This is a genomic window from Streptomyces sp. NPDC093586 (assembly GCF_044764905.1).
In the GTDB taxonomy this organism is placed as follows: domain Bacteria; phylum Actinomycetota; class Actinomycetes; order Streptomycetales; family Streptomycetaceae; genus Streptomyces.
The window spans coordinates 1-225,485 of sequence record NZ_JBIWJA010000003.1 but is presented as its reverse complement, the minus strand read 5'-3'; the positions used below and the strand labels follow the sequence as shown (position 1 = coordinate 225,485).

Below are 225,485 nucleotides of genomic sequence, written 5' to 3'. Positions count from 1 at the left end.
GCGCAATCCGCGAGCGCTCGCCGAGGCGTGCGTCGCCCTGCTGCGCGACCCCGAGCGCCGTGAGCGCCTGGGCGCCGCCGCACGCGCCCGCGCGCTGGAACTGTTCACCGTCGAGCAGAACATCGCGGCATTTCACGGCATTTACCTGGAGATCCTCTCGCGCACGCCGGTCCACCGCGTCGTCCTCGACGAGGCCGGGGAGCCCCTGCCCTTCGCCGTTCCCGCCGAGGCGCGGGTCACCGGCGGCTGGACCGGCCCCGCCGGCCGGGCCGTGGCCCGGGGCGGCCCCGGCTGGGCGACGGACACCCCTGTCCGCGCCACGACCGCGGCCGCCACCACCGAGGGGGCCCGATGAGCGGCCTGAACGGACTGGACCGCCCCGATACCCCGAGCGGCCCGGGGGCCCGGGACGAGCGCTCGCGGCAGTGCCCGCACGAGCAGAGACCCGGTACGGCGACGCCCGTCGGCACACGGCCGGGCGCGGGGCGCGCGAACCCGGCGGGCAAGCGGCCGGCCTCCGCCGCCCGCCGTGCCGCCGACCCCGTCAAGGCCCTGATGCACCGCCACCGCGGCCTGTGCGAACGGGCCGTGGACCCCCTGGAGATCGCGGCCGGGCTGGAGGCGCACGGCGTCACCGACCGGACCGCGGCCCGCTTCCGCCACCGGGACGTCTTCTCCCTCGCCGAGGAGATGTACGCCCGCGTCCCGCGCGACGGTGACTCCCCCGCGCCCCCCGCCGCACCGCCGGCGCCCCGGGTGCGCGGCGCGTGGATCGTCCTCGCCCTGCTGCCCGGTGCGCTGTGCGCCGCCGCCGTGATCGGCCTGCGCCTCACCGACGGACGGTCGCGCCCGACCGTGGCCGCCGTCGCCGTCCTCGCGGTGGTCCTGGCACTGCGCGCCGCCCTGCGCCGGGGCCCGCTGAGCGCCGGCACCGACACCGGCGGGGCCTCGGTCTGCTGGCTCGTCGGCTACGCCCTCCTCGGCGACGGCCTGCTCGGCGCCGCCCTCACCGGAGGCCCCGACGGTCTGCCCGACGGCACCGCGGACGGGCCCTGGCCCGTCACCGTCGCTCCCGTCGTGGCCCTCGCCCTGGCCTGCGCACCCGCCGCCGTGAGCGCCCGCCTGTTCGCCCTGGGAGCCCGCCGCAGACTCACCACCAGCCGCGGACTGACGGACTTCTCCGCCTCCGTACGGCCCCTGCTGCTCGGCACCTTCGCCCTGTTCCTGGCCGCCCTGACGGCCCTGCTCGCGCTGACCGGCGCCGCCCTCGGCGAACCGGCCGCCTACCCCCAGGCGCTCACCCTCGGCGCGCTCCTGCTGCCGGCCCGCCTCCTCGCCGTCCACGGGTTCACCCACGCCTCCAGGCTCGTCCTCACCGCCACCGCGGCCACCGAGGCGACCGCCGTGGCCACGATCTTCTCCGGACGCCTCCCCGGCTGCGGCCTCCTGGCCGCTCCCGTGGAGACCCTCGTCGCCGCCTGGGGCCCGGGCGGTGTCCCGGCGACGGCCTGCGGCATCGGCGCCCTGGTCCTCCTGGCCCATGCGACCCGCCGCCTCACCAGGGCATCCGCCCACGCACCCGCGGAGCGGCCGCGATGACGCGCGCTCCGGGCAGACCCGCACACCCACATCCCGCCCCACCCCCTGAAGGAGACCCCCAGATGACCACCTCCCGACCGGACGCATCGGCCCCGGGAGCCGCGCGATGAGAGTCCTGCTGATCGGAGCCAACGGCTACATCGGCCGGTTCGTCGCCGACCGTCTGCTCGCCGACCCGGCCGTCCAGCTCACCGCTCTCGGCCGCGGCGACGACGCCGACGTCCGCTTCGACCTCTCGACCGGCAGCCCCGGCGCCCTCACCCGCTTCCTCGACGCCGTCCACCCGGGTGTCGTCGTCAACTGCGCGGGCGCCACCCGGGGCGGCGCCCGCGAACTCGCCCGCCACAACACCGTCGCCGTCGCCACCGTCTGCGAGGCCCTGCGCCGCAGCGGCTGCGGCGCCCGCCTGGTGCAGATCGGCTGCAGCTCCGAGTACGGGCCCAGCCAGCCGGGCTCGTCCACCGCGGAGGACGCCGTGCCCCGCCCCGGCGGCCCCTACGGCGTCAGCAAACTCGCCGCCACGGAACTGGTCCTCGGTTCCGGTCTGGACGCCGTCGTCCTCCGGGTCTTCTCGCCGGCCGGCCCCGGCACCCCCGCCGGTTCCCCGCTGGGGCGCCTCGCCGAGGCCATGCGCCGCGCCATGCAGTCCGGCGACGGCGAGCTCAGGCTCGGCGGCCTCGGCGTCCAGCGCGACTTCGTCGACGTCCGCGACGTGGCCCGCGCCGTCCACGCCGCCTCGCTCTCCGCCGCGCAGGGCGTCATCAACATCGGCTCCGGCCGCGCCGTCCGCCTGCGCGACGCCGCCGCCACCCTCGCCCGCGTGGCCGGCTACGGCGGCGCCCTGCACGAACTCGACGCGCCGCCCGGCGCGCTGCGGCCGGCCATCGGGCACCCCCGCGCCGAATCCGTCGGCCACCGCGTCGAGTCCCTGCTGCACCAGCGCACCGAGTCCCTCGGCCTCCACCGCCCGGATTCCCCGGGGCACCGCGGTGACCACCGCGCCGACGCCGAACACGCGGCCCCGGTCGCCCACCCCTACCCCGACGGCTGCGGCGGCTGGCAGCAGGCCGATGTGCGCACCGCGCGCGACAGGCTCGGCTGGCGGCCCCGGATCAACCTGGAAGAGTCCCTCGCCGACATCTGGATGGAGGCGGCATGCCGTATCTGACCAGTACGCAGGCGGGCACCGCGATCACCGGTGTCCGCACCGGTCTCGGTGTCCCCGGCCTGGCCCACCCCCTCCTCGCGCCCGACGAGTGGGCCGGCCTCACCCGCCCCGGCACCCCCCTGCACTGGGTCGTCCTCGACGTCGCCGCCGGCCCCGGTGCCCAGCCCGACCCGCACTGCCTGGAGGCGACCGGCCGGCTGAGCAACGCGGGCGTCCGCGTCCTGGGCCGCCTCGACGCCGCGTACGGAGCCCGCGACTTCGGGGAACTGATCTCCGACGCCCACCGGTACCTCGACTGGTACCGGGTCGACGGCTTCCTCCTCGGCCGCTGCCCGTCCGAACGGGCCGCGCTCCCCGGGGTCCGCCGCGCGGTCGGCACGCTCCGCGTCGTCAGGGACGACCTCCACATCGTCCTCGGCCACGGCACCCACCCGTATCCCGGCTACGCCGAGAACGCCGACCAGCTCGTCACGTTCTCGGGCGCCTGGAGCGACTACCGCTGGTCCCAGGCGGCCGAGTGGAGCGCCGACTACCCGCCCGAGCGCTTCTGCCACTTCGTCCACGGCGTTCCCCGCGGCCATCTGGAGGAGGCGCTGCGCATCGCCCGCTGGCAGGGCGCCGCGACCATCTACTTCACCGACCGCACGGACCGGTCCGGCCGAGTGGACCCCTGGGAGACGATGCCCGGCTACTGGGACGACATCGTCTCGCACCTCGGGACGGGTGTCTCGGAATGAAAAAGGCCGTGGCAGTGTTACGGAGAGAACAACCGTAATGACTGACCGACCAACGGAGTCCCCGTGTCGCTGCCACCCCTGGTCGAGCCGGCCCCCGAGCTCACCGTAGACGAGGTCCGCAGGTACTCCCGCCACCTGATCATCCCCGACGTGGGGATGGACGGGCAGAAGCGGCTGAAGAACGCCAAGGTGCTCGCCGTGGGCGCGGGCGGTCTCGGCTCGCCGACCCTGATGTACCTGGCGGCAGCCGGTGTCGGCACGCTCGGCATCGTGGAGTTCGACGAGGTCGACGAGTCGAACCTGCAGCGCCAGGTCATCCACAGCCAGGCCGACATCGGCCGTTCCAAGGCCGAGTCCGCCCGCGACACCATCAAGGGCATCAACCCGTACGTGAACGTGGTCCTTCACCAGGAGCGGCTCGAGGCCGACAACGTGATGGACATCTTCAGCCAGTACGACCTGATCGTCGACGGCACGGACAACTTCGCGACCCGCTACCTGGTCAACGACGCCTGCGTGCTGCTGAACAAGCCCTACGTCTGGGGCTCGATCTACCGCTTCGACGGCCAGGCGTCGGTCTTCTGGTCCGAGCACGGTCCCTGCTACCGCTGCCTCTACCCGGAGCCCCCGCCCCCCGGCATGGTCCCTTCCTGCGCCGAGGGCGGCGTCCTGGGCGTGCTGTGCGCGTCCATCGGCTCCATCCAGACCAACGAGGCCATCAAGCTCCTCGCGGGCATCGGCGAGCCGCTGGTCGGCCGCCTGATGATCTACGACGCCCTGGAGATGCAGTACCGCCAGGTCAAGGTCCGCAAGGACCCGAACTGCGCGGTCTGCGGCGAGAACCCGACCGTCACCGAGCTCATCGACTACGAGGCCTTCTGCGGCGTCGTGTCCGAGGAGGCCCAGGCGGCGGCCGCCGACTCCACGATCACCCCCAAGCAGCTCAAGGAGTGGATCGACGACGGCGAGAACATCGAGCTCATCGACGTCCGCGAGCCGAACGAGTTCGAGATCGTGTCGATCCCGGGCGCCCGGCTGATCCCCAAGAACGAGTTCCTCATGGGCTCCGCCCTGGAGAGCCTCCCGCAGGACAAGAAGATCGTCTTGAACTGCAAGACGGGTGTCCGCAGTGCGGAAGTCCTGGCGGTCCTGAAGTCCGCCGGCTTCTCGGACGCCGTCCACGTCGGCGGCGGCGTGATCGGCTGGGTCAACCAGATCGAGCCGGAGAAGCCGGTGTACTGAGCCGCCACCGGCTCGGTGGGACCGGACCGCGCTCGGACCGGTCTGTGGACGGCGGGGGCTTCGCGCACCGAGGGTGCCCGGAGCCCCCGCCGTCGTCATGAGCAGACCGCGCCGTCCTTCGGCACCGTTCCCTTCAGCAGGTAGGCGTCGACCGCGGAGTCGACGCAGTCGCTCCCGCTCCCGTACGCCCCGTGGCCCTCGCCCTTCCAGGTGAGCATCACCCCGACGCCCTTGCCCAGCTCGTCCGCCATCCTGCGGGCGCCCTCGTAGGGCGTGGCCGGGTCGCCGGTGTTGCCGACCACGAGGATCGGCGCCGCGCCGGGCGCGCTCACCTCCGGTGTCTCGTACTGCCCGGGCACCGGCCAGTCGTGGCACCACCCGGCCGTGTCCCAGCCGAGGAACGGGCCGAACACGGGAGAGATCCTCTCGAACTCGGGCAGCCGCCTCTTCGTCTCCTGCGCGGTCGGCCGCTGCTTGTCGTCCAGGCACGATATGACCCGCTGCGAGTGGGTCGTCGTGCCGTAGTGCCCCGAGTCGTCGCGCTCGTTGTAGCCGTCGGCGAGGGCCAGCAGCTCCGAGCCGTCACCGTCCTGGGCCGCCGCGAGCGCACTCGTCAGGGCCGGCCAGCCGTCCTTGCTGTACAGCGGCAGCACGATGCCGGTGATCGCGAGCGTCTGCGTCAGCTTCCGTCCCGGGGACGACGTCGGCAGCGGCTCGGCGTCGATCCGCTTCAGCAGGTCGGCGATCTTCCGCGTGCCCTGCTCGGGATCCTGCCCCGTGGACTTCAGGTAGTCGTCCAGCGCGCGCTGGAAGCCGCGGGTCTGGTTCTCCGCGTGGCCCACGGTGTCGGCGCTCGGGTCCACGACCGCGTCGAGGATCATCCGCCCCACGCGCTTCGGGAACAGGTGGGCGTAGACGCCGCCGAGTTCGGTGCCGTAGGAGATGCCGAAGTAGTGCATCCTGTCGTCACCCAGCACGTGCCGCATCAGGTCCATGTCGCGGGCGGTGTCCGCGGTGGAGACGTGTGCCATCAGCTTGCCGGCGGCCTTCTCGCAGCCCTTGCCGAAGTCGGTGGCGTCCTTGAAGAACGCCTGCTCCTCGGCCGGGGTGTCCGGCGTCGCGTCCACCGACTCGGCGTCCTCGATCGCCTCGTCGCCGCGGCAGCGGACGCCCTCGCTGGCGGCCACCCCGCGCGGGTCCCAGCTGACCAGGTCGTAGCGCTTGTGCAGGTCGGATACGGTGTCGGCGTAGGACGGCATCGTGGACACGCCCGAGCCGCCGGGGCCGCCGAAGTTGAACAGCAGGGAGCCGGCGCGCCGGTCGCCGCTCGCCTTGGACCTGATCAGCGCGAGGCCGATCGTCTCGCCGTCCGGCTCGGCCCAGTCGAGCGGCGCCTTGAGCGTGGCGCACTGCCAGTCGTCGCCCGGCGCGGGAGCGTCCGCGGTGCCCTTGCAGCGGCCCCAGTCGAGCGTCTGGGAGGCCAGCGACGCGGGCACCCCGGAGGGCGCCGCGGCGGAGGGCCGCGTACTGCCCGTGTCCCCGCCGTCCTTGTCGTCGCCGGACGAGCCGCCGCCGCAGCCCGCCGTCAGCAGTGCGGCGGCGGCGGTCAGAGCCGTCCACCGTACGAGACGTGCCATGCGCAATCCCCCCTCGGTTGCCGTCCGCGCCGTGCGGCGGATGGCGGTCATGCCATGGTAGGTGGCGGGTGCGACACCCGCCGAGCCCTGTGGATAACGCTGTGACCTGCGGGTTCGGTCGAAAAGGTGACGCGGATCGGAGATCAGGAACAGACGGTTCCGGCCGTCGGCGTCTTCCCGTCCAGCAGATAGCCGTGCACCGCGTCCTGCACGCACTTGTTCTTGCTGTCGTAGGCCCCGTGCCCCTGTCCCTTGTACGTGAGCTCCACCCCGACGCCCTTGCCCAGCGCGTCCACCATCCTCCCCGCGCCCTCGTAGGGCGTCGCAGGGTCGCCGGTGTTGCCGATCACCAGGATCGGCGGCGCACCGGGCGCGCTGACGTCGGGGTGGTCGGCCGCGCCGGCCACCGGCCAGCGGGTGCAGCTGACCATCCCCCAGGCGAGGTAGTCGCCGAACAGCGGGGAGGCCTTCCGGAACGCGGGCAGCTTCTTCTCCACGTACGCGGGGTCGTACCGGGGTTTGTCGTCGGCGCAGTTGATGGAGACGTTCGCCGCGGTGATGTTGCTGTACTCGCCGTTCTCGTCGCGCCCGTTCATCGAGTCCGACAGCGCCATGAGGATCCTGCCGTCGCCGTCGTAGGCCTGCTCCAGGCCCTCGGTGAGGTACTCCCAGAAGTCCTTCGAGTACAGCGACTGGGCGATGCCGCCGGTCGCGGCGGTCTGGGTGAGGTCGCGGGGGAAGATGCCGGGGATCGGTTTGTGGTCGAGGTCCTTCAGCAGCCGCGCGATGCGGTTCTCGACGTCCTGGACGCTGTCGCCGACGGGACAGTCCTCGACCTTGGACACGCAGTCCTCGGCGTAGTTGTCGAGGGCGCGCTGGAAGCCCTCGGCCTGCCCGAGCGAGCTCTGCTCGGCGTTCTGCGTCGGGTCGACGACCGCGTCGAAGACGGCCCGGCCCAGCTTCTTCGGGAACAGGTGGGCGTAGACGCCGCCGAGTTCGGTGCCGTAGGAGATGCCGAAGTAGTACAGCTTGTCGTCGCCGAGGACCTGGCGCATCAGGTCCATGTCGCGGGCCGCGTCGGTGGTGGCCACGTGCGGCAGCATCCGCTTCGAGTGCTTCTCGCAGGCCGTGTTGAACTTCTTCGTGTTGTCCAGCAGCTCGGTGCGCTCGGCCGCGTCGTCGGGGGTGGCGTCCTGCTGGAAGTACGCATCGAGCTGCTCGTCGTCCAGGCACTCGACAGGGGCGCTGCGGCCGACGCCGCGCGGGTCGAAGCTGACCAGGTCGTAGCGGGTGCGCAGTGTCGCGTAGTCCTGGCCGAATGCGGGCAGGGTGGTGACGCCCGAGCCGCCGGGGCCGCCGAAGTTGAAGACCAGCGAGCCGATCCGCCGGTCCGCCGGGCCGCTGGCCTTCGCGCGGATCAGCGCGAGGCCGATCGTGTCGCCCTCGGGGTCGTCCCAGTCGAGCGGGGCCTTCATGGTCGCGCACTGCCATTCGCCGCCGCCCGGCAGCGGGGAGGGCGCGGAGCCGCCGCCCTCGGCCTGGGACGGTGCCGGGCAGTCCTTCCAGGCGAGCTTCTGGTCCGGCAGGGCCTCGTCGTCCCGCGGACCGTCGCCGCAGCCCGCCAGGAGCGCGGGCAGCAGGACGGCGGTGGCGGCGAGGGCGGCGGCGCGCAGCCGGGCGGGATTCGGCATGTCCCCATCGTGCGGCCGGGCGGGTCCGCGCGCCCGGGGCACGGGCCGTACGAGGTATGAGGCGGCGCAGGGACCTCGCAGGGCCCTACAGCGCTTCCTTCTTGGAGCAGGGGGCCCGGCCTCGCAGGGCCCCCTACAGCGCTTCCTTCCGGGACAGGTGGGTGAAGGCCAGCCAGCCAGGCAGCACCGGCAGCCACAGGGTGAGCAGCCGGAACAGCAGCACCGCCGGTGCGGCGACCTCCTTGGGCAGGCCGACGGCGATCAGACCGACCGTCAGGGTGGCCTCGACCGCGCCGACACCGCCCGGCGTCGGCGCCGCGGATCCCAGGGCGTTGCCGGCGAGGAAGACGACGGCGACGCTGGCGATGCTGATCGACGTCGACTCGTCGCCGAAGGCCCGGATCGAGGCGTCCAGGCACATCACGAAGCAGGCGGTGAGCAGCAGCATGCCGCCGATGCCGGTGACCAGCTTCTGCGGCCGCTGGAGCACGTCCAGCATGCGCGGCACGACGCCGGCGAAGAGCGACCGCACGCGCGTGACGACGAATTTCCGCAGGAACGGCACCGACGTCACCACGAGCACGAGCACCGCCACCGTCAGCAGACCCGCGATGACCGTCCGGGACGGCGACAGCGAGGGCGTCTTCTCGGTGCCGGTCAGATAGCCGAAGGACAGCAGCATCAGGATGTGACAGCCGAGCCCGAACAGCTGCGAGGCGCCGACACTCGCCACCGCGAGCCCCGGCCGCACCCCCGCCCGCTGCAGGAACCGGGTGTTCAGCGCGACGCCGCCGACCGCCGCCGGAGCGACGATCTTGACGAACGACCCGGCCACCTGTGCGGCCACGGTCCGCAGGAAGGGCACCCGCTCGGGCACGAAGCCGAGCAGGGCCATCGCCGCGGCGACGTAGCTCGCCGCCGAGAACAGCACGGCCGCGGCGACCCAGCCCCACTGGGCGTTCGAGATCAGCGGCCCGAACTCGATGTGCGTGAGCTGGGTCAGGAGGAAGTACGCGCCGATCGCACCGGCGATGAAACTGATCAGCGTGCGGGGACGCACCCGCTCGAGCCGGGCCGGCTCGACCGGGGCCTGCGGCCTGATCCGCAGCACCGCGTGCCGGATCTGCGTGAGCAGGTCCTCCTCGCGGGCCTCCTCCAGCGCGTCGTCCAGAGCCCGTTTCTCGGCCCGCTGCTCCGCGCGCACGGCCTTCTTGTCGGGCTTCCCGGACACGGGTGCCCCGTCGGCACCGGCCGCCTCGGAACGGGCCAGCTTGGCCTGGCGGGACGCCTCGAGAACCGCCTCCCGTTCACGCTCGGCCCGTTCCCGGGCCAGCTTGCGCAGGGTCGCGCGGGTGGAGCGGCTGAGCGCGATGGGCTGGAGCATCGGCAGACAGTCCGCCACGGTGTCGGGGCCGAGCACGTCCACGGCCGAGGCGACCGCGCGCTCGGCGCCCACCCGCAGGCCGAGCGTCACCAGGAGCTGGGAGATGTCCATGCGCAGCAGCAGGTCGCCGGCGGCGATCTCGCCGATGCGCAGCTCGGTGAGGACCACGGTGCCGGAACGATCCACCAGGATCGCGTCGCCCACCAGCCGGCGATGCGCGATGCGCCGGGACTGCAGGGCGCGCACCTGTTCCCAGGTCTGGCGCAGCAGGCCGTCGGTGATCTCCTCGTCCGGCAACGAGTCGAGGGTGCGGCCGCCGATGTGCTCGTAGACGAGCATCACGGCGTCGGGGCCGAGCTCGGACGTCGCGATCAGCTTCGGCGCGTTGGCTCCGGCGGCGATCGCCGCGTAGGCGAGCAGGGCTTCCTGTTCCAGTGCCTGCCGCAGCGAGGGGAGGCTGCTGCGGGTGGCGAAGCCGCGCAGCGTCAGATTGCGCCACGCCCGGTAGAAGAAGCCCTGCGCCTGTTGCTCGCGGTCCACCACCGTCACGTCCAGCGGCCGGCCGTCCTCCAGCGTGACGAAGTAGCGACGGCCCCGGTCGCCGGTCTCCGCGTTCTCCGGCGGCCCCTCCTCGCGGGCAGCGGTCACCGGGCGGAAGCCGACGGTCCGCAGGCCCGCCATCAGCGTCCGGCCGGTGGGGCGGGCGTTGGGGGAACCGACCGCGTACAGCGTCCCGTAGGCCACGGTCCAGCCGATGAGGACGGTCAGGATGATCGAGAACGGTGTCGTGTAACCGGTCACGAGCATGGAGAAGGCGTCCAGGAGCAGCACGATCCACAGCACCGCGCGCCAGCGGGGTCTGCGGGACATCCCGACGGCCGTCATGTAGGCGATGACCGGTGCGAGGTAGCCGTGCACGGGATCGGTGAGCGCGTGGATGTCGCCCGGTGAGGGCTGGGTGAGCGCTTCCTGGATGGAACCGGGGGCCGCCTTCGCCACCCACAGGTCCGTGGCGAGCGTCACCCCGTGCGCGAGGACGGCCGCGAGCACGCCGTCGGCGATCCGCAGCCCGTCCCGTTTGATCAGCCGCTCGACGGCGAACGCGACCGGCACCAGGAGGATCGCGATGCTGGAGGCCAGACCCGCGACCTTGATCAGCAGGTCGGGGGCCTGACCGGTGCCCTTGTTGATGTCCTGTTCGAGACCCGAGGTGGTGCCGTGCGCGAAGGCGGCGACGGCGAGCAGCACGACGATCGCGAGCACGCCCACCAGCAACCGCATCAGGTCGGACGGACGGTGCACGCGCGCGGGGAGCAGCGGTTCGTCGCCCTCCACCTCGTCGATGTGTGCCACGTCACCGGGGTCGGCGGCGGTCGCCGCCGGGCCGTCGGCCGCGGTCCCGGTGGACTTGTCGCCGCCACCATCGGTGGACTTCTCACCGCTGTCGACGGGCTTCTCGTCACTGTCGACGGGCTTCGCGTCGTCGTCGGCGGCGGGCTTCTCACCGTCGGCGGCCGTGTCCGGGCGCGAGGAAGAGTCAGAGGTGCCCTCGGCGTCCTCGGGGTGCACTCCCTGCTGCTTCATCGTCTCTTCTTGCTCTCGTATCACTGGTCACCGACCGCACGATGGTGGCATGCCGGACCGACAGCCGGAGGCATCAGGGTGCCCGTGCGAGCGGCACAGTCTGCCCGAAGCGCCGCCCGCGGGCGAGGGACGCGCATCGCCGCGTGCCCGTCGCGTTGTCGGTGGGGTGGGGCAGGATGGGGCGGATGAGTGAGCAGAGCCTTCCGGACGACGTTCCTCCGGAGTACGCGGACGCGCTGCCCGAGTACGCCGAGCGCGTCCTCGACGTGGCCGAGCTGATTCCGCCGGGCCGCGTCATGACGTACGGGGACGTCGCGGAGTACCTGGAGGAGGGCGGACCCCGGCAGGTCGGCCGCGTGATGTCCCTCTACGGCGGAGGCGTCTGCTGGTGGCGGGTCGTCCGCGCCGACGGGGTCCTGCTCGCGGGGCACGAACTGGAGGCGCTCGGCCACTACCGGTCGGAGGGCACGCCCCTGAAGGAAGCGGGCAGAGCCGCCGAAGACCATCTGCCGCGCATCGATCTGAAACGAGCACGGTGGGACGGCGGCGAACGCGCGCAGGGTCACACCTGACAGCTTCCGCCATCGGACGGGCCGGTGTGTGACCAGTGATCCGTATGAGGTAAACAGGACACACCGGACACCTCTGTGGCATGACGTACGTTCGAGGGGCGGGGGACACACGCGTCGCGAGTGACCCGAGGGAAGAACGGGAAGCCCTGCTTCCGCCTCATTCGTCGGCGTAGCGTCGTCCGCGCGCGTCCCCCTCACGCGGCGGCCCTCGCAGCCCCCGCAGGACGGACCGCCCACCAGCACACCCACCAGGACCGGCGAACCACGTGAGCTCCTCTTCCTCCACCGGACGTCCGTCGCACCCCCAGGTGCGACGGGGGAGCCCTGGCGCCTACCGGCTGGTACGCACCCCGCCGACGCGTGTGGCCCCCCCTCGTCCGGACGCCGCGCAGCGCGCCGTGGTTGACCACGGCGCCGGGCCGCTGCTCGTCCTCGCAGGCCCGGGCACCGGCAAGACCACCACCCTCGTCGAGTCCGTCGCCGAACGGATCGCCCGCGGCGGCGACCCGGAGCGGATCCTCGTCCTGACCTTCAGCCGCAAGGCGGCCGTCGAGCTGCGCGACCGGATGGCGCTGCGCATGGGCGCCGCGCGCGCCCCCCGGGCGACGACCTTTCACTCCTTCGGTTACGCCCTGGTCCGCGCCCACCAGGACAGCGAACTGTTCGTGGAGCCGTTGCGACTGCTGTCCGGTCCGGAACAGGACGTGACGGTCCGCGAGCTGCTGGCCGGGCAGGCGGACCTGGAGCGACTCGGCCTGGCGCACGTGCGCTGGCCCGACGAACTGCGCGCCTGCCTGACCACCCGCGGCTTCGCCGACGAGGTCCGCGCGGTCCTCGCCCGCAGCCGCGAACTGGGCCTCGACCCGGACGCCCTGGAGACGTTCGCCCGGCGCATCGGCCGCCCCGACTGGCGGGCCGCCGCCGCCTTCCTCGCCGAGTACCTCGACGTGCTCGATCTGCAGGGCGTCCTCGACTACGCGGAACTCGTCCACCGCGCGGTGCTGCTCGCCCACCGCCCCGAGGTCGCCGCGCAGCTGGCCGCGCGGTACGACGCCGTGTACGTCGACGAGTACCAGGACACCGACCCGGCCCAGATACGGCTGCTGCACGCCCTGGCGGGCGGCGGACGCACCCTCGTCGCCTTCGGCGACCCCGACCAGTCGATCTACGCCTTCCGGGGCGCGGACGTGAACGGCATCCTCGACTTCCCGCACGTCTTTCCGCGCGCGGACGGCCGCCCGGCACCGGTGGAGGTGCTGCGGACCTCGCGCCGTTCCGGGGCCGCCCTGCTGGCCGCCACCCGGCTGCTGACCCAGCGCATGCCGCTGACCCGCCTGCCCGCCGACAAGGTGCGCGCCCACCGCGAGCTCACCTCCGTGCGGGACGGGGGGCGCGTCGAGGTGTACACGTACCCGACGCCCGGCACCGAGCTCGACAACATCGCCGACATCCTGCGCCGGGCCCACCTCGAGGACGGTGTTCCGTGGAGCGACATGGCCGTCCTCGTACGCGCCGGTTCGCGCACCATCCCGGCGGTGCGCCGCGCCCTCACCACGGCCGGCGTCCCGCTGGACGTCGACGGCGACGACCTGCCCCTGCGGCACGAGCCGGCGGTGGCACCGCTGCTGACGGCCCTGCGCGCGGTGGCGACGGCGGTCGCGGAGGAGCGGACGGGCGCCCGCACCGACGAGGTGACGGAGGCCGAACCCGGCACCAGGGGCGTGCCCGGGGCCGAGGCCGGCGTCGGGGCCGAACCCGGCGCCGGGGGCGTGCCCGGGGGTGAGCCTGGGGGTGAGCCCGGCTCCGGGAGCACCTCCGAGGCCGCTGCCGGCCCCGGCGACGGGCCCGAGGCCGGGTCGGCCACCGGTGACGTGTCCGAGGTCGCTTCCGGTTCCGACGGCGTACGCGGGGCCGGGTCGGCCGCCGAGGAAGTGCGCGATGCCGCGCCCGGCTCCGGCGGCGTGCCCGATGCCACCTCCCGCACCCACGACGCGCCCGAAACCCCCACGCCCGAACCCTCCACGCCCGAACCCTCCACGCCCGAACCCTCCACGCCCGAACCCCCCACGCCCGAACCCTCCGCGGCCGGTACCGCCCGTGCCGGTACCGCCTGCTGGCTGGACACCGAGACCGCCCTCACCCTGCTCACCTCCCCCCTCGCCGGCATGGACGCCGCCGATCTGCGCCGTCTCGGGCGCGCCCTGCGCGACGAGGAGCGTGCCGCCGGCAACCCGCTGCCGCCGCCCTCGGACGAACTGCTCGCCCGCGCCCTGGCCGAGCCCGAGCGCCTCGCGGTGCACGACCCCGCGTACGCGCGCGGTGCCCAGCGTCTCGGCGCGCTGCTCCGCAAGGCCCGTGAGCGCCTCGCCGCCGGTGGCAGCGCCGAGGAGGCGCTGTGGGACCTGTGGGAGGGCACCCCCTGGCCCACCCGCCTGGAACGCTCGGCCCGGCGCGGCGGCGCCGCCGGACGCAACGCCGACCGCGACCTGGACGCCGTGTGCGCCCTCTTCGCGACCGCAGCGCGCGCGGAGGAGCGCACGGGTGGGCGCGGCGCGCTGAACTTCCTGGAGGAGATCGACGCCGAGGACATCGCCGCGGACACCCTCACGCGGCGTGCCGTCCGCCCCGACGCCGTCCGCCTGATGACCGCGCACCGCTCCAAGGGACTCGAATGGCGGCTGGTCGTCGTCGCGGGCGTCCAGGAGGGCCTGTGGCCGGACCTGCGCCGCCGCGGTTCCCTGCTGGAGGCCGACCGGATCGGCCGCGACGGACTCGCCGAACCCCTCACGCCGGGCGCGCTGCTCGCCGAGGAGCGCCGCCTGTTCTACGTGGCCGCCACGCGCGCGCGTGAACGCCTCGTCGTGACCGCCGTGAAGGCACCGGCCGACGACGGCGACCAGCCCTCCCGGTTCCTGACCGAGCTGGGCGTCGAGCCCGTCGACGTCACGGGCCGCCCGCGCCGCCCCCTCGCCGTCGCGGCGCTCGTCGCCGAACTGCGCGCCACCACCGTCGACCCGCGCGTCTCCGCCCCCCTGCGCGAGGCCGCCGCCCACCGCCTGGCCCGCCTCGCCGCCCTCGCCGACGAGGACGGCCGCCCCCTGGTGCCGTCGGCCCACCCCTACCGCTGGTGGGGCATGTGGGACCCGACCGAGAGCAAGGTGCCGCTGCGCGACCGCGACCGGCCCGTCACCCTCTCCGGCAGCGCCCTCGACCAGCTCGCCAACACCTGCGCGCTCCAGTGGTTCCTCGGCCGGGAGGTGAAGGCCGACGCGCCCGCCACCGCCGCCCAGGGCTTCGGCAACGTGGTGCACGTCCTCGCCGACGAGGTCGCCTCCGGGCACACCCCGGCAGACCTCGACGTCCTCATGGAACGCCTGGACTCGGTGTGGAACGCGCTCGCCTTCGACGCGCCCTGGAAGTCGGCGCAGGAGAAGGCCAACGCGCGCGTGGCGCTCGAACGCTTCCTCAAGTGGCACGTGATGGACCGCGCCGGGCGCACGCCGGTGGCGAGCGAGCACGACTTCGACGTGACCCTGGAGGCGGGCGACTACGAGGTGCGCGTCCGCGGCCAGATGGACCGCGTCGAGGCCGACGCCGACGGCCGCGCCTACGTCGTCGACTTCAAGACCGGCAAGCAGGCACCCAGCTCCGCCGAGGTGGCCCGCCACCCCCAGCTCGCCGTCTACCAGCTCGCCGTCCGCGAGGGCGCCGTCGACGAGGCCTTCGGCGGGGTGCGCCCCGAACCGGGCGGCGCGGAACTCGTCCAGCTGCGCCAGGGCGCGGCCAGGCGCGACGGCGGCGAGACGCTGCCCAAGGTGCAGGCGCAGGACTCCCTGGCGGGCCCGGAGGGGGAGTGGGTCGGCGATCTGCTGGCCACGGCCGCCGGCAAGGTCCTCGACGAACGGTTCACCCCCACCGCGGGGCAGCACTGCACGCACTGCGCCTTCCGCGCCTCCTGCAGCGCACGGCCCGAGGGACGGCACGTCGTGGAGTAGTGCGGCCCGAGGGACGGCACGTCGTGGGGTGGAGCAGCCCGCGGACGGCACGCCGTGGCGCAGAGCGGCCCACGACCCGCACGTCGTGCGTGAGCGTCCGGTGTGACCAGTCGCACCCCACGCGCTGACCTGCGCTTCTCCCCGCCGCACAGCGCACCCGGCACCCGCTGTCAGTGATCGCCGCTAGCCTCTTCGACGTGCCCGCCCGTATCTCCGATCCCGAGCAGCTCAAGGAGCTTCTCGGGATCCCCTTCACCCCGGAACAGACGGCCTGCATCGTCGCGCCCCCCGCCCCGCAGGTGATCGTGGCCGGAGCCGGGTCGGGCAAGACGACGGTGATGGCGGCGCGCGTGGTCTGGCTGGTCGGCACCGGGCAGGTCGCCCCCGAGCAGGTGCTCGGCCTCACCTTCACCAACAAGGCGGCCGGCGAACTCGCCGAACGCGTCCGCAAGGCCCTCGTCCGGGCCGGCGTCACCGACCCCGACGCCATCGACCCGGACGATCCGCCGGGTGAGCCGGTGATCTCCACGTACCACGCCTTCGCCGGCCGCCTGCTGACCGACCACGGCCTGCGCCTCGGGCTGGAACCGACGTCCCGCCTGCTCGCCGACGCCACCCGCTTCCAGCTGGCCGCGCGGGTGCTGCGCGAGGCACCCGGACCGTATCCGGCGCTCACCCGTTCCTTCGCCGACCTGGTCAGCGACCTCCTCGCCCTCGACGCCGAGCTCTCCGAGCACCTTGTACGCCCCGAGGACCTGCGCGCCTGGGACGCGGACCTCCTGACGGAACTCCAGGGCGCCAAGCTCACCAACGCCGACCTGCGCAAGGTCCCCGAGGCCGCCGCCGCCCGCCGCGAACTCGCCGACCTGGTGATCCGCTACCGGGCCGCCAAACGCGAACGCGACCTGCTCGACTTCGGCGACCAGATCGCCCTGTCCGCCCGGCTCGCCGGGCTGCCCGAGGTGGGCCGCGTCCTGCGCGACGAGTTCCGGGTCGTGCTGCTCGACGAGTACCAGGACACCTCGGTGGCCCAGCGCATCCTCCTGGCGGGACTGTTCGGCGGCGGCACCGGCCACCCCGTGACCGCCGTCGGCGACCCCTGCCAGGCGATCTACGGCTGGCGCGGCGCCTCCGTCGCCAACCTCGACGACTTCCCGGAGCACTTCGCGCACGCCGACGGCCGCCCCGCCGCCCGCCAGGCGCTCAGCGAGAACCGTCGCAGCGGCGGCCGCCTCCTCGACCTCGCCAACGGCCTCGCCGAACCCCTGCGCGCCATGCACGCGGGCGTGGAGGCCCTGCGCCCCGCCCCCGGCGCCGAACGCGACGGCACGGTCCGCTGCGCCCTCCTGCGCACGCACGCCGAGGAGATCGACTGGATCGCCGACTCCATCGCCCACCTCGTCCGCACCGGCAAGGCCCCCGGCGAGATCGCCGTCCTGTGCCGCACGGCGACCGACTTCGCCGAGATCCAGGGCGCGCTGGTGGCCCGCGACGTCCCCGTCGAGGTCGTGGGCCTGTCCGGACTGCTGCACCTGCCCGAGGTGGCCGACCTGGTCGCCGTCTGCGAGGTCCTCCAGGACCCCGGCGCCAACGCCTCCCTGGTCCGCCTGCTCACCGGCCCGCGCTGGCGCATCGGCCCCCGCGACCTCGCCCTCCTGGGGCGCCGGGCCCGGCTGCTCGTGAGCCACGCGCGCGTGGCAGGCGACGACGACCCCGACCGGCGGCTCGCCGAGGCCGTCGAGGGCGTCGACCCGTCCGAGGTGGTCTCCCTCGCCGACGCCCTCGACACCTTCCTGGAGACACCGCTGGACGGCAGCGGGGACGACGACGGACTGCCCTTCTCGCCGGACGCGCGCGTGCGCTTCGCCCGCCTGGCCGCCGAGCTGCGCGACCTGCGCCGGGCCCTGTCCGACCCCCTGATGGACGTCCTGCACCGCGTCCTCGCCACCACCGGTCTGGAGGTCGAGCTGTCGGCGTCCCCGCACGCCCTGGCCGCCCGCCGCCGCGAGACCCTGTCGAACTTCCTGGACGTCGCCGCCTCCTTCGCCGCGAGCGACGGCGAGGCCACCCTGCTCGCCTTCCTCGGCTTCCTGCGCACCGCCGCCCAGTACGAGAAGGGCCTCGACAACGCCCTGCCCGGCGGCGAGAACACCGTCAAGGTGCTCACCGCGCACAAGTCCAAGGGCCTGGAGTGGGACGTCGTCGCCGTCCCCGGCCTGGTCACCGGCACCTTCCCCAGCGGGCAGGGCCGCGAGAAGTGGACCGCCCAGGGCAAGGTGCTGCCGCACGGGCTGCGCGGCGACGCCGACACCCTGCCCGACGTCGCGTCCTGGGACGCACGGGGCCTGAAGGCCTTCCACGAGGCCATGAAGGAACACCAGCACACCGAGGAGCTCCGCCTCGGCTACGTCACCTTCACCCGCCCCCGCTCCCTGCTCCTGGGCTCCGGCCACTGGTGGGGGCCCAGCCAGAAGAAACCACGCGGACCGTCCGACTTCCTCCGGGCCCTGTACGACCACTGCGCCGCCGGGCACGGCGAGATCGAGGCGTGGGCGGACGAACCCGCCGAGGACGAGGAGAACCCGGCCCTCCTCGAGAGCACCGCCGACCGGGCCTGGCCCCTGCCCCTGGACGACACGGCCCTCGCCCTGCGCCGGTCCGCCGCCGAGACGGTCCTCGCCCACCTGGACCGCCTCGCCGCCCAGGACGACGTCCGGCCCACCGCCACGCACGACCCGGACACCTACGACGACCCGGACTGGCCGCCGCCCCCCGAGGACGACGAGGCCTTCCCGGACGACGACGCCTTCCCGGACGACGACGCACTCTTCCCCGACGACGGGACGTTCCCCGGGGACGACGCCCCCCTCTCCGCCGACGCGGCCCCCGGCGGGCCGGACCCCGCCGACCGGGACTCCCGGCCGGCCGACCGCCCCGCCGCGCACCCGGTGATCCCGCACCAGGCGCCGCCCCCGCCGCAGTCCGGCGGCACCGGCGTCCCCCGCCCCCAGAAGCCCCTGCCGGAACCCGCCCCCCGGCACACCACCGCCACCCGCCTCACCCCCGAGGAAGCCCGTACCGTCGCCTCCTGGGACCGCGACCTGGACGCCCTCACCGGCGAGCTGCTGCGCGCCCGCGAGAGCGTCACCGAGGTACACCTCCCGGCGTCGCTGACCGCCTCCCAGCTGCTGCGCCTGGCCGCCGACCCCGACGGGTTCGCCCAGGAGCTGGCCCGCCCCATGCCCCGCCCGCCCCAGCCCGCCGCCCGCCGCGGCACCCGCTTCCACGCCTGGGTCGAGTCCCGCTTCGAAGCGCTCACGCTGCCCATGCTGGAGCCGGAGGAACTGCCCGGCAGCGAGGCCGAGATCGCCGACGAACGCGACCTGGAGTTCCTCAAGGACGCCTTCGAACGCACCGAGTACGCGCACCGCACCCCGTACCGCCTCGAGGCGCCCTTCCAGCTCACGCTCGCCGGACGCGTCGTACGCGGCCGGATCGACGCCGTCTACAAGCAGGGCGAGGGCCCGGCGACGACGTACGAGATCGTCGACTGGAAGACGGGCCGCGACGGCACCGCCGACCCGCTCCAGCTCGCCGTGTACCGCCTCGCCTGGGCCGAGCAGCAGCGGGTGCCGCTGGAATCGGTGACGGCCACCTTCCTGTACGTACGCAGCGGCGAGGCCGTACGGCCCGATGGCCTGCCGGACCGTGCCGCGCTGGAGCGCCTGCTGCTCGGCGAACCGGTCGGTGACGAACCGCACGGCCTGGGTGTCCGCGCGGGCCGATAGGCTCGTGAGCATGAGCCACCCCGTTGACAGTGCCGTCAGCGCCGTCCGTACGTACATCGCGCACCACCGCGCCGCCTTCCTCGACGACCTCGCCGAGTGGCTGCGCATCCCGTCCGTGTCGGCCCAGCCCGACCACGCGGCCGACGTACGCCGCAGCGCCGACTGGCTCGCCGCCAAGCTGAAGGAGACCGGCTTCCCGACCGCCGAGATCTGGCCCACCGCGGGCGCCCCGGCCGTCTTCGCCGAGTGGCCCTCCGGCGACCCCGCGGCACCGACGGTCCTCGTCTACGGCCACCACGACGTGCAGCCGGCGGCCCGCGAGGACGGCTGGCACAGCGACCCCTTCGAACCCGTCGTCCGTGACGACCGCCTCTACGCGCGCGGGGCGGCCGACGACAAGGGACAGGTGTTCTTCCACACACTCGGCGTCCGCGCCCACCTCGCCGCCACCGGCCGCACCGCGCCGGCGGTGAACCTCAAGCTGCTGATCGAGGGCGAGGAGGAGTCCGGCTCCCCGCACTTCCGCGCCCTCGTCGAGGAGCACGCCGAGCGCCTCGCCGCCGACGCGGTGATCGTCTCCGACACCGGCATGTGGTCCGAGGACACCCCCACGGTGTGCACCGGCATGCGCGGCCTCGCCGAGTGCGAGATCCGGCTGCACGGACCCGATCAGGACATCCACTCCGGCTCCTTCGGCGGCGCGGTCCCCAACCCGGCCACGGCCGCCGCCCGCCTGGTCGCCGCCCTGCACGACGAGCACGCGCGCGTGGCGGTCCCCGGCTTCTACGACGGCGTGATCGAACTCACCGACCGCGAACGCGACCTCTTCGCCGAGCTGCCCTTCGACGAGGAGCGGTGGCTGCGCACGGCCAAGTCGTACGCCGTCCACGGCGAGGCCGGCCACACCACCCTGGAACGCATCTGGGCCCGCCCCACCGCCGAGGTCAACGGCATCGGCGGCGGCTATCAGGGCCCCGGCAGCAAGACGATCATCCCGTCCTCCGCCCTGGTGAAGCTCTCCTTCCGCCTGGTCGCGGGACAGGACCCCGACCGCGTGGAGAAGGCCGTCCGCGCCTGGGCGGCCGAGCAGGTACCGGACGGCATCCGCTGCGAGATCACCTTCGGGTCGGCCACGCGCCCGTGCCTGACACCGCTGGACCACCCGGCACTGCAGTCCGTGGTCCGCGCCATGGGCCGGGCCTTCGGGAAACCGGTCCGCTTCACCCGCGAAGGCGGCTCCGGACCGGCCGCCGACCTCCAGGAGGTCCTCGGCGCACCGGTGCTCTTCCTCGGCATCTCCGTCCCGTCCGACGGCTGGCACGCCCCCGACGAGAAGGTCGAGCTCGACCTGCTCCTCAAGGGCGTCGAAACCTCCGCCCACCTGTGGGGCGACCTGGCGGAACACTGGCGCCACGCACCCTGAACCCCCGCCCGGCCCGGTCCGGCATCGCGTGCGCGGCACACCGAAAGGGCCGCCCCGCACCGCCGATCCCTCCCGGACCCGGGTCGCACCCGCCGTACGCCCGCCGAACCACCCGCCGAACCACCAACCGCTCACCGGGGGAGTTGGAAGCACCCGTGACCACCTGGACCGACCACACCGCCGACCGTCCCATCTCGCTCACCGCCCCCAGCGGCATCGACCGAGCCGCCCACCACCGGCTCGACGAGGCCTGGCTCGCGGCGGCCTGGAGCCACCCCTCGACGCGCTGCTTCGTGGTCTCCGGCGGCCAGGTCCTCATCGACGAGACGCCCGACGGGCGCACCGAACTCGTCATGACCCCCTCCTTCGAGGCCCCGCTCACCGAGGCGCACCGGTACTTCCTGGGCACCGACGAGGACGGCGTCAGCTACTTCGCCCTCCAGAAGGACTCCCTGCCCGGCCGCATGGACCAGTCCGCGCGCCCGGCGGGGCTGCGCGAGGCCGGCCTGCTCCTGTCGCCCCGCGACGCGGGCCTGATGACCCACGCGGTCGCCCTGGAGAACTGGCAGCGTCTGCACCGGTTCTGCTCCCGCTGCGGCGAGCGCACCGTCATCGCCGCGGCCGGCCACATCCGCCGCTGCCCCGCCTGCGGCGCCGAGCACTACCCGCGTACCGACCCCGCCGTGATCATGGCCGTCACCGACGCGGACGACCGCATCCTGCTCGGCCGCCAGGTCCACTGGCCCGAGGGCCGCTTCTCGACGCTCGCCGGTTTCGTGGAGCCCGGGGAGTCCATCGAGCAGTCGGTGCGCCGCGAGGTCTTCGAGGAGGCCGGCATCGTCGTCGGTCCCGTCGAGTACGTCGCCAGCCAGCCCTGGCCCTTCCCGTCCAGCCTCATGCTGGGCTTCATGGCCCGCGCCACCTCGACGGAGATCGACGTCGACGGCGACGAGATCCACGAGGCCCGCTGGTTCTCCCGCGACGAACTGGGCGCCGCCTTCGAGTCCGGCGAGGTGCTCCCGCCCTACGGCATCTCGATCGCGGCCCGCCTGATCGAGCTCTGGTACGGCAAGCCGCTGCCGACCCGCGGCCTCGTCTGAGACGGCACATGACGAAGGGGCGGCTCCCGCACGGGAGCCGCCCCTTCGTCATGTGCCGAGCCGCTCAGGCGCCGATCTTCTGCTTCACCTGCGCCAGCGACGGGTTCGTCAGCGTCGAGCCGTCGGGGAAGAGCACGGTCGGAACCGTCTGGTTTCCGCCGTTCGCCTTCTCCACGAACGCGGCGGAATCCGGGTCCTGCTCGATGTTGATCTCGGTGTACGCGATGCCCTCGCGGTCCATCTGGCTCTTCAGCCGACGGCAGTAGCCGCACCACGTGGTGCTGTACATCGTCACAGTGCCCGGCATGTCTCTCGTGCTCCTTCGGCGGCTCGGGGATGAGGTCGCAGGAGGAGAACGTCCGTGGCGGCGCCACCATTCCCGGCGCGTGACGCTTGTCGCATCAGTACGACTGTCGGCGCGCACCTGTGGACAACCCGACGCACCGGTCTCCCACGACCTGGCAGCATGGCGGTGTGACAGCAGCAACGCACTCCACCCTTTTCCCGCAGGTACCGGACTCGGCCGACGCAGTGCTCGAGGGGCTCGACCCCGAGCAGCGCGAGGTGGCCACCGCCCTGCGCGGGCCGGTGTGCGTCCTGGCCGGCGCGGGGACGGGCAAGACCCGGGCGATCACCCACCGCATCGCCTACGGGGTGCGCGCCGGGATCCTCCAGCCCTCCAGCGTGCTCGCCGTCACCTTCACCAACCGGGCGGCCGGAGAGATGCGCGGGCGGCTGCGCCAGCTCGGCGCGGCCGGCGTCCAGGCCCGCACCTTCCACTCCGCGGCCCTGCGCCAGCTCCAGTACTTCTGGCCGAAAGCGATCGGTGGTTCCCTGCCCCGGCTCGTCGACCGCAAGATCCAGCTCGTCGCCGACGCGGCCGCCGTCTGTCACCTCCGTCTCGACCGGGGCGAGCTGCGCGACGTCACCGCCGAGATCGAGTGGGCCAAGGTCACCCAGACCGTCCCCGCCGACTACGCCCCCGCCGCGGCCAAGGCCGGCCGCGAGACGCCCCGCGACGCCGCGGAGATCGCCCAGCTGTACTCCGCCTACGAGGACCTCAAGCGGGGGCGCGGCGTCATCGACTTCGAGGACGTGCTGCTGCTGACGGTGGGCGTCCTCCAGGACCGGCCCGACGTCGCCGAGCAGGTCCGCACCCAGTACCAGCACTTCGTGGTCGACGAGTACCAGGACGTCAGTCCCCTCCAGCAGCGTCTGCTGGAGCTGTGGCTCGGCGACCGCGACGACGTGTGCGTGGTCGGCGACGCCAGTCAGACGATCTACTCGTTCACGGGAGCAACCCCCGACCATCTGCTCGACTTCCGCGTCCGGCACCCCGGCGCCACCGTCGTCAAGCTGGTCCGCGACTACCGTTCCACCCCCCAGGTCGTCCACCTCGCCAACGGTCTGCTCTCCCAGGCCCGCGGCCGGGCCGCCGACCACCGCCTGGAGCTGGTGTCCCAGCGTCCCGCGGGCCCCGAGCCCGTCTACACCGAGTACACCGACGAACCGGCCGAGGCCGAGGGAGCCGCCCGCCGCATCCGCGAACTCATCGACTCGGGCGTCCCCGCCGCCGAGATCGCGGTCCTGTTCCGTACGAACTCCCAGTCCGAGACCTACGAACAGGCCCTCGCCGACGCCGGCGTCCCCTACCAGCTGCGCGGTGCGGAACGCTTCTTCGACCGTCCCGAGGTGCGCAAGGCCGTCAGCGCCCTGCGGGCCGCCGCGCGCTTCGGCGGCAACGACCACCTCCTCGACGACGCCGTCGACCTGCCGTCCCAGACGCGGGCGGTGCTGTCGGGGGAGGGCTGGACACCGCAGCCCCCGGCGGGGTCCGGTGCCGTCCGGGAGCGCTGGGAGTCGCTGGCCGCCCTGGTCTCCCTCGCCCAGGACTTCGCCGCCGCCCTGCCGGGTGCCACCCTGGGCGACCTCGTCGCGGAACTGGACGAGCGGGCGGGCGCCCAGCATCCTCCGACCGTGCAGGGCGTCACCCTCGCCTCGCTGCACTCGGCCAAGGGCCTGGAGTGGGACGTCGTCTTCCTGGTGGGCGTCGCCGAGGGCATGATGCCGATCACCTACGCAAAGACCGACGAGCAGATCGAGGAGGAACGCCGCCTCCTCTACGTCGGCGTCACCCGCGCCCGCGAACGCCTGCACCTCTCCTGGGCGCTCGCCCGCTCGCCCGGCGGCCGCCCGAGCCGTCGTCCCAGCCGCTTCCTCAAGGGGCTGCGCCCCGGTTCGGCCCCGGCCGGCGCACGTGCGTCCGCCGGCGGTCAGGGCGGTGTGGAGCGTGGCTTCGGGCGCGGCACCACGGTCGTCGCACCGCGGCGCACTCAGCGGACCCCGGCCCGCTGCCGGGTCTGCGGCCGCACGCTCACCGAGGCCGGTGAGATGAAGCTGATGCGCTGCGAGGACTGTCCGTCCGACATGGACGAGGGCGTCTACGAGCGGCTGCGCGAGTGGCGGGCGGTCCAGGCGGGGCGCAGCGGGCAGCCCGCGTTCTGCGTCTTCACCGACAAGACACTGATGGCGATCGCCGAGTCGGTGCCACAGGACGAACACGAGCTGGCGAGGATCCCGGGGGTCGGGGCACGCAAGTTCAACCGCTACGGAGCCGACGTTCTGGCCATCTGCGCAGGCCGGGACGTTGCCGGGCTTGACGCCGGGGACTGATCCCAACTCGTCGGAAAAATAGTTTGCGCATGCCCCGGGAATCCCCATAGGTTCTTGGTCACGGGGAACAGCGGCCTTCCCGAAGGCCCTGCAGCCGTGTTGTACTTGCATATCCGTGGACCGTTCGCACCGGTCCCCCGAGACGCCGAGAGGAGGCGATTCCAGTGATCAGCATCAACATCAGCACCACCGCCGGTACCACCGCCAAACTGACCGATCGCTCGGCCGCCTCCCTGCGCATGCTCGGTGTTTCCAACCCGGGCACCGGTCTGTCCGGCATTCGTGCCGCGCGTCCGGCGTCCGTCTCCGTCGTTCCCGCGGGCCTTCCTGTCCGTGAGCGCGATGAGCGACCGACCGAGGCACTGGAAGCGGCAGTAGTGGCGCAGGCTCAGGCCTATGCCTTTACGGCGACCGGTGCCGGATTCCGGAAGCAGACGACGCACCACCCCCTGATGTGGGCCTTCCGTGGGCCAGAACCCTGGAGTGATCCAGCCTGATTTCGATCAGGCCGGCGCCTTCAGGGCCGCGGAACCCCATCCGGGATCCGCGGCCCTTCTGTTTGCCCACGATCGTGGGCGACAGCGCGAAGGAGCCTCGGGACAAGAAAAGAACCTGGTACCAAGCCGCACCCGGCCGACCGGCCGGAACGACCAGACGAGGAAGACCAACCGTGCAACTCGAAGCGCACGCCCCGTCCGTACCGCCTTCCGACACGATCCCCAAGTCCGGCCTCACGGAGGACCCCGCCTTGACCCCGCTCACCGCGCTCACCGCGCTCGACGACGCCATCGAGAACCTCGGCGTGCCCGTCCCCTGCCGTTCCTACGACCCGGAGGTCTTCTTCGCGGAGTCGCCGGCGGACGTCGAGTACGCCAAGTCCCTCTGCCGTACCTGCCCGCTGGTCGAGGCCTGCCTCGCCGGTGCCAAGGAGCGGCGTGAGCCCTGGGGCGTCTGGGGTGGCGAGCTGTTCGTCCAGGGTGTCGTCGTCGCCCGGAAGCGGCCCCGTGGCCGCCCGCGCAAGAACCCGGTCACAGCATGAACATCACCGGAACGATCGACCGCCCCCTCACGCACGACCCCAAGAAGCAGGACCCGATGAAGCCGTCCACCGACGAGATCGCAGGCACCGCGCCTGAAGACTTCACCACCAGCGACGCGAAGGACTCGCGTCAGAACAGGACCCGCGAGATGCAACTCATCCCAGAAGCCCTGGCTCGTGCGCATATGCACGAGCGCCTGCATGAGGCCGAGCGGGAACGCCGGGCCGTGCGCCTGGCGACCGCCCGCCGGATGCAGCGCCGGGCCGAGCGCGCCTCGATGCGCGCCCGGCGCGCGCTCGCCATGGCGGTCATGCAGTAACCGACCACACCCGAAGCGGTGGCCTCCGGCCAGGAGGCGAAGCCTTCCCCGTGGGGGCCGGTCCGTCCGAACGGACCGGCCCCCACGGCGCGTTCAGCCCCGGCGGCTCACGCCTCGGCGGCCGCCGCCACCTCGTTCTCGTGGTCGTCGGCCTCGTGGTCCTCGGCGCCGGCCTTGCTGTCGGTGTCGGTCTCGTTGCCGTTCTCGGCGCTGTCTTCCGGGACGAAGCCCGCCAGCCACTCCTCCAGCTCGTCACGCAATCGCACCGTCGCACCGAGCTGGCACAGCACCCCTATGGTGCTCAACGTCACTCGGTGGATCAGGAGATAGGCCGGGGGCAGATTGAGCTGCTTGGCCAGCTGGTACGCGGGGGAGCGGGGGTCGGCGATCCTGGCGGCCTGGCTCCGCATCCAACCGCGGGTGAAGGTGAACTCGTCCACCCGGGCCGGCTCGATGATCGGCAGGAGGTAGTCGAGGACGGCGCCGGGCTCCAGCTCTATCGACTCCTTGACGAAGCCCTCCGCGCAGAGCATCTCGTAGACGGCCTCCGCCTCGCCGTCCAGCGTCATGCGCAGCGCCTCGCCGATGGGCTCCGGCAGTCCGCCCGGGAGACGGTCGACCGTGCCGAAGTCCAGAACACCCAGCCGCCAGTCGTCCTCGCCCTCCGGCCCGCCGGGCAGCAGCCGGAAGTTCCCCGGATGCGGGTCGGCGTGCAGGAGGCCGGTGCGGGCCGGACCGGAGAACAGGAAGTGGGCCAGGAGCTGGCCGGCCCGGTTCCGCTGCTCCGGTGTGCCGTCCGCGATGACCTCCGACATGGGGATGCCGTCGATCCACTCGGTGATCAGGACCTGCTCGCGCTCGTGGACCACGTCCGGTACCACGATGTCCGGATCGCCCGCGAACTCCTCGGCGTGGGCACGCTGTGCCTGCGCCTCCAGGTCGTAGTCCAGCTCCTCCGAGACCCGGTCCTTCAACTCCGTGATCAGCGGCTTGATGTCCATGCCGGGCACGAGCGGGCCGAGGAGGCGGGCGAAGCGGCTGAGCTGGTTCAGATCGGACAGCAGGGCCTCGCCGGCGCCCGGGTACTGCACCTTGACGGCCACCTCGCGGCCGTCGTGCCACACCGCCCGGTGCACCTGGCCGATCGAGGCCGCCGCTGCGGGCTTGTCCTCGAACTCCAGGAACAGGTCGTGCCAGTCCTCACCGAGCCGCTCCGTGAGCACGGCGTGCACCGTGCGCGTCGGCATCGGGGGAGCGGCCTCCTGGAGCTTGGTCAGCGCCGCCCGATAGGGACCGGCGACCTCCTCCGGCAACGCCGACTCGAAGACGGACAGGGCCTGCCCGAACTTCATCGCGCCGCCCTTCAGCTCGCCGAGCACCTTGAACAGCTGCTCCGCCGTGCGCTGCTGGAGCTGCTGGCCGACGATCTCCGCGGACTCGCCCACGATCCGCTTGCCGAGTCCCCAGGTCGCCCGCCCGGCGAAGCCGAGCGGGAGCGCGGCGAGCTTGGCGGTCCGGGTGACCGCTTTCCGCGGAAGATCAGACATGCGCCCTCCAAGTCCCAGCCGGCCGCGCCGCTACCGCCTCACGGCGTTCTTCGGCTGACGGCCATTGCCCAGCCATTGTCGCGCGCCGGTCCCCGTTCCCGGGGGTGTGTTCCTGCTTACCTTTGCCGACGGCTCCGCACGAGCACGCGGGATGCGGCCGGACCGGCCTCGTGCGCCACCGCAGAGCGGGCAGCGAGACCTCCCAGCGTACGTCGGCACTGGACGGTGTCCGCCCGTCGAGGAAGGCGAGGGCGTGGGCCGCCGCCAGCCCGGCGACGGTCGTGGCCAGCGTCAGGTCGCAGGCCGGCACCTGGCGCTGCCGGCCGGAGCGCCACTGTGCGACCAGCCGCGGCCAGGCCGGGTCGCGGTCGGTGCGGTCCGCGTGCAGGCAGCCGGCACAGCCCGTCTCGCCGGGCAGGACGAGGGGGCCGACGACGCCTGTCCCCTCCACGACCCCGGCGTACAGGTGGGGTGTGCCCGATGCCATGAGGGAGTCGGCGTGGGCCGGGTCGGGCGCGTGTGTCGCGACGTCATCGCGCGGGGCGAGGACCACCAGGGAGAAGCCCGGGTCGCCGTCCTCGGGCGGGGACGTGGGGGCGCGGCGCGGCTGCCGGTCCGGGGCGGTCCGGCGCACGGCCCGCCGGGACGCCTCGTCCCGGCGGTCGCCGACGGCCTCGGTGGGCAGCCCGCCCGGGGCGACGTCCCACGGCTCGACGCGACCGATGTCCCGCACGTCGACCTCGCCGACGCCGGCCCCCGACAGCAGACAGGCCAGCACGGCGCCCACCCGGCCCGCGCCCCGCACTCGCACGCGCATCGCGCGCCGGGCGGCCAGGTGCCGGATCGCGTCCCCCGGCCGGGAGGTCGTCAGGGACAGGGACGCGAGGTCGGGGCGCAACCGGTCGAGGACCTCCTTCTTCTCCCGCAGGGCGTCGGCGGCCGGCCCGCCGCCCCGGGAGTCGTCGAGGAGTCCGGTCCCCGCCAGCCGCTCCACCAGTCGGTCGACATGGCCGTCCGGCAGATCCATGCGGCGCCCCTCCTCGCGCAGCAGCGCCGGCCCGCGGGTGCCGTTGAGCAGTTCGAGGAAACTGCCCGTCGCCGTGTCCACCGGGCGGAGCGTCAACGCGTGCGCCGGCGTCATGCCGAACTGCACGGTGTTGAGATCGCGCCAGCCGCGCCTGAGCGCGGGCTTCACCATCGGATGCATGACAGAACCCCCGTGTGTCACCGTAAGTCGCCGCAAGTCCTCGTAAGCCCTGACAAGTCCCTGCAAGTCCGCGAAACGTCCCTGTGTGTCGACGGTGACCGGCCGCGTGGTGGCTGTGCGTTCGGTCACACGTCCGCCGACGAGTGCCAGCATGCCCGGATCCGCCGCGGGGCGTCGAAAGTTGTCCACAGGCGGTGGGTGTTCGTCGTACAAGCTCGTCGTGCGAGCTGTCGTACGGGTTGTCATGCGAGCCGTCGTGCGGATCGGCGCGGGACCGTCCCGGAGCCGGGACTTCCCCGTGTGCAGCGGGTAACGTCGGGGCGTGTCCGCCGACCCACTGCACCGCGCCGGAGTGCCCCAGCGCACCCCGGCGAATCCGCCGCCGAGCGGCACGGGGGCGAGCGCGATCGAGGTTCGCAGGAGCACCCGTCGACGCCGGACGGTCTCCGCGTACCGCGAGGGCGATCGCACCGTCGTGCTCATCCCCGCCCGGATGTCCGAGGCGGAGGAACGACGCTGGGTGAGCGTCATGCTGGACAAGCTGGCCGCCCAGGAGAGCAAACGGGTTCTCGGCGACACCGAGCTGGCCGAGCGCGCCCAGCGGCTGTCGGCCCAGTACTTCGAGGGCCGGGCGCGGCCCGCCTCGGTCCGCTGGGTCACCAACCAGAACACGCGCTGGGGCTCGTGCACCCCGGCCGAGGGCAGCATCCGCCTGTCGCACCGTCTCCAGGGCATGCCCGAGTACGTCGTCGACTACGTGCTCCTCCACGAACTGGCTCATCTGCTCGTCCCCGGGCACGGGCCCCGTTTCTGGCGGTTGCTGGAGGCGTACCCGCGGACCGAGCGGGCCCGGGGATACCTCGAAGGTGTGGTCGCCGCCGGCCGGCTGCCGCACGTGCCCGGCGCCAGAAGCGAGTGAGACGGCCCAGGAAGGCGCCCGGTACGGGCTGGTGCGGGTTCTGTACCGGGTCCGTACCGGCATCGTCCGGTGTCCGGGTTTGCCGTTAGCCTGACGCGACGCACTCACATTCGGATGGGGGACGGTCGTAACGCATGGCCAGGGAATTCCAACGCGGCCACAAGGCCAGGATCAGTGACCTCACCGCGGGCACGGATCTGTACGTAGGCGTGCAGATCTCCGGCCCCGGACTGACCTTCGACATCAGCTGCTTCGGACTCGACGCCGACGAGCGGCTCTCCGACGACCGGTACTTCGTGTTCTTCAACCAGCCGAAGACCCCCGAGGAGTCCATCCAGCTCCTGGGTGCGCAGGCGGGTGACACGGAGTCCTTCCGGGTCACCCTGGACAGGATTCCGCCGCAGATCAAGAAGCTGTCCTTCACGGCGACGATCGACGGCGCCGGACAGATGTCGCAGATCGGCCCCGGATACATCCGGATCGTCGCGGGCGGTGAGGAGGTGGCCCGGTATCCGTTCAGCGGGTCGGAGTTCTCCACCGAGCGCGCGGTGATGCTGGGCGACTTCTATCTGAAGGACGTGTGGCGCTTCGCCGCCGTCGGGCAGGGCTTCGACGGCGGGCTCGAGGCGCTGCTGAGGAACTTCGGCGGCGAGGTGGCCGAGGACGAGGCTCCCGCGCCGCAGCAGGCGCAGCAGTCGCAGGCCGGTGCCGCCCCGGGCTTCGCCCCGCCCGCCCAGGCATCGGCACCCCCGGCCTTCGGCGCCCCGGCCCCGGCTCCGGCGCCTGCCCCGGCTCCCGCGCCGCAGCCCGCACCGCCCACCCCGCAGCCCGCCCCCCAGGGATTCGCACCGTCGTCCGGAACCACGCCGCCCCCGGCGCCCGCGCCCGACGTGCACGCCGCGCCGACCATCGTCGCGCCCCTGCACAGCCCGCCCGGCGCTTCCCCGGTGCAGCCCCCGGCCCCGGCTCCGGCGCCCTACGGCCAGCCCGGTCAGCAGCAGCCGTACGGCCAGGTCCCCGGCCAGACCGCCCCGCCGCCCCCCGGCTACGGCCAGCCCCAGGCGTCCCAGGCCCCGCCCCCCGGTTACGGCCAGCCGACCCCGCCCCCGGGCTACGGGCAGCCGACCCCGCCCCCGGGCTACGGGCAGCAGGCGCCCTACGGCGCCCCGCAGGCCATGCCCCAGGGCAGTGCCCCGCAGGGCGCCGGTGTGGCCGCCGCGCTCCAGCAGTTCCGCGAGACGGCGACCGGGCAGCGCTGGACCCAGCAGAACAAGAAGCTGGTCCGCGTCGACCTCGACGCCGACGGGCAGCCCGTCCTGGCCCGGCAGGGCAGCATGGTGCTCTACCAGGGCAAGGTCGACTTCAGCTACAAGGGCGCCGGATTCGCCGGCCGGGTCGTGGGCAACGCGACCGGCCAGGAGATGCAGCTGATGCGCTGCTCAGGCAAGGGGCAGGTGTTCCTCGCCGACAACTCCGCGATGCTGCACCCCATCGAACTCCAGGGCGACGCCGTCTGCGTCTCCGCCGAGAACGTCCTCGCCTTCGACGAGAGTCTCCAGTACGAGGTCCGCCGCATCGAGGGACACGGCATCCCCGGCGGCGCGCTGTTCACGATGCAGTTCCAGGGCACCGGCACGATCGTCGTCAAGACCCACGGCGTCCCCGTGGTGCTGCCGGTCACGCCCACGACGTTCGCCGACTGCAACGCCGTGGTCGCCTGGTCGGCCGCCGCCCAGGTCGTCGTCTCCAGCCAGGTGCGGATGCGCCGCAACGCCTACGCGGGCGACACGGGCGAGAGCGTCAACCTGCAGTTCCGGGCCGCGCCCGGCAACTTCGTCGTCGTCCAGCCGTACGAGATCTGAGGGAGAGCCCGACATGAACCAGCCGCTCGCGGGCTACGCCCCCGCACCGGTCGCCGCCCGCATGGAGAACCACGGCAACCACATGCTGAAGGTCGCCATGCAGACCGGGAACGACCTCCTCGCGCGCGTGGGCTCGATGGTCGCCTACGAGGGCTTCGTCCAGTACGAGCCCAACCCGCCGGCCGTGCGCCAGATCGCCCGCGACTGGGCCACCGGCGAGGGCGCGCCCCTGATGAAGTGCTCCGGCGACGGCCTGCTCTACCTCGCGGACTACGGCGCCAACGTCGTCGTGATCAACCTCAACGGCGACGGGATCAGCGTCAACGCCACCAACCTGCTCGCCTTCGACGCCCACCTCACCTGGGGCGTCGAGCGGGTCAAGGGGCTGGCGAAGTTCGCCGGCCAGGGCCTGTGGAACACCAGGATCTCCGGACAGGGCTGGGTCGCGCTGACCTCCCGGGGCAAGCCGATCGTCGTCGACTGCGGCGGCGGCGAGGACGAGACGTACGTCGACCCGGACGCGCTCGTCGCCTGGTCCCCGAACCTCAAGGTGAAGGGCAAGCGCAGTTTCAAGGCGCAGTCGCTGATCGGCCGCGGCAGCGGCGAGGCCTTCCAGATGGCCTTCTCCGGTCAGGGCATCGTCGTCGTCCAGCCCAGCGAGGACAGCACCGACCGCCTGCGGATCCGGGGCTGAGGGGGAGCCAGAACATCATGCAGAGCCCGCTTTTCGCCTACAACGACCAGCAGACCCAGGAACGCTGGAGCCTGCAGAACAAGCACATGCTCCGCGTCGTCCTGGAGGGTCACGACGACGTGCTCGCCCGCAAGGGCACGATGGTCGCCTACCAGGGCCTCGTCGAGTTCGACGCCGAGTACCAGGGCAGCAGCCAGTCCCGCGCGCGTGCGCACACCGGTGAGGGTCTGGACCTGATGCGCTGCCACGGGCAGGGCACCGTCTACTTCGCCAACCTCGCCCAGTACATCCACGTGCTGGAGGTCGAGCAGGACGGTCTCACCGTGGACAGCAGCTACGTCCTGGCCATGGACTCCTCCCTGCACCACGAGGTCATCGCCGTCGACAGCCTGTACGGCATCTCCGGGTCGGGGAAGTACCAGCTCAACATCACCGGCCGCGGCAGGGTCGCCCTGATGACCTCGGGCGCCCCGCTGCTGATGCAGGTGACGCCCGACAAGTACGTCAACTGCGACGCCGACGCGATCGTCGCCTGGTCCACCGGTCTGCGCGTGCAGATGCAGGCCCAGACGCACTCCTCCGGGGTGTGGCGGCGCCGCGGCAACACCGGCGAGGGCTGGGAGCTCAGTTTCATGGGCAGCGGCTTCGCGCTCGTGCAGCCCAGCGAGCTGCTGCCGCCGCAGAACGCCCAGATCGGGTCGGGTCTGGCCGCGCAGTACGGCATGGGGCAGCAGGGCGCCCGTGGCCAGAACCAGGGCAACGTCTGGAGCTGAGCGGCGAACGGCGCACGGGTGAGGGGCGACCGCCCTGGCGGTCGCCCCTCACCCGTTCCCGGACACGCGTCCGGTCACAGCCTCGCTCGCGTCGCCTCCACCAGGCGTACGACCGACTCGTCGGCCACGTCCGCGACCTCGCCGTACGGGAACCAGCGCAGGTCGAGGGACTCGTCGCTGATCGCCTCCACGGCTCCCTCGGGAGCCACCGCCGCGTACTGGACGTCCAGGTGCCAGGCGCAGGGCGTGTGGTGTCGGTCCAGCCGCACGGGACCGCCGGGCAGCAGGACCAGTCCGGCGATGCCCGACTCCTCCGTGCCCTCGCGCAGGGCGGCGCGCGCCAGCGTCGCGTCGGCCGGCTCGCAGTGGCCGCCCATCTGCAGCCACATGCGCAGCTTCCTGTGCAGGGTCAGCAGCACCCGCTCGCGCGACGGGTCGATCACCAGGGCGCTCGCCGTGATGTGCCCGTCCGCGCAGGCCTTCCACATGCCGTCCGGATGCGCGGCGAGATGGTCCAGGTAGACCTGACGCAGCTCGTCCTGGCCCTCGTGGCCCTTGAGGACCAGGACCGCGTCGTCGTGGAGGCTCACTCGGCGCCGTCGCCCTTGCTGCCGTCCTCGCCGTCCTTGCCGTCGGCCTCGTCCGGGCCCTTCTCGTCCTTCTTCTTCAGGTCGGGCTTGCCCGCCGCCTCGCCGAGCATCTTGTCCAGCTCGGAGAAGTCCATCTGCTCGCGGTGCACGAAACCGTCCGGGTCGTCCAGGTCGGTGGCCGTCGGCAGCATGTCCGGGTGGGCCCACAGGGCGTCCCGCCCGTCCACACCGCGCGCGTCCGTCACGGACGCCCACAGGCGCGAGGCGTCCCGCAGACGGCGCGGGCGCAGCTCCAGGCCGATCAGCGTGGCGAACGTCTGCTCCGCCGGACCGCCCGAGGCGCGACGGCGGCGCAGCGTCTCGCGCAGCGCGTCCGCGGAGGACAGGCGCGGCTTGGCGGCGGCGTGCACCACCGCGTCCACCCAGCCCTCGACGAGCGCCAGAGCCGTCTCCAGACGGGCCAGGGCGGCCTTCTGCTCCGGGGTGTCCTCCGGCTGGAACATGCCCTGCTGGAGCGCCTCCTGCAGCTGCTCGGGGTTCTGCGGGTCGAACTGGCCGACCACGTCCTCGAGCTTGGCCGTGTCCACCTTGATCCCGCGGGCGTAGCCGTCGACCGCGCCGAACAGGTGCGAGCGCAGCCACGGCACGTGCGCGAACAGGCGCTGGTGGGCGGCCTCGCGCAGGGCGAGGTACAGCCGCACCTCCTCCTGGGGGACGCCCAGGTCCTTGCCGAACGCCTCGACGTTCACCGGCAGCAGCGCGGCCTTGCCGGCCGGACCGAGCGGCAGGCCCACGTCGGTCGAGCCGACGACCTCGCCGGCGAGCACGCCGACGGCCTGCCCGATCTGGGTGCCGAACATGGCGCCGCCCATGGACCGCATCATGCCGATCAGCGGGCCGGCCATGGCCTGCATCTCCTCCGGCAGCACGTCGCCCATGGCGGTGCCGACGCGCTCGGCGACCGGGTCGACGAGTTCACGCCAGGCGGGCAGGGTCGCCTCGACCCACTCCGCGCGGCTCCAGGCCACCGCGGAGGCCGCGCCGGAGGGCAGGGCGGTCGCGTCGTCCAGCCACAGGTCGGCCAGGCGGACGGCCTCCTGGACGGCGCTGCGCTCGGCGGGGCCGACGCTCGCGTCCTTCGTGCCGTCCGGGGTGCCCTGGGCGACCGTCTGGCGGGCGATCTGCTTGGCCATGTCCCAGTTCACCGGGCCGCCCTCGTAGGAGAGCATCTGGCCGAGCTGCTGGAACGCGGCGCCCAGATCGGTGGGGTTCATGGAGCCGAACATGGCAGCGAACGGGTTGTCCGCACCAGGGCCGCCAAAGCCTCCGGCTCCGGTCATCCCGAAACCGAACGGGTTGGCCGGTCCCTGACCACCGCCGCTCTGCTGGTCCTTCTTCTTGCCCTCGTCGCCGTCGTCCGGCTCCTCCGGCGGAAGGCCGAATCCGAATGGGGTGTCACTCACGGGGTTCCTCGGCTGGTAAGGCCACCGGTTCTTTCCGGCGGCACGGCTGCCCGACATTCACCACCCAGCGTAGACACCCGCGGCGGTTCGGGCCTCGGTGCTTCGCCGACTGACGGCCTGCGGCAGGATGGATGCCACCTGGTACGTACGCGTCACTCGCGCCCGTACCGAAGACAACCGCTGGAGACGCCCGGTGAGTTCCCCAGATCCGCAGGTTCGCGCAGCGCGAAACCAGTCAACCAGTTCCTCCGCCCCCGGCGCGCGCGGACCCGTCGTCGCGGTCACCGGTGCCGCCTCCGGGGTCGGTTCCCTGCTCACGGCACGGCTGGCCGCGTCCGACGAGGTCAGACAGGTCGTGGCCATCGACGAGCGGCGCGGTGGGTGCGCGGAGGCGCGCTGGCAGATCCTGGACGTGCGGGACCCGGCCATCGCCGAGAAACTCCGCGGCGCGGACGTCGTGGTGCACCTGGCGCTGGACCTCGACCTGGAGACCGACGCGGCCGCCCGGACGGCTTACAACGTCCGGGGGACGCAGACCGTTCTGACCGCCGCCGCGGCGGCCGGGGTGCACCGCGTCGTGCTGTGCACCTCCGCGATGGTCTACGGCGCGCTGCCGGACAACGAGCTGCCGCTGTCCGAGGACGCCGAGCTGCGGGCCACGGCCGAGGCCACCGGGGTCGGGGACCTGCTGGAGATCGAGCGCCTCGCGCGCCGCGCACCGCGCGCCCATCCGGGCCTGAACGTGACCGTCGTCCGCCCCGCGGTGCTGGTCGGGGGCATGGACACCGCGCTGACCAGGTATTTCGAGTCGCCTCGGCTGCTCGTGGTGGCCGGGTCGCGGCCCGCCTGGCAGTTCTGCCACGTCGACGACCTGTGCAGTGCTCTCGAGTACGCCGTCCTGGAGAAGGCCGAAGGAGAGCTGGCCGTCGGGTGCGACGGCTGGCTGGAGCAGGAGGAGGTCGAGGAGCTCAGCGGGATCCGGCGGATGGAACTGCCGTCGGCCGTCGCCCTGGGCGCCGCGGCCCGCCTGCACCGGATCGGACTGACGCCCTCCCCGGCCGGGGACCTGGCGTACACGATGTACCCCTGGGTGGTGAGCGGCAGCCGGCTGCACGACGCCGGGTGGCGGCCGAAGTACACCAACGAGGAGGTCCTCGCCGAGCTGCTGGAGGAGGTCGCGGGGCGGCGTACGGTCGCCGGGCGGCGCCTCGGGCGCAAGGACGCGACGGCGGCCGGGGCCGCGGGTGCGACGGTCGCGCTGCTGGGCGCGGCGGCGGTGGTGCGGCGGGCGCGGAAGGCCCGGCGGCGGATCTGAGACGGGCACCGTCCTGTAGGAGACTCCAGGGCGGTACGCGCGCGTACCGGGCGATGACGCTATTCCGTGCCGTGCGCAGCGTGGGGCACGATGGGCGTATGGCAACCACGAACGACCACCCGGGTGAGCAGGCCGCACCGGACCCCGTCAAGCTGATCGGCATCCGGGAGACGCCCCTCTCCGTGGACGAGGTCTTCCGGGCCGTCGGGGACGACGCGGCCGGGGGGACCGCGCTGTTCGTCGGTACCGTGCGGAACCACGACGGGGGCACCGACGTCGACCGGCTCGGCTACTCCTGTCACCCCAGCGCCGAGGCCGAGATGCGGCGGATCGCCGAGAAGGTCGTCGCCGAGTACCCCGTACGGGCGCTCGCGGCCGTCCACCGTGTGGGGGACCTGGAGGTCGGGGACCTCGCCGTGGTCGTCGCCGTCTCCTGCCCGCACCGGGGCGAGGCCTTCGACGCCTGCCGGAAGCTCATCGACGACCTCAAGCACGAAGTGCCCATCTGGAAGCACCAGACGTTCTCCGACGGGACCGACGAATGGGTCGGCGCGTAGCGCCGTCGTTGCGGGGCGGTGGTCGGGCGACGGGAGGGCGTCGTCGTCGAGGGGCGGCGGGCGCCTGCCGCAGACCTGGCGGCGCTCCTGTCACACTCGCGACTCCGGTTGCGTAACCGACCCCCCGGAGTGAGCGTTGTCACGGTAGACGGTTAATCTGCTGATCAGTCAGTCGCGGAACTCATGGGGTTGGGAGGTCGGCATGGCGGCGCTCGCCTGGTTGCTGATTCCGCTGGTGGCTGCGGTCGGCGCGGGTCTGTGGGGAAGCTGGGCCAATCGGACGCGCAAGATCCGGAGCGACGGCCCGGAGCTCGACGGGTATGCCCGTTTCCGCGAGGCGATGGAGAAGTCCCGCACCGGAGCCTGACGGCACCGCCCTGACGATGCTCCGACAGCCGCGTCCCGTAATGTCGTCCCATGCCACGCCGCACCGCGACGATGCTCGCCTCCACCCTGATGCTGATCGCGCTCCTGTGCGCGGGTGTGTTCCTCCCCGTGCCCTACTCGGAGATGTCGCCGGGGCCGACGGTGAACACCCTCGGGGACCACGACGGCGAGCCGGTGCTGCAGATCTCCGGACACAAGACGTACGAGGCGAGCGGTCATCTGAACATGACCACCGTCCGGGTCACCAGAGCCGACTACCGGATGAACCTCGTGGAGGCCGTCTACGGGTGGTTCTCGCACGACAGCCGCGTGGTGCCGCACGACACGCTCTACCCGGACGGCAAGACCGAGGAGCAGGCCACCCAGGAGAACGCCGAGGAGTTCAGCCAGTCCCAGGAGAGCGCCAAGGTCGCCGCCCTCAAGGCACTGAAGATCCCGGTGAAGTCCTGGGTGATCGTCTCCACGGTCGTCAAGGGCTCTCCGGCCCAGGGCAGGCTGCACGCCGGTGACGTGATCCGGGCGGTGGACGGCACGACGGTCAAGAAGCCCGGTGACGTCGCCGACCTGGTGACCAAGCACAAGCCCGGCCAGAAGGTCGTCTTCACCATCGTGCCCGCCAAGGAGCAGGCCGCCGCGGAGAAGGAGGGCCGGACGCCCACGAAGACCCAGGAGGTCACGATCACCACCGCGGTCTCCGACGACGCCGGCGAGAAGCGTGCCGTCGTCGGGATCAGCGCCGGGACGGACCACACGTTCCCGTTCTCCATCGACATCAAGCTCGCCGACGTCGGCGGGCCCAGCGCCGGTCTGATGTTCGCGCTCGGCATCTACGACAAGCTCACGCCGGGCAGCCTCACCGGCGGCACGTTCGTCGCCGGCACCGGGACGATCGACGACGCCGGCAAGGTCGGTCCGATCGGCGGCATCGGGATGAAGACCATCGGTGCGCGGGAGAAGGGCGCCCGGTACTTCCTGACGCCCGCCGACAACTGCGCGGCCGCCGCCGACGACACCCCGGACGGGCTCACCCTCGTGAAGGTGAACACCATCGACGACGCCCTCGGCGCCCTCGACGACATCCGCTCCGGGAAGACCGCCGACCTGCCGAAGTGCACGGCCGGATAGCCGACGCACGGCCGAACGGGCGGGGGCCCCGGGCCCCCCCGGGGGGGGCCGGGGGGCCCCCCCGGGCCCCCCCCCCCCCCCCCCGGGGGCCCCCCGGGCCCCCCGGGGGGGCGGCCGGGGCCCCCCGCCCGGGACCGCCCGGGACTACTCCTCGAAGGTCGCCGTCAGTGCCTGGGCCAGACCGGGCACCAGATCGGAACCCGTGAGGACCTCGGTGGCGGAGTCCTTCTCCCGCAGCCGCAGGGCCGACTCGCGGGCGCCGTCACGCAGCACCGCGACCGTCATGCGGACCTCCTGGCGGTCCGGGTGCTCCGCCACCCACTGCGTCAGCTTCGCCTCGTCCAGGTCCGCCGGCACCTGGGCCTCGGCGGACGGCGGCAGCATCAGGCGTTCCACGGCCAGCGCGCAGCCGACCACGGCGTCGGGCCAGGCGATGGTTCCGAGGAACTCGTCCAGCGGCTGGTCCGTGGGAATCTCGTCCTGCTCGATAGGGGTGAGGCCGGAGCTCTCCGTCTCCTCCTGCAGACCGAGCCGGTCCGCGAGTGTGGGCTGGTCGGCCCGCAGGCGTGCGGTGTCGACAAGGGCGAAGAGGCGTGCGGGCTGGTCCCAGCCGAGGCCGGAGACGTACTCGTCGATCTCGAGTACGGCCCGGGTGAGGGGGCTCGCTGCCATGGGGGTGTTGGACATGGTCACAATCCTGCCTCGTTCCTGGGCCGAATCGGGAACCGAGTAAACGATGAGTAAGTTGCATAGGTGTGGGCCCACGATCACGGGGGCGCACGGGGGGCCCGCGAACCCGAGGGCCTGACGGAACAACAGCGACTTCGAGGTGCGCACCTTGGCTTTCCAGATGCCGGACCGAGGCGGAGGCCCGACGGGGCCACGGATCAGAGTGGGCCGCCCGTCCCGGCGTGCCCGCACCCTGCTGATGACGCTTGGTGTCCTCGCCGTGCTCGGCATGGCGTTCACCATGTTCGCGGGCTTCTGGACGGACTGGCTGTGGTACCGGTCGGTCCATTACTCGTCGGTGTTCACGACGACGCTGGGGACGAAGATCGGTCTGTTCTTCGTCTTCGGCCTGCTCATGGCGCTCGCCGTCGGGCTCAACATCTGGCTGGCCCACCGGCTCCGCCCCCCGCTGAGCGCCATGTCGATGGAGCAGCAGAACCTCGACCGCTACCGGATGGGCATCGCCCCGTACAAGAAGTGGCTGCTGCTCGGCATCACCGCCCTGGTCGGCCTGATCGCCGGCGCGTCGGCGTCCGGCCAGTGGCGGACGTGGCTGATGTGGGTCAACGGTGTGTCCTTCGGCCAGAAGGACCCCCAGTTCAAGCTGGACGTCTCCTTCTACGCCTTCGACCTGCCCTGGTACCGGTTCCTGCTCGGCTTCGGCTTCGCGACCGTGATCATCTCGGTGATCGCCGCCGCGCTCACCCACTACCTCTACGGCGGACTGCGCGTCACCAGCCCGGGAGCGCGCGCCACGGCCGCGGCCACCGGCCACCTGTCGGTGCTCATCGGAGTCTTCGTCGCCCTCAAGGCGGTCGCGTACTGGCTCGACCGGTACGGACTGGCGGTGAAGTCCAGCGACTTCAAGGCGACCGACAACTGGACGGGGCTGAGGTACGTCGACGCCAACGCCTACCTGCCCGCCAAGACGATCCTGTTCTGCATCGCCGTCATCTGCGCGCTGCTGTTCTTCGCCACCCTGTGGCGGCGCACCTGGCAGCTGCCCGTGATCGGCTTCGGCCTGATGGTGCTGTCGGCGATCCTCATCGGCGGTCTGTACCCGGCGCTGGTCCAGAAGTTCCAGGTGCAGCCCAACGAGCAGGCCAAGGAGGCGCCGTACGTCGAGAAGAACCTCGAGGCGACCCGCAAGGCCTACGACATCGAGGGCACCCAGGTCACCGAGTACGCCGGCACGGGCAAGACCGAGGACAAGACCCGGCTCCGTGACGACGTCGACGCCACGGCGTCGATCCGGATCATGGACCCGAACATCATCTCGCCGACGTTCCAGCAGCTCCAGCAGATGCGGAACTACTACGCGTTCCCGAACAACCTGGACGTCGACCGCTACTCCAAGGACGGCAAGGACCAGGACACGGTCATCGGTCTGCGCGAGCTGAACCTGGCCGGCATCCCGAAGAAGAACTGGATCAACAACCACTTCCGCTACACCCACGGCTTCGGAGTGGTCGCCGCCAAGGGCACCCAGGTCGACTCCGAGGGCCGTCCGGTCTTCACCGAGTCCGACCTGCCGTCCAAGGGCGACCTCGGGACGTACGAGCAGCGGGTCTACTACGGCGAGAAGACCACCACGTACTCCATCGTCGGCGGTCCCCAGAAGGAGATCGACTACTCCGACGACAGCGGTGAGAAGACCACCAGCTACAAGGGCGACGGCGGGGTGGACCTGTCCAACCCCCTCAACCGCGCCGCGTACGCGGTGGCGTTCAGCGAGCCGCAGATCCTCTACTCCGGGGCCATCGGCGAGGGATCGAAGATCCTCTACAACCGGACGCCGAAGGAGCGCGTCGAGGCGGTCGCCCCGTGGCTGACCATCGACGGCGACGCCTATCCGGCGGTGGTGGACGGCCGGATCCAGTGGATCGTGGACGCCTACACGACGACGAACGGCTACCCGTACGCCTCCCGTACGACGCTCGGCGACACCACCGCCGACTCGCTGACCGCGCGCAACGACTCGCGCGCGGTGGTGGCCCAGCAGAACCAGGTCAACTACATCCGCAACTCGGTCAAGGCGACCGTCGACGCCTACACGGGCGACGTCAAGCTGTACCAGTGGGACACCCAGGACCCGGTCCTGAAGACCTGGATGAAGGCGTTCCCGGACACGGTCAAGGCCAAGAGCGAGATCTCCGACGCGCTGATGTCCCATCTGCGGTACCCGCAGGACCTGTTCAAGGTCCAGCGCGAGCTGCTCACCCGCTACCACGTGAAGGACGCCACGACGTTCCTCAGCGGCAGCGAGGTGTGGCAGGTGCCGGACGATCCGACCAACAAGTCGGGCGACGCCGTGCCGCCGTACTACCTCAGCATGAAGATGCCCGACCAGAAGCAGCAGGCGTTCTCGCTGACGACGACCTTCACGCCCATCGGACGCGACAACCTCAGCGCGTTCATGGCGGTCGACGCGGAGGCGGGCACGAAGGACTACGGCAAGATCAGAGTCCTGAAGCTGCAGACGAGCACGACGGTGAACGGACCCAAGCAGGTCCAGAGCCAGTTCAACTCCGAACAGGACATCGCCGAGTCCATCAGGCTGCTGAGAGGCGGCGACTCGGAGGTGGAGTACGGCAACCTGCTGACGGTTCCGCTCGACGGCGGGCTGCTCTACGTGGAACCGGTCTATGTGCGCGGTGGTGACCTCAAGTACCCGCTGCTGCGGAAGGTGTTGGTGTCCTACGGCGGCAACACCGCCTTCGAGGACACGCTCGACGAGGCCCTGAACAAGGTCTTCGGCGCCAAGGGTTCGGCCACCGAGCCACCGGACAAGGGTGACGGCACCACGACACCACCGCCGACGTCCACCAACCCCACGGTCCAGGACGCGCTGGACGACGCCCGGAAGGCGTTCGAAGCCGGCCAGGAAGCCCTCAAGAAGAACGACTGGGCGGCGTACGGCAAGGCGCAGAAGGACCTGGAGGACGCCCTCCAGCGGGCCGAGGACGCGCAGGCCCGGGCCGGTGGGAGCGGCGGCGACAAGAACGGCAAGGCCGACAAGACCGACGAGACCGGGGACAGCAAGACCGAGGACGGCAAGAGCCAGGACGGCCAGGCGAGCCCGAGTCCGACCCCGACCGGCGGCGCCGGCGGGTCGGGCAGCGGCTGACCGAACGGGTCGGGAACCGTCCGAGCTGGTCAAACGCCCATCCCGCGCCGTGGTACGGTTGTGAACACAACGGCGCGGGGTGGAGCAGCTCGGTAGCTCGCTGGGCTCATAACCCAGAGGTCGCAGGTTCAAATCCTGTCCCCGCTACTGAAGTCGTGAGCTACGTGCGAACGACGACGAAGGCCCGGATCCCGAAAGGGATCCGGGCCTTTGTGATGTGCGAACGCATGTGCCGATGAGGATGACGGCCGCGCCGATGGGGGGAGTTGGGGCGATCCGTGTTTGACTTGTCTCCCTGTGGGCATGTCGACAAAACGCTGAAGTGACCTCGATGACTGCGGTATACCAGGTGTAACCGGGTTGCGGGTGGTGCGACGATGGACGTTATGGGGGACATGGTAAATCTGTTCGAGACGGGGCGTTTTGTGCAGTCGTCCGGCCGGGAGGAAGCCGGGGAAGAGGCCCAGGAGGCCGCCGACGAGGCCGTGGAGGAAGTCCGCCGACGGCTCGCCGCCGAGGCCGGCGACGTCGAGGCGATGAGCGTCCTCGGGGCCATGCTGCTGCGCCGTGGCGATCTCGACGGAGCCGAGTCCCATCTGCGTGCCGCCACCGCCGCCGGTGACCGTGCCGCCGCCAACAACCTGGGTGTCCTGCTGCATCAGCGCGGATACGCCGACGAGGCCGCCGGATGGTGGCGGATCGCCGCCGTCGCCGGGTCCAGTGCGGCCGCCCACGCGCTGGGGCGGCACTTCCGCGAGCGCGGGGACGAGCCCGCCGCCGAGTACTGGCTCCGCCAGTCCGCGGAGCAGGGGCACGTGCTGGGCGCCTACGCGCTCGCCGACCTGCTGGAGCACCGAGGCGACGGTGCCGGCGCCGAACGGTGGATGCGGGCCGCGGCCGAGCGGGGGCACCGGGAGGCCGCGTACCGGCTGGCCCGGACGCTGGACCGGCGCGCGGGGCGGGACCTCGACGACGACGGCGGTGTCGTGCGCTCCGTGACCGACCGTGCCGAGCGGGCCGACCGTGCCGAGCGGGCCGAAGGGAGCGAGGAGGCCGAGCAGTGGTACCGGCAGGCCGCCGCGCGCGGACACCGGCGGGCCGCGCTGCACCTCGGGGCGATCCTGGAGAGGCGGGGCGAGCTCAGGGAGGCCGGACGCTGGTACCTGACGTCCGCCAAGGACGGTGAGGCGCGCGCGGCCTGTGCGCTGGGCTTCCTGCTGCGCGACGCGGGGGACACCGAGAGCGCCGCCGTGTGGTGGCTGCGGGCCGCACAGGACGGCGACGGCAACGCGGCCAACGCCCTGGGCGCGCTGCACGCCGAGCGCGGCGAGCCGCAGACCGCGGAGCGGTGGTACCGGGCGGCGTTGGACGCCGGGGACCACAACGGCGCCTACAACCTCGGACTCCTCTGCGCCGAGCAGGGGCGCACGGCACAGGCCGAGCAGTGGTACCGGCGTGCCGCGTACGCCGGACACCGCGAGGCCGCGAACGCGCTGGCGATCCTGCTGCTGCGGGGCGGGGACGCGGCCGGTGCCGAGCCCTGGTTCTCCAAGGCCGCCGAGGCGGGCAGCGTGGACGCCGCCTTCAACCTCGGGATCCTGTACGCCGGACGTGGCGAGGACCTCGCGGCGCTGCGCTGGTACGAGCGGGCCGCCGCCGCCGGGCACACGGAGGCGGCGCTGCAGGTCGGGATGGCACGGCTGCGGGACGGCGACGAGCCGGAGGCGGAGCGGTTCCTGCGGTGCGCGGCGGGGGGCGGCAGCCCGGAGGGCGCGTACCGCCTGGCCACGCTGCTCGACGCGCGCCGGCCGCCGGCGCCCGCGCACGAGCTGGGTGAGCCGGCACAGGAGAAGACCGAGTGCGAGGAGTGGTACGAACGGGCGGCCTCGCAGGGGCACCGCCGGGCCCAGGTGCGCGTCGGGATGCTGGCCGCGGCACGGGGCGACGTGGTGGAGGCGGCGCGGTGGTACCGGGAGGCGGCCGAGGCCGGTTCGCGCAACGGGGCGTTCAATCTGGGGCTGCTGCTGGCCCGGGAGGGCAGCGAGCCCGAGGCCGTCCTGTGGTGGCGCCGGGCGGCGGACGCCGGGCACGGACGGGCGGCGCTGCGGCTCGCGCTGGTGTGTGCGCGGCGGGGGGAGCTGGACGAGGGGCAGCGGTGGGCGGACCGGGCGGTGTCGCTGGGGCCGCGGGAGGTGGCGGAGCGGGCAGCGCGGTTGCGGGACGCGCTGCGGCAGGAACTGTCGGCGTGACGCTGTGCTGGGCCGGGAGCCGGTGCTGAGCGGGGTGGGTCCGCGTGGCCCGGCACTGACGGGGTGCCGCTGCGCCCACCCGTGCCGCCCCTGGGGGTGCCCCCTCTGGGGGAGGCACGACTGCCCGTAGCCATGTGAGACGGTGATCCGCGGCTAGGGCCGAGGCGGGAGCGATTTGCTTCTTGTCGTGGGGTTGACGTAGTGTTCCATTCATCGACGCGGGGTGGAGCAGCTCGGTAGCTCGCTGGGCTCATAACCCAGAGGTCGCAGGTTCAAATCCTGTCCCCGCTACTGAAGGCCGAGGGCCGGAATCCGAAAAGGTTCCGGCCCTCGGTGCGTTCGACGCGTTCGGTGCGGACGCCAGTGCGTCGGCGCAACGCGAGAGCCCCGGCACCCATCGGTGCCGGGGCTCTCGTCGTGCGAGCGGGGTTACGTCGCAGCGCAGTTCGGGCAGGTGCCGCGGTACGTCACCTCGACGTCGGAGACCGTGAAACCGAAGCGCTCCGTGTCGGGGAGGTCGGCCAGCGGATTGCCGGTCGGGTGGACGTCGCGGATCGCGCCGCACTGCGCGCAGACCAGATGGTGGTGCGGCCGGTGCGCGTTCGGGTCGTACCGCTTGGCGCGCTTGTCCGTCGCGACCTCCAGCACCTCACCGAGCGAGACCATCTCGCCGAGGGTGTTGTAGACGGTCGCCCGGGAGATCTCCGGCAGCTTGGTGACGGCCCTGGCGTGTACCTCGTCGGCGGTCAGATGGACGTGCTCACCGTCGAGGACCTCGGCCACGACGCGTCGCTGCGCGGTCATGCGCCATCCGCGTCCGCGCAGCCGTTCCAGTAGGTCACTCATGCAGACCAGCCTAACAGCAGGGGGACCAGGTCCCGAACGAATGTGACTTTGGAGCCTTACTTGACTTAGACATTGTCCATTGTAGGATCGGGGACGGCATTAGCCAAGGGACAGGTTTTGCAGGACTGGCGCAGGAGGCCTACGTGACTCAGGGACCGCTCACTACCGAAGCCGGTGCTCCGGTAGCCGACAACCAGAACAGCGAGACCGCGGGTGTCGGCGGTCCCGTGCTCGTCCAGGACCAGCTCCTCCTGGAGAAGCTGGCCCACTTCAACCGTGAGCGCATCCCGGAGCGCGTCGTGCACGCCCGAGGCGCCGGCGCCTACGGCACCTTCACGGTCACCGCCGATGTCACCAAGTACACCCGGGCGAAGTTCCTCTCCGAGGTCGGCAAGCAGACGGAGACGTTCCTCCGCTTCTCGACCGTGGCGGGAAACCTGGGCGCGGCGGACGCCGTCCGCGACCCGCGCGGTTTCGCGCTGAAGTTCTACACCGAAGAGGGCAACTACGACCTCGTCGGCAACAACACCCCGGTGTTCTTCATCAGGGACGCCATCAAGTTCCCCGACTTCATCCACACCCAGAAGCGCGACCCCTACACGGGGTCGACCGAGATGGACAACGTCTGGGACTTCTGGAGCCTGTCGCCCGAGTCCACGCACCAGGTGACCTGGCTGTTCGGCGACCGCGGCATCCCGGCTTCGTACCGCCACATGGACGGCTTCGGCTCGCACACCTACCAGTGGAACAACGAGGCCGGCGAGGCCTTCTGGGTCAAGTACCACTTCAAGACCGACCAGGGCATCAAGTGCCTCACGCAGGCCGAGGCCGACAAGCTCGCCGGTGAGGACCCCGACTCCCACCAGCGCGACCTGCGCGAGGCCATCGAGCGCGGCGAGTACCCGTCCTGGACCGTCGGCGTGCAGATCATGCCCGTCGCCGAGGCCGCGAACTACCGCTTCAACCCGTTCGACCTCACCAAGGTGTGGCCGCACGCGGACTACCCGATCGTCTGGTTCGGCAAGCTCGAGCTCAACCGCAACCCGGAGAACATCTTCGCCGAGGTCGAGCAGTCGATCTTCTCCCCGGCGCACTTCGTGCCCGGCATCGGCCCGTCCCCGGACAAGATGCTCCAGGGACGCCTCTTCGCCTACGGCGACGCCCACCGCTACCGCGTCGGCATCAACGCCGACCACCTGCCGGTGAACCGCCCGCACGCCACCGAGGCGCGCACCAACTCCCGTGACGGCTACCTGTACGACGGCCGCCACAAGGGCGCGAAGAACTACGAGCCCAACAGCTTCGGCGGCCCGTTCCAGACGGACAGGGCCCTGTGGCAGCCGATCGCGGTCTCCGGTGTCACCGGCGACCACGAGACCCCGAGGCACGCCGAGGACGACGACTTCGTCCAGGCGGGCAACCTCTACCGGCTGATGACGGACGAGGAGAAGGGCCGCCTGATCGACAACCTGGCCGGCGCCATCTCCAAGGTCTCGCGCGAGGACATCATCGAGCGCGCGATCAACAACTTCCGTCAGGCCGACGGTGACTTCGGCAAGCGGCTGGAGGCCGCGGTCCAGGCCCTGCGCGGCTGACGTCCAGCACTGGACCGCTTGTCGTAGCGGCGGGCCGGATCCCCGGGGACGGGGGTCCGGCCCTTCGTCGTGCCGTCCGGGTCCGCCTTCCGCGGGCAGTGTCAGGCGATCACCGCCGGGGCCTCGCGCTGCTGCCGTACCGGCGCCCAGCAGCGGATGATGTCGCGGACCGAGACGATGCCGACGGGCTCGTCGCGCTCCAGGACGATGAGGTGGCGGAAGCCGCCGTGCGTCATCGCCCCGGCCGCGTCCTCCAGGGTCCAGGACGGCGCGGCGAACACGACGTCGGTGGTGGTGTGGTCGTGGGCGTGTTCGGCGTCCGGGTCCTGGCCCCGGCCGAGGGAGTTGAGGACGTCGCGTTCGGTGAGGATGCCGATGCCGCCGGCGTCGGGGTCGTACACCACGGCCGCGCCGACGCGGCGGGCGGACATCAGCGCGGCGGCCTGGCGCAGGGTGTGGGCGGGACCGATGGTGAGGACGACCGTGCTCATGGCTTCGCGGACGAGCATGGGTGGAGCCACCTCCTGCCGGTGATCCATGAGTCGGTTCATGGATTCACAAGTTCACAAGTGGGGGACTCTCAGAGTGGCAGGCAGAGCAGGGGTCAACAAGGGGGCGCGGGGGGTGAGTCGGCGGGCGCGCGGGGGCGGGTTCAGTAGCGCTGGTTGAGATAGCCGAGCAGCTCGTCGTGGAGCCGGCCGTTGGACGCCGCCGCGTTGCCGCTGTGCGGGCCGGGGCGGCCGTCCAGGCCGGTGAAGGTGCCGCCGGCCTCCGTGACGATGATGGCGTTCGCGGCCATGTCCCAGAGGGAGAGCTCGGGTTCGGCGCACAGGTCGACCGAGCCCTCGGCGACCATCATGTACGGCCAGAAGTCGCCGTACGCGCGCGTGCGCCACACCTCGCGGGTCAGGTCCAGGAAGCCGTCCAGCCGGCCCTGCTCCTCCCAGCCGCTGAGCGAGGAGTACGCGAAGGAGGCGTCGGAGAGCGCGGAGACCTGGGAGACCTGGAGCCGGGAGGCCGAGGTCAGGCTGCGGCCGGTGAAGGCGCCGTGGTCCTTCACGGCCCACCAGCGGCGGCCGAGGGCCGGGGCGGAGACGAGGCCGACGACGGGCTGGTAGCCGCCCTCCCCGGCTTCCATGAGGGCGATGAGGGTGGCCCAGACGGGGACGCCGCGCACGTAGTTCTTGGTGCCGTCGATCGGGTCGATGACCCAGCGGCGGGGGCCGGTGCCCTCGGTGCCGTACTCCTCGCCGAGGACGGCGTCGCGGGGGCGGGCGCGGGAGAGGTGGCCGCGGATGAGTTCCTCGGCGGCCTTGTCCGCCTCGCTCACCGGGGTCATGTCCGGCTTGGTCTCGACCTTCAGGTCGAGGGCCTTGAAACGGTCCATCGTGGCGGCGTCGGCGGCGTCCGCGAGGACGTGGGCGAGGCGGAGGTCGTCGAGGTAGTCCGGCATGCGGCCACGGTATCCGGCGGGGGCGGGGCGGGGCCACCAGGGGTTTGGCGGGGGTGACCGGTTCTGGTGCGGGGGCAGGGCAGCGTGGTGGTCCGGGTGCGGGCGTGTTGGTGCGGGGCGGAGGCGGGTGTGCTGCCCGGCGTTGCGGGGCGCCTCCCCCAGAGGGGACGCCCCGGCGTCCACGCTCCCCCCGCTCGGCTTCGCTCGCGCGGGGGACCCCCATCGCCCCTGGGGGCACCTCCCAGGCCGTTCAGGCACTGGGGGAGGCACGACTCCCGCAGCTACGCGGGACGAGGCGACTGCCCGCAGCCATGGCGGGTCGCGTGGGGTTGCGAGGACCCTTGACACGGGTGGCGGGCCCGTCAAATCTGGGCGCTGAGTCGCTTCGGTCGAGGGAGGCGATGATGCCCGCAGCCCGGGAGTCCCTGCTCGACGCCGCCTGCACGGCGCTGGCGCGTCGGCCGTGGGCCGCTGTGCGGATGGTGGACGTGGCGGCGGCGGCCGGGGTGTCGCGGCAGACGCTGTACAACGAGTTCGGGAGCAAGGAGGGCCTCGGCCGGGCGCTCGTCCGCAGGGCGGCGGACGGATATCTCGCCGGTGTGGAGCGCGCGCTCTCCGCGGTCGGCGACCCGGGGGAGCGGCTCACCGCGACGGCCGAGTGGACGACCTCCGCCGCCCGGGAGGACGCGTTGGTGCGAGCCGTGCTCACCGGCTGCTGGAGTACGTGGCTGCCCGCCCCGGCGCCGGGGGCCGTACCGTCCTCCTCCGCCGTGCCGGCCCAGCGCCGGGCCGACGGTCCGCTGCCCTCGCCCGGCGACCTCGTGGCCCTCGTCCGCGACCGCGCCGTCGCCGCCCTGTCCGGGCCCGGCGTTCCCCGGGCGGAGGCCGCCGACCTCGCCCGCACCTGCGAACTCACCGTCCGCCTCGCCCTGTCCTGTGTCGCGGCCCCACCCGGCGAGGGGGGCGTGCCGGAACTCGTCCGCGCCGTCCTGCCGCGGCAGCCGACGACGTGAGGGCCGGCGGCGTCAGTGCGCCGAGCCGGACAGCTGGAGCCCGATCACGCCGATGATGACGAGGCTGATCGAGACGATCTTCAATGTGGAGACCAGGTCACCCAGGAACACCATGCCGTAGAGGGTGGTGCCCGCCGCCCCGATCCCGGTCCACACGGCGTACGCCGGGCCGACGTCGAGCTTCTTCAGCGACATGGTCAGCAGGCCGAAACTGCCCAGCGCGAAGGCGCAGAACGCGACCGTGGGCCACAGCCGGGTGAAGCCGTGCGACAGCTTCAGGCACACGGCGAAGCCGGTTTCGAGCAACCCGGCCACTATGACCAGCAGCCACGCCATGTGTCGTCCTCCCGTGGTCCCGTACCGTGACCGCTTCGTCGATCCGTCGGCTTTTGCTCGGGCTTGGATCCGGCTTGGTGTGATTATGCACTTGTCGGTCGCACGGCATGGCGAACAACGCGAACGTCAGTCGCCTTCCGTACGCTCCCGCGTCGCCAGCAGCCGGCGCAGCGAGTACAGCCGCGCCGGATCGGCGTGGCCCTCGGCGACCCACGCGTCCAGCGCGCAGTCGGGCTCGTCGTGGCTGCACGCGCGCGGGCAGCCCGCCGTGCCCGGCACCAGGTCGGGAAAGGCGTTGATCACCCGGGACGGGTCGACGTGGGCGAGCCCGAACGACCGTACGCCCGGGGTGTCGACGACCCAGCCGCCCGTCTTCGAGGACAGCGGCAGGGCGAGGGCCGAGGTCGTCGTGTGCCGACCGCGTCCCGTCACCGCGTTGACGTGCCCCGTCACCCGGCGGCGCTCCTCGGGCACCAGCGTGTTGACCAGCGTCGTCTTGCCGACCCCGGAGTGGCCGACGAAGGCCGTGATCTTGCCGTCCAGGTGTTCCCGCACGAGGTCGGCCGCGGCGCCGTTCTCCAGCTCCTCGCGGCTGGTGACGACGTACGGGATGTCCAACGCGCCGTACAGGCCGAGCAGTCCGTCGGGCGGTGCGAGGTCCGACTTGGTCATCACCAGCAGCGGGGTGAGGCCGCCGTCGAAGGCGGCGACCAGGCAGCGGTCGATGAGGCGCGGGCGCGGTTCGGGGTCGGCGAGGGCGGTGACGATGGCGAGCTGGTCGGCGTTGGCGACGACCACACGCTCGTAGGGGTCGTCGTCGTCCGCCGTGCGGCGCAGCACCGAGGTGCGCTCCTCGATGCGGACGATCCGCGCGAGCGTGTCCTTCGCGCCGGACAGGTCGCCGACCAGCGCCACCCGGTCGCCGACGACCGCCGCCTTGCGGCCCAGTTCGCGTGCCTTCATCGCCATGACGACCCGGTCCTCGACGAGGCAGGTCAGCCGGCCCCGGTCCACGGTGAGGACCAGGCCCTCGGCGGCGTCCTCGTGCTTGGGCCGGGTGTGGGTGCGCGGCCGGTTGCCCTTGCGGTTGGGGCGGGAGCGGATGTCGTCCTCGTCGGTGTGCTTGCCGTAGCGGCGCATGGCGATCGGTCCCTACGCCCCGAGCATCCCGGTCCACAGCTCGGGGAAGTCGGGGAGGGTCTTGGCGGTCGTCGCCACGTTCTCGATCTCCACGCCCTCGACCGCGAGGCCGATGATCGCGCCGGCGGTGGCCATGCGGTGGTCCTCGTAGGTGTGGAAGACCCCGCCGTGCAGGCGGCGCGGGCGGATGTGCAGTCCGTCGGCGGTCTCGGTGACGTCGCCGCCGAGTTCGTTGATCTCCTTGGTGAGCGCGGCCAGCCGGTCCGTCTCGTGCAGGCGCAGGTGCGCCACGCCGCGCAGGGTCGAAGGGGAGTCCGCGAGGGCCGCGACGGCCGCGATGCCGGGGGTGAGCTCGCCGACCTCGCCGAGGTCCACGTCGATGCCGTGCACGGCACCCGATCCGGTGAACACCAGCCCGTAGTCGGTCAGTTCGCAGGAACCGCCCATCTCGGTGAAGATCTCGCGCAGCCGGTCACCGGGCTGGGTGGTGCGGGCCGGCCAGTCGGGGATCACGACCTTGCCGCCGGTCACCAGCGCCGCCGCGAGGAACGGCTGCGCGTTGGACAGGTCCGGCTCGACGGTCAGGTCCCGGCCGAGCAGCGCGCCCGGCGTGACCCGCCAGACGTCCGGCTCGCCGCCCGACTCCGGGGTGTCGACCTGGGCGCCGACCGAGCGCAGCATGTCGACGGTCATGCGGATGTGCGGCATCGACGGCAGCGCCGAACCGGTGTGGCGGACCTCGACGCCCTGGTTGAAGCGCGGACCGGACAGCAGCAGGGCGCTGACGAACTGCGAGGACGAGGACGCGTCGATCTCGACCGGGCCGCCCTCCAGGGCCCCGCCGCCGTGCACCGTCATCGGCAGCGCGCCGCGCTCGTCGTCGTCGATCCGGGCGCCGAGGGCGCGCAGCGCGTCGATCACCCCGTGCAGCGGGCGCTCGTACGAACGGGGGTCGCCGTCGAAGCGGACGGGGCCGTCGGCGAGCGTGGCGACCGGCGGGAGGAAGCGCATGACCGTGCCGGCGTTGCCGACGTCGACCGTGGCGGGACCGTGCAGACCGGCCGGGATGACCCGCCAGAACTCGCCGGTGCCGTCGGGGCCGACGCCCTCCTCGATCTCGACGCCCATCGCCCGCAGGGCGCCGGCCATCAGCAGGGTGTCGCGGGAGCGCAGCGGGCGGCGCAGCCAGCCGGGCTCGGAGGCGAGGGCGGCCAGCACCAGGGCGCGGTTGGTGACCGATTTGGACCCGGGCACATGGACGGTCGCGTCGACGGCTCCGCTCGCGTGCGGGGCGGGCCAGAGGGCGGTGTGCGCGGAATCAACGGTCATGAGCCCCACTTTAATGGCTGAAGGCGATCGGAGATCTTGATCAAAGACGGCGGAATCCGACCGAAACCGGGGACGGGAAACTGCCACGCGTATATGCGGCAGATCCTGGCCCCGGTGGCAGATCCCGGTGCGGGCGGCCGGCCCCGGCGGGCGGCCGGCCCCGGCGGGCGGTCGGCCGGTGGGCGGTCGGCCCCGGTGGACGGCCGCCACCGGCCGCCGGGGCCCGTCCGGAGGATCGTCACCGGCCGCCGGGCCCGCTCGGAGGGCCGCCACACCGGCCGTCGGGCCCGTTCAGAGCCCCAGCAGCCAGCGGCCCCCGCCGATCAGCGAGCACAGCGAGACCGCGTGGAACAGGAAGAACCACACCGCGGCCGGCGCGTGGGACAGCCGGGCCAGCTGGTCCGCGTCCGAGTCGCCGGCCCCGCCCCGCGCCCGCTTGGCCTGCAGCTCGAACGCCGGTCGCACGCCGCCCAGCAGCAGGAACCACACCGCCGCGTAGGCGAACGCCGCCTGCACCTGCGGGCCGGCCAGCCAGGACGCCAGGAGAAACGTGCCGCCGGTCAGCACGACCGTCAGTACGCCGTACGCGTTGCGGACCATCACCAGCAGGGCGAGCAGCAGCGCCGTCGCCACCCACAGCAGCAGCGTGACGCGCCCGGAGGCCAGCAGCGCGGCCCCGCCGAGGCCCAGCAGCGGCGGAGCGGTGTAGCCGGCGGCCGCGGTGAGGATCATGCCGAGCCCGTGCGGCTTGCCCCGGCTCAGGGTCAGGCCGCTGGTGTCCGAGTGCAGTGTGATCCCGACCAGCGTCCGGCCGGTGAGCAGCGCCACGAGCCCGTGGCCGCCCTCGTGGGCGATGGTGATCGCGTTGCGCGCCGTCCGCCACAGCACCCGCGGCACGACGACGGCGAGCGCGGCGACCAGGGTGGCGATCACCACCCCGAGCGCCGGTTCGGGCTGGGTGCCGGTGACCTCGTCCCACAGGGAGGCGAGAGAGGCGGATGCGAGGTGGTCCATAAGGGGTGAGGGCTCCTCGTGTGGGCGCGGAGTCTGGCAGTGTGGCACGTATGTGCGGACGGTATGCGGCGAGTCGTCGACCCGAGGATCTCGCAGGAATCTTCGACATCGAGAAGTGGGATCCGGAGGAGACTCTGGCGCCCGACTACAACGTGGCCCCCACCAAGGAGGTCTACGCGGTCCTGGACCGTCCCCTGAAGGACGCCGAGGACCCGAAGCCGGTTCGCCAGCTGCGGAAACTGAAGTGGGGGCTCGTCCCCTCCTGGTCCAAGACGCCCGAGGGCGGCGCCCGGATGATCAACGCCCGCGCGGAGACCGTCCACGAGAAGCCGTCCTACCGCCGCGCCTTCGCCACCCGGCGCTGCGTCCTGCCCGCCGACGGCTACTACGAGTGGGTCACCGGCAAGCAGGAGCGGGACCTGGAGGTCGAGGGGCGCCGGAAGCGGCCCCGCAAGCAGCCGTACTTCGTGACCCCGGCCGACGGCTCCGTGTTCGCCATGGCGGGGCTGTACGAGTTCTGGCGGGACAGGACGCTGCCGGACGACCACCCCCGGGCCTGGTGGGCGACGTGCTCGGTGATCACGACCGAGGCGGAGACCACGCCGCTGGCCGTCGCCCCGGCCGACGGCCCGCACACCCTGGCCGACATCCACCCCCGGATGCCGCTGATGCTGACGCCGGACCGGTGGGACGCCTGGCTCGACCCGGCGCGCACCGACCCCGGTGACCTCACCCCCCTGCTGGCGCCCCCGCCCGCCGGGCTGATGCGGGCGTTCCCCGTCTCCACGGCCGTGAGCAACGTCCGCAACAACGGGCCGGAGCTGCTGGCGGAGCTGGAGGGCCCGGAAGAGGGCACACTCTTCTGACGTGAAGACCGAGATCATCGACACGGAGGCCGGCGCCGCCCGCATCACCTGGCACCCGGCCGCGAAGCCCCGCCTGGTCCTCGCCGCGGGCCACGGCGCCGGCGGCGGCATCGAGGCGCGCGACCTGGCGGCGCTGGCGGCGGCGCTGCCCGCGCGGGGCGTGACCGTGGCCCTGGTCGAGCAGCCCTGGCGGGTGGCCGGCAAGAAGCTGGCGCCCGCTCCGAAGACCCTGGACGCCGGCTGGCGGGGTGTCTGGCCCGCGCTGAACGCCCCCGGCCTGCCGGTGGTCCCGGGCGGCCGCAGCGCCGGCGCCCGCGTCGCCTGCCGCACCGCGGCCGGGCTGGGCGCCCACGCCGTCCTCGCCCTGAGCTTCCCGCTGCACCCGCCGGGCAAGCCGGAGAAGTCCCGTGCCGGGGAACTGCTCGGGACCGGGGTGCCCACCCTCGTCGTCCAGGGCGGCAACGATCCGTTCGGGAAGCCCGAGGAGTTTCCCGAGGGGCCCTACGACCTGATCCGGGTGCCGCACGGCGACCACGGCTTCGCCGTGCCCAAACGGGCCGGGATCACGCAGGAGGAGGCCCTGGAACTGATCACCGACGGCGTCGCGGAGTGGACCCGCTCACTCGGCTGAGGGCCCGGGAATGACCGGCGGACGACCGCTGTTGTGGCCGACATACGTTGCTGAACATCAGCACCGACGCCGTAGGAGAGGAAGTCCGCCGCATGGGTTCAGCCTTCTGCCCGAGTCGCAGCAGCCGCGCCGACCTGGACTGGACGGTGCTGCACGCGGCGAAGACCGCCCCTATTCGGGCGGCGGTCGGACCGGATCGTCGTCTATCCTCCGATTCGAGTGGGGCCGGTCTCGGTCTCGCGACGTCACTGGAGGAGGTGGGTCCGGTCACTGGGACCGACGCAGGGACCGAAAACGGCCAGGCGGAGCAGCCCGAGGGCCGGGGCACGGGCGCGGAGTCGACCGCGGAGCGCAGCGCGCGCTTCGAGCGGGACGCGCTCGAGTTCCTCGACCAGATGTACTCGGCCGCGCTGCGCATGACCCGCAACCCGGCCGATGCCGAGGATCTGGTGCAGGAGACCTACGCCAAGGCGTACGCGTCCTTCCACCAGTTCCGTGAGGGCACCAACCTCAAGGCGTGGCTGTACCGCATCCTCACCAACACCTTCATCAACTCGTACCGCAAGAAGCAGCGCGAACCCCAGCGCAGCGCGGCCGAGGAGATCGAGGACTGGCAGCTCGCGCGCGCTGAGTCGCACATGTCGACGGGTCTGCGTTCCGCCGAGTCGCAGGCGCTCGACCACCTGCCCGACTCGGACGTGAAGCAGGCGCTCCAGGCGATCCCCGAGGAATTCCGCATCGCCGTGTACCTGGCCGATGTGGAGGGCTTTGCCTACAAGGAGATCGCGGACATCATGGGGACACCCATCGGTACGGTGATGTCCCGGCTGCACCGGGGCCGTCGTCAGCTGCGCGGCATGCTGGAGGACTACGCCCGCGACCGTGGTCTGGTCCCGGCCGGCGCCGGAGAGTCGAACGAAGCGAAAGGCTCGGGGTCATGAGCTGCGGAGAGCCGCACGAGACGGATTGCAGCGAAATCCTCGATCATCTCTACGAGTTCCTCGACCGGGAGATGCCGGACTCGGACTGCGTGAAGTTCGAGCACCACTTCGAGGAGTGCTCGCCCTGCCTGGAGAAGTACGGGCTGGAGCAGGCCGTGAAGAAGCTGGTCAAGCGGTGTTGCGGGCATGACGACGTGCCGGGCGACCTGCGCTCCAAGGTCATGGGCCGGATCGACCTGATCCGCTCGGGCCAGTCGGTTCCCGAGCACGACGTCACGGCGGCGCCGCCCGCTCCGCAGGAGTCCTGAGCCCGGCACGCCTCGCGTGACGCGTCACTCGTACGTGCTAATCCGCGGGGTATCCGCCCGTCTCCCCCGTCGCCGAACCTAGGCTCGCGAGCCTGAAGGCACGGCCGGGGGAGGAGTTCATGGACGGGGTACCGGCACGGGCGCGTGCGTATGTCGCCGGTGTCGTCCTCGCCGCCCTGCTCTGTCTGCGCCCGCCGGCCCAGGAGGCCACGCCCTGGTGGGCCGTCCTGCTGCTCGCCGGTCTGTACGCGGGCTGCGAGCACATCGCCCGGTCCCGGTTCGTGGGGACCTGCTACCCCGTCCTGCTCGCCGGGGCCTTTCTGCTCCCGCCGCACGCCGCCGCGCTCGTGGCGCTGCCGGGGGCCCTGCTGTCCCCGGTGACGCGGCGGCCGGCCGTCCTGCGACGGACCTGGCGGGCCGCACAGCTGGCACTCGCCGTGTGGGCGGCGGCCCGGGTGTACGGGGAGTGCGGCGGACGGGACGCGGTCGAGGGCCCCGACTTCCCCTACGCACTCGTGCCGGCCGGTGCCGCGGTACCGGCCTTCTGCCTGGTGCTGACCATGCTGGACGGCGGCATCCTGACGCTGGCCGACCGGGTGCCGGCCCGGCGGGCGTGGCGGGGGCTGTTCTCCCGTTCGCTCGCCCCGATCGCCGTGCACGGGCTCGCCGGGCTCATGATGGCCGTCCTGTGGCGCAGCCCCTACGGTCCGGTCGCCGCGCTGCTCGTGCTCCTGCCGATGGGCGTGTCCTGGTGGGCGTTCGCCCAGTACCACCGGGAGAGAGCCGCGCACCAGGCGACCATCCGTGCCCTCGTGCAGGCCGTCGACATCAAGGACGGCTACACGCGCGGGCACAGTGAACGGGTCGGCCACGCCTCGATGATGATCGCCCGCGAGCTGGGTCTGGACGACGAGCGCGTCGAGACGCTCCGCTTCGCCGGGATCCTGCACGACGTGGGCAAGCTCGGCGTGCCCACACGACTGCTGCGCAAGGACGGGCCGCTGACGCCCGAGGAACGGCGCGTGATCGAGCTGCACCCCGAGTACGGGCACGAGATGGTGCGCGGCATCCGCTTCCTCGGCGAGGCCCGGGCCGCCGTACTGCACCACCACGAACGGCTGGACGGCAGCGGGTACCCCTACGGACTGGCGGGCGGCCAGATCCCCGAGTCGGCCCGGGTGGTCGCCGTCGCCGACGCCTTCGACGCGATGACGTCCACGCGGTCCTACAGCAGGGCGCGGCCCGTTCCGGCGGCCGTGGCGGAACTCCAGCGGTGCGCGGGAACCCACTTCGACCCCCGGATGGTCGGGGCCCTGGTACGGGCCCTGGAACACCACGGCTGGCACCCGGCGGTGACCTCCGACGGCAGCTCCGCCCGCCCGTCCCGGACGGCCGACGCCCGCGGCGAGAACGCGCACGACAGCGCGGCGAGGGGGGCTCCGTGACGGCGCCGGGGGCGGCAGGGGCGGCAGGGGCGACGGAGGGACTGAGTCCCGCTCGTACCGGCCGTGACCGCGTCGGCCCGTGGTCGTCGCCGGAGCGTGCCGTGACGGCGGCACGGACCCCGGCGGTGCTCCTGATGCACACCGGCGCCGCCCTCCTCGCGCTCGTGTGCCTCACCTCCGTACTGTGGTCGGGCATCGTGGAGCGCCCCGTCGCGCTCGCCTTCGGCCTCCTCGTCGCGCTCGGCGAGCTCACCCGCCGGACCGGGGACGAGGGCCGGGAGACGGCACCCCTCGGGACCGCCGGAGCACTGGCGTACGCCCTGCTCGGGGAGGACGCCGGACAGCCCGTGCACCACGGGGTCGCCCAGACCGTCACCGTGGTGCTCGTCGCCTCGCTGCTCGGCAGCGTCCCGCACGTCGCGCGCGGGCACGGGCCCGTGCTCGACCACCTGGCGCGGCGCCTGCTCACCGTCGCCTTCGCCGCCGTGTGCTTCCGGCCCCTGGCCGGGCAGGGCACCTTCCGCGACTGGGGCGGCCCCGCCCACGCGCTGCTGCTGATCGCGCTGCTCGCCCTGACCGCGCTGTGCGACGCCGTGCTCACCGCGGCACCGGCGCACGCGCGCACCGGATGGCCCTTCGGCCCGCTGCTGCGCGAGGAACTGCGCGCCGTGGTCGGCATCACCTCCGCGGTGTGCGCCACGGGCGCGGTGATGGCGCTCGCGGTGGCCGTCGCGGGACTGTGGGCGCTGCCCGTCTTCTGCGTGCCGCTGCTGCTCACCCAGCTGTCCTACCGGCGGTACGCCGCCGTCCGGGCCACCTACCGGCAGACCATCGCCTCCCTGGCCCGGGCCACCGAGATCGCCGGGTACACCCCCGCCGGGCACGCCCGCCGCGTCGCCGAGCTCAGCACGGCCGTCGGACGGGACCTGGGCCTGTCCGGGCCCGAACTGACGGTGCTGGAGTACGCGGCCCTCATGCACGACATCGGACAGCTGAGCCTCGTCGACCCGGTCACGGGGGGAGCCACGGCCGGCCTGCCCGTGACCGAGCAGCGGCGGATCGCGCTGCTCGGCGGTGCCGTCGTACGCCGCACCGGCGTCGACGCCGCGGTCGCCGTGGTGGTGGAGCGGCAGGCCGATCCCTGCCACGAGCAGCCGGTCGCCGCGCGGATCGTGCGCGCGGTGAACGCCTACGAGGAGAAGGCACGGGACGCCGGGCCCGGCGGGGACCTCACCGCGCTGGAGGAGCTGCGCCTGGCCACCGCCGGCGACTACGCTCCCGAAGTCGTGGAGGCACTGGCCCGAGTGCTCTCCCGAGGCAGCCTTACCTCGTCCCCGGCTGGGTAACCCATGGGTAATGAGCGCCCTCCAGGCCGTACATGGTTTGATGCGCAGGAGAGGGTGTCCGGGGGCGCAGGAAGGCACAGCCAGCCCACAGAACGGAACTGGCAGGCGGGAATCGTGAGGATCTTCGGCAAGGGACGGCACCGGCCCTCCGCCTCCTGGCGGCAGGCCACCGACCGTGCGTTCACGCTGATCGGCGACGGTCGCTACGAGGACGCGGGCGCGCTGCTGACGCGGGCCGCGGACCTGGAACCCTGGCTGTCGGAGTCGTGGTTCAACCTCGCCCTGCTGCACAAGTTCCGGCACGACTGGGAGCAGGCCAGAGCGGCGGGTCTGAGGGCCGTGGCGCTGCTCGACCGGGACAGCGGGGCGCCCGACTGGTGGAACGTCGGCATCGCCGCGACCGCCCTGCAGGACTGGCCCCTGGCCCGCCGCGCGTGGCAGGCCTACGGGCTGAAGACGCCCGGTGACGCCACGGACGCCGGCGAGCCCCTCGGCATGGAGCTCGGCAGCGCGGCCGTACGGCTGTCCCCGGAGGGCGAGGCCGAGGTGGTGTGGGGGCGGCGGCTCGACCCCGCCCGCGTCGAGGTGCTGTCCATCCCGCTGCCGTCCTCCGGGCGGCGCTGGGGCGAGGTCGTGCTGCACGACGGCGTCCCGCACGGGGAGCGGACCACGGCCGCCGGGCACGCCTACCCGGTCTTCGACGAGATCGAGCTGTGGGCGCCGTCGCCCGTGCCCACCTGGGTGGTCCTCCTGGAGGCCGCCACCGAGGCCGACCGGGACGCCCTGGAGCAGCTCGCCGCCGACGCCGGTTTCGCCGCCGAGGACTGGTCGTCCTCCGTGCGGCTGCTGTGCCGCATGTGCTCGGAGTCCCGGATGCCGTCCGACGAGGGCGACGGCGAGCACCTCGACCCGCACGACCACAGCGAGCCGGGGCACCCGGGGCCGCTGGGGCACCGGACGGACGGGCAGCTGTGGGTGCCGGAGCGGGAGTGCGGGGTGGCCGCGCCGGCTTCTCTGGTGCGGGGGCTGCTGGACGGCTGGGTCGCGGACAGCCCGGATTCCCGGGACTGGCGGGACCTCGAAGAGGTCTGCTGAGGTCGTCCCCCCGTTCCCCGTACCCTGTAACAGGCATCAACCCGGGTTTCATGAGGAAGGCGTACGTCGGTCATGGCGCAGCAGGACACCGATCAGCAGCACGCGGGCGTGCTCCCCGTGGACGACGAGGGCTTCGTCGTCGACACCGAGGACTGCGAGGAGCGCGAGACGGCCTGGCGTGAGCGCGGTACCTCGCGTCCGATCACGGTGGTCGGCAACCCGGTGCTGCACAAGGAGTGCCAGGACGTCACCGACTTCGGCGAGGAGCTCCAGCAGCTGGTCGCGGACATGTTCGCCAGCCAGCGCACCGCCGAGGGCGTGGGCCTGGCCGCCAACCAGATCGGCGTCGACAAGAAGGTCTTCGTCTACGACTGCCCCGACGACGAGGGCGTCCGCCACGTCGGCGTGGTCTGCAACCCGCGGCTCGTCGAACTGCCCGCCGACCGGCGCCGCCTGGACGACAGCAACGAGGGCTGCCTGTCCGTGCCGACCGCCTACGCGCCGCTCGCCCGCCCCGACTACGCCGAGGTGACCGGGCAGGACGAGAAGGGCAACCCGGTCAAGGTGCGCGGCACCGGCTACTTCGCGCGGTGCCTGCAGCACGAGACCGACCACCTCTACGGGTACCTCTACATCGACCGGCTCTCCAAGCGCGAACGCAAGGACGCGCTGCGGCAGATGGCGGAGAACGAGCCGCGCTACCCCGTGGTCGCGAACGACTGAGACATCTCCCGGGCCTCACAAGCCCCAGGCGCACGGCGCCCGTTCGGGTCGGACCCGAACGGGCGCCGTGCGTGTGTCCGTCACCGGTCCGACGCCTGCCGCTCTCCCGGAGATCCCGAAGCCGCCACACAACAGGAGAATTCAGACGCCGTGGGGTGGCGAATGAAGCAAATCCGTTCCCAGAACGGTCAGTTGTGGTGCTGAATAGAAGAACGGGGATACGCAACGGCGCACACCCCGCCCTTGGAGAGGAGTGCGCCACCGGCGGCTGAGAGGGGTTTGTTCGTGCATGCTTTCTCACACGGCACCACAGCGACACCGACCGCGACCGCAGTTCCACCGCAGCTCTCACTCCCGGTGATCGAGGCGGCATTTCCCCGGCAACTGCACCCGTATTGGCCGAAGCTCCAGGAGAACACCCGCGCCTGGCTGCTCGAAAAACGGCTCATGCCGGCGGACAAGGTCGAGGAATATGCCGACGGCCTGTGCTACACGGACCTCATGGCCGGGTACTACCTGGGCGCCCCCGACGAGGTCCTGCAGGCGATAGCCGACTACAGCGCGTGGTTCTTCGTCTGGGACGACCGGCACGACCGGGACATCGTCCACGGCCGTCCGGCCGCCTGGCGGCGGCTGCGGGACCGGCTCCACACGGCACTGGACTCACCCGGGGAGCACCTGCACCACGAGGACCCGCTGGTCGCCGGGTTCGCCGACAGCGTGCTGCGGCTGTACGCCTTCCTGACGCCCACGTGGAACGCCCGGTTCGCCCGGCACTTCCACGCGGTGATCGAGGCGTACGACCGGGAATTCCACAACCGCACCCACGGAATCGTGCCCGGCGTCGAGGAGTACCTCGAACTGCGTCGGCTCACCTTCGCGCACTCGATCTGGACCGACCTGCTGGAGCCGAGCGCCGGGTGCGAACTGCCGGACGCCGTGCGAAAACACCCCGCATACCGGCGGGCGGCACTGCTGAGCCAGGAATTCGCGGCCTGGTACAACGACCTCTGCTCGCTGCCCAAGGAAATAGCGGGCGACGAGGTCCACAATCTCGGAATCAGTCTCATCACCCACCACCGACTCACCCTGGAAGAAGCGATAGAAGAAGTCAGGCGACGCGTCGAGGAATGCATCACGGAATTCCTCGCCGCCGAACAGGACGTCTTGCGGTTCGCCGACGAACTCGCCGACGGAACCGTACGCGGAAAGGAACTGGGCGGCGCCGTACGGGCCAACGTCGGCAATATGCGGAACTGGTTCAGTTCCGTCTACTGGTTCCACCACGAGTCCGGCCGGTACATGGTCGACAGCTGGGACGACCGGTCCACGCCCCCGTACGTCAACAACGAAGCGGCAGGTGAGAAATGACCGTCGAGTCCGTCAATCCCGAGATCCGGACCGATCCCGCGCGGGAACTGCGCGAGCCGCCCGTCGCGGGCGGTGGCGTCCCGCTCCTCGGCCACGGCTGGAAGCTGGCCCGGGACCCGCTCGCCTTCATGGCCCAGCTGCGCGACCACGGCGACGTCGTGCGCATCCGGATCGGCCCGAAGACCGTGTACGCGGTCACCACCCCGGCGCTCACCGGCGCCCTCGCGCTGAGCCCCGACTACCACATCGCCGGTCCGCTGTGGGAGTCCCTGGAGGGCCTGCTCGGCAAGGAGGGCGTGGCGACCGCCAACGGCCCGCTGCACCGGCGCCAGCGGCGCACCATCCAGCCCGCCTTCAAGCTCGACGCGATCCCCGCCTACGGGCCGATCATGGAGGAGGAGGCGCACGCGCTCACCGAGCGCTGGCGGCCGGGGCAGACGATCGACGCCACCTCCGAGTCCTTCCGCGTCGCCGTGCGCGTCGCGGCCCGGTGCCTGCTGCGCGGCCAGTACATGGACGAGCGCGCCGAGCGCCTGTGCGTCGCCCTCGCCACCGTCTTCCGCGGCATGTACCGGCGGATGGTCGTCCCGCTGGGGCCGCTGTACCGGCTGCCGCTGCCGGCCAATCGCGCATTCAACGACGCGCTGGCCGATCTGCACCTCCTGGTCGACGAGATCATCGCCGAGCGCCGCGCGTCCGGTCAAAAGCCGGACGATTTGCTGACGGCTCTGCTGGAGGCCGAGGACGACAATGGCGACCCGATCGGGGAACAGGAGATCCACGACCAGGTCGTCGCGATACTCACTCCCGGCAGTGAAACCATCGCCTCCACGATCATGTGGTTGCTGCAGGCACTTGCCGAACACCCGGAACATGCCGACCGCATACGCGACGAAGTCGAAGCGGTCACCGGTGGGCGCCCCGTGGCATTCGAGGACGTCCGCAAGCTCACGCACACCGGTAATGTCATCGTGGAGGCCATGCGTTTGCGTCCCGCCGTATGGGTATTGACGCGGCGCGCCGTGGTCGAGACGGAACTCGGTGGCTACCGCATTCCGGCCGGGGCGGACATCATCTACAGTCCGTACGCAATCCAACGCGATCCGAAGTCGTACGCCCGCAACCTGGAGTTCGACCCGGACCGATGGCTTCCGGAACGCGTGACGGAACTGCCGAAATATGCCATGCGGCCGTTCAGCGTGGGCAATCGCAAGTGCCCCAGCGACCACTTCTCCATGGCGCAGCTGACGCTGATCACGGCGGCGCTCGCCACCAAGTACCGCTTCGAGCAGGTGGCGGGCTCGAACGACGCCGTGCGCGTCGGCATCACGCTGCGTCCGCACGACCTGCGGGTCAGGCCCGTAGCGAGGTGACGCCGCTCAGGCGGCGGCCGCGGGGCCCCGGAAGGTGCGCCGATAGGCGTGCGGGGTGATGCCGAGGGCCCTGACGAACTGGTGCCTCAGGGCCGCCGCCGTGCCGAAGCCGGTGCGCCGGGCGACCGTGTCCATCGTCTCGTCCGTCGCTTCCAGCAGCCGCTGGGCCAGCAGCACGCGCTGGCGCAGGATCCAGCGGTAGGGAGTCGTTCCCGTCTCCTGCTGGAAGCGGCGGGCGAAGGTCCGCGGGGACATGTGCGCCCGGGCCGCGAGCTGCTCGACGGTGACCTCCTGGTCGAGGTGCTGTTCCATCCAGGCCAGCACCTCGCCCACGGTGTCGCAGGAGGAGCGCGGCAGCGGCCGCTCGATGTACTGGGCCTGACCGCCGTCCCGGTGCGGCGGCACGACCATGCGCCGGGCGATCTTGTTGGCGACCTCCGTCCCCTGCTCCTTGCGCACGATGTGCAGACAGGCGTCGATCCCGGCGGCCGTGCCGGCGGAGGTGATCACCGGGTCCTCGTCGACGTAGAGCACGTCCGCCTCGACCCGCGTCCCCGGATACTGCCGGGCCAGCTCGTCGGCGTGGTGCCAGTGCACCGCGCACCGCCGCCCGTCCAGCAGCCCGGCGGCGCCCAGCACGAAGACCCCCGAGCACACGCTCAGCACCCGCGCCCCCCGGTCCACGGCCCGCCGCAGCGCGTCCAGCAGCGCGGGCGGGTACTCCCGGCGGGCGTAGTCGCTCCCGGCCGGCACGGTGATCAGGTCGGCCTCGTCGAGCCGGTCGAGCCCGTACGGCGTCGAGACGGAGAGCCCCCCGACATGGGTGCCCAGCGTCGGGCCCTCGGCGGACACCACCGCGAAGTCGTACCCGGGCAGGCCGTCGTCGCTGCGGTCGATGCCGAAGACCTCGCAGACGACGCCGAGTTCGAAGGGGTGCGCGCCGTCCAGCAGGACGGCGGCCACGTTCTTCAGCATGCCGCCAGTGTGCCCCACCGGTGGCAGGAAATCGAGGTCCTACGGCAGTCCTGCCACTCCCGGTGAGGAGTCCGGAGCGCGACAGTGGTGTCCATGACCGCAGACCAGACAGAAGCCCTGCTCGGAATGCTCGTGACCTTCGGACTCCTGGTCCTCATGGTCCTCCCCTCGGTGCTCGGCATCGTGCGCGACCTGCGCATCGACCGACAGCTCAGGGAGGCCCAGAAGGACCGGGAGGACCGGGAGGACCGGGAGGCCGTCACACGGAAGGAGACCCCGGAGGTTCCGGAGACTCAGAAGTCCTCGTCCAGGTCGACGGTGCCCTCCACCGCCACCTGGTACGCCGAGGGACGCCGCTCGAAGAAGTTGGTCAACTCCTGAACGCCCTGGAGCTCCATGAAGGAGAAGGGGTTCTCGGAGCCGTACACCGGGGCGAAGCCGAGACGCGTCAGACGCTGATCGGCCACGCACTCCAGGTACTGCCGCATCGAGTCGGTGTTCATGCCCGGGAGGCCGTCACCGCACAGGTCGCGCGCGAACTGCAGCTCGGCCTCGACGGCCTCCCGCAGCATGTCGGTGACCTGGACCCCCAGCTCGTCGTCGAAGAGGTCCGGCTCCTCCTTGCGGACGGTGTCGACCACGTCGAAGGCGAACGACATGTGCATCGTCTCGTCCCGGAACACCCAGTTGGTGCCGGTGGCCAGGCCGTGCAGCAGGCCCCGGCTGCGGAACCAGTACACGTAGGCGAAGGCGCCGTAGAAGAACAGGCCCTCGATGCACGCGGCGAAGCAGATGAGGTTGAGCAGGAAGCGGCGGCGGTCGGCCTTGGTCTCCAGCCGGTCGATCGACTCGACCGAGTCCATCCACCGGAAGCAGAACTCGGCCTTCTCGCGGATCGAGGGGATGTTCTCCACGGCCGCGAAGGCGGCGGCACGGTCGTCCGGATCGGGCAGGTAGGTGTCCAGCAGCGTCAGGTAGAACTGGACGTGGACGGCCTCCTCGAACAGCTGCCGGCTCAGGTACAGCCGTGCCTCGGGGGAGTTGATGTGCTTGTAGAGGGTCAGCACCAGGTTGTTCGCGACGATCGAGTCGCCCGTCGCGAAGAACGCCACCAGCCGTCCGATGAGGTGCTGCTCCTCGGGGCTGAGCTTCGCGAGGTCGGCGACGTCCGAGTGGAGGTCGACCTCCTCGACGTGCCAGGTGTTCTTGATGGCGTCCCGGTAGCGCTCGTAGAAGTCCGGGTAGCGCATGGGGCGGAGGGTCAGCTCGAAGCCCGGGTCGAGCAGGTTCTTCGTCGTGGGGGTCTCGGTGGTCATCACTGGCAGGCCTCGCAGGACTCGGGGTTTTCCAGGGAGCAGGCGACCGCTTCGGGGTCCGGGACGGCCTGCACGGGGACGGTGGCCCGGCCGGCGGCGCGGGCGATACGGGTCGCCGGGCGGGAACGCAGGTAGTACGTGGTCTTCAGGCCCTGCTTCCAGGCGTACGCGTACATCGAGGAGAGCTTCCCGATGGTCGGCGTCTCCAGGAACAGGTTCAGCGACTGGGCCTGGTCGAGGTACGGGGTACGGGCGGCGGCCATGTCGATCAGGGCGCGCTGCGGGATCTCCCAGGCGGTGCGGTACAGCGCGCGCACGTCCTCGGGGATCCACGCGAAGCCCTGCACCGAGCCGTTCGCCTCGCGCAGCGCCTCGCGGGTGCGGGCGTCCCACACGCCGAGCCGCTTGAGGTCGTCGACCAGGTAGGAGTTGACCTGGAGGAACTCGCCGGACAGCGTCTCGCGCTTGAACAGGTTGGACACCTGCGGCTCGATGCACTCGTAGGCGCCCGCGATGGAGGCGATGGTCGCGGTCGGCGCGATCGCGAGGAGCAGGGAGTTGCGCAGCCCGGTCGTCGCGATGCGCTCGCGCAGCGCCGCCCAGCGCTCGGGCCAGGTGTGCTCGACGCCGTAGTGGTCGGGGTGCAGCACGCCCCGGGCGGTACGGGTCTTCTCCCAGGCGGGCAGCGGGCCGTTGCGCTCGGCGAGGTCGGCGGAGGTCTCGTACGCGGCGAGCATGATCCGCTCGGCGATGCGGGTGGAGAGGGCCTTCGCCGCGGGGGAGTCGAAGGGCAGGCGCAGCTGGAAGAAGACGTCCTGCAGGCCCATCGCGCCGAGGCCCACCGGGCGCCAGCGGGCGTTGGAGCGGCCCGCCTGCTCGGTCGGGTAGAAGTTGATGTCGACGACCCGGTCCAGGAAGGTGACGGCGGTGCGGACGGTGGCGTCCAGCCGCTCCCAGTCGATGCCGTCGCCGGTCACGAAGGCGCCGAGGTTGACCGACCCGAGGTTGCAGACCGCCGTCTCCCCGTCGTCGGTGACCTCCAGGATCTCCGTGCAGAGGTTGGAGGAGTGCACGACGTGGCCCGGTTCGGCGGTCTGGTTGGCGGTGCGGTTGGCGGTGTCCTTGAAGGTCATCCAGCCGTTGCCGGTCTGCGCGAGGGTGCGCATCATGCGGCCGTACAGCTCACGGGCCGGCAGCGTCTTCCTGGCCAGGCCCTTCGCCTCGGCCGCCCGGTAGGCCGCGTCGAACTCGTCGCCCCACAGGTCGACCAGCTCCGGCACGTCCGAGGGCGAGAACAGCGACCACGGCCCGTCCGCGTCCACCCGGCGCATGAACTCGTCCGGGATCCAGTGCGCGAGGTTCAGGTTGTGGGTGCGCCGGGCGTCCTCGCCCGTGTTGTCTCGCAGCTCCAGGAACTCCTCGATGTCGGCGTGCCAGGTCTCCAGGTAGACCGCAGCGGCGCCCTTGCGGCGGCCGCCCTGGTTCACCGCGGCGACCGAGGCGTCCAGCGTCTTCAGGAACGGGACGATGCCGTTGGAGTGCCCGTTGGTGCCGCGGATCAGCGAACCCCGGGCGCGGACACGGGAGTAGGCGAGGCCGATGCCGCCGGCGTGCTTGGAGAGGCGGGCGACCTGGTGGAGGCGGTCGTAGAGGGAGTCCAGCTCGTCCTTGGGGGAGTCCAGGAGGTAGCAGGACGACATCTGGGCGTGCCGGGTGCCGGAGTTGAACAGGGTGGGGGAGGAGGGCAGGTAGTCCAGGCGGCTCATCAGCCCGTAGAGCGCGGCCACTTCCTCGACGGACCGCTCGCTGTCGTCCTCGGCGAGCCCGGCGGCCACGCGCAGCAGGAAGTGCTGGGGCGTCTCGACGACCTTGCGAGTGATCGGGTGCCGCAGCAGATAGCGGCTGTAGAGCGTGCGCAGCCCGAAGTAGCCGAAGCGGTCGTCGGCGGCCGGGTCGGTCAGCGTGTCCAGGCGGGCCGCGTGCAGCCGGACGAACGCGGCCGTGCGGTCGGCGATCAGGCCCTCGCGGTGGCCGGTGGCGACGGACTCGGTGAAAGAGGTGACGCCCTGGGAGGCGGCCTCGGCGCGGATGCCGATGGTCAGCAGCCGGGCGGCCAGCCGGGAGTAGGCGGGGTCCTCCGAGATCAGACCGGCCGCGGCCTCCGTGGCGAGCTCCCGCAGCTCCGCCTCGTCGGCCCGCGCCGACCGGCCGCGCAGGGCGGCGGCGGCGACCCGGCCGGGGTCGGCGTCGGGGAGGTCGGCGGTCAGCCCGGTCAGGGTCCGCAGCAGGGCGGCACCGGGTCCGTCGGATTCCTCGGTCACCGTCACCGGGGTCGCTGAAGCCGGATCGGCTGGCGCGATGGTCACGTGGGGCTCTCCCTCGCTCGGCACGGGGCCCGACGGAGGGCAGGGGGCAGCTCACGAGCGCACGCGGCGTCGCGTCCACCGGCCCATTCCGCGAGGCCCGGACGTCATGGCACCCGGACCGGGACGGCCGGGCGCACTGTCGGCAGGTCCTCGGACTGAAGCCTGGGCGGGCTCACGTGAGAACACAGCTACGCGAACACGCACAAGTACACCGTTGCGGGACAGTTCCGGATTCGCACCGGATTCCCCTGCGGCGACAGCGAGCATGAGCATACATCTTGTGCCAGGTGCGGAGAGCACCCCCAGATGTTGTGCCGCGTAGGTGTCAGAGCGTCAGTCGGTAGGTGAGCAGCGTGATGTCGTCGAGCTCCGGCAGCGGGTTCCAGTCGCGTTCGGGCGTGCGGGTGAAGCCCAGGCGTTCGTAGAGCCGGTGGGCGGTGCGCATCGTCCGCTGGGTCGACAGCACGACCCGTGCGCAGCCCTCGACGGCCCGGGCGCGGTCGACGCAGGACCGCACCAGGGCCTCGCCGACGCCGCGTCCCCGCGCGTCGTGGCCGACGGCGAGCATGCGTATCTCGGCCTCGCCGGGCCGGGCGATGTCGGCCAGGGGACCGCCGGACGGCACGAAGGTCACGCCGCCGAGGACGCGGCCGTCCGCGACGGCGACCAGGACCTCCGCGGCCGCCGCCCGCTTGGCCACGTCCCGCAGTTCACCGAGGTAGGCGTCGCTCTCCCCGAAGTCGAGGAGGCCGTCCTGGAGATAGGCCCGCGCGGTGATCTCGCCGAGGGTGTCGTACTCGTCGGCCGCCGCCTGCCGGATCACGAAGTCCATGCCGCCGAGTGTGCCCGACGGATGGGGCGACGGGCCGCCGGATCTCTCCGACGGCCCGTCGCCCGTGCGTGGATCAGTGCGAGGTGCCCGCCGTGGCCGGCGGCAGCTCCACCTGGACGCCCGGGTCGCCCGCGTCCGCCGTGTAGTCGGCCGGCCGGGTCTCGTCGACGCCCTCGGGTGCCTTGACGGCCTTCAGGACGAAGGTCAGGACCACGGTGACCAGGACGTTCAGCACGAAGGCGGTGAGGCCGATGTAGCCGATCTCGCCGATGCCCGGGATCTCCTTCGAGGAGCCGCCGAAGTGCTTCTGGGTCGGCGAGGCGACCCCGTACGCGGCGACCGTGCCGTACACCATGCCGACCGCCCAGCCGGCGAGCAGGGCCCAGCGGTGGAACCAGCGGGTGAACAGGCCGCCCACCAGGGCCGGGAAGGTCTGCAGGATCCAGATGCCGCCGAGCAGCTGGAAGTTGATCGCGACCGTCTTGTCCATCGTCAGGACGAAGACCAGCGCACCCACCTTCACCAGCAGCGACACCAGCTTGGAGACCTTGGTCTCCTGCTCCGGGGTGGCGTCCGGCCTGATGAAGTCCTTGTAGATGTTGCGGGTGAACAGGTTCGCGGCCGCGATCGACATGATCGCCGCCGGGACCAGGGCGCCGATGCCGATCGCCGCGAAGGCCACGCCGGCGAACCAGTCCGGGAACATGTCCTCGAACAGCTGCGGGATCGCCAGCTGGCCGTTGCTCACCTTGATCCCGGCCGCGATCGCCATGAAGCCCAGCAGCGCGAGCAGGCCGAGCATCAGGGAGTACAGCGGCAGGATCGTGGTGTTGCGGCGGATCACCTCACGGCTGCGCGAGGACAGCGTCGCGGTGATCGAGTGCGGGTACATGAACAGCGCGAGCGCCGAGCCGAGCGCCAGCGTGGCGTACGTCCACTGGCCCGCCTCGGGCGGCACCAGGGCGCCGCGCGGCTTGCCGGTCGCCTCGTTGGTCTGGCCGAACGCCTCGCCCGCCTTGGCGAAGATCTCGTCGAAGCCGCCCAGCTTGATCGGGATGTAGATGATGGCCACGGCGATCACGATGTAGATCAGCGTGTCCTTCACGAACGCGATCAGCGCGGGCGCGCGCAGCCCCGACGAGTAGGTGTACGCCGCCAGCACGCCGAAGGCGAGCAGCAGCGGCAGGTCCTTGACGAACCAGTTGGTGTCCTCGCCGCCGCCGACGCCCATGACGTCCAGCACGGCCTGGATGCCGACCAACTGGAGCGCGATGTACGGCATCGTGGCGAGGATGCCGGTGACGGCGACCGCCAGCGACAGGCCCTTCGAGCCGAACCGGCCGCGCACGAAGTCCGAGGTAGTCACGTAGCCGTGCTTGTGGGAGACCGACCACAGGCGGGGCAGGAAGGTGAAGATCAGCGGGTAGACCAGGATCGTGTACGGCACCGCGAAGAAGCCGGACGCGCCCGCCGCGTAGATCGCCGCCGGGACGGCCACGAAGGTGTACGCCGTGTAGAGGTCGCCGCCCAGCAGGAACCAGGTGATCCAGGTGCCGAACGAGCGACCGCCGAGACCCCATTCGTCGAGGCTGTGCTCGTTCTCGGCCTTGCGCCAGCGGGCGGCCAGGAAGCCCATCGCGGTGACGAGCACGAAGAAGAAGATGAAGACGGCGAGTGCGACGCCGTTCACGCCGTCGTTCACTTGGCTCCGCCTTCCCGGCGGGCGCGCTGGTCACGCTGCCAGAGCTTGTACGCGATCATCGTCAGCACGGTGGAGATCAGCACCCACGCCATCTGGTACCAGTAGAAGAACGGGATGCCGATGAGGGCCGGGTCGGTCTTGGCGTACGAGCCGACCCACAGCACGGCCACGAAGGGCGCTGCAAGACAGAGGGCGATGACGACGCGCACCGGCGTCACCGTCGGCCCTCTGTTCACTTCTGGGGCTTGCGACATGCGGTGGCTCCGTCCCCTCGCTGATCACCTGGTGCAGTGCGCACGAAAATGTAGGTGACGCGTAAGGACCAGCGGAAGACCTCGTCCGCATGTCGGTCCGCGATCGCGATGCCGCCCGCCCCGCGGGACGACGGATCCTAGTCCTGCGGACGCTTCAGCCGGGCCACGAACTTGTAGCGGTCGCCCCGGTACACCGACCGCACCCATTCCACCGGCCGGCCCGTGCGGTCCAGCGAGTGCCGGGAGAGCATCAGCATCGGCAGGCCGACGTCGGTGCCGAGCAGGCCGGCCTCGCGCGGGGTGGCCAGCGAGGTCTCGATGGTCTCCTCGGCCTCGGCGAGCCGGACGTCGTACACCTCGGCGAGGGCCGTGTAGAGGGACGTGTACTTCACCAGCGACCTGCGCAGGGCGGGGAAGCGCTTCGCCGACAGGTGGGTCGTCTCGATGGCCATCGGCTCGCCGTTGGCCATGCGCAGCCGCTCGATGCGCAGCACCCGTCCGCCCGCCGTGATGTCCAGCAGCCCGGCGAGGCGTTCGTCGGCGGTGATGTAGCCGATGTCCAGCAGCTGCGAGGTGGGTTCGAGACCCTGGGCCCGCATGTCCTCGGTGTACGAGGTGAGTTGCAGCGCCTGCGACACCTTGGGCTTGGCGACGAAGGTGCCCTTGCCCTGGATGCGTTCGAGGCGGCCCTCGACGACCAGTTCCTGCAGGGCCTGGCGCACGGTCGTGCGCGAGGTGTCGAACTCCGCGGCCAGGGTGCGTTCGGGCGGGACCGGCGTGCCCGGCGCCTGCGTCCGGACCATGTCGAGCAGGTGCTTCTTCAGTCGGTAGTACTTGGGCACGCGCGCGGTACGGACGGTCGCCCCACCCTCGTTCTCCGCACTGCTGACGTCGGTGCTCATGCTCTGCCTTCCCGGCTCCGGGTGCCGAAGCGACCGACATCCCCTATCGGCCACGGCTCACATCGTGGCACGGGTTCGTGCCGGGAGGATCCCGCACGCTCCGTGATCCCTTCTGTATACCCCCGGGGCCCCCGTTGGTCTAGTCCACCGCGCCGCACCGGAGGGCGTTGGTACACGCCCTCCGGCCGGTGCCGGCGCCTCGCCGGGAGCCGGTGGTACACCCGGCACCGACCCGTCCGATGTGTCGCTTGCGCAATGAAAGGTCCCTGCATATCTCGGTCGCATCACGGACGTTCGAGGGGTGCTTGCACACCCTTGACAGCCCTATTGGTCTGGGCCAAGCTCCCCGTACTGGTCTACACCATTGGTCCAGGTCCCGGCCCCATAGGCGGTCCGCGTCGACGAGCAACCGCGGGGAGGCAGGGGGGTTTTGTGGCATCCCTGAGGAGGGTGGCGTGAAGCGCAAGCTGATAGCCGCGATCGGTATCGCGGGCATGATGGTCTCGGTCGCGGCGTGCGGGGGCGACGGCGGTGACGACGACGGCAAGAAGGCCGGGGCGGACGGCTACGCCGGCCAGACGCTCACCGTGTGGGTGATGGACGGCTCCTCGCCCGACCAGTGGCAGGCGGACCTCGCCAAGGAGTTCGAGGCGAAGACCAAGGCCAAGGTCACGTTCGAGATCCAGCAGTGGAACGGCATCCAGCAGAAGCTGACCACCGCGCTCTCCGAGGAGAACCCCCCCGACATCTTCGAGATCGGCAACACCCAGACCCCGGCCTACGCCAAGACCGGCGGCCTGGCCGACCTGAGCGACCTCAAGAGCGGCATCGGCGCCGACTGGTCCGAGTCCCTCAACAAGTCCGCCGTCTTCGACGGCAAGCAGTACGCGGCCCCGTGGTTCGTGGTCAACCGCGTGGTCATCTACAACAAGAAGATCTGGGCGGACGCGGGCATCAAGGACACGCCCAAGACCCGCGACGAGTTCTACGACGACCTCAGGACGATCGGCGAGAAGACCGACGCCGAGCCGATCTACCTGCCCGGTCAGAACTGGTACCACTTCGTGGGCCTGGCCATCGGCGAGGGCGCCGAACTCGTCAAGAAGGACGGCGACAAGTACGTCTCCAACCTGGACGACCCGAAGATCGCCGCCGCCGCCGAGACCTACAAGAAGTTCCAGGCCCTCTCCAAGGCGCCCAAGGACAAGGACGAGGCCACCCCGCAGCAGGGTGAGATCTTCGCCAAGGGCAAGACCGGCGCCATCATCGGCATGGGCTGGGAGGGCGCCACGGCGATCACCGCCAACCCGGCGATCGAGAAGGACCTCGGCTACTTCACCATCCCGGGCGCCACGGCCGGCAAGCCCGAGGGCGTCTTCCTCGGCGGTTCCAACCTGGCCGTCTCCGCGGGCAGCAAGAAGCAGGAGCTGGCCAAGGAGTTCCTGAAGCTCGCGCTGTCCGACAAGTACGAGGGCGCGCTGGCCAAGGCCAACGGCGTCATCCCGAACAAGCAGTCGCTGCAGGGCAACCTGCGGGGCAACGCGGCCGCCGAGGCCGCCGCTCCGGCCTCCGCGGGCGGTGGCACCACGCCGCTGATCCCGGAGTGGGCCGCGGTCGAGAACGACCCCAACCCGATCAAGACCTATCTGACGGCCGTGCTGAAGGGGAAGTCCCCCGCCGAGGCCGCGAAGCAGGTCGAGGGCGAGTTCAACAAGCGCCTGGCGCAGCAGCAGTAGCACCGGGCGGACCGGGGCGGGGGCCGGCACGCGACGGCCCCCGCCCCGGTCCGAGTGGGACAGGCCGAGAAGAAGAGAGACCGCGAGCATGACCGTGCAGACCGAACGGCCGCCCCGAGGCCCGTCGGACGTCCGCAAGGCGGACGGCGGGCACACCGGCCGGGCGAAACCGAGAGCCGCGTCGCGCGCCGGCGCACTCGTCCCGTACCTGCTGCTGCTGCCGGCCTGCGCGGCCACCGTGCTGCTGCTCGGCTGGCCGCTGCTGAAGGACGCCCTGCTGTCCTTCCAGAACCTCAACATGGCGCAGCTGATCCAGCACGTCACCGAGTGGACCGGCGTCGACAACTACAAGAAGGTCCTCACCGGCGAGGACTTCTGGCGGGTCACCCTCCGCTCGATCCTCTTCACGGCGGCCAACGTCGTCCTCACCATGGTGGCGGGCGGCCTGATCGGCCTGCTCCTCGCCCGCCTCGGCCGGGTGATGCGGTTCGTGCTGATGATCGGCCTGGTGCTGGCGTGGGCCATGCCGGTCGTCGCCGCGACCACCGTCTACCAGTGGCTGTTCGCCCAGCGCTTCGGCGTCGTCAACTGGGTCCTGGACAAGCTCGGCTGGCACTCCATGGCCGACTACAGCTGGACCGGCAGCCAGATGTCGACCTTCTTCGTCGTCACCGTGCTGATCGTCTGGATGTCCGTCCCGTTCGTCGCCATCAACCTGTACGCCGCGACCACCACCATCCCCGGCGAGCTCTACGAGGCGGCCGCCCTCGACGGAGCCGGTGCCTGGCGCGGCTTCACCACGGTCACCCTGCCGTTCCTGCGCCCGTTCCTCTACGCGACGACCTTCCTCGAAGTCATCTGGATCTTCAAGGCGTTCGTGCAGGTCTACACGTTCAACGGCGGCGGCCCCGACCGCCTGACCGAGATCCTGCCCGTCTACGCCTACATCGAGGGTGTCGGCAACCAGCACTACGGCATGGGCGCCGCGATCGCGGTCCTGACCATCCTGATCCTGCTCGGCCTGACCGCCTACTACCTCAGGATCGTGCTCAAGCAAGAGGAGGACGAGCTGTGAAGCGCTCGCTCTTCGGCCGCCTGTGGCCCAACGTCACGGCCGTCGTCCTGTTCATCGGCCTCGTCTTCCCCGTCTACTGGATGTTCGCCACGGCCTTCAAACCGGCCGGTGACATCATCTCGGAGGACCCGGTCTGGTTCCCGACCGACGTCACCCTCGAGCACTTCAGGACCGCGGTCGACGCCGACCACTTCTGGACGTACGTCACCAACTCGCTCGTCGTCACCGTCTGCGCCGTCGTCTTCTCGCTGGTCATCGCGCTGGCCGGGGCCTTCGCCCTGGCGCGGATGCGGTTCAGGGGACGACGCGGCTTCATCGTCGGCTTCATGCTCGCCCAGATGGCACCCTGGGAAGTCATGGTCATCGCCATCTACATGATCGTGCGCGACGCGTCGATGCTGAACAGCCTGGTCCCGCTCACGCTCTTCTACATGATGATGATCCTGCCCTTCACCGTCCTGACGCTGCGCGGCTTCGTCGCCGCCGTGCCGAGAGAGCTGGAGGAGTCCGCGATGGTCGACGGCTGCACCCGCGCCCAGGCCTTCCGCCGGGTCATCCTGCCGCTGCTCGCGCCGGGCCTGATGTCCACCTCGATGTTCGGCTTCATCACCGCCTGGAACGAACTGCCCCTCGTCCTGGTCGTCAACAAGGAGGCCGAGTCCCAGACCCTGCCGCTGTGGCTGACCAGCTTCCAGACCGTCTTCGGCGACGACTGGGGTGCGACCATGGCGGCCTCCTCCCTCTTCGCCATTCCGATCCTGATCCTCTTCGTCTTCCTGCAGCGCAAGGCCGTCAGCGGCCTGACCTCCGGCGCCGTGAAGGGATAACGCCATCCGATGACGACAATCGCCAGCGGCACCGACACGCTCACGCGCGACGCGCTGACCGTCCTCCAGCCCGGTTTCACCGGCACCACCGCCCCCGACTGGGTGCTGCGCCGCCTCGGCGAGGGACTGGCCTCCGTCGGCCTGTTCGGGCGCAACATCGCCTCGGCCGAGCAGCTGGCCGCCCTCACCGCCCGGTTGCGCGCCGAACGCGAGGACGTGCTGGTCGCCATCGACGAGGAGGGCGGCGACGTCACCCGCCTCGAGGTGCGCACCGGCTCCTCCTTCCCCGGCAACCTCGCCCTCGGCGCGGTGGACGACGTGGGACTCACCCGGCGGGTCGCCGCGGAACTGGGCCGCCGCCTCGCGGTCTGCGGAGTCAACCTCAACTGGGCCCCGTCCGCCGACGTCAACTCCAACCCGGACAACCCGGTCATCGGCGTGCGCTCCTTCGGCGCCGGCACCGACCTCGTCGCCCGGCACACCGCGGCCTACGTCACCGGCCTGCAGTCGGCGGGGGTGGCCGCCTGCACCAAGCACTTCCCCGGCCACGGCGACACCGCCGTCGACTCCCACCACGCCCTGCCGCGCATCGACGTGGCCGCCTCGGTGCTGGCCGAGCGCGAGCTGGTGCCGTTCCGCGCGGCCGTCGCCGCCGGCAGCCGCGCGGTGATGAGCGCCCACATCCTGGTCCCGGCCCTGGACCCGGACCGCCCGGCCACCTTGTCCCGCCGGATCCTGACCGACCTGCTCCGCGGCGAGCTGGGCTACGACGGCCTGATCGTCACCGACGGCATGGAGATGCGGGCCATCGCGGACACCTACGGCATCGAACGCGGCAGCGTGCTCGCCCTCGCGGCCGGCGCCGACGCGATCTGCGTGGGCGGCGGCCTGGCCGACGAGGAGACCGTACGACGCCTGCGCGACGCCCTGGTCGAGGCGGTCCGCTCGGGCGAGCTGCCCGAGGAACGCCTGGCCGACGCGGCGGAGCGGGTCCGCGCCCTGGCCCGCTGGACGGCGGAGCGCGCGGACGCCTCGCGGTCCGTGCCCCCCGACGGCGAGGTGGGCCTGCGCGCGGCCCGCCGCGCCCTGCGCCTCACGGGTGCCGAGGGCTTCACGCCCCTCACCGAACCGCCGTACGTCGCCGCGCTCACCCCCGTCGCCAACATCGCGGTCGGCGACGAGACGCCCTGGGGCGTCGCCGCCGAACTCGGCCGCCTGCTCCCCGGCACCGAGACCGGCAGCTTCGCCGGAGCGGACGCCGGCCAGGAGGTACTGGCGGCGGCCGGGCGGCGCCGTGTCGTGGCGGTCGTCCGCGACGAGCACCGCCACCCCTGGATGGCGGCGGCCCTCGACACCCTGCTGGCGGCCCGGCCCGACACGATCGTGGTCGAGATGGGCGTCCCCGGGGCCGAGCCCCGCGGCGCCCTGCACGTGGCCACCCACGGCGCGGCCCGCGTCTGCGGCCGGGCGGCGGCGGAGGTCGTCGCGGGCGTCTGACCGGGCACCCGTCGGCCCGTCACGGCGAAGGCGCCGCACCTTCCGATCGGGGGGTGCGGCGCCTTCTGTCTGCGGGTCCGCAGGAGGTGTGCGCGGACCCTCGGATCAGATGCCCTGCCAGTCGGGCTTGTGGGCGTAGGTGTGCCGGAAGTAGTCGGCGAGCTTCAGCTTGCCCGCGGCGGCCTCGTCGACGACGACCGTGGCGTGCGGGTGCAGCTGCAGCGCGGAGGCCGGGCACACGGCCGCGACGGGGCCCTCCACGCTCGCGGCGACGGCGTCCGCCTTGCCCTCGCCGGTGGCCAGCAGCACCAGGTGCCGGGCCTCCAGGATGGTGCCGATGCCCTGTGTGATCACGTGGTGCGGCACCTGCTCGATGTCCCCGTCGAAGAACCGCGCGTTGTCGACGCGGGTCTGCTCGGTCAGCGTCTTGATCCGGGTCCGCGAGGCGAGCGAGGAACACGGCTCGTTGAACCCGATGTGCCCGTCGGTCCCGATCCCCAGCAGCTGGAGGTCCACCCCGCCGGCCTCGCCGAGCGCGCGGTCGTAGGCCTCGCACGCGGCCTGCACGTCCGCGGCCGTGCCGTCCGGGCCCATGAACGCGTCCATGCCGATCCCGAGCGGTTCCAGCACCTCGCGCCGCAGCACCGAGCGGTACGACTCCGGGTGCTCGGCCGGCAGCCCCACGTACTCGTCGAGCTGGGCGATCCGCGCCCGCGAGGTGTCCACGGAACCCGAGCGGACCCGGGCCGCCAGCGCCTCGTACACGGGCAGCGGCGTCGATCCGGTGGCGACCCCGAGCAGGGCGTCGGGCTTGCGTCGCAGCAGCTGCGCCATGGCCTCGGCAATGAGCTCGCCGCCCGCCTCGGCGTCGGGAACGATGACAACTTCCACGCTTGCCTGCCGTTTCGAAGAGAGGGACTCACCCGGTGCCCGGGACTGGCCATGTGGTTTAGACCAATCTAGCAGAGGAGGGCCCCGCGGGCGCGTCGAGAACGGCGCGCGGGTGGGGGCGCGCGCACGCCCGCGCGCGGAAATCGTCCCGCCCGCGCGGCCCCGATCGTGGGCCAACAGGGTTAGGCTTCAGGCGACCGCCCGGATGTCCGGCGGCGCACGACAACAGCACAGACCGTTCACCGCATGGACATGGCTAGTGGTCTAGTCCACAATGGTCACCGCGACACTCGTGCGAGATGGACGTCAGGCTTCCGCCTTCCCCGCACAGGAGGGCGGACCGAGGAACCGGAGCTCTCTGCCCTGACTGCCCCGGCTCCTCACCCTTCGGCCGAACGGGACCGCACACCCCACGGCCGATGTTGCTCCGGGCTGCGGTGCCGGGAGGGTTGAGGGTCCCTCCCAGGCGCCGCGGCCCGCGGGTGTTTCCGGGCTCCGGGCTCCGGTCTCCAGGTCCCCGGCATGGCGGAATCTGGCCGATTTCGATCGCTGTCCGTACCGCCAGGTACGCTCAGTCACGTGCCCTCCATGAACGAACTCGTACGCCAGCACACCGCCCTCGACGACTCCGACCTCGAGTGGCTCCACCTGCTGGTCTCGGAGTGGCAGCTCCTCTCCGACCTCTCCTTCGCCGACCTGGTCCTGTGGGTCCCCACCCGCGACGGCACCCGGTACGTGTCGGTCGCCCAGATGCGGCCCAACACCGGCCCGACCTCGTACCAGGACGACATGGTCGGCCACCTCGTCCCGCGCGGCCGGCGTCCCATGCTGGACGTCGCCCTGGACGAGGGCCGGATCGTGCGCGAGGGTGACCCGGAGTGGCGCGAGGAGGTCCCGGTCCGCGTCGAGTCCATCCCCGTACGGCGGCAGGGGCGCGTCCTCGGCGTCATCGCCCGCAACACCAACCTCCTCACCGTGCGCACGCCGAGCCGGCTGGAGCTCACCTACCTCCAGAGCGCCTCGGACCTCGCGCAGATGATCGCCGCCGGCGCCTTCCCGTTCGAGAACCAGCAGGTCGACATGGACGCCTCGCCCCGCGTCGGCGACGGCCTCATCCGCGTCGACGGGGACGGCATCGTCCAGTACGCCTCCCCGAACGCCCTGTCGGCCTACCACCGGATGGGCCTCGCCGCCGACCTGGTCGGCCACCACCTGGGCCGGACCACGGCCGAACTCGCCCCGTCCCGGGGCCCGGTGGACGAAGCCCTCGCCAAGGTGGCCAGCGGCTGGGCGCCGCGCGAGTTCGAGATCGAGGCGCACGACGGGGTGATCCAGTTCCGCGCCATCCCGCTCAAGCCCAAGGGCACGCGCATCGGCGCGCTGGTGCTGCTGCGCGACGTCACGGAACTGCGCCGCCGTGAGCGAGAGTTGATCACCAAGGACGCCACCATCCGGGAGATCCACCACCGGGTGAAGAACAACCTCCAGACGGTGGCGGCCCTGCTCCGGCTCCAGGCCCGGCGCATCGAGTCCGAGCGCGGCCGCGAAGCGCTGGAGGAGGCGGTCCGCCGGGTCGGCTCGATCGCGATCGTGCATGAGACGCTGTCCCAGAACCTGGACGAACGCGTGGAGTTCGACGAGATCGCCGACCGCGTCCTGGCCATGGTCGCCGAGATCTCGCCCGGCAAGGTGACCGGTCGGCGCACCGGCCGCTTCGGCATCCTGGACGCCGAGGTGGCCACCCCGCTGTCGATGGTGCTGACCGAGGTGCTGCAGAACGCGCTGGAGCACGGCTTCCGCGAGGGCGACACCGGTACGGTCGAGGTCTCCGCGGTCCGCGGGGGCACGACGAAGGAGGCGCGGCTGCTGGTCACCGTCCAGGACGACGGCGTCGGCCTGCCCGAGGACTTCGACCCGCACCGCTCCGGCAACCTGGGGCTGCAGATCGTCCGGACGCTGGTCGAGGGCGAGCTGGGCGGCGCCTTCGACATGGTCCCGGCCCCCGAGCGCGGCACCCGGGTGATCCTGGACATCCCGGTGCCGACGGCGAAGTAGAAGCCGGCGGGGAAGCCGGGGGCGGTGGAGGAAGACGGGGCGGGGACAGCAAAAAGCCCCGGACCGGTGAAGGTCCGAGGCCAGTGCTCATGCGATGCGGGGGAGCATCGGGGTACTGCGCGCTGCGGCTCGGGGGCGGGAGTTGCGTACTCGCTGTACGCGCCGCCAAGCTCAGGCTGTCAGCAGGGGTGACTGATCAGGCAGAGGCCTGACGAGCCCGGTTGCGGGCGGCACGGCGCTTCATCGCGCGGCGCTCGTCCTCGCTGAGACCACCCCAGACGCCGGAGTCCTGGCCGGACTCGAGCGCCCACTGCAGGCACTGCTCCATGACAGGGCAGCGACGGCAGACGGCCTTGGCTTCCTCGATCTGCAGCAGCGCAGGACCGGTGTTGCCGATGGGGAAGAAGAGCTCGGGGTCTTCCTCGCGGCAAACGGCGCGGTGACGCCAGTCCATGGCTGCTACCTCTCCTTGGTGTGACTGTGCAAGTGCTTGTGAATGTGAACGCTTTCACGAATCCCTCAACAAGGGAAGGGCCTACCGCCAGGTTCCCGGCGTGGTCCTTGGAGTTTGAAGAGGGGTTCTGGTGATCTGTAGAGGCCGGTGTTGCGGGCCGTCCCGATCGCCAAGAAGAGACTCGCAAACCTCGGCGGTGGATACAACCCCTTCCGGAAAGTTTTTTTTGATTCTTCGGTGTCGACTAGGTCACAGCCGTACTTCTATGGGGTGGACCCTGGCCTAAACGTTCGAGTGAAAGGACTTTTGCCGGTTCTGCTCACACAATCACACGCAGTGCACGGCGTACGCCTGTGAACGTCACGCTCGTCCGCAGCCCCAGGTGGTCACCGTCCATCTGGAGGGGGAGCGGCACCTTCGAATGCAAGGTGAAGTCGCTCAGGTCGTGCAGTGAGACGGCGTGCTTGCCGCGGGGGCCGCGCTCGGGGGACGAAGTGAGCAACTGGGTGCCATACCGGGCAACCGCGGCGGTCGAGAGCCGGCTGAGGCCGAAGACGTCGAGGCCCGTGTCGAACGAGGCCTTAGGCGACGCATAGATGGGGCGATTGCCGAGAAACGTCCAGGGGCAGGTGTTCGAGACTATGGACAGCACCAGATCGGTGACCGGGTCCTCACCCGCCCGCTCCAGAGTGATCGTCCCGCTGCGGCGGTGCGGCTCCCCGATGAGCTGGCGCACCACCTGGCGGACGTAGAGGGCGTGGGTGGACTTCTTGCCCTGCTCGCGGTGCTGCTCGACCCGCCCGACCACGCCGGCGTCGAAGCCCAGTCCGGCGTTGAAGGTGAACCAGCGGGACGGCACGGCCTCGTCCTCCGAGCCGGGTGTGCCGGAGGCCAGTCCCAGACCGACGGTCCGTTCGCTGCCCTCGCGCAGCGCGTCCAGCAGGGCGCCGGTGGCCTCGACCGCGTGGTTGGGCAGGCCGAGGGCGCGGGCGAAGACGTTGGTGGACCCGCCGGGGACGACCGCGAGACGGGGCAGGTGCTCCGGATCGGGTCCGGCGTGCAGCAGGCCGTTGACGACCTCGTTCACCGTGCCGTCACCGCCGAGGGCCACCACGAGGTCGATGTCGTCGCTCTGCGCCGCCTGCCGGCCGAGGTCGCGCGCGTGGCCGCGGTACTCGGTGGTGACCGCCTCCAGCTTCATCTCGCTCGCGAGCGCGTGGATCAGCACGTCGCGCGTACGCGCACTCGTGGTGGTTGCCGCCGGATTGACCACGAGAAGTGCACGCATGGTGTGCAGGGTACCTACTGGGCGGTACTCGGCCCAGACCGAGGTAGGGATCGGGTAAGGGGCCGGCGCGGGACCGGTCCGAGGGCACCGGCGCCGTGAGGGCTACCCTTCTGGGGTGAGCAGTGAGCAGAACCCCACCCCCGAAGCCGAGACCGCCGAAGAGGCGGGTCCCCGTCCCGGACGGCTGACCGCCGCGGCCGCGCTCGCCGCGCTGGAGGGGCTGGCGCTCGTCGTCGGCGGCGCCTGGATGCTCGTGGAGGGGCTCACCGGGCGGCCCGACGACCGGACCTCGGCCGTCACCGGCGGCATCACCCTGATCGTCCTCGCCCTGCTGCCGCTGCTCGCCGCACGCGGGCTGCTCGCCCGGCGCGGCTGGAGCCGGGGACCCGCCGTGATCACGCAGATCATGGCGTTGCCGGTGGCCTACAACCTGCTCCAGGCCGACAGCGTCGCCATCCCGGCGGGCATCGTGCTCGCCGTCGTGTCCGTCGCGGCACTGGTCCTGCTCGTGAACCCCACGACGACCCGGGCCCTCGGCATCCGGGGACCCGGCCGCGCCGAGGAGTGACCGGCGTCGCCGGCTACTCCTCGACCAGCAGCTTCTCCCGCAGCTGCGCCAGCGTGCGGGCCAGCAGCCGCGACACGTGCATCTGGGAGATCCCGACCTCCTGCGCGATCTGCGACTGGGTCATGTTGCCGAAGAAGCGCAGCAGCAGAATCCGTTTCTCGCGCGGCGGCAGGCCCTCCAGCAGCGGCTTGAGCGACTCCCGGTACTCGACGCCCTCCAGCGCCTCGTCCTCGGCCCCGAGGGTGTCCGCGACCGCCGGCGACTCGTCGTCGGTGTCCGGGACGTCCAGGGACAGCGTGGAGTACGCGTTGGCGGACTCCAGGCCCTCCAGGACCTCCTCCTCCGAGATCGACAGTTTCTCGGCGAGCTCGTGGACCGTGGGAGAGCGGCCGTGCAGCTGCGAGAGCTCCGCCGTGGCCGTCGTCAGGGCCAGCCGCAGCTCCTGGAGCCGGCGCGGGACGCGCACCGCCCAGCCCTTGTCCCGGAAGTGCCGCTTGATCTCACCGACGACCGTCGGGGTCGCGTACGTGGAGAACTCCACCCCGCGGTCCGGGTCGAAGCGGTCGACGGACTTGATCAGTCCGATGGTGGCGACCTGCGTGAGGTCGTCCAGGGGCTCGCCGCGGTTGCGGAAGCGGCGCGCGAGGTGCTCGACGAGCGGCAGGTGCATGCGGACCAGCTGATTGCGCAGTTCCGCGTACTCCGGGGTGTCCTTCGTCAGCGTACGCAGCTCGGCGAACAGGGCGCGCGCCCCGCTGCGGTCCTGCGGGGCGTGCCGCGTGCCCTGCGCGCCGCGCGTGCCCGGCGCCCGGTCCTCGGAGTGTCGCTCGTGCTCGCTCATCGTCCCGCCCGTAGCCCTCTCCCGAGCCCTCGCCTCCGCTCGGCCGGGCGGGGCGGGTACGCCCCCGGTCCGCCCGGCCGTGGGCGCGCTCCGCACGGTTCCGCTCCCGGCCCCCGCGGGGGCTTCGTCCTCCGGGTGCGGGCGGGCCTGTTCGGGAATGCCGTCGATGCCGTCCGTCATGCGTGGGGCCTCGTTCTCCGCACGTGTGCCGTCGGCCGACAGCTCCCGTGTGCCGCGCTCTTCGTCCCGCACCGGCCCGTCCCCGTTCCTCACGTCGGCCCGGGTCCCGCGCCGCGCTGTTTGTAGAGGCTGATCGAAACGGTTTTGTCCTCGTCCACGGCGGAGGAGACCTTGCCCGCGAGAGCGGACAGGACGGTCCAGGCGAAGGTGTCCCGTGAAGGGGCGTGACCGTCCGTGGTCGGTGCCGAGACAGTGACTTCGAGTGAGTCGTCGACGAGGCGGAAGACGCAACTGAGCACCGAGCCGGGCACGGCCTGCTGCAGCAGGATCGCGCAGGCCTCGTCCACCGCGATGCGCAGGTCCTCGATCTCGTCGAGGGTGAAGTCCAAACGGGCTGCGAGGCCGGCCGTCGCCGTACGCAGCACCGACAGGTAGGCACCCGCGGCCGGCAGCCGGACTTCCACGAAGTCCTGGGTCGCGGGCTCGCCTGCGATCTGGGACACCCTCACCTCCAAGGTGGTACAAGCGTTACAGAGCCGAGGGTCGCCCCCCGGGTAACGCGACACGTGGTTCAGCGGTGACGTTATCGCGCTCCGAACTTTCCTGTCCCCGAGACCCCGACCTCGCGCTGTCACTCATAGTAAACACATGAACACGCACAGTGGCTAGGGGTTCGGCGGGCTCAAATCGGAAGAGCGCGCGCCGGGTTGACGTACCCAGGCGCCGGACGGTCGAACCGTCCCCCGGCGCAGTCGTACCGGGGTCACACGAGCACGTGGTCGACGAAGCACCAACGCCAGTTCTCCCCGGGCTCGAAGGTCCGCATCACGGGGTGGCCGGTCTCCTTGTGGTGCGCCGTCGCGTGCTGCCTCGGCGAGGAGTCGCAGCAGCCGACGTGACCGCAGGTGAGACACAGCCTCAACTGCACCGGGTCCGTCCCTTCGGCCAGACATTCCGGACAGGTGTCGCCCAGCGGCTTCGGCTCCGGGTGCGGCAGCGCGTCGGCGTGCGTGCACTGTTTCATGATTGCCAGGTTACGACGGGCGTGCGGATGACCGCGCGGAGAAAAGGGTGGGCGAGAACCATGGACGTGATGCCGCTGCTGTTGCTGGTGGCGGGCAGCGCCGCGATCGCCGCGGCGGGCCGGCGCACCCCGGTGCCGGCGCCGCTGCTGCTGGTCGCGGCCGGTCTGGCGGTCAGCTATGTGCCCGGCGTGCCCGATTACACCCTGGACCCGCACATCGTCCTGCCCCTGCTGCTGCCCCCGCTCCTGTACACGGCGGCCACCGACAGCTCCTACCTCGATCTGCGGGCCCAGCTGCGGCCGGTGGCGCTGCTGTCCGTGGGGTACGTGCTCTTCGCGACGTTCGTCGTCGGCTGCGCCGCCTACCTGATCGTGCCGGGCCTGCCGCTGACCGCCGCGCTGGTGCTCGGCGCGGTGGTGGCCCCGCCGGACGCCGTCGCGGCCACGGCGGTCGCGCGCCGGGTGGGGCTGCCGTCCCGGATCACCACGATCCTCCAGGGCGAGTCCCTGGTGAACGACGCCACCGCGATCACCGCCTACAAGGTGGCCCTCGCGGCGGCGGTCGGCGAGGGCGCCACCTGGGCCGGCGGGATCGGCGAGTTCCTGATCGCCGCGGTCGGCGGCGTCGGCGTCGGACTGGTGCTGATGGTGCCCATCCACTGGCTGCGCACGCACGTGAGGGAGGCGCTGCCGCAGAACACGCTCTCCCTGCTGATCCCGTTCGTCGCGTACGCGGTCGCCGAGCAGGTGCACGCCTCCGGAGTGCTGGCGGTGGTGGTCGTCGCGCTCTATCTCGGCCACCGCGCGTGGGAGGTCGATTTCGCCACCCGGCTCCAGGAGGAGGCGGTGTGGAAGATGGTCGCCTTCGTCCTGGAGTCCGCCGTGTTCGCCCTGATCGGTCTGCAGCTGCCCGTCGTCCTCAAGGGCCTCGGCGCGTACGAGGGTGCCGACGCCGCCTGGTACGCGATCGCCGTCTTCCTGGTCGTCGCCGCGGCCCGGTTCGTGTGGGTCTACCCCGCGACCTACCTGCCGCGGGTGCTGTCGAAGCGCGTCCGCGCGCGCGAGGAGGACTTCGGGTGGAAGGGGCCGTTCGTGATCGGCTGGGCCGGGATGCGGGGCGTGGTCTCGCTGGCCATCGCCTTCTCCATCCCGCTCACCGTGCACGGCGGCGCACCCTTCCCCGAGCGCAACCTCATCCTGTTCCTGACCTTCACCACGGTCATCGGCACCCTGGTCGTGCAGGGCGTGTCCCTGCCGCCCCTGATCCGTCTGCTGAAGTTCCCGCCGCACGACGTGCAGGCCGAGACGCTCGCGGAGGCCAATGCCCAGGCACAGGCCTCCCGGGTCGCCGAACAGCGTCTGGACGACCTGCTCGCCGACGAGCGAAACGCCCTGCCCGCGCCTCTGGCCGACCGCCTGCGCACGGTCATGGAACGCCGTCGCAACGCCGTCTGGGAACGCCTCGGCCAGGCCAACCCCGTCACCGGCGAGACCGTCGACGACACCTACCGGCGGCTGTCCCGCGAGATGATCAGCGCCGAGCGCGAGGTGTTCGTCCGGCTGCGGGACGGCCGGTACATCGACGACGAGATGCTGCGGACGCTGCTGCGCCGCCTGGACCTGGAGGAGGCGGCGGCGTACCGGGAGGCGGCGTAGGGCGGCCGGTCCGCGTCCCCCCGACACCGGAGCGCGCCCGCCGCCCGCACCGGACGGAGCGACGGCGCCGGGGCGCGCCTGGCGCAGGCGACGAGAGGATGCTGGCCGGGAGGGACCGAGAACGACGGGCCTGGCCCGGTGGCCCGGTGGTCCGGTGGCTCGGTGGCTGGGTCTCGCGGATGCCGGTTCGGGCGCCTGTCAGGGGAAGGGGCGGCCGGTGACGACCGCGGCGAGGGTCGTCCCCCGGGGGAAGGCGCCCTCCTCGGTCAGGGCGAGCAGGCCGTACAGCATCTTGGCGACGTAGACGCGCTCGACGGGAAGGCCGTGACGCCGTTCGAAGTCCTCGGCGAACGAGTCCAGCTCGGGCGTGACGCGGGCGTAACCGCCGCAGTGGAAGCGCTCGTCGAGGCTCCAGGTGCCGCGGGGCCCGCCGAACGCCCGCTGCTGGAGCCCGCGCACCTCGTCGGCCAGGAAGCCGCCCTTGAGCACGGGTATCCCGAGCGCCCGCCGGCCCCGGGGGAGTCCGGCGGCCAGCCCGGCGAGCGTGCCGCCGGTGCCGCAGGCGAGCGCGACGACATCGGCGTGCCCGGCCAGTTCCTCGCCGAGCGCCCGGCAGCCGCGGACGGCCGCGGCGTTGCTGCCGCCCTCGGGGACGACGACCGCGTCCTCGGCCCCGGCCGCCCGCAGCAGGGCCGCCAGGGTCCCGGGCTCGGCCTTGCGGCGGTACACCGAGCGGTCGGCGAAGTGCAGCCGCATGCCGTCGGCCACGCACCGGGCCAGGGAGGGGTTGAGCGGCCGGCCGGCCAGCTCGTGGCCGCGCACCACACCGACCGTGGACAGCCCGAGCAGCCTGCCCGCTGCGGCCGTGGCACGCAGGTGGTTGGAGTACGCGCCGCCGAAGGTGACGACGGTACGGCCGCGCGCCGTGGCGAGATTCGGCGCGAGTTTGCGCCACTTGTTGCCGACCAGGTCCGGATGGATCAGATCGTCGCGCTTCAGCAGCAGCCGCACCCCGCGCCGCTCGAACCGCTCGTCCACGGCCTCCTGCAACGGCGAGGGCAGCCGGGGGCGCAGGACGGCGAGGTCGGACGGATCGGCGCTGGTCACCCTGCCATTGTCACGCGGCTTCGGGCGCGGCGTGACCGGTCACTTCAGCCGGTCCCGGATCCGCGCCCGCAGCGCGGCCATCGTGAACCCCCTCGGGTCCACCTTCCCCGGCTGCCACTCCAGGTGGCCGATGACGGAACGTTCCGTCCACCCGTGATGACGGCAGACCGCGGCCGCGACCCGCTCGATCGCCTCCAGCTGCACCTCCGGCCAGGGGTCCTCGCCGTCGCCCAGGTTCTCGCACTCGAAGCCGTAGAAGTGCCGGTTCCCGTCGGTGTTCGCCTCGTTGTCCCGGGGCAGCGCCTTCTCCGCGATCACCGCGCGCAGGACGTCGTCGTCGCCGAGCCCGGCGTGGTTGGCCCGGCCGTAGCCGACCAGGTGGACCCTGCCGTCCTTGGTGACGACCCCGTGGCACAGCGGTCCCGGCAGACCCTCGTAGCCCTTGCGGCAGATCTCGACGGTCCGCGCGCTGCCCTTGGTGACCGTGTGGTGGATCATCACGCCGTGGACGGGGCCCCACGGACCCTTGTGGTTGCGGTTGTGGTGCCGCCAGTCGCCGACCTCGACGACGGTGAGACCCTCCGCCTTCAGGGCCTTGAGGAAACTGCCCGCGGACATGGGTGAGGCCATGGCCGACTCCTTCGCACTGCGCGACGACCGCCGGGCGCGACCGCCTCGTACGGTGCTTGTACCGAAACGGGGCCGCCCCTACGACTCGTTCGGACCGTGTGCGAGCCGATCCGGACAATCCCGGGCCGGCGGGGTACGGCCCCGCACGGACGGGCGAGCCCGTCTTCCTGCCCAGGCCGGCAGTGATCCATTCCCGCTCTTTCGTGTAATAGCACCGGCACGCTCCGTGAGGAAGGCTGGACCACGCACATCGATGTCGGGCGCAGGCGTCCGGCATGACCGGGAGGGCAATTCCTTATGTCGGTAGGCGAAGAGGTCCGCACCGAGCAGACCAGGCCGCAGCAGAGCCTCGGCACGGCGGCCGCGCGGAACCTGGCCACCACGACCAAGTCCGTACCCCAGATGCAGGAGATCAGCTCGCGCTGGCTGCTGCGCACGCTTCCCTGGGTGGACATCCAGGGCGGCACGTACCGGGTGAACCGGCGTCTGACCTTCGCCGTCGGCGACGGCCGGGTGACGTTCGTGAAGACGGGCGACCGCGTCGAGGTCATCCCCGCGGAGCTGGGCGAGCTGCCGGCCCTGAGGTCGTACGAGGACGAGGAGGTCCTGTCGGAGCTCGCCCAGCGCTGCGAGCAACGGGAGTTCGGCCCGGGAGAGGTGATCGCCTCGTTCGGCGCCCAGGCCGACGAGGTCTACCTGCTGGCGCACGGCAAGGTCGAGAAGGTCGGCACCGGTCCGTACGGCGACGACGCGGTCCTCGGAGTCCTCGCCGACGGCGCCTACTTCGGCGACCAGGCACTGCTCGACGGGGACGCCATCTGGGAGTACACCGCCCGCACGGTGACCGCCTGCACGGTGCTCGTACTGCCCCGCCAGGAGGTGGAGCGGGTCGCGGAGCGCGCGGACTCCCTGCGCGAGCACATCCAGCGGCAGCGCTCGATCCCCCGGCAGCGCACCAACAAGCACGGTGAGAAGGCCATCGACCTCGCCGCCGGCCACCGCGGCGAGCCGGACATCCCGCACACCTTCGTCGACTACGAGGCCCGGCCCCGCGAGTACGAACTGAGCGTCGTCCAGACCGTGCTGCGCATCCACTCGCGCGTGGCCGACCTCTACAACCAGCCGATGAACCAGACGGAGCAGCAGATCCGGCTGACGGTGGAGGCGTTGAAGGAACGCCAGGAGCACGAGCTCATCAACAACCGCGAGTTCGGGCTGCTGCACAACTGCGAGTACGACCAGCGGCTCCAGCCCCACGACGGCGTGCCCGGCCCGGACGACCTGGACGAACTGCTCAGCCGCCGGCGTGGCACCAAGCTGCTCCTCGCCCACCCGCGGGCGATCGCCGCCATCGGGCGTGAGCTCAACAAGCGCGGGCTGGTCCCCGAGACGATCGACATCGCCGGCAACCGCATCCCCACCTGGCGCGGTGTGCCCATCTACCCCTGCAACAAGATCCCGGTCACCGAGGCCCGCACGACCTCGATCATCGCGATGCGCACCGGCGAGGCGGACCAGGGGGTCATCGGTCTGCGGGCCACCGGCATCCCGGACGAGATCGAGCCGAGCCTGTCGGTGCGGTTCATGGGCATCAACGAACAGGCCATCATCAAGTACCTGGTCACGGCCTACTACTCGGCCGCGGTCCTCGTGCCCGATGCGCTCGGCGTCCTGGAGAACGTCGAGATCGGCCGCTGGCGGTGACGGCTGTCTCCCGAACGCCGTGTTCCCGCCCGCACGGGCGGGTACATCCCCGGGGTACGGAGGTGGACGCATGGGGGAGCTGAGCCGATGACGGAGACAGCGCAGGGTGCCGCCGAGGTGCCTCGCCCCACAGGGATCCTGGAACGGCACGGGTCCATCGGCGGGCAGCGCGGCCAGGAGCCGGGGGCGGCGCCCGTCGGGCCCGGGCCTGTGGTGGCCGGCGGACGCGAGGCCGCGGTGTCCGACGGAATGTCCGACGGGCACGAGGCGGTGGAGCTCCTGCGCCGGTCGCGGGCCTCGGTCGATCCCGAACTGCGGTCCGCCCTCGCGTCGCTCCCCACCGTCATGCGCCGGGTCGCGCTCTACCACTTCGGCTGGCAGCACGCGGACGGCACACCCGCCTCGGGGAACGCGGGCAAGGCGATCCGTCCCGCCCTCGTGCTCACGTCGGCCGCCGCGCTCGGCGGGGAGGGGGCCCGGGCGGCGGCGGTGCGGGCGGCGGCGGCGGTGGAGCTGGTCCACAACTTCACGCTGCTGCACGACGACGTGATGGACCGGGACGTCACCCGCCGTCACCGGCCGACCGCCTGGACCGTGTTCGGCGACGCCGACGCGATCCTCGCGGGGGACGCTCTGCAGGCGCTGGCCCTGCGGCTGCTCGCGACGGACCCGCACCCGGCGTCCGCCACGGCGGCCGCCCGGCTGGCGGACTGCGTCATCGAGCTGTGCGAGGGGCAGCAGGCGGACACCGCCATGGAACGGCGCCGTCCCGACGAGGTCACCCTCGCCGAGACACTCGCGATGGCCGAGGCGAAGACCGGCGCGCTGCTGGGATGCGCCTGCGCACTCGGCGCGCTGTACGCCGGCGCGTCCGACGAGGACGTCCGGGCGCTGGACGCCTTCGGCCGCGAGGCCGGCCTGGCCTTCCAGCTCATCGACGACATCATCGGCATATGGGGCGACCCGGGCCGCACCGGGAAACCGGTCGGCGCGGACCTGGCCGCCCGCAAGAAGTCGCTGCCCGTGGTCGCCGCCCTCGCCGCCGGCACCCCGGAGGCCGCCGCCCTCGCCGAGCTGTACGCGGCACCGTACGCGGAGGACGAGGAGGACCTGGAACGCACGGCGCTGGCCGTGGAGCGGGCGGGCGGCCGGGACTGGGCGCAGGCCCAGGCGGCCGACCGGATGGCGCGGGCCATGCAGGAGCTCGCCCGCGCGGTGCCCGAGCCGGAGGCGGCGGGGGGCCTGCTCGCGCTGGCCGAGTTCGTGACCCGGCGCAGCACCTGACGGCCACGGCCGCGCGAGACCCCGGAGCACGCACAGGGCCGTTCGGCACCTGATCGCCGGACCGCACCACCGAGGGCTCCGGTCCGGCGGGCCCCGCACCACCTCACGGTGCGCAGGGTCCACCACCCCGCAGAGGTACCGCACGGAGCAGGCGGCCGACCTCGATCATCTCGACGGACCTGGTCGGCAGGGTCCGCGCGCTGAAGGGAGAGGACGGCGGCCTCGGCGTCTACCTGCGCGGTGGGTCCGTCGTCGCCGACGAGCTGGTCGTCAAGACGTACCCCGCCGTGCTGGGTACCGGCATGCCGATGTTCCGCTCCGGCTTCGGGGTCTTCGAGTTCACGGCGGAGCCGGTACGGGTGTTCGGCAACGGCGCCACGGCGCGGATGTACAGCAGGAAGCGCTGAGCCGCACGCCGAAGGGGCCCGGCCGCTCGTGCGGCCGGGCCCCTTCGGGCTGTCCGTCGGCCTGCGATGGTGCACCGATCGCCGGCGTGCGGAGAGACTGCCTGGACGTCAGGCCTTCTTGGTCTCCCAGAAGATCTTGTCGATCTGGGCGATGTAGTCCAGCGCCTTCTGGCCGGTGGCCGGGTCGGTCGACGCCTTGGCGGCCGACAGGGCCTTCAGGGTGTCGTTGACCAGCTGGTGCAGCTCCGGGTACTTCTCGAAGTGCGGGGCCTTGAAGTAGTCGCTCCACAGCACGGAGACGTGGTGCTTCGCGAGCTCGGCGCGCTGCTCCTTGATGACCGTGGCACGCGCCTGGAAGTGCGGGTCGTCGTTGCCGGCCATCTTCTCCTGGACGGCCTTGACCGACTCCGCCTCGATGCGGGCCTGGGCCGGGTCGTACACGCCGCAGGGCAGGTCGCAGTGGGCGCTGACCGTGACCTTGGGGGCAAACAGGCGGGAAAGCATGGAGCGTTCCTTCCTCGTGATCGTCTTCTCAGGGGGGACATTACTCCCTGGGAGGCGCGTTTTCGCGAGTGCCCCCGTGGGCTTAGGACAAAAGTCCGGGGTGAGACTGAGACTGGTGGAGGAAAGACCGGGGAGGTGCCGGGTGATGCCGGAGCTGTCGCAGGGGACCGAGCGGGCGAGAGGGCCGCTGCCGTTCGGGCCGGCCGAGGTGACCGGGCCGTCGATGATGCCCACGCTGCACCACGGGGACGTGCTCCTCGTGCACTGGGGGGCCAGGGTCGGGCCCGGTGACGTGGTCGTGCTGCGGCATCCCTTCCAGCAGGACCTGCTGGTCGTCAAGCGGGCGGTGGAGCGGCGCGGGGCCGGCTGGTGGGTGCTCGGGGACAATCCCTTCGCCGGCGGCGACAGCACCGACTACGGGGCGGTTCCCGAGGACCTCGTACTGGGCAGGGTGAGGTTCCGCTACCGGCCGCGGCGGCCCGGTCAGCGCTCGCCGCTCGCCGTGGCCCGCTGGGCCGTCTCGGCGCTCAGGCCGGTGCTGTCCGACCGGTCCGCCTCCAGGCGCTTGCGGGCGCGGTAGGCCGCCACGTTGGCGCGGGTGGCGCAGCGGTCGGAGCAGTAGCGCCGGGAGCGGTTGGTGGAGGTGTCCAGGTAGGCGTTGCGGCAGGGGGACGCCTCGCACAGGCCCAGGCGGTCCACGCCGTACTCGGTGAGGTGGAAGGCCAGGCCCATCGCGGCGATGGCGGCGAAACCGGCGGTCGCGTTGGACGGGTGGTCCGCCAGGTGCATGTGCCACAGGGGGCGGCCGTCATCGTCGCGGTGGTCGTGGCCGGAGATCTGCGGGCTCACCGGGAACTCCAGGAGCAGGGAGTTGAGGAGGTCCACGGCGAGCGTCTCGTCGCCCTCGTCGGCCGCCTCGAAGACCGCGCGCAGCCGTCCCCGGACCGAGCGGAACCGGGTCACGTCCGAGTCCGTGGCCCGGCGGGCCGCCGACTGGTTGGCGCCGAAGAGTTCACGGACGGCCTCGACCGAGGTCAGGGAGTCCTGCCCCCGCGTCGGCTCCTCGGTGTTGACGAGACGTACGGCGTAATCCGAGTAATAGGCCAGTTCCACTTGTAGTCCTTACGGAGGGGCTCTATGGTCGTGCCTGCGGTCAGGTAACAGCTGATCGTGCTTCCAGGGTATTACGTACGTCGACGTGACGGAGGGGCTCGATGACGGACGCGGAGACCACCACGACCGGTACCGACTGGAACGCCTGGCAGGCGAGCTGGGACCGGCAGCAGGAGTGGTACATGCCGGACCGCGAGGAACGGTTCCGGATCATGCTCGACATGGTCGAGGCCCTGACCGGCCCCGCACCGCGCGTGCTCGACCTCGCCTGCGGCACCGGCACCATCACCGCCCGGCTGCTCGCCCGGTTCCCGGACGCCGTCAGCACCGGCGTGGACCTCGATCCCGCGCTCCTCGCCATCGCCGAGGGCACCTTCGCCGGTGACGACCGGGCCTCCTTCGTCACCGCCGACCTCAAGGACCCCGACTGGCCGGCGAAACTGCCGTACGACTCCTACGACGCCGTCCTGACCGCGACGGCCCTGCACTGGTTCCACGCCGAACCCCTCGCAGCCCTCTACGGTCGGGTCGCGGAGCTGGTCCGCGACGGCGGAGTCTTCATGAACGCGGACCACATGATCGACGAGACCACGCCCCGGATCAACGCGGCCGAGCGCGCGCTGCGGCACGCCCGCATGGAGGAAGCGAAGCGGGACGGCGCCCTCGACTGGGCCGAATGGTGGCAGCTCGCCGCGAAGGACCCCGTCCTCGCCGAGCCCACGGCCCGGCGCTTCGAGATCTACGGCGAGCACGCCGACGGCGATACGCCCTCGGCCGCGTGGCACGCGCGCGTGCTGCGTGAGAAGGGCTTCGGCGAGGTGCGGCCGGTGTGGTGCTCCCCGTCGGACACGCTGCTGCTGGCGCTGAAGTAGGACCGCACGGCGAGGGGCGGTACGGATCTCCGTACCGCCCCTCGCCGTGCGCGCGTGCTCAGCGGACCTCGGACAGGACTCAGAGGACCTTGGACAGGAACGACTTGGTCCGCTCGTGCTGCGGGTCGGTCAGCACGTCGCGCGGGTTGCCCGACTCGACCACCACGCCGCCGTCCATGAAGACCAGGCTGTCGCCCACCTCGCGGGCGAAGCCCATCTCGTGGGTGACCACGATCATCGTCATGCCGGACTCGGCCAGGTCGCGCATGACGTCGAGGACGTCACCGACCAGCTCCGGGTCGAGGGCCGAGGTCGGCTCGTCGAACAGCATCAGCTTCGGGTCCATCGCCAGCGCCCGCGCGATCGCGACCCGCTGCTGCTGGCCGCCGGAGAGCTGCGAGGGGTAGTTGCCGGCCTTGTCGCCCAGGCCCACGCGCTCCAGGAGCTGCATCGCGCGCTCCCGTGCGTGGCCCCTGTTCGCCCCCTTGACCTGGACCGGCGCCTCCATGACGTTCTCCACGGCCGTCATGTGCGGGAACAGGTTGAAGCGCTGGAAGACCATGCCGATGTCCCGGCGCTTGAGGGCGACCTCGCTGTCCTTGAGCTCGTAGAGCTTGTCGCCCTTCTGGCGGTAGCCGACCAGCTCGCCGTCGACGTACAGACGCCCGGCGTTGATCTTCTCGAGGTGGTTGATACACCTGAGGAAGGTGGACTTGCCGGAGCCGGAGGGGCCGATGAGGCAGAACACCTCGCCCGACTTCACCTCCAGGTCGATGCCCTTGAGGACCTCGACGGGACCGAAGGACTTGTGGACGCCCTCGGCCTTCACCATGGCGGTCATGCGGCACCTCCAGCCTTGGGCCGGTTCGACAGGGACAGCAGGTTCGCCCTGACCTTCTGCCACGGGGTCGCCGGCAGGCTGCGGCTGGAGCCGCGGGCGTAGTGACGCTCCAGGTAGTACTGGCCGACGCTGAAGACGGAGGTCAGCAGCAGGTACCAGGCCGCGGCCAGGAACAGCATCTCGGCCGGGGCGCCGGAGGTCTGGCCGATGTCCTGGGCGGCGCGGAGCAGCTCGGGATACTGCACGACCGACACCAGCGAGGTCGTCTTCAGCATGTTGATGACCTCGTTGCCCGTCGGCGGCACGATCACGCGCATCGCCTGCGGGATGACGATCCGGCGCAGCGTCTTGGACTGGCTCATGCCGAGCGCGTGCGCCGCCTCGGTCTGGCCCTCGTCGACCGCGAGCAGACCGGCGCGGCAGATCTCCGCCATGTACGCGGCCTCGTTGAGGCCGAGACCGAGCAGCGCCGTCAGGAACGGCGTCATGAAGTCCGACCACTCGTCGCGGTAGACCGGGCCCAGGTTGATGTACTCGAAGACCAGGCCCAGGTTGAACCAGACGATCAGCTGCACCAGGACCGGGGTGCCGCGGAAGAACCAGATGTAGAACCACGCGATGGACGAGGTCACCGGGTTCTTCGACAGCCGCATCACGGCGAGCAGGATGCCGCCGACGATGCCGATCAGCATGGCCAGCACCGTCAGCAGCAGTGTCTTGCCCATGCCGGACAGGATGCGGTCGTCGAAGAAGTAGTCCGGGATCGCGCCCCAGTTGATCTTGCCCTGGGAGAACGCGTAGACGACCGCGGCCAGCAGCGCGATCGCCACCACCGCGGAGACGTAGCGTCCGTAGTGCCGGACCGGGATGGCCTTGATGGCCTCCGGCCCGGCCGGCGGGGTACCGGCCGGGCCGCCCGCCGTCTTGTCGATGTCAACAGTCACGGAAGTTGCCTTTCAGAGCCCGGCGCACGCTCACTTGCCGCCGTTGATGGTGGCCTGAGCGACGGCGCCTTCCGCCACGCCCCACTTGTCCATGATCTTCTTGTACTCGCCGTTGGCGATGACCGCGTCCAGCGCCGCCTTCAGGGCGTCGCGCAGCTGGGTGTTGTCCTTGGCGACCGCGATGCCGTACGGCGCGGCCTCGACCTGCTCGCCGACGAGCTGGAAGTCGTTGCCGCCGCCGGAGGTCTTCACCGCGTACGCCGCGACCGGGAAGTCGGAGGAGCCGGCGTCGGCGCCGCCCGCGCGCAGGCGGGTCTGGGCCTGCTGGTCGTTGTCGAAGGCCTCCATGGAGATCTTCTTGCCGGCCGGGCACTTCGCGTTCTCGGACTTGGCGAGGTCCTCCGAGACGGTGCCCCGCTGCACCACGAGCTTCTTGCCGCACAGGTCGGTCCAGGTCTTGACGCCCCGGTCGTCGCCCTTCTTGGTGTAGATCGAGACACCGGCGGTGAAGTAGTCGACGAAGTCGACGCCCTGGCCGACCTTCTTGCCGGTGTCGGGGTCGATCCCCTCCTGGCGGTCCTTGGTGTCGGTCATCGCGGACATGGCGATGTCGTAGCGCTTGGAGCGCAGACCGGTGATCAGGGTGTCGAAGGTGCCGTTCTCGAACTCGAACGTCACGCCGAGCTGCTTGCCCATGGCGGCCGCCAGGTCGGGGTCGATTCCGGCCGTCCTGCCGGAGTCGTCCTTGAACTCGACCGGAGCGTAGGCGATGTCGGAACCGACCTTGATGACGCCCTTGTCGCGGACCGACTGGGGCAGCCTGTCGGCCAGCGGGGCGCTCACGGCGGACCGGTTGCCGCTGCCGGAGTCGCTTTTGTCGGTCTGGTCGCCGCATCCGGCGAGCAGCAGAGCGCCTGCGACCGCGATCGCACCGACCGCTGCTGGCCGGGACTGCGCGGCGGTCGTACGACGGGTGGAGCTTGCGGTCATGGTGGTTCCTCCGGCGGATGATGGAGTTGCCGATGGGACGGGACGCCGGCCGGGGGACCGGCAGACGCCGTGGGTCGACGAGAGCACACGCCTTCGAATGCCGCGACCTCGTGCGATGACGGCATCTTGCCATTCGGACTCGGCCGTCCAGGGGAGTCGTCATGTCAAAATCGGATAACGGGTGTCCCCCCGAACTGCACCAGGCCGGTACATCACGACCGAACCTTTGCGGGAAACAGTCCTTCCAGCCGGAAGTTCTTCGGCATTTATCGCTGTGCGGGCACGGTTCGCGGCTGTGCGCCCCCGTCGAGGCGCTGCTCTCCGGGGCTGTCAAGAGGCACCGGGAAGTTGACCGGATACCCGGCTATGAGTCATGTCACCGACATGCGACGTGCGGCGTCCGACATGTGAGCTTGCCCTTATCGGACTCGTCGCGGGAGGCGTCCGTCGGGTAAGAAGGTTCTTTACACCCCTCATCAGGGGCTCAGGGCGCGTGTGCGGCGCGCCCGTCGCGCAGGGGCCCATGCGCATCAACGTGCCATGTCCCTGGGCGGTGCCCGCCCACCCCTCACCAGGAGTGGACAAACCCTCAAACCATGAACACCTAAGGGGTAAGACAAAGTGGCAGCGGAGATCGTCAATCCTCGCAGCGACAGCGACGTCAGTGCGGACCAGGAGACCGGGGCGGAGCCCCTCGACTCCTTCGACCCGGCGTTCGCGCTGCACCGCGGCGGCAAGATGGCCGTGCAGGCCACCGTGCCGATCCGCGACAAGGACGACCTGTCCCTGGCGTACACGCCCGGCGTCGCGAAAGTGTGCAGCGCGATCGCCGAGCAGCCCGACCTCGTGCACGACTACACGTGGAAGTCGTCGGTCGTGGCGGTCGTGACGGACGGTACGGCGGTGCTGGGACTCGGGGACATCGGGCCCGAGGCCTCTCTTCCGGTGATGGAAGGGAAGGCGATCCTTTTCAAGCAGTTCGGCGGCGTGGACGCGGTCCCGATCGCGCTGGACTGCACGGACGCCGACGAGATCGTCGAGACGGTGGTGCGCCTCGCGCCCTCGTTCGGCGGAGTCAACCTGGAGGACATCTCGGCGCCGCGGTGCTTCGAGATCGAGCGCAAGCTCCAGGAGCGGCTGGACATCCCGATCTTCCACGACGACCAGCACGGTACGGCGGTCGTGACGCTGGCGGCGCTGCGGAACGCGGCGCGGCTGAGCGGGCGGACGCTGGGTGAGCTGCGGGCGGTGATCTCCGGTGCGGGCGCGGCCGGTGTCGCCATCGCCAAGATGCTGGTCGAGGCCGGCATCGGGGACGTCGCGGTCGCCGACCGCAAGGGTGTCGTCTCGGCGGACCGGGACGACCTGACGCCCGTGAAGCAGGAGCTGGCCTCCTTCACCAACAAGGCCGGGCTGTCCGGCTCGCTGGAGGCGGCCCTGGCGGGCGCCGACGTCTTCATCGGCGTCTCCGGCGGTACGGTCCCGGAGCCGGCGGTGGCCTCGATGGCCGAGGGCGCGTTCGTGTTCGCCATGGCCAACCCGAACCCCGAGGTGCACCCGGAGGTCGCGCACAAGTACGCGGCGGTCGTGGCGACGGGACGGTCGGACTTCCCGAACCAGATCAACAACGTGCTGGCGTTCCCGGGCATCTTCGCGGGCGCGCTGCAGGTGCGGGCGTCGCGGATCACCGAGGGCATGAAGCTCGCGGCGGCCGAGGCGCTGGCCTCCGTCGTGGGGGACGACCTCGCGCCGGACTACGTCATCCCGTCCCCGTTCGACGAGCGCGTCGCGCCGGCCGTCACGGCGGCGGTGGCGGCGGCGGCCCGGGCGGAGGGGGTTGCGCGCCGGTGACGGTGTGACGCGTGTGCGGTGAACGGCCTCGTCCTGGACGGACGGGGCCGTTTGCTGCAGGGGGTGGGCGGACCGGGCCGGGGCCGGGTCGGTGGGGTCGGCTCGGCGATCGGGGCGGGCGTGTGGCCCGGCGTTGCGGTGTGCCTCCCCCCGGAGGGGGAGCCCCGGCACCCACCCGTACCGCCCCTCGGGGTACCCCCTCCGGGGGCGGCGCGACTGCCCGCAGCTGCCGGGAGGGGCTGCTCGCAGGGTGGTGACGTTGTGGCAAGAGGGTGTGTGTCACAGGGGCGTACGGTTTCGGATGGCGGGGACGGACCCTATCGTCAGGGCCATGTTCGCTGTCTACGCCGCCCGAATCGACCCCGACCAGCCGCTGAACGGTCTGGAGTTGGGGGAGCGTCCGGCCCCCGAGGCCCGTCCCGGCTGGAGTGTCGTCGATGTCCGGGCCGCCTCCCTCAATCACCACGACCTGTGGTCCCTGCGAGGTGTCGGCCTCCCGGAGGACCGGCTGCCGATGATCCTCGGCTGCGACGCCGCCGGTGTCGACGCCGACGGCAACGAGGTCGTCCTGCACTCCGTGATCGGCCAGACCGGCCACGGGGTCGGCCCCGAGGAGCCCCGCTCCATCCTCACCGAGCGCTACCCGGGGACGTTCGCCGAGCAGGTCGCCGTGCCGGCCTGGAACATCCTGCCGAAGCCGAAGGAGCTCTCCTTCGAGGAGGCCGCCTGCCTTCCGACCGCCTGGCTGACGGCCTACCGGATGCTGTTCACCAACGCCGGGGTGCGTCCCGGTGACTCCGTGCTGGTGCAGGGCGCCGGCGGCGGGGTCGCCACGGCCGCGATCGTGCTCGGCAAGGCCGCGGGGCTGCGGGTCTTCGCCACCAGCCGGGACGAGGCCAAACGGAAGCGGGCCCTGGAGCTGGGCGCGGTGGAGGCCGTCGAGCCCGGCGCGCGGCTGCCGCAGCGGGTCGACGCCGTCATCGAGACCGTGGGTGCCGCGACCTGGTCCCACTCGGTGAAGTCGCTGCGGCCCGGAGGCACGCTCGTCATCTCCGGCGCCACCAGCGGCGACCGGCCCTCCCACGCCGAGCTGACCCGGATCTTCTTCCTGGAGCTCAAGGTCGTCGGTTCCACGATGGGCACCAAGGACGAACTGGAGGATCTCCTGTCCTTCTGCGCCGCCACCGGCGTCCGCCCGGTCATCGACGAGGTGCTCCCGCTGGACCGGGCCCGGGAGGGCTTCGAGCGGATGGCGTCCGGCGGGCTGTTCGGCAAGATCGTGCTCAGCGCGTCCTGATCCCTTGCCGGACCGTGTGCGGCGGGTCCGGTTCTCCGGGCCCGCCGTTCACGTTCCCGCACGGGAGAATGTGTCAAAGAAGGTTGACACGCCGAGGCTGTCAACCTATGTTGACATCATGAGTGAAGCTACGGATCTCGCCGCACGTGCGGGTGACCGCGATCCTCGGGTCGGGCTGCGGGCCGTCGCCGCACTGCGCAGGCTGCTGGAGCAGCTGGAGGCGGTGCAGGTGCGCAGCGCGCGCAACCAGGGCTGGTCGTGGCAGGAGATCGCCACGGAACTCGGGGTCAGCAGGCAGGCCGTGCACAAGAAGTACGGGAGGCATTGATGTTCGAGCGGTTCACGAAAGACGCCCGGGCCGTGGTCCAAGGGGCCGTCGAGCACGCCGAACGGGCGCGGGCGCAGACCGTCGGCGCCGAGCACCTGCTGCTCGCCCTGCTGGACCGGGAGGGCAGCCGCGCCTCGTTCGCGCTGACGGCACTCGGGGCGGGCGAGGACCGGGAGCCGGTACGCCGGGCCCTGGAGGAGGCACGGCGGCGGGCCGGCTTGTCGCAGGCCGAGACCGAGGCGCTCGCCGGGCTCGGGATCGACGTCTCGGAGATCGTCGCCCGGGTGGAGGAGGCCCATGGCGTCGGCGCGATGTCCGGCGACCGGAAGGACAAGCGGTGGTGGTCCGGGCAGCGCAGCTTCGGCCGGGACGCCAAGGAGGTGCTGGAAAAGGCCCTGCGCATCGCCGTCGCCCGGCGTGATGGGCACATCGGGGACGAGCATCTTCTCCTCGCCCTGACCGTCCGTCCCGGTGTGCCCGCCGAGGTGCTCGCCGACCACGGGGTGACCCACGAGTCGGTGACCAGGGTGCTCGGCGGCGGGGGAGAGGCCTGCGCCTGACCCGGATGCCGTGGGCGGGTCACCCGGCGGCTGCCAGGCACCTCCCCGAGCCGCCGACGGGAGCGCATGTCCCGGCAGGGCGACACGCAGGCGGCGTGTCGCCGGGACGTTCGCTCCCGTCACCGTGGCCGCGCCGGGATGCGCCCGCGTCCTGACGATGCGGGCCCCTCTCGTATCCGTCCTGTTCAGGCCTTCGGGGTCCGCAGGAGCGCCCCGATGCGGGCCGCCGCGGTCGACAGCTCGCGGCGGGCCTCGCGGACCTGGTCGGCCGTGACGCCGTGGTCGCGGGCCGTGTCGCGGATGTCGTCCCGGAAGCGGTCCAGCAGCCGGTCCAGGTCGCGGGCCGGGTCTCCGGTGGACTCCGCGGTGTCCTCGTGGGTCCACGTCGGCACGTATGCCGCCGGGAAGTCCCCGGGAGTGCGGGAGTGGTCCGGCCGGGAGGCGGACGTGCCGGTGTCGGTGCGGCCGAAACCCCAGTCCCTGCCGAGGTCCTTGCCGAAGTCCTTTCCGAACTCGCCGACCTCCTTGGCCAGTTCGCCCAGGCCCTCGCGCAGTCCCGTCGGCCAGTCGCCCCGTGAGAAGTGGGTCTGCATCTGCTCCTGGACCCGCCGGGTGATGCGCTGCACCTCCTCCTGCACCTGGGCGCGGGCCCGCTCCTGCGCCTCCTGGGCCTGGCGGCGGGCCCGCTGGGCCTCGTCGCGGGCGCGGCGGCTCTCGTCCTTGGCGCGGCGGGCCTGCTCCTTCCACTCCTGCTTGGCCCGGCGCATCTCCTCCTTGGCGGCGCGCCACGCCTCCTTGTCCCCGACGTCCGCACCGTCACCGAGGTTCGTGCCGGTGCCGCGGCGGGCCTCGCCGGCCGCCGCCCGCATCTCGCGGCGCAGATCACCGGCCGCGCCGCGCACATCGGCCCGGATCTCGGCCGCGAGCTCGGCGACCGAGTCGCGGATCTCCACCTCCAGGTCGGCCAGCTCGCCGCTGCGGTCGGCCAGCTCGGCGCGGCCCGCGTCGGTGATGGTGTACACCTTGCGGCCGCCTTCGGTGGTGTGGGTGACCAGGCCCTCGGCCTCCAGCTTGGCCAGGCGCGGGTACACCGTGCCCGCCGACGGCGCGTAGAGGCCCTGGAAACGCTCCTCGAGGAGCCGGATCACCTCGTAGCCGTGGCGGGGGGCCTCATCGAGCAGCTTCAGGAGGTACAGGCGGAGGCGGCCGTGGGCGAAGACGGGAGGCATGTCAGAGCACCTTCTTGTCGGTCGTGCCGTCGGCCGGGGCGTCGGTGGAGCCGTCGTTCCGGCCGGAAGCGGAATTGTCCCCCGAGTCGCTCCGTGGGTCGCCCGCCGGGCCGGTGCCCCCCGGCACCGCCTCCCACGGTGTCTCCTCCGCCGCCGGCCGGCGCAGCAGGGCGATCGAGCCGGAGACCGTCGTGGCCTGCAGCCGGCCGTTGCCCGAGCCGAGCCGGCCGGTGATCCGCTTGGTGCCCCACTGGCCGGTCACCCGGAGGTCCTCGAAGGCGTTGGAGACCGTGCCCCTGGTGGTGCTGGCCTCCACCTCGGTGTCGGCCGCCCGGGGCAGCCGGATGGCGATCTCGCCCGAGACGCTGGTGAGACTGATGTCGGTGGATCCGTCGGCCGGATCGAGGTCCACGATCATCGAACCGCTCACCGAGTCCGCCCTCACGGACGAACCGGCCTCCACCACGGTCAGGTCCCCGGAGACGGAGTGGAAGCGGAAGTCCCCGGTGAGCGTCTGGGCCTCCAGACTGCCCGAGACCGTGTCCGCGCGGACCGGTCCCGTGAGGCTCACCAGGGTGGTGTCCCCGGTGACGCCCTTCACCTCGGTGCGGCCGTCGATGCCGGAGACGACGGCCGCGGCGCCGACGACGCCCACCTCCACGCGGGTGCGGGCGGGGACGGCCAGGGAGACCACCGCGCTGCGGCGCCAGTGCTTGCGTTCGAGCCACTTGAGGAAGCCCTTCCAGGGCAGGTCCTCGTAGGCCACCGTGAGCGTGCCGCCCTGGTGGGTCACGATCAGGGGCGGGCCCTCGATCTCGGACACCTCCAGGCGGGCGGAACCCTCGTTCGTGCCCACGACGTTCACCGTTCCGTTGACGATGCGTACCTGGAGCTCGTTCACGGGCTCGTCGAAGGAGAGCTTCCCGGGCTCCGCGACGGACCACTCGGACATGGTGCAGACCTCCTGACCGAACGCGCCATATCGCGTCCTTCGTCATTCACGATATATCGCGGTGGTCGAAAGTCAAGACACCCGTTCCGGTGGCCGACGGCCGGCCGGAGCGCCGGAGCAGCCACGGTTCGCGGGCACGCCGAAGGGCCCGCACCCCAAGCTGGAGAGCGGGCCCTCGGCCGCCGGCAGAAGCCCTCAGGACAGGCGAACGGGGTGCCGGTCCGGCACCCCGCGGGAGAACGACCCAGGAAGGACCTCGTCCCTACTCGTCGTCGTCCTCGTCGTCCAGCCGCGCCAGCCACGTCGCCAGCCGTTCCACCGGCACCTCGAAGTCCGGGTTGAGGTCGACGAAGGTCCGCAGCTGCTCGGCGAGCCACTCGAAGGTGACCTCTTCCTCGCCGCGCCGCTTCTCCAGTTCCTCGATGCCGCGGTCGGTGAAGTACAACGTGCTCTCCGTCGGATGGGTCGACTGGGTCGAACGGGTCGGATATCGGGTGTCGCTACCAGGATAGGCGTGGCCGGCGCCCACTCGTCCGGCCGTGCCCGGTAGCAGGCGCAGGGGCCCGGGAGTACGCGCAGGGGCCCGGCCCGCGTTCGGCGAACGCGGGCCGGGCCCCTCACATCAGGCCGTACGAGGGATCAGGCCTCGAACACCTCACGCACCAGCTGCTCCTGCTCGGCCTGGTGCCGCTTGGCGGAACCGACGGCCGGGGACGAGCTGTGCGGACGCGAGATGCGGCGCAGGCGCTCGCCGTGCGGGACGTCGGCGCCGACCGCCAGGTCCAGGTGGTCGATCAGGTTGAGCGCGATGAACGGCCAGGCACCCTGGTTCGCCGGCTCCTCCTGGGCCCACAGGTACTTCTCGGCGTTCGGGTACTTGGCGATCTCCGCCTGGAGCTCGGCACCCGGCAGCGGGTACAGGCGCTCGATGCGGATGATGGCCGTGTCCGTGACGCCGCGCTTCTTCCGCTCGGCCTCCAGGTCGTAGTAGACCTTGCCGGCGCAGAAGACGACCTTCTTGACCGCGGACGCCTCGACCGAGTCGTCGCCGACGACCGGCTGGAAGCGGCCCGTCGTGAACTCCTCCGCCTTCGAGGCCGCCGCCTTCAGGCGCAGCATCGACTTCGGGGTGAAGACGACCAGCGGCTTGTGGTGCGGGTTGTGCACCTGCCACCGCAGGAGGTGGAAGTAGTTCGCCGGCGAGGTCGGCATCGCGACCGTCATGTTGTTCTGCGCGCACAGCTGGAGGAAGCGCTCCGGGCGGGCCGAGGAGTGGTCCGGGCCCTGGCCCTCGTAGCCGTGGGGAAGCAGGAGGACCACACCGGAGGTCTGGTTCCACTTCTGCTCCGCCGACGAGATGAACTCGTCCACGACCGTCTGCGCGCCGTTGACGAAGTCGCCGAACTGCGCCTCCCACATGACCAGGGCCTCGGGGCGGGCCAGCGAGTAGCCGTACTCGAAGCCCATCGCCGCGTACTCGGACAGCAGGGAGTTGTAGACGTTGTACCGGGCCTGGTCCTCGGCCAGGTACAACAGCGGCGTGAACTCGTTGCCCGTCTCGCGGTCGATGATGACCGCGTGCCGCTGGCCGAAGGTGCCGCGCTGCGAGTCCTGGCCCGCCAGGCGCACCGGCACGCCCTCCAGCAGGAGGGAGCCGACGGCGAGGGTCTCGCCCATGCCCCAGTCGATCGTGCCGTCCTCGACCATCGCCGCCCGGCGCTGCAGCTGCGGCAGCAGGCGCGGGTGGACGGTGACGTGGTCGGGGATGTTGACCTGGGACTCGGCGATCCGCTTGACGACCTCGGCGGAGACCGCGGTGTTCACGGAGACCGGGAACTCGGCCTGCGGGTCGGAGGACTCCACGGCCGAGGGCTGCGAGGTGGCCTCGCGGACCTCGGTGAAGACCTTCTCCAGCTGGCCCTGGTAGTCCTGCAGCGCCTGCTCGGCCTCTTCCAGGGTGATGTCGCCGCGGCCGATCAGGGACTCGGTGTACAGCTTGCGCACCGAGCGCTTGCGGTCGATCAGGTCGTACATCAGCGGCTGGGTGAAGGCCGGGTTGTCGGACTCGTTGTGACCGCGGCGGCGGTAGCAGATGAGGTCGATCACCACGTCCTTGTTGAACGCCTGGCGGAACTCGAAGGCCATGCGCGCGACGCGCACGACGGCCTCCGGGTCGTCGCCGTTCACGTGGAAGATCGGGGCCTCGATCATGCGGGCCACGTCCGTCGCGTACATGGAGGAACGCGAGGACTCGGGGGCCGCGGTGAAGCCGACCTGGTTGTTGATGACGACGTGGACCGTGCCGCCGGTGCGGTAGCCCCGCAGCTGCGACATGTTCAGGGTCTCGGCCACCACGCCCTGGCCCGCGAAGGCCGCGTCGCCGTGGATCGCCACCGGCAGGACGGTGAAGTCCGTGCCGCCCTTGTTGATGATGTCCTGCTTGGCGCGCGCGACGCCCTCCAGGACCGGGTCCACCGCCTCCAGGTGCGAGGGGTTGGCCACCAGCGAGACCTTGATCTGGTCTCCGTCCAGGCCCGTGAAGGTGCCCTCGGCGCCCAGGTGGTACTTCACGTCACCGGAGCCGTGCATCGACTTCGGGTCGAGGTTGCCCTCGAACTCGCGGAAGATCTGCGCGTACGACTTGCCGACCACGTTGGCCAGCACGTTCAGCCGGCCGCGGTGGGCCATGCCGATGACGACCTCGTCCAGGCGGGACTCGGCCGCCGAGTCGATGACCGCGTCCAGCAGCGGGATGACGGACTCGCCGCCCTCCAGGGAGAACCGCTTCTGACCGACGTACTTGGTCTGCAGGAAGGTCTCGAAGGCCTCCGCCGCGTTCAGCCGGCGCAGGATGCGCAGCTGCTCCTCGCGCTCCGGCTTGGAGTGCGGGCGCTCCACGCGGTCCTGGATCCACTTGCGCTGCTTGGGGTCCTGGATGTGCATGAACTCGATGCCGGTGGTGCGGCAGTACGAGTCGCGCAGCACGCCGAGGATGTCGCGCAGCTTCATCATCGACTTGCCGGCGAAGCCGCCGACGGCGAACTCGCGCTCCAGGTCCCACAGGGTGAGCCCGTGCTCGGTGATGTCCAGGTCGGGGTGCTTGCGCTGCTGGTACTCCAGCGGGTCGGTGTCGGCCATGACGTGGCCGCGGACCCGGTAGGAGTGGATCAGCTCGAAGACGCGGGCGGCCTTGGTGACGTCGTCGTCGTGCGAGGCGTCGATGTCCTTGAGCCAGCGGACCGGCTCGTAGGGGATGCGCAGCGCCTCGAAGATCTCGTCGTAGAAGCCGTTCTCGCCGAGGAGGAGGTTGGCGACCTGGCGCAGGAACTCGCCGGAGGCGGCGCCCTGGATGACCCGGTGGTCGTAGGTCGACGTGAGCGTCATGACCTTCGAGATGCCGAGCTTGTTCAGGGTGTCCTGGCTGGTGCCCTGGAACTCCGCCGGGTAGTCCATGGAGCCGACGCCCATGATCACCGACTGGCCGGGCATCAGGCGCGGCACGGAGTGGACGGTGCCGAGACCGCCCGGGTTGGTCAGGGAGACGGTGACGCCGGTGAAGTCGTCCATCGTCAGCTTGCCCTCGCGGGCGCGGCGGACGATGTCCTCGTAGGCCTGCCAGAACTCGAAGAAGTTCATGGTCTCGGCCTTCTTGATCGCCGCGACGACCAGCTGGCGGTCGCCGTTGGGCTTGACCAGGTCGATGGCGAGACCGAGGTTGACGTGCGGCGGCTTGATGAGCGTCGGCTTGCCGTCCTTCTCGCCGAACGCGTAGTTCATCGCCGGCATGGCCTTGATGGCCTGCACCATCGCGTAGCCGATCAGGTGCGTGAAGGAGATCTTCCCGCCCCGGGCGCGCTTGAGGTGGTTGTTGATGACGATGCGGTTGTCGAACAGCAGCTTCACCGGGACGGCGCGCACGGACGTGGCCGTGGGCAGCTCCAGGGAGGCGTTCATGTTCTTGGCGACCGCGGCGGCCGGGCCGCGCAGCGTCACCAGTTCGGGCCCCTCGGGAGCCTCCTTGGCGGGCTCGGTCTTCGCCTGCGGCTTCGCGGCCTGCGGGGCGGCGGGCTTCGCGGCCGGAGCGGCCGGGGCCGCGGCGGCGGGCCGGGCCGCCGGCTGCGCGGGGGCGGCGGCCGGCTGGGGAGCCGCCGGTGCCTGGGCCGGGGCGGGCTGCGCGGGAGCGGCCGGGGCGGCCTGCGGCGTGCTCGTGGTCGCGGGGCCGGACGGGGCCTGGGCGGCGGGCGCCCCTGGCTTGTAGTCGGCGAAGAAGTCCCACCAGGCACGATCCACGGAGTTCGGATCCTGGAGGTACTGCTGATAGATCTCGTCGACGAGCCACTCGTTGGCACCGAACGCGGCAGCGGGGTTCTTGCCCGCTTGGTCGGTGTCGGTCGAGATGCTCGAGTTACTGGGGGACTGTGGCGACACGGCGAGAACCGCCCTCTTCCGCTTCACAAGGTGGTGGACAGCGGGAATCAAGGCTACGCCTCCCCGGACCGGAAGGTCAGACCGGGCCCGTTCAACGTCGCGTAAGTCACATCGCAGAGCGTGTTTCGGTGCTGGAAATGGCGGGAAACAAGCGAGGTTCTGTTGCGTCTGGGAAGGGGAGACCCGGGCCCGGCGCGAAGAAGGCGCGGCCCTGTGCCTGATCACACGTGTCCGTCAGGGCGAACGTCTGTGGATCTTGGCGCTCCGTTTCGAACCCTATGTCAACTCGACGCCGGAGGCAGGCCCGGAAGAGTGATGAGAATGCGGCAGCCCCGCTCGGATTCGGCCACACCGATCCGGCCGCCGTGCAGATCCACCGCCCAGCGGGCGATCGCCAGGCCGAGTCCGGTGCCGCCGTCGCTGCCCGGGCCGTGCGGCCGGGACACCGCGCCCCGGTTGAACCGCTCGAACACCCGTCGCCACTCCGACCGCGGAATGCCGGGCCCCTCGTCCAGGACCTCCAGCTCGAGGGACTCCGGCTGTGCCCCGGCCCGCGCCCTGACCGTCACCCGGCCGTGCGGCGGACTGTGCTTGACCGCGTTGTCGATGAGGTTGGCGACCACCTGGTGGATGCGCTCGGGGTCGGCGTGGGCGGTCAGGCCGGCCGGGAACACGTCGAGGGCCAGATGCACGTCGGTGCGCGTGTGGCTGCCGGACCCGGACGCGATGCCCGCGCGCGCCGAGGCGACCATGTTGGCCTCCTTCAGCACACCCGACAGGTACGGCCACACCTCGAAACGCCGCTTCTTCAGCGGGACGACGCCGTTGTCCAGCCGGGAGAGGTCCAGCAGCGTCTCCACCAGCCGGCCGAGCCGCTCGGTCTGCTTCAGGGCCGTGCGCATGGTCTCCGGGTCGGCCTCGGTGACGCCGTCGACGATGTTCTCCAGCACCGCGCGCAGACCCGCGATGGGGGTGCGCAGCTCGTGCGAGACGTTCGCCACCAGCTCCTTGCGCTGGAGGTCCTGGGCCTCCAGGTCGTCGGCCATGCGGTTGATCGTGACGGCGAGGTCGCCCAGCTCGTCGCGGCGGTTCTCGCGCACCCGGCGCGTGTAGTCGCCGTGCGAGATGGACCGGGCGACGGCGTTCATCTCGTCCAGCGGCGCGGTCAGCGAGTGCGCCACGAACTGAGTGATCAGCAGCGTGGCGATCATCGAGAAGACCGTGATGAAGCGCAGCTCCGTCTTGGTGTGCACCGCGATCACCGACAGACCGGTGGTGATCAGCACCGACGTGACGACCAGCGCGCCCAGCTTGGTCTTGATCGAGAACGGGCGTACGCCGCCCCAGGGTGCCCCGGGGCTCCTCCGTGCGGCTTCCCGTTCCGGACTCATGGGGTCGGCGTCTCCAGCGCGTAGCCCACACCGTGCACGGTGCGGATGCGCTCGGCCCCGATCTTGCGGCGCAGCGCCTTGATGTGGCTGTCGACGGTCCGGGTGCCCGAGGCGTCCGCCCAGTCCCAGACCTCGGCCAGCAGCTGCTCGCGGGAGAGCACCGCGCGCGGGGTGTTCGCCAGGCACACCAGCAGGTCGAACTCGGTGGGCGTCAGGTGGACGTCCTCGCTGCGCACCCGCACCCGGCGCTGCGCGTGGTCGATCTCCAGCTCACCGAGGCGCAGGATGCCGCTGCGCGGCGTCGAGGCGGCCACGACGGCCCGCTCCACCCGGCGCAGCAGCACGTGCACGCGCGCGGCCAGCTCGCGCATCGAGAACGGCTTGGTCATGTAGTCGTCGGCACCCACGCCGAGGCCGACCAGCATGTCCGTCTCGTCGTCGCGGGCGGTGAGCATCAGCACCGGCACCGGCCGCTGGGCCTGCACGCGGCGGCAGACCTCCAGGCCGTCGAAGCCGGGCAGCATGATGTCGAGGATCAGCAGGTCGGGCTGCCAGGCCTCGGCCGTGTCGACGGCGGCCGGGCCGTCGCCCGCCGTTTGCACCAGGAACCCCTCGGCGCGCAGGCGGGTCGCGATGGCGTCCACGATCGTCTGGTCGTCCTCGACCACCAGCACCCGGCGCTGTGCGCCCTGGGTCGCCGCCGTGCCGTTGTGGGAGGTCTGTGTCTGTTCCATCGCCCGCCCCTGAGGTGTGCTTTCCGGAATCCGTGGGGTGATCCCATGACTGCGCTCGACGCTTGAACGATCCGCGTCAGGGCAGCAGCGTACGGGGATGCGCCACGGCTTTGCTATCCAGGCCCGACGCCGAGGTGGACGACGTCCGGAACGCCCCGGGCAACGGGGATCTCTTCGGTACGCACCTGCTGGAACCCGGCATTACGCAAGGTTTCTTCGAATTCCGGAGAGGGCTGCGCGGACCACACGGCGAGCACCCCGCCGGGCCTCAACACCCGTGCGCAGCCTGCCAGTCCGGCCGGCGAGTACAGTCCGTCGTTGCCCTCGGTGACGGTCCAGTCGGGGCCGTTGTCGATGTCGAGGCACAGCGCGTCGTACGTGGCGGAAGTCTCATTGACGTAATCCGTCAGATCCGCCTCGACGATCTCCGTGCGGGGGTCGGCCAGCGCCCCGCGGGACACCTCGGCCAGCGGTCCGGCGCGGTGCCAGTCGATGACGGCGCGTTCGCGTTCGACGACCGCGATCCGGCCCCAGCGGGGGTCGGCGGACGCGTGCACGAGCGAAAAGCCGACGCCGAGCCCGCCGATGAGCAGGTGCGGTGCGGCCCGGCCGTCGAGCGCCTCGGCCGCCGCGTCGACGAGCCGGCGCTCCGAGCGCCCGTCGGAGGTGTCCATCAGGAAGCAGCCGTTCGCGATGATCTGCAGCAACGCCCCGTGCCGGCGCAGGACGACCTCGCCGTACGGGCCCTCGCGACGGTCCAGAACTTCCGGGGTGTCGTGGGAGTCGTAAGAGGTGAGGGGCATCGGCCCATCCTGGCACTTCCGTCGGGGGGAATCACCGGGGTTCCGGCCGTGCTGTGGTGCGTGAGGAGGCGGCTTCCGGTCGGCACCGCTCCTTGATCGCTCACAGCGAACAGGACCCTGGGAACAATCATCGGCTCCCGAGCATTGAGTCGGCATAACTCAACTTGACTGCCGAAGGGGAGATCATGGCTGCTGAGTCCACGGCGTTCACACCGCTCACCCTGCCCGTGCTGCCGCTCGACGACGAGATCGTGCTGCCCGGGATGGTGGTCCCGCTGGATCTGAGCGATCCCGAGGTGCGGGCCGCGGTGGAGGCCGCGCAGGCCGCCGCCAGGGACGAACCCGGCAAGCCCCGGGTCCTGCTGGTGCCGCGCATCGACGGCACCTACGCGAAGACCGGCGTCCTCGGCACGGTCGAACAGGTCGGCCGTCTCGCGGACGGCGACCCGGGCGCCCTCATCCGGGGCCGCAGCAGGGTGAGGATCGGCGCCGGCACCACCGGCCCCGGCGCCGCCCTGTGGGTCGAGGGCACGCAGATCGACGAGAGCGTGCCCGACCCGCTGCCCGGGCAGGTGACCGAACTCGTCAAGGAGTACAAGGCCCTCGCCACCGCCTGGCTGCGCAAGCGCGGCGCCTGGCAGGTCGTGGACCGCGTCCAGGCCATCGACGGCGTCTCGGCGCTGGCCGACAACTCCGGCTACTCGCCGTTCCTGACCACCGAGCAGAAGGTCGAGCTGCTGGAGACCGCCGACCCGGTGGCCCGCCTCAGGCTCGCCACGAAGCAGCTGCGCGACCACCTCGCCGAGCAGGACGTCGCCGAGACCATCGCCAAGGACGTCCAGGAGGGCGTCGACAAGCAGCAGCGCGAGTTCCTGCTGCGCCGCCAGCTGGAGGCCGTGCGCAAGGAGCTGCGGGAGCTGAACGGCGAGCAGGAGGGCGAGGAGTCCGACGACTACCGCGCCCGTGTCGAGGCCGCGGACCTGCCCGAGAAGGTCCGGGAGGCCGCGCTCAAGGAGGTCGACAAGCTCGAGCGGGCCTCCGACCAGTCGCCCGAGGGCTCGTGGATCCGCACCTGGCTGGACACGGTCCTGGAGATGCCGTGGAACGAGCGCACCGAGGACGCCTACGACATCCGGGGCGCCCAGGCCGTCCTGGACGCCGAGCACGCGGGCCTGCAGGACGTGAAGGAGCGGATCACCGAGTACCTGGCCGTGCGCAAGCGGCGCAACGACCGCGGCCTCGGTGTCGTCGGCGGCCGCCGCGGCGGTGCCGTGCTGGCCCTGGTGGGACCGCCCGGCGTCGGCAAGACGTCGCTCGGCGAGTCCGTCGCGCACGCCATGGGACGCAAGTTCGTCCGCGTCGCCCTCGGCGGCGTCCGCGACGAGGCCGAGATCCGCGGCCACCGGCGTACGTACGTCGGCGCGCTGCCCGGCCGGATCGTGCGGGCGATCAAGGAGGCCGGGTCGATGAACCCGGTCGTGCTCCTGGACGAGATCGACAAGGTGGGATCCGACTTCCGGGGCGACCCGGCCGCGGCCCTGCTGGAGGTCCTCGACCCGGCCCAGAACCACACCTTCCGGGACCACTACCTGGAGGTCGAGCTCGACCTGTCCGACGTCGTCTTCCTGGCCACCGCCAATGTGCTGGAGGCGATCCCGGAGGCGCTGGCCGACCGCATGGAGATCGTGCGGCTGGACGGCTACACCGAGGACGAGAAGGTCGTCATCGCCCGTGACCACCTGGTCCCGCGCCAGCTGGAGCGGGCCGGCCTGGACAAGGACGAGGTCACGATCGACGAGGGCGCGCTGCGCAGGCTGGCCGGCGAGTACACCCGCGAGGCCGGCGTGCGCACCCTGGAGCGGTCGATCGCGCGGCTGCTGCGCAAGGTGGCGGCCCGGCACGAGCTGGGCGAGCGGGAGCTGCCGTTCACCGTCACCGACGGCGACCTGCGCGATCTGATCGGCCGGCCGCACCACGTGCCCGAGTCCGCGCAGGACCCGGCCGAGCGGCGCACCTCGGTGCCGGGCGTGGCCACGGGCCTCGCGGTCACCGGCGCGGGCGGCGACGTGCTGTACGTCGAGGCGTCGCTGGCCGACCCGGAGACGGGCGCGGCGGGTCTGACGCTGACCGGCCAGCTGGGCGACGTGATGAAGGAGTCCGCGCAGATCGCGCTGAGCTTCCTGCGCAGCCACGGCGCCGAGCTCGAACTGCCGGTGGCCGACCTGAAGGACCGGGGCGTGCACATCCACTTCCCGGCGGGCGCGGTCCCCAAGGACGGCCCGAGCGCCGGCGTCACGATGACCACGGCCCTCGCCTCGCTGCTGTCGGGCCGGCTGGTCCGCACCGACGTGGCGATGACCGGCGAGGTCTCGCTGACCGGGCGGGTCCTGCCGATCGGCGGGGTCAAGCAGAAGCTGCTCGCGGCGCACCGGGCGGGCGTCACCACGGTGATCATCCCCAAGCGCAACGAGCCCGACCTGGACGACGTCCCGGCCGAGGTGCTGGACAAGCTCGACGTCCACGCCGTCAGCGACGTCCGCCAGGTCCTCGAACTGGCGCTGGCACCGGCCGTGAACGGTGCCGAGCCGGAGGTTCCGGTCGCGGCGTGACGGACGTGCCCGGGAGAGGCGAGGGCCCGGGTCCCCGAGGGGACCCGGGCCCCGTCCCTGTCCGGGTCGGCCGTCTGCCCGGCTCATTCGTCCGGGGGCGACCCCCGTACCCCCGGCCGGGGGTGGTGCCGGTCAGCCGTTGGCCAGTGCCTGCACCCGGTCCAGCGCGCCGTTGAACTTGTCGTGGTCCCCGACCGTCGGGCCGGACGAGGTGTACTGCCACATCGTGTAGTAGCCCCAGCCGGCCGGCAGCGTCCCCACCGTGGAGGCGTACCGGGCGATCCACAGCGGGTTGTTCGCGGCGAAGCCGCCGTAGTTGCCGGTGCACTGGGTCCACCAGCTGGTCGCCGTGTAGATGACGGCGTCCCGGCCGGTGCGGGCCTTGTACTGGTTCAGGAAGTCCCGGATCCAGGTCACCATCGCGCTCTGCGTCTTGCCGTAGCAGGCGGCACCGTACGGGTTCCACTCGATGTCGAGCGCGCCCGGCAGGGTCTTGCCGTCCCGGGACCAGCCGCCGCCGTGGTCGACGAAGTAGTTGGCCTGGGTGGCGCCGCTCGTCGTGTCCGGGGTGGCGAAGTGGTACGCGCCGCGGATCATGCCGACGTTGTAGGAGCCGTTGTACTGCTGGGCGAAGTAGGGGTTCGTGTAGTAGGTCCCCTCGGTGGCCTTGACGTAGGCCCACCTGACCCCGCTGTTCCACAGGGTCGACCAGGCGACGTTGCCCTGGTGGCCGGAGACGTCCACGCCCTCCGTCTGGGTGGCGTCACCGGGTACGGGGGTGCCCTGCTGCCCGTCGTGGGCCAGGACGCCCATGCCCATGTGGGCGGAACCGCGGGGCGGGGTGTCGGCGGCCGACGAGGGCTGGGCGACGAGGAGGGAGAGGGCGGCGAGCAGAATCCCGGTGGCGGCGAGACGCCGGCTCCGGGCCGATCCGGATCTGTGCACGAACATGGACGTGCCTCCGATGGCTCGGTGGTGCTCGGTGGGGGATGCGCGGGCGGGGAAGGCGGCCGAGCGACGCCGGTATGGCGTGCGCATGCCATCCTCGCCCGGTGAAGACGCTACGCACGTAGAACGTCGGAGGGGAAGAGGGCCGGTGGCCGCCGTTGGTCTAAGCCTGCGAAATACTTGCCGAGCTGCGGTGATGGCGGCCCGTGGCGGAAACTTTCAGGACCGGGAAGATCGAGGCAGGGGCTGACGTGCACGAAGGCGGAAACGGCGGCGGTCGCCGGGACGGATCCCCGGTGTCCGGGACTGGTGTGAACCAGCCCGAATTCCTGGCACTGGAACGCGAACTGACGGTGCTGATGCGCCGTGCGCGGGCCAGTCAGGGAGAGATGGCCCGGGAGGTCCACCCCGATCTGGAACCCTCCGCCTACGGCCTTCTCGTCCGGCTCGGCGCGTGCGGCGGACAGCGTGCCACGGACCTCGCCGCCTACATCGGCGTCGGCAAGGCGACGATGTCCCGCCAGCTGCGCGCCCTGGAGGAACTCGGCCTCGTCGCCCGCGAGCCCGACCCCGCCGACGGCCGCGCCTGGCTGGTCACCCTCACCCCGGAGGGCCAGGAGCGGGTCGGCAGGGTGCGGGAGGCCCGCCGGGCCCGGTACGCCCGCCGGCTCGCCGACTGGGACCCGCGTGAAGTGGCGGAACTGGCCCGCCTGCTGCACGAACTGAACCGGGGAATGGAGAAGTAGCCCGGCCCGGCCCCTCTTCACGGATCCGCTCGAAGCTCCGCGTACACCACCGTCGCGTCGTCGTGCGTCTTGCCGCGGCCGAGGAACTCCGGCGCCCCCGCCGCGTCCACGCGTTCCCGCTCCCGCACCCGGTCCACCAGTGCCCGCGCGCCCTGCTCGCGCACCAGGGCGAGGCAGTCCGCCCAGTCGCCCTCCCGGAACGTCTCCACCCAGCGCGCGGCCCCGTCCGTCAGCGCCATCAGCGTCCGCACCTCCTCGCGCGGCAGCGCCCCCGTCACCGCCCGTGCCGCCACCGCCGGGTCGGCCGCGGCCGTGAAGAAGCCGCCGTCCTTGTTGCGGTAGCCGGCGTCCACCAGCGCGTCCGTGGCGAGGGCCGAGCGCGGCAGGCGGGCCAGCCGGTCGTCCAGGACCGCCGTGACCGTGCCGTCGGGAGCCTCCACCAGCAGGGCCGAATCGGACAGCACCAGGTACTCGACCTGGACGGGGGACCAACGCGCCAGGACCACGGTTGCCTGAGGCGTACGCGGGTGAGAAAGGTCACAGGTTCCCGCGTGCGCCGCGGAGGTACGCGCGATGGCGCGGGACAGGACGTCGGAGAGAGGGGCATCCGCGAGTGAAACGGTCAGTTCGGTCAGCGCACCACCGAGCCGCGCGGTGAACCAGGGTACGGAATGCAGACAACCCGTCTCCCCCCTCGGGGGTGTCACGCCGTCCAGCACGACGAGTGAGCCGCCCTGTCCTGAAGCCGGTAGTGCGACGCTCGCGAAGTCCTCGTTGGGGCGGTCGGCGAGGCCTGGTTCCGAGACGAGTTCCGTGCGCATCCGGCCAGTCTGCACGATCCCTTCACAGAGTCCGCAAAAGGCTGGCAACTCTCCCCGGAGCAACGCGGACGCGCAGGTCAGCAGCCGGATTTGGGGTGGAATGCTTCACTCCGCCAACGCGTGGCGGCACATAGTGCCATCGCCCGTCGCGGACGTCCAACCGGCGCGCCGCCCGTGCCCGACGCACGAGCCACCGGAACTTGCCCCCCAACTCCCGTCCGGGGTTCACTCCTTCGGGTGGCGGGTCAGGTGATGCGCGCCCACCGCCCACCGACACTGGGAGGGTCGGGAACCGGTGGGGGGCCTGCCCCGCTCACGGGTTCTCCCCGTCCGGCGCACGGTCGGCGGCGGGGGATCGGCCCAGAGTTCGGGAAAGGGTGCACGCGCCGGCCGGCCAGTGGACGGAGCGCCACCCGGGCCCACGGGTACACGAGTCAGGAATGCGAGCACCGGTGCAGAAGACGCGGCCTCGTCGTACAGGCAAGCAGACGGCCCCTGTGGGGAGCGCGGAGCGAACACCCGGTACCCCCTCCACCCCGGTGACCGAGGCGCCGCCCGTCGGCAAGGGCCGTCCCACCCATGTACGCAACCGGCTCATCGTCGCCGTGGCGGTCGTGGCCGCCGCCGTCGCCGCCGCCGGGGCCCCCTCGGTCGTGGCCGCCTCCGGGCAACTGCACGACGCGCAGGACCTGGTGACGCTCGCCGAGCGGACCCAGGACGCGCTGGCCCTCGCCCACTCCCTCGCCGACGAACGGGACGAGGTCACCCCCTACGTCGCCGCGGGCCGCCCCAGGTCCAAGGCGCCCTCCGAGCAGCGCAGCGCCCGCGTCGACCGGCAGGTGGAGGAGCTGCTCGCCGACACCGACACGCCCGCCTCCCTGCGCGAGGACCTCGACGCCATCGCCGCGCTGCGCCGGTCGGCGCTCACCGGGAAGAGCACCGCCCTCCAGGCGCACGAGGCCTACTCGAAGGCGATCGCCGAACTCCACGCCCTGGCCGGGGAGCTGGCCGAGCGGATGCCGCCCCGCGCGGGTGCCGGCGCCCACGCCCTCGCCGAACTGGACACCGCCGTCCAGCAGGCCGCCGCCACCCGGGGACTGCTGCTCGCGGCCCTCGGCGTGCCCAGCAGCACCAGGACCGTCATCGACCCGGTCACCGGGCTGCCGACCGAGTCCATCACCTCCTCGGACGCCGACACCGAACAGCGCGACGCCCTCACCGCCGCCGCCCAGCAGGCCCGGGTGCGCTCCGACGCGGCCCTCGCCGACTTCCGCGAGGGGGCGCCCAAGGCGGCGCGGGACAGCTTCGACGCCACGGTCACCGGGCCGGAGGTCAACTCCGCCGAGAAGTACCTCGCCGGCCTCACCGACCGGCCCACCCTCTCCGACGACGACCTCGGCACCTCCGTCAAGAAGCTGGACGCCGCGCTCTCCGCCCGCATCGACGCCATGCGCGGCGCCGAGTCCGCCCTGTACGAGAAGCGCATCCAGGAGCTCGAGCGGCTGCGCGACGACGACGTGACCGCGCTGGAGATCCGGATCGCCGTCCTCGGCGCGCTGATCCTGCTCGCCCTCGGCATCGCCACCGCCATGGCCCGCACCCTCACCCGCCCCCTGTCGGTGCTGCGCCGCGGCACGGCCCGGCTCGCCGGCGCGGCGGACCCCACCACCGAGGAACCGGTCGCCTTCACCGGCCGCAACGACGAGTTCGCCCAGGTCGTCCGCTCCGTCAACGCCCTGCACGCGCACGCCGCCGCGCTCGCCGAGCGCGTCACCACGCTGGAGGCCGACCGCAAGCACCTCGTCGGCCAGCGGCAGAAGATGGCCGACGCCCGCGAGGAGCTGCGCGCCGAACTCGCCGAGTCCGCCGCCCAGCTGGAGGTCGTCCGCAAGAGCATCGGCTCCACCTTCGTCAACCTCGCGCTGCGCACCCTCGGCCTGGTCGAGCGGCAACTCGCCGTCATCGAGAGCCTGGAGGAGCGCGAGCAGGACCCGGAGCGCCTCGCCACCCTGTTCAAGCTCGACCACTTCGCCACGGTCATGCGCCGGCACAGCGAGAACCTCCTCGTGCTGGCCGGAACCGAGCACATCCAGCACAGCACCGGTCCGGTGCCGCTGGTCGACGTGGTCCGGGCCGCGGTCAGCGAGATCGAGCGGTACGAACGGGTCCGCATCGCCGCGCTGCCGCCGCACGCGCACGTGGCCGGTTTCGCCGCCGACGACCTCTCCCACCTGCTCGCCGAGCTGATGGAGAACGCCACCTCCTTCTCGCCGCCCGACCTGCCCGTCGAGGTCTCCGGCTGGCTGCTGGAGAACGGCGAGGTGATGCTCTCCGTCCAGGACGAGGGCATCGGCATGGCCACCGAGCGGCTCCAGCGGCTCAACGCCCGCCTCACCGACTTCGACCCGGAAGCGCCCTACGACCAGGAGGGCGAGGACGGGCTCGGACTCGGCCTGTACGTGGTGGCCCGGCTCGCCCACCGGCACGGGGCGCGCGTGCGGCTGCGGGAGCAGAAGCAGGGCGGTGTCGCGGCCGTCGTGGTCCTGCCGAGCACGCTGCTCGCGGCGGCGCCCCCGGCGGCCCTCGTCCCGGTCGCGCCGGTGTCCGAGGGCACGGGTTCCTTCACCCTGCCCGGCGCCGACGCGGAGGCCAACTCCAACGTCCTGCACGGCCGTGCGGAGAAGGACGTACGGCAGGACGCCGACCCCCTGGTGGCCTCGGCGGAACAGGCCGTACGGCGCGCGGAGGCGGCGGCCGCCGAGCCGACGGAGGCGGACGCGGGCGGCGCGGTGACCGATCCGGCCCCGGTGCCGGGCACCGACCCGCAAGGGACCACCGACGAGGCTGCGGAGACCGGTGAGGCACGGGAGGTTGCCGAGGCTCAGGGGATCGAAGAGGCGCGGGAGGCTACCGAGGTCCGTGGGATCGAAGAGGCCTCCGAGTCGGATGAGGTTCCCGAGGACGAAGGCACGCGTGGTGTCAGGGACTTCCCCGACGACACCACGATGGAACTCCTGCTCCCGGCGCAGCCCCAGGCACCCACGTCCGCCCGGCAGGAGACCCCCGCCCGGCAGGAGACTCCCGCTCCGCAGGAGACCTCCGCACCGCCGGAGCACTCCGCCCCGGAGCACCCCGCTCCCGCCGGCTCCTACGCCATCGGCCCCGACGTCCACGAACGCAGTGCGGACGAGGGCGCCGAGCCGGCCGGCGGACCCGTCACCGCCAAGGGTCTGCCCAAGCGGACCCCGAAGCTCACCACACCCGCCGCGGTCCCACGGCCGCGCACGTCGGGTTCCGTCGACGCCGAGGCGCTGCGCCGCCGCCTGGGAGGGTTCCGCCGGGGGGCGGAGGCCGGGCGGCGCGACGTCGAGGCGGAGATCGCCGAGCGGACGGACCAGCACCAGGCGCCACCGGCCGCCGGGACGACCGAAGAAGCCACGGGGGGCACTGTCGAGGAGGCAAGCAGTTGACCGCTCCCACCACGTTCGGACTGAGCACTGAGGCCCGTAATCTGCACTGGCTGCTGACCAACCTCGTCGAGGAGGTCCCCGGCATCCTGTCCGTCGCCGTGGTCTCCTCCGACGGGCTGCTCCTGCTCTCCTCCGACCAGGACAGGAACGAGGAGGCCCGGGTGGCGCGCGGCGAGCGGCGCACCGGTCCGCGCGGCTCCGCCGCCGACCTCGCCACCGTCGTCTCCGGCGTGGGCAGCCTGACCGTCGGCGCCGCCCGGCTGATGGACTTCGGCAACGTGAAGCACACGATGATCGCCATGGAGGAGGGCAGCCTGTTCGTGATGTCGATCAGCGACGGTTCGCTGCTCGGCGTGCACGGCTCCGCGGACGCCGACATGAGCGTCATCGCCTACCACATGGCGCTGTTCGTCGGCCGCGCCGGCCACGTCCTGACTCCCGAACTCCGCAGCGAGCTGAGGCAATCCCTGGAGTCCGAGTCGGCGGAGAGTGCCCGATGAGCAGTGGCCCCGGCAGGAACCCGAGGCATCCCAAGGGCCTCCCCGTGCGCGGCGCGGACCGTAAACCCGCCCGCGTCCGCCCCTACTCGCTCACCGGCGGCCGCACCCGCTTCGGCCACGTCCTGCTCGTCGAGACGTTCGTCGGCGCCACCGCGGGCACCGCCGCGCTGGAAGCGGCCGAGAAGCGGAAGGAACTGACCAACGGCGGCCTCACCTCCCGCGTGATGCCGGAGATGCGGGCCATCGTCGAACTGTGCCGCCGTATGCGTACGGTGGCCGAGATCGCCGCGCTGCTGAAGATGCCGCTCGGCGTGGTCCGCGTGCTCATCAGCGACCTCGCGGACCAGGGAAAGATCCGTGTGTACGGCACCGGAACCGGCCACGGAACGGGCCGCCCGGACCGCGCTCTGCTCGAAAGGGTGCTCAGTGGACTCCGTCGTCTCTGACGCCGCCGCCTGCGGCGTCTCCCCCCTCGTCGACCCGGACGAGACCGTGCAGCCCTGGCAGACGGACCGCACCCGCGCGCCGATCGCGACGAAGATCGTCGTGGCGGGCGGTTTCGGTGTCGGCAAGACCACCCTGGTCACCGCCGTCTCGGAGATCACGCCCCTGCAGACCGAGGCGCTGATGACCGAGGCGAGCGAGGACACCGACGACCTCACCGCCACCCCGGACAAGCTCACCACCACCGTGGCCATGGACTTCGGCCGCATCACGCTCGACGACGACCTGGTGCTCTACCTGTTCGGGACGCCGGGCCAGCAGCGGTTCTGGTTCATGTGGGACGACCTGGTGCGCGGCGCGATAGGCGCCGTCGTCATGGCCGACACCCGCCGCCTGACGGACTGCTTCCCGGCGCTGGACTACTTCGAGAGCTGCGGACTGCCGTACGTCGTCGCGGTGAACCACTTCGACGGCAGCGAGCTGTTCGAGGCGGAGGACGTCCGGGAGGCGTTGACGATCCCCGCGCACATACCTGTCATGATCATGGATGCGCGCCGCCGGATCTCGGCCATCGAGACCCTCTTGTCCCTCGTGGGCCACGCGCTCGACGAAACCCCCGAGTAGGAGACGGAACACCGCATGCGGAAGATACTCGTCGTCGGGGCCGGCCAGTCCGGTCTCCAGCTCGCCCTCGGCCTCCAGTCGTACGGCTACGAGGTCACCCTGATGTCCAACCGGACCGCGGACGAGATCCGTACGGGCCGGGTCATGTCGACGCAGTGCATGTTCCACACGGCACTCCAGCACGAGCGCGACCTCCAGCTGAACTTCTGGGAGTCCCAGGCCCCGAAGATCCAGGGGCTCGGCGTCTCGGTGGCGGCCCCCGGCTCCTTCGACCCGGGCCCCTCGCAGCGCGCGATCGACTGGCTGGGCCGGTTCAAGGACGGCTACGCGCAGTCGGTCGACCAGCGGGTGAAGATGGCCGGCTGGATGGAGACCTTCGCGCAGCGCGGCGGCCAGCTCGTCATCCACGGCGTGGCCGTCGGTGACCTGGACTACTTCTCCCGCGCCTACGACCTCGTCCTCGTCTCGGCCGGCAAGGGCGAACTGGTCCGGATGTTCGGCCGGGACGCCTCCCGCTCCCCGTACAGCGAACCGCAGCGCGCCCTCGCCGTCGCCTACGTCCACGGACTGGGCCCGCGCCCGGAGCACCCGGACACGGAGGCCGTCCGCTGCAACCTGGTGCCCGGCGTCGGCGAGATGTTCATCATGCCGACCTACACCACCTCCGGCCGCGCCGACATCCTGTTCTGGGAGGGCATACCCGGCGGCCCGCTCGACGTCTTCAAGGACGTGAAGGACCCCTCGGAGCACCTCTCCCTGACCCTGGAACTCATGGAGAAGTTCCTCCCCTGGGAGTACGCGCGGGCCACCAAGGTCGAACTGACCGACGCCGGCGGCACCCTCGCCGGCCGCTACGCCCCCACCGTCCGCAACCCCATCGGCCGCCTCCCCGGCGGCGGCGCGGTCCTCGGTGTCGCCGACGTGGTCGTCGCCAACGACCCGATCACCGGCCAGGGCTCCAACTCGGCCTCCAAGTGCGCCGCCTCCTACCTCGCCTCGATCCTGGAGCACGGGGACAAGGAGTTCGACGAGGCCTGGATGCAGCAGACCTTCGACCGCTACTGGGAGACGGCCCAGCACGTCACCAAGTGGACGAACACCATGCTCGCCCCGCCGCCGGAGCACGTCCTGAACCTGATCGGCGCGGCCGGTCAGGTTCAGCCGGTCGCCGACCGCTTCGCCAACGGCTTCGACAACCCGGCGGACTTCGAGAACTTCTTCTACGACCCGAAGAAGACGGAGGCCTACCTGATGGAGGTCTCCGGCGCGGCCGGCGCGTAGGCCGCGGCGTATCCCGCGTCGGATCCGCCCGTCGCCCCCGCGGGGAGCCTCGGCGGCGTGTACCGCCGCAGGGGCTCCCCGCCGGGGTCGGGCCGTACGGCGCCCAGCACCGGGTTGGCCGCGATCGGCGACACCTTGACCTCGGCGCCGGGCCGCGGCGCCTGGACGACCATGCCGTCGCCGAGGTACAGCGCCACATGGGTGGCCTCGGGGAAGTAGACGACCAGGTCGCCGGGGCGCAGCTCGGCCAGCGGGACGCGCCTCAGCCGCGCCCACTGCTCCTGGCTGGTCCGCGGGATCGGCGTGCCGGCCCGCTGCCAGGCCTGGGAGGTCAGCCCCGAGCAGTCGTACGACGCCGGGCCCTCGGCGCCCCACTGGTACGGCTTGCCGAGCTGCTCCACCGCGAAGCGCACCGCCCGGTCGCCCTCCGCGGACGGCTTGGCGTCGTCGTCGCCGACCGCGCCGGACGCCAGGAACCGCTCCTGGGCCCGGGCGATGCCGTTCTTCTCGGCGGCGGCCAGCTCGGCCAGCTGCCCGGGGCTGAGCGAGGCGAGCAGTTCCTCCACGGCGCGCAGCCGGGCGCGTACGCCGTCCCGGTCCTTCTTCTGCCGCTCGGCGAGGGCGACCTGCTCCTCGAAGGCCTCGCGGGCCCGGCGGGCCAGGTCGCCGGCCTTCCGCTCGTGGTCGGCCAGGCGGTCCACCGTCTCGACGCGATCCCGGGCCAGCCGCCCGATCACATGCCCCTGGTCGAGCGCGTGCTGGGGGTCGCGGGTCAGCAGCAGCCGCAGGTAGGGGGAGAGGCCGCCGCTGTTCCGGTACTGCTGCCGGGCCAGCCGGCCCACCTCCCCGCGGCCGTCACGCAGGGACAGCCGGGACCGGGCCAGCTCGGACTCCAGCCGCTGCACCGTCGCGCGCTGCCTCGCCAGCTTCTCCTCGGTGCCGTTGTAGGCCTCCGTGGCCTTCTCGGCCTCCCGGTACAGGCCCTGAAGGTCCGTCAGCAGCTCGGCCACGGACCGCTCGCCGGGCGCGGGCCCGGGTGCCGCCGTGGCGGGCACGGGCGCGAGCACGATCCCCGCCGTCACCACCGCCGTACAGGCCAGACGGAGAAGCCTTCCTGACACGTTGTCACCTCCGGTGCGGCGGCGCCTTCGTCCGCTCCGCACCGCGAGCATCGGGCCATCCTCCGGAACGCGCGCGCCGGATGTGCGCGGTTCGGCGCAATGCCGTCACCCGTCGGCGTCGTCCGGCTTGCCGCCCGGCGTGGCGTCCGGTGCGGCGGCCGGCCGGGACCACGGCCAGCGCGGGCGGGTCCTCGTACCGCCCTCGGGGTCGTACAGGTACTTCCAGCGGGCGAAGCCGATCGCGCCCCGGCCCGGGCGCGGCACACGCCGGTAGACGAGCACGGTGGGCGGTCCGCCGTCCGGGTCCGGCACGGGGATGCGGTACGTCTTCGGCGGGTGCCCGGTCGGGCCCACCAGGACCGGCAGCACCCGCCCGTCCATGGGACCGCCCTCGAAAGGGGTGTCTTCGCTCTTCACGGCACCAGTGTCAGACATCCCCCGCCAGCGCCTCGACCAGCGCCGCGGTCTGCGGGTCGCGCCGCGCGGTGACCGACAGCACGGCCAGGAACTGCTCCACGAGCCAGTCCCGCAGCTCGTCGACGGGCGGCTGCTTCCCCTCGTCCAGCCAGATCAGCGAGGCCGCCTCCACCGCCGTGATCCACATCCGCACGGTCATCCGCAGCCGGGGGCCGGGCTCGGGGGCCTCCAGGTGGCTCACGATGTGCTCGGCGGCGGCCCGGCGCACGCCGTCCACGATGGCCGACGTCCGGGAGGTCTCGGCCACGCTGCCGCCCCGCAGCAGGGCGCTGAAACCGGTGTCGTGCTGGTCGACGAAGGCCAGGTAGCGGTCCAGGGCGCGGGACAGCCGGGCCAGGAGGGGGCCCTCACGGGGTTCGTCGAAGCACTGGCGCAGCACGTCGGCGGCGGAGGTGAGGGCGGCCTCGTAGAGCTGCTGCTTGCCGCCGGGGAAGTACCGGTACACCAGCGGGCGCGAGACCCCGGCCTGCTCGGCGACGTCGTCCAGGGAGACCTCCTCCGGCGACCGGTGGGCGAAGAGGACGAGCGCGGCGTCGAGCAGCTGGCCGCGGCGCTCCTCGACGCTGAGCCGGCGGTAGGCGGGGGTGGGGGCCTGCGGGGTCATGGACCGCAGCGTAATCGCTCCGCTGGGTGGGGCTGGGGGATGATGCGGTGGGTGGTGTTTGGATCGTGCTGGTGCTGGTGCTGGCGGGGGCGGGGGCGGGGGCGGGGTGGGACGCGCTGCCCGGCGCTGTGGGGTGCCGCTGCGCCCACCCGTGCCGCCCAGCGGCACGACTGCCCGCAGCGGCGGCGTGGTTGTCCGGCTCAGCGGCACCACTGCCCGCAGCGGCGGCGTGGTTGTCCGGCTCAGCGGCACGACTGCCTGCAGCGGCGGTACGACTGTCCAGGCCAGCGGCACGACTGCCCGCAGCGGCGGTGGGGTGCTACGCGAGCAGGCCCGAGGACTTCCACAGGCGGCGGCCCACTCCTCGCAGGACGCCGATGTCGTCCAGGAAGTCCGTCAGGCGCTTCGCGCCGGTCTGCATGATCTCCTTGCGGTGGCCGCTGGCCTTGACCTGGGCCATGGCCTCCCGCTTGTCCAGGCCGACGTTCGTGTAGACCTCGGGGTTGATGAAGGCGACCGAGAAGACGCGGGCGAACTCGCCGGAGGTGACCCGGGTGAACTCCTGGGACCACTTCGGGGCCGTCACCATCTGGCGGCGCAGCTCCTCGCGGGCGTACCGCACGTGGCGGGCCTCCTCCACGACGTGGATGCGCGTGACGCCGCGGATCAGCGGCTGGATGCGCTCGTCCGGGAAGGTCAGCCGCTGCATCCAGTCCAGGACCTCCTCGCCGAGCAGCGTGGCGGTGAAGGAGCCGGGCGTGGTGGAGATGGTCTTGAACAGGCGGCCCAGGTGCTGGTGGACTGGGCTGACCGGGTACCACGGGGTCTCACCGCGGGATATCAGCCGGGCGAACATCTTGGAGTGCCGGCACTCGTCCTCGATCTCGGTGAGCGCGTAGCGCACGTGGGCGCTCGTCGCGGCCTTGTCGTAGATGTGCCGCACCAGCAGCTGCATGAGGATCAGCTCGAACCAGATGCCGAGCGAGGCGAGCGCCGCGGCCTCGTGCTGGGAGAGCAGGATGCGCTGCTCCTCGCTCATCCGCTTCCACATCGGGGTGTCGTACAGCGACACCAGCTCCGGGGGCCAGAACCACTTGCCCTCCTCGAAGGGCGCGTCCCAGTCCAGTTCCTTGTCCGGGTCGAAGGAGTGCTTGGCGGACGAGTCGAGGAGCCGTTCGGCCACCTGCTCCCGGTCCTTGAGCAGGCCGAGCGCGTCGCGCAGACCGTCGAGCGCGTCGGCTTCCGTCAGGGTCGTCATGGCTGTCCCACCTCTTCGTGTTACCCGCGGTCACTCGCTCGTCTTATAAGACTGCCTGTCAGTAAGCTCGTCAATCCCCTGGGCGGGACTTGTTGACCGCGGGTAAAGGTGGCGCCGGCGTCAAGGCTCCGCGCGGGTTCACCCGAGGGAGCACTCTGCCGGGCGTTCGCCCTGGGTACGCTGACGGCGTCAGCCAGACTCCGGCACATGGGAGCGATCATGAGCGCCGCACGCGACTACGGGCTGGACGACGACTACGAGTGGCCCCGTCCGCCGGGGGGCGGCTGGACGGCGGACGACCTCGACGAGCTTCCCAACCTGCCTCCGCACACGGAGCTGATCGACGGGAGCCTCGTCTTCGTGGGTCCGCAGACCAATTTCCATTCCCGTGTCATCCGTCTGCTGGACACCGCCTTGTTGGCGCAGGCGCCGGACGAGCTGGACGTCATCCGGGAGATGACCATCAAGCTCAACAAGCGCAATCGTCCGGAGCCCGATGTTCTCGTGTTCCACGCGGACGCCGACACCGGTCCGAAGCAGACCTGGTACCGGCCGGAAGACGTGGTGATCGCTGTCGAGGTCGTCTCGGAGGAATCGGAGGACCGGGACCGAGAGGTGAAGCCGCGGAAGTACGCGCAGGCGGGTATTCCGCACTACTGGCGTGTGGAGGAGAACCAGGGGCTCCCGGTCGTCCATGTCTACGAGATCGACCCCGCCACTCAGTCCTACAGCTTGACCGGCATCTTTCACAACCGCCTCAAACTCACCGTTCCCTTCCCCATCGACATCGACCTCACCGCCGTGAACCGTCGTCGATAGGCATCCTCCTCACCCCCCGAGCACCGCCTCCATCACCGCCCGCGCGATCGGCGCCGCCAGCCCGTTGCCGCTGATGACCTCCCGTCCGCCGGGGGTGCCCTCCACCACCACCGCCACCGCCACCTTCGGCTCCGGGTCCCGGTCGCCCTGCGCCCAGGAGACGAACCAGGCGTACGGCGTGCCCGAGTTGCCGACGCCGTGCTGGGCGGTGCCGGTCTTGCCGCCGACCGTGGCCCCCGGGATCGCCGCGTTCGCGCCGGTGCCGTCCTCCACCACACCGGTCATCAGCTCCTTCAGCCGCTCGGCCGTCGACGGCCGCATCGCCTGCCGGGCGGGCCGCGACCCGGCCGTCGCCACCACGCCGCCGCCCGCCCGCACCGTCCGCTCCACCAGGTACGGCGCCCGCACCTGCCCGCCGTCGGCCACCGCGGCCGCCACCATCGCCATCTGCAGCGGGGTGGCCCGCGTGTTGTACTGGCCGATCGACGACAGCCCGAGCTGCGCCCGGTCCACCGAGGTGTCGAAGGTGCTCCGCGCGACCGAGAAGGGGATGCGCAGCCCGTCGTCGTTGAAGCCGAACGCCTCCGCCGTCGCCGCCATGTCCGCCACGCCCACGTCCACGCCGAGCTTGGCGAACACCGTGTTGCAGGACCACTCGAAGGCCTCCCGCAGCGAGGCGTCCCGGCACCCCTCGCCCTCGTTCGTCAGCCGCGTCCGCGTTCCGGGCAGCGTGTACGGGTCGGGGGAGCGGGTCGGCGCGTCGGGATCCCGGACCACGCCCGCGTCCAGCGCCGCGGCCGCGGTGACCACCTTGAACGTCGAACCCGGCGGATAGGTCCGGCGCACCGCCCGGTTGAGCATCGGCTTGTCCGGGTCGTTGTTCAGCCGGTTCCAGGTCCGGGTGGCGGCCGTGCTGTTCCCGGACAGCGACTGGGGATCGTACGACGGGGTGGACACCAGGGCCAGGATCCGCCCGGTCGACGGCTCGACGGCGGCCACCGCCCCCTTGCGCCCGCCGAGCCCCTCGAACGCCGCCCGCTGCGCGGCCCCGTTGATCGTCGTCACCACGTCGCCGCCCGGGTTGAGGGTGCCCGTGACGTCGTTCCACAGCGGGAGCGGCGCGAGCATCGGGTCGGCACCGGACAGCAGGCCGTCCTCGGCGTGCTCCAGCAGGGACGTCCCGTACCCCTGCGAGGCGAAGCCGGTGACCGGCGCGTACATCGGGCCGTTCACGTACGTCCGTTCGAAGCGCAGGTGCTCGCCGGTGTCCCGGGAACCGGTGACCGGCTCGCCGCCGACCAGGATGTCACCGCGCGGCTGCTGGTAACGGGCGATGTCCGGGCGGCGGTTGGCGGGGTTGCCGTCGTACTCCGGCGCCTGGACGATCTGCACGCGGGCGGCGTTCACCACCAGGGCGACCAGCAGCAGGGCGCAGAAGGCGGCGGCGTGCCGGATGTACCGGGTCATCGCGGCCCCTGCCCGCTCACGGCGCCGCCCGCTCGTCGCCCAGGCTGCGGGCCGCGTGGCTGATCCGGATCAGCAGCGCCACGATCGCCCAGTTGGTGACCACCGACGAGCCGCCCTGGGCCAGGAACGGCATGGCCATGCCGGTCAGCGGGATCAGCCCGGTCACCCCGCCCGCGATGACGAACACCTGGAGCGCCACGATCGAGGAGAGACCGACCGCGAGGAGCCGGCCGAACGGGTCGCGGGCGCCGAGGCCCGCCCGGAAGCCGCGCTCCACCAGCAGCGCGTACAGCAGGAAGACCGCGGTCAGGCCGAGGAAGCCCAGCTCCTCCCCGGCCGTCGCCAGGATGAAGTCCGACTTGACGGCGAAACCGATCAGCACGGAGTGCCCGAGGCCGAGGCCCGTGCCGGTCACCCCGCCCGCCGCGAAGGCGAACAGCGACTGGGCGAGCTGGTTGGCGCCCTCTCCGGCCTCGATCGACGCGAAGGGGTGCAGCCAGTCCTCCACCCGGCTGTGCACGTGCGGCTCCAGCCAGCCCACGGCGACCGCGCCGAGCGAGGCCAGCAGCAGGCCGACGGCGATCCAGCCGGTGCGGCCGGTGGCGACGTAGAGCAGGACGACGAACAGGCCGAAGAACAGCAGTGAGGTACCGAGATCACGCTCCAGGACCAGGACGCCGACGCTGACCAGCCACACGGCGACGATCGGGCCGAGCACCCGGCCGGTGGGCAGTTGCAGCCGCCACACGCGGCGGCCCGCGTACGCCAGGGCGCTGCGGTTGGCGGCCAGGTACGCGGCGAAGAACACGGCGAGGAACACCTTGGCGAACTCGCCGGGCTGGATGGAGAGGTCCTCGATCCGGATCCAGATGCGGGCGCCGTTCACGGCCGGGAACAGGATCGGCACGGTGAGCAGGACGAGGGCCGCGGCGACGCAGACGTAGGCGTAGCGCTGCAGGGTGCGGTGGTCGCGCAGGAGCAGGACGACGACGATGAACAGCGCGACGCCCAGCGTGGACCACACCAGCTGGGCCGGGGCCGCCCGGTCGCCCGGCGTCTCCAGGTCGAGCCGGTAGATCAGCACCAGGCCGAGGCCGTTGAGCAGCACGCCGATGGGCAGCAGCAGCGGATCGGCGCAGGGCGCGCGCAGCCGTACCGCCAGATGCGCGACCACCGCGAGCACCCCGAGTCCGGCGCCGTAACCGGCGGCGCCGGGCGGCAGGGTGCCGCGCTGGGCGAGGCCGACGTCGCAGTAACCGAACACCGACAGCAGGACGGCCATGACGATGAGGGCGAGTTCGATGCCACGGCGCCGGGGGAGGCGGGCGGCGGGAACGGGTGCGTCCGCCTGGGCCACGGTGATTCCGGTCTCGGTTCCGGCCTTGGTCATGTCCGGTATTTACCCACATGGTGCGATGTGCGGGGTGCCGGTATCAGCACCAGCGCGGCGCGGGACCGATGTTCGCGATGTAGCGGGCCGCGCCCCAGGCCCAGGTGCCGTCGGTGAGGAGGTACCAGCGCGGGTTGCCCTGCACCGTGTCGCCGGTGGTCTTGCAGTAGATGTGGACGATCTCGCCCCGGCGGGCGTACCGGATGACCTCGGAGCCGCGGGTGGGCGAGGTGCGCAGGGCGAGCCGGTCGGCCGTGACGCGCCCCAGGTAGTCGCCCTGCGGCTGCCGGCCGTCGGCGTCGTCGTCGCCCCGGGCGGGGCTGCCGGCGGCGCTGCCGGAACCGGAGTTCCCGCCGCCCCGGTCGTCGTTCGCGACGGCGGGCGTGGCGACGGCGGCGGCGAGCGCGCCGGCGGCGGCCGTCACGGCGATGCGCCGGGTCAGGGGGGAGCGGGGGTTCAGCAGCGGCATGGGTACCTCCCGGGAGGCGAGGGCGTCGACGCGGTCGAAAGTGCCGACGTGGTCGAATGTGACTAACCGCCACATTAGGAGCGGCGGGTCGGGGTCGCCCGTCGCACTGCGCCATCGGGGAAGGGACGGGGATCGCCCGCGGGTCAGGGCCGCTGAGGCAGCGTCAGGGTCGCCAGCGCCCCGCCGCCGGGCGGATTCGCGAACTCCAGCCGCGCGCCGAGCACCTCCGCCTGCCCGAGCGCGATCGTCAGCCCGAGCCCGTGCCCCTTCGTGCCGCTCTCGGTGCGGAACCGCTGCGGCCCGTGCGCGAGGAGGTACTCCGGATAGCCGTCCCCGTGGTCCCGCACGGTGATCACCGGCCCGTCCACGGTGATCACCACCGGCGCCCGCCCGTGCCGGTCGGCGTTCGCGACGAGGTTGCCGAGCACCCGCTCCAGCCGCCGCCGGTCCGTCACCACCCGCGCGTTCCGTGCGACGTCCACGCGCGCGTCGGTGCCGAAACCCCGCACGACCCGCCGGACCAGCGCGCCCAGCTCCTCCGGGTCCGCCTCCAGGCGCTCCCGCCCGGTGTCCAGCCGGGAGATCTCCAGCAGGTCCTCGGTGAGCGTGCGCAGGGCGGCCACCCGGTCGCGCACCAGCTCGGTCGGGCGGCCCGGCGGCAGCAGCTCGGCCGCCGCGTGCAGCCCGGTCAGCGGGGTGCGCAGCTCGTGCGCCACGTCCGCGGTGAACCGCTGCTCGGCCAGCAGCTTGCCCTGCAGCGACGCCGCCATCGAGTCCAGCGCGGCGGCGACCGAGGCCACCTCGTCCTGCGGACGCGTCGGATCCTTCGTCCTCGGGTCGCCGACCCGCGCGTCGAGGTCACCGGCGCTGATCCGCCGCGCCACGCGCGCCGTCGTGTGCAGCCGGCGCGTCACCCGGGTCACCGCGAACGCGCCCACCACCAGCGTCGCCCCGATCGCCAGCCCCGACGACCACACGATCGCCCGGTCCAGGCCGTCGATGGTGCGCTCGCCCTGCGAGTGGTCGACCCGCACGGCGACGACCCGGCCGCCGTCGACGGGGCCCGCCGCCCACATCGTGGGGTGCCCGTCGTGCTCGTCGACCATCGTGCCGCGCCGGCCGGAGGCGGCCAGCCTCCGCAGCGACGGCGGCAGCCCCGGCGGATCGACGCCCGCGTCCCGGCGCAGCGGATCCCCGGCCTCGTACGCCGCCGTCGCCTCCCGCAGCCGGGCCAGGGCGGTCTTCCGGGCCTGTCCCACGGTCTGGTCGGTCACCGAGACGTGCACCAGGACGCCGAGCAGCGCGGCGAGCGCGCAGCACATCACGGTGATGAAGACGGCGGCCTTCAGGGCGAGCGGGCCCGCCCACCGCGGGAAGACGGCCCTCACCGGGGGCCCGCCGACGGGGAGGCGGAGGGGCGCCTCACACCCGCTCCGCCGCCGGTGCGCAGCATCTCGTCGCGGGTGAGGAGCATCGCGTCCTGGTCGGGGTCCCAGGTCCACTGGAGGCGGTACTCGTAGCCCGCCACCTCCGACGGGGACCGGACGATCACCGACCGCCCGGCCAGCTCGACCGCGCTCACGGCGTCCTCGTAGGACATGACCCGCACGATCCGGCCCTTCTCCACGGCGTAGACGCGCACGGCGGTCATCTTCTCGGGCAGCAGCCGGAAGCCCAGCACCATCTCGGGGCGCCCGTCGCCGGTCAGATCGCGGTAGTAGGGCCGGAGCACGGGGCAGCGGGCGCTCTCGCCGGCCGCGCCGCAGTCGGCCATGAGCCGGGCGGTCTCGCGGTACGGCGCCCGGGCGCCCGCGTAGTCGTCCGGGTGCGCGGCGATCTCGGCCCGTACGGCGGCCACCGGATCGGCGCGGCGAATGTCGCCGCCCGGTACGGCGACGCCCTTGACCACCTCGTGGTCCACCTCGCCGATGTCGTAGGCCGGACTCGACGCCGGCGTCAGGTCCGGCCACAGCCGGACGGGACTGACCGCGGTCGGTGTGGCGCCCGCGCTGCGCAGTCCGCCCGTGTCACCGCAGCCCGCGACCGTCACGGACGCCGCCGCGGCCGCCAGCAGCAGCGCGCAGGCGGCGGGGGCACGGGCCGGGCGCCCACGGCGGCTGGGGAGCACGGCCCTCCTGGAGTTCGGTGATCGTCGAGTCCGGTGATCGTCGTCGGTGGCCCCGCACCCTCGTTCGTACGGGAGTCCATTTTGCCCGCCCTGCCGCGTACCGGGCTAATCGGCCAGCTCCTCGAGCAGCCGGGCGGTCACCAGACCGGCCCGCAGGTACTCCGCGAACAGCTCGTTGTGCAGCGCCCACGGCGAGCGGCGGGCCCGGATCAGCCGCATCGCCTCCTCGGCACCGCGGCCCCGGTGCATCAGGACGTGGGCGACCACGAGCCCGGAACGGTTGTACCCGTGGAAGCAGCGGACGAGGACCCTGCGCCCCGCGTCCAGCGCCTCGCCCGCGGCCTGGGCCAGCCGGATCACCCCCGCGAGCTGCGTGCCGTCCAGCGGCCCGTCGGGGATCGGCCACACGTGGTGCTCGACGCCCGGGTCCGGGCCGTGACCGGGCAGCCTGAGCAAGGTCTGCACCAGGTCGAACTCGTCCCGCACCACGGCGGACTCCAGCTGCCCGCCCGGCCGCCTGAACTCGTGCCCGCCCATCCACAGTCCGGGCACGATCTCGTCCCACGGCCTGCCCGGCGCCGGTACGTCGGATCCCATGCCACGGGTACGCAACGCGCCTCCCCATCCCGCCCGAGGACCTGCCCCGCTCCTGTGCAACGGTAGCCCGGTCTTGCCCCCGGAGCACCCTCCTGGTCCCATGGTCCTGGGGTGATGGTGCATGAGCGGACTGCGCGTCGTACCGACCCGGTGGCACGGCCGGGAGCGGCTCTACGTCCGCCTCGCGGACGGCCGGGACATCGCCTGGTACGACCGTGGGACGGCCCGGGTCAGCCTGCTGAGCGACGAGCGCGCGGACGAGGTGCTCGACGCCCTGGCGCCCTTCGTCACCGGTCCCGTCACCGTCGGCCCGCCCCCGGTGCCCACCCCCGCCGAACTGGCCCGGCTCTCCCTCCACCCGGACGACGACCTCGCCCCCAACCGGCCCGGCGAGGCGCTCCTGGTCGCCCTGGACCGCGAGCCCGGCCCGGCGCACCGGCTGCGCCCCGACCCGCGCCGCCGGAAGCTGGCGGCCGAGCAGCTGACCGGGCGGGTCCTCGACGGGCTCGACCGCGCCGGCTGGCACACCCTGCACTCCGTCCCGCTGCCCGGCGGCGACCGCATCCACCACCTGGTGATCGGACCCGGCGGTCTCTTCGCCGTCCACGTGCTGCCCGCCCGCAGGCAGCGGGTCCGGATCGCCGACCCGCTGGTCACGCTGGGCCGCCGTACGCCCCGGCCCCTGCTGGACCGGGTCCGCGCCGACGCCGGCCGCGCCTCCTGCGCCCTGACCGCCGAGGTCCGTCCCGTCCTGGTCCTCGTCGGCCCGGCCGGCGTCGACGTCACGGTCCCGCCGCGCGGGGTCCGCGTCCTGACGGCCGGGGAGCTGCCCGGCCTGGCCCGCCCGGGCGGGGTCCTCAAGCCGGCGGACGTGGCGGCCCTGCACGCGACGGCACGCGACCGCACCGCCTGGACGCGGGTCTGACCCTCCGGCGCCGGCCGCTCCCGAGGGTGCGGTCAGGGTGCCGCCGGGGACGGCGTCGGCGTCGGCGCGGCCGTGTTCACGTTCAGGTCGGGGCGCGGCCTGAGCACCAGCACCCGCTCTCCCGGCCGGGGCGGGGGCGGGGTGACCTTGTCCTTCGGGAGCTTCGCCGGGCCGGTCTGCTGGAAGGTGACCCGGTCGTACTCGACCAGCCCGGTCCTCTCCAGGACCGTGATGTGGTCCAGGACGGTGTCGTTGGCCAGGTCGGCCAGCCGGCGCACCAGCGTGTTCCTGGTGGTGGCCCGGATCGCGGCGACGGCCGGGAAGATCTGGCCGTGCGTCACCCGCATGACGGTGACCGCCGAGGAGTCGAACTCCTTGCCGCTCTTGGCACCGACGGTCGCCACGAAGCCCTGCTGCTGCGGGGAGGCCTCGTTGGGCAGGGTGATGCCCAGTTCGGGGGCGATCTCGCGGCACATCGCGTCGAGTCCGGCGTGCCCGACGACCAGGTGTTCCCCGGCCGTGCGCATCTCCTTGCCGGTCCCGCGCCGCATGGCCATCTCGCCCAGCGGGTACTCCCACAGCCCGGCGGCCCGGACCTTGACGACGAAGTCGCGGTCGGCCTCGGTGAGCGGCCCGTACCTCGTGCTCGCGATGACGCGGTCCTGACCGCCGTCGGGCTCCTCCAGACCGAGCAGGGCCGGGAAGGCCAGCGCGGTGAGGGTCAGGATCATCGCACCGAGCAGGACGACGACTCCGGTCCTGCCGCGGGACAGCCGCATGATGCCTCCAGGGCGACGCGTGGGACTCGTACGCCAGGAGATACGCGAACGGCGGCCGGATCGATCACCGCCGCGGCACCCGACCCGGAACGGCCCACCGCCCCGTCCCGCTCAGCCGAGATCGGCCCCGTAGACCCGGTCGACGGTGATCGTGACCAGCACCCGGCGGTCGGACACCATGACCGACCGGTACTCGTCCCAGTCCGGGTGCTCCCCGGCGGCCGCCCGGTAGTACTCCACGAGCGCCTCGACCTCCGGGCCGTGCGGGTCGGTGCCGGGGCCCGTCAGGGTCGCCGTCCCCTCGGCGGTCGCCCAGGACCTGCCGTCGGGGGCGGTCACCTCCAGCGTGGCCCGCGGGTCCCGGCGCAGGTTGGCGGTCTTGGCCAGGCCCTCGCGGGTCGAGACGCGGATGACACCGGCTTCGGGGTCGTAGGACGGCATGACGGGGGAGAGCTGCGGGCGGCCGTCCGCCTTGATGGTCGCGAGCACGCCGAGCCGGCTCGTCGCCAGCAGGGCGCGCGGGTCGAAGGAGGGAGTGGTGGTCATGGAGGGATCATCGCCCCCCGCCCCGCCGTCTGTCCCGCGAACCGCCCGCCGGCGGGGCCGTCCGTGGTCAGGGGACCGCGGGCCCGCCCAGGTAGTCGCCGTCACGGTCGTAGGGCCAGGCGTTGGCGACGCAGCCCTTGAGGCCCTTGATCTGCTGCATCATCGCGGGGGCGGGCCGCCCGGGGCCGGGGCACGTCTCGTGGCCGTGGCCGATGCGGTGGCCGACCTCGTGGTTGACGATCAGCGCGCGGTAGTCGCCGATCGGACCGTCGAACTCCGGGGAGCCGAGCACCCAGCGCTTGAGGTTGACCACGACGTCCTTGCCGACGCTGCAGTTCACCTCGCCCCGGGTGCGCAGGCCCGCGGCGCCGCAGATCTCGTCGACGGTGCCGGGCGTGGCGATCTTCACCACGAAGTCGTACGAGCCCGAGCTGACGAGCCGGAAGGAGTCGGTGCCGTTGCGGGTCCAGCCGCGGCGGTCGGCGAGCACCGCGGATATCTCGGTCGCCGCCGCGCTCGGCCGGATGTCGATGCCCTTCTCGACGAGCACCTTGTAGCGCCGGACGCGGCCGCCGGTGCCCACGGTCGTGCCGTCGGCCTGCGCCGTGGTGAAGGTGCCGGGGCCGGTCGCGGGGATGGCGATGGTGGAGGGGGACGGGGAGGCGGAGGGGGCCGCGGAGGCGCTGCCGCCCGGGGCCGGGGTCGGGGACGTCGGGCCGCCGGTGGTGTCGGGTACGGCAGGCCGCTCGACGGACTCCAACGCGTCGTTGACGTCGGCGGCCTGGTCGTCCGTCACCGAGGACCGGGCGTCGCGCCAGTGGGCGACGGCGGCACCGGCGCCGACCAGCACGGCACCGAAGGCGAGGCCGGCCAGGGCCACACGGACCGGCCGCCTTCGTCGCCGGGCGCGGGCGCGGGCGCGGGACCTCGGCCCGTCACCACCCGTCACGGATCCGCGGTGGTGTCGGCGGGCGGTGGATCGGCCCACGACGAGCGTCCTCTCTCCTGGTCGGCGGGGCGGCGGATCGTGGTCCGGCCGCTGCGGGGACCCGGCACGGCAGGGGTACCGGGCGGTGACACGCGCCCAGCGCAACTCCCCTGGCGCTTAAGGGCGCTGGTGTGTCACGAAGATAAAACCGGAAGTGCGTGCGAAACCGTCGCAGGTCCACGCGTGGGGCTTCTCACGCCGGTGCCCGGCTCCGGTGGGGCAACCTTCGGGCGCCCTCGGAGGTCCGCGCGTGTCCCACCGTCCACGCGTCGGGGCCGCCCGCGGAAGGCGGGCGGCCCCGACGCACGGCGGACGGCAGGCCGGCGTCAGCCGGCGGTGGTCCGGTCCCAGGTGTAGAAGCAGCGCGCCATCGCGTCCTTGGGACCGCGCCAGGTCGCCGGGTCGTACGCCGACACGTACGGCTCGAGCCGCTCGCTGACCCGGCGGAACTCCGGGTGCCCGGTCAGCCGGCCGATGGCCGGGGCCGGGTCCTCGTCGCTCTCGATGAGGTGCAGGTACACACCGTCACCGAACTCGAAGAGACTGCGCCGGTTGACGCCCACCAGGTGGGGCAGCTCGCCGCGGTCGGACTCGGCGAACACCTTCGCGATGTCCGGTGCCGCGCCCGGTGCCATCCGGGCGACGATCAGGGTGTGGTGCATGGGGAGGTGTCCTCCGTCGGTGTCGGTCGCTGTCGGTCGCTGTCGGTCGCTGTCGGTCGGTGCCGGTCGGTGCCGGTCGGTTCGACGGCGTCAGTCGGCGAGCACCGCGGCGGTCCGCCGCTCGCCCGCGGCCTGTTCGATCCGGTCCCGGATCAGCGCCATCTGTGTGCGGGAGTTGCGGTTGATGTTGTCCGTCATCCAGGCGTCGTCGACGGGCGCGTCCGGCTTCATCGCGAAGTCCTGGACCCAGCGCATCCGCGTGCCCTCCGCGGTCTCGGCGTACTCCCAGACGATGTTCATGTACTGGAAGGGGCCGGTCTCCACCCGGTGGGCGCGGACGGTGCGGGAGACGGGGTCGGCGACGCGCTCGGAGACCCAGCTCCACACCTTGCCGTCCGCGTCCGGGTGCATGGTGAGCCGGAAGGTGACGGTGTCGCCGTCGCGTTCGAGGACCTCCACGGAGGCGTACTCGCTGAACAGCCGCGGCCAGCCCTCGATGTCGTTGGTCATGTCCCAGACCAGGTCCATCGGCGCGGCGATGGTGATCTCGTTGTCGGTGTGCCCTGCCATGTCACACTCCCGTCTTCAGTGCGCCGTTGACCAGCGCGAGGAAATCCGCGGGCGTCTTGCAGCGTTCGGCCTGCTCCGGCAGGCCCAGCCCGTACCGCTTCTCCAGCTCGGCCACGATGCCCAGCAGGCCGAGGGAGTCCAGGCCGAAGGTGTCGAAACCGGCGTCGGCCTGCTGCTGGAGGGTGACCGGGTCGACGTGCACACCGGCGGTGCGCTTCATGAGCGCCGACAGTTCCTCGACGGTCACCTGGTAGTCCACTTGGTCGGTCATGCGAGGTACTCCTTCACTCGGATCGGCGTCCACCGGGAGGCGGCGCCCGCTCGGGATGGTGATGGCTCGGGACGGGGCGGGTCGGGCCCGGCCGGTGCTCAGGCGGTGGGCGGGCCCTGGCGCAGGACCAGAGCCGAGTTGCAGCCCATGAGCCCCCGGCCGAGGACCAGGGCCGTGCGCGTCGCGGCGGGACGGGCCCGGCCGGCCACCAGGTCCAGGTCGTGGCAGACGTCGTACACGTTCGGGGTGGGCGGGATCAGCCCGTGCTCCATGGCGAGCACCGCGGTCGCCACGTCCAGCACCGGCGCCGCGCAGTACGCCCGCCCGGTCCCGGTCTTGGGCGCGGTGACCGGCACCCGCCGCGCGTGCGGTCCGAGGGCGTCGGCGAGCGCGAGGGCCTCGGCCCGGTCGGCCTCCGGCACCCCGAGGGCGTCCGCGAACACCACGTCCACCTCCTCGGGCCGGCAGCCGGCCTCCGCCAGCGCGCCCTCGATCGCCCGCGCCAGCCCGGCCCGCGACTCCTCCCAGCGGGAGGCGCCGGTGAAGGTCGCCGCGTGCCCGGCCACCGTCGCCCGCGCCTCGGCCCCGCGCTCACGCGCCGCGTTCTCCTCCTCCAGCAGGAGCACGGCCCCGCCCTCGGCCGGCGCGAAACCGCAGGCCGCCCGCGTGAACGGGCGGTAGGCGCGGTCCGGCTCGACCGCCCGGCTCAGCTCGGGATAACCCAGCTGGCAGACGATCGAGTACGGGGCGAGCGGCGCCTCCGTCGCGCCGCACACCACCGTGTCCGTGCCGCCCCGCACGGTCAGCGCCGCGTGCGCCAGGGCGTCCAGACCGCCCGCCTCGTCGGCGGCGACGACACCGCAGGGGCCCTTGAAGTCGTTGCTGATGGAGATCTGGCCGGTGCTGGCCGCGTAGAACCAGGCGATCGACTGGTACGGGCCGACGTACCGCGACCCCTGGCCCCACAGGTTCTGCAGTTCCCGCTGCCCGAACTCGCCGCCGCCCGAACCCGCCGCGGTGACCACGCCCACCGAGTACGGCGAGGCGACGTCACCGCGGCCGAACCGCGCGTCGTCGAGCGCGAGCTGCGCGGCGGTCATCGCGAAGTGCGTGAACCGGTCGGTCTGGACGAGGTACCGTTCGTCGATCAGCTCCGACGGGTCGAAGCCGCGCACCTCGCCCGCCACCCGCAGCGGCAGGTTCTCGCAGCCCTCCCGGGTGACGGGCCCGAGACTGCTGGTGCCGTCCGCGACCGCCTTCCAGTGGGCCTCCGCCCCGATGCCGTGCGGGGACACCACGCCGATGCCGGTGACGACCGCGCGCCGGGGCCGTTGTGGTCCGCTCATCGTGGCCCTCCTTCCGAGCCGGAGCCAGAACCGCTGAGTACGACGGCGGACTGGAAGCCGCCGAAGCCGCTGCCCACCGACAGCACGTGCCGAAGCGAACGCTCCCGGGCCTCGCGAGGCACGTAGTCCAGGTCGCACTCGGGGTCGGGGGTCGTGTAGTTGGCCGTGGGCGGCACCACCTGGTGGTGCAGCGCCAGCACGCACGCGGCCAGCTCGATCGAGCCGATCGCGCCGAGCGAGTGGCCCACCATGGACTTGATCGAGCTCATCGGCGTCCGGTACGCGTGCTCGCCCAGCGACCGCTTGACCGCGGCGGTCTCGTGCCGGTCGTTCTGCTGGGTGCCGGAGCCGTGCGCGTTGACGTAGTCGACGGCGGTGGGGTCCAGCCGGGCCATGTCCAGCGCGGTGTCGATCGCCCGCGCCATCTCCAGACCCTCCTTGGTGAGCCCGGTCATGTGGTACGCGTTGCCGAAGGTCGCGTAGCCGGAGATCTCGCAGTACACGTCCGCGCCGCGGGCCCGGGCGTGCTCCAGGTCCTCCAGGACCAGCACCGCCGCGCCCTCGCCCATGACGAAACCGTTGCGGTCGGCGTCGAAGGGCCGGGAGGCGTGTGCCGGGTCGTCGTTGTTCGGCGAGGTCGCCTTGATGGCGTCGAAGCAGGCCATGGTGATCGGCGATATCGGCGAGTCCGCCGCGCCCGCCAGGCACACGTCGACCCGCCCCTCGGCGACGGCGTGGAAGGCGTACCCCACCGCGTCCAGACCGGAGGTGCACCCGGTGGACACCGTCTGCACCGGCCCGCGCACCCCGAACTCCTCGGCCACGGCGGACGAGAGGGTCGCCGGGGTGAAGGCCCGCTCCAGATGCGGCTCGGCCCGCCGCTCGTCCACGTCCCACCGCGAACCGCGCTCGCTGACCAGGACGTAGTCGTGCTCCAGCCGGGTCGTGCCGCCGACCGCGGTGCCCAGCGTGGCACCGGCCCGCCACGGGTCCAGCCGGCCCATGTCGAGCTCCGCGTCGCGCACCGCCTCGGCGGCGGCGACGAGCGCGAACTGCACGTACCGGTCGCACCGCTGCACGGTGGCGAGGTCCAGCCCGTGCGCGGACGGTTCGAAGTCGCACTCGGCGGCGATCTGCGAACGCAGACCGGCCGGATCGAAGAGGGAGATGCGCCGCGTCGCCGTACGGCCGTCGGACAGCAGGCCCCAGAACTGGGGCACGCCGATCCCGCCCGGGGCGACGACGCCTATGCCCGTGACGGCGACCCGTCGCCGCGTCATGACACCGCCTCGGCCGCCGTGGCGGGACGCCCGTGCCCGGCGCACCCCGCGTGGCCGTCGAGCGGCAGGGCGTTGCCCTCCGCGTCCTCCGTGTCGACGTGGCCGAGCTCCGGCCGCGGGGCCAGCGGCCCCAGGTGGAACACGATCCGCGCCTCGACGTCGCCGACGTTGCGGAAACGGTGGCGCACGTTCTGCGGGATCAGCACCCCCTGCCCGACGGACAGCGCGTGCGGAGTCCCGTCCAGGTCCACCTCGAGCGTGCCGTCGGTGACGTACACGAACTCCTCGGAGTACGGGTGGTAGTGCTCGGCGATCCGGTCGCCGGGCTGCACGATGGCCACGCCCATGAAACCGCTGGTCGACCCGGAGGTCGTGGGCGTGAGAAGGGCGCGGAGGTCTCCGCCGCGACGCGTGTTGGGCGGGATGTCGCCGAGGGAGACGATGCGTACCTGCTGGTCTGTCATGTCGGTCACTCCGGAAGGACGGAAGGCGGTGGGGAAGTCCGGCGCGCGGCCCGGCCGGCGGGCCGCGCGCCGACGGGTCAGGAAGGGAGCGAACGCCGGTCGGTCAGCGGGGTCATACGGGCCCGCGCGAGCAGCCGCGACAGCGTGCCGGCGTCCGTCAGGGGCCCGTCGATGCCGACCGAGGCGATGTCCAGCAGCCGCTCGGCCACCGCGACACCGGCCGCGTCCGCGGACCCCTCGCGGTCGTGCAGCCCCAGGACGAACGCCGGCGCCTCGTCCGGGTCACCGGCCACGTCGACGAGCCGTACGACGAGGTCGTCGCGGTGGAAGACGGTGGCGGCGAGGACCGGGCCGTCCGGGGTGTACACGGCGGACGCGTCCTGCCGCGCCAGCAGCCGGGCGAGTTCCGGACCCGCGCCGGCCCGCACCGGATAGAGCAGCGCACACCGCTGCGGGCGCGCCTCGGCCCCCGTCACGGACGCCACGTGGTGGACGGCCGGCATCGCGGCCAGGGTGAAGAACCGGCGTGCGGAGTTCGGGTCGTTCAGATCGCGGTCCTCCTCCAGGTACGGATTGAGGGCCTCCTCGACCGCCCGCACCCCGGGCTGCCGGGCGACGTGGCGCAGCGCGGTCTGCAGATCACCCCGCACCTCCACCGCCCGCACGATCCGGTTGCCGTGCATGAAGAGCGAGGTGCGCAGCAACCGGGTGTTCTCGTCGGCCTGGGCCTCGGGGGAGGCGTAGTTCGACAGCAGCTCGGCGACCTTGGCCTCGCTGCCGGGCCGCACGGTGAAGGTCAGGGCGTGCCGGACGACGTTGCCCCCCACCCGGGGAGGGGCGCACAGCGCCTCACCGGCCGCCGCGGAGACCACGGCACCGTCGGACGCGGTCTCCCGCAGCACGCTGTAGCGCAGGGAGCGGGTGTCGCGGACGCAGTCCTGCAGGGGCTCGACGGTCGACAGGTGCTCGTCGCTGTTGACCCACGCCAGGAAGGGCGCCGCGCTCTCCCATTCGCTGGTCAGCAGCCACTGCGTCGGGTTCTCCAGGGACTGGCACAGCTGGTCGCTGACATGACCCGGCACGGCCGCGACCCGGTGGCGGATGCGCTCGTAGGCGTCGAGGAACTCCTGCTGCATGCCGTCGTGGATGTCCAGCATCAGCACGACCCGCACGCGGGATCCGTCGAACGCGGATATCGAGACGCCGCCCGCGTCCGCGGACACGGCGGCCGTCGCCCCGGCACCCATGGCTGCGGGATCCGTCGATCCGGAATCCGACGACACGACGGGAGAGACCGTCATCCGGCCCACCTCTTCTCGGGGGAACTTCCTCGTGTACGGGTGAGTACGACCGTCGCTGCGCATGCCGTGTGCGACGGGATGCGCCGGTCGCGTAAGCACGATCGTGGGCCGTTCCCGCGGGGACCGCGAACCAGACGGGTTAAGCGGGTGAAGCCTGAGCCGCCGCAGGCGTCACGGGGCATGCATGAAGCCCCGGCCCCTGCACGTCAGGGGACCTGCCACTCGACGACGGCCCTACCGAGGCCCGACGCAACGGAGGAACGAGCGATGAAAGAAAGAGCCGATCGATCGGGACCCGGGGTCCACCGCGTCCCGGTGCTGATCGTCGGAGGTTCCCTGGTCGGCCTGTCGACCTCGGTCTTCCTGGGCCGGCTCGGCGTCCGGCACACCCTGGTGGAGCGGCACGCGGGCACCTCCATCCACCCTCGGGGACGCGGCAACAACGTCCGCACGATGGAACTGTTCCGGGTGTCGGGCACCGAGCCGCTCATCCGGCGGGCCGCCGCCACGCTGGCCGACAACCACGGCATCCTCCAGACCCCGACGCTGGTCGGCGACGCGGGGGAGTGGCTGTTCAGGAAGATCGACCCGGGCAACGGACTCGCCCGGTTCAGCCCCAGCGGGTGGTGCCTGTGCAGCCAGAACGACCTCGAGCCCGAACTGCTCGCCCACGCCCGCGAACTCGGCGGCGACCTGCGCTTCGGCACGGAACTGCTGTCGTTCGACACGGACGCCGACGGGGTCACGGCGATCGTCAGGAACCGGGAGACCGGCGAGCACACCACGATCCGCGCGAACTACCTGGTGGCCGCCGACGGCCCCCGCAGCCCCGTCCGGGAACGGCTCGGCATCGGACAGAGTGGCCCCGGCGACCTCTTCCACAACATCAGCATCACCTTCCGCTCCCGCCGCCTCGCCGACGTCGTGGGCGACCGCCGCTTCATCGTCTGCTACCTCACGGCCCCGGACGCGGACGGCGCCCTGCTCCCGGTGGACAACACGGAGAACTGGGTCTTCCACGCCCCCTGGCACCCGGAGAACGGCGAAACGGTGGAGGACTTCACCGACGAACGCTGCGCCGCCCACATCCGCCGCGCGATCGGCGACCCGGGCATCGACGTCGAGATCACCGGCAAGGCACCCTGGCACGCCGCCCAGCGCGTCGCCCGCAGCTACCGCTGCGGCCGCGTCCTGCTGGCCGGCGACTCGGCCCACGAGATGTCCCCCACCGGCGCGTTCGGCTCCAACACCGGCATCCAGGACGCCCACAACCTCGCCTGGAAACTGGCCGCCGTCCTCGACGGCTGGGCCGGTGACGGCCTCCTCGACACCTACGACGCCGAACGCCGCCCGGTCGCGGAGGCCACCAGCGCCCGCGCCGCCGCCCGCTCCGCCGAGCACAGCCACCCCGGCTTCGCCCCGCCCCCGGCACCCGGAGGCGGCGGCGGTCCCCAGCGCGGCATCCTCAACGTCGCCCTCGGCTACCGCTACCCCCAGGGCGCGGTCGTCGGCGCCGACCCGGCGACGCCGGTGGTCCCGGAGGGCCTCTCGCTGACGGGCGAACCCGGCAGCAGGGCCCCGCACCTGTGGCTGCTCCGCGGCGACGACCGCGTCTCCACCCTCGACCTCTACGAACGCTCCCTCGTCCTGCTCAGCGACGCGACGGAGTCCAGCGGCTGGCACGAGGCGGCGACACTGCTCGGCGACGAGATGCGGGTCCCGCTGACGCCGTACCGGGTGGGCAAGACCCCCGACGCCGACCTGCTGCCCGAGAACGACGACACCGACTGGGCGAAGGCCCATGGCGTCACGCGCGGCGGAGCGGTCCTGGTGCGCCCCGACGGCTTCGTGGCGTGGCGCGCCCCGGGACCGGTGCCGGACCCCACGGCGATGCTGCGTCAGGTGGTGACGTCGGTCCTGTCCCTGGCCTGACACCCCGAGCCCCGCTTGACCAGTCCCCGGCGACATGGTTCACGCCAACGGGTGAATCCCTGAATGGACGTCCGGTCCGCCCCCGCCGGGTGCGCTGTGCTGAGTCCGCTGAGACACAGCACGCCGTCATCGGGCAGGGGGAACGGAACACATGGACCTGGTCGTCCTGGGCGCCTGGCTGCTGACCGCGGCCCTGGGCGCCTACCTCGCCACCGTCTGGATCCGCCACGGCGGCCTGCGCCAGCGCACGCCCGGCGTGACCCGGCTGCCGCTGTGGCTGGTGGTCGGCCACGTGGCGCTCGCCGTCACCGGACTGGCCGCCTGGGCCGTGTACCTCCTGGGCGGCCTCCGCAGCACGGCGTGGGCGGCCTGCGCCGCGGTCCTCGTCGTGGCCGCCCTCGGCTTCATGATGCTGCTGCGCTGGCTCCCCAGCTCCGGCCGCCACTCCCAGACCACCGGCACGGCGGAACGCCACTTCCCGCTGACCGGCGTGGTCGCCCACGGCATGAGCGCGGGCGCGACGGTCCTCCTGGTCGTCCTGGCGGTGCTGCGCCAGGCCTGAGGGCGCCGCCGGGGTCGGCGGTCCACAGGGTGAACGGCCGACGAGGCCGCCCCGTCACCTGTCCCGAAACCACGGAGTAGGGCAATGTGTCCCCGACTGTCCGCGTCAGTCACAAGGGGGATCGACGGTGTGGGAACAGCTGCCCGCGTTGGCCGGCGTCGTCGTGGGAGCGGCCGGCTCCTACCTGGCGACCAGCCTCACGGAACGGAGCAGGTGGCGGCGGGCCAGGGCGGAACGCTGGGACCAGAAGAGACTGGACACCTACGCCTCCTACGCCAACGCCCTGAAGCACCAGATCAACATCGCGCAGCGCATGGGGGCGGCGCGGGGCTTCCAGCACGCCGTGGACCCCTTGGACCCGGAGCAGGGCCTCACGCAGCTCGCCGAGGCCGAGGCCCGGCGTGCGGCCGAGTGGGAGTCCGTGCTGCTCGTCGGCGACGCCGAGACCATAGGGGCGGCCCGCACGTGGCACGAAGCCGTGTGGAACGTCGAGCTCTACGCCCGCGGCGCGAAGGACGACCCCGCCGGCTGGGAGGAGGCGGTCCGGCGGATGAGCCGGGCGCGTGACACCTTCTACACCCTCGCGCGCCGTGATCTGGGCATCGCGGGACCACCACCGCCGTCCGGGAACTGGCCCCGTGTCTGGCAGCAGGACGGAACGGGCTGACACCCCCCGCCGGTCGCGGACCTGCGCAGACGCACAGTCGAACGCGTTGTCGGTCCCCTCTGCCATCATCCGGCCATGCTGAACGACGCCCTGGTGACCGGGGATCGCGAGAGGGGCCCGACGAGCCCCGCCGACCGGCTGATGCGCGCGCTGACCGACCCGGACTTCACCGACGAGGACGGGCACCCCGACCCGTCACAGGTCACCGACGAGGAACTCGGGACCCTGCTCGTCGCGGCCTACCGGGCGGACGTCTCGGCCACACCCACGATGCGGAACATCCGCTTCCTGATCCAGCGCACGGCCGGGGAACGGCAGCCCCGCTACACGCCCGCCGCGTGCCGCCGGATGTTCGAGCTGCTCGTCGACGCGTGGGAGGAACACGGCCGGGCCGACCTCACCCCGGGCCTCGACGCACTGCTGCACCGCACGGGACCGCTGCCCGACGTGTCCGGACCGGCCCGCACCCTGGTCGGGCTGTGGCTGAAGCAGGACGTCGTACGCCAGCCGTACGCGCTGCTCGCGGTGGCGGCGCTCGCCGGCGACGAGGCACTGAGGACGGTCGTGGAGCGGCTCTCCCGCGACGTGGGCCCCATCGTCGCCGACGAGACAGCCGTCGTCGCCGGACTCACCCCGCTCGAACAGACGGTGCTGTCCGAGATCGACCGGGACAGCCGATTCGACTCGCCGCTCGCCCACACCTGGCGCAGATCGGCCGAGAACCCGGCGTACGTGGCGTTCACCCGCCGCGCGCTCGAAGCGGCCGCCGACCGCACCGACGCGATCCGGGCCGGCGAGATCCCCTACCGGGCGGACAAGGCGTTCACCGACCGGGAGGTCATCTCGCTCGGACAGGCCCTGCGGGTCGCGCTGCTGCGCGACGAACCCTGGCTGCCCGAGCTGTTCGACCGGCTGCTGCCCGGCATCGCCCTCGCGCCCACGGCGGCGAAGACGCTCCCCTCACAGGCCCTCCTGTACGAAGTGGCCCGCGCCGCACAGGACTTCCCGACACCCGAACTGATCACCGCGATCCGCACCGTACGCCGGACCGTCCGGCACGCCGGAGTGCCCAGGCAACTGGACAAGATGCTCAGGAAGGCGGACGCGGCCCTGGCCGAACGCACCGACGTGGCACTACGGCTGCCGAGGCTGGACTTCGACGACGATGGCGTCCTGCGCCGGCCGGCCGGCGACTACCGGGCGGTCGTCACGGTCACCGACAGCGCCACGCTGACCTGGGAGAAGGACGGCCGCCCGCTGCGCACCGTCCCGGCACCGGTGCGCCGCGACCACGCCGCCCTGGTCAAGGAACTGCGCGACCTGGTGAAGCGGGTGAACGCCCAACTCGCCACCCTCCTGCGAGCCCTGGAGGGCGGCTTCACCGTCGACGCCGTCCACCCGTACGGCTGGTGGCGCACCGAACTGGCCGGCCACCCCCTCGCCCGGACCCTCGTAGGCCGGCTGATCTGGGAGATCGAGGTCGCCCCCGGCGAGTGGCGGGCCGTCCTGCCCGAGACGGACGAAGACCTTCCCGACGCGCCCGACGACGCCTCCGTACGGCTCTGGCACCCGCTCCGCTCCGGCCCCCACGCCGTACGGGCCTGGCGGGACCTGCTCACCGAACGGCGCATACGCCAGCCCTTCAAGCAGGCCTTCCGCGAGATCTACCGCCTCACCCCGGCCGAGGAGCGGACCGGCGTCTACTCCAACCGCTTCGCCGCCCACCTCGTCCACTACCGCAGGATGTTCGCCCTCTTCCGCGCCCGGGGCTGGAAGAGCAGCCTGCTCGGCCCCTGGGACGACGGGGACGGCGACGAGGCCGAGCGCACCCTGGCGGCGGGGGAGTGGCGGGTCCGCTTCCACCACACCTGGTCCGACTCCGCCGGCGACGACGCACTGGCCACGACCGACCAGGTCCGCTTCGACCGCCGGCGGGAGGACACCTGGCGCGAGACACCGCTCGCGGACGTGCCCCCGCTGGTGTTCAGCGAGGCCATGCGCGACGTGGACCTCTTCGTCGGCGTGACCTCGATCGCCACCGACCCCGACTGGACCGACGGCGGCGCCGAGCGCGCCTACTGGGAACGGACCGCCTTCGGCGAGCTGACCGAGAGCGCCCTGGCCCGCCGAGACGTACTGGAACGCCTCCTGCCCCGCCTGAAGATCGCCGACCGCTGCACACTCGACGGCCGCTTCCTGCGCGTACGGGGCGATCTGCGCACCTACAAGATCCACCTCTTCTCGGCCAACATCCTGATGGAACCGGACGACAGCTACCTGTGCGTCGTCGCGGCACGGCGCCCGGCCGACCGCACGGTGTTCCTGCCCTTCGACGACGAACGGCTCGCGCTGATCCTCAGCAAGGCGTTCCTGCTGGCCGCCGACACCGACATCACCGACGAGACGATCCTCCGCCAGATACGGCAGAACGAGCGAGGCGCCTGATGGCCACCGTGACCTTCCGGGACGAGACCGCGACGGGCAAGCGGATCGCCGAGTGGGAGGCGACAGGCCTGCCCGACCGGATGACCGTACGGGAGCTGATCGGCCTCCGCGTCCACGAGGAGGTCACCCGGCACAACACCCGCCCGGGCGACCACTTCAACGGCCTGGTCCGCCCCGAAGGCGCCGAACAGACGCCGCACGGCTACCACTTCCCCCGACCCCGCCTCATCGACGCGGCCCGTCAGACCGAAGCGGCCGAACACGCCTTCGCGACCAACGGCTTCTTCATCCTCTCCGACGACCGCCAACTCGAAGCCCTGGACGACCCGGTGGACCTCACGACGACCCCCGTCCTGATCTTCATCAAGCTGATCGCCCTGGTCGGCGGCTGAGCCCCGACCCCGAGGAGACCCCTGCGGATACGGTGCTGCCATGCCCCGAACACCCGAACCCGGCCCTCCCCCGTCCCCCGTCACCGCGGACGACCTCGACCGCGCCGTGCGACTGGCTGTCGCAACCCTGGGCGAAGCGTCCCCGGCGGCGTGGGCCGGGAAGGCAGGTTCGCTGGAATGGGACTGCTGGGAGACCGTCGAGCACCTCGGCGACGACCTCTTCGCCTACGCGGCGCAACTCGCCCCGCGGACACCACCGTTGACCGGGGAAGTCCCCTTCGTCTGGGAGAGCCGACGCCCCGGCGGCCCGGCGAACGCCATCCACGCGGACCGCGAGGCGGGCCCCGCCGGCCTGCTGCAGGTACTGGAGGCGAGCGGCGCACTGCTGGCCGCCGTGGTCCGCACGACACCCCCGCACGTCCGCGCGTACCACGTCTTCGGCATCTCCGACCCCGAGGGCTTCGCCGCCATGGGCATCACGGAGACCCTGGTCCACACCCACGACCTGGCCCAGGGCCTCGCCCTCACCTGGACCCCACCCGCCGACCTGTGCGCCCGCGTCCTCACCCGCCTGTTCCCGGACGCCCCGCGCACCGCGGCCCCCTGGCCCACCCTCCTCTGGGCCACGGGCCGCGCCGACCTCCCAGGACACCCCCGCCGGACCACATGGCGCTGGGACGGCACGCCTCGGAAGGCGACTGCGCCCGGCGGATCATGAGCAGTGGGTCCTGAAGTCACACCTTGATGACGGTGGCACGCCCACCGCAGAGGGCGCCGAGATCCTCCGGATCGGACGTGAGGATGGTGACGGGGCCGGGCGCGGCGAGGGCGGTGGCGCTGAGCATGGCGTCGATGGCGCACTTGTGGCCGTGCAGCCCCGCGTCGTGAAGGAGAGCGGTCGCGTGCCGGGCGATGGGTTCGGTGACCGGCTCGACGACGAGGCGGGACAGCGTCCACTCCAGAGCCGGCCGGTTGATCCGGGGGTGGACCACCTCGACGAGGGTTGCCGCAGAGGTGATCACCCGCAGGTCGTCGGCGCGTGCGAGGGCGAGCCAGCCGGTGACGGTGCGATCGCGCAGCACGGCCTTGGCCAGCCCTTCACCATCCAGGACCAGCGTCCCACCGGGCACGGCGGGAGAACGGCTCACGCGGCACTCGCCTCGCCCTGTGACTGCGCTTTCCGCGCCTGATGGAGTTGATCACGCAGAGCCTGGACCTCCTCGTCTGTGACGGGCCCGTGCTCGGCTTCGGCGACCTGGATGAGCTCGTTCAGATTGTCCCGCTCGATCTGACGGGCCACGGCGGCAGCCACATAGGCGGACAGTCCGGAGGGGCCGCTACGGGCCTTGGCGGCTTCGGCGATGTCGCGCGGCATGGTGATCGAGTACTTGCCGGTAGGCTCGCTCATGCTACCAATCCTACCTCTCATCCTCCCGATATCGGTCACCGGTGCTTGAGCAGGTCCGGGTGTCACCGGAGCCGTCCATGAAGCCGCTGACCCATGAGGTGCCGATGGAACGGCGGTGGACCGAGCTGTCCGGCGGACGGGCCACGGTCTACGGGATGTGCCCGCCGAGTCAATTCCCGCGGAGCCGCATCGAGCACGGTCGCGCCGGTCCCGCACAACCTCTGTCGGATCTCTGGCCGCTACGGGAAGACGGCCCACACCCCGTTCACGGCAGTCGGCATACCCGCTCGGAGCGGCACACGCCTGCACATACGCGAAGACCCCGACCTCAGCGTTTCCGCTGGTGACGGGGTCTTGGGCACACTTACACAGGGTGCCCCCGGCAGGATTCGAACCTGCGCACACGGCTCCGGAGGGCGATTGTGTCCCAGTCGTCTGTGCAGGTCACGGGTGCCGAGCAGCCCGCAGATATGGCCGCTCGTCCACAGGGCGTCCACGCCTGGGCTGTCGATACCGCAGGACGCTGGCGAACATCGGCAAGTCGTGCCGGAAGCGGCTGGTCGTGTGCCGCCCGGCTGCCGGGTGCGCTCGAGGTAACCGGTGTCGTAGCCATCTGCGCACGAGGGCCAGAGGGGAGGGTGGCGAGCTGGCTAGTGTCACTGTAGCGATCACGGTCCCCCGAGGTTGCGATACGTTAAGGTGGCGCGGTGAACCATGAGCTTCCTGTGATCAGTCTGTTCTCCGGGGCCGGCGGCCTCGACTGCGCCATTGAGAGCTGCGCTGAGCCACCGCTGGTCCAGGACGGCTCCGGGTCTCCGCTACGTGTCGCGGTTGCCACTGACTACGAGCAGACCGCTCTGGATACGCTGTCGGCCAACTTCCCGGACACCAAGACGCTGTGTGGCGATATCCAAACGATCCCGACCGCAGAGTTGCTGGAAGCCGGCGGGCTCAAGCCCGGCGATCCCACCCTGGTCATCGGTGGTCCTCCCTGTACCCCGTTCAGTAAGTCCGGATTCTGGATCGAGGAGAAGCGCAACAGCGCCGACCCCAATGCTTCCCTCCTCGACGAGTACGTCCGTGTGGTTCGGGAGAGTAAGCCCGAAGCCTTCATCCTGGAAAATGTGCAGGGCCTGACTTACAAGACCCATCGGGCTCAGTTCGACCGACTCATTGCGGGTCTTAAGGATGCAGGCTACAACCCGACGTTCCGTGTGCTCCTTGCGGCCGAGTATGGGGTTCCGCAGCTCCGCAGGCGAGTATTCGTCGTGGGGCGACGTGACGGTAAGGCTTTCCACTTCCCAGAAACCACGCACTCTGGCGAGTCGGAGCGAGATCGGGTGATTGATCACACCAAGGTTCCGTTCACGAGTCTTCGCGAGGCACTTGCCGGACTGCCGGATGTTCCTGAGGCTGGAGAAGTTGCTGAGGGGACCTACGCCGAACTCGCTGCGGAAGTTCCTCCTGGGCAGAACTATCTATGGCACACCGACCGATATGGCGGTCGCAACGAGTTCAAATGGCGTAGCCGCTATTGGACTTTCCTGCTGAAGGCGGACCCAGACCGTCCTTCTACGACGCTGCAGGCTCAGCCAGGTCCATGGGTCGGACCATTTCACTGGGAGAACGTGAAGAACGCGAACGGGGAAGAGCGAGCGCGTAGGTTTCGCGTTGCCGAGATGAAGCGGATCATGACTTTCCCTGATGAGTTCGTTTTCACCGGAGTGAAGCGCGAAGTGCAGCGGCAGATCGGTAATGCCGTCCCGGTGGAGTTGGGGAAGGTCGTCGCTCGGGCCCTGATGGAACAACTCGGCTATCTTGATTCTCGCGGTACTACTGTTCCTGGCCAGGCTGGCCACGAACAGCTCGAATTGATTTAGAGCGGCATGGGGGGGGCAATGGGAATAACAATTAAAAAGAGCACGGCGGAGCAGGTTCTGAGGAAGGCATACGAGGCGGCCGCTTCGGATGATGTATTCCTCGAAGATTGGACATTTCTGGCTACTTCGCTACGCGAGGTAGATGCTCCAAGGACTTACACGGCTGCGCTTGTGACAGCATTGCTCGCGCGTGCATGTGATGACAGGGTTGACCCACGCTCCATCAAAGAGAAGTATGACGATCGCGCCTTCTCTCTGCGTACCCTTTGCCACGGTGTAGTGGTTCCGATGTCTGTAGAACTTGGATTTGATCTGGGGGCTACGGGTCGTGAGCCGATCAACAACCAGCCATTCTTCCGTTACGACCATTACAGCGAGATCGTCAGGGTCCAAACGAAGGCGCGCCCCTATCTGGACCGAGTAAGTAGTGCCCTTGCTAGGGTCGATGAAGAAGACTATTCCACTGAAGAGTCGTTCCAAGCGCTTGTCGCCGTCTTGGCAGTGTGTATCTCCGTGGCAAACAAAAAGCAGCACGTCGCCGTCGGGAGTGCCATCGTCGAGGCGAGCCTAATTGCTGAGACACAGAGCTTCGTTGTGAGCGGCAACGACATTCCACGAAAGCTGCAAGCTTGTGTTGCTGCTGGCCTTGACATGGTCTATAGCGAGGTCGTCTCGCGAAGGATCAATGACCCTTCTCGCGACTTTCCCGGTGACGTTCAAGTGCTTTTGGACGGCGATCCATTGCTGACAGTCGAAGTACGTGGAAAGAGCGTGTCGGGGGAGGGGCTTGAGCAGTTCGTCAGCAGTGCAACGTATGCCGGCTTCCGACGAGTTGCGCTCATGGTCGATGCGGCGTCGCACGTGTCGCTCATGTCGGCCGACGATCTGACCAGCGCGCTTGAGCGGAAGTACGAGTGCATCGTCAAGGTGAACGAGAGCGTGTCGAGCTTCCTGCGTGACGTATTCGTCTGGTCACCTCGCGACACCCACTCGATCCTTTCAGCCTTTCCTGAGGCAATGTATCGCCGAATGATAGAGATCGAGGTGCGGGAGCCGGAGTTGGATCGGTGGACTGAGCTTTTCCCTGAAACGTGATGTGATACCGCGCCGCTACCGTATGGCCGGCCTGACCGTTGGCGACGATCGGGTCGGCCTACGTAATCCGCCCTAGATCATGGAGAGTGCCGAATGAAGATCATCTCATTCTTCAATCACAAGGGTGGCGTAGGCAAAACCACCCTCGTTTACAATATCGGAATCGCGCTTGCGAAGAAAAAGCGAGTCCTTTTTATCGATGCTGACGCCCAGGCTAATCTCACTAGTGCTGCCATTCCCGTAACTAATGTCGAATCGCTCTTCGATACCGGAAAGACAATCTACTCGTGTCTTCGTCCGGTGGTTGAGGGATCGGGGGTGCTGGAGATTATTTCTCCTGTGCAGATCAGGGATACAGCTTGGATCCTACCGGGAGACATCCGGTTGAGTGAATATGAGGAATTCGCTCCAACTGGGTGGACCGAAGCCCTTGCGGGGCTCCCTCGGGGGTTCCAGGTGAGCACCGCCTTCTATCGACTCATCACTGAGACCGCTGCGCTGGTCTCAGCAGAATATGTCTTCGTTGACCTGGGACCTAATGTTGGCGCACTGAACAGAAACGTAATTATCGGATCCACTGGGTTTGTTGTCCCACTCGCGCCTGATTTGTTCTCGCTGACGGCTCTTCCGAGTGTCGGTAAGAGTGTCGCCAACTGGATCGGCGAATGGGAGATCGCTAAGGTTCAGGCGGAAAGAAGGAAGCTTGAGTTCGGATTCGAACTCCCGCCGGGCCTGCCAAGTCCACTGGGGTATGTGAGCCAGCAGTTCACGGTATACCGGGACCAGCCTGCCGAAGCCTATAAGCACTGGAACGACCGCATGCCCGCCGCCTACCAGACCGGCATCGTGGAGGCATTGGAAGGCGCAGGCTCCCTCCCCCCTGCTTCTGGTACTTCTATCGGGGAGGTGCCAAACCTCTCGAGTCTGGTGCCCATCGCGCAAAGGACGCACAAGGCAGTATTTGAGCTGAACGGGAGTGAGGCGCGCGGCGCGCACTACACGCGTGCGCGCAATGCGATTCATCTTTTTAGTTCTCTTGCCGACGAGATCTCCGAACGAGCCGATGAAGTCGCAGGCAGGTAACTTGTGCTCATTGTCTTGGATACGAACCTTCTCCCTCGCCAGGGGAATCTTCGCAACGTCTCCATTTCTACGCTGCTCCGGGTCGCTGGCACGTTGAGTTCAACCGTCGCTATCACAAGTACGGTTCTCTCCGAATCGATCAATGCAAGACGTCACGATGCTCAAGAGGCTTTGGATCGACACGCCAAGGCTGTATCTGATCTGTCGAAGTACTGTCAGATCGATTCTTACTACGTTCCATCGGTCGAGTCGATCGTTCGAGAATGGAAGGACGATCTAGAAGAAACATTTGTCGTTTTGCCACTCGATGGCGAGGACGCTAAAGAGGCGTTACTCCGAGAAGCGATGAGGCGGAAGCCGGCCAAGGCGGACGGGACAGGAGCCCGCGACTCTGCTATATGGTTGTGCATTAAGAGGAGGCATCTGAAGGGGGCGCATGCTACCCACTTTGCTTCGAATAACACGGGTGACTTTGGCGCAAAGAAGGGGGACCCATCTCTTCATCCTGATCTCCTTGGGGAGTTGGGTGACCGCGCTGAAGATTTTCATTATCACACCAGCATAAATTCGGTGATTGAGAAGCTGTGTGCCCGGACTCAAGTTTCTATCACCTCGGCATCGTTCCCGGAAGATGCTCTGCTCTCCATTGTGGAACAGGTAGTGGCTCACCAGGATCTGACCGATTTCCCAGATTTCGTAGACCGAAGTCCCGAAGACTTTGGTCCTATCGAGTCTTTGGAACTCGCGGAAATACGTGTTCGTAGCGCGTACTCGGCGGGTGGAGTCACAGTTGGATTTCTCACGGCGTCGTTCGTGATGCCGCTCGCTGTCGACGTGCATGAGGCGCTCGGAACTTCGGTGTCTGGCCGACTGGGAGGTTGGTTCGAACTGGCGGATGACGCAGCGATCGTTCGTTTTGATGTGACCCTGTTGAAGGAACTTGCTCGTAACCGGCATTGAGGAGTGGAGGCGCTGGAGATGACCGATCAGGAAGGGTCTGCCGACTTCCGGCCTCGGCTCGCTCCTTGGCTGGGGTATAGGGTCGGATTCTGCTCACGAGGTCGGCGGAGCGGCTTTGGGCTGGAGCTGCTTTGGGGCGAGTGATCATGGCCCCGTAAGCTGATGGCGAGTCGGGCAGTCTGTGGACCTGCCCGTTAAAGCACGACGTTGGGGCCATGATCTTAGAGGCTCGCCCCAAAGTGGCTGCCTAAAGCCGTGGAGCCGACCGCCTCAGCCACGACGGGGTTCTGACCTCGGAATCGCCCTCTCATCCCAGCTCCGGCCTGGTCTTCGCCCCCTTGTGGGCGCGGACGGGCGACGGCGCGCGGCCCCGGTGACGAAGGCAAGGAGGGGCGGCGCGGCGGCGACCGGCCGGCGCCGCCGCGCTGTGCGCGGCACCTCCGATCTCCGATCGGACTGCTTGCAGCTCCAGGAGTCCGGGCGCGTGAGCGAGCGCAGCGAGTCTTGATGGAGTAGGGAAACTCTTACCGCGCCATGCCCCGGGCGGCTGGTCCCGGGGTGTCGGCTACGCGCTCATCTGGGCTACCGTGCGATCTATGCCCTCTGGACTGGACACGCCACAAGGCGCGGCCGAACTGGCTGAGTCGCTCTTGCCTCCGCTCGGGAACCGCTGGCTGCACACGCAGGCCGTGGCGGCTCGTGCAAGCGAAGCATCCGCGGCTGTGCGTGAAGAGGACCGTGATCTACTCGTCGCTGCTGCCTGGCTGCATGACATCGGCTATGCCCCGGAGCTGCGAGACACGGGATTCCACCCGCTCGATGGTGCTCGCCACCTGGAGAGCCTTGGGGCGCCCTCCCGGCTCGTCCGCCTCGTTGCCCATCACTCCGGGGCCGTGTACGAGGCTGAACAGCGCGGGCTGACTGCCGAGCTGGACGTGTACGAGCGGGAAGACTCACCCGTCCTCGACGCGCTGATCTATGCGGATATGACGACTGGGCCGGCCGGGCAGTCCTTCGACTTCGATCACCGCATTGACGAGATCCTGGTGCGGTACGAGCCGGGCAGTGAGGTGCACAACGCGATCAGCAAGGCGCGTCCGTACCTCGGAGCCGCCGTCGAGCGGACGCGCTCTCGCCTTGCTGATCAGCCGATGTAGGGATCGGGGCTGTCAGCCAGTCCGCGGTCGATCCGCATTCGCATCGACGGGTGGATGTTCAGTCCGTCCAGCCGGCTGGGGTGAACGAACGCCACCTCCTTGCTCTCGCTGCTGGTACGCAGCTCGCCGCCGACGATGCGGGCCCGGAAGCAGATCGAGAACTGTTGGCGTACCTCGCCGTCGTCGTACGCCATGACGTGCGCCGGGTTGGTGTAGATGCCGACGAGTCCCGTCACCTCGACGTCGAACCCAGTCTCTTCCTTCGTCTCGCGTACGGCGGCATCGGGGGCTGACTCGCCGACGTCGACGCCACCGCCGGGGAGTGCCCACAGGTTGTTGTCCGTCTTGTGGATCAGCAGGACTTCGCCGGCATCGTTGAGCGCCACTGCGGTGACGGACGGAACGATGCTGTTCGCCTTCGGGGCGTTCGGATCGTTGAAGTAGTCGACTCGGGCCATGCACCAAGCCTTGCACGCTCCGCCGGGTGGATGACGTGCCCTGGTCTGCCTATTCGGGCCGTCCGCGCTCCCACGCATAGTCGAAGCTCCGCATGTAGTGCCGGAACGTCCGGGCTCCCGGGATGTAGCGGAAGTGCAGCACCGGGTTCTGTCCCGCGGGCGCACCGAGTACGTGCGGGTTCACCAACACGTCGTCGTCGAACCGGTAGATCGAGTTGTAGAGGATCGTGTCGTGCAGCCGGACTTCGACGCCCGGCGTCGGCATGGCCGGTTCGAGGTACCGCCGGGTGATGCGTGCGCGTGCGGCCAGATCGCCGCCGATGCCTTCCTCGTCGCCGCGCTGGCGGACCATCTCCGAGTCGGGGTCACCGAGCAGGACACGGACTTGCCCGCCGGCCTTGGCCTTCTCGGCCAACTGGTCCGGAAGGTCCGGGTGGCTGTCGAAGAGGAAGAGTCCCGCGTACACGAGGATGTCCACGTGGTCCTTCGCCTTCTCGATCAGCGATGACCACAGCGTGGCCGGCACCGCCCCGCGGTGGGGGTAGTACGTGATCAGCTCGGACGTGCTCGCCGTCTCGGCTTGCTTCTGAACGGTGGGCCAGATGTAGACCTCGTCGACGCCCAGGAAGCTCGCAGCCTTCCAGCGGTGTCCCCGGTGCGGCGTGCGGTCCGTCGTGATCCACCGCTCCACGCTCTTGGGGTCCACCCCGACGTGCTGTGCCACGGACTGGATCGTCTCGCCCTTCGCTGAAATCGCCGCGCGCAGACGCTCGTTCGCCATGACGTGTCCTTCCATGGGACGCCGTAGGGACGTTTTGACGATAGCTCAAACGTCCCCAAACGTCCATACGGACCGTGATGCGTCCACTACCTCTCGCGGTCTCCTGATCTCACCGCCGGATGGCGGACCAACTCCCGCTAGATCAGGAGAAGAGACGATGCGTCAGATTCCTGTCGACACGTCCGCGGCCACCGTGATGGTGGCGCAGCCCCCGCAGCCGAAGGTGAAGGACCGTCGTACCGGTGAGCGGGCGATGGACGCCGAGACCGGTGCCGCGCTGTCGACCGTGGACGTGATGTTCGCGGCCAACGGTGAGGTGGAGATCCTGTCGGTGACCGTCCCGGAGTCCGGTATCTCGGGTGACCTGGTGATGGGCACCCCGGTCGCCCTGACCGGCCTGGTCGCCCGGCCGTGGGAGAACGAGTTCAACGGCCAGAAGCGGCACGGCATCGCCTTCCGCGCGGTCGCGGTGACCTCCATCGTCGCCGGCGCCTCGTCCTCGAAGGCGGCCTGAGCCATGACGTGGCTGATCGTCGCCCTGGTGCTGGTCGTCGCCGCTGCGGGTCTCCTGCGGTGGCGGCGCCCGGCCTGGTACTGGCTGACCTTCGGGGTCACCCTCGCCGCGCTGCGGGTCCTTCTCCGCTACGGCTCCGTGATGGACGCCTGCGGCCTCACCGTCCCGGCCCCCCGCTGGCGCCTGACCGTGGCCCGGGTGACCAACCGGCCCATTCCCGGCCCTCGGGCTCCGCGCATCCTGCGGTTCCGTGTCACCCGCACCGGTCTGGTGCTGCGGCTCAAGCTCCGCCCCAGTCAGGACGCCTTCGACGTGGCCGCCTCGTGCGACCGGCTGCGGCACTCCTTCGCCATGTACGGGGTCACCTCGCGTGAGCTGCGCTCGGGTGTGGTGGAACTGCGGATGACCGGCTACGACGTGCTCAAGCGCGTCCAGATGCCCGCCCTGGCCGAGACCCGGCCGATGCGGGTTGCGGTCGCCCTGCGCGAGGACGGGGCGGTGCACTACCGCGACTACCGCACGGTGCCGCACGGGCTGGTCATCGGTGCCACGGAGTCCGGCAAGTCGGTCTACCAGCGCAACCTGGTGGCCGCGCTCGCCCCGCAGCGGGTCGCCCTGGTCGGCATCGACTGCAAGCAGGGTGTGGAGCTGTTCCCGCTGGCCCGCCGGTTCTCCGCACTGGCCGACAACCCGGACACCGCCGCCGACCTCCTCGACGCCCTGGTGTCCCACATGCAGGACGTCTACCAGCTCATCCGGGCCGAGCAGCGGATCACCGCGGACGTGCCGGATGCGGAGATCGCCGCCGACATCTGGGACCTGCCCGCCGATCTGCGGCCGGTGCCGATCGTGGTCCTGGTCGACGAGGTCGCCGAACTCGCCCTCTTCGCCACCAAGGACGAGGAGAAGCGCCGCGACCGGATCATCACCGCCCTGGCCCGTCTCGCCCAGCTCGGCCGCGCCGCCGGCATCTACCTCGAAATCTGCGGGCAGCGCTTCGGCTCCGAACTCGGCAAGGGCATCACCATGCTCCGCGCCCAGCTCACCGGCCGCACCGCCCACCGCGTCAACGACGAAGCCAGCGCGAACATGGCCTTCGGCGACATCGCCCCGGACGCCGTCCTGGCCGCGATCTCGATCCCCACCGACACCCCCGGCGTCGCCATCGCCGCCGACTCGGCCGGCGGCTGGGCCCGCATCCGCACCCCGCACACCTCGCTGCGCCACGCGGTGAACGTCTGCAACCGGCACGCCGACCTCACCCCGGACCTGCCCGCCCTCGCGCCGTTCCGGCCCGCCCTCGACGCCCTCGCCCCGGTCCCGGCCCCGGCCGTCGAGTCGGCCCCGGCCGCCGCCTGACCCCCGCCCGGGAGGCACCCCTCATGGCTGCTGCGAAGAAGCCCACCACCCGCCGCACGACCACGCCCCCGGCGCCCCAGCCCGCGCCGTGCCCGGACTGCGACGGCACGGGCGAGACCCGCGAGACCGTCCGCGTCGGCACCCGCAGGACCCGTGTGACCGACGACCGCCAGACCGCCCTGTGCCTGACCTGCTGGGGCACCGGCCACGCCACCGACTGACCCCTGGAAAGGAGGACACGCGATGCGTACCGCTCTTCGCCCGGACGCCGTGCTCGTACAGGCCGTGATCGCCGGTGCCCTGTCCTTCGCCCACCTGCACGACCTCGCCGCCGCCGCGGGACAGGACGGCTGGAAAGCCTGGGCCTACCCGATCTCGGTGGACCTGCTCCTGGTCGCCGCCTGGCGCCGCCTGCGCACCGACGGGCCGTCCCGGCTGGCCTGGTGCTGGTTCCTGATCGCCCTGGTGGCCTCGCTCGGCGCGAACGTGGCCACCGCCGGGTTCCTCGACCTGGAACACCCGCCCGCCCTGCTCCGCCTCGGCGTCGCCGGCTGGCCCGCCCTGGCCTTCCTCGGCGGCACCCTCCTCGCCCACACACCCACGCCCCGGACCCCGGCTCCGCAGGCACCCGCCACCCCGGACCCGGACCCGGTGTCCGAAGTCGAGCGCGAACCGGCCTCCGCCGCCGAGCCGGACCCGGCACCTGAGGCCCCGGCGATCCCGGCGCCCGAGGACACCCCGGCGCTCCCGGTCGCCGAACCGGCCCCGGCCTCGCCGCCGGCGGTTGCGGTCCCGGCCGCGCTGGTCGACCACGCCCGCAAGGTCGCCGCCGACCACGAACACCGCACCGGCTCCCGGATCGACACCGACACCCTCCGCGCCCGCCTCGGCGTCCCGTCGCACCTGGCCGACGCCATCGCCGCCCAGCTCACCTGACCCGAAAGGAGAACCCTCGTCATGCCTGCCCGCGACTTCTTCCACTCCGTGATGCGGATCGGCCCGGTACAGATCGGCACCCACCGCGACCGCCACGGCACCACCAAGCACGCCGCCGTGTGCAGCAACGACGGCTGCGGCTGGTCCGCCGACTACACCAGCCAGTCCGCCGCCCAGCTCGCCGCCCGCACCCACCGCTGCAAGATCCGCTAGGAGGCCGTGATGGACGTCCCGCTCTGGTTCGCCCTGCTGTGCGTCGGAGTCCTCGGCGTCAAGCTCATCCGCCCGCCCTGGTGGCTCATCGCCGTGCTCCTGCTGGGCGGCTACCTCCTCGCCGACAGCCTCCTCGCCCCGGTCATCGACACCGCCGTCAAGTAGAAGGAGACCCGCTCATGTTCCGGCCCAAGCTCCCGACCATGCCCCAGCCCACCGGCACGGTCACCCCGCCCGCCGTCATCGAGCCGACCACCATCACCCCGAGCGCCCCGGCCACGCCGTCGGCCCCCATCGCCCCGGCTCAGGTCCCGGTCTCGTCCCGGCCCACGGTCCAGCTCACCCCGGGCACCGCGCTCGCCCTCGTCGGCGGCGGCACCGCCGTGGTCCTGGTCGTCGGCGCGGTCCTGGTCTCCATGCTCCTGGCCGTGGCCGTCACCGGCGCCTCGGTCGCCGTCTGCGCGGTCGTCCTGCGCTCCCTGCTCAACTCCGACGCCAAGCGTCGCTGACGGCCCCCGGGGCGGCTCTCTCGCCAAAGAACCGCCGCCCCGGGCGCCTTGCCACCTTCCCGATCCAACGGACCCGAAAGGCACGCCCATGATGCACCAGCACGCCCCGGCCGCGCGGATCTGCCGCGACTGCGACGGCTTCCCGACCGTCGCCATCACCACCGGCACCCGCAACGGCGACGGCACCCGCGCCACCTGCCCGACCTGCCAGGGCACCGGCACCACCCGCCCGACCGCCGCCTTCGCCCGGTCCGGGAAGTGACCGCCATGACCGTCCTGGACCTCTTCGCAGGCCCCGGTGGCTGGTCCGAGGGACTGCGCACCCTCGGCCTGCGGGACGTCGGTATCGAGATCGACCCCGCCGCCTGCGCCACCCGGGCCGCCGCCGGACACGCCACGATCCGCGCCGACGTCGCCGCCTACCCCACCGCCCCACTGCGGGGGAAGGTCACAGGACTGATCGCCTCCCCGCCCTGCCAGACCTTCAGCGCCGCCGGCCTGCGCGCCGGAAACACCGACCTGCCCCTGTGCCACCAGGCCCTGGACGACCTCACCCGCGGGCACGACACCCGCGACGCACTCCGCGCCGCCTGCTCCGACCCCCGATCCCTGCTCGTCGTCGAACCCCTGCGCTACGCCCTCGACCTGCGGCCCGAGTGGATCGCCCTGGAAGAGGTCCCCGCAGTACTGCCCCTGTTCGAGCACACCGCCCGCTCCCTGACCGCCGTCGGCTACTCGACGTGGACCGGCGTCCTCAACGCCGCCGACTTCGGTGTCCCCCAGACCCGGCGCCGTGCGTTCCTGATCGCCTCGCGGTCCCGTCCGGCCCTGCCCCCGGAGCCCACCCACGCCGACGGCGGGACCTGCGCCGACCTCTTCGGCGACGGACTGCCCGCCTGGCGGTCCATGGGCGACGTCCTGGACTGCCCGCCCGGCGAGGTCGTCACGCGAGGCAACCACACCACCGGCGGCAGCCGCTTCCCGACCACCGGCCCGTCCTGGGCACTCACCGGCCGGACCCGGTCCTGGCTGCTCCGCGTCGGCAGCCGTCCCACCGCCACCCGCCGGCGCCTCGACCAACCCGCCTCGACCTTGCTGTTCGGCAAGGCCATGAACCACGTCGCATGGATCGACGCAGACGGCACACCGATTCGCCGCCTGGCCGTCGAGGAAGCCGCCGTTCTCCAGGGCTTCCCCGCGGCCTACCCGTGGGCCGGCTCCCGGACCAAGCAGTTCGAGCAGATTGGCAACGCCGTCCCCGCACCGCTCGCCACCGCCGTCCTGCGTCCCCTGGTCCCCGCCGCGCTGGAGGTGGCCGCGTGAGCGACACCGCCACCCTGGCGGGCCTGGACCCGATCACCCTCGGCGATCTGCTGCGGGTGGCCGGGTCCGACGGCTTCGACCGCTGGCAGGACCAGATCCGCCGCACCGGCGGCTGCTCCGACCCCATCCACCTGACCGGCTGGACCATCCACAAGGACAAGACCACCGGCCAGACCCTGCACCACTACTCCACCGAGAACGAACCAGGCGGACGGCTCCGCGTGGCCTGCGGCAACCGCCGCGCCTCCCGCTGCCCGTCCTGCGCCTGGACCTACGCCGGCGACACCTACCACCTGATCCGCGCGGGGCTGGCCGGGGACGACCGCCGCGACATCCCCGCCACCGTCCGGGACCACCCGCGGGTCTTCGCCACTCTCACCGCCCCCTCGTTCGGCCCGGTCCACAACCGGCCCGATCACGGCACCTGCCGCTGCGGCACCCGCCACACGCCCGATGCCCCGGAGTTGGGCACCGCCCTCGACCCGGACACGTACGACTACGCGGGCGCGGTGCTGTTCAACAACCACGCCGGGCAGCTCTGGCAGCGCTTCACCAACCGGCTGCGCCGCGAGATCGCCGCCCGCGCCGGCCTCACCCAACGCGAGCTGAAGGAGTGCGCCCGGCTGTCTTACGGCAAGGTCGCCGAGTTCCAGAAACGCGGCGCCGTGCACTTCCACGCCGTGATCCGCCTCGACGGACCCGACGGCCCCGGCACCCCGCCGCCGTCCTGGGCCACCGTGGATCTCCTCGCCGACGCGATCCGCGCCGCCGCCGCACACTCCTACACCTCGGTCTCGGTCCCGGCCGCCGACGACCAGCCGGCCCGGACCTTCCGCTGGGGCACCCAGCTCGACGTCCGACCCGTGAAGGCGTTCGGGGACGGCTCCGACATCACCGAACAGGCCGTCGCCTCCTACGTCGCCAAGTACGCCACCAAGGCCGCCGAGAACACCGGCACCCTCGACCGCCGCATCGGGGAACTGTCCGAACTCGATCGGCACGGCGTCCCCGACCACGCCCGCCGCCTCATCGAAGCCTGCAAGATCCTCGACCCGCTGTATCCGGACCGGCGGCTGTGGGCCTGGGCGCACATGCTCGGCTTCCGCGGCCACTTCTCCTCCAAGTCACGCCGCTACTCCACCACCCTCGGCGCCCTCCGCCAGGCACGCGCCGACTACCGCGCCGCCCAAGAGGCCGCCGCCCTCGGCCTCAACGACGACCGCGAGCCGGACACCGTCCTCGTCCTGGCCGACTGGCAGTACGCCGGCCACGGCCACACCCCCGGCGAATCCGTCCTCGCCGCCACCATCGCCCGCAACCTCCAGCTCAACCGCCAAACCGCCCGCGAAGAACTCGCAGCCCTGGAAGGAGCCTGACGTGAAAGACGAGCTGATGACCGTCCCGCAGATCCTTGACGAGCTCGGGGGAGTCTCACGGCGGACGTTCTACCGGTGGCGCGAGCTCGGGCAGGGGCCAGCAGCGTTCAAGCTTCCCAATGGGGAGTTGCGAGTGTGGCGGAGCGACTTCCGGACCTGGCTGCGGCAGCTGGAGACCGCCGCGTGAAGTCTCTCGACGTAAAGGTCTGGAGCGTCCGTAAGCGGGACACAAAGACGCCGTCCTACGGAGTGCGCTGGTCAGTAGCCGGCAACGTGTTCTCCGAGTCTTTCCGCACGAAGGCGCTCGCCGATCACTACCGCACCAAGCTCATGCGTGCGATGCGTGATGGCGAGGAGTTCGACACGGGGACCGGCCTTCCGGCATCGATGGAGGAGACGAAGTCGGCCGTCTCCTGGTACGCCTTCGCCCTGAGGTACCTCGCAATGAAGTGGCCGCATGCCGCCCCCAACACGCGCGACGGCATCAACGAATCGCTCACCAGCGTGACCATGCAGCTTCTCGGCGAGCGTCCCGGTCGGCCCTCTGACGAGACGATCCGCAGAGCACTCCGCAACTGGGCTTTCGTACTGCCGGGGCCGAACGACCGCGAAGTCCCGGACGATGTGCGGAACGTTCTTCATTGGGTGTCCAAGGCGTCCCGACCGCTCGCAGATCTCGCCGAGCCTGCCACGGCTCGCGCAGTGCTCGACTCCCTGAAACTCAAGCTCGACGGAACAGCCGCAGCAGCGGAAACCGTACGCCGTAAGCGCCGGACCCTCGTCAACGCTGCGAACTACGCAGTCGACCTGGGGGAGCTGCGGGAGAACCCGATCACGGCGGTTCGCTGGCAGAAACCGAAGGTGTCCAACCAGGTCGATCCGCGGGTGGTCGCCAATCCGGAGCAGGCTCGGAACCTCCTGGCGGCCGTCTCCTACGTCGGCGGGTACCAGCGTGCCCGTGGCCGTCGGCTCGTGGGTCTGTTCGCCGCCATGTACTTCGGTGGTCTCCGGCCGGCCGAAGCGGTCGGCCTTGTCGAGACTGACCTGAACCTCCCCGAACACGGCTGGGGCTCGGCGCTGCTCCACCGGACTCGTCCGTCCGTCAGTAAGCAGTGGACCGACTCGGGGGAGACCCACGACGACCGCGGGCTCAAGAACCGACCGACCGAAGACGTCCGGCGAGTCCCCATCCCGCCGCACCTCGTCGCCGTGCTCCGCGAGCACCTGGCCACCTTCGGCACGGCGGACGACGGGCGGCTGTTCTTCAGTGAGAAGGGCGCGGTCGTCCCGTCCTCGACCTACTACCGCGTGTGGCAGGAGGCCCGACTCCTCGCGCTCCCGCCGGCCGTCGCTGCCTCGCCGCTCGCGAGTCGGCCGTACGACCTTCGGCACTCGGCGCTGTCGACGTGGCTCAACGCGGGCGTCGACCCGACCGAGGTGGCCGAGCGGGCCGGCAACAGCGTTGAGGTCCTGCTCACCCGCTACGCGAAGTGCCTCGACGGGCGGCAGGACGTCGCCAACCGGCGCATCGAGGATCTGCTCCGCGAGTACGACTGACACCACCCGGTCGTGCCCGAGGCCCCTGGCATCCTGTCCAGGGGCCTCGTCGTTTTCGGCGGCTCACCTGGGACAACGCTTCAAGATCCCGTCCACGCCTCGTCCACAGACCCCGACATACGGCCGCTCCGGGCGGCACACGCCTGCACATACGCGAAGACCCCGACCTCAGCGTTTCCGCTGGTGACGGGGTCTTGGGCACACTTACACAGGGTGCCCCCGGCAGGATTCGAACCTGCGCACACGGCTCCGGAGGCCGTTGCTCTATCCCCTGAGCTACGGGGGCGTGTCGGCCGGTGAGCTGTTGCTCGCGGCGACGGGTAGAACACTACCAGCTCGTCCGGGGTGGTCATGAACCGGTTCTCGCTGCCGGTGCCCCTCCCCGTGCGGGAGGGAAGCGGAGCGTCGGCGTCAGGTGGGCAGGGGGCGATGTCGCTCGCGTGGGGTGGAAGTGGGGAAAACCCGGACGCGGTAGCCGGTCCGGACCTACTCTCGAGTTGTGCCTAGGGCGTCTGGCCGAGTTCTTGTTGTGGACGACAACAAGGTCATCCGGCAGCTGATCAGGGTCAATCTCGAGCTGGAGGGCTTCGAGGTCGTGACCGCGGCGGATGGTGTCGAATGTCTGGAAGTGATCCATCAGGTGCGGCCCGACGCCGTCACGCTGGACGTGGTCATGCCTCGGCTGGACGGACTCCGGACCGCCGCGCGGCTGCGTGCGGATCCCCGTACCCGGGACCTTCCCCTCGCCATCGTCAGCGCCACCTCTCAGTACGAGGCCGGCGCCGGGGGTGAGGCCGCGGAAGGGGGCGGAGGGGAGGGGGGTGTCGGTGTCGACGCCTTTCTGTCCAAGCCCTTCGAGCCCGCCGAGCTCGTCGCCCTCGTACGGCAGTTGGTCGAGGGGCGGGGTGCCGGGGGAGCGGGTGGCGGGCTGCCCGAGTTCCAGGGGGTCGCCGGATCCGGTGGGGACGGTGAGGGGCCCGCTCAGGCCGAGTCGGCCGGATAGCCGGACCGTGCTGTTCCGGCGCGGTCCGTCCACATCCCGGGACTGCGACCAAACGGGTTCGCCTACCCACCCCCCTCCTCCCCTACGCTTGACCCGTGACTCCCGTAGAGCTCTCCCGCACCGTGCTGCACGCGGTGCGTCGCGCCGTCGACGCGGGTGAGCTCGAGGTGCCCGTTCCCGAGCGGGCCGTGGTCGCTCCGCCGGGGCCCGGGGGGTGCGGCGACTACGCCACCACCATCGCCCTCCAGCTCGCCCGGCCGGCCGGGCAGCCCCCCCGCCGTGTCGCCGAGGTCCTGCGTCCCTACCTCGTCGACGTCGACGGCATCGCGGACGTCGTCCTCACCGGGCCCGGGTTCCTCAACATCAGCCTCCACGGCACCGCCCCCGCCGCCCTCGTCGAGGAGATCCTGCGGCACGGCACCCGCTACGGGTACGCCGACGGGCCCGACGGCCGGGTCGTGCGGCTGCACTGCCCCCACGACCTCCGTGCCGTCGTCGTCGCCGAGGCCGCCGCCCGCGTCCTCCGCTCCCAGGGCGCCCTCGTCCGCACGAGCTGCGGTGCCCCCCTCGCCCCCGAGTGGACCGCCGCCCTCGGCGTACGCGTCGACGCCGCCGGGCCGGCGCCCGCGGAGCTCGCCGTGACCGTCCGGCCCGTCCCCGCCCCCGGCGATCCCGACCCCCTCCGCCTCGGTCGCGACGCCGGCCGCTGGGCCCTGCTCCACCCCGCCCCCCACGACCGGCCCCGGACCGGCGACGAGCACCTCGTCCAGCGCGAGAGCAATCCCCTCTTCCGCGTCCGGTACGCCCACGCCCGCACCCGCGCGCTCACCCGCAACGCCGCCGACCTGGGCTTCACCGCCGAGCCCGGTCCCCTCGCGGAGGCCCCGTCCGAGCCCACCCCGCTCGCGGCGGATCCCGCGCCCGCCTCCCACGACCTCCTCGCCGCCCTCGCCGACCACCCCCGCGTCCTCGCCGCCGCGGCCGAGCACCGCGCGCCCGACCGGCTCGCCCGGCACCTCGTCACCGTCGCCGATGCCGCGCTGCCCCTCCTGCCCGCCGTGCTCCCGCGCGGGGCGGAGAAACCCTCGGCCGCCCACCGTGCCCGGCTCGCGCTCGCCGAAGCCGCCGGGGCGGTGCTGGCCGGCGGCCTGTCCCTGCTCGGCATCGACGCACCCGACCATCTCTGAGAGAGCCCTGAAGACGCCATGAGCCGTTCCGCACACCCCGCCGGGCCCCGTCACGCCGACGTCCTTCCAGAGGGGCGCTCCGCAGCGAGCACGGCGCCGCCCGCCGATCTCAACGCCCTCGACCCCAAGGTCTGGGCCCAGACCGTCGCCCGCGACGCGGACGGCGCCGTCACCGTCGGCGGGATTCCCGTGACGCGGCTCGCCGAGGAGTACGGCACCCCCGCCTACGTCCTCGACGAGGCCGACTTCCGGGCCCGGGCGCGGGCCTGGCGCACCGCCTTCGGCGCCGACGCCGACGTCTTCTACGCGGGCAAGGCCTTCCTGTCCCGAGCCGTCGTGCGGTGGCTGGACGAGGAGGGGCTGAACCTCGACGTGTGCTCCGGCGGCGAGCTCGCCACCGCGCTCTCCGCCGGGATGCCCGCCGAGCGCATCGCCTTCCACGGCAACAACAAGAGCGAGCCGGAGATCCGCCGGGCCGTCGAGGCCGGTGTCGGGCGGATCGTGCTCGACTCCTTCCAGGAGATCGTCCGCGTCGCCCACGTCGCGCAGGAGCTCGGCCGGCGCCAGCGCGTGCAGATCCGCATCACCGTCGGCGTCGAGGCCCACACGCACGAGTTCATCGCCACCGCCCACGAGGACCAGAAGTTCGGCATCCCGCTGGCCGGCGGGCAGGCCGCCGAGGCCGTGCGGCGGGCGCTGCGGCTCGACGGGCTCGAGGTCATCGGGATCCACTCCCACATCGGGTCGCAGATCTTCGACATGTCGGGCTTCGAGGTCGCCGCGCACCGCGTCGTCGGGCTGCTCAAGGACATCCGCGACGAGCACGGGGTCGAGCTGCCCGAGATCGACCTCGGCGGCGGCCTCGGGATCGCGTACACCAGCGACGACGACCCCCGCGAGCCGCACGAGATCGCCAAGGCGCTCACCGAGATCGTGACGAGGGAGTGCGAGGCCGCCCGCCTCGCCACCCCGCGCATCTCCGTCGAGCCCGGGCGGGCCATCGTCGGGCCCACCGCCTTCACGCTCTACGAGGTCGGCACCGTCAAGCCGCTGGAGGGGCTGCGCACGTACGTCTCCGTCGACGGCGGCATGTCGGACAACATCCGCACCGCGCTGTACGACGCCGAGTACAGCGTCGCCCTCGTCTCCCGCACCTCCGACGCGGAGCCCATGCTCGTCCGGGTCGTCGGCAAGCACTGCGAGAGCGGCGACATCGTGGTCAAGGACGCCTTCCTGCCGGGCGACCTGGCACCGGGCGACCTCATCGCCGTACCCGCCACCGGGGCGTACTGCCGGTCCATGGCCAGCAACTACAACCACGTACTGCGGCCGCCCGTCGTCGCCGTGCGCGACGGTGAGGCGCGCGTCATCGTCCGGCGGGAGACGGAGGAGGACCTGCTGCGTCTCGACGTCGGATGAGGTGTCGCACGCGGAGTTCGGCACCGCCGGGCCGGACCCCGCCGGGCACGGCCCGGGAGGAAGATCTTCCGTCCTCCAGCCCCGGGAAAATGAAATAAATGTCTCACGATCCGGACGAATCGAAGAAAATCCCGTCCGGTGCATGAGACTGGTCCCACCCTAGAAGGTATGAAGGAAACGAGGTCGGATGATGCGTACGCGTCCGCTGAAGGTGGCGCTGCTGGGCTGTGGAGTGGTCGGCTCAGAGGTGGCGCGCATCATGACGACGCACGCCGCCGACCTCGCCGCCCGCATCGGGGCCCCGGTGGAGCTCGCCGGGGTCGCCGTACGCCGGCCCGACCGGGTGCGTGAGGGCATCGACCCCGCCCTGGTCACCACCGACGCCACCGCCCTCGTCAAACGCGGCGACATCGACGTGGTCGTCGAGGTCATCGGCGGCATCGAGCCCGCCCGGACCCTCATCACCACCGCCTTCGAGCACGGCGCCTCCGTCGTCTCCGCCAACAAGGCGCTCCTCGCCCAGGACGGTGCCACGCTGCACGCCGCGGCGGACGCGAACGGCAAGGACCTCTACTACGAGGCCGCCGTCGCCGGCGCCATCCCGCTGATCCGCCCGCTGCGCGAGTCCCTCGCCGGCGACAAGGTCAACCGGGTGCTCGGCATCGTCAACGGCACGACCAACTTCATCCTCGACGCCATGGACACCACCGGCGCCGGGTACCAGGAGGCCCTCGACGAGGCCACCGCCCTGGGGTACGCCGAGGCCGACCCGACCGCCGACGTCGAGGGCTTCGACGCCGCCGCCAAGGCCGCCATCCTCGCCGGGATCGCCTTCCACACGCGCGTCCGCCTCGACGACGTCCACCGCGAGGGCATGACCGAGGTCACCGCCGCCGACTTCGCCTCCGCCAAGGAGATGGGCTGCACCATCAAGCTGCTCGCCATCTGCGAGCGGGCCGCGGACGGGGCGTCGGTCACCGCGCGCGTGCATCCCGCGATGATCCCGCTCAGCCACCCGCTGGCGAGCGTGCGCGGGGCCTACAACGCCGTCTTCGTGGAGTCCGAGGCCGCCGGGCAGCTGATGTTCTACGGCCCCGGCGCCGGCGGTGCGCCGACCGCGTCCGCCGTGCTCGGCGACCTCGTCGCCGTCTGCCGCAACCGGATCGGCGGCGCCACCGGCCCCGGCGAGTCCGCCTATGCCGCACTGCCCGTCTCGCCGATGGGCGACGTCGTCACGCGCTACCACATCAGCCTCGACGTCGCCGACAAGCCGGGCGTCCTCGCCCAGGTGGCGACCGTGTTCGCCGAGCACGGTGTCTCCATCGACACCGTGCGGCAGTCGGGCAAGGACGGCGAGGCATCCCTCGTCGTCGTCACCCACCGAGCGTCCGACGCCGCCCTCGGCGGTACGGTCGAGGCGCTGCGCAAGCTCGACACCGTGCGGGGTGTCGCCAGCATCATGCGGGTTGAAGGAGAGTAACCAGCAATGACCCACCAGTGGCGCGGAATCATCGAGGAGTACCGGGACAGGCTGCCGGTCTCCGACAGCACGCCGGTCGTGACGCTCCGTGAGGGCGGCACGCCGCTCGTGCCCGCGCAGGTGCTCTCCGAGCGCACGGGCTGCGAGGTCCACCTCAAGGTGGAGGGTGCGAACCCGACCGGGTCCTTCAAGGACCGCGGCATGACCATGGCCATCAGCAAGGCCAAGGAGGAGGGCGCGCAGGCCGTCATCTGCGCCTCCACGGGCAACACGTCCGCCTCCGCCGCCGCGTACGGCGTGCGGGCCGGGATGGTCTCCGCCGTCCTCGTGCCGCAGGGCAAGATCGCGCTCGGCAAGATGGGCCAGGCCCTCGTGCACGGCGCGAAGATCCTCCAGGTCGACGGCAACTTCGACGACTGCCTCACGCTCGCTCGCGCGCTGAGCGACAACTACCCCGTGGCGCTGGTCAATTCGGTCAACCCGGTGCGTATCGAGGGGCAGAAGACGGCCGCCTTCGAGATCGTGGACATGCTCGGCGACGCGCCCGACATCCACGTCCTGCCGGTGGGCAACGCGGGGAACATCACCGCGTACTGGAAGGGCTACAAGGAGTACGCCGCCGACAAGGTCAGCACGAGGACGCCGCGCATGTGGGGCTTCCAGGCCTCCGGCAGCGCCCCGATCGTGCGCGGCGAGATCGTCAAGGACCCGTCGACCATCGCCACCGCCATCCGCATCGGCAACCCCGCCTCGTGGGACTTCGCGCTCGCCGCGCGGGACGAGTCCGGCGGCGCCATCGACGAGGTGACGGACCGTGAGATCCTGCGCGCCTACCGGCTGTTGGCCTCCCAGGAGGGCGTCTTCGTCGAGCCCGCGTCCGCCGCGTCGGTGGCCGGTCTGCTGAAGGCCGCCGAGCAGGGCAAGGTCGACCCGGGGCAGCGCATCGTGTGCACCGTCACCGGCAACGGGCTGAAGGACCCGGACTGGGCCGTCGCCGGCGCCCCCCAGCCGGTCACCGTCCCGGTCGACGCGGCCACCGCGGCCGAGCGCCTCGGCCTCGTCTGAGGACGCGCCCGGTCCCTCGGGCGGCCGGGCACCCGGCGGGACGGCCCCGGCCGTCCCGCCGACGGGAAAAGCGCCTCTCCACCGGCGCGAACGGGCGTAAGCGACGCCTGACCGGGAAAGCCCTTTACCGGGGGGTGCACAGGGGGCTTGCGACACGCATCGTGCGCCTCCTGTGCGCCCTATGTCGCCACAGAACCTTCCTTCGATAGGCTGTACCGAACCCGCCCGCCGCATATGCCGCGGTACCGCGCTGTCTCCGCGGTCGGCAAGCGGCAGCGGTGCGGTCGCCCGTTCGGCAGGAAGCGGCGGCCCCGAGGGCCCTGTCCGTCACCGAATGCCGATCGAACGTCATTCGACCACCACGCAGCTCAAGGAGAGTCATCGAGCGATGGCCGGTCCCGCCTTCCGCGCCGCCGCCGTCCGGGTGCGCGTCCCCGCCACCAGCGCCAACCTCGGCCCGGGCTTCGACGCCCTCGGCCTCGCGCTGGGCTTGTACGACGACGTGGTCGTCCGGGTGGCCGACTCCGGGCTGCACATCGACATCGCGGGTGAGGGCAGCGAGACGCTGCCGCGCGACGAGAAGCACCTCCTCGTACGCTCCCTGCGCACCGCCTTCGACCTCCTCGGCGGACAGCCGCGCGGCCTGGAGATCGTCTGCGCCAACCGCATCCCGCACGGCCGCGGCCTCGGCTCCTCCTCCGCCGCCATCTGCGCCGGCATCGTCGCCGCCCGCGCGGTGACCATAGGCGGCGAGGCCCGCCTCGACGACGCCGCGCTGCTCGACCTCGCCACCGAGATCGAGGGCCACCCCGACAACGTGGCGGCCTGTCTGCTGGGCGGCTTCACCCTGTCCTGGATGGAGGCCGGCGCCGCCCGGGCGATCAGGATGGAGCCCGCCGATTCCATCGTTCCGGTGGTTTTCGTCCCCGGGAAGCCGGTCCTGACGGAGACCGCGCGCGGTCTGCTCCCGCGCACCGTGCCGCACGTCGACGCCGCCGCCAACGCGGGCCGCGCCGCCCTGCTCGTCGAGGCCCTGACCAGGCGCCCCGAGCTGCTGCTGCCGGCCACCGAGGACCGACTCCACCAGGAGTACCGCGCACCGGCCATGCCGGAGAGCGCCGCACTGGTGGAACGGCTGCGCGGCGACGGCGTCCCGGCGGTCATCTCCGGTGCCGGTCCCACGGTGATGGCGCTGGCCGACGCCGGTACGGCCGACAAGGTCGAGGCGCTGGCGGGCGCGGGCTGGGCGGCCAACCGGCTGAGCCTGGACCAGCAGGGCGCAGTCGTCCTGCCACTGGCGGCCTCCGGCGACATTTAGACGCGCACGGTTGCCGACTCGAGAGGGGGAATGTTTGTTGGATCCGGTAGTGTTAATCTCAAGTCTGCACCCGACCCCACCATGGCGAGGTGCCTCGTGTCCCCGTCCGGGACAGACATTCTTCCGGGAGCCCCCCAAGCCGCATTGTGTGCTCGACGTCGTACGTCATAGGTACGGCCGACACGGACACTGAGCGGCCCGCCGGGCACGCTTCGGAACCGGTGCGACCACACCGCGTGACACAGACACTGGGTGCCACGGCCAGGGGGAGCGCCATCACCAGATATTTCCTCCGCCGATTCGGCGGACCACCGCCCCGGCACGGTTCACACAGCAAGGACCGAAGCCGGACAGCACAACCGGTCGCCGAGCCAGACAGGCCGACGTCCGCTCCAGGGAAGGACCCTTCGTGAGCGACACCACCGATCTGATGGGCGCACGTGTCGAGGAGACCGCTGCCGCGCCCGCCACGGACGCCTCCGCGCCTGCCACCGGCGCCGGCTCCCGGCGGCGCCGCGGTACCGGCCTCGAGGGCATGGTGCTGGCCGAACTGCAGCAGGTCGCCTCGGGCCTCGGCATCAGGGGCACCGCGCGGATGCGCAAGAGCCAGCTGATCGAGGTCATCAAGGAAGCGCAGGCCGCGGGGGGCGCCCCCGCCAAGGCCGCGCCCGCCGCGGACGCCGCCGGCGAGACCAAGCCGAAGCGCCGCGCCACCTCCCGGACCCGTACGGGCGACGAGAGCGCCACCGCCGAGAAGGCTGAGAAGGCCGGCAAGGCCGAGAAGAAGACGGACCGGACGGCCGCCGACAAGGCCGTGGCCCAGCAGCAGATCGAGATCCCCGGCCAGCCCTCCCCGAAGGCGTCGGCCGCCGCCGACCAGGCGGGCGCCCCCTCCGACGACGCGCCCTCCGAGCGCCGCCGTCGCCGGGCCACCGCCGACGCCGGCAGCCCGGCCGCCGCCGACATGGCCGGCGCCGAGGTCAGGGGCGAGCCGAGGAACGACTCCTCCGCGCAGCAGTCCCAGGGTCAGCAGCAGGGCGACGGACGGGGCGACGCCGGTGACGGCGAGGGCCGTCGCCGCGACCGCCGCGACCGCGACCGCGGGCGCGACCGCGACCGCCGGGGCAAGGGCGACGACCAGCAGCAGAACCAGGGTGGCGGCCGTCAGGACCGCCAGCAGCAGGGCGGCGGCCGTCAGGACCGCCAGCAGCGGGCCGACGAGGACGGGGACGACTTCGAGGGCGGCCGCCGTGGCCGTCGCGGACGCTACCGCGACCGCCGTGGCCGTCGCGGACGCGACGACATCGCCCCCGAGCCGCAGATCAACGAGGACGACGTCCTGATCCCCGTCGCGGGCATCCTCGACATCCTCGACAACTACGCGTTCATCCGGACCTCCGGCTACCTGCCCGGCCCCAACGACGTGTACGTCTCCCTCGCCCAGGTCCGCAAGAACGGCCTGCGCAAGGGCGACCACATCACCGGTGCGGTGCGGCAGCCGAAGGAGGGCGAGCGGCGCGAGAAGTTCAACGCGCTGGTCCGCCTGGACTCCGTCAACGGCATGGCGCCCGAACACGGCCGCGGCCGACCGGAGTTCAACAAGCTGACGCCGCTGTACCCGCAGGACCGCCTCCGCCTGGAGACGGACCCGGGCGTGCTGACCACGCGGATCATCGACCTCGTGTCGCCGATCGGCAAGGGCCAGCGCGGTCTGATCGTGGCCCCGCCGAAGACCGGCAAGACCATGATCATGCAGGCGGTCGCCAACGCGATCACGCACAACAACCCCGAGTGCCACCTGATGGTCGTCCTCGTCGACGAGCGTCCGGAAGAGGTCACCGACATGCAGCGGTCGGTGAAGGGCGAGGTCATCTCCTCGACCTTCGACCGCCCGGCCGAGGACCACACCACGGTCGCCGAGCTCGCCATCGAGCGCGCCAAGCGCCTGGTGGAGCTGGGTCACGACGTCGTCGTGCTGCTCGACTCGATCACCCGTCTGGGCCGTGCGTACAACCTCGCCGCCCCGGCCTCCGGCCGCATCCTGTCCGGTGGTGTCGACTCGACCGCCCTGTACCCGCCGAAGCGCTTCTTCGGTGCGGCCCGCAACATCGAGGACGGCGGCTCGCTGACCATCCTCGCCACCGCCCTGGTGGACACCGGGTCCCGCATGGACGAGGTGATCTTCGAGGAGTTCAAGGGCACCGGCAACATGGAGCTCAAGCTCGACCGCAAGCTCGCCGACAAGCGCATCTTCCCGGCGGTGGACGTGGACGCGTCCGGCACCCGCAAGGAGGAGATCCTGCTCGGCAGCGACGAGCTGGCCATCGTCTGGAAGCTGCGCCGGGTGCTGCACGCGCTCGACTCGCAGCAGGCGATCGAACTGCTCCTCGACAAGATGAAGCAGACCAAGTCGAACGCCGAGTTCCTGCTGCAGATCCAGAAGACGACCCCGGCGCCGGGCAACGGCGACTGACGTCTTCGCGCCACCGAGGAGCCGCCCCCGTCACGGATGTGACGGGGGCGGCTCCTCGCGTTGTTGCGAACAGGTGTACGATCACGCCCTCGCGAGTGACCGGCGTCCGGGGGGATCAACCGGCGCCACGCTGCTCGATCCGTGAACTTCTCATCTCCTGGGGGGACTTGAGTGGATACATCCCTGCCCGCGTCCGGACGGCGCCGCCGTCACAGACGCGGGACACGTCTGGCGCTGCCCGCGATCGCCGCGGGCCTCGCCGGGCTCGTGGCCGCCACGCTGACGACGTCGCCCGCCACCGCCGAACCGGGCCCGCCGGCCCCGACGGTCCGGCCCGCCGCGAGGACGGTGCCGCAGGCCGAACTGGAGCGTCGCATCGCGGGCGCCGCGGCCGGCGACGACAAGGCCGGCGACCAGGCGGGCCGGGCCCAGCGCGGTGACACCGCCGGCGACGCCGCCAAGATCGACCCGAAGATCATCGGCGGCACGCAGACCGGCATCTCCACCGCGCCGTGGATGGCGCAGCTCTGGTACTACGACGACCGCGGCACCGCGGGCGAGAGCGACGACATCGGCTTCTTCTGCGGCGGCGCCGTCGTCGCCCCGACGAAGATCCTCACCGCCGCGCACTGCGTCAAGGGCTACGACTGGCGCGCCAACGGCGCCGTCGTCACCGGCACCGCGCAGCTGCCCTCGGGCACCGACCTGCACGGCGGCACCCTCTCCGGCGTGTGGCGGCAGTGGAACCACCCGTCGTACAACGCGGTGACCATCGACAACGACATGGCCCTGCTGACCCTGCCGAACCCGGTCACGGCCAAGCCGATCCCGATGACCACGGCGAACGACACGGCCTCCTACCGGGCCGGCACCAGTGCCAAGGTGTACGGCTGGGGCCGCACCAGCTCCACCTCCGACGACATCTCCGACGTGCTGAAGACGGCCACGCTGCCGATCCAGTCGGACGACACCTGCGGCGCCGCCTGGGGCGCCGACTACGTCAAGGGCCACATGATCTGCGCCGGCGCGCCCGCGACCGGGTCCGACGCGGACACCGTCACGCCGTGCAACGGCGACTCCGGCGGCCCCCTGGTCGTCGGCGGCCGCATCGTCGGCGTCGTCTCCTGGGGCGTCGAGGACTGCGTCGCCAAGGGCGCCTACGGCGTCTTCGCCAAGGTCAGCACCTATGCGGGCACCACATACCCGCGGGTGGACGACACCGACATCAACGGTGACGGACGCGCCGACCTGTGGCTGCGCCAGTCGTCCGACAAGGAGGGCTTCTCCAGGAACTCCACCGGCACCTCCTTCGGCGCCCGCGAGTCCTGGGGCAACTGGAACGGCGTCAACCTCGTCGTGCAGACCGACCTCGACCGGGACGGCTACCAGGACCTCCTCAACCGGGCCGGCAACGGCGACCTGGTCTGGACGCACTACCAGCCGTCCAGCCAGTCCTGGGCGCACAAGACCCTCACGACCGGCTGGAGCAGCCGCAAGCAGATCCTCGTGCCCGGGGACCTGACCGGCGACACCCTGCCCGACCTGCTCTCCCTGGACTCCGCGAACACGCTGTGGCTCTACCCGGGCCGCGGCGACGGCACCTTCGGCAGCCGGATCCAGGTGACCACCGGCTTCAGCGCGTACAACCAGCTGCGCGGCCACGGTGACTTCACCGGGGACGGCAGGGCCGACCTGATCGCCCGTGCCGGGAACGGGGACGTCTACCTGTACCCGGGCAAGGGCACGACCGCCGGACCCTTCTCCTCCCGGATCAAGCTGCGCAGCTGGCCCGAGGTCAAGAGCGTCGTCACGCCCGGCGACGTGACCGGGGACGGCAAGGCCGACGTCCTGGCCGTCACCAAGGCCGGGAACATGTACCTGTACGCCGGTACCGGCAAGGCCGGCACCGCGATCTTCACCACAGCCGTGAAGATCGGCGGCGGCTTCAACAGCTACGACATCGTCAGCTGAAACCGCAGGTGACCGCGGACTTCGCGGTCGATCCGGCGACTCTCTGTGCCCGGCGCGCCACGCGCCGGGCACAGAGCGTTGTGCGACCCTGTCCCGAGTTCCGCCGTCCGACGTACGGGGGGACGATGGTGGGGTGCCGGCGGAGAACCGCCGGAACCGCACCGACCCGACCCTGAGCACAGGGGGTAATCCGACCGGACGAGAACCGAGGAGCACATGTCCGCCGAGAGCACGCCGGATCCCGCCATACCCGGCTTCGGGGAGTCCCGCGCCGACGGGTCCCGCCGCCGGGGCAAGGGGCGCCGCCGCAAGCCCCGCGACAGACGGCGCAAGGCGCTGCTCGCCATGGCCTGGACCGCCGCGGGCATCGTGGTCCTGGGCGGCACCGGCGCCGGAGTCCTGTACGTCAAGCTCAACGGCAACCTCACGAGCGTCGACATCGACCAGGCCCTCGGCGCCGACCGGCCCGAGAAGGCCGACAACGGCTCCGAGAACATCCTCGTCCTCGGCTCGGACACCCGCTCGGGCGGCAACAAGCGGCTCGGCGGCGGCACCGACGACGGCACCGCCCGCTCCGACACGGCGATGGTCGTGCACGTCCACAAGGGCCACAAGAAGGCCAGCGTGGTCTCCATCCCCCGCGACACCCTCGTCGACCGGCCCGAGTGCACCGACACCGACGGCGACGAGCACCCCGCCGCGACCGGCGTGATGTTCAACTCCGCCTACTCCACCGGCGGCGCCGCCTGTGCCGTGAAGACCGTCGAATCGGTCAGCGGACTGCGCATGGACCACTACCTCGAGGTCGACTTCAGCGGCTTCCAGAAGCTCGTCGACGACCTCGGCGGCGTCGAGGTCACCACCACCGCGGACATCGATGACCCCGACAGCCACCTCGACCTGAAGGCCGGCACCCACCGGCTCGACGGCGAGCAGTCCCTCGGCCTGGTCCGCACCCGGCACGGCGTCGGCGACGGCTCCGACCTGGGCCGCATCCAGCTCCAGCAGGCCTTCCTCAAGGCCCTGGTCCACCGGGTCGAGGACATCGGCCTGCTCGGCAACCCCAAGAAGCTGTACGACATCGCCGACACCGCCACCAAGACCGTCACCACCGACTCCGACCTGGGCTCGGTGAACTCCCTGATGTCCTTCGCGAGCGGCCTCAAGGGCATCGGTCCCGCCCATATGCACATGGTCACCATGCCGGTGATCTACGACCCCGCCGACGGCAACCGCGTCCTCGTCGAGGAGGCAAAGGCCCGGCAGGTGTGGGACGCCCTGAGGAACGACCGGCCGATCCCGGCGAGCGCGACCGAGGACACCGCCACCGGCGAGGCCAAGGACGTCGTGTCGGCGTCCTGAGCCGCCCGGAGCCCCCGAAGGCGCCCGGCGGCGCCCGGGGAATAGATCCCCCCGCCCCCCGGTTTTGGGAGATGCGGCCGGTCCTGGCAGACTGGTACGTCGGCCCCGGTTCACGCTCCCGCATCCCGCGGCGGCGACCCGGAGCCCTCCCGAACCTAGGAGACACCTTGAAGCGCGACATCCACCCCGAGTACGTCGAGACGCAGGTCAGCTGCACCTGTGGCGCGTCGTTCACCACCCGCAGCACCATCGAGTCCGGCACCATCCGGGCCGAGGTCTGCTCCGAGTGCCACCCGTTCTACACGGGCAAGCAGAAGATCCTCGACACCGGTGGCCGCGTGGCCCGCTTCGAGGCCCGCTTCGGCAAGGCTGCCGCCGGCTCCAAGAAGTAGCGAGCCGCCGATCGCCGGTCCACGGCCGCACCCCCGGGCGGGGGGCGCCGGGACCGGCGTTTTTGGTCGCCCGCCTTCCCCCTCACCGCAGTAGCAGGAGCCCAAGATGTTCGAGGCCGTCGAGGAACTCGTCGCCGAGCACGCCGACCTGGAGAAGAAGCTCGCCGACCCGTCGGTCCACTCCGACCAGGCCAACGCGCGCAAGCTGAACAAGCGGTACGCCGAGCTCACCCCGATCGTCGCCACGTACCGCTCCTGGAAGCAGACCGGCGACGACATGGAGACCGCGCGCGAACTCGCCGCCGACGACCCGGACTTCGCCGCCGAGGTCAAGGAACTGGACAAGCAGCGCGACGAGCTCACCGAGAAGCTCCGCCTGCTGCTCGTCCCGCGCGACCCCAGCGACGACAAGGACGTCATCCTCGAGATCAAGGCCGGCGCGGGCGGCGACGAGTCGGCGCTGTTCGCCGGCGACCTGCTGCGCATGTACCTGCGCTACGCCGAGCGGGTCGGCTGGAAGACCGAGATCATCGACGCCACCGAGTCCGAACTGGGCGGCTACAAGGACGTCCAGGTCGCCGTGAAGACCAAGGGCGGCCAGGGCGCCACCGAGCCCGGCCAGGGCGTCTGGGCCCGCCTCAAGTACGAGGGCGGCGTGCACCGCGTGCAGCGCGTGCCCGCGACCGAGTCCCAGGGGCGCATCCACACCTCCGCGGCCGGCGTGCTCGTCACGCCCGAGGCCGAGGAGATCGACGTCGAGATCAACCCCAACGACCTGCGCATCGACGTCTACCGGTCCTCCGGCCCCGGCGGCCAGTCCGTCAACACCACCGACTCCGCCGTGCGCATCACGCACCTGCCGACCGGAGTCGTCGCCTCCTGCCAGAACGAGAAGAGCCAGCTGCAGAACAAGGAGCAGGCGATGCGTATCCTGCGCTCCAGGCTGCTCGCGGCGGCGCAGGAGGAGGCGGAGAAGGAGGCCGCGGACGCCCGGCGCAGCCAGGTCCGCACCGTCGACCGCTCCGAGAAGATCCGGACGTACAACTACCCGGAGAACCGCATCTCGGACCACCGCGTCGGCTTCAAGGCGTACAACCTGGACCAGGTCCTGGACGGCGACCTCGACGCGGTCATCCAGGCCTGCGTCGACGCGGACTCGGCGGCCAAGCTGGCCGCCGCGTAAGCACCGCCGCACCCACCCGCACCGGACCACAGCTCAGCCCCGGAGGACCAGCGTGCCGCAACATCACGGGGGGCGACCCCCGAACCCCCGCAGTGTGCTGCTCGCGGAGGTGGCCCAGGCCACCCAGCGGCTGGCCGCCGCCGGCGTGCCCTCGCCGCGCACCGACGCCGAGGAGCTCGCCGCGTACCTGCACGGCGTCAAGCGGGGCCAGCTGCACACCGTGCCGGACGCCGACTTCGACGCCCGGTACTGGGAGGTCGTCGCCCGCCGCGAGGCACGCGAGCCGCTCCAGCACATCACCGGCCGCGCCTACTTCCGCTACCTGGAGCTCCAGGTCGGCCCCGGCGTCTTCGTGCCCCGCCCCGAGACCGAGTCCGTCGTCGGCTGGGCCATAGACGCCGTGCGCGCCATGGACGTCGTCGAGCCGTGCATCGTCGACCTGTGCACCGGCTCGGGCGCCATCGCGCTCGCGCTCGCCCAGGAGGTGCCGCGCTCGCGCGTGCACGCCGTGGAGCTGTCCGAGGACGCCCTGGTGTGGACCCGCAAGAACATGGAGGGGTCCAGGGTCGACCTGCGCCAGGGCGACGCCCTGACCGCCTTCCCGGACCTCGACGGCCAGGTCGACCTGGTCATCTCCAACCCGCCGTACATCCCGCTCACCGAGTGGGAGTACGTCGCCCCCGAGGCCCGCGACCACGATCCCCAGATGGCCCTGTTCTCCGGCGAGGACGGGCTGGACCTGATCCGCGGCCTGGAACGCACCGCGCACCGTCTGCTGCGCCCCGGCGGCGTCGTCGTCATCGAGCACGCCGACACCCAGGGCGGCCAGGTGCCGTGGATCTTCACCGAGGAGCGGGGCTGGGCCGACGCGGCCGACCACCCCGACCTCAACAACCGCCCCCGCTTCGCGACCGCCCGCAGGGCGACGCCGTGAACACCCCGACGACCCCAACCCCGCAGTACGTGTACGAGGAGGCCCGCTAAATGGCTCGGCGATACGACACCAACGACGCGACCGACCGTGTGACCGGTCTGCGTGAGGCCGCGTCCGCCGTCCGCCGTGGCGAGCTCGTGGTGCTGCCCACGGACACGGTGTACGGCATCGGCGCCGACGCCTTCTCGGCGGAGGCCGTCGGTGACCTGCTGGAGGCCAAGGGCCGGGGCCGCAACATGCCCAGCCCCGTCCTGATCGGCTCCCCGAACACCCTGCACGGCCTGGTCACCGACTTCTCCGAGAAGGCCTGGGAGCTGGTCGACGCCTTCTGGCCGGGCGCGCTGACCCTCGTCGCCAAGCACCAGCCGTCCCTCCAGTGGGACCTCGGCGAGACCCGCGGCACGGTCGCCGTGCGGATGCCGCTGCACCCGGTCGCCATCGAGCTGCTCACCGAGTTCGGCCCCATGGCCGTCTCCTCCGCCAACCTGACCGGCCACCCGGCGCCGGAGGACTGCGACGCCGCGCAGGCGATGCTCGGGGACTCCGTCTCCGTGTACCTCGACGGTGGCCCGACCCCCGGCAACGTCCCCTCGTCCATCGTCGACGTCACCCGCGAGGTGCCCGTGCTGCTGCGCGCGGGCGCGCTGTCGGCGGAGGAGCTGCGCAAGGTGGTACCCGACCTCGAGGTGGCGAATTGACGGCCCCTGAGACGGGGCGCGGCATAGGCACCGGGGAACGCGCCGCGGAGGTGACGACGACGTTCGGCTTTCCGCGCGACAGCTTCCGCATCCTCCACGTCAGCACGGGCAACGTCTGCCGCTCGCCCATCACCGAGCGGCTGACCCGGCATTTCGTGACGGAGCGGCTGGGCGTCCTGGGCGGCGGCCTCATCGTGGAGAGCGCGGGCACCTGGGGCCACGAGGGCGCGCCCATGGAGGCGAACGCGGAGACGGTCCTCGCGGAGTTCGGCGCGGACACGTCCGGCTTCACCGGGCGTGAGCTGCTCGACGAGCACGTGATCCGCGCCGACCTGGTGCTGACCGCGACGCGGGACCACCGGGCGCAGGTCATCTCCATGGGGCACTCGGCGGGGCTGCGCACCTTCACGCTCAAGGAGTTCACCCGGCTGGTGAACGCCATCGACCCCGCGACCCTGCCGTCCCTGGACGAGGGCGTGGTCGCGCGCGCGCGTGCGCTGGTGCGCGCCGCGGCGGCTCTACGCGGGTGGCTCCTGGCGCCGACGGCGGAGGCGGACGAGGTGTACGACCCCTACGGGGCGCCGCTGCCGTTCTTCCGGTCGATCGGGGACGAGATACACCAGGCGCTGGACCCGGTGGTCACGGCACTGACCGGGGTCGCCGCGCGGATGTGAGCGACGGCTCACGCGGGTGCGGGCCGGCGCTGTCCGACGCCGCCGGACACACGCGCCCGCCCCGCCCCGCGGACTCCTCCCAGGTCCTCGAGGCGCCGGGAGCGGGACGACCGCCCGCAGCGGGGTGACGTATTACGGCAACTCGGGCGATCGGGACTTTCCGGGCCTACATTGGTCGTACGTCACCGTCGACGCACGCCCGGAGCGCACCATGTCGGTCACCCACGCCCTCGAGGCCGATGACAGCACGCTCGGCGTCCTGCTGCGGCAGGACCCCGAACTGGCCGAGATCCTGCTCGCCGAACGCCACCGGCAGTCGACGACGCTCCAGCTGATCGCCGCCGAGAACTTCACGTCCCCCGCCGTGCTGGCCGCCCTCGGCTCCCCGCTCGCCAACAAGTACGCCGAGGGCTACCCGGGCGCCCGGCACCACGGCGGCTGCGAGATCGTCGACGTGGCCGAGCGGCTCGCCGTCGAGCGGGCCAGGGACCTGTTCGGCGCCGAGCACGCCAACGTGCAGCCCCACTCCGGCTCCTCCGCCGTGCTCGCCGCCTACGCCGCGCTGCTGCGCCCCGGCGACACGGTCCTCGCGCTCGGCCTGCCCCACGGCGGCCACCTCACCCACGGATCGCCCGCCAACTTCTCCGGGCGCTGGTTCGACTTCGTCGGCTACGGCGTCGACGCGGAGACCGGGCTCGTCGACCACGACCAGGTGCGCACCCTGGCCCGCACGCACCGGCCCAAGGCGATCGTGTGCGGGTCGATCGCCTACCCCCGCCACCTCGACCACGCCTTCTTCCGCGACGTCGCCGACGAGGTCGGCGCCTATCTGATCGCGGACGCCGCACACCCCATCGGCCTGGTGGCCGGGGGAGCGGCGCCCAGCCCGGTGCCGTACGCCGACATCGTCTGCGCCACCACGCACAAGGTGCTGCGCGGCCCGCGCGGCGGCATGATCCTGTGCGGGAACGAACTGGCCGAGCGGGTCGACCGGGCCGTCTTCCCGTTCACGCAGGGCGGTGCCCAGATGCACACCATCGCCGCGAAGGCCGTCGCGTTCGGCGAGGCGCAGACCCCGGCCTTCGCCGCGTACGCCCGTCAGGTGGTCGCCAACGCCCGCACTCTCGCCGCCCGCCTGGCCGCCGAGGGCCTCGTCGTCACCACCGGCGGCACCGACACCCACCTGATCACCGTCGACCCCGCCCCGCTCGGCGTCGACGGCAGGACGGCGCGGGGACGGCTGGCGGCGGCCGGGATCGTCCTGGACTGCTGCGCGCTGCCGTACGCGGACGCCCGGGGCCTGCGCCTGGGGACGGCGGCGGTGACCACCCAGGGCATGGGGGAGCGGGAGATGCTGATCATCGCCGGGCTGCTGGCGGGCGTCCTCAGAGGCGGGTCCGAGGCCGCGCGGGCCCGGGAGGGCGTACGGGAGCTGACCGAGGCCTTCCCGCCGTACCCGCGGTGAGGGGACTCCCGCGCCGGATCCGGCGGGTCCGGCGCCGCCGGGCGCCCGTGCCACCGGAGGCGTGCGGGACGTCCTCCCGCGCGAACGGGCGGTGTGCGGGCCGGTGGGCGGCATACAGTGAGACGGAGGGTGCGTCCGCCGGGGAGCCTCCCGGCCCGGGATGGCGGGCGGCCACGAGGACTAAGGTGTGATGCCGACACACCAGTGACATCTGTGGGGAAGCCCGTGCGTGAATACCTGCTGACGCTCTGCGTCACGGCCGCGGTGACGTATCTGCTGACAGGGCCGGTACGGAAGTTCGCGATCGTGGCGGGAGCGATGCCGGAGATCCGGGCGCGTGACGTGCACCGGGAACCCACTCCGCGCCTCGGCGGGATCGCGATGTTCTTCGGGCTGTGCGCGGGCCTGCTGGTCGCCGCCCATCTCACCAACCTCCACGAGGTCTTCGAGAGGTCCAACGAACCGCGCGCGCTGCTCTCGGGCGCCGCCCTGATCTGGCTGCTCGGCGTCCTGGACGACAAGTTCGAGATCGACGCCCTGCTCAAACTGGGCGCCCAGATGATCGCCGCCGGAGTCATGATCCTTCAGGGGCTGACCATCCTGTGGCTCCCCGTCCCCGGTATCGGCACGGTCGCCGTCACACCGTGGCAGGGCAACCTGATCACCGTGGCGCTGGTCGTCATCACCATCAACGCGGTCAACTTCGTGGACGGGCTGGACGGTCTCGCGGCCGGCATGGTGTGCATCGCGGCCATGGCGTTCTTCCTCTACAGCTACCGGATCTGGTACGGCTACGGGGTGGAGGCGGCGGCCCCCGCCACCCTGTTCTCCGCGGTGCTCATCGGCATGTGCGTCGGCTTCCTGCCGCACAACATGCACCCGGCCCGGATCTTCATGGGGGACTCCGGGTCGATGCTGATCGGACTGGTCCTCGCGGCGAGCGCGGTGTCCGTCACGGGGCAGCTGGACGTCGAAGCGCTCAACGTGGACCTGGGCGGCACCCGCGAGACGACCCACGCGATGCTGCCCGTCTACATCCCGCTGCTGATGCCGCTGACCATCATCGCCATCCCGGCCGCCGACCTGATCCTGGCGATCGTCCGGCGCACCTGGCGCGGCCAGTCGCCGTTCGCCGCGGACCGGGGGCACCTGCACCACCGCCTGCTGGAGATCGGGCACTCCCACAGCCGCGCGGTGCTGATCATGTACTTCTGGTCGGCGCTGATCGCCTTCGGCGCGCTCGCCTACTCCGTCAACTCGGCGTCGATGTGGATCGTGCTGAGCGTCGTCCTCCTCAGCGCGGTCGGCCTGGTGCTGCTCCTGCTGCCGCGCTTCACCCCCCGCGCCCCGCGCTGGGCCGAACGCTTCGTGCCGCCGCGCTACCGGCGCCGGGGCAAGGCGTCCGCCGATGCGCCGGCCGCCGCGGAGGAATCGGAGGATCGCATTCCGGTTTCCGTCGGCGTCTCGGGGGCCAACGGCGCCACCGCCGTCGGTCGCCGCTCGGGCGCAAGGTAAGAATCTGACTAGAGCATTGCCAACTCGTGGTGGAACGAAGCGCCGCAATATCAGACAAACCGGTGCGGTAATTGCACACACGCGCACGGTCACTCTCATGTGTGACAGTGAGCACACCCTCAGGTAAAGACCTCATCAAATAGTTTGTGATACGGTTCACGAGTATCCCCGGATAGAGCCGAAAGACCGTAGTGCGACGGCCTCTTGGCGCGAGGACCTCACTCGGCCCGGGATTACGCTCGTCCATGACGACACCTACCCCCTGTGTGTGAAAGCGGAGTTGCCGCCATGCCGTCCAATGACGCCCGGATCCTGATCCAGGCTGCCGTGCCCACGGTCGCCGTCGGCGCTGTCGCCGCCGTCGTCAGTGCCGTGCTCGCCGGCGGCACGGGCGCGGTCGGCGCCGTCGTCGCGACCGTGGTGGCGATGCTCTTCATGGGCATCGGTCTCTACGTCCTGCAGCGCACCGCCACATCGCTTCCGCACCTTTTCCAGGCGATGGGCCTGATGCTCTACGCGGCACAGATCCTGCTGCTGTTCGTCTTCCTCGCCGCCTTCAAGAACACGACGCTGTTCAACCCCCGGTCCTTCGCGATCACTCTGGTCGCCGTCACGCTCGCGTGGATCGCGGCGCAGACGCGGGCCCACATGAAGGCCAAGATCCTTTATGTCGAGCCCGAGTCGACGGGCAAAAAGCCCGAAAAGACGGGTCGCTCGTCGTGAGGGGTAGGGCCGGGATAAAGAGGCATGTGAAGTCCTGCTATCGTCCGGTGCCAACTGCGGCATCGCGGGCGCGGGCATCCGAGCTGACGCCTGTCCCATCGCGAGGCGAGATGCCCCACAGCCGCCCCCACATCCGTAACACCAAATCCGTGCCGAACCGCGGCTCCGCGCCGCGCCGACACCACGAGGTTGCCGTACCTATGCGCCACGCTGAAGGAGCCCGCGGTGAGTGCTGACCCGACGCAGGTGCTCGCCTTCGAGACCGACTGCCACATTTTCGACGGCTGTGGCTTCCCGGCCCCGGGCCTGCACTCGTTCCTGTTCGAGCCCCTGTGGGGCGACGGGGACAGCAACGTGTACTTCAACAAGACGATGTTGCTGGCGCTGCTCGGCTCGCTCGTCGTCATCGGCTTCTTCTGGGCGGCCTTCCGTAAGCCGAAGGTTGTCCCGGGCAAGCTCCAGATGGTCGCCGAGGCCGGCTACGACTTCATCCGGCGCGGTGTCGTGTACGAGACCATCGGCAAGAAGGAAGGCGAGAAGTACGTCCCGCTGGTCGTCTCGCTGTTCTTCTTCATCTGGATGATGAACCTGTGGTCGATCGTCCCGATCGCCCAGTTCCCGGTGACGTCGATCATCTCCTATCCGGCAGTGCTGGCCGCGATCGTCTACGTCCTGTGGGTCTCCCTGACCTTCAAGCGGCACGGATTCGTCGGCGCGTTCAAGAACTTCACGGGGTACAACAAGGACCTCGGCCCGGTGCTGCCGCTGGCCATGGTGATCGAGTTCTTCTCGAACCTGATCGTCCGCCCCTTCACTCACGCCGTGCGACTGTTCGCGAACATGTTCGCGGGTCACACGCTGCTTCTGCTCTTCACGATCGCCAGCTGGTACCTGCTCAACGGCATCGGCATTGCCTACGCAGGTGTCTCTTTCATCATGGTCATCGTGATGACGGCCTTCGAGCTCTTCGTTCAGGCCCTCCAGGCGTACGTGTTCGTGCTCCTGACCTGCACCTTCATTCAGGGCGCGCTCGCCGAGCACCACTGAGCACTCGCCTCACCCACCCCGAAGACGTCCGGTGGCCAACCCCCACCGGTCCTTGAAAGAGAAGGAAGAACTGGCATGTCCCAGACTCTCGCCGCTGTCACCGGTGACCTCAAGGCGCTCGGCTCCATCGGCTACGGTCTCGCCGCCATCGGCCCCGGCGTCGGCGTCGGCATCATCTTCGGCAACGGCACCCAGGCCCTGGCCCGTCAGCCCGAGGCTGCCGGCCTGATCCGCGCCAACCAGATCCTGGGCTTCGCCTTCTGTGAGGCGCTCGCCCTGATCGGTCTGGTTATGCCGTTCGTCTACGGCTCCTGATCACTTCAGGCTGACGACCAGCAACCCAGACGAAAGGCAACGATATGAGCCAGCTGCTCATCCTGGCGGCTGAGGGGGAGGCAGAGAACCCCCTCATCCCGCCGATCCCCGAGCTCGTCATCGGCCTGATCGCCTTCGTCGTCGTCTTCGGCTTCCTCGCCTGGAAGCTTCTTCCGAACATCAACAAGGTTCTGGAAGAGCGTCGCGAGGCCATCGAGGGCGGTATCGAGAAGGCCGAGGCCGCGCAGACCGAGGCCCAGAGCGTGCTCGAGCAGTACAAGGCTCAGCTCGCCGAGGCCCGGCACGAGGCCGCGCGCCTGCGCCAGGAGGCGCAGGAGCAGGGAGCCACGCTCATCGCCGAGATGCGCGCGGAGGGCCAGCGGCAGCGTGAGGAGATCATCGCCGCCGGTCACGCCCAGATCCAGGCCGACCGCAAGGCCGCCGCGTCCGCGCTGCGCCAGGACGTCGGCAAGCTGGCCACCGACCTGGCCGGCAAGCTCGTCGGCGAGTCCCTCGAGGACCACGCCCGGCAGAGCCGCGTCATCGACCGCTTCCTGGACGAGCTCGAGGACAAGGCGACGACGGCAGAGGCAACCCGATGAGTGGGATGCACGGAGCGAGCCGCGAGGCCCTGGCCGCCGCACGCGAGCGTCTCGACGCGCTGACGGACTCCACGTCCGTGGACGCCGGCTCGCTCGCCGACGAGCTGGCCGCCGTCACCGCGCTGCTCCACCGCGAGGTGTCGCTGCGTCGGGTCCTGACCGACCCGGCGCAGGCCGGCGAGGCCAAGGCCGAACTGGCCCAGCGACTCCTGGGCACCCAGGTCAGCGGTTCCGCCGTCGACCTGGTGTCCGGCATGGTGCGCTCCCGCTGGTCGCAGTCCCGCGACCTGGTGGACGCGCTGGAGGAGCTGGCGGACACCGCCGACCTCACCGCCGCGCAGAAGCGGGGCCGGCTCGACAACGTCGAGGACGAGCTGTTCCGGTTCGGCCGGATCGTCGCCTCGAACACCGAGCTGCGCGCCGCGCTGACCAACCGGTCGGCCACCACCGCGGCCAAGGGCGAGCTGCTGCGCAGCCTGCTCGGCGGCCGGGCGGAGCGGACCACCGAGCGTCTGGTGACGCGCCTGGTGACCGCGCCGCGGGGACGTAGCCTGGAGTCGGGACTCGAGTCCCTGTCCAAGCTCGCCGCGGACCGCCGGGACCGCATGGTCGCCGTCGTCACGTCGGCGGTGCCGCTGAGCGACACGCAGAAGCAGCGCCTCGGCGCCGCCCTCGCGAAGATCTACGGCCGTCCGATGCACCTCAACCTCGACGTGGACCCCGAGGTCCTCGGCGGGATCCGGGTGCAGGTCGGTGACGAGGTCATCAACGGCTCCATCGCGGACCGCCTGGAGGACGCCGGCCGCCGCATGGCGAGCTAGCGACCCGCCGCGGCGGCCCGAGCGGCCGACGGCACACAGCAGAACAAGCAGTACGTACTTACGACGGCCCTGGTTGGGCCGTGCAGAGGATTCACCTCTTACTGGGGGGAGTCCCGACTCGTGGAATACCCCCCAAGTGAAACTTCGGGCCCAACAAGGAGAGCAGGGAACTCAGATGGCGGAGCTCACGATCCGGCCGGAGGAGATCCGGGACGCACTGGAGAACTTCGTCCAGTCGTACAAGCCGGACGCGGCCTCGCGCGAGGAGGTCGGTACGGTCACCCTTGCCGGCGACGGCATCGCGAAGGTCGAGGGTCTTCCCTCGGCCATGGCCAACGAGCTGCTGAAGTTCGAGGACGGCACCCTCGGCCTCGCCCTCAACCTCGAGGAGCGCGAGATCGGTGCCATCGTCCTCGGTGAGTTCAGCGGCATCGAGGAGGGCCAGCCGGTCACCCGCACCGGCGAGGTCCTGTCGGTCGCCGTGGGCGAGGGCTACCTCGGCCGCGTGGTCGACCCCCTCGGCAACCCGATCGACGGCCTCGGCGAGATCGAGACCGAGGGCCGCCGCGCCCTCGAGCTGCAGGCCCCCACGGTCATGCAGCGCAAGTCGGTGCACGAGCCGATGGAGACGGGCTACAAGGCCGTCGACGCCATGACCCCGATCGGCCGCGGTCAGCGTCAGCTGATCATCGGCGACCGCCAGACCGGCAAGACCGCCCTGGCCGTCGACACGATCATCAACCAGCGCGACAACTGGCGCTCGGGCGACCCGAAGAAGCAGGTCCGCTGCATCTACGTCGCCATCGGCCAGAAGGGTTCCACCATCGCGTCGGTCCGCCGCGCGCTGGAGGAGAACGGCGCGCTGGAGTACACGACCATCGTGGCCGCCCCGGCGTCCGACCCGGCCGGCTTCAAGTACCTGGCGCCGTACACCGGCTCGGCCATCGGCCAGCAGTGGATGTACGAGGGCAAGCACGTCCTGATCATCTTCGACGACCTGTCGAAGCAGGCCGACGCCTACCGCGCCGTGTCGCTGCTGCTGCGTCGCCCGCCGGGCCGCGAGGCCTACCCGGGTGACGTCTTCTACCTGCACTCCCGTCTGCTGGAGCGCTGCGCGAAGCTCTCCGACGACATGGGCGCCGGTTCGATGACGGGTCTGCCGATCGTCGAGACCAAGGCCAACGACGTCTCGGCGTTCATCCCGACCAACGTCATCTCCATCACCGACGGCCAGTGCTTCCTGGAGTCCGACCTGTTCAACGCCGGCCAGCGTCCGGCCCTGAACGTCGGTATCTCGGTCTCCCGCGTCGGTGGCTCCGCCCAGCACAAGGCCATGAAGCAGGTCTCCGGCCGGCTGCGCGTGGACCTCGCCCAGTTCCGCGAGCTGGAGGCGTTCGCCGCCTTCGGTTCCGACCTGGACGCCGCGTCGAAGGCGCAGCTGGAGCGCGGTCAGCGCATGGTCGAGCTGCTGAAGCAGGACCAGTACCAGCCGATGTCCACCGAGGACCAGGTCGTCTCCGTCTGGGCCGGCACCACCGGCAAGATGGACGAGGTGCCCGTCGCCGACATCCGCCGCTTCGAGAAGGAGCTGCTGGAGTACCTGCACCGCCAGGAGCAGGGCCTCATGACCTCCATCCGCGAGGGCGGCAAGATGTCCGACGACACCCTGCAGGCCGTCGCCGACGCGATCGCGGCGTTCAAGAAGCAGTTCGAGACCTCGGACGGCAAGCTGCTCGGCGAGGACGCCCCGTCCGCCGCCAAGTGACGTAAGGAAGGGACCTGACTCATGGGAGCCCAGCTCCGGGTCTACAAGCGTCGCATCCGATCCGTCACCGCGACCAAGAAGATCACCAAGGCGATGGAGATGATCGCCGCCTCGCGCGTCGTCAAGGCGCAGCGCAAGGTGGCGGCCTCCACGCCGTACGCGCAGGAACTGACCCGCGCGGTCACGGCGGTCGGCACCGGGTCGAACACGAAGCACCCGCTCACCACGGAGGCGGACAACCCGACCCGTGCCGCGGTCCTGCTCCTCACGAGCGACCGCGGTCTGGCCGGCGCCTTCAACTCCAACGCCATCAAGGCGGCGGAGCAGCTGACCGAGCGCCTCGAGCGCGAGGGCCGGCAGGTCGAGACGTACATCGTCGGCCGGCGCGGTCTGGCCCACTACAACTTCCGTGAGCGCAAGGTCGCGGAGTCGTTCACGGGCTTCACCGACGAGCCGACGTACGCGGACGCCAAGAAGGTCGCGGCGCCGCTGATCGAGGCCATCGAGAAGGAGACGGCCGAGGGCGGCGTGGACGAGCTCCACATCGTCTACACCGAGTTCGTCTCGATGATGACGCAGACGGCGGTCGACTCCCGGCTGCTTCCGCTGCGCCTCGAAGAGGTGGCGCAGGAGTCGGCGGCGAAGGGCGAGATCCTCCCGCTGTACGACTTCGAGCCGTCGGCGGAGGACGTCCTCGACGCCCTGCTGCCGCGCTACGTCGAGAGCCGCATCTACAACGCGCTGCTCCAGTCGGCCGCTTCCAAGCACGCCGCCACGCGGCGCGCGATGAAGTCGGCCACCGACAACGCGGGCGAGCTGATCAACACGCTCTCCCGTCTTGCCAACGCGGCCCGCCAGGCCGAAATCACCCAGGAAATCAGCGAGATCGTCGGTGGCGCGAGCGCCCTGGCCGACGCGACCGCGGGGAGTGACAACTAATGACCACCACTGTTGAGCCGACCGCTGCGTCGGGCGTGGCCACCGGCCGCGTCGCGCGGGTCATCGGCCCGGTCGTCGACGTGGAGTTCCCCGTCGACGCGATGCCGGAGATCTACAACGCCCTCCACGTCGAGGTCGCCGACCCGGCGCAGGCGGGCGAGATCAAGACGCTGACCCTGGAGGTCGCCCAGCACCTGGGTGACGGCCTGGTCCGCACCATCTCGATGCAGCCCACCGACGGCCTGGTCCGCCAGGCCCCGGTGACCGACACGGGCTCGGCGATCTCCGTCCCCGTCGGCGACTTCACCAAGGGCAAGGTGTTCAACACCCTCGGCGAGGTGCTGAACGTCGACGAGACCTACACCGGTGAGCGCTGGCCGATCCACCGCAAGGCGCCCAACTTCGACGAGCTCGAGTCGAAGACCGAGATGTTCGAGACCGGCGTCAAGGTCATCGACCTGCTGACCCCGTACGTCAAGGGCGGCAAGATCGGTCTGTTCGGCGGCGCCGGCGTCGGCAAGACGGTGCTCATCCAGGAGATGATCTACCGCGTCGCCAACAACCACGACGGTGTCTCCGTGTTCGCCGGTGTCGGTGAGCGCACCCGTGAGGGCAACGACCTCATCGACGAGATGAGCGAGTCGGGCGTCATCGACAAGACCGCGCTGGTCTTCGGCCAGATGGACGAGCCCCCGGGCACCCGTCTGCGCGTGGCCCTGGCCGGTCTGACCATGGCGGAGTACTTCCGCGATGTGCAGAAGCAGGACGTGCTGTTCTTCATCGACAACATCTTCCGCTTCACCCAGGCCGGTTCCGAGGTGTCGACCCTGCTCGGCCGTATGCCCTCCGCGGTGGGCTACCAGCCGAACCTGGCCGACGAGATGGGTCTCCTCCAGGAGCGCATCACCTCGACCCGCGGTCACTCGATCACCTCGATGCAGGCGATCTACGTCCCCGCGGACGACCTGACCGACCCGGCCCCGGCCACCACCTTCGCCCACCTCGACGCGACGACGGTTCTGTCCCGTCCGATCTCCGAGAAGGGCATCTACCCGGCCGTGGACCCGCTGGACTCCACGTCCCGCATCCTCGACCCGCGGTACATCGCGGCGGACCACTACCAGGCCGCGATGCGCGTGAAGAACATCCTGCAGAAGTACAAGGACCTGCAGGACATCATCGCGATCCTCGGTATCGACGAGCTCGGCGAGGAGGACAAGCTCGTCGTCCACCGTGCCCGTCGCGTGGAGCGCTTCCTGTCCCAGAACACCCACGTCGCCAAGCAGTTCACCGGCGTGGACGGTTCGGACGTGCCGCTGGACGAGTCGATCGCCGCGTTCAACGCGATCTGCGACGGTGAGTACGACCACTTCCCGGAGCAGGCGTTCTTCATGTGCGGTGGCATCGAGGACCTGAAGAAGAACGCGAAGGAGCTCGGCGTCTCCTGAGCCTCGCGCTCATCGTGGGCCCCCGGGCCCACACCGGAGGGGGCGGGCACGTCCCGCCCCCTCCGGCACGCCCCTTAGACTTGTAACCAACACCCGGCTCTCCCGCCGGGTGGTGACCCGAGGAGCCACCTTGGCTGCTGAGCTGCACGTCGCGCTGGTCGCGGCCGACCGAGAGGTCTGGTCCGGCGAGGCCACTCTGGTCGTCGCGCGCACCACGTCCGGCGACATCGGCGTCATGCCCGGTCACCAGCCGCTGCTCGGTGTGCTGGAGTCGGGCCCGGTGACCATCCGTACGAGTGATGGTGGAACGGTCGTCGCCGCGGTGCACGGCGGTTTCATCTCGTTCGCCGACAACAAGCTGTCGCTGCTGGCCGAGATCGCCGAGCTGTCGGACGAGATCGATGTCCAGCGTGCGGAGCGCGAGCTCGAGCGCGCGAAGGCGGAGGGCGACGCCCACGCCGAGCGCCGCGCGGACGTCCGACTGCGCGCGGCGGCGGGGCGCTGACCCACGACGCTGTGCTATGACGTCACTCAGCCGCGGCTGGGACCGGAGCGATCCGGACCCGGCCGCGGCTGAGGCAGATCAGGGTGATTTTTCCGTTCCGTTACCTAGGAGACGAGGAGGTCGGTGCCGATGGTCCTCGCTCTGACCGTGTGCGGAATTGTCGTCGCCCTGGTGGTGGTCGGACTGTTCGTCTTCGGTCTGCGCCGCAGGCTGATCCAGCGTTCCGGCGGCACCTTCGACTGTTCCCTGCGCTGGGACGCGCCCGAGGAGGGCGACGCCGGCGGCAAGGGCTGGGCCTACGGTGTGGCCCGCTACAACGGCGACCGGGTCGAGTGGTACCGCGTCTTCTCGTACTCCCCGCGCCCGCGCCGGGTCCTGGAACGCGCGTCGATCGAGGTGGCCGGCCGGCGCCTCCCGGACGGCGAGGAGGAGCTGGCGCTGCTCTCCGACGCCGTCGTCCTCGCCTGTCTGCACCAGGGCACCCGGCTCGAACTGGCGATGAGCGAGGACGCGCTGACCGGGTTCCTCGCGTGGCTGGAGGCGGCCCCGCCCGGTCAGCGCGTGAATGTGGCGTAGTCGCGTTCACCCTCCCCCGGACGAGGTCCGGAAGAGGGTGAAGTCGCTCGGAGCTGTTCGGTTCTACCTCAGACCGCTGTCGATGGCGCTCACCAGCTCGCCGTTCGCGGTGTCGCCGCTGAACTCCCAGAAGAACGCGCCGCCCAGGCCCTGGTTCTTGGCCCAGGTCATCTTGCCGGCGATGGTGGACGGGGTGTCGTAGGACCACCAGTTGCCGCCGCAGTGGGCGTAGGCCGTGCCGCCCACGGTGCCGGTGACGGGGCAGGCCGTCTTGAGGACCTTGTAGTCCTCGATGCCCGCCTCGTAGGTGCCGGCCGCCGGGCCGGTGGCGGTGCCGCCGGGGGCGGACTGGGTGACGCCGGTCCAGCCGCGGCCGTAGAAGCCGATGCCGAGCAGCAGCTTGGCGGACGGCACGCCCTTGGCCTTGAGCTTGGCGATCGCGGCGGCGGAGGTGAAGCCCTCCTTCGGGATGCCGGGGTACGAGGTGAGCGGCGAGTGGGGAGCGGTCGGACCGGTCTTGTCCCAGGCGCCGAAGTAGTCGTACGTCATCACGTTGTACCAGTCGAGGTACTGGGCGGCGCCGCCGTAGTCGGCCGCGTCGATCTTGCCGCCCTCGGAGGCGTCCGCGGTGATCGCGGCGGTGATCAGGTAGTCCTTGCCGAACTCGGCGCGCAGGGCCTGCGAGAGCGTCCTGAACGCCGCGGGGCCGGAGGTGTCACAGGTCAGGCCGCAGGCGTTCGGGTACTCCCAGTCGATGTCGATGCCGTCGAAGACGTCGGCCCAGCGCGGGTCCTCCACGACGGCCTTGCACGACTTGGCGAACGCCGCCGCGTTCTGTGCGGCCTGGCCGAAGCCGCCGGAGTAGGTCCAGCCGCCGAAGGAGTACAGCACCTTGATGTGCGGGTACTTCGCCTTCAGCTGGCGCAGCTGGTTGAAGTTGCCGCGCAGCGGCTGGTCCCAGGTGTCGGCGGTGCCGCTGACGGACTGGTCGGCGGTGTAGGACTTCTCGTACGCGGCGAAGGTGTCGTCGACGGTGCACTGACCGTTCTTGACGTTGCCGAACGCGTAGTTGATGTGGGTGATCTTGGAGGCGGAGCCCGAGGTCACCAGGTTCTTGACGTGGTAGTTGCGCCCGTAGACGCCCCACTCGGTGAAGTAGCCGAGGTTGACCTTCTCACCGGGCTGCGGACCGGGGTCCGTGGTCCCGGTGGTGCGGACCTTGACCGCGCCGCTGACCGGGCCGGTCTGGTCGGCGGTGTCGCGGGCCTGGACGGTGTACGAGTAGTCGGTGCCCTTGGTGAGGCCGGTGTCCGTGTACGTGGTGCCGGTCACGGTGGCGACCTTGGCGCCGTCGCGCAGGACGTCGTAGTTCTTGACGCCCTTGTCGTCGGTCGCGGCCGGCCAGGACAGCTTCACCGAGGTGTCGGTGATGCCGGAGGCGGTCGGGGTGCCCGGCGCGGAGGGGGGCGCGTCGCCGGGGACGGAGGTGCCGTCGCAGCTGCCGCCGTTGAGCTTGCAGCCGGAGGGGGAGCCCGGGCCGCTGCCGTTGAAGCCGAAGGAGACCGAGGCGCCGGGGGCGAGCGTCCCGTTCCAGCCGACGTTCTTGGCGGTCCAGTGGTCGGCGGAGTTGGTGACCGTGGCGTCCCAGGCGGAGGTGACCTTGGTGCCCGAGGGGAAGTCCCACTCGACGGTCCAGGAGGTGATGGTCGTCGTGCCCGTGTTCTTCACGGTCCAGCTGCCGCCGAAGCCCGTGCCCCAGTCCGACGTCTTGGTGAAGGTGGCGGTGGCACTCGTGGCCGCCTGGGCGGGGCTCGCGAGCCCGACCAGTCCGGCGAGGGGGAGGGCCAGGGTCGCGGCGAGTGCCGCGGCTCGGTGTCTGAAGCGCATGCTGCGCCTCCTTATGTGGGGATGTTGTTGTGAGCATGACTGAACCGCATGCTCGCAGTGCCGCGAGGATAGAAAGGTCTGGACCAGAGGTCAATAGGTCTGGACCACTGCTCGCCGAGTCGGCTAGATCCCCAACTCCTGTGCCAGTACCGCCGCTTGCACCCGGTTGTGCAGCCCCAGCTTCCCCAGCAGACGGCTGACGTGCGTCTTCACCGTGGCCTCGGCCATGTCCAGACGTGCGGCGATCGCGGCGTTGGACAACCCTTCGCCGAGGCAGGACAGGACCTCGCGCTCCCGCCGGGTCAGACTCCCGAGGACGGCCGGGTCGGCGGTGGACTCCCGGGCCGGCCGCGCCGCGAACTCGGCGATCAGGCGCCGGGTGACGGCCGGGGCGACGATCCCCTCGCCGCCCGCCACCGTGCGCACGGCGGTGATCAGGTCCCTCGCCTCCGTGTTCTTCAGCAGGAACCCGGCGGCACCGGCCCTGAGCGCCCCGAAGACGTACTCGTCGAGGTCGAAGGTGGTCAGCACGAGCACGTCGGCCAGCCCTTCGTCGACCACCTGCCGGGTCGCCGACACCCCGTCCAGGCGGGGCATCTGCACGTCCATCAGGACCAGGTCGGGGCGCAGCTCCCGGGCCAGCGCCACCGCGCGCTCGCCGTCCTCGGCCTCGCCGACCACCTCGATGTCCGGGGCGCTGCCCAGGATGAGCACCAGTCCCGCGCGGACGGCGGACTGGTCCTCGGCGACCAGGACGCGGATCATGAGAGGTCTCCTTCGGTCAGGGGCAGGGTGGCGCGGACGGTCCAGACCTCGGCGCCGGCCGCCGGCTCGGGCCCGGCCTCGAAGGTGCCGTGCAGCAGCGCGGCCCGCTCGCGCATGCCGACCAGACCGGCGCCCGAGCCGGGGGCCCGCGGCGCGTCCCGGTCACCGTACGGGCTGGTGACCCGGACACGCAGGAGGGCCCCGTCGCGGGTGACGGCCACCTCGACCGGCCCCTGCGACGCGTGCTTCAGCGCGTTCGTCAGCGACTCCTGCACGATGCGGTACGCGGCCAGCCCGACCGGCGCGGGCACTCCCTCGCCGGGCGTCGCCGCCAGGGTGACGTCGAGGCCGTTGGCGCGGGCGCCGTCGACCAGGGCGCCGAGGCCGTCGAGGGTGGGCGCGGCGGCCGGTCCGGTGTCCCCGCCGGTGTCCCGCAGGATGCCGATCAGCCGCCGCATCTCGGCCAGTCCGTCGACGCTGTTCTCCCGGATCACGCCCAGGGCCTGCCGGGTGGTCGCCGGATCGTCCAGGGACAGGGCGGCCGTGGAGTGGATGGCGATCGCGGAGAGGTGGTTGGCGACCATGTCGTGCAACTCGCGGGCCATCCGCGACCGTTCCGCGGTCACCGCCTGCACGCGGTCCATCTCGGCCAGCAGCGCGGTCTGCTCGGCGCGCAGCCGGGCCGCGTCGGCGGCCTCGCGGTGGCTGCGCACGATCAGGCCGGTGGACGCGGGCGCGAACGACACGATGCCGACGGCGACGCCGATCAGCAGCGCCTCGGGCACCCGCCACAGCGCGAACGGCACGATCGTGGCGGCCACCGTGAGCAGCCCGGTGATCCACGGGATGCGGCGGGCCGAGGCGGGCGGTCCGTAGAGGACGGCGGCGTACATCAGGTCGGTGTACATGATCACCGTGACCAGGCTGCCCTGCGTGAGCAGGTCCCCGACCAGCGCGGCCGTGCCGATCAGCAGGCCGGTGCGCGGCGCGGCCCGGCGCAGCAGCTCGCAGCCCGCCGTGACGGCGAGCGGGACGAGCAGCGGCCAGCGGCCGTCGAACAGCACGATCGGCTCGTCGGCCGGCCGGACGCCCAGGCCGATGCCCCACAGCAGCAGTCCGCCGAGCAGACCGGCCGACGCGGCGTACACGTCGAAGCGGCGCGGGCGGGGGAGTCGTACGGCCATGCCACCATCCAACACGGCCCGCGCCGCACCCGCCTGATCCCGGGGAAGGGTCTCGCGCTGCATCTTTCGATGTAGCGGAGGTTCGTCACCGACGACGACGATCCGGGCCGCCCGGCGGGAGAGGCTGGAAGAGCGATCGAGAGGAGCACACCGTGATCGTCACCCTGATCATCGTCTGCGAGATCGGCTTCTGGGTCCTGCTGACGGCCGGGCTGTCCGTCCGGTACCTGCTGAAGAAGCCGCGCGCGGGCATGGCGCTGCTGCTGTGCGAACCACTGCTGGAAATCGTGCTGCTGATCGCCACCGCGCTGGACCTGAAGAACGGCGCCGACCCGAGCTGGGAGCACGGCCTGGCGGCCCTGTACATCGGCTACACCGTGGGCCACGGCCACCGCACCGTGCAGTGGCTCGACGGACACGCCGCCCACCGGCTGGGCGGGGCGCCGAAACCGGCCGGACCGCCGCGCTACGGCATGGCCCGGGCCTGGCACGAGGGCAAGGTGTGGCTCGGCACGCTGATCGGCGCCGTCGTGGCGACCGGGCTGCTCCAGCTGGCCATGTGGTACGTCGGCGACCCGAGCCGCACCGGCTCCCTGGAGAGCTGGCAGCTCACGGCCTGGCGCGTCACCGGCATCCACGGCCTGATCGCCCTGTCGTACGCCGTCTGGCCGAAGCGGCCCCCGGCCGGTACCCCGGTCGCCTCCGGGGCGCAGAAGGAGAAGGAGATCACCCGCCGATGAGGTCGGAGCGGAACCTGTGGAAGGGCGGTGCCACCTTCGTGGCGGGCATCGCCCTCTGGCTGTTCGCCGGGGGAGTCGAGGTCCCCGTCGTGGACCCGGCGAAGGTCGGCGTCGTGATGATGTGCGTCGGCGGCGCGGAGACCGCGTGGGACCTGTTCCGGCCGGCGCGCCGACGGGCCTAGCGTTCCCCGCCCGGCACCCACAGCACGTCGCCGGTCTCCTTGTTGGCGGTGCGGGCCAGGATGAACAGCAGGTCCGACAGCCGGTTCAGGTAGGTCGCGGTGAGCGGGTTCATCGTCTCGCCGTGGACCTCCAGCGCCGCCCACGTGGAGCGCTCGGCCCGCCGGACCACGGTGCACGCCTGGTGCAGCAGGGCCGCGCCGGGCGTGCCGCCGGGCAGGATGAAGGAGCGCAGCTTCTCCAGCTCGGCCAGGAAGCGGTCGCAGTCCGCCTCCAGTCTGTCGACGTAGAACTGCTCGACGCGCAGCGGCGGGTACTGCGGATTCTCCACCACCGGCGTCGACAGGTCCGCGCCCACGTCGAACAGGTCGTTCTGGACGCGGACGAGGACCTTCACGACCTCCTCGGGCAGGCCGCCGAGGGCGATCGCCGTGCCGATCACCGCGTTCGCCTCGTTGGCGTCGGCGTACGCGGAGATCCGCAGGTCGGTCTTGGGAACCCGGCTCATGTCGCCGAGGGCGGTGGTGCCCTGGTCGCCGGTCCGGGTGTAGATGCGCGTCAGGTTGACCATGAGGCCAGCGTAGTTACGCTCCGGCGGTCCGGAAGACGCGTGTGCCCACCGTCACGGCCAGTGCGGTGAAGGCGACGGAGACGAGGACGCCGTACAGCATGTGCGCCGTCGCGTAGCTGCCGACGTAGGCGTCCCGCACCGCGTCCACCAGATAGCGGAACGGCATCAGGTGCGACAGCACGTCCAGCCACGCCGGGCCCAGGGTCATCGGGAGCATCAGGCCGGACAGCAGCATCGACGGCATCGTCAGCGCGTTGATCGTGGGTCCGAACTCCTGTGGCGTGCGGACCTTCATGGCCAGCGCGTACGACAGCGACGCCAGCGACACCGTGAGCAGCGCGACGAACGCGAAGCCGATCAGGACGCCGGGCAGGGGCGCGCGCAGGCCCATGACCACCGCCGCCAGGACCAGCAGCACCGCCTGGGAGGCGAAGACCGTGGCGTCCCGCAGTACCCGCCCCAGCAGCAGCGCGAGGCGGCTGACGGGTGTGACGCGCATGCGCTCGACCACGCCCTGGCCGTTCTCGATGATGATCGAGAAGCCCGCGAAGGAGGCACCGAACAGGCCGAGTTGGAGCAGCAGGCCGGGCACGAGCAGCTGCCAGGAGCTGCCCCGTCCGCCGAGCGGCAGGTCGGTCAGCAGCGGGCCGAAGAAGAGCAGGTACAGCAGCGGCATCAGGACGCCGAAGAGCAGCGCGAAGCGGGAGCGCAGGGACTGGCGCAGATAGCGGCCGTAGACGAGACCGGTGTCGTGGAGCAGCATCGGGGTCCTCGGATCCTCGGAGTTCTATACGGCTACGGGGGCGGCGTCCGCGGGTGCGGCGCCGCGGCCGGTGATGGCGAGGAAGGTGTCCTGGAGGGAGGCGTCGAGCGAGCCGCCGTACTCCAGCTTCAGGGCGGCCGGGGTGCCCTCGGCCGCCACCACGCCCCGGTCGACGACGACCAGGCGGTCGGAGAGGGCGTCGGCCTCGTCGAGGTAGTGGGTGGTCAGGAAGACCGTGGTGCCGTGCCCGTCGCGCAGCCGGCGCACCAGGTCCCACAGGTCGGCGCGGCTGCCCGGGTCCAGGCCGGTCGTCGGCTCGTCCAGGAAGAGCACCTCCGGGCGGTGCGTGAGCGCCATCGCGATGTCCAGCCGGCGCCGCTGTCCGCCGGAGAGCGCGCCGCACGCGCGGTCGAGCAGCCCGTCGAGGTCCAGGTCGCGGGCCAGCTCCTCGGCGCGCTCGGCGGCCCGCGCCCTGGACAGGCGGTACAGGCGGCCCTGGGTGACCAGCTCCTCCCGCACGGTGATCTGCGGGTCCACGCCGCCCGACTGCGCCACGTACCCGCAGGCCCGGCGCACCCCGGCCGGGTCGGCCACCAGGTCGTGACCGGCGACGGTGGCGGCGCCGGCGGTGGGGGCGAGCAGGGTCGTGAGCATCCGGAGGGTCGTGGTCTTGCCGGCGCCGTTGGGGCCCAGGAAGCCGAGGATCTCGCCCTCGCGGACGGTCAGGTCGATACCGCGCACCGCCTCGACGGGGCCGCGCCTGGTCTCGAAGGTACGGGCCAGACCGGCCGTACTGATGATTGCCATGCGCTCCAGAAAAACAGAGTCAATGAAAATTTGCAATGACCCCAAGTTTTGAGCAGCCCCAGCGAAGTTAGGATGCGGGCATGGCCGAGGGACTCAGGGAACGGAAGAAGCGGCAGACCCGGCAGTACATCTCGGATGTCGCCACGGGCCTGTTCCTGGAACGCGGCTTCGAGGCCGTGACGGTGGCGGAGATCGCGGACGCCGCGAACGTCTCCGTCAACACGGTCTACAACTACTTCCCGGCCAAGGAGGACCTCTTCCTCGACCGCTCCGAAGGCGTGGTCGACCGGCTCTCCCGCTGGGTGCGCGGGCGGCGCGACGGGGAGTCGGCGGCTCAGGCCGTGCTGCGCGAGCTGCGCGAGGAGGTCGAGTCCGTTTCGCCCCGGGTCGGCCTCATGGACGGGTACGCGCGCTTCACAGGGGTCATCCACTCCTCGCCCGCGCTGCGTTCCCGGCTCTGGGCGATCGCCCAGGAGGCGCAGGACAACCTGGAGCGCACCCTGCGCGAGGAGACCGGCGCCCCGGACGACGACCCCGTGCCCTCGCTGATGGCGGGACAGATCAGCTGGCTCCACGGCACGGTGACGACGACCATCGGCCGCCGCCTGATGGACGGCGGGAAGCCCGCCGAGGTGTCCCGCGACATCCTCGTGCTGCTGGACGAGATGGAGGACCTGTTGGGCGACAGGGTGCTCAACTACGCCGTCCGGGGCGCGGACTGACAGCCGAACGGCACCCCCCGGTGTGACGTCCGTCATTTGAGACGTGACGCGCGTTACTAACCGGTCACACAGCGGCTCACGCCCGCTAATCTCCGGCCGAGAGGACACAAACGGCCTGTATCAGGGGAGTCGCACAGTGACACGGAAGCTCGCCGTCATCGGAGCGGGACTCATGGGGTCCGGCATCGCCCAGGTCTCCGCGCAGGCGGGCTGGGACGTCGTTCTGCGCGACGTGACCGACGAGGCGCTCCGGCGGGGGACCGACGGCATCAAGGCGTCGTACGACAAGTTCGTCGCCAAGGGCAGGCTGGCCGCGGACGACGCCGAGGCGGCCCTCGCCCGCATCACCGCGACCACCGACCTGGACGCCGCCGCCGACGCGGACGTCGTCGTCGAGGCCGTCTTCGAGAAGCTGGAGGTCAAGCACGAGATCTTCCGCGCCCTCGACAAGCTGGTGAAGGACGAGGCGATCCTCGCGTCCAACACCTCCGCCATCCCGATCACCAAGATCGCGGCCGTGACGGAGCGCCCCGAGCGGGTCGTCGGCACGCACTTCTTCTCGCCGGTCCCGATGATGCAGCTGTGCGAGCTGGTACGCGGCTACAAGACCAGCGACGAAACGCTCGCCACCGCCCGCGAGTTCGCCGAGTCCACCGGCAAGACCTGCATCGTCGTCAACCGGGACGTCGCCGGCTTCGTGACGACCCGTCTCATCTCCGCCCTCGTCGTCGAGGCCGCGAAGCTGTACGAGTCGGGCGTCGCCACCGCCGAGGACATCGACCTCGCCTGCAAGCTGGGCTTCGGCCACGCCATGGGCCCCCTGGCCACCGCCGACCTCACGGGCGTCGACATCCTGCTGCACGCCACGAGCAACATCTACACCGAGTCCCAGGACGAGAAGTTCGCCCCGCCGGAGCTGATGCGCCGGATGGTGGACGCCGGTGACATCGGGCGCAAGAGCGGGCAGGGCTTCTACAAGCACTGAGTCCGCACCGAGTCCGCCCCCGGCCCGGGCAACATCACACGCCGGGGTGAATTCGGTACCGGTTCGCTCACAGACGGCAACCTCCGACCGTTTCGGCCGGTCAGAGGTTGCGTGACCTGATATCGCCGAGAGACCACCTCGCGGGCGGGAGATCACCCGTGAGTCACATCGCCGAGCACAAGACGCACGCCGGGGAGCGCATATGCACATCAGGGGCGACCACGTCGAGCTGGTCGTCGGGGGCCGCCTCGACGTCCGCAGCGCGGCGGACGCCCGTACGGTCCTGCACTCGGCCGTCGACGGCGGAGTCGGCGACCTGGTCCTGGACCTGTCAGAGCTGGACTCCTGGGACGCCACCGGACTCGGGGTGATCATGGGGGCCCACCGGAGGGCCGGCCGCTGCGGCCGGCGCCTGGTGCTGCGCGGCGTACCGCTGCAGATGCAGCGCCTGCTGGTGGCCACCCGGCTGCACAGGATCCTGGCCATCGAGGGCGGCATCGGCGTGGAGACCCTGCCCAGGGTGTGACCCCCGGCGGCCGTCGCACCCGGCGGCCGCGGAACGCCCCGCCGCAGGGACCCGGGCGCCGTCCCGGCGAAACGCCCGAGGCGCGCAATCCTCACGGGACCAATCCTCACGAGACTGTGACCTCTCGGACGGGACGGCACCCCGGCCTGTCGGAGATACTGAGCGAAGGTTTAGGGTCTGGCTGCCCGTCGCATCGCAACCCACTGGCGGGCCCGGACCAGAAGCGACAGCGCGGTGTGCGGCAAGGCCGGGAGGGGTGGTCCCGACCGGGGACCCGGCACACGACGCTTTTGGGGGGCTTGAACCTATGGACCCGAACGACCGGGGACCCGAGGAGCACGGCCACGGCGGCGGCACGCCGCGCCCGCGCCCGCCCAGGGACCCCCTCACGCCCGACTTCGGACAGCACACGCCCGCGCTCGCCCGCACCGTGCAGCTCGTCTCCGGTGACTTCCTGCTCACGGTCAACCCCGTCGACGGCAGCGAGATCGAGGTCTGCCCGCCCGCCGAGCGCCCCGCCCGCCCGGAGAAGCTCACCGCGGCCGAACGCGCCGAGCTGGACCGCGCCGGCCGCCCGCCCGTTCCGCCGGGGCCGACCCGGACCGTGCTGGGGCTGCTGGCCCGCGAGGACGAACGCGAACGCCTGGTGCGACTGCTCGCCCGCGGCCGTTCCGTGCGCCTGACCGGCCCCGCCGGCTCCGGCCGCACCAGCCTCCTCGACGTCGTCGCCGAGGACTGCGCCGGTCTCGCGCCCGACGGCGTCGTCCGCCTCAGCGGCTTCCGTCGCACGGCCGACGACCTGCTGTACGACCTCTTCCACGCCGTGTACCGCGCCCCCCTGCACCGGCCGGACCGGGAAGAGCTGCTCGGCCTCGTCCGCGAGATCGGCGCGGTCGTCGTCCTGGACGACGTGGAGTTCGGCGGCGCAGCCCTCGACGAACTGCTCGCCGCCACCCCCGAGTGCGCCTTCCTCGTCGCCGCGACGCCGGACGTGCCCGCCCCCTCCGCCGTCTCCGCCGTCGAGGAGGTCTTCCTCACCGGCCTGGACCGCTCGGACGGCGTGGAGCTGCTGGAGCGCGCCGCCGGCCGGTCCCTCACCGACGAGGAGGCCAACTGGGCCGGCGACCTCTGGTTCGAGTCCGAGGGCCTGCCCCTGCGGTTCGTGCAGGCCGGTGCGCTGCTGCGCCGGCGCGACCGGCTGCGGGCCGGCGCCGACGCCGTCGACGAGTTCGGCGTCTTCGCCGACGCCCGCCCGGCCGACGGCACGCCCCACGACGCCGCCGAGAGCGACGAGGTGCCCCTGCCGTCCGTCGGCGAGGCCGCCGCGCCCGCGCCGCTGCTCGCCTCCCGGATGAGCGCCTCGGCCCGCGCCACCCTGGAGTTCGCCGTCGCCCTCGGCGGCGAGGTGCCGCACCAGGCGCACCTGCCCGCGCTGGTCGGCGACACCCACGCGGACGCCGCCCTCGGCGAGCTGGCCGACGGCGGGCTGGTCTCGCCGGTCGGCTCCCGCTACCGGCTCGCCGCCGGGGTGCTCGCCCAGCTGGAGGGCGCCGGGTACGCCGACGACGTCGAGGAGAAGGCGTCGACCGTCGCCGGGCACTACGCCTGGTGGGCCGGGCACCCCTCGGTCACCCCCGAGCGCGTCTGCGCCGAGGCCGACGCCGTCCTGGCCGCCCTCGCCGTGCTGGTGCCGGCGACGACCCCGCCCGAGGACGGCGAGGAGAGCCCCGCCGTCCAGCTGGCCCGCACCGCGGCCCCCGCGTTCGCCGCCGGGCTGCACTGGAGCGCCTGGGAACGGGCGCTGCGCTCCGGCGCCGAGGCCTCCCGGCTCGCCGGAGACGTCGCCGAACAGGCCTACTTCCACCACGAGCTCGGCGTCCTCGCACTGTGCGAGGGACAGCTCGACCGGGCCCGCGCCGAGCTGGAGGCGTCCATCGGGCTGCGCGGCGCGCTCTCCGACAAGCGCGGCGCCGTCTCGGGCCGCCGCGCCCTCGCCCTGGTGGCCGACCGCTCCGGGGACACCCCCGGCCTGGGCACCGGCACGGGCGCGCCCGGTGCCGCCGGAGCCGGAGCCGCGGCCGTCGGCGCGGGACCCGTCGCCGTCTTCGGCCCGACCGCGGCCGAGGAGGTGCCCGACGCCCGGCACGAGGAGTCGGCGTCGCCGTCGGCCGGTGTGCCCGCGCCCTTCCCGCCGCTCCAGCCGCAGCCGCAGTCCCCGACGCTCATCGCCCGCCGGGATCCGTCCCCGGGGTCGTCCCGCAAGGCCATGGGCGGCATCAGGGGCCTCGCGCGGCGCAACCTGGTGGCCGCCGGCGCGGGCGCGCTGCTCGTCGCCGTGCTCGGCACGGTGGTGACGCTCGGCGCCACCTCCGAGAACGACGCGGGCACGCCCTCCGACCAGGTCGGCGTCAACCCGTCGGCCAGCCAGGGCGTCGACGACGGCAGCCTGGGCGCCGACCGGCCGAAGGACGACGGCGACGGCTCCGTGGACACCGGTGAGGCGACCGCACGGCCGACCGACCCCGGCCCGGACGGCACCCCCGGCACCTCCGACGACCCGACGCCGACCGCCTCGGGCCGGCCGTCGAGCAGCCCCAGCGGCAGCGGCGGACCCGGAAGCCCGAGCGGCACCGGCGGCCCGAGCGGCCCGAGCGCCTCGGGCGGGCCGACGAAGCCGCAGCCGTCGGCGTCGTCCGAGTCGCCCACGACGCCCAAGCCGTCGGCCTCGTCCAAGCCGCCCACCACCCCGCCGTCCGCGACGCCCACGACCGAGCCGCCCTCCGGGACGCCGACGACGGCGCCGTCCTCGCCGTCGACCCCGTCGACCTCCGACAGCGCGACCCGGCCCGGCACCACCACCCCGACCACCGCGAGCGCTCCCGTCAGCAGCCCCGCGACCGCGACGCAGAGCGGTACCGCGACCGGCGGCACGGGATCCGCTCCGGCCACCGGGCAGATCATCTGAGGGCGCGACGCGTGAGGGGCCGGGTCCGCACCACGGACCCGGCCCCTCACGCACGCGGGCTCACGCCCGTACCGCTCAGAACAGCCGCAGCTTGTCGTCCTCGATGCCGCGCAGGGCGTTGTAGTCCAGCACCGTGCAGCCGATGCCGCGGTCGGTGGCGAGGACGCGTGCCTGGGGCTTGATCTCCTGGGCCGCGAAGATGCCGCGGACCGGGGCGAGACGGGGATCGCGGTTCAACAGCTCCAGATAGCGCGTGAGCTGCTCCACGCCGTCGATCTCGCCGCGCCGCTTGATCTCGACGGCGACGGTCTTCCCGTCGGCGTCCCGGCACAGGATGTCGACCGGCCCGATGGCCGTCGGGTACTCGCGGCGGATCAGGGTGTAGCCCTCGCCGAGGGTCTCGATGCGGTCGGCGAGCAGCTCCTGGAGGTGCGCTTCCACGCCGTCCTTGATCAGGCCGGGGTCCACGCCCAGTTCGTGCGAGGAGTCGTGGAGGATCTCCTCCATCGTGATGATGAGCTTCTCGCCCGCCTTGTTGACGACGGTCCAGACGCCCGCCTCGTCACCGGAGCCCTCCTTGAGGGTGCACGGCGGCGACATCCAGTTCAGGGGCTTGTAGGCCCGGTCGTCGGCATGGATCGAGACGCTGCCGTCCGCCTTGACCAGGATCAGCCGCGGGGCCGAGGGAAGGTGGGCGGTGAGCCGTCCGGCGTAGTCGACGGAGCAGCGGGCAATGACGAGACGCATGGTCGGCAACGCTACTCGACGCGACCGTCCCGAAGCGATTCGCCTCCGCTCCCGGCCTCCGATGGAACGTCTCACTTCTCCCAATGATCCCGTGTTGCGCACTGGCCGATTGTGTGCGTACCGGATGGGGCCCATCTGGGCATTCTCCTGGTGCGGTCCCGATCGGTTGCTTACGGTATTGAACGGGAGGTCGCGATGCGTGTACGTAGCGTGTCCGACATCGCGCGCTCCCTTCACTGTCCGGCAACCCCTGCTGGTCGGGGGTGCGAGAGGAGAACCCATGTCGCTCGACGTCTCACCGGCCCTACTCGAAAAGGCCGAGCGAGGCGAGGTCGACGAAGCAGAATTCGTCGACTGCGTCCGGACCTCCCTGCCCTACGCATGGGAGATGATCAGCTCCCTGGTGGCGCAGCTGAAGGTCGACGGCGGAGCCTTCGCCGACAACCAGACGCCCCCGCCGGACGAGCAGGCGCGCGGTCAGCTGCTGCGTGCGCTCGCGAGTGACGCCATACGCGGTGCGCTGCAGCGGCACTTCGGGGTGCGGCTGGCCTTCCAGAACTGCCACCGGGTGGCGGTGTTCCCGTTGGACCCCTCCGTCGACGAGACGCTGACCCGTTTCACCTCGGTGCGCAGCCAAGTGCTGAACCAGTCGCCCGAGTTCCGCGACTGCTGACGCGATGGCCGTCCGCTTGCCGCTCCGTACGCGGGAGGTGCAGTTCGTACCGGAGCGGCAAGCTTCCCGCCCGGCCCTTCGCGGGCACCGGGCATCCGTCCGTCCCCGGCCCGCTCAGCGGAGCTGGGGGAGTACCTCGGCCCCGAGGCGCCGCACGTTCTCCTCGGTCGCCGCGAGGTCGCCGGAGCCCTCGACGAGCAGCGCGAAACGGGAGATGCCGGTCCGCTCGCCGGTCGCCGCGAGCCGGTCCGCGCACAACCGGGGCGTGCCCACCGGGTGCAGCCCGCAGAGCAGTTCGGTGTACGCCAGCGGGTCGCGCATCCGCCGGGCGCGGCCGTCCACCGTGACATGGGCGCCCAGCCCCTGCCGCAGCCAGCCCGGCATCGCCTTGAGCAGCGTCTCCGCCGCGTCGGCGCGCCGGTCCGCGATCTGGCAGACGCCGGCCGAGACATGGGCCGCGTCGCGGATCTCCGTGTCCGGACGCCCGGCGGCGCGGGCGTGCCGCCGCCACAGGGCGACCATCTCGGCCTTCTCCTCGTCCCCGACGTGCATCCCGAGCAGCATCGGCAGTCCCCGCTCGGCCGCCGTGCGCACGCTCGACGGGGACGTGCAGGCCACCACGACCTCCGGCCCCGGCGCCTCCGACAGGGCCTCCGAGGGCCGCGGGACGACGGGCACCTCGCGAAACCGGAAGCGGTCCCCCGAGGCGGCGACGGCCGGTTCGCGAAGCCAGCGCATCAGCAGATCGAGTGACTCCGGGAACCCCGCCTCGTACGCCTCCAGGCCCGCGCCGAACACCTCCAGGTCGATCCACGGGCCGCCGCGGCCCACGCCCAGCGAGAACCGGCCGCCGCTCGTGACGTGCAGCAGCGCGGCCTGCTCGCCGAGTGCCACGGGATGGACGGTGGGCAGCACGCTGACCGCCGTGCCGATCCGGATGCGGCGGGTGCGGCCCAGCAGCAGCGCGGCCAGCGTCACGGCCGACGGACACGTGCCGTACGGCACGAAGTGGTGCTCGGCCAGCCAGACCGTGTCGAGCCCCGCCTCCTCGGCGACCTCGGCGGAGCGGACCGCGCGGTGCAGCGCCTCTCCCTGGCCCTGGCCCGGGAACTGGGCGCCCAACACGAAACTTCCAACGCGCATTGCTCTTCCTGCTTCCTCGGCTCCGACACGGAGCTCCCCCGCAGGGCATAACCACCCGACACGTGCCGAGGACACGGCCGGGGAGGGGATATGCGGATTGTCTGCAGAATCGGCCGTCGAGGGAGGCCCGAGGGCGCTTGACCCGTGCCGCGTAGGCTGGACGCGGTCCGTGCTTCCTGTATAGCTCCGTGAGGTGTCCTGTGTCCCCGCGTCGCAACCGACCCAAGGGAGCCGGTGTGTCCGGCCGGAGCGCCGAGGACGACGGCTCCGGCCGCTACGGCGGCTGGCAGTCGTCGGAGAGCTGGCGGGGCGAGGACTGGAGCGTGCGGCACGTGGCCGGCGCGAGCGCGCAGGGGAAGTCGTACCGCTGCCCGGGCTGCGACCAGCTGATCCCGGACGGTGTCCCGCACGTGGTGGCCTGGCCGGCGTACTCGGGCGTCGACGACCGCCGGCACTGGCACAAGTCCTGCTGGAACGCGAAGGACCGCCGCACCACGCGGGTGCAGCGGTCCCGGAACGCGCCGAGGTTCTGAGGGCCGGTCAGACGTCCCGCCGCTGGAGCAGGGCGTAGGCGCCGACGAACACGACGGCCGTTGCGCCGATCATGATCCACAGCGGGTCCCAGCCGGACGGGCCGGACTCCGAGAGCGAGTTGGTGTAGAAGACGCTCATCTGGTTGGGGATCGAGTACTCCAGCAGGGCGGTGCGCACGTCCTCCAGGGACTGCGCGAACATGAACAGGGCGATCACCAGCGGCGCCAGCACGAGTCCGATCATGAGGGTGATGGCCCCGGCCGAGTGCCGGATGACGGAGCCGACGGCGAGCGAGAGCAGCCCGAGCAGCGCGATGTAGAGCGAGATGCCCACGGTGCTCTTCAGCCACTCCTCGCCGGTGGGCGGCACCGTGCCGTGGTCCTCCAGCAGAGCCACGTGCAGCAGGGCGACGAGCGTCGCGGACACCAGCGTCACCACGAACGCGACCAGGAAGAAGACGATCGCCTTCGCGACGAGCACCCGGCCGCGGCTGGGGCAGGCGGTCATCGTCGTGCGGATCATGCCGGTGCCGTACTCCGAGGCCGTGGTCAGCACGCCGAGCGTGATGACGCACATGCTGCCGAGCAGCAGACCGAAGAAGCCGAGGCTGAGCGCGTTCTCACCGGACGCGTCCGTGCTGGAGCTCGCCACCACCACACCGGCCAGCGTTCCGATGCCGAGGACCAGCAGGACGAACACGCCCAGCGTCCACATCGTCGAGCGCACCGACCTGATCTTGGTCCACTCGGAGGCCAGCGCGTGCCCGAGATGCGTGGGCACCACCGGGATCGGCGAGGTGTAGGTGGGGTACGGCGAACCGGGCGCCGCCTGCCACTCGGGCGCGGCCTGCGGCATCGGGGGCTGGGGCGTGCTCATCGGGCGTCCTCGGACTTGGTCGGGTCGGTGACGGGCGCGGGGGAGGGGTCGGCGGCGGAAGCCGGGGCGGCGGGCGCGGCGGGGGCCGCCGGAGGTGTCGCGGGGGCCGCCGGAGGTGTCGCGGGGGCGGCCGGGGGTGTCGCGGGGGCCGATGAGGCCTGCCGCGCGTACGGGTTGTCCGACGGCGCGCCCGCCGAGGGCGCGCCGGGAGCGGCCGGGGCGCCGTACGGGCCCGCGGGGGCCTGACCGGGCGCACCCTGCGGCGCCGGCGCGGGCAGACCGCCCGGCTGCGGCGGCGGAGCGTACCAGCCCGGCTGGCCCTGGCCCGGCACCGGCATCGGAGGCTGCGCACCGGGCGGCAGCGGCTGCTGGAGCCCGGCCTTCTGGTCGATGGTCGACCGGTAGTCGACGACGCCCTGCGTCATCCGCATGTACGCCTCCTCCAGCGAGGCCTGGTGCGGCGACAGCTCCCACAGCCGTACGTCGGACTCGTGCGCGATGTCGCTGATCCGCGGCAGCGCCAGGCCGGTCACGCGCAGCGCCCCGTCCTGCTCGGGCAGCACGTGCCCGCCCGCCTCGGTCAGCGCGGACGTCAGCTTCTCGCGCAGCTGCGGCTCGGTGTCCGGGGTGCGCACCCGCGCGAAGTCGGCGGAGTTCGCCGAGATGAAGTCCGTCACGCTCATGTCGGCGAGCAGCTGGCCGCGCCCGATGACGATCAGGTGATCGGCGGTCAGCGCCATCTCGCTCATCAGGTGCGAGGAGACGAAGACCGTACGGCCCTCCGCCGCGAGGGCCTTCATCAGGTTCCGCACCCAGAGGATGCCCTCGGGGTCCAGGCCGTTGACCGGCTCGTCGAAGAGCAGCACCTGGGGGTCGCCGAGCAGTGCGGCGGCGATGCCGAGCCGCTGGCCCATGCCGAGCGAGAAGCCCTTGGAACGCCGCTTGGCCACGTCCTGCAGACCGACCACGCCGAGCACCTCGTCCACGCGCCGGGCGGGGATGCCCGACAGCTGGGCCAGGCTCAGCAGGTGGTTGCGGGCGGACCGGCCGCCGTGCACCGCCTTGGCGTCGAGCAGGGCACCGACCTGGCGGGGCGCGTTGGGGAGCCTGCGGTACGGGTGGCCGCCGATCGTCACGTGGCCCGCGGTCGGGTTGTCCAGGCCGAGGATCATGCGCATCGTCGTCGACTTGCCGGAGCCGTTGGGCCCGAGGAACCCGGTCACGGCACCGGGCCGCACCCGGAAGGACAGGTTGTACACAGCGGTCTTGTCGCCGTAGCGCTTGGTCAGGCCGACTGCCTCGATCATGCTCCGCACCCATCGAAAGGTTCAGGACAGCGGGGCACACGCCCCCGTAAGAGTTAGGAGGATATCGAGGCGCTGACGGTTCCCTTCAAGACCGGGTAAAAAAACCGGCCGCCCCGAGGCCCTTCCTAGTGCCGCGGCAGGCGACGTTCGCCCCGTCGCGACGCCCGGCACGCTCCCCCGAGGGGGTGCCCCCACCCGCCGCACCGGCCGGAAGCCCGAGTAGTCCACAGTACGAGGGCTTCCGGCCGGCACTCCCCCAGCCTCCGGCCGGGGGCCCCGGAGCACGCACCGGACGCCGCTCCTCACCGGGCGAACGTCGCCTGCCGCGGCACTAGGCGTCGCGCCGCTTCAGCACGAGGTACCCGCCGACGAGCGACGCCACCACCCACACCACCATGATCCCCAGGCCGCCCCAGGGGCCGTACGGGGCGTCGTCGTCGATCGGCGTCACCACCTGCATGATCTTGCTGCCGGCCTGGTCGGGCAGGAACCGGCCGACCTTCTTGGTCACGTCGACGTGGCCGAGGATGTTGGAGATCAGGAAGAAGAACGGCATCAGGATGCCGAGCGACAGCATCGGGGAGCGCAGCATCGCGGCGGCCCCCATCGAGAACATCGCGATGAGGGTCATGTAGAGGCCGCCGCCGATGACCGCCCGCAGCACACCCGGGTCGCCGATCGACGCCTTGAGGTCGCCGAGCATCGCCTGACCGAGGAAGAAGGCGACGAAGCTGGTGATCATGGAGACGACCAGGGCGAGACCGGTGGCCACGGCGATCTTGCTGAACAGGAAGGTGCCGCGCTGCGGCACGGCCGCCAGCGAGGTGCGGATCATGCCGGAGCTGTACTCGTTCGCCACCACCAGCACCCCGAAGACGATCATCGCCAGCTGGCCGATGCTCATCCCGGCGAAGCTGATGAAGGTCGGGTCGAAGGAGAACTGGTCCCGCCTGCTCAGGTCGCCGAACTCGTTCTTCGACAGGACCGAGATCAGCATGCCGAGGGCGACGGTGAGGACCAGGGCCAGGGACAGGGTCCACACCGTGGACGCCACCGACCGGATCTTGGTCCACTCGGACCGGACGACCTGTGTCGCGGTCGTGCTCATCGCTGCCTCCAGTCGCTGCCCCACCGCTGTGTCCGCTGCTGTCCGCCCCGCCGCCCGTCCTGCTGTCCGCCCCGCCGCCCGTCCTGCTGTCCGTCCTGCTGTCCGCCCCGCGCCGTCCACTGCCGCGGCGGTGCCGCGAGCGGCTGTCCGTCGTGCGCGTGGTACTCCACCGACTCCGCCGTCAGCTGCATGAACGCCTCCTCCAGCGAGGCCCGTTGCGGGCTCAGCTCGTGCAGCACGATCCGGTTCCGCGCCGCCAGCTCGCCGATGGCCTCCGACATGTCGCCGTCGACCTCCAGGACCTCGGCGCCGCTCTCGACGACCGTGATCCCGGCGTCGTGCAGCACGTCGAGCAGCCGCTCCCGCTGCGGGGTGCGGATCCGGACGTAACCGCGCGAGTTCTCCTCGATGAACTCGGCCATCGAGGTGTCCGCCAGCAGCCTGCCCTGGCCGATGACGACCAGGTGGTCGGCGGTCAGCGCCATCTCGCTCATCAGATGGGAGGAGACGAAGACCGTACGGCCCTGGGCGGCCAGCGTCTTCATCAGAGTGCGGATCCAGTGGATGCCCTCGGGGTCCAGGCCGTTGACCGGCTCGTCGAACATCAGGATCCGAGGATCGCCGAGCAGCGCCCCGGCGATGCCGAGCCGCTGGCCCATGCCGAGGGAGAAACCCTTGGCCTTCTTCTTCGCGACCGCCGTCAGCCCGACGGTGTCCAGCACCTCGTGCACCCGGCGGGACGGGATCCCGTTGGCCTGCGCCAGGCACAGCAGATGGTTGTAGGCGCTGCGCCCGCCGTGCATCGCCTTGGCGTCCAGCAGGGCGCCGATGTACGTGAGGGGGTCCTTCAACTGGTCGTAGCGGCGGCCGTCGATGCGGACGTCCCCGGAGGTGGGCCGGTCCAGTCCCAGCACCATCCGCATGGTGGTCGACTTGCCCGCACCGTTCGGCCCGAGGAAGCCGGTGATGATGCCGGGCCTGACGGTGAACGTGAGGTCGTCGACCGCCACCTTCTCGCCGTACCGCTTGGTCAGCCCCTCGAGCTCGATCATGCGGCCACGCTAGAACGGGGCGAAGCCCCCTGCCACCCCAGTGGCAGAGGGCTTCGCCCGGGTACTTCCCTGCTCCGGCCGGTCCGCGCCCCGCGTCAGCGGGTCTGCTGGGCCGGCACCCCGCGGGAGACCGACTCGTCCTCGGCCGGCGTACCGGCGGCGGCCACCGCGGCGCCCGTGAGGGTCGCCAGCATCTCGCGCACGTTGGTCAGCTGCGCGTTGATGGAGTCGCGGCGGTTGGTGAGGGCGGCGAGCTCGCGCTCCGACTCGGAACGGATGCGGTCGGCCTTGGCGTTGGCGTCGGCCACGATGTCCTCGGCCTGGCGCTGCGCCGTCTCGACGGTCTGGCGGGCACGGCGCTCGGCGTCCGTGCGCAGCTTCTCCGCCTCCAGACGCAGCTGCTCCGCGCGGTGCTCGATCTCCGCGAGGCGCTTCTCGGCCTTGGCCTGACGGGAGGCCAGGTCGCGCTCGGACTGCTCCCGGCGCTTGGCGAGGTTCGTCTCGAAGTCGGCGGCGGCCTGCGCGGCCTTGGCGCGGGTCTCCTCGAAGAGGGCTTCCGCCTCCTCGCGCTTGGACTGCGCGTCCTTCTGCGCCTCGGCCCGCAGCTGCGACGCGTCGCTCTTGGCCTTCTCGACGATCCGGACGCCCTCGTCCTCGGCCTTGGCCTTGCGCTCCGCGGCGTACGACTCGGCGTCGTTGCGCACCTGCTGGGCGGCCGACTCGGCCAGCTCGCGGTGCTGCTCGGCGGCGCGCCGGGCCTCTTCCCGCAGGTCCTTCGCCTCCTCCTCGGCGAGGCGCAGGATCTTCTCGACCCGGGCACCGAGACCGGCGTACGACGGCTCGGCGTCGCTGACCTGGGCCTGGGCGTTCTGGGTCTCGAGGTGGAGCTCCTCGATGCGCTTTTCCAGAGCGGTGATGCGGGACAGGGCGCTGTCACGGTCGGAGACGAGCTTGGAGATACGTTCGTCCACCTGAGCGCGGTCGTACCCACGCCGCACAAGCTCGAAGCCGTAGGGGGAAGTGTCGCTCATGGGGTTCCTGTCGAAAGAGACCGGTGAGGTGATAGAGGGAATCCTAGGCGTCATTGCGGTGTGTCATCGAGCGGATGCGTGTTTGATCTGGAGAATGACACCTCTTTTGAGTGGCTGACCCCTGGACGGCTTGCCAAACTCCAGATCAAAGGTCAAGGCGGCGATGAGTCAGAGCCTTCCAGGAGACACGGAAACCTCCTCCGAGGCTAGCCGTCTGACGACTTGCCACCCGAACGGGGGGCGCCGATCGTCGCACCGGCCTTGACCCCGTTGTCCTTGCCGCCCGCCGGGGCCTCGAAGGACTCCAGCGCCTCCAGCACGTCCTGCACCCGGGAGATCTCGGCGTTGATGTCCTCGCGGCGCCGCACCAGGATCTCCAGCTCGCGCTTGCCCTCCTCGACCGTGCGCCGGGCCTCCCGGACCGCCTCGGCCTTGAGCTCCTCGGCCTCCCGGACCAGCGAGGCCTTCTTCTGCTCGGCCTCCTTCAGCAGGCCCTCGGCCTTCTTGACGGCGGCGATGCGCACCTTGCCGGCCTCGGAGTTGGCCTCCGACACCAGCTCCTTGGCCTTCGCCTCGGCCTTGGCGAGCTGCTCCTCGGCGGCCTTGATGAGCGCGTCGCAGCGGTCGCCGGCCGACTTCATCGTCTCGGCGGCCTCGCGGCGGGCCCGCTCGTGCAGCTCCTCGATCTCGGAGGTGAGGCGCTCGCGCAGCTCCTCCGCGCGCTCCCTGATGGCCGTCGCGTCCCGCCGGGCGCCGACGAGCAGCTCGTCCGCGTCCGTACGGGCCTTTTCCACCCGGGTGTTGCCCTCGATCGTCGCCTCGGCGACGATCCGGTCGGCCTCCGCGCGGGCCGCGCCGACCATCGTGTCGGCCTGCGACTCGGCGTCCGCGGTGGTCTTCTGCGCCTGCTGCTGGGCCTCGGTGAGCAGCTTGTCGGCCTCGGCCGTGGTCTCCGTGATGAGCGTGTCGACCTGCTCGGCCGCCTCCGAACGCCGCTTGTTGGCATCCTTGCGGGCCTCGTCCAGGGTGCGCTCGGCCTCCTCGCGGGCGGCCGCCGTGACCCGTTCGGCCTCCGCCGCCGCCTCGGCCTTGAGCCGCTCCGCCTCGGTGCGGAGCCGCTCGGCGTGCCGCTGTGCGGAGCCGACCGCCTCGGCGGCCTCGGCCCGCAGCCGCTCCGCCTCGCCGCCGGCCTCCGACAGGAGCTGCTCGGCCCGGGCGCTCGCCTCGGCCCGGACCCGGTCGGCCTCGGCGGCCGTCTCCGTCCGCAGCCGCTCGGCGTCGGCCGCCGCCTCGGTGCGCAGCCGCTCGGCCTCGTCCGTCGCCTCGGTGCGGACGCGTTCCGCCTCCGCGACCGTCTCGGTGCGGATGCGGTCGGTCTCGGCGGCCGTCTCCGTGGTGAGCCGCTCCGCCTCGGAACGCGCCTCGGTGATCAGGGTGTCGGCCTGCGTCGCCGCGTCCGACCGGATGCGGTTGGCGTCCTCGCGGGCGTCCGCCCGGGTGCGCGCCGCCGCCTGCTCGGCCTCCGCGATGGTGTCCGACGCCTCCGTGCGCACCCGCTGGGCGTGCTCGGCGACGTCCGACCGGATCCGCTCGGCCTCCGACATCGCCTCGGACATCGTCCGCTCGGCCAGCGCCTTGGCGGCCTCCGACTCCTCCTGCGCCTCGCGGCGCAGCCGGCTCGCGTCCTCGCTCGCCCGCTCCCGCTCCGCGTAGGCGTCGGCGCGGACCCGGTCCGCCTCCTCCTCGGCCTCGCGCCGGGCGCGCTCCGCCGCGTGCTCGGCGGCGCTGCGCAGCCCGGCGATCTCCTCCTGGGCCTGCTCGTGCAGCCCGGCGACCGACTCCCGCACCTGCTGCGCGTGCTGCTCGGCGGCCGACACCATCTCGGTCGCGCGCCGGTCGGCCTCCTCGACCAGCCGGGTCGCCTCGGCCTGTGCCTCCTCCACGCGAGTGCGCGCCGAGGCCAGCAGCTCCTCGCTCTGCTCGCGGGCCCGCTCGCGCTCCTGGTCCGCCTCCTGCCGGGCGGCGCCCAGCAGCTCCTCCGCCTCGCGGCGGCGCCGGGCGGCCTCCTCCTGCGCGGCGGCCAGCGTCTCCGACGCCTCCGCGGCGATGCGCTCGGCGGCGGCCTGCGCCTCCGCCCGGACCCGGTCCGCGCTCTCCTGCGCCTCGGACTTCAGCCGCTCCGCCTCGCCCGCGGCCTCCGTGCGCAGCCGTACGGCGACGGCCTCGCCCTCCGCGCGGAACGCGGAGGCGTCGGCGGCGGCCTCGGTGCGCAGCCGCTCGGCCTCCGTCTCGGCCTGCTGCTGGAGCGCGCGGATGCGCTCCGCGGCCTCGGTGCGCAGCCGTTCGCTCTCCTCGGCGGCCTCGCGGCGGATCCGCGCGCCCTCCTCGCGGGCCTCGGTCAGCGCCTGCTCGGCGGCGCCGCGGCGTTCCTCCGCCTCGGCGTGCAGCCGCGTCAGCTCCTCGGCGGCCTCCGCCTGCCGGGCCGCGACGGCACGCTCGGCCTCCTCGCGCAGCTCGCGGGCGGCACGCTCGGCGTCCGCCTGGAGCTCCTCGGCGCGCTCGGCGGCCTCCGCGCGGTGCCGTTCGGCCTCGGCGCGGGTGCGCTCCAGCGTCTCCTCGGCCTGGCGGCGCAGGGTCGTCGCCCGCTCGATCGCCTCGGTGCGGACCTTCTCGCTGTCCGCGGTCGCCGTCCGCCGCAGCTCGTCGGCGTCCGCCTTGGCCTTGGCGAGCAGCTCCTCGGCGGTCTTCGCCGCCTCCTCGATCTGCGCCACGGCCTCCTTGCGGGCCTCGGCGCGGATCTTCTCGCCCTCGGCGACCGCGTCGGCGCGCAGCTGCTCGGCCTCACCGCGCAGCCGGCGCGCCTCCTCCTGGAGCTCGACCGTCTTGGCGCGGTACTCCTTGGTGTCGTCCTTCGCCGCGCCCTTGAGCTGCTCGGCGATGTCGTGCGCCTCGGCCCGCAGCCGGTCGGCCTCCGCCTCGGCCTCGGTGCGGATCCGCTCGGCCTCCTCGACGGCGGCCCTCGTGGTCCGCTTGGCCTCCTCGGACGCCTTGTTCAGCACGTCCTCGGCGGTCTTGGCGGCCTTGGACAGCTGGGTGGCCGACTCCTCGGCGGTGACCGTACGGGCCTTCTCGGCGGCCTCGGCGACGATCTTCTCGGCCTCGGCGCGGGCGTCCGCGACCAGCTGCTCGGCCTCGGCCTTCGTCGTCTCGGCGTCCTTCGTGGCCTCGCTGACCAGCCGGGCGACCTGCTCCTTGGCGGTGCGGGTGCGCTGCTCGTTGGCCGACTCGGCGCTCGCCAGGGCCTTGGCCGCGGACTCCTTGGCCTCGGCGACCAGCTTCTCGGCCTCGGCCTGCGCCTTGCGCAGCGCCTCCTCGGCCTCGCTCATGCGCTGCTCGGCGGTCCGGCTCAGCTCCTGGGCCTGCCGGCGCGCGGCCTCCGACTCGCTCACCGTGGAGCTGCGCAGCTGCTCGGCGTGGTCGGTGGCCTCCTGGGCCTGCGTGGAGGCGGCGTTCAGCAGCCGTTCGGCGTCCGCGCGGGCGCGGCGCAGGATCTGCTCGGCCTCGGCACGTGCCGTCTCGGCGTCGTTGCGCAGCCGCTGCCGGGCCTCGGAGGTCAGCCGTTCGGCCTCCGCGCGGGCGGCGGCCAGGGCCTGCTCGGCCTCGGCGCGGGACTCGTCGAGCAGCCGGCGGGCCTGCTGCTCGGTGCGGGCGCGCAGCTGCTCCGCCCACGCCACGTTCTCGTTGACGTGCGACTCGACGGTCTGCCGGCGCTCGGCCAGCTCCTGGTCGAGCTGCTGGCGCCGGGTCACCGCCTCCTGGTGCAGCTCGGCCTGGAGCCGGGCGGCCTGCTCGGCGTGCTCCTGGAGGATGCGCTGGGTCTGCGCCCGGGCCTGGCTCAGCTCGCGCTCGGCGTCCGCGCGCAGCTGGTCGGCCTGCATCTGCGCGTTGCGCAGCAACTGCTCGGCCTGGTACCCGAGGTCGCCGCCGTCGAAGGCGGGCCGGGACATGATGGTGCGCCGCGCCTCGTGCAGCTTGGCGCGCAGCACCTCGACCTGGTAGCCGAGGTCCTCGGCGTGCTGGATCGCCTTTTCCCGCTCGGTCTTCAGCCGCTTCATCTCGGCCTCGAACCGAGAGAGGTGGTCGACGTCAGCCGCCGGCTCTCGCTCCTGGCTCTCGTAGCCCCGCACTGCGCGGTCCCATCCGTCCCCTGGTCGCAAATCCCTTAGAACGGGCTCCGTCCGTCCACCGAACGGGGCCCCCGGGGGAATGGTGTCAGATCAACGGCGGAGCTTGGGCTGCTGCCCCGTCCCTCGCCCCCCGAAACACGGACCCCGGCGGTCCCGGCGCCGGTGACGACAGGACCGGGTCACCCTGGACTGAGCGGCGACCGCACCCAACCCTACCGGCCCTTATGTACGAGGGTCAGTGCTCAGGTGACTCGACGGCCGCCGAAGTGACCAGTTCCGTCAGGACGCCGTGGCAGTCCTTGGGGTGAAGGAAGGTGATCCGCGACCCCATGGAACCGCGCCGGGGCTCGTCGTACAGCACGCGTACGCCCTTGTCGCGGATGTCCGCGGCGTCCGCGTCGACGTCCGCCGTGCCGAACGCGATGTGGTGGACGCCCTCCCCGTTCTTCGCCAGCCACTTGCCCACCGCGGAGTCCTCCCGGGTCGGCTCCAGCAGCTGGAGGTACGACGCGCCGCCGTCCGACGTATCGTTGATCTTGAGCATGGCCTCGCGCACGCCCTGTTCCTCGTTGACCTCGGTGTGGAACACCTCGAAGCCGTAGGTGGCACGGTAGAACTCGACGGTCGCGTCGAGGTCGTGGCAGGCGATTCCGATGTGGTCGATTCGCGTCAGCATGGAATCCAGTGCAGCGCTCCCGAGGTGGTTGCGCAACGTGCGGGCGATCACACTGACAGCACGGTGACGGGCGGGATACCGCTCAGTACATTCGAGTAAACCCTCGTTCACTCCTCGGCCTGTGCGGGCCGGAAAAGGGGATCGCAGCTCATGTCTTCTGCAACGAACGGCACGACCTCCGTCATCGTCGCGGGTGCCCGCACCCCGATGGGGCGCCTGCTCGGCTCGCTGAAGTCCTTCTCCGCGGCCGACCTCGGCGGCTTCGCGATCAAGGCGGCCCTGGACCGTGCGGGGATCGGCGGCGACCAGGTCCAGTACGTGATCATGGGGCAGGTGCTGCAGGCCGGCGCCGGCCAGATCCCGGCCCGCCAGGCCGCCGTCAAGGCCGGCATCCCCATGAACGTCCCGGCGCTCACCGTCAACAAGGTGTGCCTCTCCGGCCTCGACGCCATCGCGCTCGCCGACCAGCTGATTCGCGCCGGCGAATTCGACGTGGTCGTGGCCGGCGGTCAGGAGTCCATGACCAACGCCCCGCACCTGCTGCCGGGGTCCCGCGAGGGCTACAAGTACGGCGCGGTCCAGATGCTCGACGCCATGGCGCACGACGGCCTGACCGACGCCTTCGAGAACATCGCCATGGGCGAGTCGACGGAGAAGCACAACACCCGCCTCGGCATCGCCCGTCCGGAGCAGGACGAGATCGCCGCCCTGTCCCACCAGCGCGCCGCCGCCGCCCAGAAGAACGGCGTCTTCGAGGCCGAGATCACCCCGGTCGAGGTCCCGCAGCGCAAGGGCGACCCGGTGCTGTTCAGCAAGGACGAGGGCATCCGTGGCGACACCACCGCCGAGTCCCTCGGCAAGCTGCGCCCGGCCTTCGCCAAGGACGGCACGATCACCGCGGGCTCCTCCTCGCAGATCTCCGACGGCGCGGCGGCCGTGGTCGTCATGAGCAAGGCCAAGGCCCAGGAGCTCGGCCTGGAGTGGATCGCCGAGATCGGCGCCCACGGCAACGTGGCCGGTCCCGACAACTCTTTGCAGTCGCAGCCGTCCAACGCCATCCGGCACGCCCTGAAGAAGGAGGGCCTGGAGGTCGGCGACCTCGACCTGATCGAGATCAACGAGGCGTTCGCGGCCGTCGCCGTGCAGTCGATGAAGGACCTCGGCGTATCCACCGAAAAGGTGAACGTCAACGGCGGCGCCATCGCCCTGGGCCACCCGATCGGCATGTCCGGCGCCCGGCTCGTCCTGCACCTGGCGCTGGAGCTCAAGCGGCGCGGCGGCGGCGTCGGCGCGGCGGCGCTGTGCGGCGGCGGCGGTCAGGGTGACGCGCTGATCGTCCGGGTACCCAAGGCCTGACACCCCCTTCTCCCCACCTACGCGCTACTCGGAACGGAGCTGTGATGCAGGACGTCTCCTCGCTGGTCGCCCAGGCCAGGGAAGGCCGGCCGCGGGCCGTGGCCCGGCTGATCTCCCTGGTGGAGGGGGCGTCCCCACAGCTCAGGGAGGTCATGGCGGCCCTCGCGCCGCTCACCGGGGGCGCGTACGTGGTGGGCCTGACGGGCTCGCCGGGCGTCGGCAAGTCGACGTCCACGTCGGCGCTGGTCACGGCGTACCGCAAGCAGGGCAGGCGGGTCGGCGTCCTGGCCGTCGACCCGTCCTCGCCGTTCTCCGGCGGCGCCCTGCTCGGCGACCGGGTGCGCATGTCGGAGCACGCCTCCGACCCCGGCGTCTACATCCGCTCCATGGCCACCCGCGGCCATCTCGGCGGCCTCGCCTGGGCCGCGCCGCAGGCCATCCGCGTGCTGGACGCGGCGGGCTGCGACGTGATCCTCGTCGAGACCGTCGGCGTCGGCCAGTCCGAGGTCGAGATCGCCTCGCAGGCCGACACCTCCGTCGTCCTCCTCGCCCCCGGCATGGGCGACGGCATCCAGGCCGCCAAGGCCGGGATCCTGGAGATCGGCGACGTCTACGTCGTCAACAAGGCCGACCGCGACGGCGCGGACGCCACCGCCCGCGAGCTGAACCACATGCTGGGCCTCGGCGAGGCCCGCGCCGCCGGCGACTGGCGCCCGCCCATCGTCAAGACGGTCGCCGCGCGCGGCGAGGGCGTCGACGAGGTCGTCGAGGCCCTGGAGAAGCACCGCGCCTGGATGGAGGAGCGGGACGTGCTGGCCGAGCGCCGCCGGGCCCGCGCCGCCCGCGAGGTCGAGACGATCGCCGTCACCACCCTGCGCGAACGCATCGGCGACCTCCACGGCGACCGGCGCCTGGGCGCGCTGGCCGAACGGATCGTGGCGGGCGAACTGGACCCGTACCGCGCCGCGGACGAGCTGGTGACGGGGCTGACGCGGGGCTGAGGCCGGGCGTGCGCGAAAAACCAGTGCGGCCACGGAGCCGCGCTGGTACGTTGACCCGCGTGTTCCTCCTCTTGGCCTAGGACCCGCCCCGCACGCGACCGCCGCACCCGGCCGTCGCGCGCTTCGGCGTCCCCTAGTCGCCTCCTCCTGAGGAACCCTTCGCGTGTCCACACCCACTGAGCGGCCCTCCTACGCCGCCGTCCTCCGCGTCCCCCATGCCCGCCGCACGTTCGCGGCCGCCCTCGTCGGGCGGCTGTCGTACGGCACGGTCTCCCTCGCCCTGATGCTCTCCCTGACCCGCTCCACCGGGTCGTACGCCGTGGCCGGCACGGTCATGGCGCTCTTCGGCGCCACCAGCGTCTTCCTGTCCCCCTACCGCGCGGCCCTGGTCGACCGGCACGGCCCGCGCCGGGCCCTGCTCCCCATGGCCCTGCTGTACGCCGCCCTGCTGTGCGCGCTGGCCGCGGTCTGCGGGTACCGGGGCACGCCCGCGGCCGTCCTCGCGGTGACCGCCGCCCTCGCGGGCGCCTGCACGCCCCCGCTCGGCCCCACGATGCGCGCGGTGTGGGCCGGACTGCTGCCCGACCGCCGGATGCTCCAGCGCGCCTACAGCCTGGACGGCGTCGCCGAGGAACTGCTCTTCGTCTCGGGCCCGCTCCTGGTCGGTGTGGTGGTCGGCGTCGCCCCGCCGGCCGTCGGCGTCGTGCTCAGCGCACTGCTGGTGGCGGTGGGCACCCTCGCCTTCGTCACCTCGCCCGCGGCGGGCACGCTGCGTCCGGCGGCGGGTGAGAAGGACGGCTCCGCGCCGGCCGGTCCCGAGGGAGCGGGGCAGGGACGTGCCCTGCTGCAACCCGTCGTCGTCGCCGCGGGCGTCGGGGTCGCGGTGAGCGCCGTCGACCTCCTCGTCGTCGCCTTCGCGGGGCAGCACGGCCTCGGGGGCGGCACCGTGGCCTGGGTGCTCGCGGCGCTGTCGGCGGGCAGCGCGGTCGGCGGACTGCTGAACGGCGCCATCACCTGGGGTGCGTCGGCCCGCGCCCGGCTGCCGTTCCTCGCGGCCGGCATCGGCCTCTGCCTGGCCGCCGCGGGCCTCGCCCCCGGCATCGGCGCGCTGGTCGCGGCCGTCGCCTGCGCGGGCCTGTTCGTGGCACCGGCGCTGACGACGACGTACCTGATCGCCGACGAGAGCGCGGCGCCGGGGTCCCGGACCCGGGCGGGTGCCTGGGTGAACACCGCGGTGAACGCCGGGATGTCCGCCGGTGCGGCGGCGGTCGGCCTGCTGGTGGAACGGCTGCCGCTGCCCATCTGCTTCGCGGTGTCCGGCGCGGTCGCCGTGGCAGTGGCGCTGGTGCCGCCGGGCCGCCACGGCCGGTCCGGCGGGCGGCCGGGGCTGCTCAGTCGTCGTCCGGGCCGGAGTCGTCCGGTCCCGAGTCCGAGTCGTCCGAGTCAGAGCCCGAGCCGTCCGGGTGATCGGCCGTGACCTTGCCGGTCCCGGCGTCGACCCGCCATTCCTGCTCGGCCGTGCCGGAGGACCGGGTCTCGGCCTCCCAGGCGGCCTTGCCGTCGCCGTGGTGGCCGTCGTCGTCCAGCTCCACGGAGGTCACGGTGCCGTGACCGGCCGCGGCCTTCGCTGCCTCGGCGGCGTCCACGGACGTGCCCTTCAGCGCGGCCCGCGCCTCGGCGGCGTCGTCGGTGTCGTCCTCCGTCTGCGAACCGAGGACCTTGCCGGTGGCCGGGTCGATCCGGACGCTGTGCCAGGTGCCGTCGCCGGCGAGGACGTCGACCTCCCAGGCCGCGCGCCCGCCGTCGTCGTCCTCGTCGTCCAGTTCGGCCGAGACGGCGGTGCCCGGCGCCTCCCGCAGGGCGGAGGCGATGGCGTCGGCCGCCGACACCTCGACCGAGGCCACGCGGGCGTCGTCGTCCCGGTCGGCCGCGTCGTCCGCCGTACGGGTGCCGTCCGCCTGACGGGCCGTGCCCGTGTCCGGCGTGTCGTCGCCCGTGGTCGCCAGGGCCGTCGCCGTACCGCCTCCGACCAGTGCGGCGGCGGTGACGGCGGCGATCACGATGTTGCGCTTCATGCGGGTTCCTTCCGAGTCGTTCACTGTCGTTCCGTTTCCGACGTCCCCACTGTCACCGGCCGACGCTGAGGGCAGCCTGAAGCCACCTGAAGGGATCTTCAGGTGGCTTTTGGGACCCTTGCGCCATGCGCCCACCCGTCACCCACCACCCTGCCGGAGGCGCTGCGCGCCGTCCCTCTCGCATCCTGATCGTGGAGGACGAGAAGCGTCTCGCCCTGTCGCTCGCCAGGGGCCTGACCGCCGAGGGCTACGCCGTGGACGTCGTCCACGACGGGCGGGAGGGGCTGCGCCGGGCGTCCGAGGGCGCGTACGACCTCGTCGTCCTCGACATCATGCTGCCCGGCCTCAACGGCTACCGGGTCTGCGCCGCCCTGCGCGCCGCCGGGCACGACGTGCCGATCCTCATGCTCACCGCCAAGGACGGCGAGTACGACGAGGCGGAGGGCCTGGACACGGGCGCCGACGACTACCTCACCAAACCCTTCTCCTACGTCGTCCTCGTCGCCCGCGTGAAGGCGCTGCTGCGGCGGCGGGCCCAGGGCGCCGGGGCCTCGCCCGTGCACGTCCACGGGGATCTCAAGGTAGACACCGCCGCCCGCCGGGTGTTTCTCGGCGACAGCGAAGTCACCCTGACCGCCAAGGAGTTCGCCGTCCTGGAGGAGCTCGTGGTGCGGGCCGGGCAGGTGGTGTCCAAGGCGGAGATCCTGGAGCACGTCTGGGACTTCGCCTACGACGGCGACCCCAACATCGTCGAGGTGTACGTCAGCGCGCTGCGGCGCAAGCTGCGCGCCGGTCTCATCCACACCGTGCGCGGCGCCGGATACCGGCTGGAGGGCGGGCGGTGAGCCGGCTCTTCGGATCCGTCCGGGCCCGCGCGACCCTCGCCGCCACCCTCGTCGTGGCCGTCGCCCTCGTCGTCGCCGGCACCGCCGTCCTGCTGTCCCTGCGCTCGAACCTGCTCGGCGAGGCCGGCACCCAGGCCGAACGCTCCGCGCGGGAGGTCGCCGCCGAGCTCTCCGTCGGGACGCCGTACGGCGAGCTGTCGCTGGACGTCGACGACCGGCCGGTGCAGGTCGTCGACGAGGACGGCCGGCTGGTCGCCGCCAGCGAGGACCTGGAGCGGATCAGCGGCACCGGCGTCGGCGCGGTGAAGCCGGTGCCCGCGCCGGCCGCCACGGGGGAGCGCGACGGCGACGACGATGACGACGGCCCCGGCAAGTCCCTCGAACCCGGCGAGATCGGCGAGCGGACCACCGTCGGCGACGGGTCCGCGACGATCGACGGCGACACGGAGGACTACCGGTTCGCCGCCGTACCCGTCGAGACCCGGGACAGGGGCCGGCTCACCGTCTACGCCGGTGCCCCGCTCTCCGCCGAGCACGGCGCCGTGGACACCGCGCTGACCGTCATGCTGATCGGCTTCCCGGCGCTGCTCGCGGTCGTGGCGTGGGTGACCTGGCTCGTCACCCGGCGCGCGCTGCGCCCGGTGGAGGGCATCCGCCGGGAGATGGCCGCGATCACCGCCAGCGAGGACCTCACCCGACGCGTCCCCGTGCCGGGCACCCACGACGAGGTCGCCCGGCTCGCCACGACGACCAACGAGACGCTGGCCGCCCTGGAGAGATCGGTGGAACGGCAGCGGCGGTTCGTCGCCGACGCCTCGCACGAGCTGCGCAGCCCGATCGCCTCGCTGCGCACCCAGCTGGAGGTGGCCGCCGCCCATCCCGAGCTGCTCGACCTGGACGGCGCGGTCGAGGACACCGTACGGCTGCAGCGGCTCGCCGCCGACCTGTTGCTGCTGGCCAGGCTGGACGCGGGGGAGCGGCCCGCCGACGCGCGGGTCGACCTCGCCGCGCTGGCGCGCGCGCAGGCACAGGGCCGGGCCGGGGTGAGCGTGCGGGCCGATGACGCGGTGACGGTCGCCGGATCTCGGGGACAGCTGGAGCGGGTGCTGGCCAATCTGCTCGACAACGCGCGGCGGCACGCCTGCTCGGCGGTGGAGGTGTCGGTGCGCCGGGACGGTGACGTGGCGGTGGCCGCGGTCGCCGACGACGGGGAGGGTGTGCCGGCGGCCGACCGGGAGCGGATCTTCGAACGGTTCGTCCGGCTCGACGCCGCCCGCAGCCGCGACGACGGCGGGGCCGGCCTCGGGCTGGCCATCGCCCGTGACGTCGCCGTGCGGCACGGCGGCACGCTCACGGTCCGCGACGCGCCGGCGGGCGGAGCCCTGTTCGAACTCCGCCTGCCGGTCGCCCGGCTCGGTCCCTGACCCGGGCGGCGGCGGAAGTGTGGGACGGCCGGCTTCCTGTTCCGGGACATGGTGACGTCCGTCTCGCGGGGCGTGCGGACGTCGTGCCGTACGGGGGTCACGCGCCGAGCACGCCCTGCGCCGCGAGTGCCTTGCGCAGGGCCCGCACGGCGTAGAAGGCGCGGCTCTTGACGGTGCCGGGCGGGATGCCGAGGTGTTCGGCGGCCTGGGCCACGCTGAACTCCAGGTAGTACGTGAGCTGGATGACGGTCCGTTGCTGCTCGTTCAGTCCCCGGAGGGCTTCGAGCACCACGTGGGAGGTGAGGGCGGTGTCGGTGCCGTCCTGGACGGCGTTCGGCTCCGTGGCGGTCGTCGGATCCAGGGGACGGATCCGGTGGGCCCGATGGTGGTCGATGACCAGGTTCTTGACCACGGTGAACAGCCAGGGCCGCACTTCCTCGCCGCGCGGGCCCAGGAACCGGGCGTTCTTCCAGGCGCGGGTCACCGCCTCTTGGAGGATGTCCTCCGCCTTGTGCCAGTCGCCGTCCAGCAGCCGCGTGGCGTACCGCAGGAGCACGGGTCTGTACCGGGCGTAGAGATCGCCGACGAAGGCGTCGCAGTCGTCGTCCGAGGTGATGTGCCGGGCGTGCGCCCGAGCCGGGGCGAGGGTGGTGAGTCCCGCGTCCAAGGTCCCGTTCATAGGTGAGGCTCTGTCCTGTCCAGGTGTCCTGTGGTGTGTCTCCCGCACGGGCGGGAACGTGGGACCGACACTGCGCGGAGCCCCTTGGCCGAACCTTTCCGTCTTCTTGTCGCCGTCCTTGCCGCGACCTTCTTGCCGCGACGTCGTGGTGCCGGCGTGCGGCCGCTTCCCGCCGGACGGCGGGGACCGGGGAAACTTCCGGGGGTCGTGAACCGATCGGCGTCCGGCGCCGTTCTTGGCGATGGGTGCTCCGCTACGGCACGGAGCGCTTCGCCGCGGGCGGCTCGAAACCCCCCGACAGCCGGCCGCAGGCCCGTGCCGCCGCCGCTCACCCGGCGGCGGCACGGGGGCACGGCTCGGCGGCGCCCCGCGGGCCCGACGGCCGTGTCACCCCTCTCCCTCCCACGAACCGCCCGGCTGCCCCCTGCGCGAAAACAGCGAGGGCACAGCCGTGCCGCAAGGAAAAGGATCTTCACGATGCGTATCACCCGTCCGAGCCGTCGGCTCGCCCTGGTCGGCGCTGCCGCGGCCGCCACAGCCCTGTCCGCCACGGCG

General features: G+C 71.7%; 210 protein-coding genes, 3 tRNA genes, 1 pseudogene and 1 riboswitch (1 of these 215 running past the window's edge). Of the genes and pseudogenes, 127 read left to right on the top strand and 87 right to left on the bottom strand.

What is annotated here, in order from left to right; all coding sequences use genetic code 11:
• The 5 genes from ACIRFH_RS05015 to moeZ form a co-directional block, all read left to right on the top strand.
• Positions 1-355, top strand: the 3' portion of a protein-coding gene (locus tag ACIRFH_RS05015) for a DUF3492 domain-containing protein (RefSeq protein ID WP_403517150.1). Its footprint begins 1,409 nt before the window's first position; only the last 355 of its 1,764 coding nucleotides appear in the window; its start codon lies beyond the left edge, outside the window; it ends in the stop codon at positions 353-355.
• Positions 352-1,599, top strand: coding sequence for a hypothetical protein (locus ACIRFH_RS05010; RefSeq protein WP_403517149.1), 1,248 nt, complete (start codon positions 352-354; stop codon positions 1,597-1,599). The genes ACIRFH_RS05015 and ACIRFH_RS05010 overlap by 4 nt, the downstream gene beginning before the upstream one ends.
• A 106-nt stretch (positions 1,600-1,705) precedes the next feature.
• The gene (locus tag ACIRFH_RS05005; protein ID WP_403517148.1) at positions 1,706-2,767 is read left to right on the top strand and encodes an NAD-dependent epimerase/dehydratase family protein; all 1,062 of its coding nucleotides are present in this window, start codon (positions 1,706-1,708) and stop codon (positions 2,765-2,767) included.
• Complete coding sequence (locus tag ACIRFH_RS05000; protein ID WP_403517147.1) at positions 2,755-3,504, top strand: spherulation-specific family 4 protein; 750 nt, start codon at positions 2,755-2,757, stop codon at positions 3,502-3,504. Before ACIRFH_RS05005 ends, ACIRFH_RS05000 begins: the two co-directional genes overlap by 13 nt.
• Before the next feature lie 63 nt (positions 3,505-3,567).
• Positions 3,568-4,746, top strand: a complete 1,179-nt coding sequence (moeZ, locus tag ACIRFH_RS04995) for an adenylyltransferase/sulfurtransferase MoeZ (RefSeq protein ID WP_403517146.1) — start codon at positions 3,568-3,570, stop codon at positions 4,744-4,746.
• 95 nt (positions 4,747-4,841) lie between these two features.
• Here the strand turns inward: moeZ and ACIRFH_RS04990 are convergent, their stop codons facing one another.
• The 3 genes from ACIRFH_RS04990 to ACIRFH_RS04980 all read right to left on the bottom strand — a co-directional run bounded on the left by ACIRFH_RS04990 (position 4,842) and on the right by ACIRFH_RS04980 (position 11,042).
• Positions 4,842-6,383, bottom strand: a complete 1,542-nt coding sequence (locus tag ACIRFH_RS04990; protein ID WP_403517145.1) for an alpha/beta fold hydrolase — start codon at positions 6,381-6,383, stop codon at positions 4,842-4,844.
• Positions 6,384-6,526: 143 nt separating this feature from the next.
• On the bottom strand, positions 6,527-8,074 hold the full coding sequence (locus ACIRFH_RS04985; protein ID WP_403517144.1) for an alpha/beta hydrolase: 1,548 nt from the start codon (positions 8,072-8,074) through the stop codon (positions 6,527-6,529).
• 133 nt (positions 8,075-8,207) lie between these two features.
• On the bottom strand, positions 8,208-11,042 hold the full coding sequence (locus ACIRFH_RS04980; protein WP_403517143.1) for a lysylphosphatidylglycerol synthase domain-containing protein: 2,835 nt from the start codon (positions 11,040-11,042) through the stop codon (positions 8,208-8,210).
• Between the two features lie 185 nt (positions 11,043-11,227).
• Here ACIRFH_RS04980 and ACIRFH_RS04975 point away from each other — a divergent pair, with 185 nt between their 5' ends.
• The 5 genes from ACIRFH_RS04975 to nudC all read left to right on the top strand — a co-directional run bounded on the left by ACIRFH_RS04975 (position 11,228) and on the right by nudC (position 21,920).
• Positions 11,228-11,614, top strand: coding sequence for an MGMT family protein (locus ACIRFH_RS04975; RefSeq protein WP_403517142.1), 387 nt, complete (start codon positions 11,228-11,230; stop codon positions 11,612-11,614).
• Positions 11,615-11,880: 266 nt separating this feature from the next.
• Positions 11,881-15,609 carry an ATP-dependent helicase gene (locus ACIRFH_RS04970; protein WP_403517141.1) on the top strand — a complete coding sequence of 1,243 codons (3,729 nt, stop codon included), beginning with the start codon at positions 11,881-11,883 and terminating at the stop codon, positions 15,607-15,609.
• 197 nt (positions 15,610-15,806) lie between these two features.
• Positions 15,807-19,397 (top strand): UvrD-helicase domain-containing protein, encoded by a 3,591-nt coding sequence (locus ACIRFH_RS04965; RefSeq protein ID WP_403517140.1) that lies wholly within the window; start codon positions 15,807-15,809, stop codon positions 19,395-19,397.
• 10 nt (positions 19,398-19,407) lie between these two features.
• On the top strand, positions 19,408-20,820 hold the full coding sequence (locus tag ACIRFH_RS04960) for a dipeptidase (protein ID WP_403517139.1): 1,413 nt from the start codon (positions 19,408-19,410) through the stop codon (positions 20,818-20,820).
• A 155-nt stretch (positions 20,821-20,975) separates the two neighbouring features.
• Positions 20,976-21,920 (top strand): NAD(+) diphosphatase, encoded by a 945-nt coding sequence (gene nudC, locus ACIRFH_RS04955; RefSeq protein WP_403517138.1) that lies wholly within the window; start codon positions 20,976-20,978, stop codon positions 21,918-21,920.
• A 64-nt stretch (positions 21,921-21,984) separates the two neighbouring features.
• Here nudC and ACIRFH_RS04950 read toward each other — a convergent pair whose 3' ends face one another.
• Positions 21,985-22,227: a mycoredoxin gene (locus ACIRFH_RS04950; RefSeq protein WP_161168532.1), complete on the bottom strand. Its 243-nt coding sequence runs from the start codon at positions 22,225-22,227 to the stop codon at positions 21,985-21,987.
• A 167-nt stretch (positions 22,228-22,394) separates the two neighbouring features.
• Here ACIRFH_RS04950 and ACIRFH_RS04945 point away from each other — a divergent pair, with 167 nt between their 5' ends.
• From ACIRFH_RS04945 to ACIRFH_RS04930, 4 genes are all read left to right on the top strand, one after another.
• Positions 22,395-24,593: an ATP-dependent DNA helicase UvrD2 gene (locus ACIRFH_RS04945; protein ID WP_403517137.1), complete on the top strand. Its 2,199-nt coding sequence runs from the start codon at positions 22,395-22,397 to the stop codon at positions 24,591-24,593.
• A 164-nt stretch (positions 24,594-24,757) separates the two neighbouring features.
• Positions 24,758-25,090, top strand: a complete 333-nt coding sequence (locus tag ACIRFH_RS04940) for a hypothetical protein (RefSeq protein WP_403517136.1) — start codon at positions 24,758-24,760, stop codon at positions 25,088-25,090.
• A gap of 173 nt (positions 25,091-25,263) precedes the next feature.
• The gene (locus tag ACIRFH_RS04935; protein WP_403517135.1) at positions 25,264-25,632 is read left to right on the top strand and encodes a WhiB family transcriptional regulator; all 369 of its coding nucleotides are present in this window, start codon (positions 25,264-25,266) and stop codon (positions 25,630-25,632) included.
• Positions 25,629-25,952, top strand: a complete 324-nt coding sequence (locus tag ACIRFH_RS04930) for a hypothetical protein (protein ID WP_403517134.1) — start codon at positions 25,629-25,631, stop codon at positions 25,950-25,952. Before ACIRFH_RS04935 ends, ACIRFH_RS04930 begins: the two co-directional genes overlap by 4 nt.
• Before the next feature lie 107 nt (positions 25,953-26,059).
• Here ACIRFH_RS04930 and ACIRFH_RS04925 read toward each other — a convergent pair whose 3' ends face one another.
• Both ACIRFH_RS04925 and ACIRFH_RS04920 read right to left on the bottom strand, forming a co-directional pair.
• Positions 26,060-27,499 (bottom strand): ABC1 kinase family protein, encoded by a 1,440-nt coding sequence (locus ACIRFH_RS04925; protein WP_403517133.1) that lies wholly within the window; start codon positions 27,497-27,499, stop codon positions 26,060-26,062.
• Positions 27,492-28,706, bottom strand: a complete 1,215-nt coding sequence (locus ACIRFH_RS04920; protein WP_403517132.1) for a TOMM precursor leader peptide-binding protein — start codon at positions 28,704-28,706, stop codon at positions 27,492-27,494. Before ACIRFH_RS04920 ends, ACIRFH_RS04925 begins: the two co-directional genes overlap by 8 nt.
• 322 nt (positions 28,707-29,028) lie before the next feature.
• Here ACIRFH_RS04920 and ACIRFH_RS04915 point away from each other — a divergent pair, with 322 nt between their 5' ends.
• The 4 genes from ACIRFH_RS04915 to ACIRFH_RS04900 all read left to right on the top strand — a co-directional run bounded on the left by ACIRFH_RS04915 (position 29,029) and on the right by ACIRFH_RS04900 (position 32,954).
• Entirely contained in the window at positions 29,029-29,625 is a 597-nt protein-coding gene (locus ACIRFH_RS04915) for a M48 family metallopeptidase (protein WP_403517131.1), read from the top strand.
• 134 nt (positions 29,626-29,759) lie between these two features.
• Positions 29,760-31,487 carry a TerD family protein gene (locus ACIRFH_RS04910; protein WP_403517130.1) on the top strand — a complete coding sequence of 576 codons (1,728 nt, stop codon included), beginning with the start codon at positions 29,760-29,762 and terminating at the stop codon, positions 31,485-31,487.
• A gap of 13 nt (positions 31,488-31,500) precedes the next feature.
• On the top strand, positions 31,501-32,181 hold the full coding sequence (locus ACIRFH_RS04905; RefSeq protein WP_403517129.1) for an AIM24 family protein: 681 nt from the start codon (positions 31,501-31,503) through the stop codon (positions 32,179-32,181).
• 17 nt (positions 32,182-32,198) lie between these two features.
• The gene (locus ACIRFH_RS04900) at positions 32,199-32,954 is read left to right on the top strand and encodes an AIM24 family protein (protein WP_403517128.1); all 756 of its coding nucleotides are present in this window, start codon (positions 32,199-32,201) and stop codon (positions 32,952-32,954) included.
• 74 nt (positions 32,955-33,028) lie between these two features.
• Here ACIRFH_RS04900 and ACIRFH_RS04895 read toward each other — a convergent pair whose 3' ends face one another.
• Together ACIRFH_RS04895 and ACIRFH_RS04890 are read right to left on the bottom strand one after the other, a co-directional pair.
• Positions 33,029-33,544: an NUDIX hydrolase gene (locus ACIRFH_RS04895; RefSeq protein ID WP_403517127.1), complete on the bottom strand. Its 516-nt coding sequence runs from the start codon at positions 33,542-33,544 to the stop codon at positions 33,029-33,031.
• The gene (locus ACIRFH_RS04890; RefSeq protein WP_403517126.1) at positions 33,541-35,007 is read right to left on the bottom strand and encodes a zinc-dependent metalloprotease; all 1,467 of its coding nucleotides are present in this window, start codon (positions 35,005-35,007) and stop codon (positions 33,541-33,543) included. The genes ACIRFH_RS04895 and ACIRFH_RS04890 overlap by 4 nt, the downstream gene beginning before the upstream one ends.
• Before the next feature lie 193 nt (positions 35,008-35,200).
• On the opposite strand from ACIRFH_RS04890, the gene ACIRFH_RS04885 reads away from it, so the two are divergent.
• The 4 genes from ACIRFH_RS04885 (at position 35,201) to ACIRFH_RS04870 (ending at position 38,391) form a co-directional block, all read left to right on the top strand.
• Positions 35,201-36,322, top strand: a complete 1,122-nt coding sequence (locus tag ACIRFH_RS04885; RefSeq protein WP_403517125.1) for an SDR family oxidoreductase — start codon at positions 35,201-35,203, stop codon at positions 36,320-36,322.
• Between the two features lie 98 nt (positions 36,323-36,420).
• On the top strand, positions 36,421-36,879 hold the full coding sequence (locus ACIRFH_RS04880; protein WP_403517124.1) for a molybdenum cofactor biosynthesis protein MoaE: 459 nt from the start codon (positions 36,421-36,423) through the stop codon (positions 36,877-36,879).
• Positions 36,880-37,081: 202 nt separating this feature from the next.
• Positions 37,082-37,246, top strand: a complete 165-nt coding sequence (locus ACIRFH_RS04875; RefSeq protein WP_403517123.1) for a hypothetical protein — start codon at positions 37,082-37,084, stop codon at positions 37,244-37,246.
• 50 nt (positions 37,247-37,296) lie between these two features.
• Positions 37,297-38,391, top strand: coding sequence for a PDZ domain-containing protein (locus tag ACIRFH_RS04870; RefSeq protein ID WP_403517122.1), 1,095 nt, complete (start codon positions 37,297-37,299; stop codon positions 38,389-38,391).
• A gap of 144 nt (positions 38,392-38,535) precedes the next feature.
• On the opposite strand, the gene ACIRFH_RS04865 is transcribed toward ACIRFH_RS04870, so the two are convergent.
• Entirely contained in the window at positions 38,536-39,078 is a 543-nt protein-coding gene (locus ACIRFH_RS04865; RefSeq protein WP_403517121.1) for a PPA1309 family protein, read from the bottom strand.
• A 163-nt stretch (positions 39,079-39,241) separates the two neighbouring features.
• Between ACIRFH_RS04865 and ACIRFH_RS04860 the strand changes: the two genes are divergently transcribed.
• The 4 genes from ACIRFH_RS04860 to ACIRFH_RS04845 all read left to right on the top strand — a co-directional run bounded on the left by ACIRFH_RS04860 (position 39,242) and on the right by ACIRFH_RS04845 (position 44,787).
• Positions 39,242-42,247, top strand: a complete 3,006-nt coding sequence (locus ACIRFH_RS04860; protein WP_403517291.1) for a UPF0182 family protein — start codon at positions 39,242-39,244, stop codon at positions 42,245-42,247.
• A 73-nt stretch (positions 42,248-42,320) separates the two neighbouring features.
• A tRNA-Met gene (locus ACIRFH_RS04855) sits at positions 42,321-42,394 on the top strand.
• 230 nt (positions 42,395-42,624) lie between these two features.
• The gene (locus tag ACIRFH_RS04850; RefSeq protein WP_403517120.1) at positions 42,625-44,496 is read left to right on the top strand and encodes a tetratricopeptide repeat protein; all 1,872 of its coding nucleotides are present in this window, start codon (positions 42,625-42,627) and stop codon (positions 44,494-44,496) included.
• Positions 44,497-44,713: 217 nt separating this feature from the next.
• Positions 44,714-44,787 (top strand) — tRNA-Met (locus ACIRFH_RS04845).
• A gap of 138 nt (positions 44,788-44,925) precedes the next feature.
• On the opposite strand, the gene ACIRFH_RS04840 is transcribed toward ACIRFH_RS04845, so the two are convergent.
• Entirely contained in the window at positions 44,926-45,342 is a 417-nt protein-coding gene (locus ACIRFH_RS04840) for a Fur family transcriptional regulator (RefSeq protein ID WP_403517119.1), read from the bottom strand.
• A gap of 143 nt (positions 45,343-45,485) precedes the next feature.
• Between ACIRFH_RS04840 and ACIRFH_RS04835 the strand changes: the two genes are divergently transcribed.
• The gene (locus ACIRFH_RS04835) at positions 45,486-46,937 is read left to right on the top strand and encodes a catalase (RefSeq protein WP_403517118.1); all 1,452 of its coding nucleotides are present in this window, start codon (positions 45,486-45,488) and stop codon (positions 46,935-46,937) included.
• 101 nt (positions 46,938-47,038) lie between these two features.
• Here the strand turns inward: ACIRFH_RS04835 and ACIRFH_RS04830 are convergent, their stop codons facing one another.
• Both ACIRFH_RS04830 and hisN read right to left on the bottom strand, forming a co-directional pair.
• The gene (locus ACIRFH_RS04830) at positions 47,039-47,446 is read right to left on the bottom strand and encodes a cyclic nucleotide-binding/CBS domain-containing protein (protein ID WP_403517117.1); all 408 of its coding nucleotides are present in this window, start codon (positions 47,444-47,446) and stop codon (positions 47,039-47,041) included.
• Positions 47,447-47,589: 143 nt separating this feature from the next.
• Positions 47,590-48,390: a histidinol-phosphatase gene (gene hisN, locus ACIRFH_RS04825; RefSeq protein WP_403517116.1), complete on the bottom strand. Its 801-nt coding sequence runs from the start codon at positions 48,388-48,390 to the stop codon at positions 47,590-47,592.
• Between the two features lie 401 nt (positions 48,391-48,791).
• Here hisN and ACIRFH_RS04820 point away from each other — a divergent pair, with 401 nt between their 5' ends.
• Positions 48,792-49,403 carry a TetR/AcrR family transcriptional regulator gene (locus tag ACIRFH_RS04820; protein WP_403517115.1) on the top strand — a complete coding sequence of 204 codons (612 nt, stop codon included), beginning with the start codon at positions 48,792-48,794 and terminating at the stop codon, positions 49,401-49,403.
• 12 nt (positions 49,404-49,415) lie between these two features.
• Here the strand turns inward: ACIRFH_RS04820 and ACIRFH_RS04815 are convergent, their stop codons facing one another.
• From ACIRFH_RS04815 to ACIRFH_RS04800, 4 genes are all read right to left on the bottom strand, one after another.
• Positions 49,416-49,739, bottom strand: a complete 324-nt coding sequence (locus tag ACIRFH_RS04815) for a DMT family transporter (protein WP_403517114.1) — start codon at positions 49,737-49,739, stop codon at positions 49,416-49,418.
• A 126-nt stretch (positions 49,740-49,865) separates the two neighbouring features.
• A complete protein-coding gene (gene rsgA / locus ACIRFH_RS04810; RefSeq protein WP_403517113.1) occupies positions 49,866-50,879 on the bottom strand; it encodes a ribosome small subunit-dependent GTPase A in 1,014 nt (337 codons plus the stop codon).
• Positions 50,880-50,891: 12 nt separating this feature from the next.
• Positions 50,892-52,208 carry a 3-phosphoshikimate 1-carboxyvinyltransferase gene (gene aroA / locus ACIRFH_RS04805; protein ID WP_403517112.1) on the bottom strand — a complete coding sequence of 439 codons (1,317 nt, stop codon included), beginning with the start codon at positions 52,206-52,208 and terminating at the stop codon, positions 50,892-50,894.
• A gap of 291 nt (positions 52,209-52,499) precedes the next feature.
• The gene (locus ACIRFH_RS04800; protein WP_403517111.1) at positions 52,500-53,222 is read right to left on the bottom strand and encodes a M50 family metallopeptidase; all 723 of its coding nucleotides are present in this window, start codon (positions 53,220-53,222) and stop codon (positions 52,500-52,502) included.
• Positions 53,223-53,272: 50 nt separating this feature from the next.
• Here ACIRFH_RS04800 and ACIRFH_RS04795 point away from each other — a divergent pair, with 50 nt between their 5' ends.
• The 10 genes from ACIRFH_RS04795 (at position 53,273) to ACIRFH_RS04750 (ending at position 63,321) form a co-directional block, all read left to right on the top strand.
• On the top strand, positions 53,273-54,088 hold the full coding sequence (locus tag ACIRFH_RS04795; RefSeq protein ID WP_403517110.1) for an SOS response-associated peptidase: 816 nt from the start codon (positions 53,273-53,275) through the stop codon (positions 54,086-54,088).
• Position 54,089: 1 nt separating this feature from the next.
• Positions 54,090-54,719: an alpha/beta family hydrolase gene (locus tag ACIRFH_RS04790; protein WP_403517109.1), complete on the top strand. Its 630-nt coding sequence runs from the start codon at positions 54,090-54,092 to the stop codon at positions 54,717-54,719.
• Between the two features lie 257 nt (positions 54,720-54,976).
• A complete protein-coding gene (gene sigR / locus ACIRFH_RS04785; protein WP_077796522.1) occupies positions 54,977-55,660 on the top strand; it encodes an RNA polymerase sigma factor SigR in 684 nt (227 codons plus the stop codon).
• Complete coding sequence (gene rsrA, locus ACIRFH_RS04780) at positions 55,657-55,968, top strand: mycothiol system anti-sigma-R factor (protein WP_403517108.1); 312 nt, start codon at positions 55,657-55,659, stop codon at positions 55,966-55,968. Before sigR ends, rsrA begins: the two co-directional genes overlap by 4 nt.
• A 119-nt stretch (positions 55,969-56,087) precedes the next feature.
• Positions 56,088-57,413 carry an HD-GYP domain-containing protein gene (locus ACIRFH_RS04775; RefSeq protein WP_403517107.1) on the top strand — a complete coding sequence of 442 codons (1,326 nt, stop codon included), beginning with the start codon at positions 56,088-56,090 and terminating at the stop codon, positions 57,411-57,413.
• A gap of 134 nt (positions 57,414-57,547) precedes the next feature.
• Positions 57,548-58,759, top strand: a complete 1,212-nt coding sequence (locus tag ACIRFH_RS04770; RefSeq protein WP_403517290.1) for a metal-dependent phosphohydrolase — start codon at positions 57,548-57,550, stop codon at positions 58,757-58,759.
• A gap of 114 nt (positions 58,760-58,873) precedes the next feature.
• Positions 58,874-59,854 carry a tetratricopeptide repeat protein gene (locus ACIRFH_RS04765; protein WP_403517106.1) on the top strand — a complete coding sequence of 327 codons (981 nt, stop codon included), beginning with the start codon at positions 58,874-58,876 and terminating at the stop codon, positions 59,852-59,854.
• Positions 59,855-59,926: 72 nt separating this feature from the next.
• On the top strand, positions 59,927-60,577 hold the full coding sequence (gene def, locus ACIRFH_RS04760; RefSeq protein ID WP_351134738.1) for a peptide deformylase: 651 nt from the start codon (positions 59,927-59,929) through the stop codon (positions 60,575-60,577).
• Positions 60,578-60,862: 285 nt separating this feature from the next.
• Positions 60,863-61,948, top strand: a complete 1,086-nt coding sequence (cyc1, locus tag ACIRFH_RS04755; protein ID WP_403517105.1) for an epi-isozizaene synthase — start codon at positions 60,863-60,865, stop codon at positions 61,946-61,948.
• Positions 61,945-63,321 (top strand): cytochrome P450, encoded by a 1,377-nt coding sequence (locus ACIRFH_RS04750; protein WP_403517104.1) that lies wholly within the window; start codon positions 61,945-61,947, stop codon positions 63,319-63,321. Before cyc1 ends, ACIRFH_RS04750 begins: the two co-directional genes overlap by 4 nt.
• A 6-nt stretch (positions 63,322-63,327) precedes the next feature.
• Here the strand turns inward: ACIRFH_RS04750 and ACIRFH_RS04745 are convergent, their stop codons facing one another.
• Positions 63,328-64,296, bottom strand: a complete 969-nt coding sequence (locus tag ACIRFH_RS04745; RefSeq protein ID WP_403517103.1) for a GlxA family transcriptional regulator — start codon at positions 64,294-64,296, stop codon at positions 63,328-63,330.
• A gap of 93 nt (positions 64,297-64,389) precedes the next feature.
• Between ACIRFH_RS04745 and ACIRFH_RS04740 the strand changes: the two genes are divergently transcribed.
• Positions 64,390-64,677, top strand: coding sequence for a hypothetical protein (locus ACIRFH_RS04740; RefSeq protein ID WP_403517102.1), 288 nt, complete (start codon positions 64,390-64,392; stop codon positions 64,675-64,677).
• Here the strand turns inward: ACIRFH_RS04740 and ACIRFH_RS04735 are convergent.
• The 6 genes from ACIRFH_RS04735 to ACIRFH_RS04710 form a co-directional block, all read right to left on the bottom strand.
• Entirely contained in the window at positions 64,590-65,612 is a 1,023-nt protein-coding gene (locus ACIRFH_RS04735) for a ribonucleotide-diphosphate reductase subunit beta (RefSeq protein WP_403517101.1), read from the bottom strand. The genes ACIRFH_RS04740 and ACIRFH_RS04735 overlap by 88 nt on opposite strands.
• Positions 65,612-67,978 carry a ribonucleoside-diphosphate reductase subunit alpha gene (locus tag ACIRFH_RS04730; protein ID WP_403517100.1) on the bottom strand — a complete coding sequence of 789 codons (2,367 nt, stop codon included), beginning with the start codon at positions 67,976-67,978 and terminating at the stop codon, positions 65,612-65,614. The genes ACIRFH_RS04735 and ACIRFH_RS04730 overlap by 1 nt, the downstream gene beginning before the upstream one ends.
• A 142-nt stretch (positions 67,979-68,120) precedes the next feature.
• Positions 68,121-68,261, bottom strand: a riboswitch (cobalamin riboswitch).
• 42 nt (positions 68,262-68,303) lie between these two features.
• Entirely contained in the window at positions 68,304-68,810 is a 507-nt protein-coding gene (locus ACIRFH_RS04725) for a GNAT family N-acetyltransferase (protein ID WP_403517099.1), read from the bottom strand.
• A 73-nt stretch (positions 68,811-68,883) separates the two neighbouring features.
• A complete protein-coding gene (mctP, locus tag ACIRFH_RS04720; protein ID WP_403517098.1) occupies positions 68,884-70,512 on the bottom strand; it encodes a monocarboxylate uptake permease MctP in 1,629 nt (542 codons plus the stop codon).
• Entirely contained in the window at positions 70,509-70,766 is a 258-nt protein-coding gene (locus ACIRFH_RS04715; RefSeq protein WP_403517097.1) for a DUF3311 domain-containing protein, read from the bottom strand. The genes mctP and ACIRFH_RS04715 overlap by 4 nt, the downstream gene beginning before the upstream one ends.
• Positions 70,767-70,903: 137 nt before the next feature.
• On the bottom strand, positions 70,904-71,668 hold the full coding sequence (locus tag ACIRFH_RS04710) for a GntR family transcriptional regulator (RefSeq protein WP_403517096.1): 765 nt from the start codon (positions 71,666-71,668) through the stop codon (positions 70,904-70,906).
• Positions 71,669-72,123: 455 nt separating this feature from the next.
• Here ACIRFH_RS04710 and ACIRFH_RS04705 point away from each other — a divergent pair, with 455 nt between their 5' ends.
• The 4 genes from ACIRFH_RS04705 to ACIRFH_RS04690 all read left to right on the top strand — a co-directional run bounded on the left by ACIRFH_RS04705 (position 72,124) and on the right by ACIRFH_RS04690 (position 76,803).
• A complete protein-coding gene (locus tag ACIRFH_RS04705) occupies positions 72,124-73,404 on the top strand; it encodes an extracellular solute-binding protein (RefSeq protein ID WP_403517095.1) in 1,281 nt (426 codons plus the stop codon).
• Positions 73,405-73,492: 88 nt separating this feature from the next.
• Positions 73,493-74,479: a carbohydrate ABC transporter permease gene (locus ACIRFH_RS04700; RefSeq protein ID WP_403517094.1), complete on the top strand. Its 987-nt coding sequence runs from the start codon at positions 73,493-73,495 to the stop codon at positions 74,477-74,479.
• A complete protein-coding gene (locus ACIRFH_RS04695; protein ID WP_403517093.1) occupies positions 74,476-75,306 on the top strand; it encodes a carbohydrate ABC transporter permease in 831 nt (276 codons plus the stop codon). Before ACIRFH_RS04700 ends, ACIRFH_RS04695 begins: the two co-directional genes overlap by 4 nt.
• Before the next feature lie 9 nt (positions 75,307-75,315).
• Positions 75,316-76,803 (top strand): glycoside hydrolase family 3 protein, encoded by a 1,488-nt coding sequence (locus tag ACIRFH_RS04690; protein WP_403517092.1) that lies wholly within the window; start codon positions 75,316-75,318, stop codon positions 76,801-76,803.
• A gap of 105 nt (positions 76,804-76,908) precedes the next feature.
• Here ACIRFH_RS04690 and nagB read toward each other — a convergent pair whose 3' ends face one another.
• Positions 76,909-77,694, bottom strand: coding sequence for a glucosamine-6-phosphate deaminase (gene nagB, locus ACIRFH_RS04685; RefSeq protein WP_403517091.1), 786 nt, complete (start codon positions 77,692-77,694; stop codon positions 76,909-76,911).
• Positions 77,695-78,273: 579 nt separating this feature from the next.
• Here nagB and ACIRFH_RS04680 point away from each other — a divergent pair.
• Positions 78,274-79,749, top strand: a complete 1,476-nt coding sequence (locus tag ACIRFH_RS04680) for a sensor histidine kinase (RefSeq protein WP_403517090.1) — start codon at positions 78,274-78,276, stop codon at positions 79,747-79,749.
• 196 nt (positions 79,750-79,945) lie between these two features.
• On the opposite strand, the gene ACIRFH_RS04675 is transcribed toward ACIRFH_RS04680, so the two are convergent.
• Together ACIRFH_RS04675 and ACIRFH_RS04670 are read right to left on the bottom strand one after the other, a co-directional pair.
• Positions 79,946-80,203: a WhiB family transcriptional regulator gene (locus ACIRFH_RS04675; RefSeq protein WP_003973730.1), complete on the bottom strand. Its 258-nt coding sequence runs from the start codon at positions 80,201-80,203 to the stop codon at positions 79,946-79,948.
• Positions 80,204-80,522: 319 nt separating this feature from the next.
• Positions 80,523-81,491, bottom strand: a complete 969-nt coding sequence (locus tag ACIRFH_RS04670; RefSeq protein ID WP_403517089.1) for a diacylglycerol/lipid kinase family protein — start codon at positions 81,489-81,491, stop codon at positions 80,523-80,525.
• 115 nt (positions 81,492-81,606) lie between these two features.
• Between ACIRFH_RS04670 and ACIRFH_RS04665 the strand changes: the two genes are divergently transcribed.
• A complete protein-coding gene (locus ACIRFH_RS04665) occupies positions 81,607-82,059 on the top strand; it encodes a hypothetical protein (RefSeq protein WP_403517088.1) in 453 nt (150 codons plus the stop codon).
• 13 nt (positions 82,060-82,072) lie between these two features.
• Here ACIRFH_RS04665 and ACIRFH_RS04660 read toward each other — a convergent pair whose 3' ends face one another.
• From ACIRFH_RS04660 to ACIRFH_RS04650, 3 genes are all read right to left on the bottom strand, one after another.
• Complete coding sequence (locus tag ACIRFH_RS04660; RefSeq protein WP_403517087.1) at positions 82,073-83,152, bottom strand: RNA polymerase sigma factor SigF; 1,080 nt, start codon at positions 83,150-83,152, stop codon at positions 82,073-82,075.
• Positions 83,153-83,169: 17 nt separating this feature from the next.
• Positions 83,170-83,583, bottom strand: coding sequence for an anti-sigma regulatory factor (locus tag ACIRFH_RS04655; protein ID WP_003973726.1), 414 nt, complete (start codon positions 83,581-83,583; stop codon positions 83,170-83,172).
• 260 nt (positions 83,584-83,843) lie between these two features.
• Entirely contained in the window at positions 83,844-84,104 is a 261-nt protein-coding gene (locus ACIRFH_RS04650) for a UBP-type zinc finger domain-containing protein (RefSeq protein WP_403517086.1), read from the bottom strand.
• A 60-nt stretch (positions 84,105-84,164) separates the two neighbouring features.
• Here ACIRFH_RS04650 and ACIRFH_RS04645 point away from each other — a divergent pair, with 60 nt between their 5' ends.
• Positions 84,165-85,760 (top strand): Na+/H+ antiporter, encoded by a 1,596-nt coding sequence (locus ACIRFH_RS04645; RefSeq protein ID WP_403517085.1) that lies wholly within the window; start codon positions 84,165-84,167, stop codon positions 85,758-85,760.
• Between the two features lie 198 nt (positions 85,761-85,958).
• Here the strand turns inward: ACIRFH_RS04645 and ACIRFH_RS04640 are convergent, their stop codons facing one another.
• The gene (locus ACIRFH_RS04640) at positions 85,959-86,867 is read right to left on the bottom strand and encodes a 1-aminocyclopropane-1-carboxylate deaminase/D-cysteine desulfhydrase (RefSeq protein WP_403517084.1); all 909 of its coding nucleotides are present in this window, start codon (positions 86,865-86,867) and stop codon (positions 85,959-85,961) included.
• Between the two features lie 39 nt (positions 86,868-86,906).
• Complete coding sequence (locus ACIRFH_RS04635) at positions 86,907-87,497, bottom strand: N-acetylmuramoyl-L-alanine amidase (RefSeq protein ID WP_403517083.1); 591 nt, start codon at positions 87,495-87,497, stop codon at positions 86,907-86,909.
• A 297-nt stretch (positions 87,498-87,794) separates the two neighbouring features.
• Between ACIRFH_RS04635 and ACIRFH_RS04630 the strand changes: the two genes are divergently transcribed.
• From ACIRFH_RS04630 to ACIRFH_RS04620, 3 genes and pseudogenes are all read left to right on the top strand, one after another.
• Entirely contained in the window at positions 87,795-89,201 is a 1,407-nt protein-coding gene (locus ACIRFH_RS04630; protein WP_403517082.1) for a family 2B encapsulin nanocompartment shell protein, read from the top strand.
• Between the two features lie 87 nt (positions 89,202-89,288).
• A complete protein-coding gene (locus tag ACIRFH_RS04625; RefSeq protein WP_403517081.1) occupies positions 89,289-90,485 on the top strand; it encodes a family 2 encapsulin nanocompartment cargo protein polyprenyl transferase in 1,197 nt (398 codons plus the stop codon).
• A 164-nt stretch (positions 90,486-90,649) separates the two neighbouring features.
• Positions 90,650-90,892: pseudogene (locus tag ACIRFH_RS04620) on the top strand (dihydrofolate reductase); the annotation flags it as partial.
• A 108-nt stretch (positions 90,893-91,000) separates the two neighbouring features.
• Here the strand turns inward: ACIRFH_RS04620 and sodN are convergent.
• On the bottom strand, positions 91,001-91,396 hold the full coding sequence (gene sodN, locus ACIRFH_RS04615) for a superoxide dismutase, Ni (RefSeq protein ID WP_356550353.1): 396 nt from the start codon (positions 91,394-91,396) through the stop codon (positions 91,001-91,003).
• Between the two features lie 145 nt (positions 91,397-91,541).
• Here sodN and sodX point away from each other — a divergent pair, with 145 nt between their 5' ends.
• Positions 91,542-91,976 (top strand): nickel-type superoxide dismutase maturation protease, encoded by a 435-nt coding sequence (gene sodX / locus ACIRFH_RS04610; protein ID WP_403517080.1) that lies wholly within the window; start codon positions 91,542-91,544, stop codon positions 91,974-91,976.
• Here the strand turns inward: sodX and ACIRFH_RS04605 are convergent.
• The gene (locus ACIRFH_RS04605) at positions 91,880-92,509 is read right to left on the bottom strand and encodes a CGNR zinc finger domain-containing protein (protein ID WP_403517079.1); all 630 of its coding nucleotides are present in this window, start codon (positions 92,507-92,509) and stop codon (positions 91,880-91,882) included. The two genes, sodX and ACIRFH_RS04605, sit on opposite strands and share 97 nt — an antisense overlap.
• Before the next feature lie 101 nt (positions 92,510-92,610).
• Between ACIRFH_RS04605 and ACIRFH_RS04600 the strand changes: the two genes are divergently transcribed.
• Complete coding sequence (locus ACIRFH_RS04600) at positions 92,611-93,381, top strand: class I SAM-dependent methyltransferase (protein ID WP_403517078.1); 771 nt, start codon at positions 92,611-92,613, stop codon at positions 93,379-93,381.
• Positions 93,382-93,460: 79 nt separating this feature from the next.
• On the opposite strand, the gene ACIRFH_RS04595 is transcribed toward ACIRFH_RS04600, so the two are convergent.
• From ACIRFH_RS04595 to ACIRFH_RS04585, 3 genes are read right to left on the bottom strand one after another with little or no spacing between them, the layout of a single operon-like run.
• Positions 93,461-94,222 (bottom strand): amino acid ABC transporter ATP-binding protein, encoded by a 762-nt coding sequence (locus ACIRFH_RS04595; protein WP_403517077.1) that lies wholly within the window; start codon positions 94,220-94,222, stop codon positions 93,461-93,463.
• On the bottom strand, positions 94,219-95,166 hold the full coding sequence (locus ACIRFH_RS04590; RefSeq protein WP_403517076.1) for an amino acid ABC transporter permease: 948 nt from the start codon (positions 95,164-95,166) through the stop codon (positions 94,219-94,221). Before ACIRFH_RS04590 ends, ACIRFH_RS04595 begins: the two co-directional genes overlap by 4 nt.
• A gap of 30 nt (positions 95,167-95,196) precedes the next feature.
• A complete protein-coding gene (locus ACIRFH_RS04585; protein ID WP_403517075.1) occupies positions 95,197-96,156 on the bottom strand; it encodes an ABC transporter substrate-binding protein in 960 nt (319 codons plus the stop codon).
• 621 nt (positions 96,157-96,777) lie between these two features.
• Between ACIRFH_RS04585 and ACIRFH_RS04580 the strand changes: the two genes are divergently transcribed.
• The 4 genes from ACIRFH_RS04580 (at position 96,778) to ACIRFH_RS04565 (ending at position 100,192) form a co-directional block, all read left to right on the top strand.
• Complete coding sequence (locus ACIRFH_RS04580) at positions 96,778-98,007, top strand: NADP-dependent malic enzyme (RefSeq protein ID WP_403517074.1); 1,230 nt, start codon at positions 96,778-96,780, stop codon at positions 98,005-98,007.
• 331 nt (positions 98,008-98,338) lie between these two features.
• Entirely contained in the window at positions 98,339-99,304 is a 966-nt protein-coding gene (locus ACIRFH_RS04575) for a zinc-binding dehydrogenase (RefSeq protein ID WP_403517073.1), read from the top strand.
• 118 nt (positions 99,305-99,422) lie between these two features.
• A complete protein-coding gene (locus ACIRFH_RS04570; RefSeq protein WP_055417899.1) occupies positions 99,423-99,632 on the top strand; it encodes a helix-turn-helix domain-containing protein in 210 nt (69 codons plus the stop codon).
• The gene (locus ACIRFH_RS04565) at positions 99,632-100,192 is read left to right on the top strand and encodes a Clp protease N-terminal domain-containing protein (RefSeq protein WP_403517072.1); all 561 of its coding nucleotides are present in this window, start codon (positions 99,632-99,634) and stop codon (positions 100,190-100,192) included. Before ACIRFH_RS04570 ends, ACIRFH_RS04565 begins: the two co-directional genes overlap by 1 nt.
• Before the next feature lie 185 nt (positions 100,193-100,377).
• Here ACIRFH_RS04565 and ACIRFH_RS04560 read toward each other — a convergent pair whose 3' ends face one another.
• From ACIRFH_RS04560 to ACIRFH_RS04530, 7 genes are all read right to left on the bottom strand, one after another.
• Positions 100,378-101,421 (bottom strand): helix-turn-helix transcriptional regulator, encoded by a 1,044-nt coding sequence (locus ACIRFH_RS04560; RefSeq protein WP_403517071.1) that lies wholly within the window; start codon positions 101,419-101,421, stop codon positions 100,378-100,380.
• 1 nt (position 101,422) lies between these two features.
• Positions 101,423-102,373 (bottom strand): DUF4097 family beta strand repeat-containing protein, encoded by a 951-nt coding sequence (locus ACIRFH_RS04555; protein WP_403517070.1) that lies wholly within the window; start codon positions 102,371-102,373, stop codon positions 101,423-101,425.
• A 262-nt stretch (positions 102,374-102,635) separates the two neighbouring features.
• The gene (locus tag ACIRFH_RS04550) at positions 102,636-102,818 is read right to left on the bottom strand and encodes a DUF6104 family protein (protein WP_019075209.1); all 183 of its coding nucleotides are present in this window, start codon (positions 102,816-102,818) and stop codon (positions 102,636-102,638) included.
• A 194-nt stretch (positions 102,819-103,012) separates the two neighbouring features.
• The gene (locus tag ACIRFH_RS04545; protein WP_403517069.1) at positions 103,013-106,801 is read right to left on the bottom strand and encodes a multifunctional oxoglutarate decarboxylase/oxoglutarate dehydrogenase thiamine pyrophosphate-binding subunit/dihydrolipoyllysine-residue succinyltransferase subunit; all 3,789 of its coding nucleotides are present in this window, start codon (positions 106,799-106,801) and stop codon (positions 103,013-103,015) included.
• A gap of 281 nt (positions 106,802-107,082) precedes the next feature.
• Positions 107,083-108,192: a sensor histidine kinase gene (locus ACIRFH_RS04540; protein WP_403517068.1), complete on the bottom strand. Its 1,110-nt coding sequence runs from the start codon at positions 108,190-108,192 to the stop codon at positions 107,083-107,085.
• Positions 108,189-108,926: a response regulator transcription factor gene (locus ACIRFH_RS04535; protein ID WP_403517067.1), complete on the bottom strand. Its 738-nt coding sequence runs from the start codon at positions 108,924-108,926 to the stop codon at positions 108,189-108,191. The genes ACIRFH_RS04540 and ACIRFH_RS04535 overlap by 4 nt, the downstream gene beginning before the upstream one ends.
• Positions 108,927-109,039: 113 nt before the next feature.
• Positions 109,040-109,729 (bottom strand): spermidine synthase, encoded by a 690-nt coding sequence (locus tag ACIRFH_RS04530; RefSeq protein WP_403517066.1) that lies wholly within the window; start codon positions 109,727-109,729, stop codon positions 109,040-109,042.
• Positions 109,730-109,914: 185 nt separating this feature from the next.
• On the opposite strand from ACIRFH_RS04530, the gene lon reads away from it, so the two are divergent.
• Positions 109,915-112,338, top strand: coding sequence for an endopeptidase La (lon, locus tag ACIRFH_RS04525; RefSeq protein ID WP_403517065.1), 2,424 nt, complete (start codon positions 109,915-109,917; stop codon positions 112,336-112,338).
• Positions 112,339-112,470: 132 nt separating this feature from the next.
• On the opposite strand, the gene ACIRFH_RS04520 is transcribed toward lon, so the two are convergent.
• Positions 112,471-113,289: a lysozyme gene (locus ACIRFH_RS04520; RefSeq protein ID WP_403517064.1), complete on the bottom strand. Its 819-nt coding sequence runs from the start codon at positions 113,287-113,289 to the stop codon at positions 112,471-112,473.
• Between the two features lie 248 nt (positions 113,290-113,537).
• On the opposite strand from ACIRFH_RS04520, the gene ACIRFH_RS04515 reads away from it, so the two are divergent.
• On the top strand, positions 113,538-114,032 hold the full coding sequence (locus ACIRFH_RS04515) for a MarR family winged helix-turn-helix transcriptional regulator (protein ID WP_403517063.1): 495 nt from the start codon (positions 113,538-113,540) through the stop codon (positions 114,030-114,032).
• Positions 114,033-114,049: 17 nt separating this feature from the next.
• On the opposite strand, the gene ACIRFH_RS04510 is transcribed toward ACIRFH_RS04515, so the two are convergent.
• Positions 114,050-114,853 (bottom strand): protein phosphatase 2C domain-containing protein, encoded by an 804-nt coding sequence (locus tag ACIRFH_RS04510; protein WP_403517062.1) that lies wholly within the window; start codon positions 114,851-114,853, stop codon positions 114,050-114,052.
• A gap of 440 nt (positions 114,854-115,293) precedes the next feature.
• On the opposite strand from ACIRFH_RS04510, the gene ACIRFH_RS04505 reads away from it, so the two are divergent.
• The 5 genes from ACIRFH_RS04505 to ACIRFH_RS04485 are packed head-to-tail and all read left to right on the top strand — an operon-like array spanning position 115,294 to position 121,172.
• Positions 115,294-118,323: a nitrate- and nitrite sensing domain-containing protein gene (locus ACIRFH_RS04505; RefSeq protein WP_403517061.1), complete on the top strand. Its 3,030-nt coding sequence runs from the start codon at positions 115,294-115,296 to the stop codon at positions 118,321-118,323.
• Complete coding sequence (locus tag ACIRFH_RS04500) at positions 118,320-118,823, top strand: roadblock/LC7 domain-containing protein (RefSeq protein ID WP_403517060.1); 504 nt, start codon at positions 118,320-118,322, stop codon at positions 118,821-118,823. Before ACIRFH_RS04505 ends, ACIRFH_RS04500 begins: the two co-directional genes overlap by 4 nt.
• Positions 118,820-119,269, top strand: coding sequence for a DUF742 domain-containing protein (locus tag ACIRFH_RS04495; RefSeq protein ID WP_403517059.1), 450 nt, complete (start codon positions 118,820-118,822; stop codon positions 119,267-119,269). Before ACIRFH_RS04500 ends, ACIRFH_RS04495 begins: the two co-directional genes overlap by 4 nt.
• Entirely contained in the window at positions 119,250-119,891 is a 642-nt protein-coding gene (locus ACIRFH_RS04490; RefSeq protein ID WP_403517058.1) for a GTP-binding protein, read from the top strand. The genes ACIRFH_RS04495 and ACIRFH_RS04490 overlap by 20 nt, the downstream gene beginning before the upstream one ends.
• Positions 119,892-119,906: 15 nt before the next feature.
• Positions 119,907-121,172 carry a styrene monooxygenase/indole monooxygenase family protein gene (locus ACIRFH_RS04485; protein ID WP_403517057.1) on the top strand — a complete coding sequence of 422 codons (1,266 nt, stop codon included), beginning with the start codon at positions 119,907-119,909 and terminating at the stop codon, positions 121,170-121,172.
• Here the strand turns inward: ACIRFH_RS04485 and ACIRFH_RS04480 are convergent.
• From ACIRFH_RS04480 to ACIRFH_RS04465, 4 genes are all read right to left on the bottom strand, one after another.
• On the bottom strand, positions 121,136-122,293 hold the full coding sequence (locus tag ACIRFH_RS04480; RefSeq protein ID WP_403517056.1) for an NlpC/P60 family protein: 1,158 nt from the start codon (positions 122,291-122,293) through the stop codon (positions 121,136-121,138). The genes ACIRFH_RS04485 and ACIRFH_RS04480 overlap by 37 nt on opposite strands.
• 105 nt (positions 122,294-122,398) lie before the next feature.
• Complete coding sequence (locus ACIRFH_RS04475) at positions 122,399-122,710, bottom strand: hypothetical protein (protein ID WP_403517055.1); 312 nt, start codon at positions 122,708-122,710, stop codon at positions 122,399-122,401.
• 10 nt (positions 122,711-122,720) lie between these two features.
• Positions 122,721-123,374, bottom strand: a complete 654-nt coding sequence (locus tag ACIRFH_RS04470; RefSeq protein WP_403517054.1) for a TetR/AcrR family transcriptional regulator — start codon at positions 123,372-123,374, stop codon at positions 122,721-122,723.
• 319 nt (positions 123,375-123,693) lie between these two features.
• Positions 123,694-124,632 (bottom strand): diiron oxygenase, encoded by a 939-nt coding sequence (locus ACIRFH_RS04465; protein WP_403517053.1) that lies wholly within the window; start codon positions 124,630-124,632, stop codon positions 123,694-123,696.
• A gap of 219 nt (positions 124,633-124,851) precedes the next feature.
• Here ACIRFH_RS04465 and ACIRFH_RS04460 point away from each other — a divergent pair, with 219 nt between their 5' ends.
• On the top strand, positions 124,852-125,451 hold the full coding sequence (locus ACIRFH_RS04460; protein ID WP_403517052.1) for a Uma2 family endonuclease: 600 nt from the start codon (positions 124,852-124,854) through the stop codon (positions 125,449-125,451).
• Between the two features lie 9 nt (positions 125,452-125,460).
• On the opposite strand, the gene ACIRFH_RS04455 is transcribed toward ACIRFH_RS04460, so the two are convergent.
• The 6 genes from ACIRFH_RS04455 to ACIRFH_RS04430 all read right to left on the bottom strand — a co-directional run bounded on the left by ACIRFH_RS04455 (position 125,461) and on the right by ACIRFH_RS04430 (position 131,517).
• The gene (locus tag ACIRFH_RS04455; RefSeq protein ID WP_403517051.1) at positions 125,461-126,918 is read right to left on the bottom strand and encodes a penicillin-binding transpeptidase domain-containing protein; all 1,458 of its coding nucleotides are present in this window, start codon (positions 126,916-126,918) and stop codon (positions 125,461-125,463) included.
• Between the two features lie 16 nt (positions 126,919-126,934).
• Entirely contained in the window at positions 126,935-128,308 is a 1,374-nt protein-coding gene (locus ACIRFH_RS04450; protein WP_403517050.1) for an FtsW/RodA/SpoVE family cell cycle protein, read from the bottom strand.
• Between the two features lie 43 nt (positions 128,309-128,351).
• On the bottom strand, positions 128,352-128,777 hold the full coding sequence (locus ACIRFH_RS04445; protein WP_403517049.1) for an SH3 domain-containing protein: 426 nt from the start codon (positions 128,775-128,777) through the stop codon (positions 128,352-128,354).
• A 143-nt stretch (positions 128,778-128,920) separates the two neighbouring features.
• Complete coding sequence (locus ACIRFH_RS04440) at positions 128,921-130,165, bottom strand: ATP-binding protein (protein WP_403517048.1); 1,245 nt, start codon at positions 130,163-130,165, stop codon at positions 128,921-128,923.
• Complete coding sequence (locus ACIRFH_RS04435; protein ID WP_403517047.1) at positions 130,162-130,905, bottom strand: hypothetical protein; 744 nt, start codon at positions 130,903-130,905, stop codon at positions 130,162-130,164. Before ACIRFH_RS04435 ends, ACIRFH_RS04440 begins: the two co-directional genes overlap by 4 nt.
• A gap of 105 nt (positions 130,906-131,010) precedes the next feature.
• Positions 131,011-131,517 (bottom strand): dual specificity protein phosphatase family protein, encoded by a 507-nt coding sequence (locus ACIRFH_RS04430; protein WP_403517046.1) that lies wholly within the window; start codon positions 131,515-131,517, stop codon positions 131,011-131,013.
• 106 nt (positions 131,518-131,623) lie between these two features.
• Here ACIRFH_RS04430 and ACIRFH_RS04425 point away from each other — a divergent pair, with 106 nt between their 5' ends.
• On the top strand, positions 131,624-132,427 hold the full coding sequence (locus ACIRFH_RS04425) for a nuclease-related domain-containing protein (RefSeq protein WP_403517045.1): 804 nt from the start codon (positions 131,624-131,626) through the stop codon (positions 132,425-132,427).
• 32 nt (positions 132,428-132,459) lie between these two features.
• Here ACIRFH_RS04425 and ACIRFH_RS04420 read toward each other — a convergent pair whose 3' ends face one another.
• The 10 genes from ACIRFH_RS04420 to ACIRFH_RS04375 all read right to left on the bottom strand — a co-directional run bounded on the left by ACIRFH_RS04420 (position 132,460) and on the right by ACIRFH_RS04375 (position 140,634).
• The gene (locus tag ACIRFH_RS04420) at positions 132,460-133,206 is read right to left on the bottom strand and encodes a DUF4142 domain-containing protein (protein ID WP_403517044.1); all 747 of its coding nucleotides are present in this window, start codon (positions 133,204-133,206) and stop codon (positions 132,460-132,462) included.
• A 111-nt stretch (positions 133,207-133,317) separates the two neighbouring features.
• Positions 133,318-133,752, bottom strand: coding sequence for a PPOX class F420-dependent oxidoreductase (locus ACIRFH_RS04415; RefSeq protein ID WP_403517043.1), 435 nt, complete (start codon positions 133,750-133,752; stop codon positions 133,318-133,320).
• 67 nt (positions 133,753-133,819) lie between these two features.
• The gene (locus tag ACIRFH_RS04410) at positions 133,820-134,740 is read right to left on the bottom strand and encodes a DUF3152 domain-containing protein (RefSeq protein WP_403517042.1); all 921 of its coding nucleotides are present in this window, start codon (positions 134,738-134,740) and stop codon (positions 133,820-133,822) included.
• Positions 134,741-135,066: 326 nt separating this feature from the next.
• Positions 135,067-135,402: a TcmI family type II polyketide cyclase gene (locus tag ACIRFH_RS04405; protein WP_403517041.1), complete on the bottom strand. Its 336-nt coding sequence runs from the start codon at positions 135,400-135,402 to the stop codon at positions 135,067-135,069.
• 90 nt (positions 135,403-135,492) lie between these two features.
• Complete coding sequence (locus ACIRFH_RS04400; RefSeq protein ID WP_403517040.1) at positions 135,493-135,972, bottom strand: SRPBCC family protein; 480 nt, start codon at positions 135,970-135,972, stop codon at positions 135,493-135,495.
• A 1-nt stretch (position 135,973) separates the two neighbouring features.
• The gene (locus ACIRFH_RS04395) at positions 135,974-136,243 is read right to left on the bottom strand and encodes an acyl carrier protein (RefSeq protein ID WP_161167749.1); all 270 of its coding nucleotides are present in this window, start codon (positions 136,241-136,243) and stop codon (positions 135,974-135,976) included.
• 98 nt (positions 136,244-136,341) lie between these two features.
• Positions 136,342-137,589 (bottom strand): ketosynthase chain-length factor, encoded by a 1,248-nt coding sequence (locus tag ACIRFH_RS04390; RefSeq protein ID WP_403517039.1) that lies wholly within the window; start codon positions 137,587-137,589, stop codon positions 136,342-136,344.
• Positions 137,586-138,869 carry a beta-ketoacyl-[acyl-carrier-protein] synthase family protein gene (locus ACIRFH_RS04385; protein ID WP_403517038.1) on the bottom strand — a complete coding sequence of 428 codons (1,284 nt, stop codon included), beginning with the start codon at positions 138,867-138,869 and terminating at the stop codon, positions 137,586-137,588. The genes ACIRFH_RS04390 and ACIRFH_RS04385 overlap by 4 nt, the downstream gene beginning before the upstream one ends.
• On the bottom strand, positions 138,866-139,333 hold the full coding sequence (locus ACIRFH_RS04380) for a cupin domain-containing protein (RefSeq protein ID WP_403517037.1): 468 nt from the start codon (positions 139,331-139,333) through the stop codon (positions 138,866-138,868). Before ACIRFH_RS04380 ends, ACIRFH_RS04385 begins: the two co-directional genes overlap by 4 nt.
• 77 nt (positions 139,334-139,410) lie before the next feature.
• Positions 139,411-140,634: a SchA/CurD-like domain-containing protein gene (locus tag ACIRFH_RS04375; RefSeq protein ID WP_403517036.1), complete on the bottom strand. Its 1,224-nt coding sequence runs from the start codon at positions 140,632-140,634 to the stop codon at positions 139,411-139,413.
• A 267-nt stretch (positions 140,635-140,901) separates the two neighbouring features.
• Here ACIRFH_RS04375 and ACIRFH_RS04370 point away from each other — a divergent pair, with 267 nt between their 5' ends.
• From ACIRFH_RS04370 to ACIRFH_RS04345, 6 genes are all read left to right on the top strand, one after another.
• Positions 140,902-142,566 carry an FAD-dependent oxidoreductase gene (locus tag ACIRFH_RS04370; protein WP_403517035.1) on the top strand — a complete coding sequence of 555 codons (1,665 nt, stop codon included), beginning with the start codon at positions 140,902-140,904 and terminating at the stop codon, positions 142,564-142,566.
• 151 nt (positions 142,567-142,717) lie between these two features.
• Positions 142,718-143,128 carry a hypothetical protein gene (locus tag ACIRFH_RS04365; RefSeq protein ID WP_403517034.1) on the top strand — a complete coding sequence of 137 codons (411 nt, stop codon included), beginning with the start codon at positions 142,718-142,720 and terminating at the stop codon, positions 143,126-143,128.
• 127 nt (positions 143,129-143,255) lie between these two features.
• Positions 143,256-143,795, top strand: coding sequence for a hypothetical protein (locus ACIRFH_RS04360; protein WP_403517033.1), 540 nt, complete (start codon positions 143,256-143,258; stop codon positions 143,793-143,795).
• 75 nt (positions 143,796-143,870) lie between these two features.
• Positions 143,871-146,240, top strand: a complete 2,370-nt coding sequence (locus ACIRFH_RS04355) for a DUF4132 domain-containing protein (RefSeq protein ID WP_403517032.1) — start codon at positions 143,871-143,873, stop codon at positions 146,238-146,240.
• Positions 146,240-146,632 carry a hypothetical protein gene (locus ACIRFH_RS04350; protein ID WP_403517031.1) on the top strand — a complete coding sequence of 131 codons (393 nt, stop codon included), beginning with the start codon at positions 146,240-146,242 and terminating at the stop codon, positions 146,630-146,632. The genes ACIRFH_RS04355 and ACIRFH_RS04350 overlap by 1 nt, the downstream gene beginning before the upstream one ends.
• A 40-nt stretch (positions 146,633-146,672) precedes the next feature.
• Positions 146,673-147,350: a hypothetical protein gene (locus ACIRFH_RS04345; protein ID WP_403517030.1), complete on the top strand. Its 678-nt coding sequence runs from the start codon at positions 146,673-146,675 to the stop codon at positions 147,348-147,350.
• A 16-nt stretch (positions 147,351-147,366) separates the two neighbouring features.
• Here ACIRFH_RS04345 and ACIRFH_RS04340 read toward each other — a convergent pair whose 3' ends face one another.
• The gene (locus ACIRFH_RS04340; protein WP_403517029.1) at positions 147,367-147,780 is read right to left on the bottom strand and encodes a DNA-binding protein; all 414 of its coding nucleotides are present in this window, start codon (positions 147,778-147,780) and stop codon (positions 147,367-147,369) included.
• Complete coding sequence (locus ACIRFH_RS04335) at positions 147,777-148,040, bottom strand: CopG family transcriptional regulator (protein ID WP_403517028.1); 264 nt, start codon at positions 148,038-148,040, stop codon at positions 147,777-147,779. The genes ACIRFH_RS04340 and ACIRFH_RS04335 overlap by 4 nt, the downstream gene beginning before the upstream one ends.
• Positions 148,041-148,081: 41 nt before the next feature.
• Between ACIRFH_RS04335 and ACIRFH_RS04330 the strand changes: the two genes are divergently transcribed.
• From ACIRFH_RS04330 to ACIRFH_RS04305, 6 genes are all read left to right on the top strand, one after another.
• A complete protein-coding gene (locus tag ACIRFH_RS04330) occupies positions 148,082-148,387 on the top strand; it encodes a DUF6083 domain-containing protein (RefSeq protein WP_403517027.1) in 306 nt (101 codons plus the stop codon).
• Positions 148,388-148,747: 360 nt separating this feature from the next.
• Positions 148,748-149,920: a DNA cytosine methyltransferase gene (locus ACIRFH_RS04325; protein WP_403517026.1), complete on the top strand. Its 1,173-nt coding sequence runs from the start codon at positions 148,748-148,750 to the stop codon at positions 149,918-149,920.
• A gap of 18 nt (positions 149,921-149,938) precedes the next feature.
• On the top strand, positions 149,939-151,015 hold the full coding sequence (locus tag ACIRFH_RS04320; protein ID WP_403517025.1) for a restriction endonuclease, SacI family: 1,077 nt from the start codon (positions 149,939-149,941) through the stop codon (positions 151,013-151,015).
• Positions 151,016-151,108: 93 nt separating this feature from the next.
• Positions 151,109-152,098, top strand: a complete 990-nt coding sequence (locus ACIRFH_RS04315) for a ParA family protein (RefSeq protein WP_403517024.1) — start codon at positions 151,109-151,111, stop codon at positions 152,096-152,098.
• A gap of 15 nt (positions 152,099-152,113) precedes the next feature.
• A complete protein-coding gene (locus ACIRFH_RS04310) occupies positions 152,114-153,058 on the top strand; it encodes a PIN domain-containing protein (RefSeq protein ID WP_403517023.1) in 945 nt (314 codons plus the stop codon).
• Positions 153,059-153,654: 596 nt separating this feature from the next.
• Positions 153,655-154,215, top strand: a complete 561-nt coding sequence (locus tag ACIRFH_RS04305) for an HDIG domain-containing metalloprotein (RefSeq protein ID WP_403517022.1) — start codon at positions 153,655-153,657, stop codon at positions 154,213-154,215.
• On the opposite strand, the gene ACIRFH_RS04300 is transcribed toward ACIRFH_RS04305, so the two are convergent.
• Together ACIRFH_RS04300 and ACIRFH_RS04295 are read right to left on the bottom strand one after the other, a co-directional pair.
• Positions 154,203-154,673, bottom strand: a complete 471-nt coding sequence (locus ACIRFH_RS04300; protein ID WP_403517021.1) for an NUDIX hydrolase — start codon at positions 154,671-154,673, stop codon at positions 154,203-154,205. The genes ACIRFH_RS04305 and ACIRFH_RS04300 overlap by 13 nt on opposite strands.
• A 49-nt stretch (positions 154,674-154,722) precedes the next feature.
• A complete protein-coding gene (locus ACIRFH_RS04295; RefSeq protein ID WP_403517020.1) occupies positions 154,723-155,454 on the bottom strand; it encodes an XRE family transcriptional regulator in 732 nt (243 codons plus the stop codon).
• A gap of 157 nt (positions 155,455-155,611) precedes the next feature.
• On the opposite strand from ACIRFH_RS04295, the gene ACIRFH_RS04290 reads away from it, so the two are divergent.
• The 12 genes from ACIRFH_RS04290 (at position 155,612) to ACIRFH_RS04235 (ending at position 163,241) form a co-directional block, all read left to right on the top strand.
• Positions 155,612-155,968, top strand: coding sequence for a hypothetical protein (locus ACIRFH_RS04290; RefSeq protein WP_403517019.1), 357 nt, complete (start codon positions 155,612-155,614; stop codon positions 155,966-155,968).
• Positions 155,969-155,971: 3 nt separating this feature from the next.
• Positions 155,972-157,327 (top strand): FtsK/SpoIIIE domain-containing protein, encoded by a 1,356-nt coding sequence (locus ACIRFH_RS04285; RefSeq protein ID WP_403517018.1) that lies wholly within the window; start codon positions 155,972-155,974, stop codon positions 157,325-157,327.
• Between the two features lie 23 nt (positions 157,328-157,350).
• The gene (locus tag ACIRFH_RS04280) at positions 157,351-157,548 is read left to right on the top strand and encodes a hypothetical protein (RefSeq protein ID WP_403517017.1); all 198 of its coding nucleotides are present in this window, start codon (positions 157,351-157,353) and stop codon (positions 157,546-157,548) included.
• Positions 157,549-157,570: 22 nt separating this feature from the next.
• Positions 157,571-158,263, top strand: coding sequence for a DUF2637 domain-containing protein (locus ACIRFH_RS04275; protein WP_403517016.1), 693 nt, complete (start codon positions 157,571-157,573; stop codon positions 158,261-158,263).
• A 21-nt stretch (positions 158,264-158,284) separates the two neighbouring features.
• The gene (locus tag ACIRFH_RS04270; RefSeq protein ID WP_225636083.1) at positions 158,285-158,476 is read left to right on the top strand and encodes a mobile element transfer protein; all 192 of its coding nucleotides are present in this window, start codon (positions 158,285-158,287) and stop codon (positions 158,474-158,476) included.
• A 9-nt stretch (positions 158,477-158,485) separates the two neighbouring features.
• Positions 158,486-158,641 (top strand): hypothetical protein, encoded by a 156-nt coding sequence (locus ACIRFH_RS04265; protein ID WP_011030192.1) that lies wholly within the window; start codon positions 158,486-158,488, stop codon positions 158,639-158,641.
• Positions 158,642-158,655: 14 nt separating this feature from the next.
• Positions 158,656-158,985, top strand: a complete 330-nt coding sequence (locus ACIRFH_RS04260; RefSeq protein WP_403517015.1) for a SpdD-like protein — start codon at positions 158,656-158,658, stop codon at positions 158,983-158,985.
• Positions 158,986-159,073: 88 nt separating this feature from the next.
• Entirely contained in the window at positions 159,074-159,247 is a 174-nt protein-coding gene (locus tag ACIRFH_RS04255) for a hypothetical protein (protein WP_403517300.1), read from the top strand.
• Between the two features lie 5 nt (positions 159,248-159,252).
• On the top strand, positions 159,253-160,308 hold the full coding sequence (locus ACIRFH_RS04250; protein WP_403517014.1) for a DNA cytosine methyltransferase: 1,056 nt from the start codon (positions 159,253-159,255) through the stop codon (positions 160,306-160,308).
• Entirely contained in the window at positions 160,305-161,684 is a 1,380-nt protein-coding gene (gene repSA, locus ACIRFH_RS04245; RefSeq protein ID WP_403517013.1) for a replication initiator protein RepSA, read from the top strand. The genes ACIRFH_RS04250 and repSA overlap by 4 nt, the downstream gene beginning before the upstream one ends.
• A gap of 16 nt (positions 161,685-161,700) precedes the next feature.
• Positions 161,701-161,871 (top strand): AlpA family transcriptional regulator, encoded by a 171-nt coding sequence (locus tag ACIRFH_RS04240; protein WP_175438207.1) that lies wholly within the window; start codon positions 161,701-161,703, stop codon positions 161,869-161,871.
• A complete protein-coding gene (locus ACIRFH_RS04235; protein ID WP_403517012.1) occupies positions 161,868-163,241 on the top strand; it encodes a tyrosine-type recombinase/integrase in 1,374 nt (457 codons plus the stop codon). The genes ACIRFH_RS04240 and ACIRFH_RS04235 overlap by 4 nt, the downstream gene beginning before the upstream one ends.
• 214 nt (positions 163,242-163,455) lie before the next feature.
• On the opposite strand, the gene ACIRFH_RS04230 is transcribed toward ACIRFH_RS04235, so the two are convergent.
• Positions 163,456-163,527, bottom strand: a tRNA-Arg gene (locus tag ACIRFH_RS04230).
• A 213-nt stretch (positions 163,528-163,740) separates the two neighbouring features.
• On the opposite strand from ACIRFH_RS04230, the gene ACIRFH_RS04225 reads away from it, so the two are divergent.
• The 26 genes from ACIRFH_RS04225 (at position 163,741) to ACIRFH_RS04100 (ending at position 192,121) form a co-directional block, all read left to right on the top strand.
• Positions 163,741-164,244 (top strand): response regulator, encoded by a 504-nt coding sequence (locus tag ACIRFH_RS04225; RefSeq protein WP_403517011.1) that lies wholly within the window; start codon positions 163,741-163,743, stop codon positions 164,242-164,244.
• A gap of 95 nt (positions 164,245-164,339) precedes the next feature.
• The gene (gene nrtL, locus ACIRFH_RS04220; protein ID WP_403517010.1) at positions 164,340-165,431 is read left to right on the top strand and encodes an ArgS-related anticodon-binding protein NrtL; all 1,092 of its coding nucleotides are present in this window, start codon (positions 164,340-164,342) and stop codon (positions 165,429-165,431) included.
• Between the two features lie 18 nt (positions 165,432-165,449).
• A complete protein-coding gene (gene lysA / locus ACIRFH_RS04215) occupies positions 165,450-166,850 on the top strand; it encodes a diaminopimelate decarboxylase (protein WP_403517009.1) in 1,401 nt (466 codons plus the stop codon).
• A 187-nt stretch (positions 166,851-167,037) separates the two neighbouring features.
• Positions 167,038-168,330 carry a homoserine dehydrogenase gene (locus ACIRFH_RS04210; RefSeq protein ID WP_403517008.1) on the top strand — a complete coding sequence of 431 codons (1,293 nt, stop codon included), beginning with the start codon at positions 167,038-167,040 and terminating at the stop codon, positions 168,328-168,330.
• A 6-nt stretch (positions 168,331-168,336) separates the two neighbouring features.
• Positions 168,337-169,395 (top strand): threonine synthase, encoded by a 1,059-nt coding sequence (gene thrC / locus ACIRFH_RS04205; protein ID WP_403517007.1) that lies wholly within the window; start codon positions 168,337-168,339, stop codon positions 169,393-169,395.
• 388 nt (positions 169,396-169,783) lie between these two features.
• Positions 169,784-170,713 carry a homoserine kinase gene (thrB, locus tag ACIRFH_RS04200; RefSeq protein WP_403517006.1) on the top strand — a complete coding sequence of 310 codons (930 nt, stop codon included), beginning with the start codon at positions 169,784-169,786 and terminating at the stop codon, positions 170,711-170,713.
• 409 nt (positions 170,714-171,122) lie between these two features.
• Positions 171,123-173,186 (top strand): transcription termination factor Rho, encoded by a 2,064-nt coding sequence (gene rho, locus ACIRFH_RS04195; RefSeq protein ID WP_403517005.1) that lies wholly within the window; start codon positions 171,123-171,125, stop codon positions 173,184-173,186.
• A gap of 171 nt (positions 173,187-173,357) precedes the next feature.
• Positions 173,358-175,157 carry a trypsin-like serine protease gene (locus ACIRFH_RS04190; protein WP_403517004.1) on the top strand — a complete coding sequence of 600 codons (1,800 nt, stop codon included), beginning with the start codon at positions 173,358-173,360 and terminating at the stop codon, positions 175,155-175,157.
• A 216-nt stretch (positions 175,158-175,373) separates the two neighbouring features.
• On the top strand, positions 175,374-176,519 hold the full coding sequence (locus ACIRFH_RS04185) for an LCP family protein (RefSeq protein ID WP_403517003.1): 1,146 nt from the start codon (positions 175,374-175,376) through the stop codon (positions 176,517-176,519).
• Between the two features lie 167 nt (positions 176,520-176,686).
• On the top strand, positions 176,687-176,911 hold the full coding sequence (gene rpmE / locus ACIRFH_RS04180; protein WP_019326867.1) for a 50S ribosomal protein L31: 225 nt from the start codon (positions 176,687-176,689) through the stop codon (positions 176,909-176,911).
• A gap of 106 nt (positions 176,912-177,017) precedes the next feature.
• Positions 177,018-178,094: a peptide chain release factor 1 gene (gene prfA, locus ACIRFH_RS04175; protein ID WP_403517002.1), complete on the top strand. Its 1,077-nt coding sequence runs from the start codon at positions 177,018-177,020 to the stop codon at positions 178,092-178,094.
• 94 nt (positions 178,095-178,188) lie between these two features.
• Positions 178,189-179,028: a peptide chain release factor N(5)-glutamine methyltransferase gene (gene prmC, locus ACIRFH_RS04170; RefSeq protein WP_403517001.1), complete on the top strand. Its 840-nt coding sequence runs from the start codon at positions 178,189-178,191 to the stop codon at positions 179,026-179,028.
• 50 nt (positions 179,029-179,078) lie between these two features.
• Positions 179,079-179,726 (top strand): L-threonylcarbamoyladenylate synthase, encoded by a 648-nt coding sequence (locus ACIRFH_RS04165; RefSeq protein ID WP_403517000.1) that lies wholly within the window; start codon positions 179,079-179,081, stop codon positions 179,724-179,726.
• A complete protein-coding gene (locus ACIRFH_RS04160) occupies positions 179,723-180,400 on the top strand; it encodes a protein-tyrosine-phosphatase (protein WP_403516999.1) in 678 nt (225 codons plus the stop codon). Before ACIRFH_RS04165 ends, ACIRFH_RS04160 begins: the two co-directional genes overlap by 4 nt.
• Before the next feature lie 211 nt (positions 180,401-180,611).
• Positions 180,612-181,865: a serine hydroxymethyltransferase gene (glyA, locus tag ACIRFH_RS04155; RefSeq protein ID WP_403516998.1), complete on the top strand. Its 1,254-nt coding sequence runs from the start codon at positions 180,612-180,614 to the stop codon at positions 181,863-181,865.
• Between the two features lie 225 nt (positions 181,866-182,090).
• Positions 182,091-183,380, top strand: coding sequence for an MraY family glycosyltransferase (locus ACIRFH_RS04150; RefSeq protein WP_403516997.1), 1,290 nt, complete (start codon positions 182,091-182,093; stop codon positions 183,378-183,380).
• A 288-nt stretch (positions 183,381-183,668) separates the two neighbouring features.
• The gene (locus ACIRFH_RS04145; protein WP_403516996.1) at positions 183,669-184,103 is read left to right on the top strand and encodes a hypothetical protein; all 435 of its coding nucleotides are present in this window, start codon (positions 183,669-183,671) and stop codon (positions 184,101-184,103) included.
• Between the two features lie 225 nt (positions 184,104-184,328).
• On the top strand, positions 184,329-185,150 hold the full coding sequence (gene atpB, locus ACIRFH_RS04140; RefSeq protein WP_403516995.1) for a F0F1 ATP synthase subunit A: 822 nt from the start codon (positions 184,329-184,331) through the stop codon (positions 185,148-185,150).
• A 75-nt stretch (positions 185,151-185,225) separates the two neighbouring features.
• Positions 185,226-185,465: an ATP synthase subunit C gene (locus tag ACIRFH_RS04135; RefSeq protein ID WP_005311859.1), complete on the top strand. Its 240-nt coding sequence runs from the start codon at positions 185,226-185,228 to the stop codon at positions 185,463-185,465.
• 44 nt (positions 185,466-185,509) lie between these two features.
• Positions 185,510-186,067, top strand: a complete 558-nt coding sequence (locus ACIRFH_RS04130) for a F0F1 ATP synthase subunit B (RefSeq protein WP_403516994.1) — start codon at positions 185,510-185,512, stop codon at positions 186,065-186,067.
• A gap of 5 nt (positions 186,068-186,072) precedes the next feature.
• Positions 186,073-186,888 (top strand): F0F1 ATP synthase subunit delta, encoded by an 816-nt coding sequence (locus ACIRFH_RS04125; protein WP_403516993.1) that lies wholly within the window; start codon positions 186,073-186,075, stop codon positions 186,886-186,888.
• 175 nt (positions 186,889-187,063) lie between these two features.
• Positions 187,064-188,653, top strand: a complete 1,590-nt coding sequence (gene atpA / locus ACIRFH_RS04120; protein WP_403516992.1) for a F0F1 ATP synthase subunit alpha — start codon at positions 187,064-187,066, stop codon at positions 188,651-188,653.
• A 21-nt stretch (positions 188,654-188,674) separates the two neighbouring features.
• Entirely contained in the window at positions 188,675-189,592 is a 918-nt protein-coding gene (locus ACIRFH_RS04115; RefSeq protein WP_403516991.1) for a F0F1 ATP synthase subunit gamma, read from the top strand.
• Positions 189,592-191,040 carry a F0F1 ATP synthase subunit beta gene (gene atpD / locus ACIRFH_RS04110; protein WP_355515648.1) on the top strand — a complete coding sequence of 483 codons (1,449 nt, stop codon included), beginning with the start codon at positions 189,592-189,594 and terminating at the stop codon, positions 191,038-191,040. Before ACIRFH_RS04115 ends, atpD begins: the two co-directional genes overlap by 1 nt.
• A gap of 130 nt (positions 191,041-191,170) precedes the next feature.
• The gene (locus ACIRFH_RS04105; RefSeq protein WP_019326852.1) at positions 191,171-191,545 is read left to right on the top strand and encodes a F0F1 ATP synthase subunit epsilon; all 375 of its coding nucleotides are present in this window, start codon (positions 191,171-191,173) and stop codon (positions 191,543-191,545) included.
• A 129-nt stretch (positions 191,546-191,674) separates the two neighbouring features.
• The gene (locus ACIRFH_RS04100) at positions 191,675-192,121 is read left to right on the top strand and encodes a DUF2550 domain-containing protein (RefSeq protein ID WP_403516990.1); all 447 of its coding nucleotides are present in this window, start codon (positions 191,675-191,677) and stop codon (positions 192,119-192,121) included.
• Between the two features lie 63 nt (positions 192,122-192,184).
• On the opposite strand, the gene ACIRFH_RS04095 is transcribed toward ACIRFH_RS04100, so the two are convergent.
• The 3 genes from ACIRFH_RS04095 to ACIRFH_RS04085 form a co-directional block, all read right to left on the bottom strand.
• The gene (locus ACIRFH_RS04095; protein WP_403516989.1) at positions 192,185-194,008 is read right to left on the bottom strand and encodes a glycosyl hydrolase family 18 protein; all 1,824 of its coding nucleotides are present in this window, start codon (positions 194,006-194,008) and stop codon (positions 192,185-192,187) included.
• Between the two features lie 123 nt (positions 194,009-194,131).
• Positions 194,132-194,773, bottom strand: a complete 642-nt coding sequence (locus tag ACIRFH_RS04090; RefSeq protein ID WP_403516988.1) for a response regulator — start codon at positions 194,771-194,773, stop codon at positions 194,132-194,134.
• On the bottom strand, positions 194,770-195,957 hold the full coding sequence (locus ACIRFH_RS04085; protein ID WP_403516987.1) for a sensor histidine kinase: 1,188 nt from the start codon (positions 195,955-195,957) through the stop codon (positions 194,770-194,772). The genes ACIRFH_RS04090 and ACIRFH_RS04085 overlap by 4 nt, the downstream gene beginning before the upstream one ends.
• Positions 195,958-196,109: 152 nt before the next feature.
• On the opposite strand from ACIRFH_RS04085, the gene ACIRFH_RS04080 reads away from it, so the two are divergent.
• Both ACIRFH_RS04080 and ACIRFH_RS04075 read left to right on the top strand, forming a co-directional pair.
• A complete protein-coding gene (locus ACIRFH_RS04080) occupies positions 196,110-196,697 on the top strand; it encodes a hypothetical protein (protein WP_403516986.1) in 588 nt (195 codons plus the stop codon).
• Positions 196,694-196,879 (top strand): DUF5708 family protein, encoded by a 186-nt coding sequence (locus ACIRFH_RS04075; protein WP_403516985.1) that lies wholly within the window; start codon positions 196,694-196,696, stop codon positions 196,877-196,879. The genes ACIRFH_RS04080 and ACIRFH_RS04075 overlap by 4 nt, the downstream gene beginning before the upstream one ends.
• On the opposite strand, the gene ACIRFH_RS04070 is transcribed toward ACIRFH_RS04075, so the two are convergent.
• From ACIRFH_RS04070 to ACIRFH_RS04060, 3 genes are read right to left on the bottom strand one after another with little or no spacing between them, the layout of a single operon-like run.
• Positions 196,876-197,448, bottom strand: a complete 573-nt coding sequence (locus ACIRFH_RS04070; protein WP_403516984.1) for a cob(I)yrinic acid a,c-diamide adenosyltransferase — start codon at positions 197,446-197,448, stop codon at positions 196,876-196,878. The two genes, ACIRFH_RS04075 and ACIRFH_RS04070, sit on opposite strands and share 4 nt — an antisense overlap.
• 13 nt (positions 197,449-197,461) lie before the next feature.
• Positions 197,462-198,211, bottom strand: coding sequence for an ABC transporter permease (locus tag ACIRFH_RS04065; RefSeq protein ID WP_403516983.1), 750 nt, complete (start codon positions 198,209-198,211; stop codon positions 197,462-197,464).
• A 24-nt stretch (positions 198,212-198,235) separates the two neighbouring features.
• Positions 198,236-199,018: an ATP-binding cassette domain-containing protein gene (locus tag ACIRFH_RS04060; RefSeq protein WP_403516982.1), complete on the bottom strand. Its 783-nt coding sequence runs from the start codon at positions 199,016-199,018 to the stop codon at positions 198,236-198,238.
• Between the two features lie 80 nt (positions 199,019-199,098).
• Between ACIRFH_RS04060 and ACIRFH_RS04055 the strand changes: the two genes are divergently transcribed.
• From ACIRFH_RS04055 to ACIRFH_RS04040, 4 genes are all read left to right on the top strand, one after another.
• Positions 199,099-199,740 (top strand): TetR/AcrR family transcriptional regulator, encoded by a 642-nt coding sequence (locus tag ACIRFH_RS04055; RefSeq protein WP_403516981.1) that lies wholly within the window; start codon positions 199,099-199,101, stop codon positions 199,738-199,740.
• Positions 199,741-199,876: 136 nt separating this feature from the next.
• The gene (locus ACIRFH_RS04050; RefSeq protein ID WP_403516980.1) at positions 199,877-200,725 is read left to right on the top strand and encodes a 3-hydroxyacyl-CoA dehydrogenase family protein; all 849 of its coding nucleotides are present in this window, start codon (positions 199,877-199,879) and stop codon (positions 200,723-200,725) included.
• 202 nt (positions 200,726-200,927) lie between these two features.
• The gene (locus ACIRFH_RS04045; RefSeq protein WP_403516979.1) at positions 200,928-201,251 is read left to right on the top strand and encodes an STAS domain-containing protein; all 324 of its coding nucleotides are present in this window, start codon (positions 200,928-200,930) and stop codon (positions 201,249-201,251) included.
• A gap of 307 nt (positions 201,252-201,558) precedes the next feature.
• Positions 201,559-204,216: an ATP-binding protein gene (locus tag ACIRFH_RS04040; RefSeq protein WP_403516978.1), complete on the top strand. Its 2,658-nt coding sequence runs from the start codon at positions 201,559-201,561 to the stop codon at positions 204,214-204,216.
• Between the two features lie 75 nt (positions 204,217-204,291).
• On the opposite strand, the gene nucS is transcribed toward ACIRFH_RS04040, so the two are convergent.
• Positions 204,292-204,963, bottom strand: coding sequence for an endonuclease NucS (gene nucS / locus ACIRFH_RS04035; protein WP_403516977.1), 672 nt, complete (start codon positions 204,961-204,963; stop codon positions 204,292-204,294).
• Between the two features lie 280 nt (positions 204,964-205,243).
• On the opposite strand from nucS, the gene ACIRFH_RS04030 reads away from it, so the two are divergent.
• On the top strand, positions 205,244-205,636 hold the full coding sequence (locus ACIRFH_RS04030) for an SCO5389 family protein (RefSeq protein ID WP_403516976.1): 393 nt from the start codon (positions 205,244-205,246) through the stop codon (positions 205,634-205,636).
• Positions 205,637-205,750: 114 nt separating this feature from the next.
• Here ACIRFH_RS04030 and ACIRFH_RS04025 read toward each other — a convergent pair whose 3' ends face one another.
• Entirely contained in the window at positions 205,751-206,779 is a 1,029-nt protein-coding gene (locus ACIRFH_RS04025; protein WP_403516975.1) for an LLM class flavin-dependent oxidoreductase, read from the bottom strand.
• A gap of 200 nt (positions 206,780-206,979) precedes the next feature.
• Here ACIRFH_RS04025 and ACIRFH_RS04020 point away from each other — a divergent pair, with 200 nt between their 5' ends.
• Positions 206,980-207,312 carry an ATP/GTP-binding protein gene (locus ACIRFH_RS04020; RefSeq protein WP_403516974.1) on the top strand — a complete coding sequence of 111 codons (333 nt, stop codon included), beginning with the start codon at positions 206,980-206,982 and terminating at the stop codon, positions 207,310-207,312.
• A 7-nt stretch (positions 207,313-207,319) separates the two neighbouring features.
• Here ACIRFH_RS04020 and ACIRFH_RS04015 read toward each other — a convergent pair whose 3' ends face one another.
• From ACIRFH_RS04015 to mce, 7 genes are all read right to left on the bottom strand, one after another.
• Positions 207,320-208,189, bottom strand: coding sequence for an ABC transporter permease subunit (locus ACIRFH_RS04015; RefSeq protein WP_403516973.1), 870 nt, complete (start codon positions 208,187-208,189; stop codon positions 207,320-207,322).
• Complete coding sequence (locus ACIRFH_RS04010; RefSeq protein ID WP_403516972.1) at positions 208,186-209,496, bottom strand: ABC transporter ATP-binding protein; 1,311 nt, start codon at positions 209,494-209,496, stop codon at positions 208,186-208,188. Before ACIRFH_RS04010 ends, ACIRFH_RS04015 begins: the two co-directional genes overlap by 4 nt.
• Positions 209,497-209,827: 331 nt before the next feature.
• The gene (locus tag ACIRFH_RS04005) at positions 209,828-210,604 is read right to left on the bottom strand and encodes an ABC transporter permease (RefSeq protein ID WP_403516971.1); all 777 of its coding nucleotides are present in this window, start codon (positions 210,602-210,604) and stop codon (positions 209,828-209,830) included.
• Positions 210,601-211,656 carry an ABC transporter ATP-binding protein gene (locus ACIRFH_RS04000; protein WP_403516970.1) on the bottom strand — a complete coding sequence of 352 codons (1,056 nt, stop codon included), beginning with the start codon at positions 211,654-211,656 and terminating at the stop codon, positions 210,601-210,603. The genes ACIRFH_RS04005 and ACIRFH_RS04000 overlap by 4 nt, the downstream gene beginning before the upstream one ends.
• 95 nt (positions 211,657-211,751) lie before the next feature.
• Entirely contained in the window at positions 211,752-212,687 is a 936-nt protein-coding gene (locus ACIRFH_RS03995) for a cellulose-binding protein (RefSeq protein ID WP_403516969.1), read from the bottom strand.
• A gap of 206 nt (positions 212,688-212,893) precedes the next feature.
• A complete protein-coding gene (scy, locus tag ACIRFH_RS03990; RefSeq protein ID WP_403516968.1) occupies positions 212,894-216,874 on the bottom strand; it encodes a polarized growth protein Scy in 3,981 nt (1,326 codons plus the stop codon).
• Positions 216,875-217,109: 235 nt separating this feature from the next.
• A complete protein-coding gene (gene mce, locus ACIRFH_RS03985) occupies positions 217,110-217,550 on the bottom strand; it encodes a methylmalonyl-CoA epimerase (RefSeq protein ID WP_003973598.1) in 441 nt (146 codons plus the stop codon).
• A 150-nt stretch (positions 217,551-217,700) separates the two neighbouring features.
• Between mce and ACIRFH_RS03980 the strand changes: the two genes are divergently transcribed.
• From ACIRFH_RS03980 to ACIRFH_RS03970, 3 genes are all read left to right on the top strand, one after another.
• Complete coding sequence (locus ACIRFH_RS03980; protein ID WP_403516967.1) at positions 217,701-218,906, top strand: acetyl-CoA C-acetyltransferase; 1,206 nt, start codon at positions 217,701-217,703, stop codon at positions 218,904-218,906.
• Positions 218,907-218,950: 44 nt separating this feature from the next.
• Complete coding sequence (meaB, locus tag ACIRFH_RS03975; protein WP_403516966.1) at positions 218,951-219,907, top strand: methylmalonyl Co-A mutase-associated GTPase MeaB; 957 nt, start codon at positions 218,951-218,953, stop codon at positions 219,905-219,907.
• A gap of 163 nt (positions 219,908-220,070) precedes the next feature.
• Positions 220,071-221,384 (top strand): MFS transporter, encoded by a 1,314-nt coding sequence (locus ACIRFH_RS03970; RefSeq protein ID WP_403516965.1) that lies wholly within the window; start codon positions 220,071-220,073, stop codon positions 221,382-221,384.
• On the opposite strand, the gene ACIRFH_RS03965 is transcribed toward ACIRFH_RS03970, so the two are convergent.
• On the bottom strand, positions 221,299-221,982 hold the full coding sequence (locus ACIRFH_RS03965; RefSeq protein WP_403516964.1) for a PepSY domain-containing protein: 684 nt from the start codon (positions 221,980-221,982) through the stop codon (positions 221,299-221,301). The genes ACIRFH_RS03970 and ACIRFH_RS03965 overlap by 86 nt on opposite strands.
• A 125-nt stretch (positions 221,983-222,107) precedes the next feature.
• Here ACIRFH_RS03965 and ACIRFH_RS03960 point away from each other — a divergent pair, with 125 nt between their 5' ends.
• Together ACIRFH_RS03960 and ACIRFH_RS03955 are read left to right on the top strand one after the other, a co-directional pair.
• On the top strand, positions 222,108-222,827 hold the full coding sequence (locus ACIRFH_RS03960) for a response regulator transcription factor (RefSeq protein ID WP_403516963.1): 720 nt from the start codon (positions 222,108-222,110) through the stop codon (positions 222,825-222,827).
• On the top strand, positions 222,824-224,251 hold the full coding sequence (locus ACIRFH_RS03955) for a sensor histidine kinase (RefSeq protein WP_403516962.1): 1,428 nt from the start codon (positions 222,824-222,826) through the stop codon (positions 224,249-224,251). The genes ACIRFH_RS03960 and ACIRFH_RS03955 overlap by 4 nt, the downstream gene beginning before the upstream one ends.
• A 97-nt stretch (positions 224,252-224,348) precedes the next feature.
• Here the strand turns inward: ACIRFH_RS03955 and ACIRFH_RS03950 are convergent, their stop codons facing one another.
• Complete coding sequence (locus ACIRFH_RS03950; protein ID WP_403516961.1) at positions 224,349-224,930, bottom strand: sigma-70 family RNA polymerase sigma factor; 582 nt, start codon at positions 224,928-224,930, stop codon at positions 224,349-224,351.
• Between the last annotated feature and the right edge of the window lie 555 nt (positions 224,931-225,485).

What these genes read in the sequence shown, in the direction of transcription:
- ACIRFH_RS04025 (WP_403516975.1), bottom strand. Translation starts at nt 206,779, where the DNA reads ATGCGCGTTGGAAGTTTCGTGTTGGGCGCCCAGTTCCCGGGCCAGGGC.
- ACIRFH_RS04860 (WP_403517291.1), top strand. Translation starts at nt 39,242, where the DNA reads ATGCCGGACCGAGGCGGAGGCCCGACGGGGCCACGGATCAGAGTGGGC.
- ACIRFH_RS04975 (WP_403517142.1), top strand. Translation starts at nt 11,228, where the DNA reads ATGAGTGAGCAGAGCCTTCCGGACGACGTTCCTCCGGAGTACGCGGAC.
- ACIRFH_RS04530 (WP_403517066.1), bottom strand. Translation starts at nt 109,729, where the DNA reads ATGCCCCTCACCTCTTACGACTCCCACGACACCCCGGAAGTTCTGGAC.
- ACIRFH_RS04465 (WP_403517053.1), bottom strand. Translation starts at nt 124,632, where the DNA reads ATGACGACCCTGACGGAAGCCGACGCGCTCGACGGTCTGCGCGACGCG.
- ACIRFH_RS04045 (WP_403516979.1), top strand. Translation starts at nt 200,928, where the DNA reads ATGCACATCAGGGGCGACCACGTCGAGCTGGTCGTCGGGGGCCGCCTC.
- ACIRFH_RS04365 (WP_403517034.1), top strand. Translation starts at nt 142,718, where the DNA reads ATGGACCTGGTCGTCCTGGGCGCCTGGCTGCTGACCGCGGCCCTGGGC.
- ACIRFH_RS05005 (WP_403517148.1), top strand. Translation starts at nt 1,706, where the DNA reads ATGAGAGTCCTGCTGATCGGAGCCAACGGCTACATCGGCCGGTTCGTC.
- ACIRFH_RS04470 (WP_403517054.1), bottom strand. Translation starts at nt 123,374, where the DNA reads ATGACCCCGCAGGCCCCCACCCCCGCCTACCGCCGGCTCAGCGTCGAG.
- ACIRFH_RS04265 (WP_011030192.1), top strand. Translation starts at nt 158,486, where the DNA reads ATGGACGTCCCGCTCTGGTTCGCCCTGCTGTGCGTCGGAGTCCTCGGC.
- ACIRFH_RS04690 (WP_403517092.1), top strand. Translation starts at nt 75,316, where the DNA reads ATGACGACAATCGCCAGCGGCACCGACACGCTCACGCGCGACGCGCTG.
- ACIRFH_RS04880 (WP_403517124.1), top strand. Translation starts at nt 36,421, where the DNA reads ATGGCAACCACGAACGACCACCCGGGTGAGCAGGCCGCACCGGACCCC.
- ACIRFH_RS04085 (WP_403516987.1), bottom strand. Translation starts at nt 195,957, where the DNA reads ATGGCCGTACGACTCCCCCGCCCGCGCCGCTTCGACGTGTACGCCGCG.
- ACIRFH_RS04980 (WP_403517143.1), bottom strand. Translation starts at nt 11,042, where the DNA reads ATGAAGCAGCAGGGAGTGCACCCCGAGGACGCCGAGGGCACCTCTGAC.
- ACIRFH_RS04370 (WP_403517035.1), top strand. Translation starts at nt 140,902, where the DNA reads ATGAAAGAAAGAGCCGATCGATCGGGACCCGGGGTCCACCGCGTCCCG.
- ACIRFH_RS04270 (WP_225636083.1), top strand. Translation starts at nt 158,285, where the DNA reads ATGCCTGCCCGCGACTTCTTCCACTCCGTGATGCGGATCGGCCCGGTA.
- ACIRFH_RS04010 (WP_403516972.1), bottom strand. Translation starts at nt 209,496, where the DNA reads ATGATCGAGGCAGTCGGCCTGACCAAGCGCTACGGCGACAAGACCGCT.
- ACIRFH_RS04725 (WP_403517099.1), bottom strand. Translation starts at nt 68,810, where the DNA reads ATGGACTTCGTGATCCGGCAGGCGGCGGCCGACGAGTACGACACCCTC.
- lon (WP_403517065.1), top strand. Translation starts at nt 109,915, where the DNA reads ATGGCTGCTGAGTCCACGGCGTTCACACCGCTCACCCTGCCCGTGCTG.
- ACIRFH_RS04375 (WP_403517036.1), bottom strand. Translation starts at nt 140,634, where the DNA reads ATGACGGTCTCTCCCGTCGTGTCGTCGGATTCCGGATCGACGGATCCC.
- ACIRFH_RS04255 (WP_403517300.1), top strand. Translation starts at nt 159,074, where the DNA reads ATGATGCACCAGCACGCCCCGGCCGCGCGGATCTGCCGCGACTGCGAC.
- mce (WP_003973598.1), bottom strand. Translation starts at nt 217,550, where the DNA reads ATGCTGACGCGAATCGACCACATCGGAATCGCCTGCCACGACCTCGAC.
- atpD (WP_355515648.1), top strand. Translation starts at nt 189,592, where the DNA reads ATGACCACCACTGTTGAGCCGACCGCTGCGTCGGGCGTGGCCACCGGC.
- ACIRFH_RS04650 (WP_403517086.1), bottom strand. Translation starts at nt 84,104, where the DNA reads ATGAAACAGTGCACGCACGCCGACGCGCTGCCGCACCCGGAGCCGAAG.
- ACIRFH_RS04840 (WP_403517119.1), bottom strand. Translation starts at nt 45,342, where the DNA reads ATGAGTGACCTACTGGAACGGCTGCGCGGACGCGGATGGCGCATGACC.
- ACIRFH_RS04240 (WP_175438207.1), top strand. Translation starts at nt 161,701, where the DNA reads ATGACCGTCCCGCAGATCCTTGACGAGCTCGGGGGAGTCTCACGGCGG.
- ACIRFH_RS04165 (WP_403517000.1), top strand. Translation starts at nt 179,079, where the DNA reads ATGGCTCGGCGATACGACACCAACGACGCGACCGACCGTGTGACCGGT.
- glyA (WP_403516998.1), top strand. Translation starts at nt 180,612, where the DNA reads ATGTCGGTCACCCACGCCCTCGAGGCCGATGACAGCACGCTCGGCGTC.
- ACIRFH_RS04700 (WP_403517094.1), top strand. Translation starts at nt 73,493, where the DNA reads ATGACCGTGCAGACCGAACGGCCGCCCCGAGGCCCGTCGGACGTCCGC.
- ACIRFH_RS05000 (WP_403517147.1), top strand. Translation starts at nt 2,755, where the DNA reads ATGCCGTATCTGACCAGTACGCAGGCGGGCACCGCGATCACCGGTGTC.
- ACIRFH_RS04990 (WP_403517145.1), bottom strand. Translation starts at nt 6,383, where the DNA reads ATGGCACGTCTCGTACGGTGGACGGCTCTGACCGCCGCCGCCGCACTG.
- thrC (WP_403517007.1), top strand. Translation starts at nt 168,337, where the DNA reads ATGACCCACCAGTGGCGCGGAATCATCGAGGAGTACCGGGACAGGCTG.
- ACIRFH_RS04645 (WP_403517085.1), top strand. Translation starts at nt 84,165, where the DNA reads ATGGACGTGATGCCGCTGCTGTTGCTGGTGGCGGGCAGCGCCGCGATC.
- ACIRFH_RS04395 (WP_161167749.1), bottom strand. Translation starts at nt 136,243, where the DNA reads ATGACCGACCAAGTGGACTACCAGGTGACCGTCGAGGAACTGTCGGCG.
- ACIRFH_RS04005 (WP_403516971.1), bottom strand. Translation starts at nt 210,604, where the DNA reads ATGAGCACGACCGCGACACAGGTCGTCCGGTCCGAGTGGACCAAGATC.
- ACIRFH_RS04320 (WP_403517025.1), top strand. Translation starts at nt 149,939, where the DNA reads ATGGGAATAACAATTAAAAAGAGCACGGCGGAGCAGGTTCTGAGGAAG.
- ACIRFH_RS05010 (WP_403517149.1), top strand. Translation starts at nt 352, where the DNA reads ATGAGCGGCCTGAACGGACTGGACCGCCCCGATACCCCGAGCGGCCCG.
- ACIRFH_RS04960 (WP_403517139.1), top strand. Translation starts at nt 19,408, where the DNA reads ATGAGCCACCCCGTTGACAGTGCCGTCAGCGCCGTCCGTACGTACATC.
- ACIRFH_RS04635 (WP_403517083.1), bottom strand. Translation starts at nt 87,497, where the DNA reads ATGGCCTCACCCATGTCCGCGGGCAGTTTCCTCAAGGCCCTGAAGGCG.
- hisN (WP_403517116.1), bottom strand. Translation starts at nt 48,390, where the DNA reads ATGCCGGACTACCTCGACGACCTCCGCCTCGCCCACGTCCTCGCGGAC.
- ACIRFH_RS04900 (WP_403517128.1), top strand. Translation starts at nt 32,199, where the DNA reads ATGCAGAGCCCGCTTTTCGCCTACAACGACCAGCAGACCCAGGAACGC.
- sodN (WP_356550353.1), bottom strand. Translation starts at nt 91,396, where the DNA reads ATGCTTTCCCGCCTGTTTGCCCCCAAGGTCACGGTCAGCGCCCACTGC.
- ACIRFH_RS04030 (WP_403516976.1), top strand. Translation starts at nt 205,244, where the DNA reads ATGTCGCTCGACGTCTCACCGGCCCTACTCGAAAAGGCCGAGCGAGGC.
- ACIRFH_RS04505 (WP_403517061.1), top strand. Translation starts at nt 115,294, where the DNA reads ATGCGAGCACCGGTGCAGAAGACGCGGCCTCGTCGTACAGGCAAGCAG.
- ACIRFH_RS04460 (WP_403517052.1), top strand. Translation starts at nt 124,852, where the DNA reads ATGAGCGCCGCACGCGACTACGGGCTGGACGACGACTACGAGTGGCCC.
- ACIRFH_RS04455 (WP_403517051.1), bottom strand. Translation starts at nt 126,918, where the DNA reads ATGACCCGGTACATCCGGCACGCCGCCGCCTTCTGCGCCCTGCTGCTG.
- ACIRFH_RS04875 (WP_403517123.1), top strand. Translation starts at nt 37,082, where the DNA reads ATGGCGGCGCTCGCCTGGTTGCTGATTCCGCTGGTGGCTGCGGTCGGC.
- ACIRFH_RS04775 (WP_403517107.1), top strand. Translation starts at nt 56,088, where the DNA reads ATGGACGGGGTACCGGCACGGGCGCGTGCGTATGTCGCCGGTGTCGTC.
- ACIRFH_RS03965 (WP_403516964.1), bottom strand. Translation starts at nt 221,982, where the DNA reads ATGAAGCGCAACATCGTGATCGCCGCCGTCACCGCCGCCGCACTGGTC.
- ACIRFH_RS04820 (WP_403517115.1), top strand. Translation starts at nt 48,792, where the DNA reads ATGATGCCCGCAGCCCGGGAGTCCCTGCTCGACGCCGCCTGCACGGCG.
- ACIRFH_RS04735 (WP_403517101.1), bottom strand. Translation starts at nt 65,612, where the DNA reads ATGACCACCGAGACCCCCACGACGAAGAACCTGCTCGACCCGGGCTTC.
- thrB (WP_403517006.1), top strand. Translation starts at nt 169,784, where the DNA reads ATGGCCGGTCCCGCCTTCCGCGCCGCCGCCGTCCGGGTGCGCGTCCCC.
- ACIRFH_RS04585 (WP_403517075.1), bottom strand. Translation starts at nt 96,156, where the DNA reads ATGACCGCAAGCTCCACCCGTCGTACGACCGCCGCGCAGTCCCGGCCA.
- ACIRFH_RS04625 (WP_403517081.1), top strand. Translation starts at nt 89,289, where the DNA reads ATGACGGAGACAGCGCAGGGTGCCGCCGAGGTGCCTCGCCCCACAGGG.
- ACIRFH_RS04275 (WP_403517016.1), top strand. Translation starts at nt 157,571, where the DNA reads ATGCGTACCGCTCTTCGCCCGGACGCCGTGCTCGTACAGGCCGTGATC.
- ACIRFH_RS04390 (WP_403517039.1), bottom strand. Translation starts at nt 137,589, where the DNA reads ATGAGCGGACCACAACGGCCCCGGCGCGCGGTCGTCACCGGCATCGGC.
- def (WP_351134738.1), top strand. Translation starts at nt 59,927, where the DNA reads ATGGCGCAGCAGGACACCGATCAGCAGCACGCGGGCGTGCTCCCCGTG.
- ACIRFH_RS04800 (WP_403517111.1), bottom strand. Translation starts at nt 53,222, where the DNA reads ATGGACCACCTCGCATCCGCCTCTCTCGCCTCCCTGTGGGACGAGGTC.
- ACIRFH_RS04510 (WP_403517062.1), bottom strand. Translation starts at nt 114,853, where the DNA reads ATGCGCACGGAACTCGTCTCGGAACCAGGCCTCGCCGACCGCCCCAAC.
- ACIRFH_RS04905 (WP_403517129.1), top strand. Translation starts at nt 31,501, where the DNA reads ATGAACCAGCCGCTCGCGGGCTACGCCCCCGCACCGGTCGCCGCCCGC.
- ACIRFH_RS04710 (WP_403517096.1), bottom strand. Translation starts at nt 71,668, where the DNA reads ATGAGCACCGACGTCAGCAGTGCGGAGAACGAGGGTGGGGCGACCGTC.
- ACIRFH_RS04295 (WP_403517020.1), bottom strand. Translation starts at nt 155,454, where the DNA reads ATGGCGAACGAGCGTCTGCGCGCGGCGATTTCAGCGAAGGGCGAGACG.
- ACIRFH_RS04300 (WP_403517021.1), bottom strand. Translation starts at nt 154,673, where the DNA reads ATGGCCCGAGTCGACTACTTCAACGATCCGAACGCCCCGAAGGCGAAC.
- ACIRFH_RS04305 (WP_403517022.1), top strand. Translation starts at nt 153,655, where the DNA reads ATGCCCTCTGGACTGGACACGCCACAAGGCGCGGCCGAACTGGCTGAG.
- ACIRFH_RS04870 (WP_403517122.1), top strand. Translation starts at nt 37,297, where the DNA reads ATGCCACGCCGCACCGCGACGATGCTCGCCTCCACCCTGATGCTGATC.
- ACIRFH_RS04055 (WP_403516981.1), top strand. Translation starts at nt 199,099, where the DNA reads ATGGCCGAGGGACTCAGGGAACGGAAGAAGCGGCAGACCCGGCAGTAC.
- ACIRFH_RS04405 (WP_403517041.1), bottom strand. Translation starts at nt 135,402, where the DNA reads ATGCACCACACCCTGATCGTCGCCCGGATGGCACCGGGCGCGGCACCG.
- ACIRFH_RS04830 (WP_403517117.1), bottom strand. Translation starts at nt 47,446, where the DNA reads ATGCTCGTCCGCGAAGCCATGAGCACGGTCGTCCTCACCATCGGTCCC.
- ACIRFH_RS04130 (WP_403516994.1), top strand. Translation starts at nt 185,510, where the DNA reads ATGAGCCAGCTGCTCATCCTGGCGGCTGAGGGGGAGGCAGAGAACCCC.
- ACIRFH_RS04595 (WP_403517077.1), bottom strand. Translation starts at nt 94,222, where the DNA reads ATGACCGCCATGGTGAAGGCCGAGGGCGTCCACAAGTCCTTCGGTCCC.
- ACIRFH_RS04495 (WP_403517059.1), top strand. Translation starts at nt 118,820, where the DNA reads ATGAGCAGTGGCCCCGGCAGGAACCCGAGGCATCCCAAGGGCCTCCCC.
- ACIRFH_RS04335 (WP_403517028.1), bottom strand. Translation starts at nt 148,040, where the DNA reads ATGAGCGAGCCTACCGGCAAGTACTCGATCACCATGCCGCGCGACATC.
- ACIRFH_RS03960 (WP_403516963.1), top strand. Translation starts at nt 222,108, where the DNA reads ATGCGCCCACCCGTCACCCACCACCCTGCCGGAGGCGCTGCGCGCCGT.
- ACIRFH_RS04380 (WP_403517037.1), bottom strand. Translation starts at nt 139,333, where the DNA reads ATGACAGACCAGCAGGTACGCATCGTCTCCCTCGGCGACATCCCGCCC.
- ACIRFH_RS04570 (WP_055417899.1), top strand. Translation starts at nt 99,423, where the DNA reads ATGAGTGAAGCTACGGATCTCGCCGCACGTGCGGGTGACCGCGATCCT.
- ACIRFH_RS04185 (WP_403517003.1), top strand. Translation starts at nt 175,374, where the DNA reads ATGTCCGCCGAGAGCACGCCGGATCCCGCCATACCCGGCTTCGGGGAG.
- ACIRFH_RS04350 (WP_403517031.1), top strand. Translation starts at nt 146,240, where the DNA reads ATGGCCACCGTGACCTTCCGGGACGAGACCGCGACGGGCAAGCGGATC.
- ACIRFH_RS04345 (WP_403517030.1), top strand. Translation starts at nt 146,673, where the DNA reads ATGCCCCGAACACCCGAACCCGGCCCTCCCCCGTCCCCCGTCACCGCG.
- ACIRFH_RS04850 (WP_403517120.1), top strand. Translation starts at nt 42,625, where the DNA reads ATGGACGTTATGGGGGACATGGTAAATCTGTTCGAGACGGGGCGTTTT.
- ACIRFH_RS03950 (WP_403516961.1), bottom strand. Translation starts at nt 224,930, where the DNA reads ATGAACGGGACCTTGGACGCGGGACTCACCACCCTCGCCCCGGCTCGG.
- ACIRFH_RS04090 (WP_403516988.1), bottom strand. Translation starts at nt 194,773, where the DNA reads ATGATCCGCGTCCTGGTCGCCGAGGACCAGTCCGCCGTCCGCGCGGGA.
- ACIRFH_RS04815 (WP_403517114.1), bottom strand. Translation starts at nt 49,739, where the DNA reads ATGGCGTGGCTGCTGGTCATAGTGGCCGGGTTGCTCGAAACCGGCTTC.
- ACIRFH_RS04575 (WP_403517073.1), top strand. Translation starts at nt 98,339, where the DNA reads ATGTTCGCTGTCTACGCCGCCCGAATCGACCCCGACCAGCCGCTGAAC.
- ACIRFH_RS04925 (WP_403517133.1), bottom strand. Translation starts at nt 27,499, where the DNA reads ATGTCTGATCTTCCGCGGAAAGCGGTCACCCGGACCGCCAAGCTCGCC.
- ACIRFH_RS04985 (WP_403517144.1), bottom strand. Translation starts at nt 8,074, where the DNA reads ATGCCGAATCCCGCCCGGCTGCGCGCCGCCGCCCTCGCCGCCACCGCC.
- ACIRFH_RS04075 (WP_403516985.1), top strand. Translation starts at nt 196,694, where the DNA reads ATGAGGTCGGAGCGGAACCTGTGGAAGGGCGGTGCCACCTTCGTGGCG.
- ACIRFH_RS04315 (WP_403517024.1), top strand. Translation starts at nt 151,109, where the DNA reads ATGAAGATCATCTCATTCTTCAATCACAAGGGTGGCGTAGGCAAAACC.
- ACIRFH_RS04280 (WP_403517017.1), top strand. Translation starts at nt 157,351, where the DNA reads ATGGCTGCTGCGAAGAAGCCCACCACCCGCCGCACGACCACGCCCCCG.
- ACIRFH_RS04715 (WP_403517097.1), bottom strand. Translation starts at nt 70,766, where the DNA reads ATGTCGCAAGCCCCAGAAGTGAACAGAGGGCCGACGGTGACGCCGGTG.
- ACIRFH_RS04540 (WP_403517068.1), bottom strand. Translation starts at nt 108,192, where the DNA reads ATGAGTCCGGAACGGGAAGCCGCACGGAGGAGCCCCGGGGCACCCTGG.
- ACIRFH_RS04290 (WP_403517019.1), top strand. Translation starts at nt 155,612, where the DNA reads ATGCGTCAGATTCCTGTCGACACGTCCGCGGCCACCGTGATGGTGGCG.
- ACIRFH_RS04600 (WP_403517078.1), top strand. Translation starts at nt 92,611, where the DNA reads ATGACGGACGCGGAGACCACCACGACCGGTACCGACTGGAACGCCTGG.
- ACIRFH_RS04420 (WP_403517044.1), bottom strand. Translation starts at nt 133,206, where the DNA reads ATGCGGCTGTCCCGCGGCAGGACCGGAGTCGTCGTCCTGCTCGGTGCG.
- rsgA (WP_403517113.1), bottom strand. Translation starts at nt 50,879, where the DNA reads ATGCGCCGCTACGGCAAGCACACCGACGAGGACGACATCCGCTCCCGC.
- ACIRFH_RS04400 (WP_403517040.1), bottom strand. Translation starts at nt 135,972, where the DNA reads ATGGCAGGGCACACCGACAACGAGATCACCATCGCCGCGCCGATGGAC.
- ACIRFH_RS04670 (WP_403517089.1), bottom strand. Translation starts at nt 81,491, where the DNA reads ATGCGTGCACTTCTCGTGGTCAATCCGGCGGCAACCACCACGAGTGCG.
- ACIRFH_RS04065 (WP_403516983.1), bottom strand. Translation starts at nt 198,211, where the DNA reads ATGCTGCTCCACGACACCGGTCTCGTCTACGGCCGCTATCTGCGCCAG.
- ACIRFH_RS04015 (WP_403516973.1), bottom strand. Translation starts at nt 208,189, where the DNA reads ATGAGCACGCCCCAGCCCCCGATGCCGCAGGCCGCGCCCGAGTGGCAG.
- ACIRFH_RS04210 (WP_403517008.1), top strand. Translation starts at nt 167,038, where the DNA reads ATGATGCGTACGCGTCCGCTGAAGGTGGCGCTGCTGGGCTGTGGAGTG.
- ACIRFH_RS04415 (WP_403517043.1), bottom strand. Translation starts at nt 133,752, where the DNA reads ATGACCACCACTCCCTCCTTCGACCCGCGCGCCCTGCTGGCGACGAGC.
- aroA (WP_403517112.1), bottom strand. Translation starts at nt 52,208, where the DNA reads ATGACCGTTGATTCCGCGCACACCGCCCTCTGGCCCGCCCCGCACGCG.
- ACIRFH_RS03980 (WP_403516967.1), top strand. Translation starts at nt 217,701, where the DNA reads ATGTCTTCTGCAACGAACGGCACGACCTCCGTCATCGTCGCGGGTGCC.
- ACIRFH_RS04555 (WP_403517070.1), bottom strand. Translation starts at nt 102,373, where the DNA reads ATGTCCGAGTGGTCCGTCGCGGAGCCCGGGAAGCTCTCCTTCGACGAG.
- ACIRFH_RS04485 (WP_403517057.1), top strand. Translation starts at nt 119,907, where the DNA reads ATGCGGAAGATACTCGTCGTCGGGGCCGGCCAGTCCGGTCTCCAGCTC.
- ACIRFH_RS04095 (WP_403516989.1), bottom strand. Translation starts at nt 194,008, where the DNA reads ATGCGCTTCAGACACCGAGCCGCGGCACTCGCCGCGACCCTGGCCCTC.
- ACIRFH_RS04535 (WP_403517067.1), bottom strand. Translation starts at nt 108,926, where the DNA reads ATGGAACAGACACAGACCTCCCACAACGGCACGGCGGCGACCCAGGGC.
- ACIRFH_RS04930 (WP_403517134.1), top strand. Translation starts at nt 25,629, where the DNA reads ATGAACATCACCGGAACGATCGACCGCCCCCTCACGCACGACCCCAAG.
- ACIRFH_RS04135 (WP_005311859.1), top strand. Translation starts at nt 185,226, where the DNA reads ATGTCCCAGACTCTCGCCGCTGTCACCGGTGACCTCAAGGCGCTCGGC.
- ACIRFH_RS04740 (WP_403517102.1), top strand. Translation starts at nt 64,390, where the DNA reads ATGACCGCAGACCAGACAGAAGCCCTGCTCGGAATGCTCGTGACCTTC.
- ACIRFH_RS04745 (WP_403517103.1), bottom strand. Translation starts at nt 64,296, where the DNA reads ATGCTGAAGAACGTGGCCGCCGTCCTGCTGGACGGCGCGCACCCCTTC.
- ACIRFH_RS04060 (WP_403516982.1), bottom strand. Translation starts at nt 199,018, where the DNA reads ATGGCAATCATCAGTACGGCCGGTCTGGCCCGTACCTTCGAGACCAGG.
- ACIRFH_RS04770 (WP_403517290.1), top strand. Translation starts at nt 57,548, where the DNA reads ATGCACACCGGCGCCGCCCTCCTCGCGCTCGTGTGCCTCACCTCCGTA.
- atpA (WP_403516992.1), top strand. Translation starts at nt 187,064, where the DNA reads ATGGCGGAGCTCACGATCCGGCCGGAGGAGATCCGGGACGCACTGGAG.
- ACIRFH_RS04565 (WP_403517072.1), top strand. Translation starts at nt 99,632, where the DNA reads ATGTTCGAGCGGTTCACGAAAGACGCCCGGGCCGTGGTCCAAGGGGCC.
- ACIRFH_RS04040 (WP_403516978.1), top strand. Translation starts at nt 201,559, where the DNA reads ATGGACCCGAACGACCGGGGACCCGAGGAGCACGGCCACGGCGGCGGC.
- ACIRFH_RS04445 (WP_403517049.1), bottom strand. Translation starts at nt 128,777, where the DNA reads ATGCCGCTGCTGAACCCCCGCTCCCCCCTGACCCGGCGCATCGCCGTG.
- ACIRFH_RS04520 (WP_403517064.1), bottom strand. Translation starts at nt 113,289, where the DNA reads ATGTTCGTGCACAGATCCGGATCGGCCCGGAGCCGGCGTCTCGCCGCC.
- ACIRFH_RS04125 (WP_403516993.1), top strand. Translation starts at nt 186,073, where the DNA reads ATGCACGGAGCGAGCCGCGAGGCCCTGGCCGCCGCACGCGAGCGTCTC.
- ACIRFH_RS04950 (WP_161168532.1), bottom strand. Translation starts at nt 22,227, where the DNA reads ATGCCGGGCACTGTGACGATGTACAGCACCACGTGGTGCGGCTACTGC.
- ACIRFH_RS04000 (WP_403516970.1), bottom strand. Translation starts at nt 211,656, where the DNA reads ATGATCGAGCTCGAGGGGCTGACCAAGCGGTACGGCGAGAAGGTGGCG.
- ACIRFH_RS04425 (WP_403517045.1), top strand. Translation starts at nt 131,624, where the DNA reads ATGAGCGGACTGCGCGTCGTACCGACCCGGTGGCACGGCCGGGAGCGG.
- ACIRFH_RS04450 (WP_403517050.1), bottom strand. Translation starts at nt 128,308, where the DNA reads ATGACCAAGGCCGGAACCGAGACCGGAATCACCGTGGCCCAGGCGGAC.
- ACIRFH_RS04355 (WP_403517032.1), top strand. Translation starts at nt 143,871, where the DNA reads ATGCTGAACGACGCCCTGGTGACCGGGGATCGCGAGAGGGGCCCGACG.
- ACIRFH_RS04385 (WP_403517038.1), bottom strand. Translation starts at nt 138,869, where the DNA reads ATGACGCGGCGACGGGTCGCCGTCACGGGCATAGGCGTCGTCGCCCCG.
- ACIRFH_RS04145 (WP_403516996.1), top strand. Translation starts at nt 183,669, where the DNA reads ATGCCGTCCAATGACGCCCGGATCCTGATCCAGGCTGCCGTGCCCACG.
- ACIRFH_RS04260 (WP_403517015.1), top strand. Translation starts at nt 158,656, where the DNA reads ATGTTCCGGCCCAAGCTCCCGACCATGCCCCAGCCCACCGGCACGGTC.
- nucS (WP_403516977.1), bottom strand. Translation starts at nt 204,963, where the DNA reads ATGCGTCTCGTCATTGCCCGCTGCTCCGTCGACTACGCCGGACGGCTC.
- lysA (WP_403517009.1), top strand. Translation starts at nt 165,450, where the DNA reads ATGAGCCGTTCCGCACACCCCGCCGGGCCCCGTCACGCCGACGTCCTT.
- ACIRFH_RS04910 (WP_403517130.1), top strand. Translation starts at nt 29,760, where the DNA reads ATGGCCAGGGAATTCCAACGCGGCCACAAGGCCAGGATCAGTGACCTC.
- ACIRFH_RS04630 (WP_403517082.1), top strand. Translation starts at nt 87,795, where the DNA reads ATGTCGGTAGGCGAAGAGGTCCGCACCGAGCAGACCAGGCCGCAGCAG.
- ACIRFH_RS04750 (WP_403517104.1), top strand. Translation starts at nt 61,945, where the DNA reads ATGACCGTCGAGTCCGTCAATCCCGAGATCCGGACCGATCCCGCGCGG.
- ACIRFH_RS04100 (WP_403516990.1), top strand. Translation starts at nt 191,675, where the DNA reads ATGGTCCTCGCTCTGACCGTGTGCGGAATTGTCGTCGCCCTGGTGGTG.
- ACIRFH_RS04865 (WP_403517121.1), bottom strand. Translation starts at nt 39,078, where the DNA reads ATGTCCAACACCCCCATGGCAGCGAGCCCCCTCACCCGGGCCGTACTC.
- ACIRFH_RS04115 (WP_403516991.1), top strand. Translation starts at nt 188,675, where the DNA reads ATGGGAGCCCAGCTCCGGGTCTACAAGCGTCGCATCCGATCCGTCACC.
- ACIRFH_RS04560 (WP_403517071.1), bottom strand. Translation starts at nt 101,421, where the DNA reads ATGCCTCCCGTCTTCGCCCACGGCCGCCTCCGCCTGTACCTCCTGAAG.
- ACIRFH_RS04795 (WP_403517110.1), top strand. Translation starts at nt 53,273, where the DNA reads ATGTGCGGACGGTATGCGGCGAGTCGTCGACCCGAGGATCTCGCAGGA.
- ACIRFH_RS04920 (WP_403517132.1), bottom strand. Translation starts at nt 28,706, where the DNA reads ATGCATCCGATGGTGAAGCCCGCGCTCAGGCGCGGCTGGCGCGATCTC.
- rsrA (WP_403517108.1), top strand. Translation starts at nt 55,657, where the DNA reads ATGAGCTGCGGAGAGCCGCACGAGACGGATTGCAGCGAAATCCTCGAT.
- sodX (WP_403517080.1), top strand. Translation starts at nt 91,542, where the DNA reads ATGCCGGAGCTGTCGCAGGGGACCGAGCGGGCGAGAGGGCCGCTGCCG.
- ACIRFH_RS04070 (WP_403516984.1), bottom strand. Translation starts at nt 197,448, where the DNA reads ATGGTCAACCTGACGCGCATCTACACCCGGACCGGCGACCAGGGCACC.
- prfA (WP_403517002.1), top strand. Translation starts at nt 177,018, where the DNA reads ATGTTCGAGGCCGTCGAGGAACTCGTCGCCGAGCACGCCGACCTGGAG.
- ACIRFH_RS04285 (WP_403517018.1), top strand. Translation starts at nt 155,972, where the DNA reads ATGACGTGGCTGATCGTCGCCCTGGTGCTGGTCGTCGCCGCTGCGGGT.
- ACIRFH_RS03995 (WP_403516969.1), bottom strand. Translation starts at nt 212,687, where the DNA reads ATGAGCGACACTTCCCCCTACGGCTTCGAGCTTGTGCGGCGTGGGTAC.
- meaB (WP_403516966.1), top strand. Translation starts at nt 218,951, where the DNA reads ATGCAGGACGTCTCCTCGCTGGTCGCCCAGGCCAGGGAAGGCCGGCCG.
- ACIRFH_RS04675 (WP_003973730.1), bottom strand. Translation starts at nt 80,203, where the DNA reads ATGGACTGGCGTCACCGCGCCGTTTGCCGCGAGGAAGACCCCGAGCTC.
- ACIRFH_RS04250 (WP_403517014.1), top strand. Translation starts at nt 159,253, where the DNA reads ATGACCGTCCTGGACCTCTTCGCAGGCCCCGGTGGCTGGTCCGAGGGA.